Genomic DNA, 223540 nt, shown 5'->3' on the forward strand with positions numbered 1-223540 from the left:
GTGTTGTCGAAGACAACGGGGTCTGGGCGGAATGTGAACCACGAGAAGACGTGCTCGCTTCGCTCGTCGTGTAGGATTCAATTCCGTCCGGCAAACGATTCGCTCGTCACGTCCGTTCCTCGCAGAATCGTATGGGTCCGGGCGGAATTGAACCACCGATCTCCTCCTTGTAAGGGAGGCGTCATACCACTAGACCACGAACCCGCTATCTGACGGCAATCGACCCGCGCGAATAGGCCTTGCGTTCACCGGCGGCGGAACGCTTAGCCTCCCTCGTTCCCACCTCCGGATATGAACCGCCGACAGATTCTCCCCGCGCTCGGTCTCCTCCTCGCGCTGGCCGTCGTCGGCTACGCCGCCGGGCTGTTCACCCCGCTCCTGACGACCGGCGGCTACCAGCCCGTCGCCGGCCCGACCGCCACGCCGGCGGACGACCCGACGGCGACGAGCACCCCGTACGCGGACGGGTACGCGCGCACGTCCGTCACCGTCCGCGACAGCGAGACGAACGAGACGCTCGGGTCGGTCAGGGTCGCAGTCGCGGAGACACGCGATGAAAAGATCACCGGGCTATCAAAAACAGCATCACTCCCCGAAGACCGGGGTATGTTGTTCCCGTACGACGCCCCCGCTGACCGCACCTACGTCATGCGCGGGATGGACTTCGGTATCGACATCATCTACATCGACAGCGACGGGCGAATCACGACAATCCACCACGCGCCCGAACCCCCCGAGGGCGAGGACGGCGAGCAGTACGAGTACCCCGGCTACGGCCAGTACGTCCTCGAAGTGAACTACGAGTGGACGACGCGCCACGACGTGGAGGAAGGCGACAGCGTCGACATCGGTGAGTGGTAACGTCTCTCTGTCAGCTTCCTTACCGAATCTGGTTTTGGCGAACGCTTTTGCGCGCGAGTAGCCACGAACGTACAATGGGAGTTTCTGCTGTCGAAGACGACGACGACCCGTTCGAGGAGCAACGGGAGAAGGCCGAGAATCCGATGCGGCGGCTCTTCTTGCAGTACGGTGCAGAAAAGAAGGTCGCGTTCGTGGTCGGCGTGTTCTCCAGCATCGTCGCCCGGGCGCTCGACCTCCTGCCGCCGATTCTGCTGGGCGTGGCCGTCGACGCCATCTTCGAGGCGCAAGGCGCAGCAGACCAGGAGTACTCGCTGTTTCTCGTCCCCGACGCGTGGATTCCGGCGACCGAACAGGGCCAACTCTACTTCACCGTCGGTATCATCGCGTTTGCGTTCTTCGGCGGCGCGGCGTTCCACTACTCGCGCAACTGGGGGTGGAACGCCTTCTCGCAGCATATCCAACACCAGATTCGGACGGACACCTACGACAAGATGCAGCGGCTCAACATGGACTTCTTCGCCGACAAGCAGACCGGCGAGATGATGTCCATCCTCTCGAACGACGTGAACCGGCTGGAGCGATTCTTGAACGACGGGATGAACTCCGCGTTCCGGCTGGGCGTGATGGTCATCGGTATCGCCATCATCCTGCTCGCGGTCAACTGGCAGCTCGCGATGATTACCCTCGTCATCGTGCCGCTCATCGGCGTGTTCACCTACTACTTCATCAAGACCATCCAGCCGAAGTACGCCGACGTGCGCTCGTCGGTCGGGAAGGTGAACTCCCGGCTGGAGAACAACCTCGGCGGGATTCAGGTCATCAAGACCTCCAACACGGAGACGTTCGAGTCCGACCGCGTCGACGACGTGTCACAGGGCTACTTCGACGCCAACTGGGACGCCATCAGCACGCGAATCAAGTTCTTCCCCGGACTGCGGATGCTCGCGGGCGTCGGCTTCGTGCTCACCTTCTTCATCGGCGGGCTGATGGTGCTCGGCGACGGCGTCGGCCCGTTCACGAGCGACCTCCAGGCCGGTGAGTTCGTCACCTTCATCCTGCTGTCACAGCGGTTCATCTGGCCGATGGCCCAGTTCGGACAGATTATCAACATGTACCAGCGCGCGTACGCCTCCTCTGCGCGCATCTTCGGGCTGATGGACGAGCCGTCGCGTATCGTCGAGGACCCCGACGCGGACGAACTGACCGTCTCCGACGGCGAGGTCGTCTACGACGACGTGCGCTTCGGATACGACGACACCGAGACGATTGTCGAGGACGTGAGCTTCGAGGTCGACGGCGGCGACACGCTCGCGCTCGTCGGTCCCACCGGTGCGGGAAAGTCGACGGTGCTCAAGCTTCTGCTCCGCATGTACGACGTGGACGAAGGCTCGATTACCATCGACGGACAGGACCTGCGTGACGTGACGATTCCGAGCCTGCGCCGGCAGGTGGGCTACGTCAGCCAGGACACGTTCATGTTCTACGGGACGGTCGAGGAGAACATCTCCTACGGCACCTTCGACTCCGACCGAGAGTCCGTCGTCGAGGCGGCGAAGGCAGCGGAGGCCCACGAGTTCATCACGAACCTGCCGGAGGGGTACGACACCGAGGTCGGCGAGCGGGGCGTGAAGCTGTCGGGCGGCCAGCGCCAGCGCATCTCCATCGCCCGCGCGATTCTGAAAGACCCCGAGATTCTCATCCTCGACGAGGCGACCTCCGACGTGGACACGGAGACGGAGATGCTGATTCAGCGGTCGCTCGACCGGCTGACGGCCGACCGGACGACCTTCTCCATCGCCCACCGGCTCTCGACCATCAAGGACGCGGACAAGATCATCGTGCTCGAGGACGGCAAAATCGTCGAGCGCGGAACCCACGACGACCTCATCGCCGAGGACGGGCTGTACGCGCACCTGTGGGGCGTCCAGGCGGGCGAAATCGACGAGCTCCCCGACGAGTTCATCGAGCGCGCCCAACAGCGCGATGCCAACCGCATCGAAGCAGGGGAGTAACCCCAAAAAGCGGGATTTTAAGACACTCTCGCTCACTCTTGGATAGTATGAGCGTCGAGCTACCGTTCGCCCCGGTAGATACTATCATCCGTCGGAACGCGGGAGAGCTTCGCGTGAGCGCCGAGGCGGCAGCGGAACTTGCCGCCCGTATTCAGGACCGCGGCGCGGCGCTGGCGACGACTGCCGCCGAGCACGCCACCGCCGACGGACGCAAGACCCTGATGGTCGAGGACTTCGCGTTCGAGGCGTCGCCGGACCCCGAACTCGAACTCCCCATCGCCCCCGTCGACCGCATCGCCCGACTCGATATCGACGACCGGTATCGCGTCTCGAAGGACGCCCGCATCGCGCTCGCGGCCGAACTGGAGTCGTTCGCCGACACCGTCGCGGCGGCGGCCGCGATACTTACTCGCCACGCCGCACGCCGGACCGTCAAGGAGGCCGACGTGGCCGCGTACTTCGAACTCCAGCCGTACTACGAATGAGATTCGGCTACCGCGAGGTGTGTCTCCGCCACGACACCGGCTCCCGCCACCCCGAGAGCGCGGACCGACTCCGGGCCATCAAGCGCGGCCTCTCGAAGGAGCACGGCGTCGCCTACGAGGAGGGACGCCTCGCCTCGCCAGAAGAGATTCTCGCCGTCCACGAGTCGGCGTACGTCGACGAACTCGAACAGTTCTGTGCCGACGGCGGCGGCACCTGGGACGCGGACACCGTCGCCGTCGAGGCGAGCTGGGAGGCGGCCCGCGCCGCTGCCGGTCTCTCGCTGTGGGCCGGCGACGCCGCCCTCGACGGCGACGGCGGCCGCGAGACGCCCTTCGCGATCGGTCGCCCTCCCGGCCACCACGCCGAGGCCGACGACGCCATGGGGTTTTGCCTGTTCAACAACGTCGCCGTCGCGGCCGCGGGCGCGCTCGACCGCGACGACGTGGACCGCGTCGCCGTCTTCGACTGGGACGTCCACCACGGCAACGGCACCCAACACATCTTCGAGGACGACCCGGAGGTGTTCTACGCCTCGACCCACGAGCGCGGACTGTTCCCCGGAACCGGTGACCTCCGGGAGACCGGAACCGGAGAGGGACAGGGGACGACGATGAATATCCCGTTCCCCGGTGGGTGTGGCGACGCCGAGTATCTCGCCGCGGTCGACGAGGCCATCGCGCCGGCCTTCGAGCAGTACGACCCGGACCTGCTGTTCGTCTCCGCGGGCTTTGACGCCCACCGGAAAGACCCGATTTCCCGCCAGCGCGTCTCGACCGAGGGGTACGGACTACTCACCGACCGGATGGTCGACCTCGCGGACCGGTGTGGCGCGGGACTGGCGTTCGTCCTCGAAGGCGGCTACGGGTTAGAGGCGCTTTCCGAGTCGATTCGGAAGGTGAACAGTGTCTTCGACGGCTACACGCCGGCGGCAAACGAGGAGGAGGTCGCCGCGCGCGGTCGCTCGACAATCGACGACGTGCGGGACGTTCACGACCTCTAGAGCGTCGCGGCGACGGACTCGATGGCGTCGACCCGCTCTCGGTCAAACGTCCACAGCCCGTCCCACTCGTTTTCATTCGTCTGGAGACAGAGGAGAGCGGCCGGGCTGTCGGTGCCGGTGTGGATGACGAACCACGAATCGCGGTAGGCCGGGGTCCGGCCGTCGTGAACGGTCAGGTTCGGCAGCGTCCCGTCCGTCGGCATCCCGTAGACGTGGGTGTCGACGTTGCTGTCTGCGAGCCGTTCGTACACCGCGCGGGTGCCGCGCTCGTCGTTGAGCCGCGAGAGCCGCTGGAAGGACGTTCGGAGGGTGCCGGCGTCGTCATCGAGTGCCGTCTGTTCGATGTATCGCGAGAGCACGATGAGCAGCAGCTTCTCCTTGTTCGAGGCGGGAAAGCCGCGCATCCGGAACTTCGTGTCGGCGAGCGCCGTCAGCACGTCCGGGGCCTGTTGGGTGTCGATACCCGCCATCCCCGTCCGGTAGCTGTCGCTGTTGACGAGCAGGAACGCGTCCATCAGCGCGTCGAGCGAGGAGCGGGCGACGATATCACCCGCCTCCACGACGAGCACCTGCGGTTCGCCGTCGACGGTGGTGTCCGTCTCGATGTCGACCGGCTGCCCCGCGAACGCTCCCTCCAACAGCCGCATCAGCGGTGCCGGCTCGTCCGAGTCGCGAACCAGCACCGTCCGCTCCGGCGGCTCCACGTCCAAGAGGTCGCGGAACTGTTCGACCGGCGTAGCCATACACCACTGTGTTGTCACCGACGGTAATAAGATACTACCCCCAGACGGACGGATAGAAGTACGCCCGAAGCTCCGGGCCGAACTCCGCGGCGAGCGTGGCGATTTCCTCTCCAGCCAGGACGGTGTAGCCGTCGTCCAGCGAACGCTCGATAGCCGGCCCGAGCGCGACGGAAAACAGCGCGTCCTCGGCGAACGCCTCGGGCGTCCGGTAGTCGCGCTCGCGCTCGACGACGTACCGGTCGCCGTCGAGATACGGGCCGGTCTCCGGGCCGTCGGCGTAGGCGTCGTAGAACCCTTCGGCGTGGTCGCGCACCCCGACCGGCGGCCCCTCGTGGCGTTCGATTGCCGGCAGCCGCGCAATCTGACACTCGACGAGCAGCGCCGCCGTCTCGTCGGCGACGCAGGTCGACCGCAGCGGGTCGAACCCCCGGCGGCCGAGTTCCGACTCCAGTCCCGACAGCGACTTCTCCAACTGCGGGTAGAGCTGGTCGTCCACGATGTCGGGGGCGTCGAACCGGACGGCGACGGGGTGGGTACCGCGCTCCTCGACGGCCGCCCCGACCGCGTCGGCTGACATCGGGTCGACGCTGCGCGGCTCGAACAGCGACTCTCGCGGCTCGCCGAGCAGGTCGCGGCTGTAGTGGATGAGCCGGGCGAGATTCTCCGCCGAGAGCGAGGCGGCGACGTTGCGGTCGGGGTCCGTCGGGTCGATGACGACGAGCCCGTCCTCGAAATCGCTGGTCGCGTGGGACTCGGGGTCGAAGCCGACGGGTGGGTCCCAGTCTGCCGCCGCGTGCACGAGCGGGACGAAGCCGCCGTGTTCCAAGACGAGTAGCTCCGCGAGATACCCCGCGAAGCCGCGGGTCCGGAGGTCAGAGCCGTACGCGCCGATTCCCTTCAGGAACGCCTTCGTGACGCGGGCGTCGCCCCGGAGGTCGTCGTCCAATCGGGCCTCCAGATACTCCGTGTGGAACGGCGTCCGGTCGACGGCCGACTGGATGTCGCCGGCGGACTCGACGGCGAAACAGGGGACGCAGTCGACGGCAAAGCCCTCGACCTCCCCCTTGACGTAGGGGTGTTCGGCGAACTCCTCGTGACCGTCGGGGACGACGGCGTGGCCCACCTGCAGGCCGTAGCGTTCGAGGTCGGCCCGCGGGAGGTCCGGCGGAAACCGGACGAAGAGGTCGATGTCGCGGTCGCCAGCGAGCCACGTCCCGCGTGCGGTGGAGCCGACGAGCTGCACGTCGGCGTCGACACCGAGGTCGGCGATGGCGTCGCGGGCACGCTCGCGGAGTCGGTCGGCGACGGCGTGGAGCCGCTCGCGCTCCTCGTCGGTTGGGGTCACGCGGTCGTGGATGCGCTCGACGACCGTCTCGACCGACGCGTCTGTCATATCCCGGCTTCGGCGGCGGCTGTAAAACCCGTGTCGGTGTCCGTTCCGAAGCGAAAGCCCTATCTTGCAAATCGCGCTACGTGGGAGTGAGCCGCCTTAGCTCAGTTGGTAGAGCACCACGCTGTTAACGTGGTTGTCCCAGGTTCGAGCCCTGGAGGTGGCGTTCTCGGTCATTCGGTACGCTGAAGTTCGACGCCTGCCGACGACAGATAAGGGCCCTTAGCTTAGTCTGGTATAGCACTCCGCTCATAACGGAGCGGTCGTTGGTTCAAATCCGACAGGGCCCATGCAGTTTCTCGGGGAGCGAACGCGACGAGTGAACTGGTCGTCTGTCGATTTGAAACGGGGCAGTCGCGCGCAGCGGAGTGAGCACGTCTGCCCGTGGTTCACAATCCGACAGGGCCCATCCGGTTTTCGCGACCGACTCCGACAGGATATGCAGCGTTTCGAAAACCGAACCGGTGAGGGGGTCGTCCGACCGTCAATTCGACGTGCGCCCGCGTACCAGTGTCTCGGCCCGTCTCGTCGGCTTTCAGGGTCGCTGACACACTGCTTTTTATATACGATTCCTGTGTACTCCGCGGTATGCGACCCACCCGTGACGGCGGTGGCAGTTGCCGTAGCCGTCGGCCGTTTGTAGAACCCCCCCGCCAGTGAGGTGGCGTCGCTGGTGATACCAATGAATATCAAGAACCTATTTGACGACGATTCGGCTGTGTCGCCAGTTATAGGCGTCATTCTGATGGTCGCTATTACGGTTATTCTTGCGGCCGTCATCGGAACGTTCGTGCTCGGACTCGGCAGTAACGTCGAGAGCGCGCCAACAACGCAGTTCTCCGTCGACTACGAGGATGCAACGACCAGTAATGGACAAATCACCGTCACGCACGACGGTGGTGACACCATTCCGGCGAGTGCACTAAGTGTGAGCGTCGGGTCCGTTGGGACCGCTGACTTTGATGGTACCAACGGATACGGCTCTGAGAGTTCCATTACGAGTGGCAAATCCTTCGTCGTCTACACCGGCGGTGCACCTGGTAGCCCGAGTGCAAGCAACTACGGCGCTGTCAGTGGCACTCCCTCTTCTGGTGACGATGTCCGCGTCATCTGGGCACCGGAAGACAGTGACACCTCCCAGACGCTGACGACGAGCCAGGTCCCGTAACGCGGCGACCTGCCCCGTCTCTCGATTCTTTTTTATTCGACGCTCCCACGTGTAGTGTCAACATAGTGTACAGCATAAACGCCGCTCAGGCCGTTATTTCTTGATTCCGCTTATCAAAATGTGAACATACTCACCTATATTTATATCTCAGTACTGCATTGTATAATGTAAGCGGCAGCCCCTCTCCGACGGCGGCGTCGCTGGACACAACAATGAACATCAAAAACCTATTCGACGATGACTCGGCCGTTTCGCCGGTCATCGGCGTGATCCTGATGGTTGCCATCACAGTGATTCTGGCAGCCGTCATCGGCACGTTCGTGCTCGGACTCGGTAGCAACGTCCAGAGCGCGCCAACAACGCAATTCAGTTTCGACTACGACACTGGTGCCACTGAAGTAACCGTCACCCATGACGGCGGTGACACGATTGACGCAGATGCGCTCTTCGTCAATGCTGCCGGTACCAATGAAGGATGGAATACTGGCACCGCTACGGATGTTACCGATGTGGCTTCCGGAAACTCCGCGACCTTCACCTACGGCGGTGACGAGGTCCGTGTCATCTGGCAACCGCCAAGCGGTGACACCTCCCAGACGCTTGCGACCAGCCAGACCCCGTAACCCGGCAAACTAACCCGTTTTCCGGCTTTCTTTCACCACCGACCAGCCGTGCCTGTCGGCCACGCAATTTTATTCCTTATCGACCCGGACTTGTGAGATACGTGTCGATGAACGTCGAGACTCCCGACGACGACCGCGAGGCGTCCATGGCCGTGACCGTGCTCGCCGCGGCCGCGGTGAGCGCACTGCTCACGACGCTGCTGTTGACGCTCGCCGTCGCGCCGTTCGTGGTCGGGTAGCCGCGGCGTGTCGCGGGACGGCGCTCGCGCCAGAGACAACCGCTTTATCAGGCTGGACACTGTACAACCGACAATGAGTGACGATAGTGGCGGGCGCAAGCCCCTACGGATGCCCGACGAGAACCAGCAGTTCGCCGTCGTGACGAACATGCTGGGCGGCGGGCGCGTCGAGGTTCGGTGTGCAGACGGAAAAGAACGGATGGGTCGCATCCCCGGTCGGATGCGCTTCCGGACGTGGATTAACGAGGGCGACGTGGTGCTCATCGAGCCGTGGGACTGGCAGGACGGGAAGGGCGACATCGAGTGGCGCTACGACGAGCAGGACGCCCAGCAACTGCGCGAAGAAGGCCACATCGAGTAATCTACCGAGTAAAATCCTCGTCGTCGAACTCTTCGAGGACCCACTCCAGTTCTTCGATGGCGCGCAACAGCGCCACCTCCGTTTCGTCTTCCAGCTGCGAGACGGGCGGGTCGTGACGGTCGTACTCGGCTTCGAGTGCGGCGATTCGCTCGCGAATCGTCTCCTCTGTTCGCATACTCGCTCGTGTACACCGGGAGTATTCAGCGTACCGCTTGCTACCACGTCTCACCCCCGGAACCCAAGCAACTCGAACACGTACACGGGGTATGAGCAACATTCCGCAAAGCGACGAGGAGTGGCGTGACCAACTCACCGAGGAGGAGTATGAGATTCTCCGCGAGCAGGGGACCGACCCGAAGTTCTCCGGCGAGTACATCGGCAAGGACGACGACGGAGCCTACCGGTGTGCCGGCTGTGGCGCGCTGCTGTTCGATTCGGACACGAAGTTCGACGAGGAGGGCTCGGGGTGGCCCTCCTTCTACGACGCCGTCGAGGGCGCAATCGAGTTCCGCGAGGACGACTCGCTCGGGATGACCCGAACCGAGACGGTGTGTGCAGAGTGTGGCGGGCACCTCGGTCATGTCTTCGAGGATGGCCCCGAGCCGACGGGCAAACGCTACTGTATCAACTCCACGGCCATCGACTTCGACGACGAGTAGCTACCACCGCCGGAGCGCGCCCGCGCCGTGCTGGCTCGCCAACACGAGCACGAAGACGGCGACCGCAGAGAAGGCCGCCCCGCCGCCGAGATAAAACACCCAGTCGATGCCGACGTTGGTCTGGAGCCAGCCGCCGACGAACGGCGCGCCGATGGAGCCGGGTCGCCAAACGAACTCCCGAATCCCAAACGACGACGCGACGCCGCCTCCTTCCGTGTTCTCGCCTTCGTCCGCGAACAGCGCCATGCTCGCCGGCTCGCGGAAGGCGTCGGCGACACCCAACAGCGCGTTACACGCGATGAGGGGGAGAAATGCGGGCGAGAGATTGCCGAGCCCCGCGACCGCACTCTCGACACCGACCCACTGCACGGGTGCGGTCGAGGCCAGCCACTCCATCCCCGGAATCCCGGGTGGGAGCGCGAGCGCGGTGCCGACGCCGGGCGTGAACGGTACTCCGAGTGCGATGGCCCCGTAGCCCGCGCCACCGAGTGCGATGAACGCCGACCGACCGAATCTGTCCGAGAGTTGCCCGGTGTACGGCTGAAACAGCATGTTCGCTCCCCGCTCGGCCGTGATGACGACGCCGACGGCGAAGGGTGCATAGGCCAGCCCACCCTGTGCGACCTCGACGCCGGCGTAGATAGGGACCCACGTCCGGACGAGCGTGACGGCGACCGCGTACTGGCCGCGGAACGTCGTCAGCGTCCGGAGTCGTTCGTTCACCGACAGCGACGTGAACGGGAACCCCTCGATACGGACGGGGTCGGGCCGAACGAACAGGACGACGGCGACCATCGAGACCACCAACAGCGCGACGAGCAGCGCGTACACCGTCTGGAAGCCGTACACCTCGTACAACGCTCCGACCGAGAGCGCGCCGACGATACCCGAGGCGAGCCGCGCTGCGTTCGCCTTCCCGATGTGGTTGGCGCGTTCTCCCGTCGGCGCGAGTTCGCCCACGAGTGAGAGTGAGAGCAGCGACGCGCCCGTCGCGGCAAAGCCCTGCATCGCCCGCGCGCCGACGAACTGCCACGACCCGGAGACGAAGGCGAAGGCCGTGTACGCGAGCGCCGCGATACCGATGGCGACGACGAGTGCCGTCCGCTTGTCGCCGGCGTCACCGCCCCACGCGAACGGGACGATGGCGAGCGTTGAGGCGAGCGTATACCCCGACGTGAACAACCCAAGCAACAGCGCGGACGGGTCGTAGAGATTGATGTACGTCGGCAGCAGCGTCGTGAGGGCGGCCAGCCCGAAGCCGCCGGCAAAGCGGACGAGATACAGACTCAGAAACTGGAGCCGGTCGTCGTTCACACCGACGGTTTTCCCGTCCGCCTCAAGCGCGTTCCGATACGGGCCGCGTCCAGACCCCCTGTTTCGCGTCCATCCACGCCACGACGCCGACGTGTGGAAGCGTCAGCGCCGCAATCAAGACGAGATACAGCCCGACGACGCCGGCGGCGGTCGTCGGCGGCTCCGGCACCAGCAGGTAGAACACGCCGAGGAAGGCGAGCGAAACGGCCGTCAGGGGTGCAGCTTGCCACGCGAACCGCCGGAGTGGCGTCCACAGGTCGCCGGTCGCAAACGCCGCGACCGACGGCTCGTCGGCCAGTGCTAGCCGGCCCACGTGTCTGAGCGCGTGCCACAGACAGAAGTAGAGCCCGACGGCAAACAGCGGTGGCACCGTCGTGAAAAACGCCCCGAGCAGCAGCGTCTCGCCGGCGTCGCGCCGCCACCCGTCGCCCGCCCGCCGCCAGTAGCCGACGCCCAAATGAACGGCTACGAGCGCACCGAATCCCACGCCGACCGCGAGCCGGCTCTCGGGTGTGAACACGGGTGCGAGCAGCGATGCGTCGCCGGCGAAGGGAGCGACGAGGAGTTGCGCCACGCGCTCGTACTGGGTCGGGAACGCGACAAGCGGGACCAGCATCGGGAAGCCCCCGCGAACGACCGCGGCCAGCGCGCGTTGTGGCACCGAACACAGGTGATTCGCCCCGGCAAAGGCGACGAGCGCGTGCATATCACCCTGTCCCCAGTGGGCCAGCGTCAGGAGGATGAACGAGACGAACCCGACGGTCGGCGCGAGAAACCACACCACGGTGTAGCCGACCCCGAGGAGGAGATACACGCCACCGACGACGAGGGCACCGCGCAGGGTCGAGACGGACCCCAGCCGTCCGGGAACGAGGTGGTCGATTGCGCCGTGGGGAAGTCCGACGAGCACGACGGAGACGACGAGCGGCACCAGCTGAAGCGACTGGGGGACCTGCGGGTCGAAGACGAACGCGAGCGCGAGCAGGCCACAGCAGGCCCAGCCGGGCCACAAGGTGAGCCGACGGACCGTCTCCTCACCACCGGCAGGCGGAAACAGCGTCATGGTACGGTGTCGATGCCGAGTTGGTCGGTCACCCACAGCCAGAGGACGAGCCCCTGGACGACGAACAGATTCGTGAAGAAGAAAAACAGCGCCTCCTCGATGGGGAGACCGGCGAGGGTCACGCCGGTCGTGTAGGTCGGCGACAGCTTCCAGATGCCGAGCGTAATGGCGACCATGTCGGCCGCACACAGATACACCGTCGGGAGTCCGACGCCGATGACGACCGTCTTGGCGTGCTCGTACAGATACGGCCAGCCGAACGCCCACTGAATCGCGAGCACCGGGCCGGCCCACCCGAGTAGCGCACCCAGATACGTCGTCTGGCCGCCGCCGAGATACAGCCAGATGCCGACGCCACTAATCGTGAAGCCGGCGAGCGCACCGATCAGTCGGTTCGACAGCGACACCGCGAGCGGCCGGTCGGTCGTCTCGACGAACTGGTACAGCCACAGCGCCGTGATGAACGGCTGGACGAGGATGAAGAGCAACTCCTCGACGGGGATGTTGACGAACCGCGCGAGGACGACCCCTTCGCCGTACGACCAGACGCCCTTCCCGATGAGGAGAATCTCCCACGGGATGGTGTAGGTGAGCGCGATGGTCGCGAGGATGACGATACCAGCCCACTGGACCCGAGCGCGAGGGAGTCGGAATTGGCGCACCCACACCGACAAGAGGAGGATGAACAGGAACGGGGCCAGAAAGACGAGGTGAAACCCCAGATACGAGGGAACGGCCATACGGCTGGTCGTCGTGGAAGAAATAAAAAGACGGCTGTCTGCGGTGACTCGTCAGTCGGCGGCCTGTGCGGACGTGGACGCGTCTTCCAGTGCGTCACGGCTGCGCAGCAGGACGAAGCCGAAGCCGACCTTCGCAGTCACGTCGAGGATGGCGAAGGCGATGGTCTCCTGTGTGAGCGTCAGTGCGCCGATGGTGGATTCGGTGCCGAGCACCCAGACGACGGGGTACAGCGACCACAACACCAGAATCATCGTGCGGAGCTTCGAGAACGTCGCCGCGACGGCGCTGGACTTGCGTGCCGCCTGTCCACTCAGCGTGCGGACGAGGAAGAACAGCACAGCAATCATGAAGGCAGTGCTGATTCCCCACCAGAGCATACGGTTCAGCGCGCTGGAGCGCGCGAGTGCACCTGCGAGACCCGTCAGAATCATCGCAACGTCGAGACCGACGAGCGTCGCGATGGTGTTGCGGTCTGCGCCCGCAAGGAGTGCGATGTCGAGCAGGAGCAGCGGCGTGGTGAACAGCCAGTCAGCGTAGCGTGCCCAGTAGATATCGAGCGTCTCACCACCCACCGGCACCTCGATCAGGCCATAGCCCGTTGCCATACTGAAGTACGACACGGACGCGATGGCCGTGATGAAGATCGTGATGATGTAGAACTCCTGTTTTCGTTCGTTCTTCTCCCCCCAGCCCATCGCGATGAACGCGACGGTACCGAGTGCCATGAGGGCCGTTCCGACCCACAGGATTAGCGACTGCGTATCCGTTGGTTGGACCATAATCCACTTCGTACTAATACCGGGTGGCCCATAATAACACGCCAAAAAAGTTATATGGGAATACGAATTCTCTCTGTGGGACACTGCTCTGTGAGTGCCGGGAGACGGTCCCGTCGTCGGGGTGTCGGGGGACGCGTTTAGGTGGTCGTCGCCCCGAGTCGAGGTATGTCACTCTCGCTCGACGCCACCCAGCTCGACCGCTACTCCAGACACATCATCATGGACGAAATCGGGCCCGAGGGACAGTCGACTCTCCTCGACTCGCGGGTGCTGTGTATCGGTGCGGGCGGGCTCGGTTCGCCGGTCATCCAGTACCTCGCCGCCGCGGGCGTCGGCACGCTCGGTATCGCCGACGACGACGTCGTGGAGCGGTCGAACCTCCAGCGGCAGATCATCCACGCCGACGCCGACGTCGGAACCCCGAAGGTGGACTCCGCACGCGGCTACGTCGAGCGACTCAACCCCGACGTGACCGTCGACCCCCACGAGGTGCGCGTCACCAGCGAGAACGTCGAGTCGCTCATCGCCGACTACGACATCGTCGTCGACGGCTCCGACAACTTCGCGACCCGGTATCTCGTCAACGACGCCTGTACGCTCGCCGGGATTCCCTTCACGCACGGCGCGATTCTCCGATTCGAGGGACAGGTGACCACCTTCGAGGGCGGGGACGGTCCCTGCTACCGGTGTCTGTTTCCCGAAGCGCCCGAACCCGGGACCGTTCCGAACTGCGCCGAGGTCGGGGTCCTCGGTGTCCTGCCGGGCGTCGTCGGCTCGATTCAGGCGACGGAGACGCTGAAGCTCGCGCTCGAGTACGGTGACACCCTCGACGGCCGACTGCTCTTTTACGACGCCGGCGACACCAGCTTCGACGAGGTACCCATCCAGCGCCGGCCCGACTGTCCGGTCTGTGGCGACGGTATCGACTCCGTCCACGAGGTGGAGTACACCGACAGCTGTGCGATTTAACGCTCCGAGACGACCTCGTACACGCCGTGGAGGTCGGTCTCTCTCACGGTCACGTCGATGTCGATTCCCTCCTCGCGCGGCTCCTCGCTGATGAGCGTGATGGCCTCGATGGCCTCCCGCCGGAAGAACATCTTCACGCGCTCGAACCACGAGGGCGACCCACCTTTTCGGCAGACGAGCAGGTACTTGCCGGTCGCGCGCTCGGTCAGTTCCGGCTGGAGCTCGTACTCGTCGAACTCGTCGGGCGCAACGACGTGGATGACCTCCGCGCGGACGGGGGCTGGCTCGCTCACGCCCGCTGTAGACCCCCGAGACAGTTAGTCGAGTCGGACCGACTCGAACCGCTCGCCCGTCCAGCGGTACGCGGCGAGCGACGATTCGTCCGGGGAGACGATGAGGTACACGTAGCCGTCCCACGTCGCCAGCCGCTCGTCGGTCGCGCTCGGCACCGGCGGGTCACGCGGGTGTGAGTGGTAGAAGCCGACGACCGTCTCCCCCCGCGTTTCCACTGCGTCGAGAATCTCGGCCTGCTCCACGGGGTCGAGTTCGTACCGTCGCCGGGGGTCGTCGGCGACGTTCTCGGCCCGCTCGACGCGCGTCACCGTCTCCGAATCCGGCCCGGCCAACACGCCAGCCACCTCCTCGGGTCGTCCGTCGCGAGCGTGTGTGAAAAGCGCCCCACGGGCCTCGTCGGTGAGTCGCATCCGCTGTTCAGAGCTGTTCTGCAACGTCGCCGGCTGGTCGGTCGAACTCCTCGGGATAGAGACACCACGCCAGCGCCTCCAGCGATTCCACCAGTCGCGGGCCGGGCCGGTTCATCAGGCTGTGGCCGTCGACGGCGTAGACGCGGTCGTTCTGGACCGCGGTTAACTCGTTCCAGCCGTCGCGCCCGGTCACGTCGCCCAGATTCTCGTGGGTCTGCTCCAAGTCGAAGCCACAGGGTGCGACGACGACGACCTCGGGGTCGTACTCGCGGACGGTGTCCCACTCCAGCGGGCGGGAGGCTGCCTCCTGCTCCTGTAACCCGAACTCGCCGCCGAGTCGCTCCACCATCCCCGGTATCCAGTGGCCGGCGACCATCACGGGGTCGGTCCAGTCGAAGACGGCGACGCGCTTCGGCTCCCGGTCCGGGACGCGTGACTCGATGGCCGCCACGCGCGACCGGAGGCGGTCCACGAGTTCGCGGGCGCGCTCCTCGCGGCCCAGCGCCTCGCCCACCTGCTCGATGTCGCGATACAGGTCCGCGAGCGAGTGTGGGTCCGTCGTCAACAGCTCACAGTCGAGGTCGTACTCCTCGATGGCATCGCGCACGAGCACCTCGTCGACGGCACACACGTCACAGATGCCCTGCGAGACGACGATATCCGGCGCGGCCTCCGCGAGTACGTCGCCGCGAATCTCGTAGACACCGCCGGAGTCGTCGGCCTCCTGTACCTGCGCGTCGATTTCGCCGGCCTCGGCCGTCGGGTCGACCCGCGCCCGGTTGGCGTTCGGCTTGCCCGCGGCTGCCGGCGGGTGGTCACACTCGTGTGAGGTGGCGACCGGCTCCGCTCCCAGCGCGTAGACGATTTCCGTCGCCGAGGGAAGCAGGGTCGCGATGCGTCGGTCGCTGCTGCTCATACTCCCACTACGGACGCCTGCGTGTTCGGTGTTCCGCTTACTGGACCGCGACCGCGTTCCCCGTGATGACCGGCTCGTCGTCCTGATTCACCACTGTCACGGACGCCTCGATTCGCCTCTCGTCGTCTCCTTCGTCGATGGCCTCGATTTCGACGGTCGTGGTGAGGGTGTCGCCGGGCCACACCTGCGCGACGAACCGCGTGTCGAACTCGGCGAGCGCGTGGAGTCCGAACACCTCACGCACCAGCCCGGAGGCGACGCCCGCGGTGAACATCCCCTGTCCGAAGACGGAGTCGTACCCGGCGTCGGTGACGAACGGCTCGTCGTAGTGGATGCGGTTGAAGTCGCCGCTCGCGCCGGCGTACTTCACGAAGTCCGCCCGGTCGACGGGACCGGTCGTCTCGGTGAACGTATCGCCGACGGCGTAGGCGGTGCTCATTCGTCGCCCTCCGAGATGGCCTGGCCCGTCTCGATCGAGGTGCCGGTCGCGGTGAGCACTAGCTCGCCCGACTCGTCGGTGAAGGCGGTTTCGAGCACGGCGAAGGTCATCGTCCCGCCGCCCTCGCCGTCGCGCTGGTACACGTCCGTCAGGGTAGTGTCGCCGGTGAGCGTGTCACCGACGTACAGCGGGCGCTCGTACTCGTAGGCCTGTTCGCCGTGGATGACGCGTGCGGGGTCGAAGCCGAGGTCGAACCCCTCGTCGTCGGGGACGTACCGGGGGAACTCCGCGGTCCGAGTGAACGTCGGCGGCGCGGGAATCGTCTCGTAGCCCGCCTCCTTGGCGGCGGTCTCGTCCAGATAGATGTCGGCGGGGTCGTGGATGGCGCGGGCGAACTCCGCGACCTTCCCGCGCTCGATGGCGAGGTCGGTCGCAGTCCGGTGGGTATCCCCGACCTGCGCTTGCAGTTCCGCGAGCGGTCTCGATGGCATACCCGATAGCTTCCGGCCGGGGAGAAAAAACTACGCCTCAAGCGCGGTCGGACGCCGCGTTCGCGGGCGCGATTCGCTCACCCGTCCCGTGCCGGCAGGGTGGACGCGTCCCCGGCCGCACGCCTGAAGTAGCCGCCACGCCTACGCTCGCACAATGAGCGACGCCGAGACCGGACCCCTGCGTCCGGACCGTCCCGACGCCGAGAAGCCGTTTCGGGTCGACGCCCCCTTCGACCCCGCCGGCGACCAGCCCGACGCCATCCGACAGCTCGTCGACGGCTACGAGTCGGGCGCGACCGAACAGACCTTGCTCGGCGTCACCGGCTCCGGGAAGACGAACACCGTCGCGTGGACCATCGAAGAGCTTCAACAGCCGACGCTCGTCATCGCCCACAACAAGACCCTCGCCGCTCAACTGTACGAGGAGTTTCGCTCCCTGTTTCCGGACAACGCCGTCGAGTACTTCGTCTCCTACTACGACTACTACCAGCCCGAGGCGTACGTCGAGTCGACGAACACCTACATCGACAAGGAGCTCTCCATCAACGACGAAATCGACCGGCTGCGCCACTCCGCCACCCGGTCGCTGCTCACCCGCGACGACGTCATCGTCGTCGCCTCCGTCTCCGCCATCTACGGGCTGGGTGACCCGGGCAACTACACCGAACTGTCGCTGGAACTCGACCGCGGCCAGCGAATCGACCGCGACGAACTGCTGGCGGAGCTCGTCGACCTGAACTACGAGCGCAACGACGTGGACTTCCAGCAGGGCACCTTCCGGGTGCGGGGTGACACGGTCGAAATCTTCCCGATGTACGGCCGCTACGCCGTCCGCGTGGAGTTCTGGGGCGACGAAATCGACCGGCTGACGAAGGTGGACACCGTCGCCGGCGAAGTGAAAAGCGAGGAACCGGCCGTGATGATTCACCCCGCGGAACACTACTCCATCCCCGAGCAGACGCTGGCGGAGGCGACGAGCGAGATTGAGGAGCTGATGGAACAGCGGGTCAACTACTTCGAGCGACAGGGCGACTTGGTCGCGGCCCAGCGCATCGAGGAGCGCACCACCTTCGACCTCGAGATGCTCCGGGAGTCGGGCTACTGTTCGGGCATCGAGAACTACTCGCTGCACATGTCCGACCGCGAGAGCGGCGACCCGCCGTACACGCTCCTCGACTACTTCCCCGACGACTTCCTCACCGTCGTCGACGAGTCCCACCAGACGCTCCCCCAGATCAAGGGCCAGTTCGCGGGCGACAAGTCCCGCAAGGACTCGCTGGTCGAGAACGGGTTCCGGCTCCCGACCGCCTACGACAATCGCCCGCTCACCTTCGAGGAGTTCACCGAGAAGACCGACCGCAGACTCTACGTCTCCGCGACGCCCGGCGACTACGAGCGCGAGCACTCCAGCCAAATCGTCGAACAGATCGTCCGCCCCACCCACCTCGTCGACCCGGAAATCGAGGTGACCGAGGCGCAGGGACAGGTCGAGGACCTCCTCGACCGCATCGACGAGCGCATCGAGCGCGGCGAGCGCGCACTCGTCACGACGCTCACCAAGCGGATGGCCGAGGACCTCACCGAGTATCTGGAGGAGGCCGGCGTCTCGGTGTCGTACATGCACGACGAGACGGACACGCTCGAACGCCACGAAATCATCCGTGACCTCCGGCTCGGCAACATCGACGTGCTCGTCGGCATCAATCTCCTGCGCGAGGGGTTGGACCTCCCCGAGGTGAGTCTGGTCGCCATCCTCGACGCCGACCAGGAGGGATTCCTGCGCTCGACGACGACGCTCGTCCAGACGATGGGGCGGGCGGCCAGAAACGAGAACGGACAGGTCGTGTTGTACGCGGACTCGATGACCGACGCGATGCTCGACGCCATCGAGGAGACAGAGCGCCGCCGTCGGATCCAGGAGCGGTACAACGAGGAGCACGGCTACACGCCGACGACAATCGACAAGGAGGTCGGCGAAACCTCGCTCCCCGGCTCGAAGACGGACACCGGCGGCGCGGCGAACCTCGAGGCCGACACCACGGACGAAGCCGAGGCGTTGATCGAGTCGCTGGAAGCCCGGATGGACGACGCGGCGGCGAACCTGGAGTTCGAACTCGCGGCCGATATCCGCGACCGCATCCAGCGGCTGGAAGCCGAGTTCGAACTCGACGTGACCGACGACGGCGTCCCGACGCCCGACGAGCTGTAGGACAAGCTGACTTGTCTTAGCACAAACGTCACAACCTTTTTGCTCCACTCGCGGTAGGAGTCGGTACGGCCGCCCCGACCCGACCGCCGTTTGGTACACGGTGGATGGGCTCGTGTGGGTCGGGCGGGCCGTCACTCACGCCCGCGAGCCGCCGGCTCGCCGGGCCGTCGATTTCATACCGGTCGCGCCCGTCCGGTTGGGTGTGTCCGCCGACATCCGTCTCGCCGTCGCGACGAACGCCGAGACGCTCGCCCGCATCCGCCAGCCGCTCGCCAACCGCGACATCTACGCCGAACACGTCCGGGTCTCCGAGCGTACCCTCCCGCTCGACGGCTCGCTCGGCGAGTTCGACGCCGGCTTCGTCTTCCCCTCGCGGCTGATGGAGGGTGGCGTCGCCGACGCCATGCTTGACGTGCCGTGGGTGAACGGCCGCGAGGATATCCTCCGGTCGCGCAACAAGGCCGGCGCGCTCGCTCGCCTCTCGGCCGCCGACGTTCCCACTCCGAAGTCGGTGCTCGTCTCGAACCCCGTGGGCGACGGTGACCTCGAAGCCGTCTGGGAGCGGTTCGACGCGCCGGTGGTCGTGAAGCCGAACTCCACGACCCGCGGGACGGGTATCGCGAAGGTCTCCGACCTCGATTCCCTGCTCGGCGTGACGGATTATCTCGAGTTGGTCCACGACTACCGGGCGACGGGCGACCGCTCGTATCTGATTCAGGAGTATCTCCCCGACGCGCGCGACTACCGGGTCATGACCGTCGACGGCGACTACGTCGGCGCGGTCGAGCGGCGGCTCCCCGAGGGGAGTCTCGCCGAGGGTCGGTGGAAACACAACGTCCACCGGGGGGCGGAGGCGACGGGGGTGGACCTCGACGCCGACCTCCGCGAGCTGGCAGAACAGGCGGCCCGGGCGCTCGGTATCGACTGGCTCGGCGTCGACATCCTCGCCACCGAGGAGGGTGCGGTGGTCAACGAGACGAACGCGCGACCCACGGTGGATACGGCGACGAAGTACGAGTCCGACTTCTACGACCGGCTGGCGGCGCTGATTCGGCGACTGTAGCTACTCTAATCCGATGTCGGCCGAGGTGTCGAGACGCTCCAAGGTCACGTCGAGCACGCCGTTGTTGAACGAGGCGCTGGCGGTGTGTTCGTCCACGCGCGCCGGGAGGTCGAGGTGTTCCTCGTACTGGCGGTGGGCGGTGTCGGCCGCGACGGTGAGCGTCTGGCCGTCACACCGGATGTCGATGTCGTCTTTCTCGATGCCGGGAAGGTCACCGACGACCCGAATCGTGTCCCCCTCCTCGTAGACGGAAAAGTGGGCGTCAGCGCCGAAGCCGGCGTCGCTGGACCGTGCGGAGATGTCGACGTTTTCGCCCGTCATCTCCTCCATCATGCGCTCGATTTCGCTGAAGATATCGTCGAACGGGTCGTCGCGGTCGTCTCTTCGCATACACACGGATAGGTGAGTTCGGTGGAAAAGCCTTCTGTCCGTGTCAACGAGTGACAATCAAAAGCCGAGACCCATCGCGTCGTTCGTCCGCTGGATGGACGTTTCGGCGTCCGTCTCGCCGAGGACGGCACGCACCGCGTCGACGTTCTCCGGCACCACGTCAGACTCCTGGTGAATCGCCTGGAACAGATACAGGTCGTCGTCCTCGACGGAGATGGACCGCTCCCAGACCGCGTTCTCCCAGATGTCCCCCCGCGGGCGGTCGCGGTCCATCGCGAACTCCTTGAGTTTGCCCGCGCCGTCGATGTCGTGTTCGGGCGGAATCAGGAAGAGCCGGGATTCGTCGGCTAACAGCTCGCGAACCTCGTCGGCGGTCGGCACCGTTTCGAGTTGGACGTTCACCGAGTGGGTGTGCATCAGCGTCGCGGGCACCTTCATCCCGAGTGTGTCGATGTTCAACTCGGGGAAGATGGTGTTCACGTCCGGACCGTGGTGGGAGGGGAGCGTCACCGGGTCCGGCAGGGTGTCGTTGATGGGACCGCGACCGGTCTGGGCGGGGTCGCCGCCGCGGCGAACGAGCGTGACGCGCGCCTTCTCGACGCCGTACGCCTCCTGCAGCGGTGCGAGCAGCCGCGAGAGTCCGGTCGTGTTACAGGAGACGACGCGGACGTGGTCGGCTCCTTCGACCGCCTCGAAGTTCGACCGGGCGTTGAAGCTCCCGTCCACGAGGTCGGCGTCCTCGCCGCCCTGATACAGCGCGGGCGTGTCGTGTTCCTCGTACAGCGACTTGTTCTCCGCGCCGATGCCCGAGGGTGTCGCGTCGACCACGACATCCGCGTCGGCGACGAGGTCCTCGACCGGCCCGGCCACCTCGATGCCCGCCTCGGCGAACAGCTCCCGCCGCTCGGGGATGGCGGCGTAGAGGTCGTAGCCGTTCGCGACGGCGGTTTCCGCCTCGTGGTTCGGGCGGGTCTTCGCGACGCCGACCAGCTCCATGTCCGGCTGGGCCACGACCGCGTCCGCGACCCGCTTGCCAATCGTTCCGTAGCCGTTGACGCCGACCTGAATCATACGCGCTACTCGCAGTGGTGTGCCGTTAATCGTTTCGAGGCCGCTCCGAAAGTGTTGAACCCCGTGCGTGACAACGAGAACCATGACCGACCGCTCCGCGCCCGCCCGCACCGCCGTCGAGCAGTGTCTCGCCCTCCAGCCCGACGAGACGTGTCTCGTCGTCACCGACGACGAGCGTGAACCCATCGGCCGCGCGCTGTACGAGGCCGCGAGCGAGATTGCGAACGACGCGAGCATCGTCCAGTTCCCGCCCCGCGAGCAACACGCCGAGGAGCCGCCCGAGCCGGTCGCCGCCGCGATGCGCGAGGCCGACACCTTCCTCGCCCCGACGACGAAATCCCTCTCGCACACGCGCGCTCGCTCGGCCGCCTGCGAGGCCGGAGCACGCGGCGCGACCCTCCCCGGCATCACCGACGAGGTGTTCACCGTCGGGCTTGATGCCGACTACGAGGAGATCGCCGCCGAGTGTGCCGCCATGCTCGAACAGGTGGCCGACGCCGAGGAGATCCGCATCACGGCGGACAACGGCACCGACTTCACCGTCGAGCCGGGCGAGCGCGAGTGGCACGACGACACCGGCATCATCCACGAGCCGGGCGACTTCTCGAATCTCCCGGCGGGCGAGGTGTTCATCGCTCCCGAGACGGCCTCGGGCACGTACGTCGTGGACGGCACCATCAGCCCGCACGGCCTGCTCGACGAGGGTCACACCGTCGAGGTGACCGTCGAGGACGGCTACGTCACCAATTTCTCGGACGACGAGGTGGCCGCGGAATTCGAGCGCGCCAGCGAGGACGTCGGGCGCGACGCCTACAACCTCGCGGAACTGGGAATCGGGACGAACGTCGCCGTCACCGACCTCGTCGGCTCCGTCCTCTTAGACGAGAAGGCGGCCGGCACGGTCCACATCGCCGTCGGCGACAACGCCTCCATCGGCGGCGACACCGACGCGCCGATTCACTCCGACGGCGTCATCCGGGACCCGACGGTGTACGTGGACGGCGAGGAGATTTCGCTCCCGCAGCCGGAGTGAGCTACCGCCACTGGTCGAGTCAAACGATTTCGTTACGCAGTGCGTCACGACTGTACTGCTCGCGTACGCGAGTGAGCGCAGTCACCGTAGCCGACGGGCTGTCGCGAACCCATATAAGTATCAGCCGAACGTGAGTCAGTCCCTCTCGCGGCAGTAGCCACAGAAAGCATTTACTCGTGTCGGCGAACGCACAGCTATGTCTCCGTCTCGCCGGCGGTCGTTTCTCGCTACCGTCGCGGCGGTTACCGTTGCAGGCTGTACGGCGAACCGTCCCACGTCCCCGACACTAACTTCACCCTCAACTATCGACGGCGAGTGGCCGATGCCCGCACACGACGCCGGGCTGTCGAACGCGACGACCGAAGCTGGACCGACCGAGTCGGTCGAGGGTCTGTGGTCCACAGCGACCGACGGTGCGGCGAGCCAGCCGATACTGGTGGACGAGACGCTCTACTTCGGAACCACGACCGGAACGCTCACCGCGCTCGACGGTGCCACCGGCGAGGAGCGCTGGACCGCCTCCCCCGGCGACGCCGTCGCCGCGCCGTGGTACGCGAGCGACCAACTGTACGTTCCTCTCGACGGCGAACTCGCGGCGTTCTCACCCGACGGCACCGAGCGGTGGCGCGTCGAAACCCCAACTCGGAGCGGCTTCGTCGCCGCGAGTCGCGGGAGCTACTACGTCGCCGATAGCGACACACCGACCGTCGTCGCCCTCAACACCGACGGCGAAGTTCGGTGGCGAACCGACATCGCCGACCCGTGGCAGCCCCGACTGTTCGCCACGGACGACCGCGTCGGCATCTCTTCTGGCTCCCGCGACTCGCGCTACTGGACGCTCGATGCGACCACCGGCGACCGACTCGGCGAGCCGCCACGCCCTGGCAATGACTTCCCTACAGAACTGTGTCTCCGCGACGGGACGATGTACGCCGTTGAGGCCTTCTTTGGTGGAATCGACGCCACGGCGGCGACCGAGGCAGGCCACAGTTGGAACGCCGGTGTCCCCGGCGGTGCCGACCCGAGCGTTAGTGCGACCGCCGACACGCTCTACTACGCGGTGAACGGTTCCGACGGGCCGGTCGTGATTGCATTCGACGCCGAGACCGGAACGGAGCGCTGGCGGCGTTCGCTTGCCGGCGATATCGACGGACAGGTGGTCGCCGGGACGGCGTGCGTGCTCGTCCCGACGACCGAGACTACGGTGTGTTTGACGCGAGACGGTGGCTCTCGACTGTGGCGGCAGCCGGGGCTCACCGCGCCGCTCACCCTCACCGACGATATCGTCTTCACGACGACGAGCGAAGGTGTGCGGGCGCTTCGCGCACGGTAGGCTAGTCCACGCGCTTTTGTGCGCACACACGAACTACCGGTAATGAGCCAGTCACGCGTCGCGCTCGCCTGTCCGTCGTGTTCGCCGGACGGGCCGACCGCACACGAGATACTGAAGCAGGCCGACCCCGCCACCGTCCGGTGTGGCGAATGTGGCCACGTCCACAAAGAGTCGCTCCCCGAAGACGAGAGCATCGAACGCCGCGTCGTCGTCTCGCAGTCGGGCGACTCCTTCTCCGCGCGCCACAGCGGCGACCCAGACGAGCAGTTCGAGGTCGGCCAGGAGTTCCTGCTCGACGCGCCCGAGGCGCTGATGCAGGTGCGTGTCACCTCCATCGAGACCGACGAGGGCCGCGTCGAGGAAGCGCGCTTCGAAGACGTGGGGACGCTGTGGACTCGCGCGGTCGGCAACGTCACGGTGAACGTGACGGTCAATCCGAAGGACGGCAAGCGCGAGGAGACGCGCTCTATCGAGCTTCAGGTGCCGGGCGACGAGCAGTTCATGATCGACGAGACGGTCGAGTACGGCGACGAGAAGTTCACGGTCACGAGCTTCGTCGTCCGCGACGGCATCGACCGCTACGACCGCGAACAGTACCACTACACCGGCGACGCCGCGCTCGCGAAGGACCTCAAGCGGGTGTACGCCCGCGACGAGAAGACCACGGCGTGGTCCGCCTGGTAGGCCGACAATGGGGGAGTACGCGACCGAACGCGCCCGGCTCCGGGAACGGCTCGCCGCGCGAACGGACGCGAGCGACCGCGTGCTCGACGCCGTCGAGCGCGTCCCGCGCCACGAGTTCGTCTCCGACGCGCGGGCGAGCGAGGCGTACGCAGACCGGCCCCTTCCCATCGGCGACGACCAGACCATCTCCGCGCCGCACATGGTGGCGGTGATGTGTGACCTCCTCGCCCCCGAACCGGGCGACGCCGTCCTCGAAATCGGCACCGGCTGTGGCTATCACGCTGCGGTCATGGCCGAACTCGGAGCCGACGTGTTCTCCGTCGAGTATCACGACTCGCTCGCCGACGAGGCGCGCGCTCGACTCGCCCGACTCGGCTACGACGTGCGCGTCCGGCAGGGCGACGGCCGCGAGGGGTGGTCCGAGCACGCCCCCTACGACGCCGCGTATCTCACCTGTGCCGCGTCCGAGATTCCCGAGGCGGTGCTCGACCAGACCCGACCAGGCGAGACGGTCGTTGCTCCGGTCGGTCGCGGCGTCCAGCGGCTCACCGCGGTGACGGTCGGCGAGGACGGCGGGATTCGCGACCGGACCGACCACGGGGGCGTCCGGTTCGTCCCGCTGCTTTAGCGGGGTCGCGGGAGCGCGCGCTTCGATAGCGGCGGGACGAGCCAGTTCCCGCGGTTCGCGACGAAGATGTACTCCAGGATGCCGTTGTTGACGCGCTGGCGGATGACGGGCGTCGCCTCGGTGAGGTCGGTCCCGTTCATCGCTGCCCGCACGGCGTCGAAGCTGCTCATCTCGCGCTGGAGCGAGGGGAAATGCAGTGAGGCGACGTTCTCGTCGGTCGACTCGAAGTGCCGGCGCAGGAGTTTGACGCTGCCGTCCTCGTCGCGGTTGGCGCGGGCGGCCTTCTGTGCGTGGCCGACGCGGCCCGACTCGCTGGCCTGCTCGCGAATCGTATCGAGCGTCTCGTCCACGCGGGAGTTGTCGCCCAGGTTCTCGCCGATCCCCTCGACCCACCCCTCGTCGGCGTGTTCGGGCGAGAACATCTCCGCGACCCGCTCCGCGAAGTTCTGCTCGCCGTACCAGTCGTCCAGTCGCTGGCGGATGCGCGCGACGTGTTTCGTCGTCCCGTCGGCGAAGGGTCCCGATCGGATGGTGACGCGGTCCTCGGTGGCCTGATTCTGCGCGAAGCCGGCTTTGAATCCCATGAACAGCGGGCTGGCGTCGGGGACCGGCCCGTCGTCTGGCACCCCTTCGAGGTCCGACTGCCGGTCGGCGGGCATCCCGCTGCCGACGAAGCCGGTGCGTCTGTCCGCGTCGCTGGCGAGACTCGCAACGCCCGACAGGGAGGCGTCGAACTCCACGCCGTTTGCGCTCTCGCGGTTGCCCCGCAGCGCCTCCTCGGCCGCGATGACGGCGTCGGCGTGGTCGCTCGCGAGGTGGACGAGCATATCCTGCTCGTCGAAGGTGGGCTGTTCGAACGGCGACAGCGAGTGTGGCGGCGGACAGTCGATGTCTTCGGGTAGCGACTCGTCGTAGCGGTCGAAGTACGCCGGTGAGTAGGCGACCGACCAGACGACGCCCTCGTGGCTCCACTCGAAGGCGCGATTCAGGGAGCCGAAGGCGCGCTCGACCTGTCGTCTGTCGGCGTCGGTCGGCTGGCCGTCGCGCTCCAGCGTGAGATACAGCAGTATCTGGTGGCGCGGCAGCTGCTCGTTGCCGTACTCGTCGTGGCGCACCACGTCGTCCCACGCGAACTGCCGATTCGGCAGGGTAGAGAGGTCGTCGGTCCCGGTCGGACGGTCGACCGACTCCTCCCCTATCGCGTCGAGACAGGCCGAGAGACTCGCCGCGCCGCCGGCCGCGACGGCCGCCTTCAGCACCTGCCGGCGGCTCCGACCGTCGGTCACAGCGACACCTCCATCGGGTCGAACGCGAGGAAGGCGGTCTCGTACCCTTCGTGGCGGGCGGTCTGTGGCGGGACCGTCGGGGTTACCGTCACCGAATCGCCCGGCGAGTCGACGACGGTGCCGTAGTGGTAGCCCAACTCGGAGTCGAGCGTCCGGGTGAGTTCACCGTCGAAGCCGCCCGTCGCCGCCTCGACGGTCATCGCGGGAAGCGTCATCTGATTGTACGGTGTCCGCGGGGAGACATAGAGGTAGGTGTCCGACCCGTCGATACCCGCGGGCGGGGAGTCGAGCGTCCCGACGACGAACTCGGCGTCGCCGCTGGTCGCGGAGCCGCGGACGTTGGGCAGGGAGTCGCGCGCCGGCGCGGTGCCGGTGGGCATCATCTCCATGTCCATCGGGTCGACCGCGGCACGCTCGCCGGCGCGGTCCGGCGTTAGCTCCCGTGAGAGACCGTCGCGGGCTCCCTGCGAGTAGTCGAACTCGATGGTCGCGCTCGCCGGCTCTCCGAACCGGCCCTCGAACGCCCCCGTTCGACGGGTGGACATCCCGCCGACCGAGACGGTCACCTCGTAGGTGCCGTCGCCGTCGAGGCCGGCGTTCGCGCCGTAGTGTGTGCCCATCCGCTGTGAGAGCATCGGGTAGACGACTTCCTCGAAGACGATGTCGCCGTCGCGCCGGATGGTGAGCGACAGCCCCGTGTCGGGGAGCACCTGCATCGTCTCGCTGTCCCAGACGCTCGCCATGATGTGTACGTCGTCGCCGGAGCCGATACCCGTGCGCGTCGTCTCCGTGCCGGTCACGTTCCAGAACCGGTGGGGGTACGAGTACATCAGCCCGAACCGGTAGTCGCCGCTCTCGCCCATCCCGACCATGTCCATCCCCTCGACGTGGGTCGGATAGTAGACCGCGGCGGGGCGGTCATCGATGACGGGTGGATTGCCGGCCGGCTGCGTCGAGATGAGATTCGAACAGCCGGCAAGCGCCGCGGCTCCGAGCGCGCCACCGGCCTGCAGGAGGGTGCGTCGATTCATTGCGCGAGGTAGGCGCTCCCGGCAAAAACCGATTCTGGTCCGACCGTCTAGTCGAGCAGGTCGTCGACGAGCCGGGTGAACCGGTCGACGAGCCGCTCGGGAATCGACGGGTCCGCGCGGTCGAGCAGCGCGGCCGTCCGCTCCGGCTCCGGGACGACGAGCCGCCCGTCCTCGCTCGCGAGCAGGCCGGCCTCGGCCAACCGACCGCGGTGCCACGAGAGCGTCGAGGCCGCGATGCCGACGCGGTCTGCGGTTTCGGTCGCGGTGAGCGGCCCTTCGTCCAAGAGGACGGCGACGATGTCGGCTGCCGTCTCCCGCCGCAGGAGCGCGAGCGCCGCCCGCTCCCACGCGTCGTAGCCGGGCGGGTAGTAGTGGGTGCGGCCGAACTGCTCGTCGCCGACCACGTCCAGCCGGCGGAGGTGATACTGCACCTGTCCGGGCGCGAGGTCGAGGTCGCGAACGAGCGCGTTGACGTGGATGCCGGGGTCGCTGCGGATGCGGGCGGCGATACGGTCGCGCGTGCTCGTCACTCACCGACACCTCCGCGGCGGGCGGTGTAGACGGCCGCGATGACGAGGCCGACCATCACGGCGTCGAGCGCGTGTTCGAGGGTGTGGTGCGTCTGGTCGGGGAAGACGCTGAGCGCGAGCGCGACCCCCACGAGCGCCCGCGCGAACACCGTCGCGAGCGCGAGCGTGACGAGCAGATACGGTATCGACCGGCGCTGGAGCAGCGCGGCCAGCGCCACCGCGACGACCAGCCCCGCGGCTACCGTGCCGACGCCGAGCAGGAGCGAGAGCAGGACCGTCGCCATCCTCACCCCCTCGGTCGCGCGCCGAAAAGAGGGTGTCGCCGGTCATCGGCGACCGACCCCGGCGAGTACGAGCGCGAGTGCCCCCGCCGCGGCCAAGAGTCCGAATCCGGGCTGGCTCCCCGTCGTCGTCCCGGTTGGCCGTGGCGTCTCGGTCGCCGTGACCGTCTCACTCGGCGTCGTGACGAGCGGCGGCGTCGGGGTCGCGCTCTCGCCGGCGTCCGGGGGCGCGGCGATGGTGGTGTTCGTCGCAATCGGGCTCTCGCCAGCGAGCATCGGCGACTCCCCTGCGGCGTCGTCGGCCAACAGCACGTGGGCGTCAGCCCGCGCCGTCGCGTTCACGGCGAGCGTCACCGACTCGTGCGTGCCGGCGTCGAGCGGTGTCGTTCCGAGCGTCCGGCCGGTCGTCGCGTTCTGGACGACCAGATGGCCGGCTTCGGGGAGCGTCGCCCGCCGGACCGTCACCGTCCCGTCGGCGTCCGGGTTCAGTGTCTCGCTCGCCGTGACGACCGCCTGCGGTCCCTTCGCGACCGTCAGCCGCTCCGTGGCCGCCGAGCCGAACGACTCGACGACGGGGTCGTCCTCGGGGTCGAACTCGTCGTCGCCGTCGTCGCGCCGCAGGACGACGTGGACGGGTTGTGTCTCCCACTCCGCCCACACGGCGTCGTCGATGGTGATGCCCACGTCGATTCGGTACCGCTGGCTCCGTATCGAGGTGACGCCGATGACCTCCCCCGGTTCGCCGCCGTCGTCGCGCTGGACGGTGAGATAGCCGTCGTTCGACGCGAAGCTGGACTCGACGACGACCGTTCCGTCGGGCGTCTGCTGTGTGCCCGCGGTGACGTGGTTCAGGTGTGCGGCGACCGGGAGCGGAACGCTCGCGAGCACGAGCACGAGCGCGACGGCGACGACGAGCCGCCGCATTCAGACGGTCACCGTCACCGGCGACATCTGTCTGAACGCCCGCTCGTACCCCTCGTGGCGGGCGGTCTGTGGCGGTACGTCCGTGACGACCCGGAGCTGTTCGCCCGAATCGAGCGCGGGGACGCTCGCGCCGTAGTGGTAGCCCAACTCGGGGTCGAGCGTCCGCGTGAGCTCGACCGTCTCGCCGCCCCGCTCGACGGACAGCGCCATCGCGGGCAACACCATCCCGTGGTAGCGGGTGCGCGCCGAGACGTAGAGGTAGGTGTCGCCGCCGTCGGCGCGGGCGGGAGCCGCCCCGGTCGCGAGTATCGCGTCGTCGCTGTTGGGGGTCCCGAACACGGTGCCCGGAAGCGCGTCGACGGCTGGTGCGGTCGCCTGCGGAACGCCCTCCATCTGCATCGGTCGGAGCGCCCCCGGCTGGCCGGCCTGGTCGATGGACTCGGAGCGAACCTCGTCGCGGTCGGTCTCGGTAAAGGAGAAATCGAGGTCTGCGGTCGCCGGCTCGCGGAACCGGCCCGCGTAGCTGCCGGTGAGTTCGACGCCGTCCGGGACGCCGCCGACCGAGATGCGCGCGGTGTACTCCCCGTCGGTCGGCGTCTCGCCCGAGTCGGCAAGCGAGAAGTTCCCGCCGTAGTGGTACCCCATCGTCTGTGAGAGCATCGGGTAGATGACTTCCTCGGAGACGAGCTCGCCGTCGCGCCGGACGGTGAGCGACAGTCCCGTCTCGGGGACGATACGGCCGGTGTCGCGGTCCCAGACGACCGCCATCGCGTGGATATCACCCGACCGCGGCGTCCGCGACCGGTCGCGGCCGGTCATGTTCCAGAAGACGTGCGGCGAGGTGTACATGAACGCGACCTCGTAGGGGCCGGCCGCTGTGACGCCCTGCATCGACATCGACTCGCGGAACGACTGGACGTAGATGCCGCCCGGAAGCGAGGTGTCCGTTCCGGTCTGTGTCGACGCGGGCGTGGCTGTCGACTCCGTGCTGGTGTTCGAACAGCCGGCGAGAACTGCTGTGCCCGCCGCTACGGTCTGGAGAAGCCGCCGGCGATCCATACCATCAGAAGGTTACCGCCGGCAAAAATGATTCTGGTCCAACGCGATGCCGTGACTACAGCTCGATTTCCTCGTCATAGAGCTGGTCGAAGTCGAGCTCCTCCTCTCGCGTCGAGGCCGCCCGCTCCATGTCCGCTCGACGACGCTGCTCGCGCTTGCTTCGACCTTTCCGTTCACGGCCGCGTTTGGTATCTCCCATTGCAACCGTGTCAACACCTCACACGGTAATAAGTGTGTTGGTGGTTGCCACGGGTGTGCGTACCGTGGGTCGCTGCGGGTCCGTTGCTACTCGCTCTGGAGGCGTGCCCGGTCGTGGTCGGCGTGGAAGTCGAGGTCGGGACCGACGCCGATGAACTGGGTCGGATTGATGTCGGTGTGGGTGGTGTAGTAGTGCTCCTTGATGTGGTCCATGTTCATCGTCTGCTCGATGCCCGGCGTCTGGTAGATGTCGCGCACGTACGGCCAGAGGTTGTCGTACTCGCGGATGAGCCGGACGTTGCACTTGAAGTGGGTGTGGTACACGTTGTCGAACCGGACGAGCGTGGCGAACAGCCGGAGGTCCGCGAGCGTGAGTTGGTCGCCGACGAGGTATCGCTGATCGGCGAGTCGCTCGTCGTAGGCGTCGAGCGCGTCGAACAGGTCCGCGACGGCGTTCTCGTAGGCCTCCTGCGTGCCCGCGAAGCCCGCGCGGTAGACGCCGTTGTTGATTGGGTCGTAGATGTCGTCGACGACCTCGTCGATCTCCTCGCGCAGGTGTTCGGGGTAAAGCTCCGTCCCGTTCCCCTCGAAGGCGGTCGCGAACTGACGCATCACCTCGATGGATTCGTTGTTGACGATGGTCTCCGCCTCGCGGTCCCAGAGGACGGGGACGGTCACGCGACCCGTGTAGTTCGGGTCCGCCGCGACGTAAGTCTCGCCCAGATAGTCGTGGCCGCTGATCGAGTCGGCGGTGCAGTCGTCCTTTTGCGGCGTGAACTGCCAGCCCCGGTCGTCGCGGTACGGGTCGACGATATCCATCGAGATGTCGTCTTCCAGGCCCATCAGCGAGCGGACCATCGCCGCGCCGTGTGCCCACGGGCACGCGCGCGAGATGTACAGGTGATAGCGGCCGGACTCGGCGGGGAACTGCTCGGTGCCGAGTTCGTTCCGGAACGTCGTCTCCGAGCGGTCGAACTCGCCGTCGTCGTTGCTGAACTCGTAGGTGTCCGTCTTCCACTCCCCGTCGACGTACATGTTGACCATACGCCGCATTCGCACGCAGACCGTATATGCGTGTGGCGACACGCGTGTCACCAGCCAACAGCATCGTTACGGCGTCGGAGGGGCCGAGACGGGGTTTCGAAGGCTTCAAATGCGTAGTCGGCGTTCTCTCCGATAATATGAGCGACAAGCCTGCCTCGATGTACCGTGACATCGACAAGCCGTCGTACACGCGACGCGAGTACATCACGGGCATCCCGGGTTCGAAAATCGCCCAGTACAAGATGGGCCGCACCGACAAGGACGAAGACGAGTACGAAGTCCAGATTAGCCTCGTCGTCGAGGAAGACGTCCAGATTCGCCACGGCTCGCTCGAGGCCTCCCGCCTCTCCGCGAACCGTCGGATGCTGAAGATCCTCGGCGAGGAGGGCGATTACAAGATGATTCTGCGCAAGTTCCCACACCAGGTCCTGCGCGAGAACAAGCAGGCGACGGGCGCAGGCGCAGACCGTGTCTCCGACGGGATGCGACAGGCGTTCGGCAAGATCGTCGGCACGGCCGCGCGCATCCAGAAGGGCGACCAGCTGTTCACCGCATGGTGTCACCCGGAGGACGCCGACACGCTGAAAGACGCCTTCCGCCGTGCGTACAACAAGGTCACGCCGCCGTGCCGCATCAAGGTCGAGCGCGGACAGGAACTGCTCGTCTCGTAGAGTCGCGGTTTCTCTCGGTTTTCTCTGCCCGGTGAGTTACGACGCTCCGGTTTTGCTTTCGGTCGCTTCGATTTTCCTGTCACGTCCGGCTTGCAAGCCCCGGCGTGTCGCTTACCGACTCTAACTACGTCGGTGAGCACGGCTTGCAAGCCCCGGGGGTGCGGTGTTGTTTCCCCGAAGCCAAGCGTCGAGAGTGTGGCGGTGCTGTCGAGCGCATCTCAAACAGCACGCCAAGCCAACTGGACCGTCGAACGAGAACCGGGCAACCACACCGACCGAAACGCCACACACGGCTGACACCTATGGCCGGTGAGTTCCAAGCGAGGGTATGCGAACGTTCGTCTCCGTTCCACTCGGCGGGCTCTCCGACGCGGTCGCGGACGCACAGACCCCACTCGACATGTCGGGTGTGGACCCGATCGACCCGACGCAGGCGCACGTCACGCTCAAATTTCTGGGCGAGACCGACGACCCCGACGCCGTCGTCGAGGCAATCGAGCGCGCCGTCGCAGCCAGCGAGGTCCAGCCCTTCGACTGCACCGTCGCCGGCTACGGCGTCTTCCCCTCCCTCGAGTACATCTCGGTCATCTGGGCCGGCATCACCGAGGGAAGCGAACAGCTCACCACGCTCCACGAGCACGTCGAACGGGAGACGACGGCGCTCGGCTTCGACGCCGCGGAGCACAACTTCACGCCGCACGCGACGCTCGCGCGGATGCGCGACGCGCGGAGCAAATCCGTGATTCAGGAAGTGGTCGCCGAACGCGACCCGAACGTCGGGACGGTTCGGGTCGACGGCGTCGAACTCACGCAGTCGATGCCCACCGACGGGGGGCCGGAGTACGAGACCGTCGCCGAGGTTCCGCTGTGATTCGGCGCACCTAAACCTATAGACAATCCGATAGGTACAGGCGTCGCGGGGCCGTACCGCCGGCGTGGTCGCGTGGCAGGCGTTCGGACTGGTGTTCGTCGCCGGGCTCGTGACGGCGGTAGCCACGGGACTCGGCGCGCTCCCCTTCTTCCTCGTCAGGGAGGTGAGCCGTCGGCTCAACGTCGCACTCTGGGGGGTCGCGTCGGGCATCATGCTCACGGCGAGCGCGCTCGGTCTCGTTCCCGAGGGGCTGACCCACGGTGGCTGTGTGGCGGTCGTTGCGGGGCTGCTCGCTGGCGTCGTCCTTGTCGTGCTCGCCCACCGGCTGCTCGACGACCACGAGTTCGACCCCGGCGAGTACGAGGCCGCCGACGTGCGCCAGCTCGCGCTCATTCTCGGGGTGTTGACGGTCCACTCCTTCCCCGAGGGGATCGCCATCGGGGTCTCGTTCGCGGCACTGAATCTCGATGCCGGCGTCGTGCCGCCGCTGGCGGTGGCGATGACCGTCGCCATCTCCGTCCACAACATCCCCGAGGGCGTGGCCATCTCGATACCGCTGCGCGAGATGGAGGTCTCCCCGTGGCGGATGGTCGGCTGGTCGGTGTTTTCGAGTCTGCCACAGCCGCTGGGTGCGGTGCTCGCGTTCGCGTTCGTCAGGGTCGCGGCCCCGTTGCTTCCCGTCGGCTTCGGGTTCGCGGCGGGAGCGATGGCGGCGCTGGTGGTTGTCGAGTTCGTGCCCGAGGCGCTGGAGACGGGGAAGCCGCTCGCGCGGAACGGCTACGATGCCTTCGCGGGCGGAACCGCACTCGGCGCGGCGGGGATGTGGCTGCTGTTGGTGGCCGTGTGACTCCGGCGAGAAAGGACAGCGATAAATGCCCGGGCGTCAAATCCTCGTGCACTATGGGTAAGAAGTCGAAGGCGCAAAAGAAGCGACTCGGGAAGCTGGAGCGACAGAACAGTCGCGTGCCGGCGTGGGTCATCATGAAGACCGACCAGGACACCGTCCGCAACCCGAAGCGACGCAACTGGCGGCGTAACGACACGGACGAATGAGCGCGAGCGATTTCGAGGAGCGTGTCGTCACCGTTCCGCTCCGCGACGCGAAGGCGGAAGCGAAGACGGCTCGCGCCGACAAGGCGATGAGCATCGTTCGCGAGCATCTCGCGAAGAACTTCGCCGTCGACGAGGCGGACGTTCGACTCGACCCGTCCATCAACGAGAAAATCTGGGAGCGCGGTCGTGCAAAGCCCCCGTCGAAGCTCCGCGTTCGCGCGGCGCGATTCGACGAGGACGGCGAGACGGTCGTCGAAGCGGAGACCGCATAACGTGCTCCGGGCGGCCCTCTCTGGCTCGTCAGCCGTCGGCGTCTTCGCGCGCGCCACCGACGACGTTCTGCTGGTCCGCCCCGACACGGCCGAGTCACAACGCGAGCAGCTCGGCGAGGAGCTCGACGTGCCCGTGTGTCCGACAACCGTCGCCGGCTCCGGCACCGTCGGCTCGCTCGCGACCGGCAACGAGAACGGACTCCTCGTTTCCAGCAACGTCACCGAGAACGAACTCGACCGCATCGGCGCGGTCACGGAGCTCCCGGTCCACGAGATGCCGGGGAACATCAACGCCGTCGGCAACGTCGTCTTGTGTAACGACGCCGGCGCGTACGTCCACCCGGACCTGACCCGCGAGGCGGTCAGTGCCGTCAAGACGGCCCTCGACGTGCCCGTCGAGCGTGGCACCGTCGCCGACATCAACACCGTCTCGATGGCGGCAGTCGCGACCAACGACGGCGTGCTCTGTCACCCGAAGACGAGCGACGAGACGCTGGATTTCCTCGCGGACCACCTCGATGTCCCCGCCGACATCGGCACTATCAACTACGGCGGCGCGCTCGTCGGCTCGGGGCTCGTCGCCAACGAAGCCGGCTTCGTCTGCGGCGAGTCGACCACCGGTCCGGAACTCGGTCGCATCGAGTCGGCGCTGGGCTATCTGTAGTCGTCGCAGGTCGGAAGGTACTTCCCGCTCGCGCGGTCTTTTCCGGGTATGAGTGAGTACACAGTGAGCGGTCGATTCGTCGCCCGCGATGGGTGGCAGGCGTTCGAGACAGCAATCGAGGCGGAAAACGAGTCGGTCGCGAAGGAGCGGACCTACGCGAACCTCGGCTCCCAGCACGGGCTCAACCGGACCCAAATCGAGATCGACGGGGTGGACGCATGAGCCTCGGTGGTGGCGGTGGCGGCGGCCAGATGCAGGAGATTCAACAGCAGATCGAGGCGATGAACGCGGAAGTCGAGTCCATCGAGGGCGAAATCCAGGACCTGCGCGACGAGCAGTCCGAGATTGATGAGGCCACCGAGGCCATCGACACGCTCGAGGACGACGACACGGTCCAGGTCCCGCTCGGCGGCGACGCGTACGTTCGCGCCAGCATCGAGGACATGGACGAGATAATCGTCTCGCTCGGCGGCGGCTACGCGGCCGAACACGAGCAGGACGACGCCATCGACACGCTCGAGCGCAAGCGCGACTCCATCGACGACCGCATCGAGGAGCTGCAGGAGGAGGTCTCCGAGGTCGAAGCCCAGATTCAGGACCTCGAACAGCAGGCCCAGCAGATGCAACAACAGCAGATGCAGCAGATGCAACAGCAGATGGGCGGGCTCGGCGGCGAGGAAGGCGGCGACGAGGAGTAAGCGATGTTCGACTCCCTGAAGGAGAAGCTCGGCAACTTCAAAGACGACGTCGAGGAGGAAGCCGACGAGCCGGAGCCGGACGCGGAACCCGAAGACGCCGCCGTGGAGTCCGACGGCGATGCCGCCGACGCGCCGGCAGCCGACGCGTCCGAGGAACCGGACGACGCCGGCGACCCGGACGTGAACCCGAAGGGAGATTCGCTCACCGAGCGGGCGAAGCTGTTCGCCTCCGGACAGGCGAAGATAACCGAAGCGGAGCTCGAAGAGCCGCTCGAACAGCTCGAGTTCGCGCTGCTCGAAGGCGACGTGGAGATGAGCGTCGCCCGCGACATCGTCGAGCAGCTGCGCGAGGAGCTGGTCGGGACGGCCCGCGCACAGGTGAAGACGGGTGAAATCGTCGTCGAGGAAGCTATCGGCAACGCTCTGCTCGATGTCATCGACGTGGGCGGGATGGACTTCGACGAGGAGATTGCCGCCCGCGAGAAGCCGGTCACCATCATCTTCACCGGCGTCAACGGCGTCGGGAAGACGACGACGATTGCAAAGCTCGGGAAGTACCTCGACGACCGCGGCTACGACGTGGTGTTGGCGAACGGCGACACCTACCGCGCCGGGGCGAACGAACAGCTCCAGGAGCACGCCGACAACCTCGGCTTAAAGCTCATCAGCCACGAGCAGGGTGGTGACCCGGCGGCCGTCATCTACGACGCCGTCGAGTACGCCGAGGCCAACGAGGTCGACGTGGTGCTCGGCGACACGGCCGGTCGACTCCACACCGCCGACGACCTGATGGCGCAGTTGGAGAAGATCGACCGCGTCGTCGGGCCGGACATGACTATCTTCGCCGACGAGGCGGTCGCCGGACAGGACGCGACCCACCGCGCCAAGCAGTTCAACGACGCGGCGGAGATCGACGGCGTCGTCCTCACGAAGGCTGACGCCGACTCGCAGGGCGGTGCAGCAATCTCGATTGCCGAAGTCACGGGCAAACCAATCCTCTTTCTCGGCACCGGACAGGGGTACGACGACTTGGAGAAATTCGACCCCGAGGTCATCGTCGAGCGGCTGACGGAGTAGCTGCCGAACCTTTTTAGCCGCGTGTGACGCCCGTTCGGGAGATGCACCGCCGAGTACAGCTTCGAGTGGAACGTTCCGGCAGACGTGGCCCAACTGTTCGTCTCTGCGGGCGTGAGCGTCGTCTGGGAGACGGACGCGACCCACTTCGTTGACGACGTGCGCGTCGAGTTCACCTCGCGGTGACGGCTCCACTAGACGCCCTCGGCGCTCGGCGGGAAAAGACGCGTCGCGCGGCTCAGTTGTCGCCGTACTCGCGGCGGTAGCTCTTGAACTCCGTGCGGTGTGCTTCCTCGTCGGCGAGAATCTCGACCGCGAGGTCCTCGGTGACGGGGTCGTCTGCGGCTTCTGCGGCCTTGATGAGCGACCGATACGTCTGGATGGCGTCGTCTTCTGCCTCGATGACGCCGTCGATGACGGAGACCACGTCGGCGGGGTCCTCCGGCGGCTGGAGGCTATCCTGTCGGGCGACGAACTCACCGCTCGCGGGCGGGCGCGCGTCCAGCTGCTTGAGCCGTTCGCCGATCATCTGTGCGTGTTGAATCTCCTCTTGGGTCGCGTCCTGTCGCAGCCCCTCCTTCACCTCCTGTGCGCGGACACCGTCGAGGATGATGCTGTTCGTGAGATAGTTCATGACCGTCTCCATCTCGTCGCTGTACGCCTTTCGGAGTAGCTGGATTACTTCGTCTGACATAATTTTCGAGCGTCGGCGCGTGCCGACTGACAGTGAAACCTATCGCGTGGCCGGCAGATAACCCTACCGCCGCCCCGCCCCGACGGAAAAGGGTTTACCGTGTCGGTAATCTAGGTCACGCAAATGGTACTTGACGACTTGGGGAGTTCACTCCGCGGCAGCTTAGACCAGCTGCGCGGCAAATCCCGCCTCGACGAGGAGGACGTCGAGGACATCGTGAAGGAGATACAGCGGTCGCTCCTCCAGGCCGACGTCTCCGTCGACCTCGTGATGGATCTCTCGGAGGATATCCGCCAGCGCGCACTCGACGAGGAGCCGCCCGGCGGCACCTCCGCGCGCGACCACGTCCTCCGTATCGTCTACGAGGAGCTGGTCGACCTCGTCGGTGAGTCGACGGACCTCCCGCTCGAAGACCAGACAATCATGCTCGCCGGCCTGCAGGGGTCGGGGAAGACGACCACCGCCGCCAAGATGGCGTGGTGGTTCTCGAAGAAGGGGCTGCGTCCGGGCGTCATCCAGACGGACACGTTCCGTCCCGGCGCGTACGACCAGGCGAAACAGATGGCCGAGCGGGCCGAGGTAGAGTTCTACGGCGAGCCGGACAACGACAATCCCGTCGAGATCGCCGAACACGGGATGGAAGAGCTGTCTGACGTGGACGTGCTCATCGTCGACACCGCGGGTCGCCACGCCCTCGAAGAGACGCTCATCGACGAACTCGAACAGATCGAGTCCGTCGTCGAGCCGGACCGGAATCTGCTCGTGCTCGATGCCGCAATCGGGCAGGGCGCAAAAGAGCAGGCCGACCGCTTCGACGGCGCCGTCGGCATCGACGGCGTCGCCATCACGAAACTCGACGGGACGGCGAAGGGTGGTGGTGCCCTCGCGGCCGTCGACCGCACGGACTCCTCGATTGCGTTCCTCGGAACGGGCGAGGAGGTGCAGGACATCGAGCGGTTCGAGCCGGACGGCTTCATCTCGCGGCTGCTCGGGATGGGTGACCTGAAGCAGCTCACCGAGCGCGTCGAGCGCGCGATGGAGGAGACCGGTCAGGACGAGGACGACTGGGACCCCGAGTCGATGATGGACGGGGAGTTCACCCTCCACGATATGCGCAAGCAGATGGAGGCGATGAACAACATGGGGCCGCTCTCGCAGGTGATGGACATGATTCCGGGCCTCGGCGGCGGGCTGAAGGACCAACTCCCGGACGACGCCATGGACGTGACCCAAGAGCGGATGCGCGACTTCGAGGTCATCATGGACTCGATGACCGACGAGGAACTCCAGAACCCCCGCTCGATTTCGAAATCACAAATCGAGCGCATCGCCCGCGGCTCGGGCAAGGAGGAAGAGCAGATTCAGGAACTGCTCGAACAGCACAAGATGATGGACCGGATGATGGACCAGTTCTCCGGTATGGGCGACGGCGACATGCAGCGGATGATGAAACAGATGGGCGGCGGTGGTGGCGGTGGCGGCGGTCTCGGTGGGATGGGTCCCTTCGGCGACTGAACGCCGAGTGTTTGGGCTGATTTTGTTGGGCCTTGACGGATTTCTTCTCGTGAACAGCCGGAAAGCCCCGGGCGTGTCGCTTGTTTGCTCTAGCTATGTCGGTAAGGTCAGCTTGAAAGCCTCGGGCGTGTCGCGGTCTCCCCGTGACATATCGGTCGCTCACTGCGTTCGCTCCCGATAGTGGTCACGGCACCGACCGAACACGCGCGACACGCCCGTCCCTTTCTGTCCCACTCACCGCGACCGCACCGTCCACACGCCTCCCCAACCGACTCGCTCGCGGTGCTCACTCGTCCACTGTCAGAGCACGCTCTGACAAGCCGTCGCCCTCGCGACGACCTCGCACTGACTCGCGCGCCAGTGCGCGCTCGGACCACGCCACCGCGTTGCTTGATTGAGCACCCGAGGCGGTGGCCTGACGCACCGCTCGCCGTGCGAGCGTGTGCGTCGTGGGGAAAGGTTGGGCGCGCGGTCGCGGTGCTGTTTCCCCGAAGCCAAGCAACGAGAGTGGTCGCGGTGCTGTCGTCGTCGGAGCAATCACAGACCTCTCGAAACCCAAACCAATTAGCGCGGAGCGAGCGAACACGAACCGTGAACACCGTCGCGGTCCGCGACCACCTCCTCGGCGAGCGCCGCGAGTGGGTCCAGACGGCCATCGACTGTGCCGACGCCGTCGCGAGCGGCTGGGATGGCGGGACGGCGACCGACAGCGAGCGCGTCGTGTCGCCGTACCGGGCGACTCTCGACCGGGCGGGCGTGCTCGCCGACGCGCCGGCAGTCTTGCGCGAGTGTGTCGAAGCCGCGGGCGGACGGCTCTCCGTCGACCCCGTCGCGGCCCCGCCGTACGTCGTCGTGACGAGCGAGGGGCTGCTGCTCCGGGCGACCCTCGACGACCGACTGCTCGTCCGGATTCGAGTGTTCGGGCTCGCGGAGGGGGCCTACGAGCGGGTGAACGAGACCCCGGCCGAGGCCGTGACCGTCGACCTCGCTTAAAAGAGGGTCAGCTTCTCGCGGTCGTACAAGTCGAGTTCGCTCACCATCGACGGCGACTGGGTGGCGACGAACCGGACGGCCTCGGCGACCTCCGTCGGCTCGACCGCCTCGCCCGGCTCGAACTGCTCTTCGAACGGTGCGGCGTCGAAGGCGTCGTCGCCGGTTTCGACGGCGAACTCCGTCCGAACGGCGGCGGGGTTGATGACCGTCACCGCCATGTCGCCGCCGACCTGCGCGGAGACGGACTTCGCGAAGCCGCGCGTCCACCACTTCGTCGCCGCGTACACCGGGTTGAACGGCCGTGGATACTGGCCGGCGAAGCTCCCGATGAAAACGAGCGTGCCGTCTGCCTCCCGGAGGTGGGGGAGTGCCGCGCGGGTCGCGAAGAACATCCCGTCGCAGTTGACGCGCATCATCGTGTGGTAGTCCTCGCTCGCCATCGACGCCACGTCGCTGCCCGCCGCGAGGCCGGCGTTGTTGACGAGGATGTCGAGCGAGTCGAACTGCTCGACCGTCGTTTCGATGAGCGTCTCCACCTGCGCTTCGTCGGTTACGTCCGTCGGGACCACGGCGGCAGTCACGTCGTGCCCCGACTCGATGTCGTTCGCGAGCGCGTCGAGTCGGTCCTCACGGCGCGCGGCGAGGACGACGTTCGCGCCCGCATCAGCGAGTTCGCGTGCGGTTTCGGCACCGATTCCCGAACTCGCGCCCGTCACCACTGCCGTCTTCCCGTCTATCGATTGGCCAATCTCCATGGCCGTGGCTCACGGCGGAGCTACCTCGCTCTTTCGGCTACAGCGAGTCGATGTCGGCGAGCAGTTCTGCGGCGTGGTCCTCGGGGTCGACCCCCTCGTACGCGAGGACGACTTCGCCGTCGCGGACGACGTACGTGTTCCGGAACACGCCGTCGACGGTGTTGCCGAAGACGTTCTTCTCGCCGTACGAATCGTACGCGCTCGCGACCGCGCCGTCGGGGTCCGAGAGCAACTCGACCGTCAGCGAGTACTCATCGCGGAAGGCTGCGAGGTCCTCGACAGGGTCGTCGCTGATGCCGAACACGTCGATACCGCGTGATTCGTACTCGCTCCACGCGTCGCGAAACGAGCAGGCCTCGGTCGTACAGCCGGGCGTGTCCGCCCGCGGATAGAAGTAGACGACCGCCGTCCCTTCCTCGGGAAGCGCGACCGACTCGCCCGCGTGGTTGTCGAGTTCGAACGCTGGTGCGTCGTCGCCGGGTTCGAGCATACCGGAGTGTCGAGTGACGGCCCGAAGAACACTCCGGGTTCGGATACACTTTTGCCGGCGACACGACACGGGAGAGATATGAAGCGGTCCACCGCGGTCGCTGTCGCGCTCGCCATCCTGCTCGCGGCGGTGGGGACCGCCGCGCTCGTCACCTACACCGCCGACGATTACCTCGACGGCCGGGAGCTGTCCGTCGAGCTGAACGCCACCGAGACGGGAGAGCTGGTGACGATCGGCCACGAGTCCGGCGATACGCTCGATGAACGCAACACCGGGGCGCTCCGCGTCACCGTCACGAACACGACCGGCGACACCAACACCGTGGTCACCAGCCGCCGTATCGAGCCGACCGACCCGACGTTCCCCTTCGCCGCGAGCAACACGACCAGCATCTACGCGCCCGACGCGGAGTCGGGGATGCGCGTGTCGGTCGTCTGGGTCGCCCCGACCGACAGCGGCGGCGAGCGAACGTTCCTCGACACGACACTTTGAGCTTCCAGCGGTAGCAACACCTTTGCGCCCGGCTTCGGTTGTACGCGTATGCGACACGACGAGCAAACAGTGTTCATCACGGGTGCGGGACAGGGTATCGGCGAAGCCGCGGCGAAACGGTTCGCCAACGAGGGGGCCTTCGTCGTCGTCACGGACGTGAACGACGAGACCGGTGAGGCGACCGCCGCCGACATCAACGACGAGACGCCCGGCGAGGCCACCTTCACGAGCCTCGACGTGACGAACCGCGAGGGGTTCGAGGCCGCCATCGACACGACCGCAGAGGAGTACGGTCTCGACGTGGTCGTCAACAACGCCGGCGTCGGCCACCCGCCCTCGAACGTCGAGGACACGGACCAGTCCACCTTCGACTTCGTCTTCGACGTGAACGTCCGCGGCGTCTGGAACGGCTGTCACGCCGCGCTCCCCCACCTGAAGGAGCAGGGCTCTGGTAACATCGTCAACATCGGCTCGCTCGCCTCCTACTACGGGCTGCCCAAACAGAGCGTCTACTCGCTCACGAAGGGCGCGGTGTTGAACTTCACGCGCGCCGTCGCCGCCGAAGCCGGTCGCTCCGGCGTCCGGTGTAACGCCGTCTGTCCCGCCTTCACGAACACCGAGTTGGGCAACCACTTCTTCGAGACGCGCGACGACCCCGAGAAGGCGAAGAAGATGATGCTCCAGCGCTACCCGCTCGGGCGACTCGGCGAGCCAGAAGAAATCGCCGACGCCATCTCCTTCCTCGCCAGCGACGAAGCCTCCTACATCACCGGCGAGGGCCTGCGCGTCGACGGCGGCTTCTCCACGTCGTAACCAGTCGCACATCCACAGTTTCATACCCTCCACCCCGTCAGCACAGGTATGACTGCGGAGGGAATCGTCGGCGAGTATCTCGACTTGCGCCGCGAGGCCGACGCCGACGTGCTGGCGATGCAGATGGGCGACTTCTACGAGTTCTTCGGCGAGGACGCCGAGTTCGTCGGCGAGGAACTCGACCTGAAGGTGTCTGAACGCTCCTCGGGCGGGGAGTCGTACGCGATGGCCGGCGTCCCGGTCGACGACCTGACGCCGTATCTGACGGCGCTCGTCGAGCGCGGCTACCGGGTCGCCGTCGCCGACCAACACGAAGTCGAGGGCGGCCACGAGCGCCGCATCGACCGCGTCGTCACGCCCGGCACGCTCGTCGACCCGACCGACGACGACGCACAGTATCTCGCGACGGTCGTGCGCGGCGACGACGGGCTCGGTCTCGCCTTCCTCGATATCACGACCGGGCGCTTCCACGTCACCGCCACGGAGGGAGACGACAGCGAGGCGCGCGCGCTGACGGAGCTGTACCGGTTCGCGCCGACGGAGATTCTCCCCGGTCCCGACCTCCGGGGTGACGACGAGTTCCTCGACCAGATTCGGGAGCGACTGGACGCGACGCTCACGCTGCACGCGACCGACGACTTCGCGCCCGGCCGTGCGACCCATCGACTGCGCGAGCAGTTCGGCGACGCCGCCGACGCCGTCGGTCTCGACAGCGAGGCGGCGAGACAGGCGGCCGGCGCGGCCCTCGCGTACGTCGACGACACCGGGACCGGCGTGCTGGCGTCGGTCACGCGACTCCGCACCTACACGCCCGACGACCACGTCACCCTCGACGCGACGACCCAGCGCAACCTCGAACTCACGGAGCCGATGACCGACCGCGGGGTCTCGCTGTTCGACACGCTTGACCACACCGAGACGAGCGCTGGCGGTCGGCTGCTGAAGGAGTGGCTCGGCCGGCCGATTCGCCGGCGCGGCGAACTCGACGCCCGCCAGCAGGCCATCGACGCGCTCGCCTCGGACGCGATGGGCCGCGAGCGTCTCCGCGACGCGCTCGCCGACGCGTACGACCTCGAACGGCTGGCCTCCCGTGCCGTCTCGGGGAGTCTCGACGCCCCGGCCATGCTTCGGGTGCGCGACACCCTCGCGCTCCTGCCGGACCTCGTTGACGCGGTGGAGTCGAGTCCGCGGCTCGCCGATTCGGCCGTCGCCGACGTGCTCGATTCGCTCGACCGGGAGGCGGCCCAACGGCTTCACGACGACCTCGCGGAGGCGATCGCCGACGACCCGCCGTCGACGCTCACGGAAGGCGGGCTGATTCGCCCCGAGTACGACGAGGAACTGGCCGCGCTCGTAGAGCGCCACGAGGAGGCCCTCGACTGGCTTGACTCGCTGGCCGCGCGCGAGCGCGAGGAACACGGACTCTCCCACGTCAGCGTCGACCGCAACAAGACCGACGGCTACTACATCCAGGTGGGGAAATCGAGCGCCGACGGCGTGCCCGACCACTACGAGCCGGTGAAGACGCTGAAGAACTCACAGCGGTTTACGACGCCCGAACTCCGGGAAACTGAACGCGACGTGGTGCAGTTGGAAGAACAGCGGGGCGAACTGGAGTACGAACTGTTCCAGGAACTCCGCGAGCAGGTCGCGGCGGCCGCGCCGCTGTGTCAGACCGTCGGCGAGACGCTGGCCGAACTCGACGTGTACGCCGCGCTCGCGACCCACGCCGTCCGCAACGACTGGACCCGCCCCGAACTCACCGACGAGGACGTACTGGCCGTCGAGGCCGGCCGCCACCCCGTCGTCGAGCAGTCCGTCGAGTTCGTCCCCAATGACCTCCACTTCGACCGCGACCGCCGATTCCTCCTCGTCACCGGGCCGAACATGAGCGGCAAGTCGACGTACATGCGACAGGCCGCCCTCGTCACCCTGCTCGCGCAGATTGGCTCGTTCGTTCCGGCCGACGCCGCGACCGTCGGTCTCGTGGACGGGGTCTTCACTCGCGTCGGCGCGCTCGACGAACTCGCGCAGGGGCGCTCCACGTTCATGGTGGAGATGCAGGAGCTCTCGAACATCCTCCACTCGGCGAGCGACGACTCGCTCGTCATCCTCGATGAAGTGGGGCGGGGGACGGCCACGTACGACGGTATCTCCATCGCGTGGGCCGCGACGGAGTATCTCTCCTCGGCACAGCCGAACTCGCCGTCGCCGAAGGTGCTGTTTGCGACTCACTACCACGAACTCACGCGCTTAGCCGACCACATCGCCGGCGTCGAGAACGTCCACGTCGCGGCCGACGGCGAGGGCGACGACGTGACCTTCCTCCGGACGGTCGAACCGGGCGCGACCGACCGCTCGTACGGCATCCACGTCGCCAGCCTCGCCGGCGTCCCCGGCCCGGTCGTGTCCCGTGCGCGCGAGGTGCTCGACCGCCTCCGCGAGGACAAATCCATCGACGTGCGCGGGCAGGCGGCCGACGGGCGGAGCGAGACCACGCAGGTCACCTTCGACCTCTCGTCCGGTCAGTTCGACGCCGGAGACGAGGACGGCGAGGACGCCCCGGCACTCGATCCCGACGCCGAGGCTGTGCTCGATGCCGTGCGCGAGGTGGACGTGACCGAGACCTCGCCGGTGGAGCTGCTCGGACGGGTCCAGGAGTGGCAGTCCCGCTTGGAGGAGTAGCTTACTCGGCGAGCGCGCGCGTCTCGTCCAGCACTTCACGCGCGTGGCCCGCGGGGTCTGCCATCTCCGTGTCGTACGTCGCGACGACCTCCCCACCAACGAGCACGAATGTCAGCCGTTCCGTGTATCCTTCGCTCGTGTCGAGTCCGAACGCTTCCGCCACCGTCCCGTCCGGGTCGGCGAGCAGTTCGAACTCCAGCCCGTGTTCCTCGGCGAAGTCGGCGTGCGACTCCGTATCGTCCATCGAGACCCCGTAGACGGTGATGCCCGAGTCGCGATACTCCGGCAGGGCGTCCTGGAACTCGTTCGCCTCGATGGTACAGCCGCCGGTGAAATCCTTCGGGTAGAAGTAGACGACCGTCGGCTCCTCGAAGGCCGGCGTCACGTCCTCGCCGTGTTGGTTCTTCGCGCGAATCTCCGGTGCTGTATCCCCGACTGTGAGCATACCCCAAGCCGGGGCCGCCGCCTATATATCGGTTCGGGTGGCCCGCACCTGCTCCCGGTGGTCTGCCAGCGTCTCCTGTATCGCGCCCCACTCGACCGGCGGCTCGCGGTCGGCGAGCGATTCGGCGAGACTCGCCAACACGTCGTCGAACTGCTCGCGGTACGACGGAGCGTCGTCGAGTCGCGCGCGCAACGCGGCGAGTCGGTCGTCGAGCGCGTCCACCTCCCCGTGGAGGGAATCGAGGTCGCCGGGCGGCTCGAAGGCGGCGAGGTCGTCGAGTTCGGCCCGGATGTCGGCTACCAGTAGCTCGAACACGTCGGTCTGGAGGTGTACGTCGGCGAGCGTCGCCGGCTCCGGCGTCTCCTCGGTCGCCGTCTCCAACTCCTCGACGGCGTCGCCGACCAGCTCCACGTCCTCGCCCAACTCCCGGGTGCGACGGTCCGGGTCGGTGAGCCACGACTCGAACTGCTCGATATCGTTCTGGAGGTCGTCCGCCGTCTGGACGATACCCTGTGCGTGCGTGCTCGCGGTCCGGAGGTCGACGCCCAGCTCGAACAGCGAGGGAGAGTCGGCCTGTTCGACGGCCGACGCGAGCGTCGCCTGCACGGCGTCGCGTCGGTCACAGACCGCGTCGAGCCGCTCCTCGAAGGAGACGCGGCGGGTCTCGACGGTCGGGACGGTCGGCGCGTCGACGAGCGTCTCTCGCATCGTCTCGGCGGCTCCCTCCGCGTACTCGACGCGCGATTCGGCCGTCGAAATAATCTTCGCCGTATCCGAGACGGTGGCGTCGATGCCCTCGCGCGTCACTCGGCCGTCCTCGACGAACGGGTCGATGGCCGCGCGCACGTCGTCGAGGTCGTGGTCGCCGCGGTCGGCGACCCGTTCGGTGACGTACTCGACCGGCTCACCGACGAGGTCCGAATCGTCCATACGGTCGCTCGCCACCGACGGGTGGTGTATCTTTCGTCCCGTGATATAGCGGGATATATAGCCGACAAACCCGCTCCCACGAGGGAGGTTGACGAGGGGTCGAATACCGGCAGTATCGTACCGCTGTGTGGTGATTTGGTGGAATATTATAAATCGCTTTAGTCGGACTCGGATACATATCTGGTGATGACAGCCGATACCGGTAACTCGGGCGTATCACGTCGAAAGTTCCTCGTCACGTCTGGCGTCGTCGGTGCCGCCGGACTGGCGGGCTGTTCCAACGCGGCGAACGACGGCTCCGGCGGGTCGGGCGACGACTCCGACAGCTCCGGCGGCTCCGAGGACACTGCGACCGACGCGCCCGAGGAGTCGGGTGGCTCGTCGCCGCAGCCGGTCACCGCCGAGGGGTCCTCGACGGTGTACCCCATCGCCAACTCGGGGTCGTCCTACTGGAATTCGAACCCGCCGAGCGACGACGGCGAGTACTGGGGCGAAAACAGCGAAGGCTCGGTTCCCGGCTGGGACGAACTCGCGAGCAACGGCGCAGACGGGATGCGACTGGCCGACTACTTCGCGAGCCTCTACGGCTTCGAGCCGACAGAGCAGTTCGCGACGCCGCCGTTCTCGACGCGCGTCGGCCTGAGCCACTCCGGCACGGGCTGTGAGGCGGTCGTTGACGGGCTCGTCGACATCGGCAACTCCTCGGGACCGATTACGGCGGAACTCGACTGGAGCGAATCGGAGGCCGACGAGCGCGTCGTCGACCACGTGCTCGGCCGCGACGGCCAGCCGGTCGTCGTCAGCTCCAACATCTACGACGCGGGCGTCACCCAGCTGACGGGCGAGGAGGTGCGCGGCATCTATCAGGGCGACATCACCAACTGGAGTGAGGTCGGCGGGCCGGACCAGCCCATCTACGTCATCGGTCGCGCGGAAGGCTCGGGGACGGACACCTCGTTCCGACTCAACATGCTCGGTAGCGCCGACGCCGAGATGGATGTCGACACCCGATTCGGCCAGAACCAGCAGGTCGCACAGGCCGTCCAGCAGAACGACGGCGCAATCGCGTACATGGCACTCGCCTTCACTGGCCCGGAGGTCCAGCCGATCGGCATCGACTTCGACGGGACGCTGTACGAGCCGGACCGCGACGCGGAAAACACCATCTTCGACAGCGCCTACCCGCTCAACCGCGACCTCCACCAGTACACGACCATCACGGAGGAGACGCCGAGCGGCACCGACCGCCGCGAGGGTGCGTTCATGAACATGTTCCTCACGACGTTCGGGCAGGAGGTCTTCGTCGAGTCGAACAACTACATCCCGCTGCCGACGGCGGACATCGAGTCCGAACTCGCGAAGCTCCCCGACCAGTCCTAACTCGCCACTGTCGTTTTCTTTGATTATGAGCCACGAGAGATACAGATGAGCCGGTTCAGTCGCATCGAACGGTACAGCCACGCCGCCCGCGACACTGCACGGCGGCTCCGTGACGGCGTCGCCGGCGAGTCGTCGGTCGCGGTCGCGCTCGTGACCGTGATGTCGCTGTCGCTTTTGGCCGGGCTGGTCGGCTTCCTGCTGGTCTCGTCGCTGACGGCGATACCCCTCGCGGTCGCCGTCGTCGCGGCGGCCATCGGGTGGCTCCGGTATCAGGAGCTGACGGCGAAGGTGCTCGCCGGGACGATGACCGTCTCCACGCTGTTGATTCTCGTGCTCATCGCGGGGTTCATCCTCAGAGAGTCGATTCCCGTCCTCCAGTACGAGTCGATGACGGTGTTGGGCGTCGAGGTGCCCGGCGTTCGGATGTTCGTCCAGACGCGGTGGGATGCCGTCTCCGACCCCATCCGCTACTCGATGGTACCGCTCATCCACGGGACGCTGCTGGTGACGCTCATCTCGACGGCCGTCGCCGCGCCCCTCGGCGTCGCCGCCGCGCTGTTCTTATCCGAGATCGCACCTCGCCCCGTGCGTGAAGTTGTCAAGCCCGGCGTCGAGATTCTCGCCGGCATCCCCTCCATCGTCTACGGCTTCATCGGGTTCACCATTCTCAACCCGTGGGCCGTCGAACAGTTCGGTCTCAACGGCGGGGGGACCTACCTGTTCGTCGGGATGGTCGTCGGGCTGATGGCGCTCCCGACGGTCGTCTCCGTCGCGGAGGACGCGCTGTCCTCTGTCCCCGAATCCATGAAAAGCGGCTCGCTCGCCATGGGGACGACCGACTGGCAGACGATGGTCTCGATTACGATTCCGGCCGCCTTTTCGGGCGTCTCGGCCGCCGTCCTGCTCGGGGTCGGCCGCGCCATCGGCGAGACGATGGCCGCGACGGTGATGCTGGCGAACACCCCGCGGCTGACCGAGCCGCTGGTCAACGTCTTCTACGGGCAGGCGACGCTCACCTCGCTCATCGCGAGCAGCTACGGGAGCGCGCGCGGCAATCAGCTCTCGGCGCTGTTCGCGGCCGGCGCGATACTGTTCATTACGGTGCTCGCGCTCTCGATCGGCTCCCAGTACATCGAGGCGCGCATGCGCCGCAAGCTCGGGGGTGAGGTCTGATGGCGAGTGCAACCGAGCGCTCGCTCGTCCGCGGTGAGTCAAGCGGCGGCGACCTCACGGCCGCGGGCGCTGTCGGGCTCGCCGGCGTCATGTTCGCGCTCGCGATGGTCGTGTTGTTCCAGCAGCTCTCGCTCACCGACACCGTCGCCGGCGTCCGGCTCATCGGTCTCCTCGGAGCCGGACTCCTCGCGCTCGGACTCGCGGTGGTCGGTCTCGGCGTTGCCGCCCGGTACGGCGTGCTCTCTGCGACGCCGCGTTCGAGTGCCGGACTCCTCTCCGGAGCCGTCTCCGGGCTGTTGTGGGCCGTCGTCGGTGGACTCGCCGGCGCGCGCGTCCTCGGTCTCGGGACGGTCGGCTGGCTGCTCTGTGCGGCCGTGGTCGGTGCCGGCGCCGCCGGGTTCACCGTGCTCACGCGCGAGGACGTCGGGACGACGGTGCCGGCGGGCCTGTTCACGGCACTCGTCGGGCTGGTCGTGCTCGTCACCATCGGTCCCTCGTGGGAGTGGGCGCTCGGCTGGGAGCAACAGCCCGCCTCGCTCACCGCCCCGATTACGGTGCCGGCGGTGACGCTCGCCGGCTCGCTCGTCGGCGGCTGGGCAGCCGCGGTCGCGTACGGCGGCTTCGGTGCCCGCGGCCGCCATCTGGGCGCGTACCTGCTCGTGTATCTCAACGCCGGCACCATCGTCGGCGTCCTGCTCGTGCTCATCGGCTTCACGGTGTTCAAGGGGTTGCCGGGGCTGTTCCGCGGCTTCGAGGTCGGACTCGGCGTCGGTCGCCAGGTCACCGTCGAACACTACCTCTTTCTCCCGTTCGTCGACTTCGCGCCCGGTATCTCGCTGGCGTTCGACCTCCCGGTCAAGTGGCCGTTCGTGATGGCCGGCGTCTCGTTGACGAACGACGTGAACGGCGTCTGGCCGGCCATCGTCGGCACCGTCTGGCTCGTCGTCGGAGCGGTCCTGCTCGCGGTGCCACTCGGCGTCGGGGCGGCGGTGTTCCTCACCGAGTACGCGGAGCGGGGCCGGTTTACCCAGCTGGTCGAGGTGGCGACGAACGGGCTGTGGTCGACCCCGAGCATCGTGTTCGGGCTGTTCGGCGCAGCCTTCCTCGTCCCCCGGTTCGCGAACCAGAAGTCGATACTCGCTGGCACCATCACGCTCGGCTTCATGCTGCTCCCGCTGGTGGTCATCACGACCCGCGAGTCGCTGCTCGCGGTCCCAGACGAGTACCGCGACGCGAGCGCGGCCCTCGGCGTCTCGAAGTGGCAGACCATCCGCAGCGTGGTTCTGCCGGCGGCGATTCCCGGCGTCACGACCGGCGTCATCCTCGGCGTCGGGCGCATCGCCGGCGAGACCGCCCCCATCCTGCTCACGATGACCGGTGCGGTCGCGCTCCCGGCGAATCAGGCGCTGAACGTGCTCGGGAGCTTCCGGTTTACCGCCGCGCCGCCGTTCGTGGCCAACGAGGCGCTGTTGCAGGCGACGACTGCGCTCCCGTACCAGCTGTACGCGCTCATCACGGCGGGCGTCGGGCAGTCGTCGAACATCTCCGACATCGACCAGTTCCGCTGGACGACGGCGTTGGTGCTGCTCATCGTCGTCTTGTCCTTCTACGCCATCGGCATCGCCACACGACACTACTTCCGACAGAAACTGACCCATGAGTAACACAGCTACGACCACCGCCGACACGACCGCGACGACAGCCGGCGAGACAGACGAACAGCTCAAAGCCGAGTGGCGCGAGTACGCCTTCGAGGGCGAGCCGAAACTCGCCGTCGAGGACCTCAACGTCCACTACGGCGACGACCACGCCCTCGACAACGTCTCGCTCGACATCCCCAAAGAGAGCGTCACCGCGCTTATCGGCCCGTCGGGCTGCGGGAAGTCGACGTTCCTCCGGTGTCTCAACCGGATGAACGACCGCGTGTCGAGTGCGCGCATCGACGGCTCCGTCCGGCTCGACGGCGAGGAGATCTACCAGGACGGCGTCGACCTCGTCGAACTCCGGAAACGCGTCGGCATGGTGTTCCAGTCGCCGAACCCGTTCCCGAAATCCATCCGCGAGAACATCGCCTACGGCCCGAAGAAACACGGCGACATCCAGACGGGAGTGCTCGCGCGCCTGCTCGGGCGGGCTGACAGTGACGAACTCGACGCCCTCGTCGAGCAGTGTCTGCGCGACGCGGCGCTGTACGACGAGGTGAAAGACCGCCTCGACGACAACGCGCTCGGGCTTTCGGGCGGCCAACAACAGCGGCTCTGTCTCGCCCGCTGTCTCTCCGTCGGTCCCGAGGTTATCCTGATGGACGAGCCGGCGTCCGCGCTCGACCCCATCGCCACCTCGAAGATCGAGGACCTCATCGCGGACCTCGCCGAGGAGTACACGGTCGTCATCGTCACCCACAACATGCAACAGGCCGCCCGCATCTCCGACCAGACGGCCGTCTTCCTCACCGGCGGCAAGCTCGTCGAGTACGGCGACACCGACCAGGTGTTCGAGAACCCACAGAGCACGCGCGTCGAGGAGTACATCACCGGGAAGTTCGGATAATACCCCGTTGCGTGCGAACTCCGGGGACGATTTCTCCTTGTTCTATATAGACAAACAGCAGTAGACATAGCAGTCGGGTGAGATTGGGTGGGATACGGGCCGCTCATAGGAATCCATTTAGTTACGAGTGGGTCTATTCTCAGTCGATGTCTACTGATTCCGACGCCACGGTTTCACGGCGACGACTGCTCGCGGCTGTCGGCGCTGCCGGCGCTGCCGGCGTCGCCGGCTGTACGCAGAACACCGGCGGTTCGGGCGAAGCGTCCCTCTCCGGCCAGATTAACATGTCCGGCTCCTCGACGGTGTATCCGCTCGCCACGGCAGTCGGCGAGCTGTTCACCGACGAGTACCCCGAGGTGAACTTCAATCCGCAGTCGACCGGGTCGGGCGGCGGCTTCCAGAACTTCTTCTGTACGGGCGAGACGGACTTCAACAACGCCTCGCGCCCGATTCAGCCCGAAGAGGAGCAGCTGTGTGCCGACAACGGCGTCGAGCCGATCGAGCTACAGGTCGCGACGGACGCGCTCACCGTCATCGTCAACCCCGACAACGACTGGGCGTCGGAGCTGACCGTCGAAGAGCTGGACCAGCTCTGGTCGGCCGAGACGCAGCCCCAGCAGTGGAGTGACGTGAACAGCGACTGGCCCGACGAGGATATCGAGCTGTTCGGTCCCTCCGACGCCTCGGGCACCTACGACTACTTCATCGAGGAGGTCATCGGCGAGGAGGGGAGCCACCGACAGGACTACTCCTCGACCGAGCAGGACCGCCAGATTATCAGCGGCGTCGAGGACTCCGAGTACGCCATCGGCTATCTCGGCTTCGCCTACTACACCCAAAACAGCGAGCGCGTCCAGGCCGTCGCCATCGACAACGGCGACGGTGCCGTCGAGCCGTCCATCGACACGGCCCGCTCCGGCGAGTACCAGCCCCTCTCGCGCCCGCTGTTCACCTACCCGGCGCGCGGCTCCCTCTCCGAGGACCAGATCGCCGAGTTCGCCCGGTTCTTCCTCGAACAGACGACCGACGAGCAGCTCGTCGCCGAGGACGTGGGCTACGTCCCGCTGACGGAAGACCAGCAGTCCGCCCAACAGGAGACCCTCGAAGCGGCCATCGAGGACGCGACCAACTAACTCGCGAGCGAAGCGCTTTTTCCAACACCACCGGATACCTATATAGCTAAATGAGTACCGACGACATCACCGACGAATTGACGCGCAACGTCGAGGGGACGACCCAAGAGCGGCTCCCGCGGCTCTTCTTTTTCATCTGTGCGGCCGTCTCCGTCGTCACCACCGTCAGTATCGTCGTGCTGTTGGCGACGGAAGCGGCCCGCTTCTTCTCCGTGACCGCGCCGCTGGTCGGCTTCGCCGGCGAGACCGTCGACGCGGCCGACTTCTTCCTGAGGACGGCGTGGCAACCGCCCGAGCAGTTCGGCGTGCTCGCGCTCGTCTCCGCGACGATACTCATCACCGTCGGCTCGGCGATCGTCGCCATCCCGCTCGGGGTCGGCACGGCAATTTACCTCAGCGAGTACGCCACCCCCGCGGCGCGCTCGCGGCTCAAGCCCGCCCTCGAAATCCTCGCCGGGATTCCGACGGTCGTCTACGGCTTCTTCGCCGTCATCTACATCACGCCCGTCATCCAGGGCGTGTTTCCGCAGACGGGCGCGTTCAACCTCGCCTCGGCGAGCATCGTCGTCGGTATCATGATTATCCCGATGGTCGCCTCGATTAGCGAGGACGCCATGTCCGCCGTCCCCGAGGACCTCAGACAGGCGGGCTACGGGATGGGCGCGACGAAGTTCGACGTGGCGACGGGGGTCGTCGTCCCCGCCGCCCTCTCGGGTATCGTCTCCTCGTTCATCCTCGCGCTCTCGCGTGCCATCGGCGAAACGATGGCCGTCACCGTCGCCGCCGGCTCGCAGGCGCAGTATCTCAACGTCCTGAACCCGGCCTCCTATCTCGAAGGCGCGCTGCCGATGACCGCCGCGATGATTAAGCTCCTGTTGAGCGATATCACCGGCGGGGGACTGGCCTACCGGAGCCTCTACGCTATCGGCATCACGCTGTTCGCCATCACGCTCGCAATGAACGTCATCAGTGATTTCATCGCACAACGCTACCGGGAGGAGTACTGAATGAGCACACACGACTTCGGACAGGTCAGCCGCACGGTCGGCACCGTCTTCCGGTATGCGCTGCTCGCAGCCACGCTCGTCGGCGTCGTCGCGCTCGGCATCCTCCTGTTGTTCGTCGCCGTCGACGCCATCCAGCCGCTCACCGCCGACCCCGGCTGGCATCTCACCTTCTTCCTCTCGTTTGTCCTGCCGACCCTCGCTGTCTCCGGATATCTCTACCTGCGCGCGCCCGACTCGCTTCGTGCCGGCGGCGCAATCGTCGGTCTGCTCGCCGTCACCACGATGTTCGCTGGCGGCGTCGTCCTCATCTTCGTGGATATCGTCTCGCCCATCGCGTGGTTCGGCTTCGTGCTCGCGCTCGCGCTCCCGGCCGGCGTGCTCGCGCTCGTCTCCCGCACCCTCTCGCCGGGGATGGGCACCTCGGTCGGACTCGGCGCACTCCTCTTGTATCTCTCGCTCGCCGGGGTTCCCGGTCCCCTCGGCGGGGTCGTCGGACTCGCACCCGTCGCCCCGAGCGTCATCGCGCTCGTCGGCTCGATTCCCGTGTTGCCCGTCGACTGGATGTTGCTCGCCGTCTCCGTTTCTCTCCCCGTCGGCCTGCTCGCCGGGAGCTACGTTGCGAGCTACACCGACCGTCGCGGCGGCACCGCTGCGCTCGGCCTGACCGTCGCGCTCGGCGTCGCGGCGTCGCTCGCGGCTCCGAGTCTCGGCATCTCCGCCGGTCCGTCGCTGCTGCTCGCGACCGTCATCGGCGTCCCGGCCGGTCTCGCCGTCTGGCGCAGCTGGGAGACGGACCGCCTCGCGCTCGCGGTCCCGGCGGTCGTGGTCGGCGGGGCGTTCGTCGGTGCCGTCGCCGTCGAACTGCTCGGCTTCGCCGGCCCGCAGTCGTGGGTCGACTGGCAGTTCCTCACCAGCGCGCACAGCCGCATCGCCGAGGACGCGGGTCTCTACCCGGCTATCGGCGGCTCCATCCTCCTGATGGGCGCTGTCATCGTCCTCTCGTTCCCGTTCGGCGTCGGCGCGGCGATTTATATGGAAGAGTACGCGCCGGACAACCGCATCACCCGGCTCATCGACGTGAACATCTCGAATCTCGCCGGCGTCCCGTCGGTCGTCTACGGCCTGCTCGGACTCGGCGTGTTCGTTCGCTTCGCCGGTCAGCCGACCGGGACCGTCCTCGTCGGCGGCGCGACGCTCTCGCTGCTCATCCTCCCGATTATTATCATCTCCTCGCGAGAGGCGATTCGGAGCGTCCCCGAGGAGATGCGACAGGCCTCCTACGGGATGGGCGCGACCCGGTGGCAGACGGTGAAGAACGTCGTCTTGCCCCGCGCGTTCCCCGGCATCCTGACGGGGACGATTCTCGCACTCGGGCGCGCAATCGGTGAGACCGCGCCGCTCATCATGATTGGTGCCCCCGACGTGGTCTTCTCGCTCCCCGCCGAACTGTCGGCGAAGGTCAGCGCCATGCCCCTGCAGGTGTACGCGTGGGCGACCCTCTACGGCTCACCGGAGTTCTACCAGAAGGCCGTCCCCGCCGGCGTGGTCGTCCTCGTGAGCGTCCTGCTCGCGATGAACTCACTCGCAATCGTGCTGCGAAACCGCTATCAGAATGAGCAATAACGACACACCAATGGACGACTCGACAGACTACTCGGACTCGCCGGACCCGACCGCAGAGTCCGTCATCGAGACGAACGTCGCCGACGCCGCCGCCAGCACCGACACTGCTCGCGCTCCGGCGGACACCATCGTCGAGGCGCGCAACATCGACGTGTTCTACGACGACGTGCAGGCGCTCGACGACATCTCGATGGAGATCCCCGAACGGCGGGTCACCGCCATGGTCGGTCCCTCCGGCTGCGGGAAATCCACGTTCCTCCGGTGTATCAACCGGATAAACGACCGCATCGACGCCGCCCGCGTCGACGGTGAACTCCTGCTCCGCGGGAAGAACGTCTACGACGACGACGTGGACCCGGTCGCGCTCCGTCGGCGCGTCGGCATGGTGTTCCAGACGCCGAACCCGTTCCCGAAGTCCATCTACGAGAACGTCGCCTACGGGCTGAACATCCAGGACATCGAGGGCGACTACGACGAGATCGTCGAGGAGTCGCTTCGCCGCGCGGCGCTGTGGGACGAAGTGAAAGACCAGCTCCACGAATCGGGACTCGACCTCTCGGGCGGCCAACAGCAGCGACTCTGTATCGCCCGCGCCATCGCGCCCGACCCCGAGGTCATCCTGATGGACGAGCCGGCCTCCGCCCTCGACCCGGTCGCCACCTCGAAGATCGAGGACCTCATCGCGGACCTCGCCGAGGAGTACACGGTCGTCATCGTCACCCACAACATGCAACAGGCCGCCCGGATTTCGGATAAGACGGCCGTCTTCCTGACCGGCGGCGAACTCGTCGAATTTGGCGACACGGAGCAGGTGTTCCAGAACCCGAGCTCCGACCGCGTCGAGGACTACATTACCGGGAAGTTCGGATGACCGACGACCGCGACCCCGAGGCGACGCTGGAGGAGTGGAAGGACTCGATGCAGGCCGACCACGAGGCCGCGATTCGAAATCCCGACCCGAACGACGACCACCGCATCGAGTCGGTCGTCCAGGCCAGCGTCCGCATCGGCTTCGCCTACGAGGAGGGCGACCTCGTGGAGTCGTCCCGCGAACGCGTCGACCCACCCGAGCCCGAACTGTTCTCCTGTATCTGTGGCGTCCGCGGGATGACCCGCGAGGAGGCGACCGCGCACATGGCGGCTATGCAGTAGCCTGCCACGCCCGAGCGCGGTCACAGACGAAGTCAGCGTAGCGCGCCCGTGCTCGCTCCCATCGCTTCGTGTTCTCGCGACACGCCCGTTCCAGTTCGGCGAGCTGGTCGCCGTCGTAGGTCGAGGCGAGACACATCGCCTGAAACACCAGCGACTCGCTCGGCTCGTCGGCGTCCGTCTCCGGCTCCGTGAGCCGCGTGCGAATCCGCGACTCGTCCATTCCAAGGTGAATCGCCGACCCCGGGAGGCTGCGGCCCATCTTCGGCGTCTCGCCCAGTCCGGTAATCATCCGCGCGTGAACTCCAGCAATCGCTCCCGTCACCGGTGTGGCTGCCAGCAACGACCGCGCCGCCGGGAGCAGTTCACGCTCGTCCGCACCGAGCGCCAGCACGACGCGGTCGTACCCCTCGCGCAGTGGATGCACGAAATCCGCCAGGTGCAACACGACACCGTGTGTCGCTGCCGCCTCGGAGGTCGCGCCCGACGGTTCGACCCCGGAGTGCTCGTACGCCTCTCGCACCCGAGTCTCCCATGCTGTCGGCTCCAGCTCGTTCCAGTGGTGTCCGTCGTAGTACGGCGCGAGCAGCTGTGCGGTGTGCATCACGCCCCGGGCCTCCTCCTGCGTGCGAAGCCGCCCAGCCTCGGAGTCGATACCGCAGTCCTGCGCGAACGCACGGAACCGCTCGGCCAGTCGCCGGACATCGGCCAGCGAGTGACCGCCGTGGTACGGTTCGAGGTCGGCGAGCACGAACTGAACATCGACGCCAGCCTGCTGTAACTGCGCGACGGTGAGTAGCTGTCCGAGCGTGCCGAGATGTGGCGGCCCGGTCATTCCGACGCCAGTCGTCACCAGCGTCCCCTCGTCCGTCAGTCCGCCCGCGATGCCGTCTGCGGCGACGAACTTCCGTGCGAGCCACGACGCCGGTCGGTCTCCGGCCCCGAACGCCACTCGCGCACACCCGTCCCCGCCCCGTAGCTGCTCGTAGTGATCGGTCAGTCGAGCCACACGCTCAGCTCTGATCGCTGGCGTATAGTTTGCTGTGAGCTTCGCTATCACACGGCAAGCGTTCCCGCGGGATTGATATCCGCGCGCTGCAGCTATCCCGTATGACCGATATCCGCCGGCTCGACGACGCGACGGTGGACCGCATCGCCGCCGGCGAGGTGGTCGAGCGGCCCGCCTCCGTCGTCAAGGAACTGGTCGAGAACAGCGTCGACGCCGGCGCGGGCCGCATCGACGTGACCGTCGCGGCCGGCGGCACCGACCGCATCGAGGTGCGCGACGACGGCTCCGGCATGTCGCCCGACGACCTCGAACTCGCCGTCACGGAACACGCCACCTCGAAGATTCGCGACATCGACGACCTCGAAGCCGGCGTCGCGAGCCTCGGCTTCCGGGGGGAGGCGCTCCACGCCATCGGCGCCGTCTCGAAGCTCACCGTCCGGTCGCGCGAACCGGGCGCGACGAAGGGCGCAGAACTCCGCGTCGAGGGGGGCGACATCGTCCGACAGGAGCCCGTCGGCTGTCCGGAGGGGACGACCGTCGTGGTCGAAGAGTTGTTCTACAACGTCCCCGCCCGCCGGAAATACCTCAAGAGCGAGGCGACGGAGTTCAGCCACGTCAACAGCGTCGTCTCGGGCTACGCGCTCGCGAACGCCGACATCGCCGTCTCGCTCACCCACGACGACCGCGAGACGTTCGCCACCGAGGGACGGGGTGACCGCCGCTCCGCGATTATGGCCGTCTACGGCCGCGACGTGGCCGCGAACATGGTTCCCGTCGACGGCACCGACGAGCCCGGCCCGCTCGCCGACGTGGGTGGACTCGTCTCGCACCCGGAGACGAACCGCGCGACCCGCGAGTACGTCAACGTCTTCGTCAACGGGCGGTGGGTGACGGCCACCGCGGTCCGGGACGCCGTCGTCGAGGCGTACGACCGCCAGCTCGCCGGCGACCGCTACCCATTCGCCGTCATCGACCTCGACGTGGACCCGGCGACCGTCGACGTGAACGTCCACCCCCGAAAGCTCGAAGTCCGATTTGCCGACGAGGACGGAATGGCCCGGCAGGTGCGCGACGCGGTGGAGTCGGCCCTGCTCGATGCCGGCTTACTCCGAACGAGCGCCCCTCGCGGCCGGTCGAAGGCCGCCCAGACGGAGATTTCGCCGGGCGAGCGCGACGACCGCGACACCTCGGACGTCGACACCACGCCTGCCGGTGACACCGACACGACGGCTCCCGATTCGGGGACGCGACAGCCGAGTCCGAGTGACTCGCCATCGAGCGAGTCGGCGTCCTCGGAGAGGACCGACGACGCCACTCCGGCGTGGCACGCCGAATCGACGGACGGCGCAGACCCCACGACCGAATCGCGCGAGTCGGCCGACCGCCGGTTCCGCGAGCCGGCGACCCAGACGACGGTCGACGGGAGCGACGCCGCCCCCGAGTTCGACCGACTTCCGTCGATGCGCGTGCTCGGACAGTTGCACGACACCTACGTCGTCGCGGAGACCGACGACGGACTCGTGCTCGTGGATCAACACGCTGCCGACGAGCGGGTGAACTTCGAGCGCCTGCGCGAAGGGTTCTCGGGTGAGGTGGTGACACAGACGCTCGCGGAGCCGGTCGAACTCTCCCTGACGGCGAAGGAGGCGGCGCTCGCGGAGCCGGCGGGCGACGTGCTCGCGCAGTTGGGATTCACGACGGCGCTCGCGGACGAGCGGACCCTGCGGGTCTCGACGGTGCCCGCGCTGTTGGCCGACGTCTCGGGTCCAGAGCTCGTCCGGTCGCTCATCGACGACTTCGCCGACGGCGACCCCGAGCGCACCGTCGAGCGAGCCGTCGACGACCTGCTCGGCGACCTCGCCTGTTACCCCTCAATCAAGGGGAACACCTCCCTCACGGAGGGGACGGTGACGGAGTTGCTTACCGCGCTTGACGACTGTGAGAACCCCTACGCTTGCCCGCACGGCCGACCCGTCGTTATCGAGGTGGGTCGCGACGAGATCGAAAACCGGTTCGAGCGGGATTATCCGGGACATAGCTGACGACGCCAGCGAATTACGCTGCCACGTTCGCTTACGGTGGCTCCTTGTCGCCGTCGTCGTCGGTCGTCCGGAGCACGTAGAGCGCGAGCGTCAGTACCAAAAGCAGGATGGAGAACGTACCGGCGAACATCAGATCGTCGGTGCCGATAACCTCGCCGGGCCGGAAGCTGATTATCTTCCGGGAGACGGCGATGAGCGCCGCGATGATGACGATACGGACGACATCCTCCTCGCGGGTGTAGGCGACGACCGTCTGGTAGATTTCGACGATGATGAACAGCAGTAAGGCGGTGTCGATGAAGCCGACGACGACCACCGGGTCGGCGATTCCGGCCGGTGGCCCCGGCTGGATTGAGTCGTAGGCGGCCTCCGCGATGCGGATGAGCAGGTCGCCGACGCCGACGATGAACAACCCCATCAGGATGTACGCGGTGGCGATTTCGGCGAGATGTATCCCCCGTTGTGATGGTTCGATGAGCCGGTCGTAATCCATACCCGTATTCGGACTGCCACACTCATAGTTCCGGGGTAAAAGCCAGTAGCTCCCCGCCCGAGGGGTTCGTATGAGCGATACCGACGACCGGGTCACGGTCGAGACGGGCGTGTTCGCGGCCGCCCGCCAGTTTCTCGCCCTCGAACGCGACGTGCTCGTGCTCTCGCTCGCGATGTTCGCCTTCTCGCTCGGCTATCAGGGGACGAACCAGTACATGGCCGCGTATCTGTACGCGCTGGGTGCCGGTCCGGTCGTCGTCGGGCTGTTCGGCTCGCTCGGCAACCTCATCTCGGCGGTGTACCCGTATCCGGGTGGCGTCGTCAGCGACCGCATCGGCTCGCGGCGCGCGCTCACGCTGTTCGGCCTGCTCTCCGCGGTCGGGTTCGGGCTGTGGGCGGTCGCCGGCGCGATTCCGCCGCTCGTGACCCCCGCCCTCGCGCTCGGTCCCGTCGCCGTGCCCTCGCTGACGATGCCCGTCCTGCTGTTCGTCGGGCTGTTCCTCGTCCAGTGTTGGAAGTCGTTCGGGCTTGGTGCGACGTTCGCCGTGGTCCGACAGGCGAGCGCGCCCGGCGAGCTCGCGGCCGGCTTCGCGGCCCCCGAGACCCTGCGCCGGCTCGCCTTCCTGCTCGGACCCTTACTCGTCGCCGCCGCGTTGTCCGTCTTCGAGTTCGAGCGCGGCTTCCGGGTCGTGCTCGCCGGCGCGGCCGCGTTCGCGCTCGTCGGCACGCTCGTCCAGCATCTCCTGTACGACGCGTCGGCCGACTCGCTGGGCGACTCGTTTGCCGGCGTCGGGACCGTCCTCGCCGACCTTCGCTCGCTTCCCTCGGAACTGCCGCCGCTGCTCGCGGCCGACACGCTCGTCCGCTTCGCCAACGGGATGGTGTACGTCTTCTTTGTCGTCTACGTCGAGGCCGCACTCGCCGGTCCGGTCGCGATACCGGTGGTCGGGTCGCTGTCGCCGGCGGCCTTCTTCGGTGTCCTGCTCGCCGTCGAGATGGCGGTCGCGGTCGTGAGTATGCTCCCCGCCTCCCGGTTGGCCGACCGCGCCGGGCTGAAGTCGGCCGTCGGGCTCGGCTTTCTCGTCTACGCGCTGTTTCCGGCGCTGCTCGTGTTCGCGCCGACGGACGGACTCGCCGTCGCCGGAACCCGGATTCCGCCGGCGGGGTTGTTCGTCCTCCTGTTTGCGTTTTCCGGGCTTCGCTTCGCCGGCCTGCCGGCACACAAAGCACTCATCGCGGGGCCGACCGAGCGCGACGCCGCCGGTCGAACGACGGGGAGCTACTACCTCGTCCGGAACACCCTGACAATCCCGTCGGCGCTCGTCGGCGGTCTCCTGTACGCGCGTTCGCCGACCGTCGCCTTCGGGGCCGCGACGGCCGTCGGACTGGTCGGCGTCCTCATCTTCGCGCGCTACGGCGAGCGATTCAGTTCGCCTGCGTGACCGCCGTCTGTGGCATCTCGACGCCCGTCACCTCGACGCGTGCGCCGCCGTCGTCGCGCTCGTGCACTTCGACCTCCCAGCCGTGAGCCGCAGCGATGGAGGCGACGAGCGGAAGGCCGAGTCCCGGCCCCTCCCGGTGTGTCGAGTAGTCGTACTCGAACACCGACTCGCGGTCGGACTCGGGGATGCCGGGACCGTCGTCGGCGACGTAGAAGCCGCCGGGGCGGGGACCGATTTCGATGCGGTCGCCGCCGTGGTCGCGGACGTTCTCGACGAGGTTCTCAAGCAGGCGTTCGAGCCGAGACGGCGAGGCGACGACCGTCCCGACGGGGTCGTGGGCCAGCGTCTCATCGTCGGCCACGCGCTCGACGACCGACTCCACCAGCGGGTCGAACTCGACCGGCTCCGGCTCGGTGACGATATCCATGTTCCGCCCGAGCGCGAGCAAATCCTGCACGACGAGGCGGGCGCGTTCGAGCGGCTCGTCCGTCTCGGCCAGATACGACACGTCCTCCTCCTCGCGCGCGAGGTCGATGTACCCTTCGAGGATGTTGAGCGGGTTCCGGAGGTCGTGGGCGGCGACGGCGGCGAACTCCTCCAGCCGGCGATTCTGCTCTGCGAACCGCTCGTTGGCCCGCCGCTCTTCGGTCAGGTCCGAGAAGAGAATCACGCGGCTCCCGTCTTCGAGCGGCATCTCGTCGGGCCGGAGCCACCGGACCCCGTCGTCGAGTTCGACGCGGGTCGGCTCGTCGCCGGCCCCGACGAGCGACGGGGGCAGCGCCGTCTCGATTGGGGTCCCGATAGGGTCGTCGTCGAACAACACCCGCGCGGCCGCGTTACAGTCCGATGCGGTCGCCGTCGTCGACGACGACCACGGGGTCGGTGATGGCCTCCACGACCCGGTCGCGCGCGACCGGGACGATATCGACGAGGTGACTCCGGAAGACCCCCACCGCGGTGAGCGCCAAGCCGGCCGTGAAGGAGACGGGCGTGGGGTCGACCGGGAGGGGAATCACGCCGACGAGATGGAGCGCGTTCACGGCCCACGGGATGAGAACCCCCACGACGAGCAACAGCGACTGTCGGTGGTACAGCTCCGACCGCTCGGCGGTGTTGTACAGAATGAGTCCGCTTCCGACCGCCAGCGGCAGGTACGACTCGGCGACAGTTACCCAAAACAGCGCCCCCCGAGAGGCGTTGTACACCGCTATCGGCCCCATCGGCGTCAGTCCGAGGTCGCTGTAGTAGAGTCCGTGAACCGGGTCGGTGACGACGAGCAGATACAGCGCGACGGCCGGCAGCGACAACACCGCGACTCCGCGGTGACTGATGTCGTAGCCGGCGTATCGAAGCGCGAAGACGAGAAACGCAATCGGTGCGGTAACGATACCGACGTACGCGATTGCGGTCGCCACGTACCACAGGTCCGGCGAGGACGCGACTACGCGGAGCGCGTTCCCGATTGCCCACACCGCCAGCGCTCCCGTGCCGACGCCGAACGGGACGGAAATCGACCGCTCGCCGTACCGGAGTGCGTACTGCGTGATGTGTACCGCAACCCCGGCCGAGATGAGATACGCCGCGATGATGGCAGCGAGATACGTCTGGGGGGTGAGCGCGGCCATTGGCATGATTACTCACGGAGATAACAAATAATCGCCGACTACAGCTGGAGATACTGGGCGTGGCGGCTCCCCTCGAACTCCAAGACGTTCTCCTCGGCGACGTAGCCGGCCTCGATGGCCACCTCGACCGTCCGCGTGCCGACGAGATTCGCCACCGTACACCGGGCGAGCGCCGCCGTCACCTCGCTCTCGTCGGCCGGCTCGCCGTCGTAGAAGTCGGGGTCGACGGTGATCGACGCCTCTCCCGTCTCGAAGGTCTCGCCGAGGTCCTCCGCATCACAGACGGACACCAGCACGCCTTCGGGCGTCTCCCGCTCGACGAGTAACATGCTCACCGCACCATCTCCTCCTCACGCTGCTGGCGCACCTCCTCCGCTTCGTCGACCAACTCCTCGGCGCGCTCCTCCTGGCCGGTCTTCTCGTAGGCGCGCGCGAGCTCCTCGAGCAGCTCCGGCGACCGGAAGCCGAGCCGCTGGGCGTTCTCGAAGGCGTTGACCGCCTCCTCGGCCAGCCCGCGTTCCAGCAGGAAGAAGCCGCGGTTGTACCACGCCTGCGGGTTTCGCGAATCCAGTTGGACGGCGTTTTCGGCGTGTTCGAGCGCCTGTTCCGTGCGGCCGTCCTCCCAGAGCGCGTACGCGAGATTCGTCTCCGCGGCCGCCGCGTGTTCCCCCTCGGCGTCGATGTACAGCGCCTCGCGGTAGGAGTCGATGGCCGCCTCCCACTCTTCGAGTTCGGCGTGGGCGGCCCCCTTATTCACCCACGCTTCCTGTCGAACCGAGTCGTCGTCGGTGAACTGGGCCGCGCGGTCGAAGGTGTCGACCGCCTGCTCGTACCGCTGAATCCCCATGTACGAGAGGCCCACGTCGATGAGTTCGTCCGCGTCGACGTCTTCGGCGACCGTCTGGCGACGGTCGAGCGTGTCGGCGATGACGCGTGAGTCGACCGGGTCCACCTGCCCGGGGTCGACGCTGAGTTCGGGCGGGTCGAGGTCGAACCCCTCGTAGGGGTCGTCGAATCCCTCACCTTCCGAGAACTGATGGTCGTCGTGCTCGTCGGTCATTGTCTTCGTTGGGGTGTTGAACGGCAAAAGGGCTACGTCCACCGTCGAGCGTATCGTCCTTCGTGTGGTCACTGTTTCAGCCCGCTTCCCGTGAGGGGGACGACCACGTCGTCGTCGGGGGAGACGACGCCGCGTGCACGGTACAGTTCGAGCGCCGCCGGTGCGACAGCACACGTCGGCTCCGTGTAGAAGCCGGCGGCGTGGAGCGAGTCCAGCGTCTCGCTCACGCGCGATTTCGAGAGGGCAATCGCGTCGCCGTCGGTCGCCTCGATGGCCTCGTGAATCTGCGCCTCGCGGGCGGGGTCGCGAATCTGGATGCCGTCGGCCACGTCGTTTTCTGCGTCGCTCGGGCCGTGAATCTCGTCGGCGACGGGGGCGTAGCCGGCGGCCTGTGCGCCCAGCAGTCTGGGCATCGAATCGGTCCAGCCGGCGCGCTGCAGGGCGCGGAAGCCGCGGTACGCGCCGAGGAAAAGCGTCCCGTGCCCCAGCGGCGTGACGACGGCGTCGGGCACGTCCCAGCCGCGCTGGGCGGCGACCTCGTAGGCGAACGTCGCGGTACCGGCGAAGAAGGCCGGATTCCACGCGTGGCTCGCGTACCACTCTGCCCCCGACTCGACGGCGTCGACACAGGCGTCGGTCACGTCGCCGCGCGTCCCCTCGACGCGAACGACCTCCGCGCCGGCACGCTCGATAGCCCGGAGCTTCGAGGCCTTCACCGACGCCGGAACGTAGATGCTGGCGTCGATACCCGCGCGGGCGGCGTAGGTGGCGATGGCCGCGCCCGCGTTCCCCGAGGAGTCCTCGACGACGCGGTCGACGCCCTGCTCGGCCGCGAGCGAGAGCGTCGTCGTCGCGCCCCGGTCTTTGAACGACCCGGTCGGACACACGTACTCCAGCTTGAACGCACAGTCCCACTCCGTGCTCTCGGTCAGGGGGGTGAACCCTTCGCCGAGCGTGACTGCGGGACCGGTCGGGAGAAACGACTCGAAGGCCCACAGTCCGCGCGTCGGGTCGATATCGGGGCCAGACTTCGGGAGCGGCTGGTCGGCGAAGTCGAGGGGACCGCCGCAGTCACACCGCCACGCCGCGCCGTAGCGGTCGTAGCGGTCGCCACAGACGGAACAGACGAGCATACGAACGGCAGGGCCACCAGCGGTTTGGTGGTGTCGGTACGCTGTCGTCGGCCAGTTAGTACGAGTCGACGCCGGTCCCGACCGAGCAGACGTACTCGCCCTGTGCGACCTGCGGGAGCCGGCGGGCACGCCAGAAGATACCGCTGCTGTCTGCCGTGATCGTCTCCTTGACGCTCCCGAACACGTCGGTGATCTCGAACAGCGTGTCGCCGCGGCTCACGTCGTCGCCGAGTTCGGGGTAGAAATCCACGAGTCCGCCCGCGGGCGAGCCGTACTGGTCGAAGCCGCTGGCGCGGGTCTGTTCCGACTCTTCGACCGTCCCGTCGAGGAAGCCGTAGTCGGTGAGCACGTTCATCGTCCCGCGGACGCCGTAGCGAATCGACTCCTCGTCCCAGCCGACTGCCCCGCCGAGTTCGGGGTCGATGGTCGGGACGCCCTCGTCGGGGAGCGCTCGGGCGAGTTGGCCGCTCGGCCCGCGCTGGTCGAGGATGTGACCACAGTCGAACGTCTTCGCGAGGTCGAGACACTCCCGGTGGAGTCGGTGGCGGCGACCGCACCGCACCCGCACCTCGTTTATCATCTGGCTGGTCGACCCCTGGTGGAGGTCGATGGCGATGTCGGCACCGACGCCCGCCGAGAAGGTGGCGTGTGCGATGCGTTCCGTCGTCGTTCCCGTCTCGTTGCCGGGGTACGCGCGGTTCGTCTTCGTGTCGTCGATCGGATTGCGGTGTTCTGCGACCTGGAAGCCGTACCAGTTCACGATGCCGACGATGAGGATTTCGCCGGCGATGTCGGCGGGGTCGAGCCGGGGGACCAGCCGTCGGACGACTCCGAGGCCGTTGAGTTCGTCGCCGTCCGAGACCGCCTGCACGTACAGCGTCTTGCCGTCGCGCTCACCGTTGATGACACAGACCGGGAGCGCGACCTCGGAGCCGTCGCGAGCCTCACCGACGGTGAGCCGACCCGTGGCCCGCTCACCGGGGGCGGCCGTCGCGGTTCCGAGCGTCGTCATGCTCGAAAATCGGGACCCACGCCCGCATTAACTTACTGATAGCCGACGGATTACCCGGCGACGCTGCCGAGGATGCCGCCGGTGCGGACGAGGAAGTACGCGAAGAAGGCGAGCGCGAGTATCCACTGTCCGGTCGAGACTTCGCTGCGGCGACCGGCCGCCAGCTTCACCAGCGGGTACGAGACGATTCCCGCCGCGATACCGTACGCGATGGAGAAGGTGAACGGCATCACGAGCACGGTCAGTCCGGCCGGAATCGCGTAGGTGATGTCGTCCCACGCGATTTCGGCGACGTTGCGCAACATCAGGACGCCGACGACGACGAGCACGAGGTGGGAGGCGTACGTCGGCACGGCCGCCGCCAGCGGGACGAGCGCCAGCGACGCGAGGAACAACAGCCCGACGACGAGCGCCGTCATCCCGGTGCGGCCGCCCTCCTCGACGCCGGTGGCGGATTCGATGTACGTCGTCACGGTGGAGGTGCCGAGCATCCCGCCGACGGTGGTGCCGACCGCGTCGGCCATCAGCGGCTTGTCCATCTCCGGGAGGTTGCCGTCCTCGTCGAGGAAGCCGGCGTTCTGGGAGACGCCGACGAGGGTGCCGGCGGTGTCGAAGAAGTCCACGAAGAAGAACGTGAAGACGATGAGTGCAAACGAGAGCGGCTGGACCTGCTGGAGTCCCTCGATGAACGCACCGGCAAGCGGCGCGATGTTGTAGCTCGACGCCTCGTAGACGATGGGGACGTTCGGCGCGACGGGAATCGGCGTCTTCAGCGACGCGCCCGCCGCGCTCGCTGCCTCGACGGCCGCGGTGCCGGTGAACCCGGCGGCCTTCGCCGCGTAGCCGGCTACGGAGGTCGCGAGGACGCCGATGATGATGGAGCCGCGAACGCCACGCGCGTACAGCGCGAGCGTTAAGAACAGACCGAGCACCGACAACACGGCCACGGGGTCGGTCGCCAGCACGGGACTGAACGTGAGGAACGTCACCGGGTCACCCGCGACGACGTGCATCTCCTCTAAGCCGAGCAAGGCGAGAAACAGCCCGATACCCGCACCGACGGAGAGCTTGACCGGCTCCGGAAACAGCCGGATGACGGCCTCGCGTGCGCCAATCGCGGTCAGGAGCATGAAGACGACGCCCTCGACGACGACCGCCGCGAGTGCCGTCTCCCACGGGATTCCCAACCCGAGGACGACCGTGTACGCGAAGAAGGCGTTCAGGCCGAGACCGGGCGCTTGCCCGAAGGGCCGGTTCGCGTACAGCGCCATCGTGAGCGTCGCGACCGCCGCCGCGATGAGCGTCACGACCGCGATCATCTGGAAGGTGCGCGTCTCGGAGACGCCCTCGATGGTGATGGCGTCCGAGAGGATGGACGGGTTCACAACGACGATGTAGCTCATCGTCAGGAACGTGGTGAATCCGGCCAACACCTCCGTCCGGAGGTTCGTGTCGTGTTCGTCGAAGCCGAAGTACTCGCTCAACGACTCTGTAAGACCCATGTGCCCACAGATGCACGCAGGAGTGTGTTAAGAATTGCTTTCCAGACAACCGAAGTATGCAGAAACGTGGTGTGAGCTGCGGTAGCGCGTTACAGGGAGTTACAGGTGGGTGAGTGCGCCGACCGGCGCATCGACGCGCGCCTTCGCGCGGTCGATTCCCTCCTCGCCGGCCGCGATGAGCGCGAACACGCCCGACACGTCAGCGCCGGCGCGCTCGGTGATATCGAGCAGGAGTTCCTGGGTCTCGCCCGATCGGATGAGGTCGTCGACGACGAGCACGCTGTCGCCGGCGTCGATGGCACGAGACGGGAGATAGTAGGTGAGTTCGATACCCGAATCGAGCCGCTGGCGCGACTCGATGAACTCCTCGACGGCAGTCTCTTTCGACTTCTTCGCGTAGGCGACGGTCGCCCCGAAGTGGGCGGCCATCGCCGCAGCGAGCGTGATTCCGTCCGTCGCGGCCGTCAGGACCACGTCCGGCGTCTCGAAGTCGAACGTCTCGCCCGCGACGGGGGCGACGAGTTCGAGCAGCGACTGGTCGAAGACGACCCGGGAGTTGTCGATGTAGCCGTCGTCGTCGTGTCGGATGCGCGCTTCGAGTTCGGCTTCGAGCGTGTCCCGGCCGACGCTCCCCACGACGGCTTCGGCGCGCTCGACGCCCGGCAGGACGTGCCCGTTGACGTAGCGATTCAGATCGCCCGCCGGAAGCCCGGTCTCGGCGGCGAGTTCGTCGTACGTTCGGGTCTCTTTCAGTGTCCGCAACACGTCGACCGCCTGCAGCTGCAGGGCGGCCTTCTCTGCACGGTTCATGCAGCTATGCGTCGTTGTGCAACTATGGGGGTTACGGTCTCTATCGAGCGTAAGCTATCCACTTCCGTGTCACAGCTCGTCGTCGGGGTCGTGGTCGCTCCGGACGCGCTCGACCTCCTGTCGGTAGCGTTCGGGGTCGTCCGCGGCCGAGAGGTCGGTCTCGTCCACGTCCTTGGCGGCGGTCACGGTCAGGGCACCGTTGCGAATCGCGGTTATCGGCACCTCCTTGCGGTTGACGCGCTCGCCGTCCGGGGTCGCGTAGACGAGCGTGATGAGATTCCGCGAGCCGTAGTCCCGTTCGACGAGCCAACACTGGACCATGCCCACGCTCGCGCGCCCCGACAGTTCACCCTACCGGTCGCGACACGCTGAAAGCCGCCAGCCCCCTACGACGACTGTGAACACCGACGCCGTGCGCGAGCGGGCGGGCGACCTCCCCGACAAGCCCGGCGTCTACCAGTTCGAGCGCGGCGACGCGGTCCTGTACGTCGGGAAGGCCGTCGACCTGCGCGACCGCGTTCGCTCCTACGGTGACCCGCGGGGCGAGCGCATCCGCCGGATGGTCGACCGCGCCGAGCGCATCGACTTCTCCGTCACGGAGACGGAAACGCAGGCGCTCCTGTTGGAGGCGAATCTCATCAAGCGGTTCCAGCCGAAGTACAACGTCCGGCTGAAAGACGACAAGTCCTACCCGCTCGTCCAACTCACGGACCACGAGTTCCCGCGCATCGAGGTGACGCGCGACCCCGACGACGCCGCGACCGTCTTCGGCCCCTACACGAACAAGGGCCGGGTCGAGACCGTCGTGAAGGCGCTGCGCGAGACGTTCGGCGTCCGCGGCTGTTCCGATTACAAGTTCGACGGCCGCGACCGCCCGTGTCTCGACTACGAGGTCGGTATCTGTACCGCCCCCTGCGTGGGCGAAATCGACGCCGAGTCGTATCTCACCGACGTGGACGCCGTGCGCCGGTTCCTGAACGGCGAAACGGGCGTGCTCGCCGACCCGATGGAGCAGGCGATGCAGACGGCCGCGAGCGACCAGGAGTTCGAGCGCGCGGCGAACCTCCGCGACCGCCTCTCGGTCGTCGAGTCGTTCCACGAGGGCGGCGCGGCGGCGATACAGGGCGACGCGCCGGAAGAACGGGTCGCCGTATTGGGCGTGAGCATCGAGGGAAGCGACGCCACCGTCGCGCGACTCGTCAGCGAGCGGGGCAAACTGGTGGACCGCGAGCGCCACCGGGTCGCCGCCAGCGAGGTGCGCGAGGTCGCGCCCCTGCTGTCGGCGTTTCTCCCGCAGTTCTTCGCCGAGCGAGACTTGCCCGACGCACTCTTGCTTCCCGAGCGCCCCGACGACGAGGACGTGCTCGCGTGGCTGGAACGCGAGGGCACCGACGTGCGCGTGCCGGGCGCGGGCCGTGAGGCGACGCTCGTCGACCTCGCGCTCAAGAACGCGCGCCGACAGACCGGCCGCCGCGACGAGTGTGCCCGACTGGCCGACGCGCTCGGTATCGACGCCGCCGACCGCATCGAGGGGTTCGACGTGAGCCACGCACAGGGGAAGGCGGTCGTCGGCTCGGACGTGTGTTTCCTCGACGGCGACGCCGAGAAGTCCGACTACCGGCGCAAGAAGCTCACCGACGAGAACGACGACTACGCCAACATGCGCCGACTGCTCCGGTGGCGCGCCGAGCGTGCCGTCGAGGGCCGCGACGACCGACCCGACCCGGACCTCTTGCTCATCGACGGGGGCGAGGGACAACTGGACGCCGCGCGCGAGGCCCTCGACGCGGTGGGGTGGGCCGTGCCCGCCATCGCGCTCGCGAAGGACGAGGAACTCGTTATCACGCCCGACCGCACTTACGACTGGGCATCGGACGCCGACCACCTGCGGCTCCTCCAACGCGTGCGCGACGAGGCCCACCGGTTCGCCGTCGCCTACCACCAGCAGGTCCGCGACGAGGTGTCGACCACGCTCGATGACCTGCCGGGCGTCGGCCCGCAACTCCGGAAGCGACTGCTCCGTCGGTTCGGGAGCGTCGAAGGGGTCCGCGCCGCGAGCGAGTCGGAACTCGGGGACGTGGAGGGTGTCGGTCCGTCGACTGCGGCGACGATTTCGGCGCGGCTGTGATGCTGGGTCGTTCTGCCGCGTAGCCTTCTACCGACGCCGTGGGCTTCGACACTGCTCTCTCAGCGTCGACACCACCCCTACGACTCCGGATGCACGGGGCCGTCAAATCCGCCCCGAATCAGCGGTCGCGCGACGTGGCGTCTCGCGTGTGGCGGAACCTCGTACCAGCCGACCGCGACATCGCGCTCCATCTCTCGCTCCACCTTCCCGGGGGCCGTCGTTCCACAGTTTCCCCGACACCGGTACCCCTGCCCGCGGCCGGCGGACTCCATCCGGCGACCACAGTCGGGGCACTCGGGCGTCACGCGCTCCGTCTCCCGGAGCGAACGCACCGCGACCTTCTCCAGTTTCACGGTCCCGTCCGTCACCTCGCCACAGACGGTCACGTCGTCACCGACCCGGAGCGCACGCACGCGGTCGCGGAAGCGGCCCGTCGGGGCGAACGCGGCGGCGTCGAGCCGCGCCTCGCCGTCGGCGAGTTCGAGGAAGACGTGGCCACCCTCTCGGGTGTCGGGTGCAGTCGAAACGGTGGCGTCGAGCCGGTAGCTCCGGCCGTCGCGCGCGTCGCCGAGGGCGGCCGGCGCGAGATGCGCGTCGGTCCCCTGGTTCGTCTCGAAGGTGCACCGGCGCTCGATGGTCTCGGAGTCGATTGCACGGGCACACTCGCGGGTCGCGTCGGGGTCGTCGCCGCGAATCGCGTGGAGCACCGGCCCCGGAGTGTGCGGGACTGCGACGAGGTCGCCCGTGGTCCGGTCGACGGTGTCCCACACCGTCGGGTAGTGGGCGTCGGCCGCCGCGAACAGCGACTCGGCGTCGACGCGGCGGTCGGTGCCCCAGCGGTCCCGCTCGCGGTAGCTGATGGTCTCGTAGCTGGTGTCGACTCGCGACCGCTTCCACGCCCGTTCGGCACCGACGGCCGCGAGCGCGCCGACGAGGCCCTGTTCGGTCTCCCAGCCGGCCGTCCGGTAGCCGTGGCGGGCACAGATGTCGCGGGCCGTCTCGGGCGAGAGCAGTTCACGCATCGCACGGTCGGTCCAGTCCGCGATGTCGGCGGATACGTCCCCGGGCGATTCAGGCGCGACGACGACGCCGGGGTTCGTCCGGTCGTCGTCGGTTTCGGCGTCGGACTCGACGAGGTCGCGGGCGGCATCGAATGCCGTCTCGGGGTCGGCGTCGGTGACGACGGCGAGGGCGGCGTTGCCGCGGGTCTTGTACGGGACGGCCGGATTCAGCCGGACGAGGAGACACCGGCCCCCCACCTGCTCGCGGAGGCGGGCGGCCGCGTAGGTCGTACACATCCCGCGCTCGCGGGAGTCGGTGTCGTCGATACCCACGACGGTCATACCAGCCTTCGTTCGCCGGCGAGTAAGGCGGTTTCGCTGTCAAATCGCCACAACCCTCTTGTGTGCGGAACGGACTATACCCTCTGTATGTCACGGCAAGCACTGGTCGGAAACATCTCCGCGATGCTGTCGGACGCTGGCTTCGCCGTCAGCGACCGCATCGCCGTCCGACCCAAGAGCTTCGACCTCGCGGCCCGCCGCGGCGAGGACGTGCTCCTGGTGAAGGTGCTCGCCAACGTCGACGCCTTCGACGCCGCGACGGGGATGGAGATGCGCCGGCTCGGCCACTATCTCAACGCCACGCCGCTCGTCCTCGCGCTCCGCACCCGCGACGAGGACCTCAAGCCGGGCGTCGTCTACTTCCGCCACGGCGTCCCCGCCATCTCGCCCGACACCGCGGTCGACATGTTCGTCGAGGGAGTGCCGCCGCTCATCTACGCGGCCCCCGGCGGGCTGTACGTCGACATCGACGGCGACGTGCTCCACGACGCCCGCGAGGAGCGCGACTGGTCGCTCGGCCGGCTCGCCTCCGAACTCGGCGTCTCCCGACGCACCGTCTCGAAGTACGAGGACGGGATGAACGCCAGCGTCGAGGTCGCCGCCCAGCTGGAGGAGGTGTTCGACGAGCCGCTCTCCTCGCCCGTCGACGTGCTCGACGGTGCGGACGAACTCGCGGAGGAAGACACCAGCGAACCGCCCGAACACGACCCCGACGACGAGGCCATCGTCACCGTGCTCACCCGGGTCGGCTACGACGTGCACCCGACCGAGCGCGCCCCGTTCAAGACCGTCTCCGAGGACGAGGACCCGACGGAGTCGCTCCTGACCGGTCACTCCTCGTTCACCCGGACGGCCAAGAAGCGCGCCGAAATCATGTCGTCGCTCGGTGCCATCACCCGGATGCAGTCCGTCTACGTCGTCGACGACCGCGCCGGCGGCCGGGAGTGTGTCGACGACACCGCGCTCATCGAGCGCTCGGAGCTCGAAGACGTGGAAGACGCCGACGACCTCCGCGACCTGATTCAGGGTCGGGTCGACCGGGAACCCGAATCAGCCTAGCAGTTCCTCGCGACGTCGCCACAGTTCGACCACACCCCACGCCAGCGCCAGCAGTAGCCCGACGACGCCCGCGAGGAACGTCCACCCGCTCGCCCACACCGGCTTCACCCACGGGACGACGTGGTCCCACGTCGAGGACGGGCCGTCGAGACCCACCGATTCGAGGAACGCGCTCGGGCCGCTTTCGCCCGGAATCGGCGGGTCGTTCGCGCTCCCGGAGACGGCGTAGCTTCCGGTGGCGTTCAGGTCAGCGATGGTCGGCGAGCGGGCCGAGCCGCCGGTCCAGTCGCCGTCTTCGGTCGCACCTACACGCTCGGCGTCGTACGGCCCCCACGTGACGTAGTACTCCCAGACGATTTCTCCGGACGGCGTCACCTCGATGACGCGGTGGTTCAGCGAGTCGGTGACGAGCGTGTTCCCGTTCGGGAGCCGGTCGGCGTCGCGCGGCCAGTTCAGCTTCCCGTCCGTCCCGAGCGTCCACGTCCGGTTCCAGCCGTCGTCCTCGCGCTCGTACTCGACGATGCGGTCGTTCTCGGAGTCGGCCACGAGCAGCGTCGGCGTCCCGTCCGCGCTCGTCAGGTAGTCGGGGTTGTGCTGCTCGTGGAGGGTGTCGTAGTCGCCGTCGCTGCCCAGTCGCATGTCGATTTCGTCCGTCGACCGGTTCACGACGATGGCCTGGTCGAAGTTGCGCGGCGAGAGCAGGAACCGGTCGCCGCCGATGTAGTCCACGTCGTTGACGTGGGTCCAGTCCGCGTCGTAGCCGCCGTCGGTCGATTCGGGGTAGTGGTCGCGGAACCGCCACTCCCAGGTGCGCTCGTCGGTCGTCCGGTTGTAGATGAACACCTTGTCGTCGGGGACGCCGTCGGTCGTCGCGCGCATGTTCGCGACGACGAGGTCGCCGTTCGGGAGCAGGTCGGCGTCGTGGGTGTCCTCGATGTCGAACCGCTCGGTCCAGACGCGCTCGCGCGTATCGGGGTCCAACTCGAAGATGACGGTGTCGCCGTCCCGGGCGGTGGTCGCCAGGAGGTTTCCGTTCGCGAGCGGGTCCACGTCGTAAAACCACGTCTCGCCGAACGTCTGCTCGCCGTACTGCCAGTCCACCTCGTCGCCGTCGACGGAGACGAGCCGCGCCTGCGTCTTCTCGCTGCCACCGCGGAAGTGGAAGCCCTGGACGCCGACGACGGTCTGGCCGCGGTCGGCGGTAATCGTTCCGGGCTTCGCGTTCGTCGGCTCGTGGGTGGCGAACGCGACGACGCCGGGCGCGAGCAGGCAGACGACGAGCGCGGCGACGACGAGACGGACGGTTCGCCGCTCCATCTACCGCGAGAGCTGGTGGCGTTTCGTCCGTGCCTGCTCTGCGGCCTCCGGGTGACCGTCCACGTCGGCGAGCGACTCCACCGCCTCCAGCGTCCGCACCGAGTCATCGAGGAACGAGAGGATGTCGCCGGAGTAGGCGTACAGCATGTAGTCGTCGCCCATCACGTCGACGATGGCGTCGGGACCCAGCCCCTGCTCGCGGAGTTCGAGCAGATACCGGATGAACTTCTCTTCGGGGTGGCCACAGTGGGGATTCGACTGACAGTCGCAGTCGAGGAAGTCGGTCGCGAAATCGAGGACGCGCTCCTGCGTCGTCTCGTTGAGCTGGGCGAGATTCTCCCCCTGAAACAGCAGATCGAGCGTGGCCCCCGAAAACGCGCTCTTCGGAATGGACGTTTCCAGCTGCGAGGCAATCTGGCGGTGGTTTTTCAGATAGATTTTGTCCGTGATGGCCACAGTTGGCCGACCTCGGTGAGCCAGCGGCGAAAGCGTTCCGCTCTTCGAGACATCGCCGCGAGGCCGGCGTTTATATCGGTCAGGGCTAACGACCACGTAATGGCAATCCACGACACTGTTCCGGCCGACGGAACAGACGCGTACGACTACACCGGCGGCGAGGTGGAACGACCCGACCTCGTCGACGACCTCACCCCCCTCGTCGACGGCGACGTACGGTTCGACGACTACTCGCGACAGCTGTACGCCACCGACGCCAGCGCGTACGAGCGGCTCCCCATCGGCGTCGTGCTCCCGCGCTCGACCGACGACGTGGCCGCCGTCGTGGCGTACTGCTTCGACAACGAGATTCCGGTGTTGCCGCGCGGCGGCGGCACCTCCCTCGCCGGGCAGACCGTGAACGAGGCCGTCGTCCTCGACTTCTCGCGGTACATGGACGACGCGACAGTCGACCCCGAAACGGAGACCGCGACCGCCCAGGCCGGCATCACGCTCGGGAAACTTAACGAGGCCGCCGCGGACCACGGGCTCACCTTCGGCCCCGACCCGGCGTGGGGTGACAAGAGCGCGCTCGGGGGCGCTATCGGCAACAACTCCACCGGCGCACACTCGCTCGTCTACGGGAAGACCGACTACTACATCGAGGAAGCCGAGGCCGTGCTCGCTGACGGCACCGTCACGACGTTCGGGGAGGTGGACATCGAGACGCTGCGCGAGGCGGGCGACCCGACGAGCGACGACATCCGCGAGCGCGTCTACGCGTCCGTGCTGAGGATACTGGAGGAGGAACGCGCCGAAATCGACCGCCGCTACCCGCGGCTGAAGCGGAACGTCTCCGGCTACAACCTCGATGCGCTCATCGAGGACGCACAAGGCACGCGACCGCTCGCGGACGGCACCGGCACCGGCCCCGACAGCGAGGCCGGCACGGTGAACCTCGCCCGCCTGCTCGCCGGCAGCGAGGGAACCCTCGCAGTCGTCACCGAGGCGACCGTCGCGCTCGAACCCGAACCCGAGACCAAGGCCGTCGCCCTGCTCACCTACGATTCGCTCATCGACGCGATGGAGGATGTCGCGCCCATCCTCGACCACGGCCCGTGTGCCGTTGAGGTGATGGACGACGTGCTGCTCGACTTGGCCCGCGAGGCTCCCGAGTTCGAGGAGGTCGTCGGACTGCTCCCCGACGACACCCACTCCGTCCTGCTCGTGGAGTTTTACGCCGAGGACGACGACCACGGCCGCCAGCAGGTGGCCGACCTCGTGGCCGACCGTGTCGGCGACGTAGCGACCGAGGTGACGGCGAGTCCCGACCGCGTGCGGACGGACGAGCGCGCGTACGCCAGCCACGCGATGGAGGCCCACGACGCCGAGACGCGCGCCACCTTCTGGAAGATGCGCAAAGCCGGGATGCCCATCCTGCTTTCGCGCACCAGCGACGCGAAACACATCTCCTTCATCGAGGACTGTGCGATTCCGGTCGAGAACCTCCCCGCGTACGTCGAGGCGTTTCAGGACGTGCTCGACGACCACGGCACCCACGCCTCCTTCTACGCCCACGCCGGGCCGGGCGTGCTCCACGTCCGCCCGCTCGTCGACACCAAGACCGTCGAGGGAGTCGAACAGTTGGAGGGAATCGCCGACGACGTGACCGACCTCGTGGTCGAGTACGGCGGGAGCGTCTCCGGCGAGCACGGCGACGGTCGTGCCCGCACCCAGTGGAACCGGAAGCTGTACGGCGAGCGGCTGTGGGGCGTCTTCCGGGAGTTGAAGACCGCCTTCGACCCGACGTGGCTTCTGAACCCGGGGAATATCTGCGGCGTCATGCCCGACGAAGAGCCCGACGACACCGCGGTCGCGGCCCACGACATGACCGAGGACCTCCGATTCTCGCCGAGCTACGAGTTCGAGACAGGCTTCGACCCCGCTCTGGAGTGGGCCAACGAGAACGGTTTCCAGGGGATGGTGGAGTTGTGTCACGGCTGTGGCGGCTGTCGCGGGCCGCAGTCCACGACCGGCGGCGTGATGTGTCCGACCTACCGAGCCGCCGAGGAGGAGATTCAGTCGACGCGCGGGCGGGCGAACCTGCTCCGGTCGGCCATGAACGGCTCGCTCGACGAGGACGAACTGCTCGGCTCGGAGTTCGGAGCCGAGGTGATGGACCTCTGTGTCGGCTGCAAGGGCTGTGAGGTGGACTGCCCCTCCGGCGTCGACATGGCGAAGATGAAAGCCGAGGTGGAACACGCGAGCCACGAGCGCGACGGCCCGAGCCTCCGCGACCGCATCTTCGCGAACATCGACTCGCTGTCCCGTCTCGGGAGCATGTTCGCGCCCCTGTCGAATCTCGGGACGAAGATTCCGGGCGTGCGCACGCTAATGGAGTCGCAACTCGGCATCGAGCGCGAGCGCGACCTTCCCACCTTCGAGCGGGAGTCGTTCGCGACGTGGCTCGCGGACCGCGGTTCGACGGTCTCCGAACGTGAGGCCGACCGCACGGCAATCATCTTTCCGGACACGTACACGAACTACAACCATCCGGAGGTCGGGAAGGCCGCCGTGCGCGTGCTCGAAGCCGCCAACGTCCGCGTCGAACTCGCCGACGCGCGCGACTCCGGCCGCCCGGCCTACTCGAAGGGATTCATCGACACCGCCCGCGAGGAGATGGTCGAGAACGCCCGGACCATCGTCCCCGACGCCGACGACAAGGATGTCGTCCTCGTCGAGCCATCCGACGCCGTGATGTTCCAGTCCGATGCTCTCGACCTCGTGCCCTCGGACCACGAGGCCCGCGACTACGTCGAGTCCCTCGCCGACAACAGCTACGGGCTGTGTGAGTATCTCGACGCGTTCCGCCTCGACGAGAACGCCGACTGGGCCGGGGCGGACGCGTTTGCGTACCACGGCCACTGCCACCAGAAGGCGAAGAAGAAAGACCACCACGCGGTCGGCGTGCTCCGGCGGGCGGGCTACGACGTTTCGCCCATCGACTCGACCTGCTGTGGGATGGCCGGCTCGTTCGGCTACGAGACGGAACACTACTCGATGAGCCGGGAAATCGGCGAGCAGTTGGCCGAGCAGGTCGCCACGGAGGAGTGTGACCGCGTCGTCGCGCCGGGGGCTTCCTGTCGCTCGCAACTGGAGTCGTTCGACGAGGAGCCGGTCCATCCGGCCGTCGCGCTCGACGACGCCCTCCCCGAGTGAGACGTTTCGTAAGGTATTCAAACGCCGCCACGAATCTGTAACTGCGTGTCCGGGCTGGGGTAGTGGTATCCTATCACCTTGTGGTGGTGATGACGTGGGTTCAATTCCCGCGCCTGGACTGACATTTTTTATTCGTCTGTTAGCGTCTTCTTGCAGGCCTCTGAATCCAATTTTCAGACCCAATATACAGCACCTTACACTTACTGCATAGGATTATATTCCATGCAGAACGAACTGAATTATGGCGGATTGTCCCACCTGTGGCGCGAGTCGTGATTCGTGGCAGAAGCTCCGATTACACCACATCGACGCACACGACTGCTCCCTTCCGAACCGGGAGTGTGACCGATGTGGGGAACGGTTCTTCTGTGAACACCAGCGCAAGTACTGTTCCGAGGAGTGTCGGTACGCCGAGCCAACCCGGGACCTCTCGGGCGAGAACAACCCGAACTACTCCGACGCCAAGGAGCAGACGACCTGCGAGCGATGCGGTGCGAGCTTCGAGTATTACCCGTCGGCGAAGCAAGGTCGATTCTGCGGTGACTGCGTCGCGACGAACGAGTGGCAGGAGCCGCCGGAGCTGACCGGCGAGTCGAATCCGAACTACACCGGTGGAACGGCGACCATCGCCTGCGACGAGTGTGGCGAGCCGTTCGAGCGGTATCCGGCGCAGGTGAACGAGACGGTGAATCTCTGTGGGGAGGCGTGTCGCGCCGACTGGCTCTCGACGGCGTTCACGGGCGAGGGCCACCCGAACTGGCGGGGTGGCCCGACGGGGCCGTACGGACCGGGATGGCGCGAGGTTCGCAAGCTGGCGCTCGAACGGGACGACTACGCTTGCGTGCTGTGTGGAACCGACGCCGAGAAACTGGGACAGAACCCCGACGTCCATCATATCATCCCGGTGCGAGCGTTTCTCGACGAGGCGCGGCTCACGGTCGCAGATGCACACACGCTCGACAACCTCTGCTCGCTGTGTGTCGACTGTCACCGGCTGGTCGAACACGGCGGCGTCGAGACCGGCATCCTCAGGGCGGCAATCTAGTTCGTGCGACCGAGCGCCGGGCGCGGACTGTCGGTGGACCGCGAGACGGCACCGCCCTGCTTGATGATATCGAGGGCGGTCATCAGGTCTGTCCGCGAGAGGAGGCCGACGAGTTCGTCGTCTTCCATGACGAGTAAGCGACCGACCCCGGCCGCCTGCATCTGTTCGAGCGCGTCCATCGCGCCGGTCTGGGGATCGACCGACTCGATGTCGCGGCTCATCACCTCCTCGACCTGGTAGGCGTCGCGTTCGACCTCCTTGACGGACTGGGCATCGCTGAGCGTGACGACGCCGACGGGTCGGCCGTTCTCGACGACGGGGTAGCCGGTGTGGCGTTCGGTGAACATCCGGCCGAGCAGGTCGGCGACGGAGGTGTCCGGCGTGACGGTCTTGAGGTCGTCGTCGGGCGTCATGATATCGCGGACGGTCACGCCGTCGAAGGCCGCGGCCATGACGGTGCGTTGCGCCTCGGAGGAGGCACCGATGTAGATGAAGAAGGCGATGGCCACGAGGAACAGACCGCCGCCGCCGAAGAGCCCGAACAGGCCGAGCCCGATGGCGAACAGTTTGCCAACCTCGGCGGCGATTTGCGTCGCCTGCGCGTATGGCCGATTGCGCGCGAGCAGTGCACGGAGGACCCGGCCACCGTCCATCGGGAAGCCGGGGAGCATGTTGAAGATGGCCAGCGCGACGTTGACGACGGCGAGATACGCGAGCAGGAAGCGGACGGCCGCGATGGCGGTACCGCCGGGCTGGACGGCGGTAAAGGCGACGTAGGAGACGACGCCGAGCAGGACGCTGACGATGGGGCCGGCGACAGCGATGTTGAACTCCTGTTTCCAGTCTTCGGGCATCTCGCTCAGCTGGGCGACGCCGCCGAACAGCCACAGCTTGATGGAGGAGATGGGAAAGCCGTAGCGCATCGCCACGAGCGAGTGACCGAGTTCGTGGATGATGACGCCGACGAACAGTCCGACCGCGGCGAGCAGGCCGACGACGAGCGCGACGGTCGAGTCGCCGGTGAGTGCGGACACCTCGACGAGATTCGCCGGCGCGAGCACCTCGTTGATGAGCGAGGCGTACTCGCCGAGCGTGGTCCCGATGAGATACGCGAACAGCGGGAGGATGAGCAGAAACGTCAAATCGAGCTCGATGGGGATACCGAACAGTCGCCCGATTCGGAAACTTCGCATACGGGACCTAGTGCCCCCGGTCACTTAACTATCGCCGCGGCCGCCGACACCGTTTCCTCCCTCGACTGTGTCCCTCGGGTATGACAGACGGACACGTTGTTCGCGGCGCGGATGTCGAGTACGAATCGGTCGACGCCGCCGAGGGGTTATCGAAGGGGGTCCTGCTCGGGCCGGACGTGACGCCGACGCTCTCGCTCCGGCGGTTCGAACTCGCCCCCGGCGCGACGGTGCCGGAACACACCAACGAAATCGAACACGAGCAGTACGTGCTCGACGGCGAGTACGTCGTCGGGATTGATACCGAGGAGTACACCGTCTCCGCGGGCGATTCGGTCCACATCCCCGCGGACGCGGTCCACTGGTACCGCAACGAGGGCGACGAACCGGGCGCGTTCATCTGTGCGGTGCCGAACGGCGACGACACCATCGAACTGCTGTAGAGTCGGAGACGTTTTGCCGTCCGGTGACCCAGTTCCGGTGTGTCTCAGCAGGTCGCCGGCGTCGATACGCTCTTTTGTCACGAACGCCGCGACGGCGACTTCACCGTCGCCGTCGAGCGGGACGGCGAGCGGATGCTCCACGGTCGGCTCGAACTGAAGCAGACGAGCGCCGGCCCGCGGCCCGCCCGCCTGCGCGTTCAATCCGGCAGCGACGAGGAGCCGCGCCCGCCCGACCAGTTCGTCGAAATCGCGCGCCGCGCGAAACGCATCCGCATCTCCCAACAGACGACCCGCGAGGGCCGCGACCGCCTGCGCGAGATGTTCGGCGGCTACCAGCTCGACGAGAAGGTGAAAGCCGTCCGGACCTGTCGCTACTGCGCGAACGACGGCCGCTACTCGCCGCTGACCGAAGACAGCGCTATCCGCGCGGACGACGAGCACATCTGTCTCGACTGCGCGATGCGGGAACTCGACCGGGAGGCGAGCTTCCGGGGGCTTCGGTCGGGCGCCCGCGACCGGCTCGAGGACCTGCTGCTCGACGTACAGGACTTAGAACAGATCACCGACCTCCTCTCGGGGAATCTCGACCCCGACGTGACGCGGTTCGACACCGTGTCCGCGACGACCGACGAGGTCGAACTCGTCTCGACGGATTCGCTGTCGCTCCACCCGGGCATCCAGTCGAAGCTCGAATCGCGGTTCGATACCCTGTTGCCGGTCCAGAGTCTCGCCGTCGACCACGGCGCGACCGACGGGGAAGACCAGCTCATCGTCTCCGCGACGGCGACGGGGAAGACCCTCATCGGCGAGATGGCCGGTCTCGACCGCGTGCTCAACGGACAGGGGAAGATGCTGTTTCTCGTCCCGCTCGTCGCGCTGGCGAACCAGAAACACGAGGATTTCCAAGACGAGTACGGCGACATCGCGAACGTCTCCATCCGGGTCGGCTCCTCGCGCATCGCCGACGACGGCAACCGGTTCGACCCCAACGCCGACATCATCGTCGGCACCTACGAGGGCATCGACCACGCGCTCCGCACCGGGAAGGACCTCGGCGACATCGGGACGGTCGTCATCGACGAGGTACACACGCTCGGAGAGGAGGGCCGCGGCCACCGGCTCGACGGGCTCATCTCCCGGCTCAAGTACTACACCGAGTCGCGCAATCAGGGGACCCAGTGGGTGTATCTGTCGGCGACGGTCGGCAATCCCGAGGAGCTCGCCGGCCAGCTGGAGGCGAATCTCGTCGAGTTCGAGGAGCGACCGATTCCCATCGAGCGCCACGTCACCTTCGCGGACGGCAAGGAGAAACCCCGCATCGAGAACAAGCTCGTTCGCCGCGCCTTCGACCAGAAGTCCTCGAAGGGGTATCGCGGCCAGACGATCATCTTCACGAACTCCCGGCGGCGGTGTCACGAGGTGGCTCGAAAGCTGGAGTACGACGCCGCGCCGTACCACGCGGGGCTCGACTACGGCCGCCGGAAGACGGTCGAGCGGAAGTTCGGCAACCAGGACCTCGCGGCGGTCGTGACGACCGCCGCCCTCGCGGCCGGCGTCGACTTCCCGGCCTCGCAGGTCATCTTCGACTCGCTGGCGATGGGTATCGAGTGGCTCTCCGTCCAGGAGTTCGAGCAGATGCTCGGCCGGGCCGGTCGCCCGGATTACCACGACGAGGGGACCGTCTACCTGCTCGTGGAGCCGGACGGCTCGTATCACGGCTCACAGGAGATGACCGAAGACGAGGTGGCGTTCAAGCTCCTGAAAGGGGAAATGGAGTCCGTCCGGACGACGTACGACGAGTCCTCGGCGGTCGAGGAGACGCTGGCGAATCTCGTCGTCGCGGGCAATGACGCAAAACGGCTCAACGACCGGATGGTCGGAGAGATTCCGACGAAACACGCCATCGGGAAGCTGTTGGAGTTCGGGTTCATCGAGGGATTGGAGCCGAGCCGCCTCGGCTACGCGGTGTGTCGCCACTTCCTCGCGCCGGGCGAGGCGTTCGTGATGCTCGACGGCATCCGGAAGGGGAATCATCCGTACGACATCGTCGCCGATCTTGAACTCGACGACGAGGAGTGACGACCGGCACAACACTCTTTGTGGTTTCAGTCTCCCGTAGCGTATGAACGCGCAGTCGACTCGATTGCCCTGTTGTCGCCGGTCACGATGAGTGGCCGCGCGACGACCGAGGGTGGGGGACGCGAACTCGGCCGGTCGATACTCACAATCGCCTGCGTCGTCGCCGTCGTCCTCGCCGCGGGCCTCGCGCCGCTGCTGCTCGGGAGCGGGCTGTCCGGGTCGGTGTTCGGACGCGCTCTCCCGATACCGACGCCCGGCGGCGCACCGACAGGTGGGGCTGGTGCGAACGCGGCCCAGTCGGCCGCCAGCGCAGCAGGGGGACTTGGCGCGCTGAATCCGACCGAGACCACCGGAATCGGCGGCTCACTCGCCGGCGAGAACAGTTCGAACCCGTACCAAGAGCTGGGGACGGAGACGCACTTCACCGTCGACAGCGACGCGAGCACCTACTGGCGAACCGGGGCCTACGACGAGTACGCCGGCGACTCGTGGAGCCAGACCGCGCCGCCGACGGCGTACGACCCGCCGATACAGCCGCCGGCGCTGCCGGGCGAGGAGATTCAGTACCGGGTCCGACTCCGCCAGTCGGCACAGGCGGTGCCGACGGGCTGGCAGCCGCAGTCGGTCGAGTTCTCGGCACGGAACCCACAACTGCAGTCGCAGTCGCTCGCGCTCCGGGCGAGTCGGTCACTCCAGCCGGGAACCGTCTACGCGGGCCGGTCAATCGTTCCCGAGCGCGACCCGTCCGTCCTCTTGGCCACCAGTCGCGCGTACCCCGACGACATCGCGGAGCGGTACACCCAACTGCCGGAATCGACACGGAGCGACCTCGAACCCTTCGTGAACCGGCTGACGCCGGACACCGAGAACCCCTACGAGACGGCCGTCGCCATCGAGCAGTGGCTCGAAGCAAACAAGGAGTACTCGCTGAACACGACCGCCCCCTCCGGCGACATCGCCTCGCAGTTCATCTCCGAGATGGAGCGAGGCTACTGCGAGTACTTCGCGACCGCGATGACGGCCGCGTTGCGTGCCGACGATATTCCGGCGCGGTACGTCGTCGGCTACACGAGCGGCGAGAAGACCGGCGAGACGAGCTACACCGTCCGCGGGATGAACGCCCACGCGTGGGTCGAGGTGTACTTCGAGGGGGTCGGCTGGGTGAAGTTCGATCCGACGCCGGGCGACGAGCGACTCGCCGCCGAGGCCGGCGAGGTGTCGGGCGAGTACACCGTCGAGGAGTCAGGCAGCCCGGGCGAGGAGATTACGCGCAACGCAGAGGAGGAGACAGCGACCGAGACGCCGATTCCAGTCACGACGACGGTGACGGAGTCGCCTGACGGGAGTACGACGAGAACGCCTACCGAGACGAGCACGGAGCCCACTGCAACAGCGACACCAACACCGACGCCGACCTCCACGCCGACGCCCACATCGACCCCGACGCCGACACCCACTGACGGTCCCGAGTACAACGTGAGCCTGAATCGCAGCGCCGTCCCCGGCGCGACGGTCGAGGTCACGGTCGTGCGAGTCGCGCCCGAGGGCCAACAGTGGATCGACGACACGTCGAGCGTGCCGGTTCCGGACACGACCGTCCTGTTCAACGGTGAGACGGTCGGGACGACCAACGCCGACGGGGTCGTCGTCGCGACCATCCCGTACACGCGGGAACTGACCATTACCATCCAGCCGCCCGACAGACTCACCGCCGACCGGATTCCGCCCCCCGACGACCGCCAGTACGCCGTCGAACCGCCGACGCAGCCGGACGGCGAGACGACGACCATCCCGACGGAAGGCGACCTGAACATCACCCTCGCGGGGCGGATACGTACGAACGCGACGGTGACGCTCGTCGCGACCATCGGCTCCGTCCCCGTCCGGAATGCGACCGTCGCGCGCGACGGGGAGCAGGTGACCACGACCGACGACCGGGGCCGAACCAGTCTCCGACTCCCGACGACCCCCGGAAACGTCACCTACACGGTCTCGCGGGGTGAGTTCTCCGGCAACGCGACCCTCGACCTCGCGCCGTTGCGCGTCGACGTGTCGCCGTCGCTCCCGCTCGCGCTCCCGTTCTCGACGGCGACGGCCAACGTCACGCTCGGCGGGTCCGGGGTCGGCGGCGTCCCGGTGACGGTCGGCGAGACGACCATCACGACCGGGCCGGACGGCTTCGCGACCGCACGGCTCCCGCTCGCCGCGAGCGCGACCGTCACCGCCCGGCAGTTCGGGCAGTCGGTTTCGACGACCGTCGCGGGTCTCTACCGGAATCTCGCTATCGCGCTCGTCCCGCTCGCGCTACTCATCGGCGGACTCGTCGTCGCTCGCCGACGTATCGACACCTCCGCGCGTGCCGTGCTCGCGGGAGGCTACCGGCTCGTGACGCTCTTCGTCCACGGTGTCGTCGGGGTCGCCGTCGCCGCCGTGACGCGCGTGTACACGTCGGTCCAGACGATTATAACCGAACTCCGGGCGCTCATCGACCGACAGGACCCGCCGCAGGTCGTGCTCCGGCGACTGCTCGCCCGTCTCCGGTCGTGGGTGAGCCAACAGGAGACGCGGCTCCGGCAGGTCGCGGCGCGCGAGACGCCCGTCGGTGCAGGCGGGGGGATGCAGGCGACCGTCACCGACTCCCGCCGGACCCTCCGGGAGAACTGGGACCGGTTCGTCGCACACACCTCGGTCCGGACGCCCAGCACCCGGACGCCGGGTGAGATTGCCGAGCACGCGATTCACACCGACGGTCTCCCGCCAGACGCCGTCCGCACCCTCCGTGACGCCTTCCGGGGGGTCGAGTACGGGCGACTCGACCCCGATGCCGAGCGCGCGTCGGTGACCGAGGCGCTCGACGCCGTCGAGACGCACCTCGCCGACGATGAATCCGCCGAGAACGGAGGTGGCGCGTAGTGGCACTCTCACGGCTCCAGCAGCTGTTCGGCGGGCTGTTCGTGCTGCTCACCGTCGCCGTCGGCGTGGCGACGCTCGCACCGAACGCGGTGCTTCAGTTCCCGCCGGCGAGACAGGCAATCGACGCGGCAGCCAACGTCGACCCGAAGCTGTTGGGTGTCGGGGTGAGCATCGGACTCGGACTCGTGCTCGCCGCGATACTGCTGTTCACGTCCCCGCCGACTGACGCCGACCCGACGTTCGACCAGTATCGCGAGGCCCCGCCGGAGGTCGCGACCGTCGAGCGACACGACCGCGTGGGTGCGGGCTTCGACACGACGCTCGACAGACTCGACGACGACCCGGCCAAACTGCGGGCTCGGCTCCGCCCCATCGCGGTCGACCACGTCCGGGCCGCGAGCGACGGCGACCCCGAACAGGCCGTTGCAGCGGGAACGTGGACCGACAACCGTCCCGCGGCCGTCTTCCTCGGGAGCGAGGTGTCGCCGACGCTGTTCGAGCGACTCCGCCGGTGGCTCGACTCCGAAAGCGAGTACCGCCGCCGGGTCGAGGCGACCGTCAGTGCCATCGACGCGCTCGGGGAGGGTGAGCCGTGACCCGCGCGCTCGCACTCGGCGGTACCCTGTTTCTGCTCGCGGTCGGACTCCTGCTTGCCGCGCCGACTGCGCTGCTCGCTGCCGTGGTTCCGCTCGCGTATCTGCTCGCGACCGAACTCAGCGCCGTCCCGCGCACCGACCTCCGGGTGAGCCGCGCCGTCGAACCGAGCAACCCCGCGCCCGGCGAGCGCGCCACGGTCACCGTCTCCGTCACGAACGAGGGGGACTCGCCGGTCGCGGACCTCCGCTTCGTCGACCCGGTGCCGGAGCCGCTGACCGTCGTCGACGGCTCCCCCCGCGGCGCGGTCACGCTCCGGCCGGAGTCGACCGCCACAATCAGCTACGAGTTCATCGCCAAGCGCGGCCGCTACGAGTACGACCCCGTCGACGTGCGAGTCCGGAGTTCGCTGGGCGACGACGAGGAGACGCTGCAGGTGACCGCCGCCGGCGCGACCGAACTCGTCTGTCGGGGCGTGACGGCTCCCCCGGAGTCGGACGTGACTCAACTTCGCGTCGGGACACTCGGTACCGACGACTCCGGCAACGGGCTGGAGTTCCGCTCCGTCCGGGAGTACCAACACGGCGACCCCGTCAACCGCATCGACTGGCGACAGTACGCCAAGACCGGCGAGTTGGCGACAGTCGAGTACCGCGAGGAGCGCTCGCTGCGCGTCCTCCTGCTACTCGACTGTCGGCCGCCGACGCGACAGGTGCCGGAACCGGGTTATCCGACCGGAACCGAGACGGTCGCGTACGCCGGCCGACTGCTGTACGACGCCCTGACTGATGCCGGTCACACGGTCGGGGCGGCCGCGCTCGGTCTCCCCGAGTCGGTGCTCACGGCCGAATCGCGCGACGGGATTTCGTGGGCGGACGAGACGACGCCCCGCGACCCGACTGCCGTCTTCGAGCAGGCGGAGGAGGCGAGCGACCACGCGGGGAGCGCGCGCCGACTGACCGACACCCACCAGAAACGGCTGCTCGCCCGCATCGAGCCGAACACGCACGTCATCCTCTGTTCGCCCCTCGCCGACGAGTGGCCGGTCGAGTTCGCGAGCCGGCTCAACGCCCACGGCCACCAGACCACCGTCATCACGCCCGAGCACGCGAGCCGGGCGACGACGGGTGGGACGGTCGCGGCACTGGAACGCGAGACGCGGATCCAGACGCTCCGGCGGGCGGGCATCGAGACGGTGAACTGGAGCCGCGACCAGCCGCTCCGGGCGAGTCTCGACCAGTCGCTCCAGCAGGTGGTCGGCCGATGAGCGCCGACGGACTCCCCGACCGGGTGTGGGAGCCGCCGCGGCTCGCTCGCGCGCTCGTCGCCGTCGTCACGCTCGCGGCCGTCGTCTTCCTGCTGGGTCGGCTCGGCGTCCGGCAGGTCGTCCCGACCGCCATCGTCGGTGCCGGCTGCGGGGCCGCCGGACTGTGGCTGCTCGCGCGCGACCGCTACCGGCCGGCGGCCGTCGCGCTCGGGACGCTCCTGTTCGTCCCCGTCGGAGTGGCGGTCGGCGCGACCGTCCTCCAGACCGCCCTCGCCGAGACGGGCAATCTGTTGGCGACGCGAACGCTCGAACAGCTCACGCTCGCCGTGGTTCGGCTCGCGCTCGCGCTGTTGGTCGTCGCGGCCTGCACCGTCGCGCTGTTCGGGAGCTTCGCGACCGGCCGAACGCTCGAACCCGAAAACGTCTCTCGCGGCTTCTGGACCGTCGCCAAGCTCACGATCCCGCCGACCGCGTACGTCCTCGTCGTCGGGGGATTGGCCGTACTCTCCTCGCCGGCCGTGCCGCCGACGATAGACCTCGTCCGGCTGCTCACGACCGGGGTCGACGCCCTCGCGACGATACTGCTCTCGCCACCCAGTCCGTCCGCCGCCGCCACCGGCGTGGAGGGGCTTGCGGCCGAGGTGGCCGTCGCCACGTTCGCCGTGCTCGCGCTCGGCGGACTGTTCGGCGTCCGCAGCCTCCTCGCACGGCTTCCCGTCGCGGAGCTACTCGCGAGCGTCGGCGAGGCGGACGACGACCGGGCGCGCGAGGTCGTCGGGACTCTCGTCTCCACGCTCTCCACCGTCGGCTTGCTCGCGCTCATCCCGGTCGCGCTGGTCGTCGTCGCCGATATCGTCGTCTCGCCGGCCGTGTTCGTCTCGACGCTCGGGCCGACGCCGGCACGACTCCTCTTCGATGTCGTCTCGACAAGCCTGCTCCGGTGGCTCGCCGTCGGCGCGATGGTTGGGGCGGTCGCGACCGCACTCCTGCTCGCACAGCTTCGCCGGCTCGTCCGGCAGTCCACGGCAGAGACGGTCATCCCGCTGCTCCCGTGGCTCGCCGGCGTCGGGGCGCTCGCGGCGACTCTCGTCGTCGCGCCCGGGCTCGTCTCGTCGCTCATCGCCCGCATCGCGGGTCGGCTCGGTCAGTTCAGCGGACAGTTCGAGCAAATCGCCGCGGGCGTCGTCGAGTTCTACGGCCCGGGAACGCTGCTCGTGACGCTGTTCGTCGCGACGCTGTTCGTCACCCTCTCGCTGTTCGCCGGGCTGTCGCTGTTGCTCCGGCTCGGACTCCTCACTCGGGCACAGCCGGGGTCGGCACTCGCCGGCGCAGGGCTGTTCGTCGCCGCCGGGCTTGCGGCCGGACGGTCCCTCTCGCTTGGCGTCGTCGCGGTCGTGGTGGCCGCCGCCCTGCTCGCCAGCGACCTCGGGCGCGACGGCCAGACGCTCGGCACGGAACTCGGCCGGTACGCCGACACGACGGGCGTCCAGACGGTCCGGGCGGGGTTTCTGACGGTGACGGGCGTCGTCGCGCTCGCCGCGGCGCTTGCCGTCCAGCGGTTCGCGCTCGACGGGTTCGTGACGAATCTGCCGGCGGCGCTGCCGCTGGTCGGAGCTGTCGGCTGCTGTGTCGCGTTGGTGCTCGTCCTCTGGCGGTAATCAGGTCGGCGGCACCTCGACGCGGTCGAGGACGCGCGCCACGATGTCGCTCGGCTCAACGCCCTCGACGCTCGCCTCGGTCGTCAACACGAGCCGGTGGGCGAAGGTGGGCTGTGCGATTCGCTTGATGTCGTCCGGGACGACGTACTCGCGACCGTCGAGCAGTGCCATCGCGCGGGCCGCCTCGAAGGCGCGCTGGATGCCGCGGGGCGAGACACCCACCCGGACGTGTTTCTCCTCCCGGGTCGCCCGCGCGAGCGAGACGATGTAATCGCGGAGGACGCCCTCCATCTCGATTGACTCGACGGCCGTCTTCAGCCCAGCGACCGCCTGCTCGTCGAGAACGGTCGATGCGCTCGGGGTCGAGGCGGTGCGCTCTGCCCGCATGTCGAGGATGGTTCGCTCGCCGTCGGCGTCGGGGTAGCCGACCGAGGTCTTGAACATGAAGCGGTCGCGCTGTGCCTCCGGCAGCCGGAAAGTTCCCTCCTGCTCGACGGGATTCTGCGTCGCGATGACGAAGAAGGGGTCCGGCAGGTCGTACGTCTCCCGGTCGACCGTCACCTGTCCTTCGCCCATCGCCTCCAGCAGCGCGGCCTGCGTCTTCGGCGGTGCGCGGTTGATCTCGTCGGCGAGGACGACGTTCGCGAAGACGGGTCCCTGCTGGAAGGTGAACCCCGCGGTCGACTCGTCGTACACCGTGGAGCCGGTGATATCAGAGGGAAGCAGGTCGGGGGTGAACTGGATACGGCGGAACGAGAGCCCGAGCGCCTCCGCGAAGCTCCGGGCGGTGAGCGTCTTCCCGGTGCCGGGAACGTCCTCCAGCAGCACGTGGCCGCCGGCGACCACGCCGGCCATGATGGTTTCGAGGAACGCCTCGTCGGCGATGACGGCGGAGCCGACCTCCGTCAACACGTCACGGCTGCGCTGTGTGGCGGCGGCGATTTCCATGCGCCTACACCAGTCGGGGAGCGAGAAAACTGTACCGCCGGGCTCGCCGTAGACGGGCGACTTTTCCGGCCCCGCCGTGAGTATCCGGCGTGGCACTTCCACCGATAACGCCGGAGATGGGGTTCGTCTTCGCGCTCATCCTCTTTGCGCTGGTCGCGTTCGCGACCGAGCCGGTCCCCATCGACATCACGGCGCTGTCGGTACTCGTCGCGCTCCTGCTCGCGGAACCGGTGTCGCTCGCGCTCGTCGACGCCGGCCTGCTTGACGCGCAGTTGCGCGTCATCGACACCGCGGAGGGGCTGTCCGGCTTCGCGTCCTCCGCGACGATTACCGTCCTCGCGATGTTCATCCTCTCTGCGGGCGTCCAGAAGACCGGCGTCGTCCAACTGCTCGGGGCGAAGCTGGCCGACCTGACCGGCGGCTCCGAGTCCAAGCAGCTGAGTGCGATTATCGGCACCGTGACGCCGCTGTCGGGGCTCATCAACAACACCGCCGCCGTCGCCATCCTCCTCCCGATGGTGACCGACCTCGCCCACGAGGGTGGAAACTCTCCGTCGAAGCTGCTGCTTCCGCTGTCGTACGCCTCGATGTTCGGCGGAACCCTCACGCTCATCGGCACCTCGACGAACGTGCTCGCGTCCGAGCTTGCGGTCCCGTATCTGGGCGAGCCGTTCTCGATGTTCGAGTTCACGGCGCTGGGTGTCATCGTCGCCATCGCCGGCACCATCTATCTCATGACGCTCGGCCGGTGGCTCACGCCGGCGCGGATTCCGCCCGAGGACGACCTGACCGCGGAGTTCGAGCTTCGCGACTACCTGACCGAGGCAATCGTCCGGGAGGACTCCCCGCTCGTCGGCGAGCAGATCGGCGAGACGCTGCGGGAGACGGAGTTCGACGTCGACGTGATTCAGCTGATTCGCGGCGACGAGGTGTTCTTAGAGCCGTTCGGCGCGAAGACGATTCAGGCCGGCGACGTGTTCGCGCTCCGAACCGACCGTGACACGCTCGTGGAACTGCTCGACGCCGAGGGGTTGGACCTCGCGGACGTGACCGTCGACGAGGCGGAACTCGAGCTGGCGGAGTCGACACAGAACCTCATCGAGGTCGTCGTCGCCCCCGGCTCGTTTCTCGTCGGCGAGTCGCTCACCTCGGCGAACTTCCGGACGCGGTACAACGCGACCGTCCTCGCCGTGCGACGTGGGGGTGACCTCGTCCGCCGGCGACTCGACAACGTCCGGTTCCGGGTCGGCGACACGCTGCTCGTGCAGGCGACCGGCGACTCAGTCGACCGGCTCGCGAACAACCCCGACTTCATCGTCGCCGGCGAGGTGGAGCGACCGGATTTCCGCGAGTCGAAGATTCCGGTCGCCGTCGCGCTCGTGCTCGGCGTCGTCGCGGTCGCGGCGCTCACGCCGATTCCCATCGTCGTCGCCGCGCTCGCGGGCGCGCTCGGGATGGTGCTCACCGGCTGTCTCGACCCGGGCGAGGTGTACGACGCCGTCCAGTGGGACGTGATTATCCTGCTTGCCGGAGTCATCCCGCTTGGCATCACAATGCAGAACACCGGCGGGGCGGCGTTCATCGCCGAAGGGGTCGTGCTGGCGTCTGCCGGTCTCCCGCCGCTCGCGGTGCTCGGGCTGTTGTATCTCGTCACCGCCACTCTGACGAATATCATCTCGAACAACGCCGCGGTCGTGTTGATGATTCCCGTGGCCGCGACGGTCGCGACGGAGGTCGGCGGCGACGTGTTCGCGTTCATCCTCGCGGTGACGTTCGCGGCCTCGACGGCGTTCATGACGCCCGTCGGCTACCAGACGAACCTGTTCGTCTACGGTCCTGGCGGCTACCGATTCACCGACTATCTGCGCGTCGGCACGCCGCTGCAACTGCTGTTCGCCGTCGTGACGACGCTCGGAATCGCCGGGCTGTACGGCGTCACCTGAACCGGTGAAACGAAACCCTTTCGTCGGTACTCGCGAAGAGACGGGTACAGGGATCGTGGGTTAGCTTGGTATACTCACAGCCTTGGGTGCTGTAGACCCCGGTTCAAATCCGGGCGATCCCACTGAATTTCTCGTGGCGACTGCGACGTGCGCTACTGTTCCTGTTTCGTGATTCGTTCGTAGTGGACCTGCTCGCCGTCGACGACGGCGAGACCGAGGGTCGGCGTCCCCCATCGGAGGTGGTGTTCGGGGACGAGCGGGACGGGAACCGGCTGGTAGCCGCGCTCGCGCATCGCGCCGATGCTGGCGAAGCGCCCGACCTCCTCGTCGCCCTGTAACACGCGAAAGGAGCCGTCGCGGCGGGTGTAGCGGTACGGGAACACGGAGGCGGGACCGGGGTTCGTGAGCGACGCGACGGAGTCGAGGGTGACCGTGGACTGTCGGTTCACGTCGAGCACGAGCGAGGGGTCGTCGTCGCCGGGGGCCTCACGCCACGTGAGCACGCGGTCGGCGCGGGCGCGGGCAGACTCGCCGTAGCGGGCGGTCGGCTGAGTGGCACGGACCGCGGCGTAGCTGCCGTCGGCCAGCTGGATGCGGTCGGGGACCGGGTAGAACTGCCGGAAGCCGTCGCGTTCGTCGGCGACGAACCGGGGAGTCGAGAGGATGTCGCCGACGGTCGTCGCCTCGTCGGCCGAGGTGACGTACAGGGTGGCGCGGTCGCTGCGGGCGGCGTCGGCCGCGCGCTCCACGAGCGTGGTCGGGTCGGAGCCGACCCGCTCGACGGCAACCGGTTCCGCGGCGAAATCAAGCGGCCCGCTCCCGCCGGTCGCGAGTGCGGTCGGCTCGCCGGCGTCATCCGGCCGCTCGACCGTGTGGCCGCAAGCGCGCAGTTCCGTCAACACCTGTTCTAGCACGTCTCGAACCGAGGAAGAGGAGAGCAAAAAGCTACCGCGACGTAAATCTACACAATCTTTATAATCATATGGGTATGGTACATATACACATGAGCCACGGACGCACGCGGCCGGAACAGCCACGGGAGTCGAACCGGGAGGAACGACCGCAACAGGGCGGGCTGCGCGGGCTTGCCGGACGGGTCAAACGGCACATCGTGGAGTGGCCCGATCGGTGCGTGGAGACGCAGATTTCGGCGCTCGACCAGCAGTAGCTACTCGGAGAGCCGGACCGTCAACACCGGAGCTTCGGATTTCCGGACGATGTCCTCCGTCACGCTGCCGATGAGATAGTGGTCCAAGCCGGTACGACCGTGGGTTCCCATCACCACGAGGTCGACGCCGTGGTCACCGACGTACTCCAGAATCGTCGCCTCCGGAACACCCTCTTTCTCGACGCGCTCGATGTCGATGTCGTCGGGGAGTGCGTCGACGGCTGCGTCGATAGCCGCCTCGGCGCTTTCATGTTGTGATTCAACCCACGCGTCTGCGGCGAGTCCGCTGCTCGGACTCTCGAAGCGGTTGCGCGTGTCCGCGACCGCCAGCACGTGGACCGTCGCGCCGTAGGTCACGGCGAGTTCGCCCGCGTGGTCGAGGGCGGCCGTCGCGGCGTCGCTCCCGTCGACGGGCAGCAGGATGGTCTCGTACATATCACTCACCACCTCGGCGGGCCATCAGATGAAACTCCCGGCGGCCATGCCGAACAGCGCGAGCGAGATGACGGCGAACAGCCAGCCGACGCCCGTCTTGATGGTGTCCACTTCGAGTGCGTTCGAGACGTACGGCGCGATTTGCCCGCCGATGACCGTCGCCGGCACCGTGAACACGACCATGTTCCACGGGGTCGCGGCGAGGTCGATGGAGTGACCGCCGGGGACGAGACCGCCGCCGAAGACGTGGACCACCGACGCGAGCACGGCCGTCAGCGCGACGACGATGTGGTTCGTGCCGATGGCGACTCGGACGGGCACCTTCGTCGAGAGCATCGAGACGATGCCGAGTTCGCCGATACCGAAGCCGGCCAGCCCTTGGAAGGTGCCGCCGACCGCGTAGTTGGCGAACCGACGGAGGTAGCCGCCGCGCGTGTACTGGTAATCGTCGCCCGTCTTGTCGACGCGGGTGACGTTCCCCTCGGTGTCGGTCTCGACGCCCGCCGGCCCGAGTTTGCCGGCGTCGTTGGGAAGATTGCTGTCGGCGTCACCGCCGTCTGCGGCGACCGCGTCTTCTTCCTCGTTTTCCGCCTCGCTCCCGTGGCCGAGGTCCGCAGTGAAGAGGAGATACGAGGCCGCGATGAGCGCGATACCGAGCAACAGATGGAAAATCGGCTCGGGGATGATGAACGACAGCAGTGCGCCCCCGACGACGAACGGAACTCCGCCGCCGACGAGCGCGAGCGCGAGCTTTCGGTCGACGAGCCCGTACTGGACGAACGCGACGGCCGACGACGAGAGGCCGAACGACTCACTGATGAGACCGACCTTCACGAGCGTCTCCGGCGTCAGCGAGACGGCTCCCCACGCCGACGGGCTGAGACTCCCCGACGCGAGTATCGGATACACGAAGATGAGAAACGGGACGAACAGCGCCGACCCGGAGATGCCGACCGTGTTGACGACGGTCGCCCCGAGCAGGAAGAAGGGGAACAGCCACCAGTACTCGAGCCAGTAGCCCGCGCCCGACCCAGTGGTCGGCGCGAGCGTGTACACGCCGAGGATGAACAACACCGGTGCGGTCAACACGAAGACGTGTTGATACTTCAGGAACGACTTCTGGACGCTGGCGGCGTCCGGACTCATCGACGCCCCCGGTCGTTGGTAGTACTGCCGGCCGCCAACAGCGGCCCGCGGTCGCTACTTTCTCTACTCTGGGTCTCGAAAGACGGTGGCCCCACGTATACCCCGCCCGTATCCGTGTTTAGAAAAAAATCTTCCCGTTGTGTCTATCTTCGTGGCAGCTTCACACCCGCGGTCCCCGTGACGGTTCGTGGATTTATGTTGCTCTGGCACGGTACCAATACACATGGCACACAAGTACCCGCTGTCCGTCGAGTCCGACGACACCGACGAGCAGCCGGTCGAGCGGGGAGTGCTCGCGCGACTCCGCGCTCGCGTCGGCCGCTGAGACTCGTCGACGCACGCCGGGAGGAACGTTCATACGCGAAGGCGAACAAGGGTCGCTAACTGATGGCCCGCGCAGAGAACGCCGAGATAATCGACCGGTTCGACGAGTTCTACCGGAGCTACTACCGGAACGAAATCGGTGAACTGGCACAGAAGTATCCCAACGAGCAGAAGTCGCTGTACGTCGACTGGAACGACCTCTATCGCTTCGACCCCGACATCGCCGACGACTTCATCGCCCAGCCCCAGCAGATGCGCGAGTACGCCGAGGAGGCGCTGCGGCTGTATGACCTCCCCGTCGACGTGAAACTCGGCTCTGCACACGTCCGGGTCCAGAACCTCTCCGACAAGACCGGGATTCGCGAGATACGCGCCGACCACGTCGGCAACCTCGTCTCCGTGCAGGGTATCGTCCGGAAGGCGACCGACGTGCGCCCGAAGATGCAACAGGCCGCCTTCGAGTGCCAGCGCTGCGGGACGATGACCCGCATTCCCCAATCGGACGGCGACTTCCAGGAACCCCACGAGTGTCAGGGGTGTGAACGACAGGGGCCGTTCCAGATCAACTTCGACCAGTCGGAGTTCATCGACTCTCAGAAGATTCGCGTCCAGGAGTCTCCCGAGGGACTGCGCGGCGGCGAGACCCCCCAGGCTATCGACGTGAACATCGAAGACGACATCACCGGGCGCGTCACCGCCGGCGACCACGTCACCATCTCCGGGATTCTCCGCCTCGAACAGCAGGGGAACCAACAGGAGAAATCCGCCATCTTCGACTTCTACATGGAGGGGATGTCCGTCGCCATCGAGGACGAGCAGTTCGAGGAGATGGATATCTCCGAGGAGGACAAAAAGGAGATTATCGAGCTCTCGAACGACCCCGACATCTACGAGCAGATGGTCGGCTCGATGGCTCCCTCCATCTTCGGCTACCCCGACGAGAAGCTGGCTATCATCCTCCAGCTGTTTTCCGGCGTGAAGAAGTCGCTCCCCGACGGCTCCCGGATCCGTGGGGATTTACACATGCTTCTAATAGGGGATCCTGGTACGGGGAAGTGTGTTTCCGGTGACACTCGTGTCACACTCGGCGACGGCTCGGAGGTCAAGATACGCGAGCTGGTCGAGTCGAATCTCGACGACCCGAAGCCCGTCGACGACGGCGTGTACGATACTGTTGACTTCGCCGTCCCGTCGATGGCGGACGACGGCACGATTCAGCCTCGCCGCGCGAGCAAGGTCTGGAAACGGGAGGCTCCCGACCACCTGTACCGAGTCGAGACACGCACCGGTAGAGAACTCACCATCACGCCCTCACATCCGCTGTTCGTCAGTCGAGACGGCGGGACGAATGCGGTCGTTGCCGACGATATCGACGCGGGCGAGTTCATCGCTGTGCCGCGGTCACTCTCCACGACGGGCGACGACACGCTTGACGTATCCGTCCGTCGCTCTGCGGCGAACAACGCCGTCCGGCTTGACGTTCCCGATGAACTCACACCGTGGCTTGCACGCCTGCTCGGCTTCATCATCGCCGAAGGATACGTCCAACGTCACGACGGCGGCAGCGGAACGACCTACGTCACGAACAACGACCGAGAGATTCTCGACGATGTGACGGCAGGGTTCGAGCGGCTCGGACTGAATCCGACGGAGCGAACGAGCCACGAGGGGAACCAGGCGAACGAAATCGTCTGTTCGTCGAGTGAGTTCGTCAGCTTCCTCGATTCACTGGAGCCGGCGATGCTTGAGGACTCGGGCCACCAGCGGGTCCCCGACTGTCTGTATCGTGCGACGAATCCGACGAAGCGTGGATTCATCCGTGCGGTCGTCGACGCCGAAGGGACCGTCTCACCGAAACAGCGGTCGGTCGTCGTCTCATCGACGAGTCGCGACCTGCTTGACGGGCTCCGCACGCTGCTGCTCGCGTTCGGCATCGAGTCACAGCTTCGCGAGAAGGCCGGCGGAAGCTTCCGCCTCCGTATTTCGGGAGAGGACTTTGAGCGATACTGTGAGGATGTCGGCTTCGTCACCGAGCGCAAGGCGACTGCAGCCGCCGAGGTCGCCGGCAGTGACTCGAACACGAATCGTGACGTGATTCCAAACGTCGGGGACACGCTCCGAACCCTTCGTGAGGGACTCGGGCTGACACAGACAGAGTGTGGGCTTCCGCGAAGTACCTACCAACACTACGAACGCGGCGACCGCAACCCGAGCCGCGAGAGTCTCCGAACTGTCGTTGAGACGTTCACCGAAGCCGCAGACGCGCGAGCGGTCGCCGCCGACGGTGGGCTGGATGTCGAGCGAACGCTCGCGTCGCTTCGCGCGCTCGTCGCCGGCGACATCTCGTGGGACCGGATCAGTCGCATCGAGTCGGTGGAACCGGACGACGAGTGGGTGTACGACCTCGAAATCGAGGGAACACACAACTACCTGACGAACGGCGTCGTCTCACACAACTCTCAGCTACTTCAGTACGTAAAGAAACTAGCGCCCAGAAGTGTCTACACTTCTGGGAAAGGTTCCAGCTCTGCCGGGTTGACGGCGGCGGCCGTGCGCGACGACTTCGGTGAGGGCCAGCAGTGGACGCTCGAGGCCGGCGCGCTCGTGCTCGCCGACCAAGGGATTGCGGCGGTTGACGAATTGGACAAAATGCGGCCCGAAGACCGTTCAGCCATGCACGAAGCGCTCGAACAGCAGTCGTACCACCCGGATACCGAGGTGCTGTTCGCCGACGGTCGTCGTGTCGAAATCGGCGAGTTCGTCGATTCGGAGATGGCGGCACGCTCGGATGAGGTAGTCGATGGCGTCGACTGCGAAATTCTCCCCGTCGACGATACGCGAATCCACTCGGTCGATTTCGAGACGAACGAGGTTCGAAAGGAGCCAATCGACCGCGTGAGCCGCCACGAGGCTCCCGACGAGTTCGTGCGGGTGACGTTCTCGAACGGTCGTGACGTGCTCGTGACGCCGGAGCATCCGATGTTCGCCGACGTTGACGGCGACGTTGGTACCGTTGAGGCGCGCAATATCGAAGAAGGGGCCTTCGTTCCGGCCCCGCGCAAGCTTCCGAACTCGGCTGCTGGCGTCGAACTCGACGAGGAACCGCACCGTGGTACGGAACGCGATGTCTCACTTCCCGACGAGCTGAGCTGTGATCTCGCAGAGATCCTCGGTTTCCTCACCGCAGAGGGACACTCCTACGCCGGCTCTGCCCACGAAATCGGCTTCTCGAATCAGGACGAGCGGCTGTTGGCCCGCATGGACGACCTGATGACCCGCGAGTTCGGCTTCCAGAGCACCGACACGACGAACGACGCGGGAACGGTGACGAAGCGGTGGGTCTCCACGAAGCTGTACCGGTGGTTCGAACAGAACTTCCCCGAGTTCATGCACACTGCCCGGGAGAAGCGGATTCCGGCCCGCGTGCTCGGTGCCTCCGAAGAGCACATCCGTCGGTTCCTCGTCGGCGCGTTCGCCGGTGACGGCGGCGTCGAGAGCGAAGCGATGTCGTTCTCGACGGCCTCCGACGGACTGGCCGAGGATTACGCCGACGCGCTGGCGAAGGTCGGTGTCGCCTCCAGAATCCACCACGACACCGCCGAAGACGCATGGAAAGTGTACGTGATGGGTGACTCGACGGAGCGATTCGTTGATGCGGTCGTAGAGCCGGCAGACGACCGGTACGACGACGCCCGCACGTTCGCCAACCGAAGCGAGGCGACGAGCCGCCACCACGACGTGCTCCCGACGAGTGCTGTCCGCGAACTTCGCGAACTCAGAACGCTCGTGGGACTCGGCAAGACCGGGCAGTTCCGCCCGCACATCGACGAGGGATTCGGCATTCAAATCGAGACCGTCGACACGCAGCTATCGACGGTTCGCGACCGAATCAAAACTGTCCGTGCGGCTGTTGCTGACGCAGACGACCTCGCTTCCGTCCGTGCTGCCGTCGACTGGTCCGGACGCCAACTTGGAGAGCGAATCGACGAGACGACGAGCCGGATTCACTACGCCGAAGACGGCGGCTACGACGTTGAGGTTCGCGAGCAACTGACCGAACGCGCCAGAACTGCCGTGCTGGCGGCGATGGACGAGGCCGAACGCCGCGTTGACGCGCTCGATGCGCGGACGGACATTCGCTACTACCGCGTTACCGACGTTGAGACCGTCCCCAACGAGGGGGAGTACGCGACCGACTGGGTGTACGACGTGACTGTCGAGCCGACAAACACGTTCGTGAGTCAGGGTGTCGCGCTCCACAACTCGATTTCCATCTCGAAGGCCGGCATCAACGCGACGCTGAAGTCGCGATGTTCGCTGCTCGGCGCAGCGAACCCGAAGTACGGTCGATTCGACGAGTACGAACCGATCCCCGAGCAGATCGACCTCGAACCCGCCCTCGTCTCGCGATTCGATCTCATCTTCACGGTGACGGACAAGCCGAACCCGGAGAAGGACCGCGACCTCGCGGACCACATCATCAACACGAACTACGCCGGCGAGCTGTTCACCCACCGCGAGAGCGTGCCGACGTCGAACATCTCCGAGGAGGAAGTCGAGAGCGTCACCGAGGACGTGGAGCCGGAGATCGACGCCGAACTCCTCCGGAAGTATATCGCCTACGCGAAGCGGACCTGTTTCCCGACGATGACGGAGGAGGCGAAAGCCGAGATCCGGGACTTCTACGTCGACCTGCGCTCGAAGGGAGCCAGCGAGGACGCGCCCGTGCCGGTGACCGCCCGGAAGCTGGAGGCGCTCGTCCGGCTGGCCGAGGCGTCCGCCCGCGTCCGGCTGTCGGACACCGTCGAGAAGCGCGACGCCGAGAAGGTGGTCGGTATCGTGCGCGACTCGCTGGAGGCCATCGGCGTCGACCCCGAGACCGGCGAGTTCGACGTGGACATGGTCGAGGCCGGCTCCTCGAAGAGCCAGCGCGACCGCATCAAGAACATCAAGGGCATCATCAACGAACTCGAAGAGGAGTACGAGGACGGCGCGCCAATCGAGGAGGTGTACGAGAAGGCCGACGCCGTCGGGATGGACCGCGACAAGGCGGAACACGAAATCGAGAAGCTCCGGCGACAGGGTGACATCTACGAGCCGACGACCGACCACCTGCGAACGGTCTGATGGACCGCATCTCAACGCTGCGCAACATCGAGGACGCGCTCGCGGCGTTCGAAGACGGGGAGTGTGACCTCGCGGAACTCGAACGCCGCGTCCGGGGAGCCGTACGCACCTACGCGACCGAACTGGAGGGTGACCAGCGAGCCTACCGCGCAACGGGCGAGGAACCGGCCGACGGGCGGGTGGTGCTCGCGCCCTCCGAGGGGGCGGCCCGCGAGCGACTCGCCGACCTGCTTTCCGGCGACCCCGACTTCGAGATGAACGAGGTCTGAGTCACTCGCCGAGCCGGCGGGTCGTCGCGTCGAGAATGCCCTGTGCGAGTGGCTTCCCGGTTCTGGCGTACCAGTAGGCCTCTGCCGTCCCGGCTCTGTCGGCCAGTGGGACGAACCGGACGGTCGTTCCGTCGGCCGCGACGCGCAGCCACACCATCCCCTGTGGAAACGAGCAGGTCGCCGGGGCGAGCAGTTCGGTCACGCCGTCGCGGTCCTCGACTGCGGGGACGTGCTGGTGACCGGTGAGAGCCAGCGGAACTCCAGCCTCCGCGAGCAGGGCACGAACGCGTGTCGCGTCGGTCGCGGCGAAGTTCGACCACGGCTCGCCGCCCGGATGTTCGGGTAACGGACCGAGGTTGTGGTGTGCGACGACGAGCGTCGGCGTTTCCGGTTCGTCGGCGAGCAGGTCGGCGAGCCGGCTCCGCTGTGCCGGACCGACGGCTCCACCCCACGTGTCGCGAGTCGACACGTCTCCCGGTGCTGCGGTGTTGAGACAGACGACGCGAAGCCCACCGACCCGAAGCACTAGGGGGTAGGCGGCGGCGTCCGGCCTGGTCGCGTCGCCGCGGTAACGTCGGGCGAAGTCGGTGACGGGCGGCGTCTCGTGGCCGTCGAAGGACTTCGCCACGTCGTGGTTGCCCGGTATCGCGGTCCACGGCACCGACAGGTCGGCGAGGAGCTCGTCCACGCGGTCGAACTCCGCGGGGTGGCCGTCGTTCGTCAGGTCGCCGGCGAAGACGACGGCGTCGGCCTCATTTGCCGTCTCGATAGCCGTCCGGAGCCGCGGCTCGCTCCGGTGGCGGAGCTTCCACGTTCCGCGTCCCTCGACCGCGAGATGCGGGTCCGCGATGACGGCGAGCGTCACCGGCTCGGCGAGCCGCGGGCGGGCGAGGTCGGCGACGACTGGGCCTCGGTCGGTCACGAGTCGAGCACGTGGACCCGTGATTCATCGAGCGCGAGCGACACCGTGGCTCCGGGTTCCGGAATCTCGTCCAAGCGAAGCTCGACCGACTGTCCGTCGGCCAGCGTCGCGCGTCCGCGGACCGAACCGCCGAGGTACGCGCGGTCGGTGACCGTCGCCTCGAAGTCGTCGCCGTAGACGAACGCTCCCGGCCGGACCGCGGCGGTCGCGGTCGCCGCCGTCGCGGTCGGTGCCGGTATCCGTATCGGGCCGGCGTCGATGTGACCGTCTCGGACCGGCCCCGACAGCAGCGTGGAGGAGCCGATGAAGTCGGCGACGAACTCGTTCGCCGGCTCCTCGTACAGCTCCGTCGGCGTCGCGACCTGTTCTAGCTTCCCGTCCGAGAGCACGGCGATGCGGTCGCACATCTCCATCGCCTCGGCCTGGTCGTGGGTGACGTACAGCGCGGTCACGTCGAGGTCGTCGAGCAGGGCGGAGATTTCGCGTCTGAGCCGGCGTTTCAGCTTCGCGTCCAGCCCGGTCATCGGCTCGTCGAGTAGCAGTATCTCCGGCTCGATGGCGAGCGCGCGGGCGAGTCCGACCCGCTGTTGTTGGCCCCCGGAGAGCGTCGTCGGGTCGCGGTCGCCCAACTCGCCGATACCGAGCATATCGAGCAGGTCGTCGGCGCGCTCGCGCCGCTCCGTCTTCCCGACGCCGGCCATTCTGGGCCCGAAGGCGACGTTCTGGCGGACGGTCATGTTGTCGAACAGGGCGTACGACTGGAAGACGAGCCCGACGTTGCGCTGTTCGGGCGGGACGTGGGTCACGTCGCGGCCGCCGAAGGCGACGGTCCCCTCCGTCGGCGTCTCGAACCCCGCGACCGTTCGAAGGGTGGTGGTCTTCCCACAGCCCGAGGGGCCGACGACGCCGAGGGTCTCCCCCTCCGCGATGTCGAGCGACAGCCCGTTGACGGCGGTGGTCTGGTCGTACTGTTTCCGGACGGAATCGAGTGTGACGTGTGTCATTCGTGTGTCTGTGTGGTGAAGCCGTCGCGGCCGACGACCTGGAGCAGCAGCGTGATGGCCACGACGATACAGAAGAACATCGAGACGGCCGCTGCCGCCCGTGTGAAGGTGCTGTTCGAGATGTGCCGCTGTAAGAACAACGCGAGCGGCTGGGTGCCACGCGACCAGACGATGTACGAGAAGTTGAACTCCGCGGCCGCGAGCGTCCAGCAGATGATGGAGCCGGAGACGATGCCGGCCCGCGCGTTCGGAATAGTGACGAGCAGGAGACTCGCCGGCCACGACGCCCCCAGCGACCGCGCCGACTCCTCCAGTTGCCGGAGGTCCATCGTCTCGAACTCGCTGCGGACGGCCATCACCATGAACGGCGCTTTGAGCAGCGAGTAGCCGATGACGAGACTCACGCTCGTCTGTGAGAGCGTCGGATACGCCCGCAGGAACGCGACGCCGAGAATCAGGCCGGGAACGAGCGGGAGCACCGACAGCGCGTCCACCCATTCCTTGCCTCGGAAGTCGTAGCGCGCGATGGCGTACGCGATTGGGACGCCGACGACGAGATTGATGGCCACGCCGCCGAGCGCGAGCCCGACGCTGAAGATGAGCTCCGAGGGCACCGTGAGCGTGAACGCGCCGAGCGAGACGAGCGTCTCCCACCCCATGCTGCGCTGTGAGCCGATGGAGTCGGTCAAGCCGAGCACGACCCGCCAGTTCTCGAAGCTGATGGGCCCCGAGGGGAACACGCCGGTCCACTCGCTGGCGACGGAGCCGACGAGCGTGAGCACGACCGGGCCGATGAGAAACGCGACCGCCGCGACGAGCACGGCGGTGACGACCGGTCGACCGAAGCGCCGCGACGGGGAGACGCTCACAGCCCCACCTCCGCGCTCGTGTACCGAAGTCCGAGGACGGTAAACAGGAACGTGAAGGCGAAGAAGACGACCGCGAGCGCACCGGCGACGGGGAACGAGCCGCCGGAGAGCTCACGGTCGATCTGGAGCGTCCACACCACCAGCGCCTGGATGACGATGAGCGTCCCGAAGATTGCGAGTGCGGTCCGGAAGGTGAGGATGAACGCACCGGCGATGCCGGCCCGTATCTGGGGAAGCGTCACGTGCCGGAACGTCTCGAACGGGGTCGCGCCGAGCGACTGGGCGGCCTCCTCGGCGGCGGTGTCGAGTTCGGCGTAGCTCCCCCGGAGGATGAGCGTCGCGCGGGGAATCATCGAGTAGAGAAACGCAAAAAAGAGGCCGGGAACGCTCGTCGCGACGGCGAGGTCGATTGCGCTCCGGCCGGACATCGCGGCCACGATGTTCGTGACGACGCCGTTGTTGCCGAACAGGACGAGTATCATGAACGCCGCGACGATGCCCGGGAGGCTGATGGGAAAGGAGACGAGCGTCACCCACAGCCCCGAGGCGGGAAGCTCGTACTTCCGGAGTGCGTGGGCGATGGGAACCGCAATCGCGACCGAGGTGACGGTCGTCGCGGTCGCGAACCACAGGGAGTTGAACGCGACGCCGCGGTAGTAGGGGTCCGTCGCGAGGGTGCGGTAGGCGTCGAGCGTGAAGCCGACCGACTCGTACGGCTGCGTCGAGACGCTCATCCGAATCGCCTCCGTCAGCGGGTAGATGCCGGCGACGAGAAGCAAGAGTGCAAACGGGAGACAGAGCACCGCGATGCGTCGTCGCTCGCGTTGGGCCTCCGTCTGTGCGGTCAGTCCCGACAGCCCGACCGGGAGGCTCGTGTACTGTTCGTCGTCCGAGGTCGCCATCAGATGTTCGCGCCCCGGGTGATATCCTCGATGATGCGGTCCTGCTCGTCGACGAGCCGGCCGTAGTCGACCTGGAACTCGGTTCGCTCGTACTCGGCGGGGTCGATGAACTCGTCGGGTAACTCCAGCTCGTCGGAGCGAATCGGCCGGACGTAGGCGTCGAGGAACTGCTGTTGGCCCTCCAAGGAGAGGACGTAATCCATGAACAGCTTTCCGGCCTCGGGGTTCGGCGCGTCTTCGAGTAGGGCGTAGCCGTACGGCATGTTGAGCGCGCCCTGATTGCCGTTTTCGCCCGCAAGTAGCGCGACGTCGACGTTCTCCTCGGCGATTTCGTCGTTGTTGTATTTCAGGTCCAGCCCGGAGTAGTCGTACCGCAGGAAGGTGGCGTACTCGCCGCTGGAGAACTGCGCGAGGAAGTTGTCGGTGAACTCCGCGCCGCCCTCCTGAATCTGGTTGTAGTAGTCGATGACGGGCTGTACGTCGTCCATGCTCCCGCCGCGGGCGTTGTTAATCGACAGCGCCGTCGCGAGGCCGACCGCCGCCTGTGGCGTCTGGAGCGCGAGGTCCTGCATGATTTCGGGCTGGAGGAGGTCCTCCCACGTGGTCGGCGCGTCGAGACCCCGCTCCTCGTAGATGTCCGAGCGGTAGGTGACGGCGGTCGTCACGCGACGGGTCGCGGTGACGTGGCCGTCGTCGGTCTTGAGCGAGTCCGGAACCTGTTCCCAGCCGGCCGGCTTGTACGCCTGGGTGAACCCCTCGTTGCGGGCGCGCACCCCGTAGGTGTAGCCGCCGTTGTAGCCGGAGTGGTTCATGTTCGCCGCGTTCGCGCGCATGTGTTGGAGCGCTTCGCCCGACGAGCGGTCGTTGTCGTTGACCGCGACCCCGTAGTTGTTCTCGAAGCTCTCCATGATACTGGGCCAGTTCATCCACCCCGACTGGACGCAGTAGAAGTAGAGCATGTCCGGGAACGCAGTCGCCGTCACCTCCGTCTCGTAGTCGCCGTGACCGACAGTGTACGCCTGCTCTGCGTTACTGCTGTCGCTGGCGTTCTCGCCGCTGTCTCCACCGTTGCCGTCCCCAGTGTTTCCCGAGCAGCCGGACAGTCCGGCCGCGAGCGCCGCGCCTGTGCCCTGTAGCAAGCGTCGCCGTGTCTGTCGTGGCATCAGGTGAACGGGCCGAAGAGAGACGCAAAAGCGTGTATAATTGTTCAGTGAAGTGGTCTGTTCACCTCAATAACTAATGGATGACAACGTTACGCACAGTAGCGTAAAATCCGCATACAAAACAACTAAATATTATCTCCCGAAGCGGAGGTATGTTGCTCGTCGTCGCGTACTCGCGGGCGGCCAGGCGGACGCTCAGAAATCTCCGGCGTGAACACGAAGAGACCGTCGTCAGGGAGTTCGGCCGCGCCACGCTGTTCGAGCCGACCGGCCACGGCGCGCTGCTCGCGTGTCGACTCCGCGAGCGGTATCCCGACGCCGTCCGCGTCGAGCGCACCCGACCGTTCAACGAGTTCGCCGTCCCCGAGATTCACGAGGCGGCCGTCGCCTACGAGACTCAGGCCTCGAAGTACACCCCCTACGCGCGGTTCGCGACCGGAACCGACCACCCCGGTCCCGACGCGCTGCGCGACCGCACGCTCGACGCCGAGCCGTGAGGCTCCGACTCACCGACTCCGACCGGGTCGGACGCGCCGTCGACTGTCGCGGGGCCGACGTCGACCCAACGCGCGTTCTCGCGGCGGTGCGTGACCCGACCGACGACGGGGTTCGGTGTCGGCGCGCCACGCCACTCCACGAGACCCTCGGAGCCGTCGGATTCGGCTCGTCTCCCTCGCGCAGACAGACGCTGGCCGCGGTCGCGCGCTCGCGCGGGATTCGCGTTCCCGAACAGGAGGCGCTCGCCGCGGCGCGGGACCGACTCGCCGCCCACACGACCGAGTCGACGACCCTCGCCCCCGAGCGCGAGCGGGTGGCGAGCGCGAGCCACGAGGACCGCGGTGCGCTCCGCGAGGAGGTCGCGCGACTCCGGGGTGTCGTGGACGCCAGCCGCGACGGCGACGGGCCGTCAGCGGAGACGCTGGCCGAGTATCGCGAGACGGCGGCACGGCTCTCGGAGGTCGGAACGACTGCGACGGCGGCGCGCGAGAAGCTCACTCGCGAGCGCGAGCGTCGCTCGGAGCGATACGACGCCCACCAGCGCCGGCTCGAACTCGAAGACGCGGTGGCGAACCGGGAACGCGACGTGCGACAGGCGCTCGCGGATCAGGTCACACCCCGGGTCGCTCGCGCCCGCGACGCCCTGGCCGAAACGACGCTACTCGATCCAGAGGATGACCGCACGCGGCGACTCGCCGCGGTTCGCGTCGCCCGCCTGTCGGCTCCCGTCGTGGTCGCCGGCGGCTCACTCGACGCGAGCGAACTCGCCCGAGTGACGCGCGCGAGCGTCGTCCGCTGCCGAGATTTATAACCGATAGCGCACCACTCGCGCCGTGTTGACGCTCACGACGACCGCGACCCGCGAGCACGGCCGGACGTTCGTCACCTGCCGGCTCACCAACGCCGGCGAGGAGCCGCGACTCGCCGCGCTGTCGAGTCCACACGACGCGGTAACACCGTCTGAACACCCCGAGGGAACGCTTCGGGTGCGCGTCCCCGCGGGCGCGACCGTTGGCACGGGATTCACGACTGCCGCACCGCCGGACGCCGAGCCGCTAGCAACCCTCGACAGCGACGAGCCACTCCCCGACTCACCCGACCCGGCGCGGCTGCTCGACGCGCTCGGGGCGTCGCGGCCACCGCGTCGAGCGCTCGTCGGGCCGGCGTCGCCCTCGGATTCGGTCGCGCCCGAGTGGCTGTCGTGATTCTGGCCGTCGCCGGCGGGGCCGGCGGGGTCGGCACCTCGACGGTCGCGTTCGCGCTCGCCGACGAACTCGGTGCGGTCTGTGTCGACGGCGACCTCGCGATGGCCGACTTACCCGAGTCGCGGGGGCCGGACCTCCACGACGTGTTGGCCGACCGCGCCGACCCGGTCGAGGCCGTCGACGAGTCCGGACCGGTCGCGCTCCTCGCCTGTGGCCGAACGCTCGCGGGCGCGGCGGCGTGTGACCCCGACCGTCTCGCCGACACCCTGCGCGCGGTCGAACGCGAGTACGGCGTCGTCGTCGTGGACTGTCCAGCCGGACTCGGGCGGGTGGTCGGTGAGCTGCTCGCCGCCGCCGACTCGGTGGTGCTCACGACGCGCCCGACCGAGGGGGCACTCGCACACGCCGACCGCGTTCGGACGCTGGCGCGTGGTCTCGACACCGGACTGGTCGCCGTCGCGGTCTGTCGGGCGAGCGATACCGACGAGGCACGCGAGCGGTTCGGCGCACCGTCGGTAGCAGTCCCCGAAAGCGAGACCGTCCGACGGGCGACCCACCTCGGGCGTCCGGTGACGACGCACGCGCCCGACTCCCGCGCGGCGAAGGGGATGACCGAGCTCGCGTCCGTCGTGCGTCAAACCCACACAGCGGTCGGTCGCGGAAACTGAGGGTATCGTGCGCTACGACGCCCGAGTCGCTGCGTCACCCGCGTCGATACCGAGTCCGGTCGCGGCCATCGCGAACAGCACCACCGGTGAGAGAAACGCGAAGACGTAGTAGGGGGCGTACGCCGGCACCGCGAGGACACCCACGTTCGTCGTTCCGAGACCGAAGACGGTCATCATGTAGACGCCGCCGGCGTGCCACGGGATGAGCGGGCCGGTCGGGGTGCCGACGGCCTCGACTGCCCGCGAGAGTTCGGCGCTGTCGAGTCCGTACTCCTCGTAGAGGTCGCCGAGCGTCATCCCCGGCACGACGATGCTCATGTACTGTTGGGCCGTGAGGACGTTCGTCGCGAACGCGGCGATTCCGGTGCCGGCGACGAGACTCGACGGGCTCCAGACGATGCTCGCGAGCCGGCGCGCCAGCTCCCGCAGTATCCCCGTCGCTTCCAGTGCACCGCCGAGTGAGAGCGCCGCGACGACGACGCTGATTGTCCACGCCGACCCGGAGAGCCCGCCGCTCGCGAGCAGGTCGTCCACGAGCGTGAGACCGGTTTCGGGGTCGGTCCCCGAGAGGAACACCTCCCACGCGGCGGTGAAGCCGACTCCCTGCACGAGGACGGCGGTTCCGACGCCCGCGAACACGCCGGCGACGAGCGTCGGGAGCGCGGGGTAGCCCCGCAGCGCCAGCCCGAAGGTGACGACCAGCGGGAGGAAGACGAGCGGCGACAGCGCGTACTCGCCGGCGAGAGCGGCCTGTATCTCCCCGACCCGACCGGCCGGAATCGCACCCGTGCGCCGGAGACCGAGCCATGCGTACACGAGGACAGAGAGTCCGAATGCGACCGCCGTCCCCCACCGCATCGCGCGGATGTGATCGTAGAGGTCCGTGTCGGTGACGGCCGCGGCGAGGTTCGTCGTGTCCGACAGTGGCGACTGCTTGTCGCCGGCGTAGGCTCCCGACAACACGGCTCCGGCGGTCATCGGCGCGGGAATCCCGAGCCCGGAGCCGATACCGATAAACGCCACCCCGAGGGTGCCGGCCGTCGTCCACGACGAGCCGATGGCGAAGGCGACGACCGCCGCGAGCACCGCCGTCGCGGGGAGGAACACGTCCGGCGTCAGCGTGTCGAGCCCGTAGTACATCAGGCCGGGAATCGTCCCGCTCGCGATCCACGTCGCGATGAGCGCGTAGATGACGAACAGGATGAGGACGGCGTTGAGTCCGGCCGCGAGCGCGCCGCCGATTCCGTCCGAGAGATCCGTCCACGTCAGCCCCATCCAGTAGCGGGCGACGAGGCCGGTCAGCGTGAGACTCCACAACAGTGGGGCGTGGGGGGCGAGTCCGAGCAGGCCGGACCCGATCGCGAGAAACACCACGACACCGAGCACGGGCACGAGCGCCTGTGCCAGCGTCGGCCGCGCGTCGGTCGTCCCTGCGAGATGTTCTGAGGACATATGCTACCCGTAGAAATTACTGTTGTGAATTTAAACAACGCGAATTATTACTAACGGTCGTTCCTGAGGGTCGGGGGCGCTACTCCTCGCAGAGGTCCGTGTGCGTCCGACGGAGCGTGACCGGCGTGACGCCGGCGACTTCGGCGATTTTGGTCTGCGTGAGCGCAATCCCCTGCTCCTGTGTCGCCGTGTAGAGACAGCCGGCGGCGACGCCAGCCGGATTGCGACCGACCGAAATCTGCTCCTCGTGGGCGCGCTCGGCTAGCTCGCGGGCGCGGCGTTCGACGCACGACTCGACGCCGAGTTCGGAGCCGAAGCGCGCGAGATACTCGCGGGGATGTACCGGCCCGACCGGCAGCCCGAGGTCGCGGTTCAGGGCGTCGTACGCGACCTGTAGCTCGTCCGAGTCGGCCTTCGCCGCGTCGGCGACCTCATCGAGCGTGCGCGACAGCCCGTTCACGCGGCAGGTCGCGTACACCGCGGCGGCAGCGAACCCTTCTAGCGAGCGCCCCTGAAACAGGTCCTCGGACTGTGCGGATTCGAACAGCGAACACGCCTGCTCGCGCAGCGCCTCGCCGAGCGAGAGCCCGCTCACCAGCCGGCGAATCTCGGTGAAGCCGTACACCTGATTCCGCTCGCGTTTCGTCGCGATTTGTGCGCGCTTGTGCTGGCGGCGCATCCTGGCGACCCGGCGGCGCTTGCGCCCCTTCAGCCGCGTTGAGTGGCCGATTTCGGTGGAGAGTCCCTTGTCGTGGCGCGAGCGAGTGAGGGGTGCGCCGGTGCGTTTCGGATTGGTGTCGTCGTCGGCAAACGAGCGCCACTCCGGCCCGCGGTCGAGACTGTCCTCGCTCACGACCAGCCCACACTCCGAGCAGACCTGTTCGGTGCCGTCTGTAGTTACCGTCCCTGTACACTCCGGACACGTCGTCGCCGTCGTGCTCATACTCGAATATGGGGCGGGAAGGGGGTTAAAAACGAAGCCGAATCGGGTGAAAATACGACGAATGCGCGACGACTACCCACCGGTCACCGGTGGGTAGCTCGTCGGATTGTATACATTTCGAGAACCGTTCAAAGCCGATCATCGGCCGATAACGGATCTCTACCGACCGATACGCAGCTCGTACTTATGCTTACACCCGCCTATCGGAGGGTATGGCACTCACACCAGCGTTCATCGGTGCGTTCGGCGGCCCGGAGATGTTGATCGTCCTCGCAATCGCAGTGCTGCTCTTCGGCGCAGACAAACTCCCCAAGCTCGCCCGGTCGTCCGGGCAGGCGATGGGCGAGTTCAAAAAAGGCCGCGACCAGCTCGAATCCGAAATTCGCGAGAGCGCGGAGTCGGCGGCAACCGCCGAACCCGAGGTCTCGAAGTCCGACTAACTCATTCGCGTCTGTTCTCGATTTGTGTCCAGTACTCAGTCCTGTGGCGTGAACGCTTCAATCTGTTCAGTGTCTTCGTACGAGAGGCCGATCGCCTCCGCGGGCGGCGGACACGGCCCGGTGGTGACCTTCGTCGTTCCGATGAGGAGCCGACGGTCGCGAACGGTGTTGTACAGCCCCAGCAACGCGAGGAGCATTGCCGTCCCGATGGCGTAGGCAAAGCCCGGAAGCATCCCGAACGGCGGAACTCCTACCGCAGCTACGACCGACAGGGCCAACAGCACGGCCCCGACGCCGAGATACACCTCGCTCCACGGCAGGTCGTTCGACGGGACGACATCCAGATAGATGTCGAACTCGTCGGTAGTGCGGGTCAGCGAGATGGTTCCGCGATTCCGGTCGTACTCCACGACGCCTAACTTCGCCATCTTCGGCAGATGGGTCTGGTGAAGCGCCGTGTACACGCGCTTGCGCTGTTTCGGCACCACCGCCTCGCGCTCGATGCCGTTTTCCCACGCCGCAATCTGTTCTGACAGCGCGCGCGTCGTCGTCTCCCCGCCAGTATGCGTCAGATAATGTAAGGCGTACCGTCGTCGGCGACTGCTCAGTGTTTCGAACACAGCGTCCGTTGTCAGTTCGTCGCGCTGCACGTCCTCTGAAATTTGTGCACCTACTTGTGTCATGTCACCGCCCCCACGTCCCGTCAAGAACAACATAATATTCACCGCATGGATAATTAGACTGTCGACTGTCTCAAACATAACATGACACTCGCTGAACAATTCGGTACGGGACACATACCTAATCACCTCGGTAGCGAAGCAGTGGTATGCAGTACCGACAGCAGGGACAGAAGCGCCGACCGGAACTGACGCGGACGCGACGGCTGCTTGCGGCGGTCAGACAGCCGGAGTACACCGGCGCGAATCGCTGTCTCCCGTGTATGGCCGTCAATCTCGTCCTCGCAGGGGTACTAACGGGAGCGCTTTCCGTTGTCTCCGTCCCGGCCGCCGTCGCTGCCGCCGGCGTCTCGCTGGCGAGTATCTGGCTACGTGGCTATCTCGTCCCCGGAACGCCGACGCTGACGAAGCGCTATCTCCCCGACCGCGTGTTGGCGTGGTTCGATAAGGCCGACCAGCCGGCCGGATTCGGGGTCGCTGGAACCGACGCGGCGCTTGACGGTGACGTAGCGTCGTTCGACCCGACCGGATTCCTCCTGCGCGGCGACGTGTTACTCGACGACGAGACGGACGTACGGCTCGCGCCGACCTTCGAGGCTGAACTCGCCGAGCGCGCGCTCGCTATCGACGACCTCGACACCGCCGCGGCGCGGATGCTCGACACCTCGCCCGCGCAGATACGCACGACACAGGTGGGTGACGCGTGGCGCGTCCTCGTTGATGAGTACCGCGTCGGCAACTGGGAGTCGCGCGCGGCGTTCGTGGCCGATCTCGCCGCGCACGAGGTGCTCTCCGAGCGCGGCCTGTGGGACGAGATTCCAACCGAGGCCGGCGGCACCGTCCTCGCGTCGATTCGGGCGTGTTTGGAGACCTGCCCGGTGTGTGCCGGCTCTATCACCTTCGGAACGACGGTCGTCGCCTCCTGCTGTCGTGAACACGAGGTCATCGCTGCGACGTGTGGCGACTGTGACGCCCGGCTGTTCGAGATACGCGCCGCACAGGTTCCAGAGTAACGGTGTTCAGGCGTCGGTACGCTCCTGTTGGGCAATCTTCGGGAGCGTCAACCGGAACACCGCCCCCTCGGGGTCGTTGTCGGTGACCTGAATCTCGCCGCCGTACCGGTCGACGAGCATGTTGACGAGGTACAGCCCGATGCCGGTGCCGCTGCTTCCCAACCCCTTCTCGCCCTTGCCGAAAATCGTCTCCTTGTGTGCGTCGGCGACGCCGGGCCCGTTGTCCGCGATGCTGACGACGACCTCCTCCGGCCGTTCTTCGACCGCGACGTGCACCTCCGGCACTGGCTTGTCGTTGTGCTGGATGGCGTTTTTCAACAGATTCCGGAACACCGACGCCAGCATCTCGTCGGCCAGCACGGTCACCTCGTCGATCTGTCCGTCCACAAGGATGGCCGCGTCGGGGTACGAGGCCCGGACGTTGTCGATTTCCGCCGTCAACAGCGGCCGGAGTCCAACCCGCTTTCGCTCCTCGCTTTCGGCAAACAGCACGTTCGAGATGTCCGACGCGCTCTTGGTGAGTTCGACGGCGTGTTGTGCCCGCTCGCGGATGATCTCGACGTGTGAGTCGTGTTCCTCGGGGATGTGCTCTGCGATCATCTCGGTGTAGGCGGTCACCAACTGGAGGTCATTTCGGATGTCGTGGCTGAGGACGCCGTTCAACACGTCGAGGGTGTCGCGCTGGCGCTTGAGTCGCTCCTCGTAGGCTTTCCGCTCGGAGATGTCGCGGGCGTACACCGAGAGTCCGTGCTCGTCGGCGAAGACGCGTATCTCGACCCAGTAGTCGAACGGCTCGGGGAGATAATGCTCGAACTCTGCTGGCTCACCCGAATCCATCACCTCACGGAGCTTGGTTTCGAGGTCGTCGGAAATCTCGTCGCCGAACACCACCCAGAGATTCTCTCCGATGACTTCCTCCGGGTCAGTACCCGTGCGTTTCGCCATCCGGTCGCTCCAGAACGTTACCTTCCAGTCGGTGTCGACGGTGTACACCGCGTCGGTGGTTCGTCTGAGAAAGCGGTAGCGGTCCGAGATATCGGCGGCGGCGAACATCGCACCGTCGACCTCGCCGTCGTCGTCGTACAGCGGCTCGGCGGCCCCCCGATACCGACGCTGCCCCTCCGGCTTAATCGAGGTGAACTCCCGCTCGACGCGTGCTTCCGTGTCGATGGCATCCTCCTTGATACGCATCGCCGGCTCGGCGATTTCAGCCGAGAACAGTTCGGCGTCGGTCTTTCCGAGCGGCTCTGCGGTGGGTGGCTCGATTGCCGAGTCGTGGACCCACTTGTGGCGGAGTTCAGCATCGACGTGTGCGCCGTTCATCCGGCCCGTTTCGAGCGCCAACTCGAGAAACCGACGGAGCTGTTCGTCGTCGTCCGGGAGTTCCGACTCGCTCATTCGCGGAGTGTTCTCGCTCCCCTCACTTATCCGTTTAGCAGAAAGCAGCCGACCATTGCCCCTCTTCACGCGCCGAACCGCGACTTCTCACCGTCGCAGAGCGCGCGTGAGCCACCATCGCACGCGCCCGCCGGTGAGTTGATACGCCGTTGAGACGGCGAACAGCCCGAGAAATACCGTCGCCGGAATCAGTGGGTCGACGGCCCCGAGCAGGGGCACGTCGGCCAGCGTGGTCGTCGTGGCGAACAGCCCGACGAGTCCGAGCGCCCGATAATACTCCCCCCACGTGATGCCGGCCCGCGTCACGACATCCATGTACGGAGTGAGTCGGCGCGACGCCGGGAGCGCGGTGACGGTTTTCCGGTCGCCGTCGTACGCGACGAGTCCAAGCGCGTCCATCTTCGGCAGATGGGTCTGGTGGAGCGCGTTGTAGACGCTCTCGCGCAGCGCGCGCGGGGCGGGGTCGAGTCCCGACTCCGCGGTCGCGAGTCTCTCCGAGAGCGCCCGGAGGGTGTATGTCGTCTCCGCGTCCCACAACGCCGCGAGCGTCTCGCGACGGCGGGGATTGCTCAACACACCGTAGATTTCTGGCTCGGTCAGCGTCGACTGTGGGAACACAAGCGTCGAACGCGTCGTTCGAGATTAGACATGCGCAGGCTACCGGGCGGTATGGTTTCCCATCCGTTGTGCTCAAACGGGCAATTTGGGCGGTAGGCACACCCCTCGGCGGCGGTAGGGCGACACTATTTTGCCGCGGATTTGTGGTACCCATACCCTGTAAACACGGGTTAGAGAGCCTGAAACGCTGAATCTGCGATTATCTAATACCTCCCTTGTCCTGGGGGGTGGTATACCCGAAGCCGACCGAACAGCCGCCCCGATGGGGAGGTGGTCCAATCGGGACATACAACCATGACATCCGACGACAACCAACCACAGCTGTACCGACTCTCGCGCCGCAACGTCCTCGCTGGTCTCGGGACCATCGGGCTCGCGTCCGCAGGCGCAGGTCTCGGCACCTCCGCGTTCTTCTCCGATGAGGAGAGCTTCGAGGACAACACCCTGACGGCAGGGTCACTCGACCTCCGCGTCCAGTACGAGGCTAGCTACGACAGTGACGGCGCAGTCCAGAACCTCGCCGACAGCGCGATGGGCACGCAGGACGGCACCCCTGCTTCTACGTTCTATAATCTCGACGACGTGAAGCCGGGCGACTCCGGCCATGTCGAGTTCTGCTTCGACATCGTGGACAACCCCGCGTACGTGTGGGCGTGTGCAGACTACTCCGAAGCCGAGAACGGCATGAGCGAACCCGAGATGGATGTCGACCAGACGCCCGACGAGGGTGAGCTGGCCGACAGCATCGAGGCCGAGCTCGTCTACTGTGATGAGGACGGCGAACCAATCCAGAACGGCGAAATCGTCTCCGGCTCGCTCGCCGAGGTTCTGGACGCGATCCGCTTCGGTGCCGCACTCGACGGTGACGGTGTCCCCAACGTGCCCGGCGAACAGTCGCCCCACGACACCCCGATGACGCCTCAGGGAGAGGCAACCTACGTGACCGGCGCGTGCATCTGTCTCTTCTGGGAGATCCCCTACGAGACCGTCGGCAACGAAATCCAGACCGACTCGCTGAGCATGAACTTCGAGTTCCACGCGCTGCAGTCGCGACACAACGACGGCACGACGAACCCATGTCTCGACGGCACGACCACCGTCCAGTACGACAACGACTGGAAGGGCCAGACGCTCGGTAACCCGACCGACGGTAGCGTCACCACCGACGTGGCCTTCGGTCCCGACAACGTCGGCATCCGATTCACGTTCGAGGATGACGGCGATGGTGTTGATTTCCTCGACACCGCCGACTACTCCAGCACGAACCTCCCGGTCGTAATCGACGGGGACGCCGACGGTACCCACGACTTCCAGCTCATCTGGCAGCCGAACGCCGGCTTCCCGGACGCACCGTTCGGCTACCAAGAGAACAACGGTGGTAGCTACTCCGCGACGACGGCTCTCCCGGCCGGCTTCTCGGCTGCGAAGAACGGGAACGAAATCGTGTTCACTGTCCCGCGTACTGAGATTTCCTCGACGTTCCGGCTCCTCGCGTACGGTTCGACCGGTGGCGAGGGACCAATCGCAGAGGTCAACACCGACCCCGCGCTCGGGCCTGACTTCTACAACAGCAGCAACGCCGTGTCGTTCAGCGAATAAGCGACGACCAGCGTTCGGTATCCCATACAGGACGGCGGGGGTTCGACTCCCTCGGTGGGATTCCCCTATGGGGAGTAATCATGACAAACGATCAGGAACCACAACTGTACCGCCTCTCGCGCCGGAACGTTCTGGCGGGCCTCGGGACCATCGGCCTCGCCTCGGCTGGCGCAGGCCTCGGCACCTCGGCATTCTTCTCCGACGAGGAGGAGTTCGTCGACAACACCCTCGTTGCTGGCGAGCTCGACCTGCTCGTCGACTGGCAACAGACCTACGACTTCGGCGACGGCCACCAGTTCGTCAACGCTCACCCGGACCACGACGGCGACGGCGAGCAATCCGTCGATATCGACGGCGCTGTCAGCAAGTACAGCGACTTCCCGGACACGGAAGACCCAGACAGCAACGGTGCGAACCTCCCCGTCCTCGACTGTGACAACATTCCGCCCCTCACCGAGGCCGACTTCGGTACGGACCCCGTGACGGGCGAAGACATGGAGACGCTGGTCCAGTTCACGGACGTGAAGCCCGGTGACTCCGGCGAAGTCACCTTCTCGCTCCATCTCTGTGACAACCCCGGCTACGTCTGGATGCAGGCGAACAACATTTCTGAGACTGGTGGCGCTGGCACCGAGCCGGAGCTCATCGTCGACCCGGACAACCTCGGTGACCTCGGCGACGCGATTCAGGCGACCCTCTGGTACGACGAGGACTGTGACAACGTCTACGACGCGGCACGGCCGGTCGATATCATGCTGACGCTGGACTTCTCCGGCTCCATGCTGTACAATCAGTACGGCGGCGTCATCAGCAACGACGACATCCAGATTGACGGATTCACCTACGACGAGACGACGAAGATCGACCTCGTCGAACTCGGCACCCGGCAGTTCGTCAACTACCTGCAGGCGCAAAACGCCGACGTGCAGGTCGGTGTCGCCTACTTCGACGGCGAAGGCAGCGACGACACCGAACCCCGGACTGGCGTGCTCCAGCCGCTGACGAACGATCTCTCGGTTGTCGATGGCGCACTCTCGGACCTTCGACAGAAGCTCGCCAACCTCGTAACCGGTTCCGGCCCGAACTCGACGCCATCCGACGGCGACGGCAACCCGGACCCGTTCTCGAACGCGAGCGGTATCGCGACGGGCACCTACATCGGCGAGGGTGTCGACGACGCGCAGGCGGAACTCGCAAGCAACGGTCGCACCAGCGCCGAAAAGCGGAACATCGTCCTCTCTGACGGTGAGTCGTTCAACGGCACCGGCTCGACGCAGTTCTCCTCACCCACGGCAGCGGCCGACAACGCACGACTCGGCAGCTCCAGTGGCGGCGTTGACCCGGAGACCAGCCTCTACACCATCTCGGTCGGCAGCGCGAACGATGCGGTGCTCCAGTCGATGGCCGGCGCGGCCGGTGACGTGACCGGCGACGACGCCACGTTCTTCAGCGACGTTGACGACCCGCTGAACATCCCGACTGTGTTCGGGAACCTCGCGGCCCAGACCGTCGAGGAGAAGGTCATCATGGAGGATTCGCTGACGAACGTGCTGGCGGAACTCGCAGACGGCAACGGTATCCCGCTCGACGGGAACCGCGCGACCATCTACGACGAACTCGCGGACCCGGCCGACGACGCCGACCGCGATGCCTTCCGCGGCGATGGCGTGATGCACTGTGTCGCGCTCGAGTGGGAGCTCCCCTTCGAGGTCGGGAACGAAGTGCAGGGCGACACGCTCGGCTTCGATATCGGCTTCTACACCGAACAGGAGCGGCACAACGACGGCTCTGGCCCGGCGAATACGCCGGCCTGATACCAGCTGATTTTGCTGGTAACGGGACGTGGTAGTCACGGCCTACCGGCACATCACCGACGCATACCTATACCGTCGGCTGGCATCAGAACAGACGAATCATGCGGGACCGACCCGAGCTACCGACCCGGCGTGTTCCGGGCACACCACGTCAGCCACCGATTCGGTGGAGGATAACCATACGATGAAATTCACACGTCGGCAACTGTTGGCAGGACTCGGCGGCGGGTCCCTCGCACTCGGAGGCGTTACCTTCGGGCAGCGACCGCCACAATTCACGGAGTACACCTACGCCGCACCGAGCGACGATACCGACGACGGGCGAATGCGCGTCGCGTGGTACGAGACGTACAACGGCGCGACGGTGGAGACGCAGGCGGTCACGACCGACGGCGAGGAAGCCCTCGACCCGGTCGACGGTCCCGGCTACGTCACCGACGCGACGTTCGTGACGGACGTGTCCGGCCCGGTCATCAGTATCGGGAACGTCATGCCCGGTGACACCGGCACGCTCGTCGTCGGCATCGAGGTCGTCGACGAGGCGAACGCCGCCCCGCTCGACGTGTATCTCCGCGCGGCCGTCACCGGTGACGCGGAAAACGGTATCAACGAACCGGAGCTGGTCGCCGGCGACACGACGACCGACGACGGGGAACTCGACGAGTCCGTGACGGTCGAGGTGTGGCGTGATGGCTCGCCGTTCGGCGGCTGTGACGGCGCCCGACAGTTCGGCGCGGTGCTCGAACCCGCGCTCATCGAGGAGACGACGGCAGCGGCCGGCTTCACCGGCGATGTCGCGGGCGACGGCGTACTCGCGTTCGACTGTCTCTCCGTCGGTGAACTCCGGTGTGTCGCCCTCCGGTGGGCGCTCCCGGCGACGACCGGCAACGAGATACAGGGTGACAGCGCGGCGTTCGACGTTGCGTTCGGCGGCGTCGCCTGTGGGAGTGACAGCCCCTTCGCTGTCACGGGAGGTGCACAATGAGTGGTGACGTGAGTCGCCGACGCGTGCTCGCCGCCCTCGCGGCCGCGGGCGCTGGCGGTGCCCTCACCGGCAACACCACCGCGGCCGCCCTCACCGACCGTGAGGGAACGGGCGGTGTGCTCACGGCTGGTGCGCTCGATATCGACATCGCCTACGAGATACTCACCGGCCCCGAGGCCGGAACGACCGGCACCACGAACGGGGTGCGACTTCCGCTCCCGCTCGGCACGCTCACCGACACGGTGTCCTCGGGCGCGACACGCATCACCGTCGGCGTGCCCGACCAGCCCGACGCCGTCGCCAACCCGGCGGCGGTGTGGCTGGCGACCGACTGTCCGCCGGAGGCGACGACGCTCGCAGAGGCGCTGTCCGTCACCGTCTCGTACGCCGAGACGGGCGAGGTGGTGGCGTCCGGCTCGCTTCGCGAGGTCGCAGACGACCTCCGTGGCGGGGTTCGACTCGACGGCGAGCCGACGAGCGCCGGCGACGACTGTGTCGCGGACGCGCTCGACTTGCTGTTCGAGTACGAGCTCACCGACTACGTCGGCACCGAGTCGACGGACCTCGTCGTGGAGTTCGCCGCCAGACAGTGCCGGTACGACGACGGGACGAACCCCTTCGCGGGCCGGTCGGCCGAACCGTGTGCGACCACGCCGGAGCCGTGTGTCTGCTGTCGCTACCTCGGGAAACTGAATCTCGAGGACGACGGGCGCGCAGGCATCGGCGAGAGCTTCATCGCACCCGGTGGCCCGTACTACTTCGACGAGGGCGACAGCCGCTACGGCATCGTGGTGACGGACACCACGACCAAAGACAACGGAACGGAGACGACCGGCGTCGCGTTCCGACTGGTCGAGCGCAACGGCGCGCCCACAGAGCGACTCTGCCGCGTCGAGGTGAAGGGCGGACGGAACACGCTGAGATACGAAGGAACTGGCTCGGATACGACAGCCCTCGACGGGGCCGACGGTGACGGTATCATCGTCGCACCCGACGGGAAGGCAATCAGCAACATCCAGGTCTACGTCTGTGACGACGCGTCGGCGTGTGCCGACGACGTATCGAGCAGCGACACGAACGACACGAGCGGTGATGACGACCACGACGGCGACAACAACAACAACGGCCGCGGACCCGGGCGTGGCGGTGGCCGCGGTCGCGACAAGAAGAACGATGACACCAAAGACAAACGTGGGGGATGGAAGTGAGCGATAGCCCGATGCGGCGGGGAATCGCCGTTGCGGTGACGCTCGCGTTGGTCGTCGCCGTCGTCCCGTTCGTGCTGTTCGCCGTCCCGGGGCTCGTGGGCGCGGAACACGCCTTCGTCGTGCTCTCGGGGAGCATGGAGCCGGCGCTCTCGCCGGGGGATATCGTCTTCGTCGACGCCGACGCGGCCATCGCGACGGGTGACGTCATCACCTACGCCGGCGGCGACGTACCAATCACGCACCGCGTCATCGACACGGTCGACGGTGGCTACCTGACCCAGGGTGATGCCAACGAGGATCCCGATTCGGGCGTCGTCGCTGCCGACACCGTGCTCGGTGAGGTAGCGTTCTCGATTCCGGTCGTCGGGCGTGTCGTCCTCTGGGCGAACACCTCGCTCGGCTACCTCGCGCTCGTGGTGGTCCCGCTGTTCCTGCTCGTCGCGAACGAGCTGTTCGAGTGGGCGCGCCGCGGTGACGACGAGGAGTCCGACGCAGACGCACCGATTCCGGCGATTCGTCCAATCGACGACTCCCCGTCGACACAGCCGACCCAAACTCCAGAGCCCTCCGACTCCGGAATGGTCGCGGTCGCGCTCGTGGACCTGAAGCTGACGGTGCTCGCGTTAGGGATACTGCTGGCGTACGCGGCGTGGAACATCCGCGCCGAGTTCGGTCTCACCGGCGCGCCGGACCCGATTTCGGTCGGGGCCGCGACCGCTGGACTGGTCGGCATCCTGTTCACCGGCTGGGTGACGTTCACCGCGTGGCGGACCGCGCGGGTGTCGATGCCGACGCCGGTCGCACAGACCGACGGCGGCGTGGAGGTGGACGATGAGTAGACTGGTCGTCCTCGCCGTCGCCGCGTTCGTCGTCTTCGCGGCGGCGACCGGCGGGCAGGGCGTCATCGCCGTCCTCGGCGACGAGGAGTCGACGAGCGTTCGGTTCAGCGCCGACGTCGACGCGCCGTCGCCGTCGGTCGCGCCGACGAGTCTCGGAACCGGAGACTCGGCTGGCGCGCGCGTGGCCGACAACGCCACGAACACGACCGACCTCGGACCGACGAACACGACGGAGACGAACACGACCGACGTGGACACACCCGACGTGAACGCCACGAACACGTCCGACGCGTCCGATCCGGTCGCACCCACTCCGGAGAAAAACGCGAGCACGAACGAGTCGGCGACGGACCCCCCGACGCCGACACCACAGACTCCCGCGACGAACGGCACGGATGCGACGAGTGATACGCCGACACCGGTCCCCGCTGACAACGAGACGGCTGTCGAATCTGAGTCGACGCCGACGCCAACGCCGGAGGCGGAGTCGACCCCGACGCCAGAGACGGAATCGGCTCCAACTCCGACGCCGGAGCCAGAATCAACGCCAACCGTGACGCCGGCATCGACGCCGGAGCCAGCATCGCCGACCCAGACTCCCACCCCGGAACCGACCGCGACCCCGACACCAGAGTCGATCGCGACCCCGACGCCTGACGGCGAGTCAGCGACCGTGGTGAACGACCGACTGCTCGATGTTTCGGCCCAGATACTGCTCGGCCTGTTCTAACAGCGCGGGGTTCGGATACGCCTCCGGCTGTGACTGTTGTATCTTCGCGACCGCGTGCTCGAAGGACGGATACACGCCCTCTGCGGTGAGCATCGCCGCCATGACGGTCACGCTCCGGGAGAGCCCGGCCGAACAGTGGATGAGCAGCGACCCCTCCTCGCGGTAGCGCTCGCGTGCGAGTTCGACGGCCGCCTCGAACTGCTCGTACGAGATCGTCAGATCATCCCGTAGCGGCTGGTGGTCGGTCGTGAGCGGCTGTGCGTTCTCGCTGACCGTCAGCACGTGGTCGAACTCGTGGTCGTGGCCCTCCTTCGCGGAGTAGACGTTGCCCAGAAACAGTTTCGGCTCGACTTCCACGAGCGCCAGCCCCGCCTGTTCGTCCATACGCGTACGAGGGGGCTCACGGTGAAAGGCTCGGCGGCAGCCGTCCTCGACTCCGTATACCCACCGCCACGCGATAGCTTTCTTCCAAAACTAATACGCAACAATTTAGTACTGCTGCTCGATTGGGTGGATATGAGTCTCGACGACATCGCCGCTGGTCTGGCGGTGACGACCACCCAGTCCGAGCGCGGGGTCGCCGTCGCCGACCGGACGGAGACGCCGCTGGTCGAGCGGCTAGAACCGGTCGCCGACGACCTGCCGTGTACGCCCGCCGCGGCCGCGACGCTCGTAGAGTCGTACGCCGACGGCGCGAGCATCGGCGACGCCGCTCGCGCCGCCAACGTCGCCGCGGTGACGGCGGCGAAGACGCTCCACCTGTTCGGCGAGGACACCTCGCCGCTCGGTCCGACCGGGCGAGACATCGTCCGCGACTGGCTCGACGCGAGGATTTCGCGGACCGACGCGAAGACGCTCACCAAGACCGACGACGACGCGTTCGCGCTCGCCGTGTACGTCGAGACGCACGACCCGCTGCCGGTCGCGGAGACTGCCCTCGACAGTCTGCTCGCCGTCGAGCAGGCCGACCCGCTCTCGGACGCGCGCTCGGGGCTGACCGACCTCGGATAGCTACCAGAGCAGCCCTTCGTTCGTCGGCTGATCGACGGCGATGTCGAAGCTGTTCTCGACGACCGCAGCGACCCCGGCAGTGAACGGCCCACCCTCCGTATCAGCGACGGGCGTCTCGCCGGCGGGGGTCGCGTCGGTCGGCACGGTCACGTCGGCCACGCTCGCCCCGTCGGTTCGGGTCGCGACGACGGTGTCCGCGTCTGCACCGATGTCGCTCACGCGGTCGCGCATCCGCGGCACCGTCTCGGTCCGGTCGCCCGGCGCGACGAGCGTTACGGCGTCGGCCGCGGCGACGGCGGCTACCGCCTCGTTCGACGCGATCGGCGGCACGTCCACGAGGACGTACTCGGCGCGCTCGCGCGCCTCGTCGACCAGCCGTTCGAACGCTTGTGCCGCGTCGGCTGTCTTCGCCCGGGCCATCCGCTCGAACGGTGCGCGGGCCGGCACGCAGACGACGGTGCCGTCGCCGGCCGTCTCCAGTTCGTACGCCGCCTCGCCGAGCGGTCGCTCCTCGGTCACCAGCGTCGTCACGTCCGTCGAGAGCCGTCCCGACAGATGCGTCGCCAACCCCTGTGTCGCGAACGCGGCGTCGAGCACGACGACGCCCACGTCTTCCGTCGAGAGCAGCGCCGCGCTCTCGATACAGAGCCGGGTAACACCCGCTCCGCCTGCCGTCCCGACGAACGCAGCCACGTCTCCCATGCGTTCGTTTCCCGACTCGACAACTGAATACATTTGTGTCTCGTCGTGCGACCGTCGCCGCAACTCGACCGCGTTACGCGTTCGACTCGATTTCGGCCGCGATGGTGTCGAGGTCCTCGTCGCTCAGCTCCGGCGGGCTGCCGGCGACAGCGTGCACCGGCCGGCCGCCGTCGCCATCGAACCGCGGGATGATGTGGCCGTGGACGTGTGGAATCTCCTGGCCGGCGGCGGGGCCGTTGTTGAACGCGACGTTCGAGCCGTCCGCGCCGACCGTCTCTTCGACCACCGGGACGAGTCGGTGGAGCGTCTCGTACACCGCGGTCGCGGTCTCGTCGTCGAGGTCCTGTAGCTGTCCCGCGTGCGTCTTCGGGATGACGAGGGTGTGACCCTCGGCAAGCGGGTTCGCGTCGAGGAACGCGAGCGTCTGGTCGGTCTCGTAGACGGTGCGTGCGGGGATGTCGCCGTCGATGATCTGACAGAAGATGCAGTCGTCGCTCATATCGGCGGATGTCGCGGCTCGCTACTAAGCCTGCCGCCGACTGCAAGCGGTAGCTTCTTTCGGTGTCTGTGTGTGGCCCACCCATGCCCCGTCGCCGCCGACTCCTGATGTGGTCGTTGCTCGCGGGAGCGTTCCTGCTCGTCAACTTCCACCGGACGGCAACAGGCGTGTTGGCGTCGAGTCTCGCCGTCGCCTTCGACACCACCGGCACCGAACTCGGCGTGCTCCACTCGTCGTTCTTCTACATCTACGCCGCGCTTCAACTACCGGCGGGGCTGCTCGTGGACCGCTACGGCTCCCGGCGGGCGGCGACGGCGAGTCTCGTCGTGATGACCGTCGGCGTCGGCTGGTTCGCGACCGCCGGCTCGTTTCCGGCCGCGTTTCTCGCCCGCGGACTCATCGGCCTCGGCGGAAGCACCATCTACATCGCGACGCTCGCCTTTCTCGCCTCGTGGTTCCGCCCCGACGCGTACGCGACGATGACCGGGCTGACGATTGCGGCCTCCGGTATCGGCGGCGTGCTCGCGACGACGCCCCTCGCCTACGCCATCGGCGCGGTCGGGTGGCGGTCGTCGATTCTCGCCGCGGGCGTCGTCGGTGGACTGCTCGCGGGCGCGGTGTGGGCGGTCGTGCGCGACAGCCCGCCCTCAGAGGCGGCCGACCGCGACCCGCCGGAAGCCCGGGAGGTGCTCGCGAACACCCGGACGGTGCTCGGTGAGGTGGAGACGTGGCTGATGGGCGCACTGTTGTTCCTCGCCATCGGGATGAACTTCACCGTCCTCGGGCTGTGGGGCGTCCCGTTCGTCGCCGACGTGTACGAGGTGTCCGTCCAGACCGCCTCGCTGTTCGTCCTCGTCGGAAACGTCGGGACGATACTCGGCTCGCCCGTGTTCGGGGTGCTTTCCGACCGCCTCGGCTCCCGCACGCCGCTGATGATTCTCGGGGGCGCGGCCGGCGTCGTGGTGTATCTCACCCTCGCGACGGTGCCGCCGCTCCCGGTCGTCGGCGTCGCGCTCTTTCTCGCGTTGTTCGCCAACGGCTCCGTGACGCTCGCGTTCACCGTCGCGAAGGAGCAACACGCGCCCGGCGTCAGCGGGACGGCGACGGGTGTCATCAACAGTCTCGGCTACTTCGGTGCGGCCGTCTTTCCGGCCGTGATGGGCGCAATCCTCGATGCCTACTGGACGGGTGAGACGGTCGGCGGCGCGCCCACCTACACCGTCGCCGGCTACCGGGTCGCGTTCCTCGTCGGCGCGGGCGCGGCGCTGCTCGCGATGCTCGTCGCCGTCGCCCTCCACTACCGGGTCAGCCGCGACGGCCGGGCCGCCTGACCGCCCGCCGCGAACGCTTTATCGGTCGCGCACTCACCAACTCACATGTCCGGCTCTCTCGTCGCGGTCCGTACGAACGAGCGCGTCGTCGCGACTGTTGCCGTCCTGCTGTTGACCGTCGGCGCAATCGCGCTGGGGAACCTCGTCTTGCTCGCCGCGGGCGTCGTCGCTGGTCTCACGGGGGTCGAACTCACCTCGCTCCGCTCCGTGCTCCTGTCGCTCGTTGCACTCCAGGGCGTCGGCTTCATCGGCGGCGGGGTGGCGTATCTCTACTGGCGGGGCGCGCCGGCCGTCCCGATTGCGCTCCCGTCGCTGAATCAGTGGGGACTCGTCCTCGTCGGCTGGGTCGCGATGCTCGCGGCGAACATCGTCACCGGCATCGCCACACAGCTGGCGAACATCCCGATGCCACAGAGCAGTATCACCGACCTCGCGCTCGGCAATCCGACGGTCATCATCGTCCTCTTCGTCGCCTCCTTCCTCATCATCGGCCCGGGTGAGGACTTCTTCTTCCGCGGTGTCGTGCAGGGGCGACTCCGCGAGGCGTTCGGTCCGAGGGCCGCGATTGCGCTCGCGACCGTCACCTTCGGTCTCATCCACGTCACGAACTTCGTCGGCTCCCCGCCCATCAGCATCGCGGCCACGGTCGGCCGACTCATCCTCGTCTCCTTCGTGCTCGGAGGGCTCTACGAGTACACCGACAACCTCGCCGTCCCGGTCGCGATTCACTCCGTGTACAACGCGACGCTGTTCGGACTCCTGTACATCGCCACTATCTACGGGGTCGAACCGGCGTTCGTCCTGCTGTAAATCACAGCAGGTCGCGGAGTTCCGCGACGTACGACGCCCGCGTGTAGCCGAGTCGCGACAGCCACACCGCCTGATAGCTCGGGTGGAGCAACGGAATCACGGTTCCGTACGGCGTCGCCCGCGGTTCTAACACCGCATCGAGGAAGCCGTCGAGCGATTCGTCGGCGAGCGCGAACACCGACAGCGTCGCGTGTTTGCCCGTCGGCAAAATCACGTCGGGGTCGATATCGCGGAGTTCACGCGCCAGCCACGACCGGCAGTGCTCGCGCTCGTCGTCCGTCGGGTCGCGGTTCCCCTCGGGGTGACACTTGACCGCGTTCGTGTAGTAGGCCGGGTCCGCCCCCGCATCGGCGACGAGCGCACGCACCGCCCGCCCGGACGCGCGTGAGGTGTACGCCTTCCCCGTCAGATTCCCGCCCTGCCAGCGGTCGGCCTCGGGGTCGCCCGCGGCCGGCGCTTCACCCACGACCACGACCTCGGCGTCGGTCGGGCCGACGCCCCAGACGATGCGCTCGCGAGAGTCACACAGCGCCGGACACCGCCGGCAGTCGTCGGCCAGTCGGTTCGCCGGGCCGTCGGGGTACGACACCTCGCTCGGGTTCACGCCCGGTATTTCGGGTGGAGGGCGAAAACCGTTCTCGGTTCCCGGCCTTTCGTGTCCGCCCCCGAGTTACCGGTATCGCTCCCAGTCGCTGTTCACCAGCGTGCCCAGCGCGGCGACGGCGATGAGGAAGCCGACGAGCCGCATCAGGTCGGGAAGCCCGCCCTGATGGAGGGCGACGCCCTGTTGAATCGCGGACAACTGGAAGACGACGATACCGAGCGCGAGCACGCCGGCGACGAGCCAGCGGCGAATCGACGCGAGCAGTTCGGCTTCGGAGGGCATACACGGGATTCGGGTGTGGCGAGCGAAAAGTAGCTACCGGCTCACTCTACGAGCGGAAGCGCGATGCCGAACAGAAACGGCGAGATGGCGAAGATGAGGATGCCGAGAATCTCCATATCCACGAGCAGGGTGTGTTCCCACGCGGGGAGGGTGATACCGGCGGCGTGGGTGAGCAGTTCGATCCCCGCGCCGAGGGCAAAGAGGGTGAATCCGAGCGCAGTGGCGCGTTTCGTTACCGTCGCGTAGTCTGTCGTGCCGGTGTGGCTCATACGGTGGCTGTTCGACGCGCCGTTGTATGCTTTTTCGTCGCTCTCAAAAAGACTATAGCCGCGTACCGACCAGCGATAGTATGACGCTTCAAGAGACGCTCGCGGAGGCGGCCCCGCTCGCGTTCGACGCGGCGCTCACGCTCGTGCTCACGCTCGTCGGACTGTCGGCGGAGCTGTCGGGACTCAACAGCCTCGGAGAGAGCACGGCGCTCGCGCTGTGGTTCGGGGTCATGGGTGCGGTCGCGCTGTACGGCGGGCTGGTCCTCGTCGGTCGCGACCGACTGTTGCCGCGAGTGCGCGCGCTCTGACTGGGGCACCTGCGAGACCGATTCGTCTTTGTGGTCGCACCCGCCAGAGGTGGTATGGAACGATTCGCCCCGGTCTCCGAGCAGTACGACCCGGACGAGGTCGAGGAGTCGACCTTCGAGTACTGGGCGGAGACGGACGCCTACGAGCGAACCCGGAAACATCGCCGCGACGGTGAGGACTTCTTCTTCGTGGACGGGCCGCCGTACACCTCCGGTGCCGCCCACATGGGAACGACGTGGAACAAGACGCTGAAAGACGCCTACATCCGCTACAAGCGCATGCAGGGGTACAACGTCACCGACCGCCCCGGCTACGACATGCACGGGCTTCCCATCGAGACGAAGGTGGAGAGCAAGCTCGGCTTCGAGAACAAGAAGGACATCGAGGAGTACGGGATGGAGGCGTTCATCGACGCCTGCCAAGAGTTCGCCGACGAACAGCTGGAGGGACTCCAGGAGGATTTCAAGTCTTTCGGCGTGTGGATGGACTGGGACTCGCCGTACAAGACCGCCTCGACGGAGTACATGGAGGCGGTCTGGTGGGGGTTCCAGCAGGCTCACGAGCGCGGGCTGGTCGAGCGCGGGAAACGCTCCATCACGCAGTGTCCCCGGTGTGAGACGGCCATCGCGAAAAACGAGGTCGAGTACCACCAGGTCGAAGACCCCTCCATCTACGTGAAGTTCCCCCTCGCGGAGCGTGAGGGGTCGCTCGTCGCGTGGACCACGACCCCGTGGACCGTGCCGGCGAACACCTTCATCGCCGTCGACGAGGACGTGACCTACGCCGCCGTCGAGGCGACGAAGGACGGCGACACCGAGACGCTCTACGTCGCCGAGGGCGTCGTCGAGGACGTTCTGAAGAAGGGTCGCTATCAGGAGTACGACGTGGTGGAGACGCTGTCGGGCGCGGAGATGCTCGGCTGGACGTACGACCACCCGCTCGCCGACGAGGTGGCGGAGTACCCCGACTTCGAGGGGAGCGGCGAGGTGTACCACGCCGACTACGTCGAAGTCGACCGGACGGGCCTCGTCCACTCCGCACCCGGCCACGGGCAGGAGGACTTCGAGCGCGGCGACGAACTCGGCTTGGACGTGTACTGTCCGGTCGGCTCCGACGGCGTGTACGACGAGCGTGCCGGCGACTACGCCGGCCAGTTCGTCCGCGACGCCAACGACGACATCATCGCCGACCTCGATTCCAACGGCTATCTGCTCGCGAGCGAGACGTACACCCACGACTACGGCCAGTGTTGGCGGTGTGACACGGACATCATCTTCCTCGCGACCGACCAGTGGTTCATCACCGTCACCGACGTGAAAGACGAACTGCTCGAGAATATCGACGACAGCGACTGGTATCCGCACGAGGCGCGGGAAGACCGGTTCAAGAACTTCGTCGAGGAGTCGCCCGACTGGAACGTCTCCCGCCAGCGCTACTGGGGGACGCCCATCCCCATCTGGCTGCCCGCAGAGTGGAACGGCGACATGGACGAGGCCATCATCGTCGGCACGCGCGAGGAACTCGCACAGCGGGCCGACCAGGAGGTCGACCCCGGTGACATCGACCTCCACCGGCCGACCGTGGACGACATCACCATCACCGAGGAGGGGACGACCTACGAGCGCGTCCCCGACGTGTTCGACGTGTGGATCGACTCGTCGGTCGCCTCGTGGGGCACGCTCGACTACCCGGGCAACAGCGAGGCGTTCGACCGGCTGTGGCCCGCCGACCTCATCATGGAGGCCCATGACCAGACGCGCGGGTGGTTCTGGTCGCAGTTGGGGATGGGCACCGCCGCCCTCGGCGAGGTGCCGTACTCGGACGTGTTGATGCACGGCTACGCGAACATGCCCGACGGCCGCGGCATGTCGAAGTCGAAGAACATCACCGTCGAGCCGGGCGAGGTCATCGAGGAGTACGGCGCGGACCCGATGCGGCTGTTCCTGCTCTCGCGGAACCCGCAGGGCGAGGATATGCGCTTCTCGTGGGACGAGACCGAGAACATGCAGCGGGACCTGAACATCCTCTGGAACGTGTTCCGGTTCCCGCTCCCGTACATGCGAATGGACGAGTTCGACCCCGAGGCGGTCGACCTCGCGGACTGCGAACTCGAAGCCGTCGACGAGTGGCTGCTCTCGCGGCTCCAGACGACGGTCGAGGAGATGACCGCCGCCTGGGACAGCTACCGACAGGACGAGGCGCTGGACGTGCTGTTGGAGTTCCTCGTGGAGGACGTGTCGCGCTTCTACATCCAGGTCGTCCGCGAGCGCATGTGGGCGGAGGCCGACTCCGAATCGAAGACGGCGGCGTACGCCACTTTCCACCACGTGCTCACGAAGACCGTGACCCTGTTTGCGCCGTTTGCCCCGCTCGTCGCCGAGCAGATTTACGGCACGCTCACCGGCGAATCGGGCCACCCGACCGTCCATATGGAGGATTGGCCCGAGTTCGACGACGAGTGGTACGCGCCACAGCTGGAGGCCGACATCGAGACCGTACGCGCGGTGGAGGAGGCCGGCGCGAACGCCCGCCAGCAGGCCGGCCGCAAGCTCAGATGGCCCGTCACGCGGGTCGTCGTCGCGGCCGACGCCGACGGCGTCGCCGACAGCGTGGACCGCCAGCGCGCCCTCCTGCGTGAACGACTCAACGCCCGCGAAATCGAACTCATCGAGGCGACCGAGGACTGGGGCGAACTCGCCTACGGGGCCCGCGCAGACATGTCGGTGCTCGGGCCGGCCTTCGGCGGCGACGCCGGCGAGGTGATGGACGCGCTCAACAGCGTCACCGTCGCCCGGAAGGACCTCGACGCGCTCGAAGCCGCCGTCGCCGAGGAGCTCGGCCGCGAGGTCGACCTCGACGCAGAGATGGTGGAGTTCGTCACCGAGACGCCCGAGGGCATCGAGGGGACGGAGTTCCGCGTCGCCGGCGAGTCGGGCGGCGTCGTCTACGTCGACACGGAGCTCACCGACGACATCGAGGCCGAGGGGTACGCCCGCGAAATCATCCGCCGGGTGCAGGAGGCCCGCAAGGACCTCGACCTCGATATCGACGCGGAGATTCACCTCGACATCGACGTGGCGGACGGCCGCATCGCCGACCTCGCGAGCGAGTACGACGACCTCGTGGCCGAGGAGACGCGCGCCACCCTCACCGACGTGGACGAAGGGTTCCACGAGACGTACGACATCGAGGGCGTCGAGGTGACCCTCGGCGTCGCACGCGCGAACTGACCCGTACATCCAAGCGCCCGGCGTGCGTTCGTGACGTATGTCACGAGGCCCGCTGCTCGCGGTCATTTTTGTTCTCGTTCTCGCCGTTGCTCCCGCGAGCGCCGCAGCTGTCGACCTGTCGCCGGCACAGACGCAGGACGACACGATAACGCGGACGTTCACCGTCTTGCTGACGCCCGACGCGCCCGGCGAGGTCGACGTGGAGATGGCCTTCGACCTCCCGCCGGACGTGTCGCAGGTGACGACCCGCCTTCCCGATGGAACGACCGTTCGAGAGACGACCGGCTTCGAGCGGACGGCCGACGGCTACCGCTCCACGACCGATTCGCCGTCGCTCCGCTACACGCTCCCGGTCAACCGGACGAGCGCGCGCGGCTACGAGTACGCCGACACCGGGGAGTGGGCAATCGTACCGACGCCGCGTGTTGGCTTTGAGTATTCAACACGGAGCGAGGTATCCGTCGAGACCAACTACGACACCGACGGTCCGGGTGTCGCCGGTGAGACGATGCTGTATCTCGGTGAGCACACGACCTACGAGCGCACGACCGGCGGGACGCAGTTCCGCCTCGTCGTTCCCGCGTCCGGCGAGCTGCTCGCGAATCCGGAGGCGGTACTCGATACGCTCGCGGCCGGGACCGACGGTCTCGAACTCGGTGACGCCGCCGGCTCCCACGTCGCCATCGCCGCGCCGACGAGCGTGCAGTGGGGACCGTCGGGGCTCGCCCGCGGTTCCGCGGATTTCTGGGTGCGGGCGGGACTCCCCGTCAACGCGGCGAACAACGTCTGGCTCCACGAGTACGTCCACACCCGCCAGCCGACGGATACGACAGCGGCGATGCGCTGGTCAATCGAGGGTAGTGCGGACTACTACGCCACGCTGGAGACGCTCAGACAGGACCGCATCGAGTTTGCCGAGTTTCAGCAGTTCCTCGGCCGCGCGGCGAGATACGACGAAGCCACCCTCGCGGAGCCGAACACGTGGGCCGAGCCGTTCGTCCCGTACGTGAAGGGTCGACTCGTCGCCGGCGAACTCGACCGTCAGATTCGCGTCGCCTCCGACGGCTCCGCCACGCTCGCGACGGCCCTGAACGACATCGACGGGCAGGTGTCGCTGTCGGAGTTCTATTCGGCCGTCGAATCAGCCGGCAACGCGACCGTCCGCGCGAACGCCGAACGACTCATCGAGACGGCGTCGACGCCACGCCCGTGGTCCGCGCCAGAACACCGGGCGGCGTTCCAGCAGGACGTGGTGACGCCCACTGCGACGGCCACGCCGACCGCGGCAGTCACGGCGACTGCGACCCGGACGGCGACGCCGATGGCTACCGAGACTGTGACCCAGACACGGACGACGACCCCCGCGACGGAGCCACGGACCACTGAATCACCCGGCCAACCCGGATTCGGTGGCGCGGTGGCTGTCGGTGCGGTCGTCGCTGCCGGACTCCTCGCTCGCCGTCAGAAGTAGTCGGCCAGCGCCGGGGCGACCGAGACGGCGCTCGCGGGGCGCTCGATGGTGTCGGTGCCCCAGACGCCGGCGACGCCAGCGTCGGCCAGTTTCGAGCGCGCGTTCGCGGCGAACATCGGATGGAGGCAGGTGACGTACACCTCGCCCACGTCGCGCTCGTGGAGTTGGCCGATGGCGGCCGACATCGTGGAGCCGGTCGCGACGATATCGTCGACGAGCACGACCGTCCGGCCCGCCGGTTCCGTACCCGACGGCTCGACGGTCACGTCGCCGGTGTCGTACGAACGGGTCTTCTCGAAGTAGTCCGTGCTCCCGTCGCCGTACGCCTCACACACGGTTTCTGCCAGCCCGATTGCGCCCTCGTCGGGGGCGAGAAACAGCGGGTCATCGAGATCGGGGAGCGGTTCGGCCAACTGCGGTGCGGCATCGACCACGTCGAACGGTACGTCGAAGAACTCGCCAATCGCCGGCTCGTGCGGATTCACCGCGACGACGCGGTCCGTGCTCGCCGAGAGGGCGCGAGCGACCGCGCGCGCCGACACCGGCTCGCCGTCGCGGAACGACTTGTCCTGTCGCGCGTACCCCATGTACGGGAGGACGGTCACCACCTCGTCGAAGCTCTCCCGGGCGAGGTCCTGCAGTTGAAGCAGTTCGAGGTGTGCCTCGGCGGAGGTCGTCGCGGCGACGATGATGGCGCGGTCGCCGCCCGCGTCGGGCACTCGGAGCTTGAACTCACCGTCGGCGAAGTGTTCCGTCTCGACGACGGCGAGCGGTTCGTCCAGTTGGTCGGCGAGCGCGGCGGCGAGCGACTGTGAGGCCGACCCCGGCAGTATCATGTCCGACCGTGCCGCCCGCTCGCTAACAAGTGTTGTTCTTCGCCCCGCTTCTCGTTGGCTCGATGAGCTTCACGCGGTGACCGCCGACTGCCGATGACAACACCTCGGAAGCCCCTGCGCCGCTACGGTCGGTGCGACGGCTGCGCTCCTCGCTTCGCTGCGGTGCTTGCTCGTTCGCGCCGTCCCGTAGCGACGCAGCCCCTTCCATTCCCTCCCACCCTGGACTCTCCGGGTAGCCGTCGGTCGGCTACTCGGGTCGTGCAGTCGGGACTGCAAGCCGGCGTGCACCCGGAAGCCCGAGAACGCGCGAGCGCCACCCGTCGCCGGCGTCGGCGAGGAAGGTGCCGTCGACCGTGATGGCGTAGATGCCGTCGGCGGTGAGTGCGGCGTCGGCCACCTCGCCGGGCGCGTCGAGGTCGCGCCACTCGCCGTCGCGTTCGAGCACGTTCCCCGAATCGGTGACGGCGAGCAGTCGGCGCTCGCCGGTCACGACTGCGCGGAAGCCCCCGTCGCGAATCAGTTCCCAGTCTGGCCCGCGAAACAGCCCGTCGGCGGTCGCGGCGTACTTGCTGGACATGTCCCGCACCGCATCCAGGCCACGAGAGCGGCCGTCGAAGCCGACGACGCCCGACTCGGTAGCGACGACGCCGTCGCCGATTGCTGTCGGGTGCTCGACCTCGGCGAGTGTCGTCCATCCCCCGTCGTCGTAGCGGGCGAGCCGACCGTCGCCGGCAGCGACGATACCGCCCGAGAAGCCGACGACGGTCGCGCCCGGGAAGCCGAGGGCCTGATTCCCGTCGTCGGTGAGCTGTCGAATCTCGTCGGTCGCGGCGACGACGCGGCCGTCGTCCGTTGCTACGTCGGTCGCCGACTCGCGCACCGCCAGCCCGAACTCCCCCACGAGGTCGCCCGAGACCGAAACCCGGGCGAGGCCGGCATCGGTGGCGACGAAGGCGGGGCGGGCGGAGCCGCCGGCGTAGACGCGTTTCTCCTCCAGCGAGATGTCCTCGTCTGCGCTCATACCCGGCCTGTCACCGCTGCGGACAAAGCCGTGTCTCTTCGGACCGATACCGACTTTGGCGCGCCCGCGAAAGCAGTCGGCATGAAGGTCTTCGGGTCGAGCGGGGTCCGCGGCGTCGTCGGAGAAACCATCACGCCGGCGTTCGTCGGCCGCGTCGCCAAGGCCGCCGGCTCCACGCTCGGTGCCGAGACGGTCGCCGTTGCGCGTGACACCCGTCGCACGGGGGAGATGCTGGCCGACGCCGCCGCCGGTGGGTTGGCCGCCGTCGGCAGCGACGTGCACCGACTCGGCGTCGCGCCGACGCCCGCCGCGCAGGCGTACGCCGAACGCGAGGGCGTTCCCGTCGTGATGATAACCGCGAGTCACAACCCGCCCGCGTACAACGGCGTCAAGCTCGTCGGCCGCGACGGCATCGAACTGTCGCGCGACGCGCTCGAACGCATCGAGGACCGCCTGCTCGCCGACCGCTACGAGACGAAGGCGTGGGACGAGACGGGCGAGAGCGAGCGGGTCGAGAACACCCGCCGCGCGTACGTCGACCAACTGCTCGCCGCCGTCGACCGCGAACGAATCGCCGACGCCGACCTGACGGTCGCACTCGACCCCGGCCACGGTGCCGGCGCGCTCACCTCGCCCGAGTTCTTCCGCGAACTCGGCTGCCGGGTCGTCACCGTCAACGCCCAGCCGGACGGCCACTTCCCCGGCCGCGACCCCGAACCCGTCGCCGAGAACCTCGCCGACCTCGGCGCGCTCGTCCGGGCGACCGACGCCGACGTGGGGATCGCCCACGACGGTGACGCCGACCGCGCCATCTTCTATGATGAACACGGCGACTACATCGAGGGTGACGCTACGCTCGCCGCGCTCGCCGAGGCGCGACTCGATGCGGGCGACACCGCCGTCTCTGCGGTCAACGTCTCCCAGCGGCTCGTCGACGTGACGAATCGCGTCGGTGCCGACCTCGAACTCACGCCGATCGGCTCGACGTACATCATCACCCGCATCCGCGAACTCCAGAACGAGGGCGAGACCGTCCCCGTCGCCGGCGAGGGGAACGGGGGGATTCTGTTCCCGAACTACCGGCTCGCGCGCGACGGGGCCTACACCGCCGCCAGCTTCCTCGAACTGCTCGCCGACCAGCCCGCAAGCGCGGCGGTCGCCGACTACGGGGGCTACGTCAACGTCCGGCGCAACGTCGAGTACGACTCCGACGCCGAGCGCGAGGCACTACTCGCGGCCGTCGAGGAGTACGCCGCCGAGGCCGACGCCGAGCCGACCACGACCGACGGCTACCGACTCGACTACGGCGACGCGTGGGTGCTCGCGCGCCCCTCGGGAACGGAGCCGGTCGTCAGAATCTACGCCGAGGCGCGCGACCGCGACCGCGCCGAGTCGCTCGTCGAGGGGGTTCACGACCGTCTGCTCGCCGCGCTCGAGTAGTCTAACGGACTCAGGGTTCGGGCGTCGAATCGAGCGCTTCCTCGAGCGCCGCGCGCTCTGCCCGACACGCCTCCAACTGCGGTTCGACCTCGCCGGCTCGGAGGCGGTCGCGCTCGTCGTCGGTCAGCGTTTCGAGGGCCTCGGCCGCCTCGCGGAGCCGTTCGTAGTCGGTCTCGCTCGGGAGCGACCGCACCGCCCGCAGCGCGGCCAGCGTCTCCTCGTCGGCAAACCGGTTGCAGACGGCGATGTACTCCTTACACTCGTACTCCAGTTCGCCGGCTTCCGGCGGCGGGTACGCGACCGTCAGCGGGGAGGCGTCCAGATTCGCGAGATACGTCTGGTTCGTCGCCACGAACCGGTTCAAGTCGCCCGGATTGTCGACGTAGTGGCCCAGCTTCTCCGCGGAGTAGTCGGCGTACTCGAGCAGCTGCTTCACCGACTCCTCGCCGACCGGGTCGTCGGCGATGTACTCGCGCATCCGTGTCGGCGGGTCGCGAAACCCCACGAGCGGGTAGCTGTCGGCGCTCTCGATGACGCCGAACAGCTCGCGGGCCGACGCCTCCCGCTTGAGCCGCTCGAAGTCGGCGAGTACGCCTTCGTTGTACCGTTCGATGGGGTCGCGCAACTGCTCGACGGGCGCACCGAGGTCGGCGTCGCCGAGTTCGAGCAGTCGCTCGTCGGCCTCGATTTCCTCGTCCAGCGTGTCGAGACGGTCGCGGGCCGCACGGCGCGTCTCTCGTAGGAGTTCCTCGGCGGCCTCCCACTCCACGAGCAGGTCGGCGTACTCGCGGGCGGGGTCGAGCGCCTCGCGGGCGTTCTCGAAGTCGCTCGCCGAGAGCCGGTTCACGTGGACGGCGTCGTCGGCCGCCTCGAACGCCTCGTAGGCCGGCATCGACTCGTCTAACTCCTCGGTCGCCGAGGCGACGGCCTCCTGAAACTGGATGTACTCCTGGAAGCCGGTGCCGGTCGCGGACTCCTCGTTGTCCGCGAGCAGCCGGCGAAAGCGCCGGTATGCGCCGGTCGTCTGCCGGACGGCCGACTCCCCGCCCGCCTCTTCGACTGCCTCGCGCACGCGCTCGTACTCGTCCGCGGCCCGGCGGAGCGCGGCGCGCGTGTGTTCGGGGTCGGGGGCGTCACTCATCCGTCGCCGTACACCTCCTCGGGGTCGAAGACGCGCTCGCCGACCTCCTCCCCGTCGAGGGTTCGGTGGAAACAGGACTCGAAGCCGGTGTGACAGGCTCCGCCCTCCTGTTCGACCACGTACAGCAGAGTGTCGGCGTCGCAGTCGACGCGAATCTCCTCGACGGATTGGGTGTGGCCCGAACTCCCGCCTTTGTGCCAGAGTTCCTCGCGCGAGCGGGAGTAGTAGTGTGCCTCGCCCGTCTCGCGGGTGCGTTCGAGCGCCTCCTCGTTCACGTACGCGAGCATGAGGACGGTGCCGTCCGCGGCGGATTGGGCGACGGCGGGGACCAGTCCGTCCTCGTCGAACTCGACCGTCACGGATTCGCTCATACCGCGAGTGGGTCACCCCGCCGAATAGGTCTTTTCACCCGTGGCAACGTCTGACGAACGTTTATACGCGTGGAACAGGGAGTACCGATAAGCATGGGCAACAAGAACAAGACCATCTCCTTCCGGGTCAACGAGGACGCGTTCGAGACCCTGCGCGAGATTGCCGAACAGCGCGACATCTCGCTGTCGGCGGTGTTTCGCGACTACGTCGAGACGCTCGTTGCCCACGACGGACAGGTAGAGGTCGTTCCCGAACACGAAATCGGCGACACGGACGCCGACGAGGAGTCGTTCCCGCCGAAGGTCGAGGTGCCGAAGAGCTTCATCCGCGAACACGAGCGGCTGGAACTGGAAGCCGAGCACCTGCGTGAACAGCTCGACGAGTACAAGCGCTACGTGACGAAGCTCTCCCAGCAGCTGGAAGACGAGTCCGACGAGGAGGTCATCCAACTGGAGGACCTCGACGGCGAACAGGAAGACGAACCCTCCTTCCGGCTCGGCTAACTCCTCGCGTTCGATGGGTTGATATACGCCACCCAACTACCGGTAGGTCCGGAGTTGCGTACGCCCGACAGCGGCGCGAACCCCCTTCCTTCGAATGCAGATATCGCCGACGGCGACGGTATCGTATCTCCACCGGAAGATTCGTCTGCCGGGCGTCAGACGCGGCGCTGTCCGGCGATTTTCCGTTAGCGCGCCTCGATAGTGACACGACCGCTCGTCGCACTCCGGAGTCGGTCGCGGAGACCGGCGGCGTCGGCCACCGGCACCGACACCACGAACTGCACGTCCTCGCCGTAGTCGGCCTCGTACTCCACGTCCGCCGAGTCGAGGACGCCGCGAACCGTCCCGGAGTCGTCGTACGCGACGGTGGCGGCGAACCGCTCGTGTGGCTCGCGCTCCGTGGTGCCCGCCGCGTCGACCGCATCCTTGACGGCCTGTCCGTAGGCGCTGACCAGTCCGCCGACGCCGAGGTTCGTCCCGCCGTAGTATCGGGTCACGACGACGGCGACGTTCTCCAGTTCCTGCCCCTGTAAGACGTTCAGCGCCGGTTTACCCGCGCTGCCGGATGGCTCCCCGTCGTCGCTGCTGTACTCGCGAAACGGGTCCGCCCGGACGCGGTAGGCGGGGACGTTGTGGGTCGCGTCGCCGTACTCGCTCCGGACCTCCTCGATGAACGCTTCCGCGGCCTCGGCCGACTCGACCGGCCGGACGTGGCCGATGAACTCCGAGCCGCGCACCTCGAAGGAGGCCCGTGCCGCGCTCGCGACGGTCCGGTAGCTGTCCCGGTCGTCGCCCTCGCTCATTCGAGTTCGAGCTTCCGGACGAACTCCAGCGTCTGGATGTCGGTCACCAGTTCCCCGGGGAGGGGTTCGTCGGTGACGACGTAGAGCTTCGGCTCGTCGGTGAACTCGGGGTCCTCGGAGATGGTCTGTCGAATCGAGATATCGTGTTCGGCGATGGCGGTCGTGACGGCCGCGACGATGCCCGGCACCTCGGCGGTGTTCGGGTGGATGGTCAACACGGTCAAGCCGAGCACCGGCGCGAGGTCCATCAGCGAGGGAATCGCGGAGATGTTCCGGAAGACGCGTTCGAGTTCCGGGTCATCGAGGATGGCGTCGGTCGTCGCGTCGACCACCCGGCGGTCCACGCCCACCTCCCGCGCCAGCCCGGTGTTGGGGATTTCGATGCCCCCCGAGACCACCCGCCCGTCGGCGTTGACGGAGAAGCCGCGTTCGAGCAGCAGTCGCACGACTGCCCGCTGGCCGGGCGAGTCGGCGAACTTCGCCATGATTTCGTCGAACATACGTGGGCGTTGTGGCCTCGGGGTTTGGCTGTTCCGCTCGTCTGTCCGTTGGTGGCTTTTTGACTTCTCTAGACGCTCTGGTGTTTACCCTCGGAAAGCTCCGGGCGTGTCGTCTGGTGATTGGTCTGTTGGGACCAACTCGAAAGCCCCGGGCGTGTCGCGGTCTCCCCGTGACATATCGGTCACTCGCTTCGCTCGTTCCCGATAGTGGTCACGGAGCCGACCAAACACGCGCGACACGCCCGCCCCTTTCAGTCCACCCACACCGCCCACGAGCCTCCCCAACCGACTCACTCACTGCGTTCGTTCGTCCCTCGCGACGACGGGCGCGCACGAGGCGCGCCGGCTCACGCCACCGCATCGCTTGATTGGGCAACCGTGGCGGTGGCCTACCGCACCGCGCCTCTGGCGCGTGTGCGGTGTGGGGAAAGGTTGGTGCGGTCGCGGTGCTGGTCCCTAAGCCAAGCAACGAGAGTGGTCACGGTGCTGTCGAAGTCAGTGTAAACAACGCGGTCTCCGAGCCAAGCAACGAGAGCGGTGTCGGTGTTGAATCTGAATCTACCGGTGGTGCTGTAGAGACAATCGTAGCGACAACACCCAGAACTGCCATCAAAACCAGCACACCAACAACAACCACACCCTCACAGCAACGAATTAATACGAGGGCCAAACCCACAACGACCATGCGCGAGGTAGCCGGCTGTGACTTCTGTGGCGAACCGCCCACCGGAACGTTCGACGTGCTCCCGGCAAAGTACGACCCCGACGGCGACGGGAAACGCATGGTCCTGTGTTCTCACTGCCGGGACGCGCTCGCGTCCATCCTCGACCCGCTGCTCGACGCGAAGACCGCTACCGACGTGGAGCCGGGCCGCGAGGACGTTGCCACGCGCACTACCGAACCGTCCGATACTGCCCTCGACGGCGATCCGGAGCCGACGGTCCCGGACGCCGAAGAACGTACGCAACCGGAGTCGGATGCAGTCGACGCCGACACGGACACGGACGAAGCAGACGGCGATGAACTGGACAGCCAGGAGTCGGACGCGGCCGACGAGCAGGACCGAACGACCGTGCCGTCGGGCTACCGGAAGGTGGTCCGATTCTTGGATGGGCGCGAACTCCCGATTGCGCGCGCCGACGCCGTGGAGATGGCCGCCGGAGCCTACGACCTCGCCGAGTCGCAGGTCGAAGAGATTCTGGAGGAAGCGGACGCGCGCGGGCGACTCCGGGTCGCCGGCGACGAACTCCGCCGGCCCTAGAGCGTCCCCTTCGTCGAAGGAGTGTCCGTCCGGCGCTCGTCGTAGCGGGTGGCGTCGTCCAGCGCGCGGGCGACGGCTTTGAACAGCGCCTCGATTTCGTGGTGGGCGTTTCGCCCCTCGATTCCGGCGTGGAGGGTGACGTTCGCGTGCATCGCGAACGACTCGAAGAAGTGGCGGGCCATGTCGCTCGTGAACTCGCCGACCTGCTCCTGTGAGAAGTCGCCGTCCCACTCGAAGTAGGGGCGACCGGAGATGTCGAGCACGACGGAGCCGACGGCCTCGTCGAGCGGAACGCGACGGTCGGCGTACCGCACGATGCCGCGCTTGTCGCCGACGGCGTCGGCGAACGCCTCGCCGAGCGTGATGGCCACGTCCTCGACGGTGTGGTGGTCATCGATGTCGAGGTCGCCGTCACACCGGACGGTCACGTCGAACAGGCCGTGGGTGGCGACGGCCCGAAGCATGTGGTCGAAGAAGCCGATACCGGTGTCGATGGTGGCGTCGCCGTCGCCGTCGATGGCGACCGTCACCTCGATGTCCGTCTCGCCGGTGGTGCGGGTGACCGCCGCCGTTCGCTCGCTCATACGCGACGTTCCGCGGGCGACGGCATGACGGTTGTGGTGGTCGGCGGCGTCAGGGCGCGATAACCGTCCTGCCGACTAAGTGGCTGGAGACGTGGTGTCGTGGTATGCTTCAGGCAGTCGTCCCACGGGTCATGCGGCTGGCGGCGCGTACCACTCCGCAACTGCTGGCCTCATCCCCGGTGACGGCCGCCGCGGCCAGCGGACTCGTCTACGGCCTGCTCCGCGGGCGTCAGACCGACATCGCCGCTTCGAGCGTGAACTTTCCCTCATAGAGCGCGGTGCCGACGACGACCGCCGCCGCACCCACCTCGCGGAGCGTCCGGATGTCATCGAGCGTCGCGACGCCGCCGGAGGCGATGACCGGAATCTCGACCGCCTCGGTGACGGCCTCGATTGGCCCCCGGCGCACGCCCGTCAGTTGCCCTTCTACGTCCACGTCGGTGAAGAGGATGCCCGCCGCGCCCAACTCCTCGTAGCGTCCGGCCGCCTCTGCGGGGTCGAGTCCCGTCCCCTCGGTCCAGCCGTCGACGACGACCTCGCCGTCCTTGGCGTCCAGGCTCACGATGACGCTGTCGGCGTACATCTCCGAGATGCGCGTGACGATGTCGGGGTCTTCGACGGCGGCGGTACCGAGAATGACGCGGTCGACGCCCAGCGAGAGTAAGTCGCCCGCGTCCGAGGCGGTGCGAATCCCGCCGCCGACCTGCACCGGCACGTCGACGGCCTCGACGATGGCCTCGACCGCGTCGGCGTTGACACGCTCGCCCTCGAAGGCCCCGTCGAGGTCGACCAGATGGAGGATTTCCGCGCCGGCGTCGACCCAGCGTTCGGCCGCCTCGACCGGATCACCGTACTGGGTACCGGTGTCGCGCTCGCCACCGACCAGCTGGACCACCTCGCCGTCCTGCATATCGACGGCGGGGATGACGGAGAAGGAATCGTACATATCCGGCGGTTGCTCGCTCGGGGGGTAAATCCGCCGGTTCCGACGAACCCCGGAGATTAAACCCCGACTTCGCGATATGTTATATATGATATCGCCACTGCTTATTCTTGGCTTGGTCGTCGCGGCGTTCGTCGGCTTCAACATCGGTGGGTCGTCGACGGGCGTCGCGTTCGGACCAGCAGTCGGCAGCGACATTATCAGCAAAGGCGGTGCGGCCGCGCTGATGACCGTCTTCGCCTTCGCCGGCGGCTGGTTTTCCGGCCGCAACGTCATCCAGACGATGGGCGGTGAAATCGTCCCGGCGAGCTACTTCACGCTGATTGCGAGCGTCACTATCCTGCTGTTCGTCGGCCTGGCGCTGCTCATCTCGAATCTGTTCGGCGTGCCCGCCTCGACCTCGATGACTGCCGTCGGCGCGATCGCCGGGATGGGACTGGCAGAACGCGCGCTCCAGTGGGCGGTGATGGGCCAGATTATGGTGTGGTGGCTCGTCGCCCCGCTGCTCGGCTTCTGGGTCTGTACGATGATTGGTCGCTACTTCTACCCGTATCTGGACTCGTGGTTCGCACTGGAGGAGGCCACCGGGCTGAAGCGGATGGTCACCCGGTTTCTCGTCGTCGCCATCGGCTGTTACATGGCCTACTCGGCGGGGGCGTCGAACGTCGCGAACGCGGTCGCACCCCTCGTCGCCGGCGGCACCGGTCAACTGACGGCGAGTCAGGGTGTCTTCCTCGCCGGTGGTGCCATCGCCGTCGGCGCGTTCACCATCGCTCGACGCACGCTCGACACAGTCGGGACGGGGCTGACCGACCTGCCGCTGCTCGCTGCGCTCATCGTCGAGGCGGTGTCGGCGACGCTCATCACGTTCCTCTCCGAGCTGGGGATTCCCGCCTCGCTCGCCGTCTCCGCGACGATGTGTATCATCGGGCTCGGCTGGGGGCGTGCCACCCGGACGAGCCGGCTCGTCGACGTGGCGACGACGGCGATGGGCGGCAACACCTCCGAGACGGTCCAGCCCGGCGTCGACTCGCTCAACACCGACGACGATGAGATTCGGCCAATCGGCGAGGAGGAAACCGAGGAGCTGTCGGCGAACGACCTCTTTGACCCCGCGGCGACGGGCCGGGTCATCACGCTCTGGCTGGCGACGCCGACGCTGGCCGCAGTCGGCTCTTTCGTCGTGTTCGCGGTCGTCTTCCCGGTCGTGTTGGGGTGAGGGTCATCGAAAAGGCGACCTTTAACAATAGCCGGATACAACATAGCTGTTGATGCCAACTGTAGAATACCTCAACTACGAAGTGCTCGACGACCACGGCTGGTCGATGGACGACGACAACCTCTTCGAGGAGGCGGCTAGCGCCGGTCTCGACGACGAGGACCACGGCGAGCTTGAGGTGAACGAGGGCGAGTACATCCTTGAGGCGGCCGAGGCACAGGGCTACGACTGGCCCTTCTCGTGTCGCGCCGGTGCGTGTGCAAACTGCGCGTCGATTGCCGTCGAGGGCGACATCGACATGGACATGCAGCAGATCCTCTCGGACGAGGAGGTCGAAGAGAAGGACGTCCGACTCACCTGCATCGGTTCGCCCGCGACCGACGAGGTCAAAATCGTCTACAACGCGAAGCACCTCGATTACCTCCAGAACCGCGTCATCTGACTCGCACGGTCGACGCTTCGTTCTGCTCGTTTCTTTCTTTCACCCCCCAGCACCCGCAGTGTCGTCTGGCCGCGAAGACGTGACGCGATAGGGACTGTTTTACCCACCCCATGGGGATGGACACGGGATGAGGCTGTACCGCGTCGTCTCGCTCATCTTCGGCTGGCAGCTCGCGGCGAGCATCTGTTATTACGCCGTCTTCGCCGCGACGCCCTTCTTCCGCGACGAGTTCGGACTCTCCGGTGCGGCAATCGGGTTCGTCGTGACGGCACTGACACTCGGGTACGCCGTGTTTCTGTTACCGCTCGGGGTGGTCACCGACCGCTACGGCGAGCGGCGGACTCTCACGCTCGGGCTGTGCGGGCTTGCGGTCGGCACCGTCCTCGTCGCCGTCTCGTGGTCGTACCTCTCGCTTTTACTCGCCGTCTTCCTGCTCGGCTCCGTCTACGGGACGGCGATGCCGGGGACGAACAAGGCCATCTTCGACAACACGCCCGTCGACCGCCAGAACCTCGCCGTCGGCATCAAACAGGTGGGCGTGACGGCCGGCAGCGGGGCGAGCGCGCTCATCGTCACCGGACTCACGGGCAGCGTCGTGTGGTACGTCGCCGGCAGCCGACTCACGTGGGAGGTGAGCTTCCTGCTCGTGGGTGCACTCGGAGCCGTCGTCGCGGCGGCGTTCTGGCTCCTCTACCGGCCCGCGAGCACGAGCGACGAGGCGAGCATTCCGGAGTTCCGGACGCTGCTCTCGAACCGCCCCTATCGCGCACTCACGGCCGCCGGTGTCTGTATCGGGACGGGCGTGTTCACGACGACCGGCTACACCGTCCTGTACATCGACGAGTCGGTCGGCGCGACCGTCGCCTACGGCGGCGTGGTGCTCGCCGGCCTCCAACTGTCGGGGAGTGTCGGCAGAGTGGTGACCGGCTGGCTGAGCGACACCGTGCCGGGTGAGCCACGCCGCGCAATCGGGGCGATTCTGCTGGTGCAGTGTCTCGCCAGCGGGCTGTTGTTCGCCCTCGTCGCCGTGACCGAGGGCGTGCTCCTGTCGACCGGCGCGCTGCTCGCGCTCGGCTTCTTCGCGCTCGGCTCGACCGGCGTCTACTACTCCTGTATGGCGACGCTCGTTCCCGTCGAACAGATGGGCGGGGCGACCGGCGGGGGACAGCTGGCGCTCACCACCGGGGCGCTCGTCGCGCCGCCGGCGTTCGGCTATCTCGCCGACACCGTCGGCTACCGGAGCAGTTGGCTGTTGCTCGCTGGCATCTCACTCCTTGGCGTGGTGTTCGTCGGCCGCGTCATCCAGCTGTCGCCGCCGAAGCGAGAACAGCCACTGGATTAATCTTAATGACCGGTGGCGGTGAACCGGCGAGCGTGTACCACGTGCTACTCGCTATCGACGGTGACGAGGACCGACTCGAACGACAGCTCGACACGCTCGATTCACTCCCCGGCCGCGAGGAGATTCGTGCGACCGTGCTGTACGTCCACGAAGAGGTAGACGTGCCGGGTGGGCCGGCGACCGTCATCGAGGCTATCAACCGCGAACTGGACGAACTGCAGGGCGTTCCGGACGTGGTGTACGACGCCGTCGACGCGCTCGACGAGATGGGTATCGAAACCGAGACGGCGGCGCAGGTCGGCAAGCCGGCAGAGCGCATCCTCGATGCCGCAGACGAACTCGACGTGGACGTCATCCTCATCGCCGGACGGAATCGCAGCCCGGCCGGGAAGGCCATCTTCGGGAGCGTCACACAGGGTGTCATCATCGACAGCGACCGACCGGTGCTCGTGGCTTCCTGATTTTCACGTTTCTAATCGTTCATTAACATTCGTTCGATATATTGGCCCTTTTTCGTGTGAACGACAGTGTTAAACATTCCCTTGCCAAGAACTACACACATGTCTGAAGACGGGATTAGCCGACGCGACATGGTGAAAGGCGCAGCAACTACGATGGGAGTCATCACGATGGCGGGCTGTAGCAGTGGTGGCGGTGGCGACGGCGAGAACTATCAGGTGACGATTGCGGGTACGTCCTCGGGCAGTTCGACCCAGCAGGCCGGGCAGGCACTCGCGCGTGCGGCAAGCCAGCACAGCGACTCGCTGAACATCTCCGTGCAGGTCACGGACGGCTGGACGGCGAACCTCTACGAGTACGACAGCGACAACATCTCCGCGATGGGCGTCGACAACAACTCCCTCTCGAAGGCGATGAACGACGAGGGCCCGTTCGCGGAGGAGCCGGTCGACTCGCTCCCGATGCAGGGGTTCGTCTTCACGAACCTGGAAATCTACTGGGTCGCGACCGAAGACTCCGGCATCGAGTCGACGGCCGACCTCGCCGAGGGTGGCTACACCATCTACCCGATTCAGCCGGGCTTCGGGACGCGACTCCTCACCGAGGAGGTCATCCGCGAGGCGGGGCTGTGGGAGCCGAACGAGATTCTCAACGTCGGCACGAGCGACATCGCCGGCGCAGTCGAGGAGGGCCGCGTCGACGCCCTCGCCATCTACGGCGCGAACGGCGTCGCGCTCTCCAGTTGGGTCCAGGAGGTCGACGTTCGCTCCGGCGGCGGACTCAACGTCATCGAGGTCGACGACAACTTCGAGCAGGCAATCGACAACGTCGGGGGCGCAATCAAGAAGTCCGGGCTGGAGCCGTACGGCTGGGAGCAGGACGTGACGAGCATCACCGACACCACGACCGCGTGGGTGCTCGCCGGTCAGTGGGCCTTCGGTCCGGACGTGCCCGCGGGCGCGACCCAGGAAATCGCCCGCATCTCCAGTGAACACTGGGAGTCCATCCAGGAGTCCGACCCGACGGCGCTCGACCACTCCGACCCCGAGTCGATGACGACGGCCGTCATCCCCGAACTGGAGATTCACCCCGGCGTCGCAGACTTCTTCGAGCAGGAGGGCGTCTGGAACGACGAGTGGACCCGCGGCGAGACCAACGAGTAACGCCCGGGCGTCGAAGCACTAAACAATCTCAACTTACATGAACGAACATGCACATTACGAATAGGTCGACGTGTAGCGGCCACGTACCGGCGGGTGGACGATGAGCGGACCGGAAGAGCAGGTAGCCGACGCGGATATCGGCTTCGAGCGCGAGCAGCCGGGCGACGCGGAGCTCGTCTCGCTGCGGAACGTGCTCATCATCTGCTCCGTCGTCTTCTGGCTCGGCATCATGTGGTACGCGTACGCCCTGCCGATGTCGCGCGCGCTGCTTGCCGTGTTGTTCCTCGGCGCGATCTTGGAGATGTACATTCTGACGGAGCTGATGGCGATGGGTGGTGGCGGTCGCGGCCACCTCGTCCCGGAGTTGAAACAGGCGTTCGGGCCGGGGAATCGGCTCCACGCGACCCTGTTGACGCTTTCCGCCGTCGACATCCTCATCACCACCGTCTACATCGGCTGGAACTTCCAGGCGCTGTACGTTGAGCGAGCCGGCCGCGCGCTCCCACACGAGTACGTGATGGCGGCGGTGTTCTCGCTCGTGATGATTTATCTGACGTGGCGCTCGTTCGGCCGGACGTTCCTCGCGGTGGTCCTCATCGGCTTCGCGTACGGTCGCTTCGGTGCGTTCGCGCCCGGTCCCCTGCAACACGGCGGGCTCGGCGTCGACCGCATCCTCCGGACCGTCGTCATCAGCGTCGACGGGTTCTACGGCTTCCTGACGCAGCTCGTCGCCGCGTGGATTGCGCTGTTCCTGCTGTACGCCGGTCTGTTGAAGGCGTACGGCGCGTTCGATCTCATCATGCGGCTGGCGTTCCGGTCGGCGAAGTACATCGACTCGGGTATCGCCCAGACCGCCGTCCTGTCGTCTGCGGTCATCGGCTCCGTCAACGGAAGCCAGACCGCAAACGCCGGGATGACCGGCTCGTTCACGATTCCGCTGATGAAACGCTACGGGGTGAAACCCGAGACGGCGGGCGGTATCGAGGCGGTCGCGTCGACGGCCGGACAGGTGCTCCCGCCGGTGATGGGTGCCGGTGCGTTCATCATGGCGTCGCTCATCCCCGGTATCACCTACGTCGACGTCATCGTCGCCGGGCTGATTCCGGCGGCCATCCTCTCGTTGACGATTTTCGTCGCGGTGCATTACGTCGCCGCGCCGCAGCTGGACAACACCAGCGCCGAATCGCTGCTCGGTGACAAGCTCCCCCGCAGCGAGTTCGCCTCCGAGAGTCTGAAGTACGGCATCCCGCTCGCGGTGCTCATCTACAAGCTGGGCATCCAACAGGTGACCGTCGGGACCGCGGCGCTGTGGACGACGGCCGCCATGCTGTTGACCGGGATTCTGTTTCCAATCGTTCACGCCGCCGCCGGCACGAACGAGGAGTCCCCCGTCGGAGCGCTCAAGCGAACCCTCTGGGAGACCCTCGACGGCTGTCGTGAGGGTGTCGTCGTGCTCGCGCCGGTCGCGATTATCCTCGCGGCCATCAACGGCGTGGTCGACATCCTCACCGCGACGGGTGTGCCGACGGCGATCTCGCTCACGCTGCTCGACCTCTCGGGTGGCGTGTTGATCGTCGCGGCCATCCTCTCGATGATCATCTGTATCGTCCTCGGACTGGGAATGCCGACGACGGCCTCCTACACCATCGTCGCGCTGCTGGTCGCGCCGACGCTCATCAGTCAGTTCTTCCTGCCGGAGCTGGCGAGTCACTTCTTCGTCTTCTACGCCGCGATTCTCGCCGGCCTGACGCCACCGATTGCGACCTGTGTCGCCGTGGCGTGTGGTATCGCGGGCGCGGACTTCTGGCGCAGCTGTGTGGAGGCGATCAAAATCTCCGCGCCGCTGTTCGTGTTGCCGTTCGTCTTCGTCTACCACCCGGATATCGTCTCGGCTGAACTCAACATGGCGACGGCACAGATCGGCATCCTCGCGATGCTCGGTGCGGTGGCCATCATCCACGGCATCAACTTCCCGTTCCGCTTCGATTCGCGGGTACAGGTACTCGGTGCTCGCGTCGTCTTCTTCGTCGGCGGAGTCATCACGATGGTCTACCCGACGTTCCTGATTCAGGCCGGCGCAGTCGGCGTCCTCGCGATTCTGTACGGGTCACAGGTCGCGACCGGGCAGGCGAGTCTCCGCCCGGCGGAAGTCGAAGGCTAACCCGGCTTCTTCTCCTCTCTGCGTCGCACGCCGTCGAGCCGCGGCTGTCCCACAGCTACGGTGACGAGTAGAGCTATGTTCAGCTGTCGTGTACGGTGGGCCGTATGCTACCTTGGTTCGTGACTTCGCGACCCGGTAACCGTTCGCCGCGACGGCTCGGGGGGCTGTGATGACTGGACTCAAAGACGTCACGCTCCGTGAGGGCGCACAGATGCCGGGGCTGGACATCGGCGACGAGCAGGGCCGCGCCGTCATCGAGGCGCTCGCGTCGCTCGGACTCGGTCGAGTCGAGCTTTCATTCCCCAGGGCGACGCCGCGCGAGTCGTGGTATCGAGCCGCCGAGCGCCACGGGCTGGAGACCGCGGCGCTCGCGCGGTCGATTCCGGCCGACGTCGAGGCCGCCCTCGCGGTCGAGCCGGACGAAATCGAGATCATCATCACGACCTCCGAGCTCCAACTGGAGCACGCGCTCGGGAAATCACGGCAGGCGGCCGAGACGATGATGCGCGACGCCGTCGAACTGGCTGTCGACGGTGGCGTCCGGGCCGGAGTCACGCTGATGGATGCGGTTCGCGCCGACGGAGACGTGCTCGATAGCTACGCCGAGACCGCCGTCGAGGCGGGGGCGAGCCACGTCACCGTCGCAGACACGACCGGGGCGGGCGACCCGAGCAGCGTCGCCGAGACGGTTCGGGGCGTGGTCGAGACCGTCGGCAGCGAGGCGGGCGTGACAATTCACCCCCACGATGACATGGACGTCGGGGCGGCGAACGCCAAGGCGGGCGTCGAGGCCGGCGCGGACAGCGTCGACGCCACCGTCGGCGGTCTCGGTGAGCGGGCGGGAAACGCCCCACTGGAGGCCGTCGCGGTTCTGCTGGCGGAACACGGCGAGCCGTTCGACATCGACCACGCGAAGCTGACGCCCGTCTGTCGCCGGGTCCACGAGCTACTCGACGTGCCACTCGACCCCACCACGCCCGTCATCGGGGAGGCGGTCCACCGCCACGAGAGCGGTCTCCACACCGCGGCGATGCTCAGTGACCCGGCCGCCTACGAGGGGTTCGACCCGACGCGCTACGGGGCCGACCGACACCTCCTCTTCGGCCGCGGAACCGGGAGCGGTGCCGTTCGGACGCTGCTCACCGATGCCGGTATCGAGCCGACCGAGGACAGAGTCACTCGCGCGCTCACCGTGATTCACGAGACCGCTACGGACCGCGGGGAACCGCTCTCCGAGCAGGAAGCCCGCGACATCGTCCGCGAGCGCGTCGAGTGACGGCCCACGGGGTCGCGGCTACTCGCCGTCCGTCCAGTCGAAGACCGTTTCGAGGTCGTGGGGGACGTGGCCGCCGGCGGCGGTCGCGCGGTCGAGATACTCGTCGAGCGCCGACCGGAAGGACGGGGCTGCACACTCCCGGAGTTCACGCGCTCGCTCGCGAGGCGATAACCCACGCAGGTCCGCCACGCCGTGTTCGGTCACCACGACGTCGAGGTCGTGTTCCGTGTGGTCGACGTGGGGGACCATCGGGACGATACGCGACACCTCCCCGCCGGCCGCGGTCGAGGGGAGCGCGATAATCGACAGCGGGGCGTTTCTGGTGAAGTCGCCGCTCCCGCCGATGCCGCTGATGAGCCGCGATCCGTTCACGTTCGTCGAGTTGACGTGGCCGTAGAGGTCGACGCCGACGGCGCTGTTGATGGCGACGACGCCGAACCGGTCGATGAGCGACGCCCGATTCGACACGTCGCCGGGTCTGAGGAGCACGTCCTCGGCGTACCGGTCTGCCGACTCGAACAGCCGGGTCTGTCCCTCGGCCGACAGGGCGAGTGAGGTCGCGCTCGCGGCCTCGAGTTTCCCGTCGTCGAGCAGGTCGAGCAGGCCGTCCTGAATCACCTCGCCGTAGTAGATGAGGTCGCGGTCCCCGAGGTCGGCGTCGCCGATGGCACGCATGAGGGCGTTGCCGAGACTGCCGACGCCGAACTGGAGGCGGACGGACTCCTCGTACAGCGGCGAGCGGTCGACTTCCCGCTCCATGAACGAGCCGAGGTTGGCGGCGATTTCGAGGTCCGTCTCCGTCGGGTCGCGGAACTCATAGGGCACGTCCCGGCGGTCCGTCTCCACGACCGCGGACAGCTTCGCGGGGTCGAACTGGATTCTCGCGTCGCCGATGCGCTCGCCGGGGTGTGAGAGCGGAATCGGCTCGCGGTTCGGGGGGATTTCGGGTCGGTACACGTCGTGGAACTGTTCGAGCGCCCGCGGCTGTGCGGTGTTCACCTCGACGATGAGTTCGTCGGCGCTCTCGATGAACGCGGGCGTCAGCCCGAGCGAGGTGGACGGGACGAGCCAGTCTTCTCCGACGCTGACCGCCTCGACGACTGCGATATCGGGGTCGACCATCCCGCCGAACTGCACGTCGTCGCCGAGCGTCGAGATGTGGCGGTCGGCGAAGGCGACCTCGCCGGCGTTGATGGCCTCGCGAATGGCGTCGCGTGCCTGGAACGGGTAGCGGCGGGCCATCGCGTCGGCCTCGACGAGCGCCACGTCGATTTCCTCGCCGACGCTCCCGCCGCTGACGACCGCAAGCGAGAGGTCGCGCTCAGACTCGGCCAGCGTCTCCGGCACCAGCTTCGGGTAGCCGACGCTGCCGAAGCCGCTGACGAGCATCGTCGCGTCGTCGCCGACGTGTTCGCTCGCCGCCTCGGGGGAGGCGACCGGGAGGTCCCCCTCGGTTCGGGCCTCGAAGCTCACTCTTCGAGGTCCTCCGGCTGGGTGCCGATGCCCTCGGGCCAGCCGGTGGGCTGGGCGGCGCTCGGATCGGCGTGTTCGCGTTTCAGCACCATCGGTGTCCGCTCTAGGGAGAGCACGAGGTCGTCGTGTTGGTTGTACGCGCGGAGCTCGGTCGTCACCATGCCGACGTGGTCGCGGCTCTCGGATTCGCGCTTGTGGAGCACCTCGCTTTCGGCAAACAGCGTGTCGCCGTGGAAGACGGGCGCGTGGTGGCGGATGTCGTCGTAGCCGAGATTCGCCGTCGCGTTCGCCGACACGTCGATGACGCTCATCCCGACCGCGAGCGCGATGACGAAGGTGCCGTCGACGAGCCGCTCGCCGAACTCCGTCTCGGCGGCGTACGCCTCGTTGAAGTGCATCGGGTTCAGGTTCATCGAGAGGTTCGTGAACCAGACGTTGTCCGTCTCGGTGACGGTGCGACCGTACGGGTGTTTGTAGATGTCGCCGACCGCGAAGTCTTCGTAGTAGCGACCCTGCCAACCGGCTTCGAGTGTTCTCTCTGTCATTAGTATGAGCGTGGTAAGTCGAGTTCGTTCTCCGCGACGAAGTTCAGTACGAGTTCCTGCGTGATGGGGACGAGTCGGGTGAGCCGCGCCTCGCGGAGATACCGCTCCACGTCGTACTCGCGGGCAATCCCGAAGCCGCCGTGCGTCTGGACGGCGGCGTCCGCGGCGTCGAAGGCCGCGTCGGCAGCGAGATACTTCGCGACGTTTGCCCGTGCCCCGATTGCGGTCGCGTCACCGTCGCGCGCCACCGCGTCCGCGGCGCTGTACACCGTCTGTTTCGCTGCCGTCACACGCGCGTACGCCTCCGCGAGCGGGTGTTGTATCGCCTGATTCGCGCCGATCTTCCGGCCGAACACCTCGCGCTCGCTCGCGTACTCCGCGCCGGCCTCCAAGGCGAGTTCGCCCAGGCCGACACACTCGGCGGCGATGACGAGTCGCTCCTCGTTGAGCCCGTCGAGCATCTGATAGAAGCCGTTGCCCTCCTCGCCGATGAGCGCCGACTCGTCGACCCGGAGGTCATCGAGCCACAACTCGTAGGAGTGGACGGCGCGGCCGGCGGTCTTTTCGATTTGCTCGAGCGTGAGCGAGTCGGACTCGTAGGCGGCTTCGAGGTCGACGAGGAACATCGACAACCCCTTGGTCCGCTTGTCGACCGCCTCGCGGCGGGTCGTGCGCGCCATGAGGACGAGGTAGTCGCTGCGGTCGACGCGGGAAATCCAGATCTTCTGGCCGTTGATGACGTACTCGCCGTCCTCCTTCTCGGCCGTGGTGGTGATGCGCGTGGAGTCCGAGCCGGCGTTCGGCTCCGTCAGCCCGAACGCCTGTATCGAGGTGTCGCCCTCCGCGACCGCCGGCAGGAGCTCCGATTTCATCTCCTCGGTGCCGTACTTGACCAGCGGGACGGCGTTGTAGATTGCGCCGTGGACGGCCTGGGCGGCGCTGAATCCACCCCCGCCTGCGGCAATCTCCTCCATCATCACGACGGCTTCGGCCGTCGACATGCCGGCTCCGCCGTACTCCTCGGGGATGAGCGCGCCGAACCAGCCGTGGTCGGCGAGGCTGTCGGCGAACGCCTCCGGGTAGGTAGCGTTCTCGTCGTGCTCCCGCCAGTAGGCGGCGTCGAAGTCCGAGCAGATGTCCCGGATGGAGTCGCGGACGAGCCGCTGTTGCTCGCTCAACTGCACTGTGTCGCGCTGTATCATTCCGTGGGCAGTTCTCGCGTCAGTGACCGCTTAAACCATGCGGGTTCACACCACACTGCCGATATCATCGACGGCGGTGAGGTCGGTGAACATGTCGTACAGGCGGTCGGCCTCGGGCGGTTCGACCGCCCGCCGCGCGCAGTCGTCGAACTTCCGTTTTCGTCGGGCCGGCGAGAGCGGATTCGTGTGGACGCCCGGCGGATTCTCCTGTCGCCGCTCGACCGTGCCGTCGTCGGTCGTGACCCGGACCGTCGCCTCGTGGCTGTCGTACGGGAGCGACTCGTCCACGCTGAACGCGACGCGCTCGCGTAAGCCGGCGACCGTCTCGTCGGCCAGCGCGTCGGCTTCGAAGGCAGCGAGGTCGACCCGGTCGCGGGCCGCCGCACAGGCGACGGCGTGTTCCATCGAGAACTTCGCCTCCAGTCCCGTCTCCGGGTCGGGGTACGTGAGCGCGTCGCCGGCCCCGCCCGCCGCGGTCACTTCGATGTGGTCGATAGCTTCGGGGTCGATGTCGTCGGTGAGCGCCTGCGTCGCGGCGATGGCGGTGTGGGTGAAATAACAGCAGGGGTACGCTTTCGCGTGGATGCCCTCCGTGTCGAGTGCCCACTCGTCGCCGAAGCTGAACGCGCTTGCCGGCTCCGGCCCGTAGAGGTCCCAGAAGCCCTGGTCGCCCGACATCGCGGTCGCGGAGGTGGTCAGTCCCTCCGCAGCGAGCAGGGCGGCCGTCATCCCCGAGCGGGCACACAGCCCCGCGTGCAGCGGTTTCGTCATCGAGCCGAAGTTGCGTTTGGTGCCGGCCGGCATCGAGGCGGCGGCGTTGAGCGCGCGCTCGGCCGTCGCGGCGTCGAAATCGAGCAGCGAGGCCGCGGCCGCCGCCGCGCCGAAGGTGCCGAACGTGGCCGTGGCGTGCCAGCCGGCCTCGTAGTGGCTCGGGCTGATGGGACCGGCGACGGCACACTCGACCTCGAAGCCGACGGCGAAGGCCGTCACCAGCTCCCTCCCGGAGTGGTCGTCCGCGAGGGCGAACAGCGGCGGGACGAGGGTGACGCTCGGGTGGCCGTCGAGCGCCCACGAGAGGTCGTCGTAGTCGAGGGCGTGGGCGGCGGTGCCGACGCGGAGTGCCGCGCGCTCGGGGTCTTCGGTCCCGAGACCGAGCAGGGTTGCGGCGTCAGCGTCCTCGCCGATATCGTCGTGCTCGGCGGCGACAGCCCCCGCCCCTTCGACTGCGCCGGCGAGGGTCACGCCGACCGTATCGACGACCGCCCGCGTCACCGTCTCCGGCGCGTCGGCGGGGAGGTCCTCGTATGTCGTCTCGGCGACGAACTGCGCGAGCGCGTGCTCTGGTGTCGACATACACAGAGGGCACACGACGGGAGCAAAAAGGTCGCGCGCCCGAGCCGCGTTCGGAGAACGGACGGCTTACTACCCCCACTGCGCTAGCCACGGCGATGTCTGTCGCCCGAAGCGTCCGCCAGTCGCCCGCGGTCCTCGTCATCTTCGCGAGCACGCTCATCGCCGTGATGGGCGTCTCGCTCATCAGCCCCGCGCTTCCCGCCGTGCAGGACGCGCTCGGTATCACTGAATCGCAGGCGAGTCTCCTCCTGTCGGCGTTCACGCTCCCGGGCGTCGTGCTCACGATTCCACTCGGCATGCTCGCCGACCGCATCGGCCGCAAGCCGATTCTCGTCCCCTCGCTCGTCCTGTTTGGACTCTGTGGCAGCGGTATCGTCTTCGTCGAATCTGCTATCCCCATCTCCATTGGCCCCGTCGTCCTCGCCGAGGCGTTCCCGGTCATCCTCGGGCTTCGGGCGGTCCAAGGGGCCGCGAGCAGCGCCATCGCGATGGTCACGGTGACGCTCATCGGCGACAGCTTCGACGGCGACACGCGCCGGAAGCTCATCGGGACCAACGCCGCCATCCTCGCGTTCGGCGCAGCGGCGTACCCGCTGCTCGGCGGTGCACTCGCCACCATCGCGTGGACCGTCCCGTTCCTCTGTTTCGGTCTCGGTCTCGTCGTCGCAGTCCCCGGGCTGTTCGTGCTCTCGGAGCCGGACCGGAAAGCCGTCGAAGACGGCCAAGGGCTTCGCGCCTTCCTCACCGGTCCGACCTCGCTGCGGCCGTACGCCGTGCTCTATGCTGCGATTCTCGGCATCTTCGTCATCCTCTACGGCGCACAGCTGACGGCGGTGCCGTTCCTGCTCGACGACACCTACGGGCTGTCGTCGGCCGAAATCGGTCTCCTGCTCGGAGTTCCCGCGGTCGCGATGGGGACGACCGCCACCCAGACCGACCGCATCCTCGCTCGGCTCACCAGCTTCCAGTCCATCGCGCTCGGGTTTGTCGTGTACGGCGTCGGCATGGGCATCGTCGCGACCACGCAGTCGGTCGTCGTCTCCGGGTTCGGGCTTCTCCTGTTCGGCTTCGGACAGGGCTTTGCCGAACCGATTACCGACACCGCGCTCAACGAACTCGCGCCCGACGAGTTCCGCGGAAGCATCATGAGCGTCCGGACCAGCGTGCTCCGACTCGGGACGACCATCGGCCCGCCGCTGTGTACCGTCGCCGCGCTCCGGGTCGGCTACCGCCAGACCCTCCTCGTCGGCGGCGTCCTCGCGGGCGCGTTCGGTCTCTGCTGGCTCGCCGCGAGCTACCGGTGACGCTCTCCGTGCGTTCCCGTCGGCCGCCCGCAACACTCATTACTGACTGAACGTTCAGTACACATATGTTCGATTCGAGACGGCTCCCCCCGACGACGGCCGTGGAGGTGACACGCGCGTGAGCGGCGACCCGGACAGCCGCGAGCAGATTATGCAGGCGGCCTTCGAGGCGCTCGCGACCCACGGCTACGCCGACCTGACGGTCGCGCGCATCGCCGACGAGTTCACGAAGAGCAAGTCGCTGCTCTACTACCACTACGACGGAAAAGACGACATCCTGCGGTCGCTGCTCGACTACGCGACCGACCAGTTTCTCGCCACGCTCGACGCTGAGTCGACCGACGACCCGGCCGCGAATCTGCGCGAGTTCGTCGACCAACTGCTCCCCGAGTCGCCGAGCGAGGACGCACTCACCGGCCGTCGGGTCATCCTCGAACTCCGGGGCGAGGCGGTCGGCAACCCCGACTTCCGGGCGACGTTCACCGCGATGGACGACCGACTCCGCGACCGCGTCACCGCGGAAATCGAAGCCGGCGTCGAGCGGGGCCGGTTCGCGGTCGCGGACCCCGAGACGGCGGCGACCGACCTGACGATGCTGTTGAACGGTGCGCTGTTGGAGAGTGCGACGACCGACCACGACATCACCGAGCAGGCGCGTGCGACCCTCCACGCCCGCATCGACGCGCTCGCGGAGGGAGTGGATGAGTAGCTGCGACGTGAACGTCATCGAGGAGATATCCTGAAGCCCCCCACCGTGCTCGCCGGGCCAATCGTCCTCTCACAGCTGTTGCAGGTGGGTACAACCTCACAGACACGTCCTGGGTCGGCCAACTCGGCCAGGAGGCGGCGTCGGCGCTGCCGTACTCGTCGCCGCTGGTTTTCCTGATGGTGTCCGTCGCCGGCGACTGAACGACCGTTCAGATACTTCGGAACCGTTATACGCGCGGTGTTAGTAGAATAGTACAGACATGAGTAGCGCCGAGAGCGGACCGCTCACGAGGGGTCTCGCGTGAGCGTCGTAGACCGTATCGTCGACGGAATCTTAGACCACAGCCGGGCGGTCATCGCGGTGATGATTCTGCTGACGGTGGTCGTCGGCGCTGGCGCGCCGATGGTCGAACAGACCTCCTCGCTCGACCAGTTCCAGACCGACTCCGAGGCGGGCGAGAAGCTGGAGTATCTGGAGGAGAACTTCCAGACCGGCGACGAGAACACCACCTCCGCACAGATAATCATCCGCGACGACAACGTCTTGGACCGCGAGTCGCTGCTCGGGAGCATCGCGTACCAGCAGACGCTCCGGGCAAACGAGACGGTCAACGCGACGCTCACCGACTCGACGCCGACGGTCGGCATCTCGAACATCGTCGCCATCACGGCAATCAGCCAGGAGGAAGGCGAAGACGTCCAGCGACTCGCGACCGAGTTCCAACAGCTGAACCAGACGGTCACCGAGGAGCGCGCCGCGATCGAAGCGCGCAACGAGACGCTGACCGAGACGACCGGGCTGCTCCGTGAACGGCTCACGTTCCTGCGCGAGAACCCGGACGCCGACCCGGCGGCGGCCTTCGAGGAGGTCCGCGCGAACACGCCGGTCGAGTTCACGGAGGAGGACGGCCAGACGTTCGAGCAGGCCGCCCAACAGCTTCGACAGGCAGAGACGCAGGAAGAAGCCGAGCAGGCGTACACGCTCGGCACCCAGGGCGTCTTGAGCGACCAGTACGAGCAGCTCACCGAGCGCAGCGAGGACCTCGAAGCGACCGCCACAGAACTGGAGTCGGTCGGCGACCAGCTTCAGACCGAACGCGAGCAGTTCCAGAACGCGCAAAACGCCACGCTGACCGAGCAGTACGAGCAGCTGGAGTCGATGAACGGCAGCGACATCGAGTCGACCGTCGCGACCGTGCTCGGTGACGGCGGCGACGGCGGCGCGAACACGCGCGCGCTCGGCTTCATGCCGACCGACTTCGACACCGGTTCGACGAGCGCGGAGGCGACGATGCTGCTCGTTCGCCAGTCGAGCGACGCGCCCGCCGGCAACAACGCCGCGGCGTCCGACCCCGTCATCGACGCCCAACTCGCGATGCAGAGTCTCGGTGAGTCGGCCGACGGCGGCGAGTATCTCATCTTCGGGGCGGGTATCATCAGCGACGAAATCAACAGCTCGATGACGGATAGTCTCCTCATCGTCGGGCCGCTCGCGCTCATCTTCGTGATTATCGCGCTCGTGGTCGCCTACCGCGACGTGCTCGACATCCTGCTCGGCCTGCTCGGCATCGGCGGGGTGTTGGCGTGGACGTTCGGCTTCATGGGCTGGGCCGATATCTCGTTCAATCAGTTGATGATCGCGGTGCCGGTGTTGCTCATCGGGCTGAGCATCGACTACGCCATCCACATCTTCATGCGCCACCGCGAGGAGCGCGGCGAGGACGACACCCCGCGCGGCTCGATGCGCGTCGCGCTCGCGGGCGTCGGTATCGCGCTCGTCTACGTGACCGCGACGACCGTCATCGGCTTCCTGTCGAACCTGACGAGCCCGATTCCGCCGATTCGCGACTTCGGTGTCGTGAGCGCGTTCGGTATCACCGCGGCGCTCGCCATCTTCGGCATCCTGATGCCGGCGGTGAAGGCCGAACTCGACGAGGCGCTCGAAGCCCGCGGTATCGACCGCCGGAAACGCGCCTTCGGGACCGGCGGCGGTCGGTTCTCGGCTGCCCTCTCCGTCGGCGCGACCGCCGCACGCCGCGCGCCGTATCTCGTGCTCGTGCTCGTGTTACTCGTCAGCGCGGGCGGGGCCTACGGGGCGACGCAGGTGGACACCTCCTTCTCACAGGAGGACTTCCTCGCCGAGGAGCCGGCCGACTGGATGAAAGACCTGCCGGAGCCGTTCGCGCCCGGTGAGTACACCGCGAAGTCGAACCTGGAGTACGTCAACGAGAACTTCATCCGCGAGGACTCACAGGCGCAGATTCTCGTCGAGGGTGGCGTGACAGCAGACACCGTCCTCGAACGGGTCGACACCGCGGAAGAAGCCGCGGCCGACAAGGAGGTGACACAGACCCTCTCGAACGGCGACCCCGACGCCACGACGCCGCTGTCCGTGATGCGTGACGTGGCCGCCAGCGACGAGGCGTTCGCCGAGACCTTCGAGAGTGCTGACACCGACGGCGACGGCGTCCCCGACCGCAACGTCGAGGGCGTCTACGACGCGCTGTACGAGGCCGCTCCCGACGAGGCGAACAGCGTCATCTACCAGACCGACGACGGCGAGTACGAGGCGCTGCGGCTCGTCATCTCGGTGCAGGGTGGCGCGAGCGGCGACGCCATCCAGACCCAGATCGGCGAGGTCGCGACCGAACTGGACGGCAACGGACTGGAGTCGACCGCCACGGGCAGCGCCATCCTGAACAAAATCGTCCAGGACGAACTGCTCGATACGGTCATCAACAGTCTCATCATCACGCTGGCGGCGACGTTCGTCTTCCTGATGGCCGCCTACCGGCTCACGGAAGGGAGCGCGACGCTCGGCGCGGTGACGCTGTTGCCCGTCGCCCTCACCGTGACGTGGATTCTGGGGACGATGTATCTGCTCGACATCTCCTTCAACGTCCTGACGGGGATGATTACGAGCCTCACGGTGGGGCTTGGGGTCGCCTACAGCATCCACCTCTCCGAGCGGTACAATCAGGAGTTGGCTCGGACCGGTGACGTGTGGGACTCGATGGAACGGGCCGTCACGGGGACCGGCGGCGCGCTGCTTGGCTCTGCTGCGACGACCATCGGCGGCTTCGGCGTGCTCGTCTTCGCCATCCTGCCGCCGCTCCAGCAGTTCGGGCTCATCACCGGGATGACCATCCTCTATGCGTTCCTCGCGAGCGTGTTGGTGCTCCCGAGTCTGCTTGCCATCTGGACCCGGTTCGTCGGTCCGGCCGATATCGACGACGACTCGGCGGGTGACGCGGCGACGACGGCAGCCGCCGAGCAGACCGCGACCGGCGACCGAACCGGGACGCGGGATGTCGAACGCACCGTCGCCGCCCCCGGCGACAGCGTCCCGGTCACGGTCTCCGTGACCGGACTCGGTGGTCGCAGCGTCGTCCACGAGCGAAGCGACGCCCCGGTCACCTTCCACGACGCCACGCCCGTCCCGGTCGACACGGCGACGGCCGACGGCTCGCTGTACGTCGCCTTCGAGACCGACGCCGCGACCGTCGAGTACACGGTCGAGATACCGGCCGACGCGACCGACGGCGCGAGCTTCGACATCGAGGGTGAGGTACTCGCCGGCGACGAGACGACGACAGTCGAGGGCGAGACGACTATCCAGGTGATTCCGGACCTGTTCGAGCGTATCACCGTCGCGGGCGAGGTCTCGGACGCCGACCTCCGGCGGGCCGCAGACCAGTACGAGGCCGGCGACCTCTCGGAGACGCAGATGGATCGCATCTACCGCGCGTGGGTCCGGGGCGAACTCGCCGAGGAACAGTAAGATGAACGCCGACGGCGCGGTCGAGGCGCTCACCGACCTCGGCCTGTCGACGTACGCCGCCCGGACGTTCATCGGGCTACAACAGCTGGGCGTGGCGTCGGCGAGCGACATCGCCGCCGTCACGGACGTGCCGCGCTCGCAGGTGTACGGCGCGACGGACGAACTCGAAGCGCTTGGACTCGTGGACGTACAGGCCGGGTCGCCACAGCGCTACCGGTCGGTCGACCTCGACCGCGCCCACGAGATTCTCCGGTCGCGGCTCGAAACGACGACCGACCGCGCCTTCTCGTATCTGGAGTCGATTCAGGACGAACAGGAGCCGTCGGACGGACAGGAGGCAATCTGGACGACCGAAGGAGCCGACAGCATCGCCGCCCGCGTCGCCGCGCTCGCAGACGACGCCGGCGGACGCATCTTCTTCGCGACGAGCCAGCCGCGGCTCATCGACGGGAACGTGCTCGACGCGCTTGTCGCCGCCGACGCCCGTGGCGTCGACGTCATCGTCGCGAGCGCCGACGACGAGGTGCGGACGCTCGTCGCCGAGGCCGGGATTCCGGTCGAGGCGGTCGGCCGCGACGACGAACTCGAAATCAGTATCGGGCGCGTCTTCGTCGCCGACGGCTCGACGGTGCTGTTGAGCGTGTTGCCGACCGCCGAAATCCCGCACGTCGAGCGGGAGGCTGCCTTCTGGAGCGTCGATACCGGCTTCGCGATGATTCTCGCCGGGCTGGTGCGCGAGCAGTTCGCCGACGCCTGACGCTCCGTCCTACCCGTCCAGCGGCTGGAAGCCGAACGCCCCGTCCGCGCCGAGTCGACCCCCGGCGACAGCAAGCAGGGTGTGGGTCACCAGACAGGCGACGAACGCAATCGTCCCCAGCTTCCCGCCGAAGCCCGCGAGCACGGGGACGGCGGCGGCAAACAGTACTCCCGTCACCACGCCCGCGAGCGCGACGCTCGCCACGCTCGGGAGCCGGCCGGAGTGGCTCATCCCGGTAAACGAGCCGCAGAAGGCTGCCGCGGCGAGTAGCGTCGTTCCGGGGACGACCAGCGAGACGCCACCCGCGAGGATGCCGACGACGCTCGACCCGAAGACGGGGCCGAGTCCACGCAGGCGCGCGAGCAGATACGCCGCCACCGCGCCGGCGGTCGCCGTCGCGAGACTCCCGAGGACGACGGCGGTGCCCGGTGTCGTCACCGCGTCCGGACCGGAGCCGCTGGCGAGGACGGCCACGCCACAGCCGACGAACGCGGTCGTCCCGAGCTTTCCACCGAACCCGTTGAACGCGCGCTGGGCCGCGATGAAGACGACGCCGGCGACGACACTCGCGGCCAGCAGCGCCCCCCACGAGAGCACGCTCGCGGTCGCCATCCCGACGAACGTGCCACAGTAGGCCGGTGCCTCGTACTGCTGGACGAACAGATGCGCGAGCAGGCCGACGACCCCGGAGCCGACGACAACCCCGACGCCGGTCTGTGCCACGAGCCGGGTCGCCGGCCCGGCGACGAGTATCGAGGCGAGAAAGCCGGCGTCGGTTCGCGTCAGGACGAGCGGCGGCTCACCGACGACGTGGGTCGCGAGTTCACGACCGAAGGCGTACGGGACGGCCAGTCCGGCGACAGCGCCGACCGCAAGTCCGACGCCCCCGTGGCCGACGAGGTGCCGGCCGGCGGCCGCGCCGCTGGCGAGGACCAGCCCCGTCGCTGCGACCGCGAGCATCGCAGTCCCAGTCGCCTGCGTCGTCGGACGCACGCCGGTCGTTTACCGTCGGCGAGCATGACCGTTGTGACTCCGGACCCACAGCGCCTTATACCGTCCCGGAGACAGTAGGGGCGTGACGCTCGCGACCGCCGCCGAGACGCTGCTGTCCAGCCCGCCGACGGACCTGCTTCGCCTCTCCGTCGTCCCCGTCTTCTTGTGGGCTGCCTACCGGGATATTCAGACCCGCCGCGTCCGGGACGAACTCTGGGCACCGCTCCTCCTGCTCGGCGTCGTCGCGCTCGCCGTCGACGGACTCGCCGCCGTCGCCGTCGGCGGGCCGCGACTCCAACTGTTCGGGATTCATCTCGCGGTCTCGCTCGGCATCGTCGCCCCCCTCGGCTACGTGTTCTGGCAACTCGGCGGCTTCGGCGGGGCCGACGCGAAGGCGATTATCGTGCTCGCGCTCGTCTTTCCGGAGTTTCCGGTGTATCTACTCGCGAACGGGAGTTTCCCGCTCACGGAGACGCCCCTCGGCGTCTTCTCGATGACCGTCCTCTCGAACGCGGTGCTCGTGGGACTGGTCTCGCCGCTGCTGCTCGCGGCGCGGAATCTACTTTCCGGTCGTATCTCCCTTGCCATGTTCGTCGGCCGACCTGCACGCGTCCCCGAGGTAGCCAACGAATACGGAAGCCTGCTCGAAACGCCGGAAGGACTGACGCGGCGTGGGCTCGACCTCGACGCCCTCCGGATGTATCTGCGGTGGCGACGGCTGACGCTCGCGGACATCAGACGCGACCCCGATTGCTACCGGAATCCGGCCTCGCTCACCGACGAGACCGGGGAACCGACGGACGGGGCACTCGCCGCCGGGCCGGACGTGACCGACGGCTCGCTCCCCGGGTCGGACGCCCCCGCCCCTGTCGTGCGACCAACCGACCCCGACGACCCGTGGGGCGCGGCGGCGTTCCTCGCGGCTATCGACTCCAGCGCCTACGGCACGACGCCAGAACAGCTGCGTGCCGGCCTCGACGTGCTCGCCGAACGCGACACCGTGTGGCTCACGCCCGGCCTCCCGTTCATCGTCCCGATAGCTGTCGGGCTGGTGGTCGGACTCGTCTACGGCGACCTGCTGTACGCGTTGCTCGCGTTCGTCGGACTGGCACCGTAAAAACGGAGTTGCGCCGTTAGGCCTCGACTTCCGCCGGCTCGTCGCGTTCGTCGTCCTCGGCTTCCAGCGACTGGAGCGCTTCGACTGCAGCCTGTTTGTACTCCCCGAGCGGGAGGTCGTACTGCTCGTCGGCCATGCTGCCGTACTCGTTGCCCTCGGCGTCGAACCGCTCGATGCGGTCGAGCGTCCGGTCTGCCGTCTCGACGACCCAGCGGTCGCGCGTCTCGGCGTCCACGACGTTGATGGACTCGGGCCGGACGGAGACGTTCACGTCACCGTCGTCCGTCTCGAACGTCCGCGGCTTGCCGACGACGGCGACGTACGCCGGCGGCTCGATGTCGCGTAAGGCGCTCGCCGCCTCGGGCTGGTACTGCCCGGCGTAGGTGAAGAAGGTCCCCGTCGGGTCGACGATGCGGCCGCGCCAGTACTCCGAGTCCTCGCCGATGTCCTCGGTTTCGGTGAGGGTGCCGACGATGAACACGCGGTTGGCGCGCTCGCCCGTCGGGAGGAGCGCGTACACCGGTGCGCGCTCGTCGTCTGATTCCTTGAACGTGTAACTGGCGTCGTTGTACTCGTGTGCGAACGCGCGGCGCGCGACCTCGCGGGTTGGTATCGAAGACATCTACATCGACCTCGCGCGGATGAGTGTTGCCTCGGCATCCGCGCCACCGAGCTGTTCCATCTCGTTCGCCAGCACGTACCGGCCGAAGGTCGGGCCGGTCACGCGGTAGTAGCGCCCGACGATTTCCGCGGCCATCTCGTCGGCCACGACCGTCGTGTCGAGCGCGTCCATCGCCATCTGCTTGGCCTCCTCGAGACCGGTGCCGGTGAGCCGCTCGGTCGCCTCCTTGTCGAAGATGACCTCGTGCACCTCGTCACCGTCGTCGAGGACGCCCTTGATGCGAAGGTCGAACTCGCCGTCGACCTCGCCGTGTTCACTACAGCGGCCGTTCTGGAGCACGCGCGTACAGCCCTCTTCCGGACACCGCTTGATGAGCCCGCTGCCGGACTGCATATCCACGAGCGCACCCTCGACGCTCACGTCGTCGTCGCCGACCTCGATTTCCTCGTCGAGTTCCGTGATCGAGGTCGTGCGATTCAGCTTCACCGAGTAGTTGCCGTTGTACTCGTCGGTGACGACGTTGCCGAGCGCGTACGACGCACCCTCGGTCAGCTCGGGCAGCTCGCTCGTCTCGAAGGCGACGAACTTGATGGTGCCCGACTCGTCGCCGAGCAGTCCCACCTGCGAGATGCTCTCGGAGCGTGGTTCCCACAGGTCCGCGACCGTCACCCGCAGGTCGACCCACTGTTCGTCCTCGGCGATGTCGGCGACCTCGACCGTCTCGTTGCCGCCGCCACCGAGGTCGTCTCGATCCATCCCCGTCTCGTCTAGATAGTTCGAGACGACGGAGCGGCGCGCCTCGTCGGCCGGGATGCGGTACTCGTTGACGAGGGTGTCGAGTCGCTCCTCGATTTCCTCGACGCTCACGTCGAGTTGGTCTGAAAACTGCTCGTGTATCTCCTTGGCGTGTTGTGTAACACTCATGGCTTGCTCTGTCTCCGCGTGTTTTCAGTGGGAGACGTACGACGGTTGGTGCCCGATGGTATTTAAATTGTGCCTACCGGGGTGAAAGTGAAACTACTCCACGATCTGCTCGCTGCCGGGCCACTCGTCGGCCAACAGCCCGTAGCGAACGTCGTCGACGACTCCACCCTCGAACCGGTAGTGGTCGCGCGCGACTCCCTCCTGCGTGAAGCCGAGTCGGTCGAGGAGTCGCCGGGAGTTGTCGTTCGGGCCGAGATGCTGGGCGCGTACCCGCCGCAGTCCGTGCTCGCCGAAGGCGTAATCGAGGAGGAGTGCACACGCCTCTATCGCGTACCCCTCGCCGTGGTGGTCGGGGTGGAGCCACGCGCCGAGGTTCGCCCAGCCGTGTTCGTCACTGATTGGACCGAGCGAGACGTTGCCGACGCGCGTCCCCCCGTCACAGACGACGAGGCTCACGCCCTCGGTGCGGTGTTTCTCGAACGTCTCGCGCTCGTACTCGGTCTTCGAGACGGGGCCGTCGAAGCTGTTGATGTAGCGGCGTACCTCGGGGTGGTTCGTCGCCTCGTGGAAGAACTCGAGGTCGTCGTCCTCGACGGTCCGGAGGTCGATGCGGTCGGTGGAGAGATACACTGGGCCTGCCATTGGTCGTCTGCCGGCGGACGAGACAAAAGCGTTCGTCGGGCGTGTGGCCCGTTCACGCGCCGACGGATTCTACTGGCCAGCGTCCGATGTGTGGGTATGAGCAACAGACGCCGACTCGCGCGGCTGCTCCGGTCGAAGCTCCGTGCTGCGGGCACGGAGTACGAACGCGCGAAAGGCGAGTACGCCGCCGGGAAGGCGAACCTCCCGACCGACGAGCAGGGGAACGCCCGACTCGTCTGTCGCCGCCACGCAGAGAAACGCGCCGTCCCACTCGACGGCGACGTGCCGCGGTGTTTCGACGCCGACCACCCCGATTGCGAGGGGTGTCTCGCGGATATCCGCGAGGGCTGCGTCGAGACGTGGTGAGCTACGAGCCCCAGAAGTCCTCGCGGCTGCCCAGCCGCTCGCGCTGTGCCCGTCCGCCCGTCTCCTCCTCGTCGTCCTCGTCGCTCGCGTCGGCGTCCTCGCCGTCGTCGCCCTCCTCCTCCTCCTCGTCTTCTTCCAGTTCCAGCCGTTCGAGTTCCTCGCCGCGCGCGAAGTTGTCGAGCACCTTCGTAATCTTGACCCGCGAGCGCGCCTCCGGCAGAATGCCGTCGACCATGACGATGAAGCCGTCTTCGGTGCGGCCGACGCCCGCTCCGGATTCGTGGATGTCGTCGACCGTGATGACGACCTCCTCGCCCGGCTCGACGGGCTGTTGTTTCAGTTCGTTAATCGGCTGACTGTAGTGGTTGCACCACTCGGCCCCGCCGCGGTCACCGTAGTGCGTACACCCCATCCCTTCGATTCGCTCCTGAAACTGGGGACACTGGTCAGCGAGTGGGCATCCGGACATACCACGTGCCTACGCAGGGTGCGAGTAAACGTTTGTGGGTCACCGCCGGGACGCAACGCTTTCGCACGCCACCCTCCAACGCACGCTATGTCACGCCGTGGTGAGCCGGTTCCAGAGGCCGCGCCGTTGGTCGGTCTCGTTCTCGCGTTTGGTATCGCCGGCTTCGGGGCGCTCTTTGGAACTGCCGAGACGCGGCTCGTCGCGGTCGCCGCCGCGCTGGTCGTCCTCTACGGCTTCACCGCCGTCGGCATCGTGCGCTCGGGCGACCCGGCCGACGCCATCCCGCCGACCCCCGCGCTCGTCGCCGGTGGCGTCCTCGCCGTCGTGCTCGCCGGCTACGGGCTCGCCACCTCGTCACCGTCGCTCGCGCTCGCCGTCGCGGCCGTCGCGGCCGTTCCGACCGCCCTCTATCACGCCCGCTACGGCGAGCCGATGAACCCACTCGACCCCGAACTCACGCTTCTGGCGGTCGGTGGACTCGCCGCGCTCGTCGCCGGGCTCGGATTACTCACCGGGCAGGGACCAATCGGATTGGCGACGGCTGTCGCGCTCGTGCTCGCCGGCTTGGACTACCGTCGCCAGCGCGGCGGCCCGCTCTCGGATACGGCCCGGACGCGGGTCGTCGCCGGGCTGTTCGGCGGGACGCTCCTCGGGATTCTCGGCGGGATTGCCGCGGGCGAGCCGACGCTCGGACTCGTCGCCGGCAGCGTCTGTCTCCTCCTCGGTGCGTTCTTCGCAGTTGGACGGTAAAACGAGAAAAGACTCCTACGCGACCGGGGTTCGCTCGACAACCGTGCCATCGCACCTTTTTGCTGTTCGGGTGCGCTCCGCGCACCACTCCCCGGTAAAATCTGCACCAAAACAGCAGCCGAGCCTCCCGTCGGTCGGCTCGGTAAAACGTTCCTCCGTTCGGCGTACGCTCGTTACGCGACCGGCGTTCGCTCGACGACCGTCCCGTCGTAGGTCGGATACTGCTCGACGATTTCGCCCTCCTCCACGTCGCCCTCCTCGACCATCTCCTCGAGCAGCCACCACGCGAGTTCGACGTGGTCGGACTTGACGGTGTAGAACTCCTCGGGGACGCCGAGGTCGGCCAGTCGCTCCTCGGTCTCCCACGTCTTGCCGTAGACGAGCGTGCCGTCGTCGGTCACCTCGTCGAACTCGCGCCGGAGATTGCGGGCCATCCGCTTCAGCCGCGAGCGGTGTTGTGCGGCGTCTTTGAACACGCTCGTACAGAAGTACACCTTCTCGTGGTCGCCCATCGTTTCGAGGATGTCGTGGCTCCCCTCGACCGCGCTCATGTGGCCGTCCTTCAGCTCGAAGCCCTCCTCCTGCATCCGGCGGTAGTTCCCGTCGGACATCTCGAACTCGTTGATGTTACAGAAGTCGGCCGCCCCCTCGTCGAGGAACTCGAGGAACTCCTCTTCCGCGCGGATGCCCGGAATCTCGAAGGCGGGAGTCAGGCCCTCCTCGCGGGCGATGTAGAGAATCTCCTCCCACTCGGTGCCGTGGAGGTCGCCCCACTGCTCGTACGGCGGGTGGAAGCGAATCTCGTCGAGTCCGGCCTCCGAGAGGCGGCGCATGTTCTCGCGGCCACCCGTGATACCCGTGTAGAGGTGGGTGTGGTGGTCCTCGCCGAACTCGTCTTTCAGCAGGCGGAGATACCGGCAGGTCTTCTCCATCACCTCCTGGGGTTCACCGCCCGTGATGGAGGTGCCGAGCGCGTCCATCAGATTCGCCTCGGCGATGATGTCCTCGTCGGATTCGACGGGGCGTTCGTTCGCGTACGTCTGGGTGACGTTCTTCCGGTTCTCGCCGAGCGGGCAGTAAAAGCAGTCGCGCTGGTCGCAGTAGCCGTACACGAACAGCACCATCTTGCCGCCTTTCGCACACTGCTCACAGCCCTTCGAAATCATCTGTTGTCCCGTCTTACCCACGCAAACGCAAAAGTCGTGCGTTCACGAGCTCCCCCGAAGAGGGGTACCGTGGGTGCCACCCCGAAGAGAGTTAACGCGGGAGGCTGTACCCACCGACAATGCTGCTGGTGTTGTGTGTGGACCTCGACGACGACCTCGGTCGCAAGACCGGCTTCGAGACGCCGGTCACCGGACGCGACGCCGTCGAGGAGAGCGCCGTCGCGCTCGCCACCGCCGACCCAGAAGACTCCGACGTGAACGTCATCTTCGAGGGGGTCCACCTCTACGACGAACTCGCCGCCGAGGGCGAATCCGTCGAGGTGGCCGTCGTCACCGGCGAGGCCGCCGGCGACGTGGCCGCCAACCGCAAGGTCGGCAACGAAATCGACCGCATCCTCGCCTCGCTCCAGACCGGCGAGGACGTGCGGGCGGTCGTCGTCACCGACGGCGCACAGGACGAATCTGTCATCCCCGTGATTCGATCGCGGGTCCCCATCGACTCCGTGCGCCGGGTCGTCGTCCGCCAGGCACAGGACCTCGAGTCGATGTACTACACGTTCAAGCAGGTGCTCGACGACCCCGAGACGCGAGGGACGATTCTCGTCCCGCTGGGCATCCTGCTGCTCGTGTATCCGGCGGCCGTCATCGCGAACGTGCTCGATTTGCCGGGGTCGGCGCTGGGACTCGGCTCCGCGCTGTTGGGGCTGTACGTGCTCTTTCGGGGCCTCGGTCTGGAGGAGTCGGTCGACGCCGTCGCCGAGCGACTCCGCACTGCCCTCTACACCGGCCGGGTGACGCTCGTGACGAGCGTCGTCGCGCTCGCGCTCGTCGCCGTCGCCGCCGTCCGCGGTGACGCGTCGCTCGCGCTCCACTCGGCGGACGGTCCGGGTGCACCTTTAGAGACGGTCGCCGCGGTCGCGTACGGCGCGGTCGCGTGGATTGCGGCCGCCGGACTCGTGGCCGCGTTCGGCCGGATCACCGACGAGTACCTGGCCGACAGCTTCCACTGGCGGTATCTGAACGCTCCCTTCTACGTCATCGCGATTGCGGTCATCGTCCGGGCGCTGTCGGCGTATCTGCTCGGCTTAGAGTTCGCGACGCTCCCGTATCTGGCCGCCGCGCTCACGGGCGGCACGCTGCTTGCGGTGTCGAGCACGCTCGCCTTCGCGGTCGCGGAGTCGCGACTCTCGCCCAAACAGCCGTCGACCGACTGACCCCGTCGATTTAGTTGTTCGGTGACGAACACGAGATATGGACCCGAACACGCGCGTCGACAGCGGACTCGCGCCGCTGCTGGGTGGTCGGGCGCTCACCTTCCCCAAGGGGAGCGTCGTCGCGCTCGTCGGCCCGCCGGAGTCGCCCACCGACTCCGTCCTCGCGCAGGCGGCCGCCGCGCGCTCGACCACCTACTACACGACGAAACGCGCTCCCAAGTGGACGGCAGAGACCATCGCGGCCTCGACCGAGTACCCGCTCGACGTGCGTGTCGAGGGGATCTGTCACGCGCCGCGGGTCAGTCCCGTGCGGCTCTGCCGCGAGTACGGCGACCCGCCGCAGTACGACGAACTCGACACGACGCCACCGGAGGCCAGCGAGGCCGAAGACGACAGATTCGAGACGCTCTCCGCCCGGCTGCTCGCCCACGACGGCGACGACACCGGGACCCTCGTCGTCGACGACTTCACCGACTACACCGACGGGACGCGCCGGTGTCTCTCGCTGTTGGACACGATTCGCTCGGTGACGGAGTCGCTCACGTGGCTCCACGTCGTCCACCCGACGCAGGACCACCCTCACGCCGAGGCCGTCATCACGGCCGCCGACGCCGTCTGCTGGGTCGAGCGCAACCGCAACGACGAGGCCAAACTCGCCGTTCCGCGACGCCGCGGCGCGGCCCCGGTCACCGACGCCGTCTCCCTCTCGTTTTAGCGCTCGCGCACGACGACGAACTCCGCGAGGTCGCGCAGATAGCCGAGCGCCTGTGATTCGTCCGCGCCGGTGGCATCGAGCGCGTCCAGCGCCGCGTCCGCACGGTCGCGCGCCAGTTCGTTTGCCGTCTCCGGGTCCACGTCGGTCACCTGCACGAGCGACGGTCGCTCCATCTCCTCGTCCTGGCCGGTCGGCTTCCCCAGCTCCTCGGGATCGGCCGTCGCGTCGAGCACGTCGTCGCGAATCTGGAAGGCGACGCCGACGCGCTCGGCGTAGTCGCCGAAGGCCGTGACCGTCTCTGGCTCCGCGTCCGCCGCAATCGCGCCCACCTCCGCGGCCGCACGGAACAGCGCCCCCGTCTTCCGGCGCGCGAGGTTCATGTACTCCGCCTGTGTCGTCGGCTGTGCCACGAGCTCCGTCGCCTCTCCCTCGCCGAGTTCGACCATCGCCTCCGAGACGACGCGCATCGCCCGTTCGTCCTCGGAAAAGAGACTGAACGCCTCCCCGAGTAGCCCGTCCGAGGCGATGATGGCGGAGCCGTGACCGTACTCGGCGTGTGCCGCCGTGACGCCGCGCCGGACGGGAGACTCGTCGATGATGTCGTCGACGACGAGCGAGGCGTTGTGGACGAGTTCGATACCGACGCCGAAATCGACCGCCTCGTTGCCGTCGCCGCCCGCAGCCTCACACACCAGCATCGCGAGCGTCGGGCGGACACGCTTTCCGCCCGACAGGGAGACGTGTTCGACCTGTTCGCGCAGCGCCGCCGGCTCGACCGTGTCGAGCACCGCTTCGAGTCGGTTCTCGACGCGCTCGCGACGCTGCTCCAGATACTCCATTGCGTCTCGATAGGAGCGTCCCGTGCAAGTAGGTGACGGAACCGCCCGATAGCGACGGTAGCTTTTCGGCCGAGCCGTGTCACCTGTGTGCATGGACATCGCCGTCATCTCCGACAGCCACATCCCGACCCGCGAGCCCGAGATTCCCGCCCCGTTCCGCGAGCGCATCGCCGCCGCCGACCACACGATTCACGCCGGCGACTTCGAGACTCGCGACGTGCTCGATGACCTTCGTGACCTCGCCGCCGACCTCACGGCCGTCTACGGCAACATCGACCCCAACGACATCGGGCTGCCTGCCGTCGCCGATCTCCGCGCCGAGGGCGTCCACCTCGTCGTCAGCCACGGCACGCTGAATCCGGTCGAAGCGGCAGTCCACCAGACCGACGCCACCACTATCGGGAGTGGTCCGGAGGCGTACCGTGCGGCTATCGCCGACACCGCTCGCGTTCGTGCCCGCGCGTGGACGAGCGCGGATACCGTCGTCGGCATCGGCGGCCACATCCACGAGGTCGTCGACGAGGAGTTCGAGGGGATTCGCGTGCTCAATCCCGGGTCCGTGACTGGTGCCGACCCTGCCGAGGGGCCGACGATGTTGACGCTCACGCTCGACGCCGGCGACGTGGACGTGACTCTCCACGAACTCTGAACTCGCTGTTTCTGTTTGTTTTACGCCAGACGCAACTCACGCCAGCGACGCGACTCACGACCGCAAAAAACAGGAAAGAGAGAGAATCGAGCTTACGGCGCTTCGCCGCCGAACTCCTCGATGAGTTCGGGAACCACGTCGAAGAGGTCGTCGACGATTGCGTAGTCGGCGATGTCCATGATGGGCGCGTTCGGGTCCGTGTTGATGGCGACGATGGTGTCGGAGCCCTTCATGCCGGCGACGTGCTGGACGGCACCGGAGATGCCGATGGCGATGTACACGTCGGGCGTGACGACCTTGCCGGACTGGCCGACCTGTCGGTTCTTCGGGAGCCAGCCGTTGTCGACGATGGGTCGCGACGAGGAGAGGGTCGCGCCGAGCGCGTCGGCGAGTTCCTCCACGAGCGGGAGATTGTCCTCCTCCTCGATCCCGCGGCCGACGGACACGAGGATGTCCGCGTCGGCGATGTCGACGTCGCCGGAGCCGACCTCCTCGAAGCCGGTGACCGTCGAGCGGACGGCCGACTCGTCGAGGTCGAAGTCGAAGGCCGCGACCTCTGCGTCGCCCGTGCCCTCCGCTTTCGCCCACTCTGCCGGGCGGATGGTGAGCGCGAACTGGTCGGCCTCGATATCGACGGTCGTCTCGACCTTCCCGCCGTACTGCTCGCGGGTGATCTCGGGCGTGCCCGAGGCGTCGAAGTCGACGGCGTCTGTGACGAGCGGCACGTCGAGCTGGCCGGCGACGGCCGGCGCGAAGTCCAGCCCGTTCACGGTGTTGGCCATGAGCACGGCGTCCGGCTCGTGGGCCTCGGCCATCGCGGTGACGGCCTGCGTGTAGATGTCGTGGTTGAACTCCTCGCCCTCCGCGACGGTGTGGATGGCGTCGACGCCCTCACGGTTCAGCTGGTCGGCGTAGCCGTCCACGTCGCCGCCGATGACGGCAAGATGGAGTTCGCCGCCGAGGTCATCAGCGAGCTGGCGGCCGGCGGTAATCAGTTCGAACGAGGGGTCGCGAAGCTCGCCGCGGCGGTGCTCGGTGACGGCGAGGACGGTCATGCTCGGACACCTCCGGTGGAGAGCATGACGTCGTCAGACACGGCGTGTCTGACTGGAGTCATCCCTCGACCACCCCCGAGTCACGCAGGAAGCTGGCAAGCTCCCCGGCGGTCTCGTCGGCAGAGCCCTCCCAGATGACGGCGTCGCTCTCGCTTTCCGGCTCGTACATCGAGGTGAGATCGACCGACGTTTCGAGCACGGACTCCTCCAGTCCGAGGTCGTCGAGCGTCTGCACGTCGAGCGGCTTGCGCTGTGCCTGTCGAATCCCGCGCAGCGAGGCGTACCGCGGCTCGTTGATACCCGTCTGGATGGTGAGCACGGCCGGTCCCTCCACGTCGGTCAGCTCCTCGACGCCGCCTTCGAGTTCACGCCGCACCGAGGAGTCGTTCGCCTCCACGTCGTGTTCGAGGTCGTTGACGACCGCGGCCCACTCGTAGCCGACGCGTTCGGCGAGTGCGACGCCGGTCGCGCCGAAGGCGTCGTCGCCCGACTGGACGCCCGTCAGGACGAGGTCGGGGTCCTCCTCCTCGACGACGGCCTCCAGTAGCTGGGCCTTGGTGCCGGGGTCGAGGAACTCCGCGCCGGCGATGGCGTCGTCCCACACGCGCAGCGCGCGGTCTGCACCCTTCGCCAGTGCCATGCGGATGGTTTCGTCGGCGCGTTCCGGGCCGACGGTGACGGTGACGACTTCCACGTCGTCGTTCGCCTCCGACAGCTGGACGGCCTCCTCGATCGCGTAGTCGTCCCACTCGTTGAGGTCGTATTCGAGATAGCTCTCGTCGACGTCGAGTCCGTCGATGGTGAACTCGTCGTCCACTTCGGCCACCTCCTTTACAGTGACAAGTACCTTCATCGTTCTCGGTTACAATTGACGCCGGTTCGGGGTTAAGCGTTTCCGAACCGTACTTACTTGTCGTCGATGTCGCCGACGCCCTCACCCGGCAGCGAGATGAGATTCTCCCGACCGATGCGGAGCTTCTCGATTTCGTCCGCCTCGTCCATCGCCGACAGCAGCTGTGACACCTTCGCGTTCGACCAGCCCGTCTCCTCGACGATCGTTCCCTGTTTCATCCGGCCGTCGTTCGCCTCCAACAGCCGGAGGACGCGCTCCTCGTCGGAGAGCAGCTCCGGGTCCGGCTCGCCGTCCTCGCCCACGGGCGCTGTCTTACCGGACGCTGGCTCGTCGGTGTCGTCGGCCGTGGCGGCACCACCGGCGACGGCTCCCCCGGCCCCGCCGTCGGTCCCGCTTGCGGGCGTCCCGTCTCCACTCACGTTCGGCTGTCGCTGCCACCAGAGATACCCCCCGGCGAGGATGACCACGATGAGGACACCGATGCCGCCGAGCACCGCAGCCGAAGGCCCGTTCGGTCCCGGCGTCGACGTGTCGCCCGTGTACGTGATTTGGCCGAGATACCCGGGGGTGAAGCTCTGTCGTCCCTCCCAGCGCAACACGCCGTTGTTGACCGGGACGGGAGCCGTCTCGACGCTGTACCCCTCGGGCGGGCGAATCACGAGCGCCTGGTCGCTCGCGAGCCCGGGCAGCCACGTTCCGTCGGTCGTGTTGAACGCGTCGCCGAGCCGGTAGGTCTCGCCGGTCGTCTCTGCGAAGTTAGCCCACTCGAATCGCAGGGAGAGCCGGCCGATGCGCTGGCCGTCCACGGTCGTCGTGTTCGCCTCGTACTCGACGGCGCGAATCGACATCTCCCGACCGGGCGCGCCGCGTGCTGCCGCCTCTCTGAACGTCTCCGCGTCGTACGCGAGGTCCGCCTCGCCGGCCTCGAACCGCGCCGCGAGCCGCTCGAACGCCTCCGTCTCGTTTTCCGTCGCCAACTGGAACTGCGTCGACACCGTCCAGTCGGCGTCGCCGCTGGGCGTCAACTGCACGTCGAAGGTCGTCGCCGCCGGCCGTAGCTCCTGTTGTGTGGTGTGGCCCGTCGCTACGCCGCCGCCCGCTCCCGCGGAGAGAGCGAGCGCGACGAGAAGCAACCACAGGAGGGGGCGGCACTCGGACCGCATGTCTTCGGATGTGCCGGCCGCCAGCAAAACGCTTTCCATCCCACTGACACTGTCGTCCCGTGGGAGCGACGGGATTTTTATTACGGCCAGCCACAGTAGCTGTATGGCTGGCCCCCGCCGTGTTCCGTCCGGTCGCGGTCTCCTCACCGCCCTCCTCGCGGTTTCACTCGTCGTCTCCTCGGGTCTCGCGCTCCCCGTCTTCGGAGCACCGACCCCAACCGAGTCGGCCGAACCGACAGAGGTGACCGCCGACGCTACGCAGCCGGTCGTCCCGCAGGCGAACACCTCCGGCTATCTCGCGCTCGGCCCCGAACGCATCGAGACGAGCCGGATTGTGACCGTCGGGCTCGACCCGGCGGGTGCAAACGCCGTCACGACCGCCCGCCTTCGCGGCGAGTTCGAATCCGAACGGCTCAGAGAGCGGTTCGCCAACGCCGAAACCGACGAGACCCGCCGGCGCGTCATCGAAAACACCAGCGCTCGCATTGAGGCGGAAATCGCCGCACTCGAAGCTCGCCAGCAGACCGCACTCGACGCCTACAACAGCGGCGAGATTCCCGCCTCGGCGTTCGTCCGCGAACTCGTCGCGGTCGACACGACGGCGAGTGAACTCGGCGAAACCATCGACCAGCTGTACACCTACGACAGCGCGGTCGGCACCCCGGTCCCGGAACGCGACATCGCCCGGATGAAAGCACGGCTCATCCCGCTGCAGGGACCGGTCCGTGACCGACTCGCCGCGCACATGGCAGACGGGACGCCCCGACGCGTCCACCTCACGACGGCCGCCGACGGACTGGTGCTCTCGACGATAATCGAAGGGGAGTTCTCGACCCGATACCTCCGTGAGTCGCTCGTCGGCTCCGCCTTCGATAATCAGTTCACCGACAAGCCAATCAGCATCACCGACGACTTCGTCCCCCGACTGGAGGAGCTGTACCCGTGGGTGTTCGGCTCCGACCGCCGGTCGAACACCGCCCTGACGAACGAGCCGTACTACGTGCAGGCCGGCATCTACGGGATGGCCGTCAACCACCCGCACGGCGGCTCCGGTGCCAACGACCTCGTCGTCTACTACGACGCCGACACCGATGCCATCTTCCGTGAAATCCAGCGCAAGGACGTGAGTACGGTCCCGACTGAGTCGGTCACCGCGACCAACGACGCGTACCGGCTCGTCGTCGAGACGACCCACGCCGACGGTCCCCTCGGCATCCGCGTCGAGAACACGACGACCGGCGAGACCGTCGAGTCCGGCGTCTATCTCGACGGCGAGGCACTCGGTGTCACTGACGGCGCGACCCACTGGACGGTCACGCCGCGCGGCCCGTTCACGGTCACCGCCATGACGCCGACCGGAAACGTCACCGCGACGGTCGGGCCGGACACCTAAATACGGAGCCGCGCCAGACGGCGCATGTCACGGACACGTGCCGTCGCGCCCGCCCTCGGTGCTATCTGTCTACTCGCCGTTACCCTCCTCACGAGCGTCGGCGTCGGCGCGACCGCGATGGCGTTCTCGCCCGCGGAGCCGGCTCCACAGGCGACGGTCGAACTCGCCGCTACCGGTGAGGGCACCGTCACACTCACGCACGCGGGTGGCGACCACCTCCGGACGGACGACCTCTCCGTCCACATCGCCGTCGACGGGGAGTCGGTGCGACACCAGCCTACGATTCCGTTCGTCGGGAGCCGCGGCTACGTCGGTTCGCCATCGGGAGTGTTCAACGCCGCGGGTGACGGGAACTGGACCGCGGGCGAGCGGGCTAGTCTCCGACTCGCGGCGAGTAACGCGCCCGACCTGTCCGCCGGGGCCACCGTGACCGTGGTCCTCCGAACGGAGCGCGGCGTGGTGGCGCGGCTGTCGACGACTGCAGTATAAACAGCGGGCTACGGTGACGGGACCGGCGATTCGGTTTCGGCGTCAGGTTCCGCCTCCGGGACGGTCGCGACGGTCGTGATGGCACGGGGGGTTCCGGGTTTGCGCTGCTGGATGTGGTGGTCGAACTCCTCGTAGCCGGCTTCGGTGAACATGCGGTCGCCCTCCTCCTCGTCGTAAAACAGCATGATGGCGTCAGCGAGCTTCTGGAAGACGACCGAATCCGGGTAGTCCGGCCCGACCACGAGGACGGTGCCGCCGGGCTTGGTGACGCGACGGAACTCTTCGAGCGCGGCGACGGGGTTGGGCCAGTACTCGATGGAGCCGGACGACCACAGCTTATCGAAGGTGTCGTCGGCGAAGGGGAGCCGCTCGGCGTCGCCGCGGTAAAAGCGCACGTCGCCGTCGCGGCCGAACTTGGCGAACGCCTTCGACAGTTGGCCGTCCGACTGGTCGAGTCCGTGCACGTCGTCGGTGTACTGGAGGATACCCTCGGTCGCGAAGCCGGTGCCACAGCCCACGTCGAGCACGCGGTCGCCGGCGTCGATGTCGAACCACTCTAACGCCTGGTCGCGCATCTGCTCGTTCCAGATGAACGGGTTGACGGTGTCGTACAGGTTCGAGAAGTACCGGTAGAACACCCGGGCACGCGCTTTGTTCTCCAGGAATCCCATTATCCGTGTATCGGCCCCGACGACCAAATGTGTGCGGATTCCCCCGGTCGTGTCGGCGCGCGTTCCGCAACTCCCATATACACTGTGGTACAATCCCCGCACGATACGAATATGGCGAGGCCAGATGTTCTCGAAGAGGTCAAGACGGCCGAGCAGGAGGCCGAGGAAATCATCGCGCAAGCCGAACAGAAGCGCGAGGAACTAATCACCGACGCGCGCCGCGAAGCAGAAGAGATTCGCGAGGACGCCGAAACCGAGGCGACGGAGCTGAAAGAGGAGCGACTCGCCGAGGCCCGCGAGGAAATCGAGGCCGAGGCCGACGAGATTCGCGAGAAGGGCGAAGCACAACGCGAGAAGCTCACGAACCGGGCGGCCACCCGCGAGGAGGAGGTGGTCGAGGACATCCTCGGACGATTCACGGAGGCGGTCGATGCTCAGACCTGAGCAGATGAGTCGGGTCTCGGTGACGGGGTCCAAACGCGTCATGGACGAGGTCATCGAGACCATCCACGAGCTTCGGCTGTTCGACATGACCGACTACGACGGCGAGTGGGAAGGGTTCCAGCCCGGCGACCCCGTCGAGGGTGCAGAAGACGCCTCCGAGAAGCTGGTCACCGTCCGCTCGCTCGAATCGCTGCTCGACATCGACGGCGACGACTTCGAGGGCGACCCGCTCCGTCTCGACGACGCCGACCTCGCCGACCGGCTCGCCGCCATCCGCACCGAGGTCAACGCGCTCGACGACCGACAGGACGAACTCGAAAGCGACCTCCGCGAGGTCGAGGAGTCGCTCAACGGCGTCGAGCCGTTCGTCGACCTCGGCATCGACCTCGACCTGCTGCAGGGGTACGACAACCTCACCGTCATCGTCGGACAGGGCGACCGCGACGAGGTCCGGCGCACGCTCGTTGAGACCGACGGCGTCGACCAGTACCAGCTCTTCGGCGACGGCGAGACGCTGGCCGCCTTCGTCGCGCCCGCCGACGCGGCCGTCTCGGACGCGCTCGTCAGCGCGGACTTCACGCAACTGGAGATTCCCGACACCGACGCCGACCCCGAGGGGTACGTCGCGGACCTCCGCGACCAGAAGGAGAGCATCGAGGCCGAACTCGAAGACATCGAAGCGGAGCTCGCCGACCTCGCCGACGAACACGCCGAGTTCCTGCTGGCCGCAGAAGAGCGGCTCACCATCGACGTGCAAAAACGCGAAGCCCCCCTCTCGTTTGCGACGACGCGCAACGCCTTCGTCGCCGAGGGGTGGCTCCCCTCCGAGCAGTATCTCGACCTCGCCGAGCGGCTCAAGGACCGCGTGGGCGACCACGTGGACGTCGAGGAACTCGAACAGGCCGAGTACGAGGACGGCCACGCCGCGGACCACGGCACCGAGGAGGTCGCCGCGGACGGCGGCCACGCGGAACAGCCGATGAGCGACGGAACGCCGCCGGTCGTCCAGGACAATCCCGGCCCGGTCAAGCCGTTCGAGTCGCTCGTCGCCGTCCTGAACAAGCCGAAGTACTCCGAACTCGACCCGACGATCGTCTTCTTCCTCACCTTCCCGGTGTTCTTCGGGTTCATGATCGGCGACCTCGGCTACGGGCTCATCTACATGGGCATCGGCTATCTGATGATGCGCTCGCTGGATTCGGACATCATGCGCGCACTCGGTGCGGTCGGGCTGCTCTCTGGTTTCTTCACCGCTGTCTTCGGTGTGTTGTACGGGGAGTTCTTCGGACTTCACCAGCTCGGATACGCGATCTACCCGAGCGGCAGCGCACCGATGCACAAGGGCCTCCAGCCGTACTACCAGGAGTACGCGCTCGCGTGGATGATGCTCAGCGTCGTCGTCGGCGTGCTCCATCTCGTCGCCGGCCGCGTGCTCGACTTCGTGAACAACCTCAAACACGGCGTCGGCGAGGCGTTCATGGAGAGCGGCTCGTGGATTCTCTTCACCGTCAGCCTCTGGGCGTGGATTCTCTCGCACACGGCACTCAGCGCCAAGCCGGACTTCCTGTTTACCTCCTTCGCACAGGCGGGCCAGACGAATCCCGTCACGGGCGCGACTATCGAATCGAGCGAGGTCGTCTACTCGCTCGGCTTCAACGGCTTCCCGGCCATCGACGTGTTTTCGGTCGCCGGATTCGCCATCGACGCCGTGCTGCTCGTCGTCGTGGCGTCGCTCGCGCTCGTCATCAAGGCGGAAGGCGGTATCGGGCTCGTCGAGTCCGTCACGCAGGGCTTCGGTCACGTCATCTCGTACGCCCGAATCGCCGCCGTGTTGCTGGCGAAGGCCGGGATGGCCCTCGCCGTGAATCTGCTCGTCTTCGGCGCGTATCTGGAGGGCGGTGAGTTCCACCTCATCTTCTTCTCCGACCACGCGCCCGCCGCGGAGAACGTCGTCTTCTCCGGGCTGGTGAACGTCGATGGCGGACTCGCGATGGTGCTCGGCTTGCTCGCCGGCATCCTGGTGCTCGTGTTAGGCCACATGCTCGTGCTCGTGCTCGGCGTGACCTCTGCCGGGCTGCAGGCCGTGCGTCTGGAGTACGTGGAGTTCTTCGGGAAGTTCTACGAGGGTGGCGGCCGCGACTACACCCCGTTCGGACAGGAGCGACGGTACACGGCCGACGAGTAACCCCCGCGTCTTCTCTTTCGACTGACTTAATCACGGCGCTTCGTATTCCGGCGCGTGAGGTGCTCCACGACGCGTTTGGGAAGGTTTATTTGATGGCCGCAACGACTTTGGCCTGTTCGGAAACACAATGTTCGAGATTGCCACCACGCTGTTCAGCAGTATTGCACCTCTACTACAGAGCGGTTCCGACGCGGCTTCTTCCTCCCCGGCGCTCACGGCATCCGGTGCCGCAGCGCTGTCCGTCGGGCTTGCGGCGCTGGCAGCGGGGTACGCAGAGCGAGGTATCGGGTCGGCGGCCGTCGGCGCGATGGCCGAGGATGACAGCCTGTTCGGCCGTGGCCTGATTCTGACGGTCCTGCCGGAGACGCTCGTCATCTTCGCACTCGTCGTCGTCTTCGTCGTCTAAACAGCGCAGCCAACTTTTCCAATCAATGAGCCTTGATACGGTCGTAGAGGACATTCGAGATGATGCCCGCGCGCGTGCGGAGGAGATACGCGCAGAGGGTGAACGCCGCGCCGACGAGATCGTCTCGGAGGCGGAGGCGGACGCCGAGGAAATCATCGAGACAGCAGAACAGGACGCACAACAGGAGATCGAACGCGAGCGCGAACAGCGCCTCTCGTCGGCCAAACTGGAAGCGAAACAGGCCCGGCTGGAGGCCCGCCGCGAAGCCCTCCAGGACGTTCGCGAGCAGGCCGGGCAAGCGGTCGCCGCCATCGACGGCGACGAGCGCGAGGAACTGACGCGCACGCTGCTCGATGCCGCCGCGACCGAGTTCGAGGACGCCTCGACGGTCGAGGTGTACGGTCGCGGCGAGGATGCCGACCTGCTCGAGTCGATTCTCGAGGAGTACGACGGCTTCGAGCTGGCCGGCGAGACGGAGTGTCTTGGCGGCGTCGTCGTGGAGGCCGAGGAGTCGCGCGTCCGCGTGAACAACACCTTCGACTCCGTGCTCGAGGACGTGTGGGAGGATAATCTGAAAACGATCTCCGAGGAGCTGTTCGAGGAACGATGAAGCTCGGACAGGAGGACGGGACGGCGAACTACGAGTACGTGACCGCACGTGTTCGTTCGCGCCGCTCGGCCCTCTTCGACGAGAGCGACTACCGGAAGCTCGTCCGGATGGGGCCAAGCGAGATCGCGCGCTTCATGGAGGAGTCGGAGTACGAACGCGAGATGAACGCGCTCGGCACCCGCTTTTCCGGCGTCGACCTGATCGAGTACGCCCTCAACGAGAACCTCGTCAAGCACTTCGACGACGTGCTCAACTGGGCGGACGGGAAGCTGTACGATTACATCGCCCGATATCTCCGCAAGTTCGACGCGTGGAACGTGAAGACGGTGCTCCGTGGGATCTACTCCGGATCGACCCCGACGGAAATCGACGACGACCTCATCGAGGCCGGCGAACTCTCCGATGAGCTGCTCGGCCGACTGGTCGAGGCCAACTCCGTCGAGAACGTCATCGAACTGCTGTCCGGCACGCTGTTCGGCGACGCGCTCGAAGACGCCTACGAGCTGTACGAGTCGGAAGGCATCCTCGTGCCGCTGGAGAACGCAGTCGACCGCGCCTACTACGCGAATCTCCAGTCGAATCTCCCGCGCAACCCGAACCGCGCGGAGGAGCTGTACATCGAGTTCGTCCAGGCGGAAGTCGACTTCCGGAATCTCCGGAACGCCCTGCGTATCGCGCGGTCGGGTGCGGATATCGACCCCGCCGAGTTCTACATTGAGGGCGGTCGGCTGTTCGACGACGACGAACTCCGCCAGCTGGCGAACAACCCCGATGAATTAGTCGCTCGCGTCCGTGACTCGACGTACGGTGACGAGTTGGACGAGGCGCTCACCGAACTCGACGGCGCACAGAACCTCATCGCGTTCGAGCACGCGCTCGACGCGGCGCTGCTCGAGTACTCACACACGCTGTCGAACCGCTATCCGCTGTCGGTGTGTCCGGTGCTCGCGTACGTGCTCGCGAAGGAACGTGAGGTCGACAACATCCGCGCCATCGCACGCGGTCGCGAAGCCGGGCTCAGTCCCGAAGAGATCGAAACGGAGCTGGTCATCGTATGAGCCAAGAGATCGGAGTTATCGGCAGCCCGGAGTTCACGACCGGGTTCCGACTGGCGGGGGTGCGCCGCTTTGCGAGCGTCCCCGCCGACGAGAAGGACGAACAACTCGACAGCGCAGTCGAGGAGATGCTCGAAGACGACGGTATCGGTATCGTCGTCATGCACGACGACGATATGGAGTATCTCTCACGAACCGTGCGACAGGACGTCGAAACGAGCGTCGAACCCGTGCTCGTCACGCTCGGCGGTGGGGCCGCCTCCGGCGGTCTCCGCGAGCAGATCAAACGAGCAATCGGTATCGACCTGATGGACGAGGAGGAAGACTAACATGAGCCAAGCACAGGAAACCGACACCACGCAAAACGGTGTCATCGAGAGCGTGAGCGGTCCGGTCGTGACCGCCACGGACCTCGCCGCCAAGATGAACGATGTCGTCTACGTGGGCGACGAGGGTCTGATGGGCGAGGTCATCGAAATCGAAGGGAACATCACCACCATCCAGGTGTACGAGGAGACCTCGGACGTCGCGCCCGGCGAGCCGGTCGAGAACACCGGCGAGCCGCTCTCCGTCGACCTGGGACCGGGAATGCTGGACTCCATCTACGACGGCGTCCAGCGCCCGCTCGACGTGCTCGAAGAGCAGATGGGCGCGTTCCTCGACCGCGGCGTCGACGCGCCGGGCATCGACCTGGAGAAGGAGTGGGAGTTCGAGCCGACCGTCTCGAAGGGCGACTCCGTCGCCCCCGGTGACGAGGTCGGCGTCGTCGAGGAGACGGTTCAGATCGACCACAAGGTGCTCGTTCCGCCACAGTACGACGGCGGCGTCGTCGCCGAGGCACACGAGGGCGAGTTCACGGTCGACGAGCCGGTCGTCGTGCTGGAAAACGGCGAGGAAATCGCGATGCGACAGGAGTGGCCTGTCCGCGAGCCCCGCCCGACCCAGGAGAAGGAGACGCCGAAGACGCCGCTCATCTCTGGCCAGCGCATCCTCGACGGGATGTTCCCGCTGGCGAAGGGCGGGACGGCGGCGATTCCGGGACCGTTCGGCTCCGGGAAGACCGTCACCCAACACCAACTCGCCAAGTGGGCCGACGCGGACATCGTCGTCTACGTCGGCTGTGGCGAGCGCGGCAACGAGATGACGGAGGTCATCGAGGACTTCCCGGAGCTGGAAGACCCGGTTACGGGGAACCCGCTCATGTCCCGGACGTGTCTCATCGCGAACACGTCGAACATGCCGGTCGCCGCACGCGAGTCCTGCGTGTACACGGGTATCACCATCGCGGAGTACTACCGCGACATGGGGTACGACGTGGCGCTGATGGCCGACTCCACTTCGCGGTGGGCAGAGGCCATGCGCGAGATCTCCTCTCGACTGGAGGAGATGCCGGGCGAGGAGGGGTACCCCGCGTACCTCGCCGCCCGACTCTCGGAGTTCTACGAGCGCGCCGGGAAGTTCACGAACATCAACGACACGGAAGGCTCGATTTCGGTCATCGGGGCGGTGTCGCCGCCGGGCGGTGACTTCTCCGAGCCGGTGACGCAGAACACCCTCCGTATCGTGAAGACGTTCTGGGCGCTGGACGCGGACTTGGCCGAACGCCGGCACTTCCCGTCCATCAACTGGAACGAGTCCTACTCGCTGTATCAAGACCAGCTCGACCCGTGGTTCCGCGACAACGTCGCGGACGACTGGCCGGAACAGCGCCAGTGGGCCGTCGACACGCTCGACGAGGAGAGCGAGCTCGAAGAGATCGTCCAGCTCGTCGGCAAGGACGCGCTGCCGGACGACCAACAGCTCACGCTCGAGGTCGCCCGTTACCTGCGTGAGGCGTATCTCCAGCAGAACGCCTTCCACGACGTGGCGACGTTCTCCGAACCGGAGAAGACCTACCGGATGCTCGGTGCCATCAAGACGTTCAACGACGCGGCGTTCGAGGCGCTCGAAGCCGGTGTCCCGGTCGACGAGATCACCGACATCGACGCCGCGCCCCGGCTGAACCGGATGGACACCACCGAAGAGTACGAGGAGTTCATCGACGAACTGGAAGCCGACATCGAATCACAGCTACAGGAGAAGTACTGAACCATGCAAAAAGAGTACAAGACAATCACGGAGATCAGTGGGCCGCTCGTGTTCGCGGAAGTGGACGAGCCGGTCGGCTACGATGAGATGGTCGAAATCGAGACGCCGAACGGCGAGACCCGCCGTGGACAGGTGCTCGAATCGACGAGCAAGTTCGTCGCGATTCAGGTGTTCGAGGGAACCTCGGGCATCGACAAGGAGTCCTCGGTGCGGTTCCTCGGCGAGACGCTCCAGATGCCGCTGACGGAGGACCTGCTCGGACGCGTCCTCTCGGGGTCGGGTGAGCCGATCGACGGCGGTCCCGAAATCGAGCCGGACGAGGAGCGGCCAATCGTCGGTGCGGCAATCAACCCGACGGCCCGCGAGTACCCGGAGGAGTTCATCCAGACGGGCGTGAGTTCCATCGACGGGATGAACACGCTCGTGCGCGGCCAGAAGCTCCCTATCTTCTCGGGGTCGGGGCTGCCGCACAACGACCTGGCACTCCAGATTGCACGACAGGCGACCGTCCCGGAAGAGGGCGAAGACGAGTCGGAGTTCGCAGTCATCTTCGGCGCGATGGGTATCACCCAAGAGGAGGCGAACGAGTTCATGGACGACTTCGAGCGCACCGGCGCACTCGAACGCTCCATCGTCTTCATGAACCTCGCGGACGACCCCGCAGTCGAGCGGACGGTCACCCCGCGGATGGCACTCACGACGGCGGAGTATCTCGCCTTCGAGGAGGATTACCACGTCCTCGTCATCCTGACGGACATGACCAACTACTGCGAGGCGCTGCGCGAAATCGGTGCCGCACGCGAGGAGGTGCCGGGTCGCCGTGGCTACCCCGGCTACATGTACACCGACCTCGCACAGCTGTACGAGCGAGCCGGCCGCATCGAGGGGCGTGACGGCTCCGTCACGCAGATTCCGATTCTCACGATGCCGGGTGACGACGAGACCCACCCGATTCCGGACCTGACGGGCTACATCACGGAGGGACAGGTCATGATGGACCGCGACCTCCACAGCCAGGGGTACGAGCCGCCGGTGAACGTGCTCCCGAGCCTGTCGCGGCTGATGGACGACGGTATCGGCGAGGGGCTGACCCGCGGCGACCACGCCGACGTGAAAGACCAGATGTTCGCGGCGTACGCGGAGGGTGAAGACCTGCGCGACCTCGTGAACATCGTCGGTCGCGAGGCGCTCTCGGAGCGTGACAACCGCTATCTCGACTTCGCGGACCGCTTCGAGACGGAGTTCATCGACCAGGGCTTCGAGACGAACCGCGACATCGACGAGACGCTCGACCTCGCGTGGAAGCTCCTCTCGATGTTCCCGAAGACGGAACTCAACCGTATCGACGAGGAGGCCATCGAGCAGCACTACCACGAGGACGCCGCGACCGACGACGAAGCCGAAGAAGTCACGGCCGACTAACCGCGCGTCTCTTTCTCCTTGTCGTCGCGAGCCGCTGGCTCGGGTGAACGCGCCGGTTCGCGCGCTCGTTGGCCAGCGAAGGAAACGACTAACTCCCTCGCGTCGGAATGAGTTGGTAATGGCGACAGACGTCAAACCCACTCGGAAGAATCTGATGGCGATCGAAGATCGCATCGAACTCTCCGAGCAGGGCCACGACACGCTCGAGAAGAAGCGTGACGGACTCATCATGGAGTTCATGGACATCCTCGACCAGGCGAAGGACGTCCGTGAGAACGTCGACGACCAGTACGAACGCGCCCAGCGCGCCATCAACATGGCGCGCGCGATGGAGGGTGACGTGGCCGTCCGCGGTGCCGCCTCGGCGCTCACCGAACACCCCGAAATCACGACGGAGTCGATGAACATCATGGGCGTCGTCGTCCCGCAGATCGAGTCCTCGAAGGTGAAGAAGAGCCTCGACGAGCGCGGCTACGGCGTGCTCGGCACCTCCGCGCGCATCGACGAGGCCGCCGACGCCTACGAGGAGCTCATCGAGACCATCATCCTCGCCGCGGAGGTCGAGACCGCGATGAAGGAGATGCTCGAAGAGATCGAGAAGACCAAACGCCGCGTCAACGCGCTGGAGTTTACGCTGCTGCCGGACCTGTACGAGGCACAGGAGTACATCGAGCAGAAGCTCGAAGAACAGGAGCGCGAGGAGATCTTCCGCATGAAGAAGATCAAAGCCAAGAAGGAAGAACAAGAACGCGAGGAGGCGGAAGCCGAAGCCGAGGAGGCAGACGCCGAGGAGGCCGCGCTCGCCGACGACTGACGCGACCAGATTTCTCTTATGTTCGGGCGGTGAGCGGTCCGTATGGTCGCTACCACCGCCCTCGTCGTCGCTGGCTTACTCGTCGTGAGCGCCTTCTTCTCCGCGAGTGAGACCTCTATCTTCTCGCTCGAGTCACACCGCGTCGCCGCGATGGGCAGCGACGGCACCGGGTCGGGCGGGACCCTCGCCCGACTGCGGGACGACCCACATCGACTGCTCATCACGGTGCTCGTCGGCAACAACGTCGTCAACGTCGCCATCGCGTCGGTGACGACCGCGGCCTTCGTCGGCCAGTTCGGCCCGGAACGCGGACCGCTGGTCGCGACCGCCGTCGTGAGCGTGCTCGTCCTCCTGCTCGGTGAGATTATCCCGAAGAGCTACGCGGTCGGGAACGCGGAGTCGATTGCACGCGCGGTCGCCCGCCCGATTCGGCTGCTTCAGATCCTGCTCTCGCCCGTCGTGACGGTGTTCGACACCATCAACGAGGGCGTACGACGGCTCATCGGCGGGGCACGCGACATCGAGCGACCGTACGTCACGCGCGAGGAGCTGTCGGCGCTCGTCGAACTGGCGGGCGAGACGGGCGTGCTCGATGCCGACGAGCGCGACCTCATCGGTCGGCTCTTCAGATTTAACGACGTGACGCTCCGTGAGGTGATGGTGCCACACGGCGACCTCGCCGTCGTGGACGCGGACGCGACCGTCGCGGACGCGCTCGACCGTGCGGCGATCGAACGGACGAGCCGACTCCCCGTCAACGACGGCGAGCGGTTCGTCGGCCACGTCGACGTGCGCGACCTCATCGACGGTGCCCCCGACACCAGTGTCCGCGAGTTCCTGTTGCCCGTCGCCTACGCCTACGAGGGCCGCGAGGCCGACGACCTGCTTCGCGAACTCCAGGAGCGACGCATCGAACTCGCGGTCATCACCGACGACGCCGAGCGCGTGCAGGGGCTCGTGACCATCGAGGACCTGCTGGAGGAACTCGTCGGCGAGGTGTTCGACGCCGGCGAGCCGCGGCCGGTCTCGCGCATCGGCCCGGGCCGCGCGAGCGTCCGCGGTGATACGGCGGTCGCGACCGTCAACGACGCGCTCGATCTTGGACTTCCCGACTACGGCGACGGCTCCGTCGCCGACCTGCTCGCGCGTGAACTCGGCGAGTCGCTCGATGCGGGCGATTCTGTCGCCATCGGGGACGCCCGGCTGACGGTGCGGTCGCTGTCGGACGACGGTCGGGTACAGCGGGCGCTGGTCGAGCGCAGCGAAACAAAGTGAAAATCGGTCGGCGTGCGGTGCGAGATGGGAGTGTGGGTTGGGCCTACTTCACATCGCGCCGCCCATGCCACCCATGCCGCCCATGCCGCCGCCCATACCGCCCATGCCGCCTGCGCCGGGACCGCCAGCGGGTCCGTCGTCGTCGTCCTCACCGGTCTTGCCCCCGACGAGGTCACCGGCCGCGATGACGTCGTCGATGCGCAGAATCATGACGGCCGCCTCGGTGGCGGACTCGACTGCCTGGGTCTTGACTCGGAGCGGCTCGACGACGCCGTCTTCCTCCATGTCGACCACGTCGCCGGTGTAGGCGTCCAGCCCGGCGGTCGTGGAGCCGTCGGCGTGTTGTGCACGCAGGTCCACGAGCGAGTCGATGGGGTCGAGTCCGGCGTTCTCCGCGAGCGTGCGCGGAATCACGTCGATCGCGTCGGCGAAGGCCTCGACGGCGAGCTGCTCGCGGCCCCCGACGGAGTCGGCGTACTCACGCAGACCGAGCGCGAGCTCGGTCTCGGGTGCGCCACCGCCCGGCAGCACCTTCCCCTCTTCGAGGGTCGTGCGGACGACGCCCAGCGAGTCGTCGATTGCGCGCTCGACCTCGTCGACGACGTGCTCGGTCCCTCCGCGGAGCACGAGCGTGACGGACTTGGCCTCCTCGACGTCCTCGACGAAGACCTTCGTGTCGCCGCCGATTTCCTTCTCCGCGACGGAGCCGGCGAAGCCGAGGTCGTCCTCGGTGATGTCGTCGAGGTTCGAGACGATACGCGCGCCCGTCGACCGCGAGAGCGCCTTGATGTCGGACTTCTTGGCGCGGCGCACGGCGAGGATACCCTCCTCGGCGAGGTAGTGCTGGGCCATGTCGTCGATGCCCTTCTGACAGAAGACCACGTCGGCACCGACGGCCTTCAGCTGGTCGACCATCTCGCGAAGCTGCTGTTCCTCCTGGTCGAGGAACTGCTGGAGCTGGTCCGGGTCCGTGACGTTCACCTCGGCGTCGATTTCGGTCTCCTTGACCTCGATTGGCGTGTCGAGCAGGGCGATGTTCGCGTCCTCGACGAAGTACGGCATGTTCTCGTGGACGCGCTCCTTGCCGACGATGACGCCCTCGACGAGGTTGGACTCGCCGACGGAGCCGCCGACGACCGTCTGGACGTTGATGTTGTCCGTGTCGATACCGTCGTCGTCTGCGACCGCGCGCAGCGCGTCAACGACGAGCGCCGCGAGCGTGTCCTTCGCGTTCTCCGCGCCCTTGCCGGTCATCGCGGTGCCGGCGATCTGTTCGAGCACTTCGGTGTCGTCGGCGTCGACGTCGATAGCGATATCCTCGAGAATCTCCTTCGCCTTCGAGGCTGCCTCTCGATACCCCTGTGCGAGAATCGTGGCGTGGATGTCCTGGTCGAGAAGGTCCTCCGCCTTCGCGAGCAGTTCGCCCGCGATGACGACGGAGGTCGTCGTTCCGTCGCCGACCTCGTCTTCCTGTGTTTCGGCGACCTCGACGATCATGTTGGCCGCGGGATGTTCGATGTCCATCTCCTGGAGGATGGTGACGCCGTCGTTCGTGACGACGACGTTGCCCGTGTCGTCCACGAGCATCTTGTCCATCCCCTTCGGACCGAGCGTCGTCCGAACGGACTCGGCGACGGCCTGCCCCGCGGTGATGTTCATCGACTGTGCATCCTTTCCAGACGTGCGCTGGCTGTCGTCGGAAAGTACGATAAGCGGCTGATTACCCATCTGCTGAGCCATAGACAGTCGAATGAATGTTCGCGATTCTATATAAATGCTTCGAACGTGGCTACCCAAAACCGCACGACGGCGCGCTACTCGTTCACACGACCCACCCGCCGATTACGTTTCCGGCTCCTCGAACTCCACGCCGTCGTTGTCCGGGTCGGAGTCGACGGTGAACTCGATGTCCGCGTCCGCCGGCGTCGCGGGACCGCCGTCGTTGAACTCGTGGTACCCCATCCCCTCCTGTTGCATCTCGTTGTGCTGGCGCTCGAGATACGAGTACACCGCGCCGTGTGGTGCGCCGTCGATGATCATATCGACCGCCGAGCGAACCACGTCGACCTCCTTCGGACTGCCGATGATGCCGAGCGTCTTGCCGTAGATGACGACCGACGCGCCCGACAGCTCCTCCATCAGCTCGCGGGTGCGGCCGTTCTCGCCGATGAGCCGGCCCTTCTTGCGTTCGAGGTCGTTCTGGTTGCGGGTGACCGCGTCGATGTCCACGAGGTCGAACATCCGCATCTCGTTGTCGAGGAGGGTGAGCGCGTCGTCGGGGTGGAAGCCGCGGCCGATGGCGCGCACGATGTCCGGCCCGTTGAGCGCGGCAATCGGGTCGCCGACCGCCTCGATTTCGACGCTGCCGGTCTCGGAGTCGATGTTGAGTCGGACCTCCGCCTTCTCTTCGATTTCGCGCATCGTCTCCCCACCGGCACCGATGAGCACACCGATGCGGTCTTCGGGAATACGAACGTGTTGCATACCCGACGTTGCCGACCGAGAATGATAAGCGTTCGTTCCGACGCGTTCGACCGTCACTCCACCGGTCGCTCGAACAGGTCCTCTGGCTGTGACTCCCCGCCGACCTCGGTCGTCACCGTCTCGGTCCGCTCGAAGCCGTGGCCTTCCAGGAAGCTCCGCGCCTGCTGATTGCCGGACAACACGCCGGCCCGCAGTCGGTCGACCGACTGAGCACGCGCCGCATCGAGAACCTCCCCGAGCAGTGCCGTTCCGACGCCCGCCCGCTGGTGGTCGGGGTGGACGTAGAGGGTGAACAGCTCCACCTCGTCGGCGAACGTCTGTTGGGCGGAGCCGAAGCCGACGAGTTCCCCGTCGCGTTCGGCGACGAGAAACAGCAGGTCCTCGCGCTCGCTTACCACCTCGCGCAGGAACCCGGGGTCGTACAGGCGGTCGACGGCCGTCTCGATCTGGTCGCGCGAAAGCGTGCCGGGGTAGGTGTCCCACCACGCTGCGTCCGCGACCTCGCGAATCGCGTCCACGTCCTCCGGCGTTGCCGGGCGAATCTCGGGCATACCGGCTATTCGCACCCCGACGGGTACTCCTTGCGGTCCGACCGCTCGATGCTGTGGACGGAGCCGTCGGCCTCGACCGTCCCCTGTATCGACGCCCCGCCGGCGCGGTAGGTGACGCCGACGCTCCCGTCGTCGATGTCGTAGTCGATGTTTCCGGCCGCGAGGAGCCGCCACGACGAGGTGGTCGTCGGGTCGACGCCGTTGTCGTACAGGAACCCCTGCACGGCGGGGTGGAAGACGAACGGCGTCGCCGCCGCGGTGCGCGACTGGCTCCCACACCGGTCACACCCCCACACCAATTGTGGGCTGTCGCCGTCGTCCACGAACTCGCTGTCGAGCCGGCCGGCGCAGTTGTCACAGAAGCCGGCGGTCAACTGCTCGAACAGCGTCCGGAGCCAGCGGTCGAGCGCGCCCGGGAGTTCGTCGGTCGCGTACTGGGCGAGTGTCCCCGGCGGGAAGGTGAAGGCGATCTGCCACGCCTCGCAGTGGGGGCAGGCGAGTCGGGCCACGTCGTCGGCGTAGCTGGCCGTAATCGGTGCGGTCTCACACTCCGGGCAGGGGTCGTCGACATCCGTCTCCGATAGGGTCGCGTCGGCGGTGTAGGTACCGGCGACGAGTGCGCCGACGACGCGCCGGCCGGCGAGCGTGAGTTCGTAGCCGGCGTCCGTCTCCCGGACGAAGGTGCCCACCAGCTTCCGGAGGTGGTAGTTGAAGCGGCCGGAGTCCCGTTCCTCCACCGTGTCGCGCAGCGTCGAGAACACCATCGGCGGGTCGCCGTCGGCGAGCGCGCGCAGAATATCCACCCGGAGCCGGTTGCCGAGCAGGCCGAACACCTCCTCGGGCGGCTCGTGTTCGATGGCGGGGTCGCTCATACCTCCCCTTCGCATCTGCGCACAAAAACCTCGGCTATGGCTCGGGTTCGGGGTCCGTCACGTACGACAGCAGCTCCTCGCCGGTCGCGTCGTGACCCTGGCGGGTGAAGAAGGCGGCAATGTTCTCACAGTCGCGCTCGAGGAACTCCCGGCTGTTCGGGTGGTGGACGGTGACGGCTTGCCCCAGATCGAGCACGTATATCTCGTCGTCGTGGACGACGATGTTGTACTCCGAGAGGTCACCGTGGATGAGTCCCGCCCGGTAGAGCCGGCGCATGTACTCGCGGACGACCTCGAACGCCGTCTCGGGGTTCTCGACCGACACTTCGTTGAGCCGCTTTGCTCGCTCGCCGTCCCGGCCCAGAAACTCCATCACGAGGACGTTCCGCTGGACGGCAATCGGGTTCGGGACGCGCACGCCCGCCGCCTGTGCGCGCCGGAGATTCGCGAACTCCTTGCGCGTCCACGCGACGACGACCTTCTTCTTGTCGGAGCCGATGCCCTCGAATCGCGGGTCGCCGTCGAGATACTCCCGCATCGCGCGGAAGTCGGAGGCGTTGATGCGGTAGATTTTGACCGCCACGTCGTCGTCGTCGCTGGCGGCGAGATACACGTTCGCCTCCTTTCCCGTCGAGAGCGGGCCGCCGAAGGCCCGGATGTGGCCGTCCTGCACGAGCTTGTACAGCGCACCGAGGGTCGCGTCGTCGAAGACGGAGGCTTCGACCTTGAACTGGTCTGCGTCCTTGATGCGCTTCCGGAACTCCTGGAACTCGCGGTCCTGGACGCGGGCGATGCGGTCGCTCTCGTCGTCGGACACGTCGAGTTCCTCCCACTCGTCGCCGGGCGTGTCGACGTCGTCCGCGTCGATGAGGTCGTAGTCGCTCACAGCGAGACGTGGCCCTCCTCCCGCAGTCGCTCGGCCGCGCGATTGTCGTAGCGCCACGTCACGTCGGCCTTCTCGTCCTGCCAGTCCCACGGCTCCACGAGCACGATGTCGTCGTCGCGAATCCAGACGCGCTTTTGCATCCGGCCGGGGATGCGCGCGGTCCGCTGTTTCCCGTCTGCACACTGCACCGCGACGCGGTTCGCCCCCTGCATCTGTTCGACGCGGGCGAACACTTCGTCGTCGCCGGGGAGGCGCAACTCCTCGTTGTCCATACCCGAACGTGGACACCGAGACGTAAAACGGTTCGAACTGCCAACCGGAACGTGCGCATTTATCATGATGGGGCCTCCCGGTCCGTGTATGCGCGCAGTTGTCTTCGACGAACCCGGCGAAGAGATGGCCATCGAGGAAGTGCCGACGCCCGAGTGTCCCCCGGACGGCGTCGTGGTCGAGACGGAAGCCTGCGGGGTCTGTCGCTCCGACTGGCACGCCTGGCAGGGCGACTGGTCGTGGGTCGGCGTCGAATCGAAACCGGGGCTCATCTTCGGTCACGAACCGGTCGGCATCGTCCAGGAGGTCGGCCCGAACGTCGAGTCCATCGAGGTGGGCGACCGCGTGACGAACCCGTTCAACCTCGCGGACGGCTCCTGTCCGATGTGCCAGCAGGGCCACCAGAACGTCTGTGAGCAGTCCGTCCCGATGGGCTTCGTCGACTTCTCGAAGGGTGCCTTCGCCGAGGAGTACGCCGTCCACGCGGCCGACACCAACGTCGTCACCCTCCCCGACGACGTGGACCCGGTTGCGGTCGCCGGTCTCGGCTGCCGTTTCGCCACCGCCTTCCACGGGATTACCCAACGTGCCGACCTCGGTGCGGGCGACTGGGTCGCCGTCCACGGCTGTGGCGGTGTCGGTCTCTCTGCTGTCCACGTCGCCGACGCGCTCGGCGCGAACGTCGTCGCCGTCGACCTGAAACAGGACGCCCTCGACAAGGCCGCGGAGCTCGGCGCGAGCCACACGGTCAAAGTGGACGAGGTCGATGACGTTCCCCGCGCGGTGAAGGGGTTCACGCCGCGCAACCGCGGTGCCGACGTGAGCGTCGACGCCCTCGGTATCGCCCAGACCTGTCGCAACTCCGTCCGCAGTCTCTCCACGCTGGGCCAGCATCTCCAGATCGGACTCACCACCAGCGAGGAAGAGGGTGAGGTGTCGCTCCCCGTCGACGAAATCGTCTTCGACGAACGCGAGTTCCTCGGCTCCTACGGGATGCCCGCCCACGAGTACGAGGATATCTTCCGGATGATGGATGCCGGCACCATCGACCCCGGTGCTATCGTCTCCGAGACGGTCTCGCTCGAAGAGGTGCCAGAGACCATCGCCTCGATGGGCGACTACGACACGGTCGGCATCCCCGTCTGTAACGAGTTCTAACTACATTTATCCCGGCCGCCGCCGAGCGTCGGCGTATGGACACCGACGCAGTTCGCGAGTGGCTCGGGTCGCGCGGCGAGTACGGCGTGTTCGCGCTCCTTCTCGGTCTCGTCGTCGTCGCAACGCGCGACAAACGCATCGCCGCCGGCGTCGCGACCGTCGTGGTCGGACTCGGGCTCGTCGCCGGCGGGTTGGTCGACACCGCTCTCGAAAAGATGGGGATGAAGGGCGCGCTCTAGCTCTGTTCGGTCTGTCGGTCGGCCCGGTGTTCGCTGATGAGCTCCTCCACCATCGACTCGGTCTGTTCCTGCTGGCGCTCGGCTTCCGCCTCGCGCCACCCTTCGAGCACCGTCTCCACCTCCGACTCGTCGGCGACGGCGAGTTCATCGATTTCCCGAACCGTCACGTCCTCGGCCGGGCCGTACGGGACGGATTCGGCGTGTAACACTTCCTTCGCCTGCTCCGAGAGCGTCCCGTTTTTCAGGACGACGCGCGGGTCGATATCGGCAAGCAGTTCGGCCGACGACCGCCCCGCACCCGAGGCGTCACGCAGGAGAATCACGTCGTCCTCGGCGAGCCCGAAGGAGTCGTCCGCGGCCTCGATGTCGCCGACGGTGAACTGCTCGATTGGCTTGACGGGGACGAGGTCGGTCTCCTCGCCGGCGACGCTGGCGAAGTTGGAGTGGTCCAGCTTCCAGAGCCGCTTCAGCTGTTCGAGCTTCTTTTCGACCTGTTCGGTCTGTTCGCGTTCGGTTTCCAGTTTCTCCTCCAGACGCTCGTTCTCGCGGCGGAGCCGCGTCACCTCGCGGCGTTCGCGCGCCTCCCGGCGCTCCTCGCGTCGGGCGGCCGATAGCTCCTCCTCGTACTCCTGCAGCTCGGCGTCCTTCTGTTCGACCGTCTCCTTCAGGCTCTCGACGTGAGACTCCAGTCGGTCGATGCGGTCGCGCAGGTCGTGAATCTCTTGCTCCTCGGCGGTGAGTTCGCGAGCGCGGTGTTCGGTGCCCTCCTCGTCGTCCTCCTCGTCGATGACCATCCGGTCGATGACGGCCTCGACCGACGCCTCCTCGCTGAGGACGGTCGCGGTCACCTCACCGCGGTCGAACTGGGGGGGAATCTTGCGCGCGATGCGCTCGAACTGGTCCGCGTGCGCGTCGAAGGCGAACAGCGCCGCCGCCAGCGCGTCCCGCTCGTGGTCGTTGTCCCACGACGCCTCCCGGGTCCGGTGTTTCTTCTCGTCGACGGGGAGGTCACGCTCGGGTTCCCACCCCGCCGCGTCGAACGAGCGGCGGAACTTCTCGACCGTCTCGGGCATCGGCTCCACGTCCGCGGCGACGAGCAGCGGGCGACCGCGCTCGATGAGCCACTCGGTGATGTCGGCGCGGTCGGCCGTCCGCGTCGAGTACACGTCCAGCGGATTCCCGTCCAGGTCGACGAGCGCGACGGCCGTCGTGGTGCCGGGGTCGATACCGACGATGACGTGGTCGCGCCGCTTGACGAGCGGCTCGAACTCGATGCCGTCGCGGCGCTCTCGCTCGATTTCCACGCGCACGTCGCCGCTCCGTGACGACGAGACGGGAATGTCGCTCGGCTTTGCTTCGACGGTGAAGACGGCCTGTGAGTAGCCGCCGTACTTCTCTGTCACGTCCTGCTCGAAGTCGAGATTCGCGTCCGTCAGTTGGGCCTCGACCTCGCGGCTCCGCTTGCGGACGTTGCCGTGGATGCGTCTGGTGTAGCGGTCCTGACTCCAGCCGCCCTTCCCGGTCGAGCGGCCGCGTGCGACCTTCACCTCGGTGCGGTCGGCGAAGGCGGTCACCTCCTGGCCGACGTTCGCGGCCGCGAGCCGCGCGGCCGCCTCGGCCTCCTTGATGGGCTGTTTCCCGTAGGGGACGCCGTGGCGCTTTGCCACCCGCGAGAGGGGTTCCGGCTGTTGGGCACCGGTCACCTGCACCAGCGTCGTCGCCTCGGGGATGTCGCGCAAAAATCGGACGAGCGCGTCGGTGTCTTCGGCGAGTTCGTACACGTTGTCCGTCGCGACGATGTCCGGCTGCTCGCGGTCGATGAGCCGGCGGAGCTTCCGGTACGACACCACGTCCCGGTCGACGTTCTCGCCGTCGAAGGCCACGACCGCGTAGGATGGTGCATCACCGCGGATGTCGCCACTCTGGATATCCACCCCGAAGATGACGCTGTCGAGCGCGGTGGTGCGTGTGCTCATGGAGACGGTTGGTCTGTCGCCCGAATAAATCTCTTGGCGGGCCACGCGAGCGACTTTTGCCGGCGCGCACCCGAGCGGGAGTGTGGACTTACACGTCCGGTACGAGGGCGACGACGACCCCGAGAAGTGTACGGCCCGGAAGCTCGCCCGCTTCGATATGACGACGCTCCACGACTCCCCCCGGAGCGTGCCCCCGGGCGTCGTGCTCGACCCCCACGCTGAGCGAGCGCTCTCGCCCGCCGACGAGACGGACGTGCTCGTCGCGCTCGACTGCTCGTGGGAGACCGCCGACGCCGAGGCGTTCCAACTCGACGGGCCACACCGTGCGCTCCCGTTTCTCGTCGCCGGCAACCCCGTCAGCCACGGCCGTCCGTTCCGGCTCAACACCGCCGAGGCCTTTGCCGCCGGCTGTTACATCCTCGGCGAGCAGGAACAGGCCGAGCAAATCATGAGCAAGTTCCGGTGGGGCCACACCTTCCTCGAACTGAACCAGGAACCCCTCCGTCGGTACGCGAACTGTGCAGACTCCAGCGAGGTCGTCGCCGTCCAACAGGAGTATCTCGACCTCGCGGACGACTAGCGGCCGAACCCTTCCGGCGGGTCCAACGGACTGGTCGGGAGCGACCCGCTCGCCTCGGGGTCGTTGTACCTCCCCGGAGCCACGTCGTTCGGCCCGTCGGGGTAGGCGACCGACGCCAGCGTCTGGATGTGGTCGCGACCGACGCCGAGTTCGAACTGCCCGCCGCCGTACAGCGTCAGGTCGAGTCTATCGGCCAAATCGAGGGTGTCGAACAGCGATTCGACCGTCCCGAACCGGGAGGGTTTGATGTTCAACACGGACGGCTCGAAGGGGAGCGCCTGCACCGACGGGACGCCCGTAATCGGATAATCCCACGCGACGCGCTCCGTCTCCCGCTCTACGATGTCCATCGTCTCGCCGGTGACAGCGGGGTCTTCGACGATCGCGTCGGGGAACGTCTCGAAGACGCGCTCGTAGAAGTCGGCGGACGGCTCCGTATCGACCTCGGTTCCCTCGTACAACCCCTTCAGGTCGAGCACGCGCACGCGGTCGAGGTCGGCCAACCGCTCCAGTAGCGCGTCGTCCCACTCGAGGGTCGGGTCGAGTTTGAACTCGGCGTCGGGATTCGAATCCAGTAGCGACTCGATGCGGTCGAAGCTGTCGAGCCGCGTCGAGACGACGAATCTGACCGGCTCCGCTTGGGTATCGAGCGCCTCGGCGAGCGTCATCTCGGCCTGCGACAGCCCCAAGTCGAGGGCCGCAGACTCGAAGGCCCACTGTCGGAACGCTGGCGCGTGGTGTTGGGACGGGTCGTCGGGCCAGAGGTCGGCGTCGTCGATGGCGTCCGAGAGCCCGTCGAACTCCCACTCGCCGGTGAGGTTCGGCCGGGGGTAGTTGGCGTGATCCTCGGCCTCGTAACACACGTCCTCGCCGCGGCCGATACAGCCGTCACCGGAGAGTTCGACCGTGGTCGTGACGCGGGTGAAGCCGCTCGACACGTCGCGTTCGCGACGCGAGAGCGTGAGCGAGTCAACAGTGACGGGCAGCGAGTCGACCATCGCGTAGCGGCGCATATCCGGATGGGAGACTCGGAAAGGTTTAACCGCGCGGTTCCGATACATCTGGCATGGCCAGTTTCGAGGAAGCGGAAGCACGCACGCTGGAGAAGATGATCTGCATGCGGTGTAACGCGCGCAACGCACAGCGCGCCGACCGCTGTCGAAAGTGTGGCTACAAGAAGCTCCGTCCGAAGGCGAAGGAACGCCGCGCCGCGTAATCCGCGTTCTTCTCCGCGCTTTTCCGGCCGACAGCGACGCCACCGAACCCCTTTTGCGCCGCCCCCGAGAACCGCAGGGCGTGAACGCCGTCGAGGAGTGGCAGGCCGAACTTGACACAGCGGGGGAGCTCACCCCCGAGATAGTCGATGCCATCCTCTCGACGCACGGCGAGCGCGGCGCGAAGGCGATCGAGGCCGTCGCCGAGGCGCGCGTCAAGGAGTACAACGACTTCACCGTCGTCGTGGGCCACTCCGAGGAGCACGTCGTCGAGGACGGCGGCTGTCAGTGTCGCGACGCCCAGTACAACCTCGACCCCGACGACCCGACCGAACGCTGCTGGCACGCGCTCGCGGTCGCCATCGCCCAGCGCGTGGACGAGGTCGACCGCCACGACATGTGGTACTCCGACGTGCGCGAGTTTCTGTAGCGTGAACGGTGGACTTTCGCCGCCCACGCGCGTAGCACGGGTATGGAAATCCCACAGACGGTGCGAGACGCCCTCGCCGACGTTCCTGTCGACGGAGCGACGGCACTGGAGGCCGGAGCCGGCGTCGGCAATGGGACGGCCGGCCTCGTCGACGCCGGCGCGGCGCCGGTGTACGCCGTCACCGACCATCCCGACCACGCTGCCGGAGTCCGCGAGCGCGTCCCCGAGGCCGAGGTAGTGGAGTCCGACCTCCAGTCGATTCCGCTCGACGACGACAGCGTCGACGTGATTCTCGCTCACGGGCTGTTCAACGTCCTGACCAACGAGGAGGCGGCTGCTATCGCGGCCGAGTTCACCCGCGTGGCCGCGCCCGGGGCGTGGCTGCTCGTGGACGACTACGACCCGATGCCGGAACACGCGCCGATTCGCCGGCTGTTCGGCGTCGAGAACGCCATCGCCGAACTCGTGGACGGTCGCCCCGCGTACGTCTTCCACCCCGAGGCCGGTCTCCGGCAGCTGTTTGCCGGCCACGGCTGGGACCACGAGCGCACGAAGTCGCTGTTGGAGCCGGTGCCGTGGCCCGAGGAACTGTTCGAGGCACACCTCGACGCCGCACGGCGGAGCGCCGAACCGCTCGACGACGCACTCGCGGAGCCGCTGCTCGCGGAGGCTGAATCGCTACTGGAGGACGCGCCGTCACCGACGAGCCGGATGTACAGCCTGGGGCTGCGTCACTCGACGCAGTAGTCGACGAAGTTGCGGAGAATCCGGAGCCCCGTCTCGCCGGACTTCTCGGGGTGGAACTGCGTGCCGAAGACGTTGCCCGCCTCGTTCGCGACGATAGCCGGGAAGTCGATGCCGTAGTCGGTCTCGGCGACCACTGCCCGTTCGTCGTCGGGGTCGGCGTAGTAGGAGTGGACGAAGTAGGCGTACTCGCCGTCGATACCCGCCGTGACGGGGTGGTCGCGCTCGACGGACAGCTCGTTCCACCCCATGTGTGGAATCTTCTGCCCCTCGGCGAAGCGGCGATTTCGCCCCGGAATCAGGTCCAGACCCTCCACGTCGCCCTGGCCCTCCTTGTCGGCCTCCTCACTCGACGTGAGCAGCATCTGCATGCCGAGACAGATGCCGAAGAGCGGTCGACCCTCCTCGGCGTACGCGACGAGACCGTCGCGAATCGAGGCGGCGTTTTCCATCCCCTCGGCGAATGCACCGACGCCCGGAAGGACGACGCCGTCGGCGGCGTGGAACCGCTCGGGGTCGTCGCTGATGGTGACGCTCGCGCCCGCGCGCTCGAGTCCGCGGGTGGCAGAGCGGAGATTCCCCAGTCCGTAGTCGACGAGGACGATGTCGGCCGTCGTTTGGACGCTCATACCCTCCGTTGGCGGCGGGGGGAGAAGTCGGTTTTCCTCCACCTGTCGGCCGTGAGCATACACGATTGTGCGCATCTATATCGAACTAATAGCAACATTTAACATAGCGGTGTCCAACCGTTAGTTGAATTCCGATGACGAATCGGCGCACCTTCCTCAAATCCGCGGGCATCGCTGGCACAGTTGGACTTACCGGCCTCAGTGGCTGTATCGGATCGTTCGGCTCCGACCCGTTCAACGACGGGACGATCCAGTTCCTCATGTCGCCGACCGAACCACAAGAGCAGATGCGTGCACAGTACACGCCGGTCCGAAATCAGCTCAGCGAGTCGATCGACATGGCCGACGAGGTCACCATCGACTACGCGGCCGACTACTCCGCGACGCTGAACGCGCTGGACTCCCAGACGGCCGACGTTGCAGAGACCGGCCCGTTCGCGGCCGCGCTCGGCGTCAACAACGACCAGGCGGAAATCGTCCTCCAGCGGCGGGCCTACGGCGGCTGGACCTACCGCTCCATCATCATCACGCGCGACGGCACGGACATCTCCTCGCTGGAGGACCTCGAAGGCCGCGACGTGGCCTTCGCCGACCCGCTGTCGGCGTCCGGGTCGCTGTACCCGCTGTTCATGCTGCAGGAGGCCGGCATCTCCGTACCGGACTCGCCGGGCAGCCCGTCGGGCGCTGACTTCAACCCGACGTGGTCGAGCCACGCGAGCGCGCTCGAAGCGCTCCAGACCGAGCAGGCCGACGCGGCCGGTGTCGGCTACTTCATCGCCTCCGGCGACAACGAGGACGACCTCGCAGACGGGCTCCAGCTCGTCGATGAACGGACGGGTATCCCGCGTGCGCCCATCGTCGTGAGCCCACAGCTCACCGACGAGGAGCAGACCGCGATTACCGAGGCGTTCACGAGCGCACCGAACACGATGTACTACGGCGAAGACGGCGAGGAGGGGACGGAAGACGACATCTGGTTCGACGGCGTCCGTCCGGCGACGGTCGACGACTACCAGCAGGTCATCGACCTCGCCGACTCGCTCGGCTACGGCCAGGACGTCTTCGAGTCCTGAGCCGCGAAACGCGCGGCAAAAAAGCACAGCATTTTGACTACTGAGGTTACCACGTTACGATAGAGACAAGAATGGCGACAGTTACAGCATCGGGGCTCACCAAGGTTTACGGCGAGGACACGGTCGCGCTGGACGACGTGTCCTTCGAACTCGAAGACGGTGAGTTCGTCGTCCTACTGGGCCCCTCCGGTGCGGGAAAGTCGACGTTGCTTCGAATTTTGAACGGACTGACGCAGCCGACGGAGGGGACGCTCGAAATCGGCGGCGAGGAGGTGACCGGCACGCGCTCGGACGTGGCGATGGTGTTCCAGATGCATTATCTGGTCGAGTCGATGAGCGCCTACCGCAACTCGCTGACGGGCGCGCTCAACCGGACGGAGACGGTCGACAGCGTCATCTCGAACTACGAGGAAGCCGACAAGGACCTCGCGCTGGAGGCGCTCGACACGGTCGGACTGCTCGATGAGGCCGACCAGCGCGCCGGCTCCATGTCCGGCGGCCAACAGCAGCGCGTCGGCATCGCCCGTGCGCTCACGCAGAACCCCGAACTCCTGCTCGCCGACGAGCCGGTCGCGAGTCTCGACCCCAAGGCCGCACAGGAGGTCATGCGGTATCTGAAGCTGGCCGCAGACGACCGCGATTTGACCTCGGTCGTCTCGCTCCACCAGGTCAACATCGCCCGCGAGTTCGGCGAGCGGTTCCTCGGACTCCGCGACGGCGAGGTGGTCTTCGACGGCGGCAAAGAGGACCTGACGATGGACGTGGTCGACCGCATCTACTACGGCGACGGTGACGAGGAGAGCGAGACCGGCGTCGAACACCTGGCTGAAACGTAATCATGGCAACAAGCGACATTCAAAACGTCAAGGAGCGAATCGAGAGTCAACAGCTGGTCCGGCGCATTCTGGGCTTTTTCGGTCTCTTCGTCATCCTCGGATTGACCACGCTGGGGATGGTGTACGTCGAGTTCACGCTGGCGCAGTTCATCCAGCAGTTCCCTATCTGGCTCGACAGCGTCTCCCGGTTCCTCCAGCCCGACTTTATCGACCTGACGCTCGCCACCCGCCAGGAGGGAATCGGCGGGCTCGGCGCAATCTGGTACACGCTTACCAATCCGTGGACGATTGTCGAGGCTGCCGGCCAGACCCAACTCAGCGGGAGTCTGCTCGTCCCGGCCGCCATCACGACAATCATCGTCGGCTTCACCGGAACCGTCCTCGGCTTCCCGCTCGCGCTCCTGTTTGGCGTGCTCGGCTCCGAGCGCGTGACGCCGTTCCCGTTCAACTTCATCTTCCGTGGCACGATGTCCGCGATTCGCTCGGTGCCGGCGCTGGTGTGGGTGTTCATCTACATCGCCCTGTTCGGCATCTCTGAGAAGTCGGCCATCATCGCTATCGCGACCGACACCATCGGGAACCTCGGTCGCCTCTTCACCGACGAACTCGAGGAAATCGACGACGGCCCAATCGAGGCCATCTCCTCGACGGGTGCCGGCCGGGCACAGACGGTCATCTTCGGTATGCTCTCGCAGGTGTCCACCTCTTTCATCGCGTGGACGCTGTACGTGCTCGAAATCAACACCCGCATCGCCATCTCGCTCGGCGTCGTCGGTGCCGGCGGGCTGGGACAGTACATCAAGCTGAAACTCCAGTTCGGCAGCGACCAGGCGTACGCCGCGGCCGCCGCCGGACTCATCATGGTGATGCTCATCGTCGTCAGCGTCGAACTCATCTCCTCGCGCATCCGCGCCCGGTTGCGCCCCGGCGAGGACACCGGTAAGGGCCTCGTCGAGACCGTCCGCGGGCTGTTCGACGGGAACAAGTGGCTCGGCCGCACCGACACGAACTAGCTCAGTAGTCGCCGAGTCGGGACTGTCCCGACTCGCTGTCGCCGACGCCCGCGAGCTCGGCCGCGCGGGCAATCGCCGTCTCGAACGTCTCTTCCTGACTTCGATCGTACAGCGTCGCCGCCGGATGCACGGAGACGAGCAGCCGGTAGGCAGACTCGCCGACCCGCACGTCGAACAGGTCGCCGGCTTCGTCCGTCACGCCGACCGACCGCCCGAGCAGGTGCTCGGAGGGGACCTTTCCGAGCGTGACGACGAGTTCGGGGTCGAGCCGCTCGATTTCCGTCTCCAGATACTTGCGGCAGTTGTCGAGTTCGCCCGTCGTCGGGTCCCGGTTGTCCGGCGGGCGACAGCGCACGCAGTTGGTGATGCGCACGTCGCCGCGAGCGAGCCCCGCATCGCGGAGCGCGTCGTCGAGCACCGTCCCCGAGCGGCCGACGAACGGCTCGCCCTGTTCGTCCTCGTTCGCGCCCGGTCCCTCGCCGACGAACAGCAGGTCCGCGTCCGCCGGGCCGACGCCGTTGACGATGCGCGAGCGCGACGCACACAGCTCCGGACAGCGTTCACACGCCGTCACGTCCAGTCCGTCCATACCGACTGCACGCGACCCGCAGTTAAGAATCCGCCCGAAATCGCCGCCCGGCGCGGGCCGCGAGCCGTGCGACTCGGAGGGGTTCGGGCCGACCCCCCTCGGGCGTGAACCCCCGGACAATCGGTTCGGGGTCGTCGGTCCCGACGGCTCGCACCCACACCCGCTCGCCGTTGACCGCGACCTGCTCTCGCGGCGGCTGTCGCTCGTAGATACCACGGCGCGCGGCGAGTGCGTCGCCGTCGAACTCGCGGGCGAGTGCGGCGTCGAGTCCCGCGCTCGCCTCGAAGGAGACAGAGACGACGGGGCGGTCGGCCTGCTCGTGAACCCGGTGGAGGTCGAAGAGATTGAACCACGCGGGCGCGATGCCCGCAAGCAGTACGTACTGTGCGTCTGGTCGGTCGAGCCGCGAGAGAAGGGAGCAGGCGGCGTCGGTCGCGTCGAGCCCGCCGACGGTACAGCGGCCGTACTCCAGTCCGTCGACGCTTCGGTCGGCGCGGACGACCGCCGCGGCGAGGGTCGACTCGCCGTCGCCGGCCGACTCGGCGATACCGACCGCCCGGGTGGCCTGCTTCACTCAGTCGTCGTCCTGCATCTCCTGGAACTGGTCGAGCAGTTCGTCACTGGAGTCCAGATCGAAGGAGACCTCGCCGTCGTGGTCGTGTTCCGCGGCGTTGATGCCGTCTTCGTCCTCGAAGTCGGTGTCGTACTCCTGATTCTCCTGTTCGGACTCATCATAGCTCCCAAATCCCATATGTATACGTAAGTTACTAATCTGGACGGAAAAGCTCACGGGTCGTCCACAGGCTCAAGCGTCCCCCTCACGTACCCCGACTATGGACCCGATTCCGGTCACCGCAGACGCAGAGGTGTTCACCTGCAACGCGTATCTCGTCCCCGGCGAGACGACCACGCTCGTCGACGCCGGCGCGATGGAGGGGGTCGTCGAGGTCATCGAGTCGCACGTCGAATCGGTCGACGCCGTCGTTCTCACCCACCAGCACGGCGACCACGTCGCCCAACTCGACGCCGTCGTCGACCGATTCGACCCCGACGTGTACGCCTACGCCGACCACGACCACCGGACCCACGCCATCGACGACGGCGACACCGTCCCAATCGGCGACGAGGCGTTCGACGTGGTGTACACACCGGGCCACGCCGACGACCACGTCTCCTTGGTCTCCGACGCGACGCTCTTCTCGGGCGACGTCGTCGTCTACAACGACGGAGCCTTCGACGACGGGAGCTTCGGGCGCACGGACATGGCCGGTCAGTCGCGCGAGCGACTCATCGAATCCCTGCAGGACCTCCTTCCGCACCTCGACGGCGTCGAAGCGATGTACGCGGGCCACGGCGACCCGTTCACGGGTGACGTGACCGAGGTCGTCGAGCGGGCGCTCGAACGCGCACAGCGCCGCGAGCCGAAGTACCCCGAATGAAACTCCTTTTCGCCCGCGAGCGGCGACTCGGCGTATGAACGTATCGGAAGGCGGCGTCACCATCGAGGTGTCCGAGACGCGCGACGGCGCGAGCGAGGGGACCGGCGAGGGCGTCTTCTTCAACCCCACACAGGAGCTGAACCGCGACCTCACCGTCGCCGTCCTCGACACGTGGGCCGAGGAGCAACGCGACGGTCCCGGCACGTATCTCGACGCGATGTGCGCCTCCGGGGTCCGCGGCGTCCGCGCGGCGAACGCCGGCTGGGACGTGACCTGTACCGACATCGACAGCGACGCGACGGAGCTTGCGGCCCGGAACCTCGACCGCAACGACCTCGCGGGCGAGACCGAGCGCACGAACGTCAACGCCCACCTCTACGAGCACCACTACGACGTGGTCGACCTCGACCCGTTCGGGACGGTCGTGCCCTTCCTCGATGCGGCGTTCAACGGCGCGAGCGAACTGCTGTGTATCACGGCGACCGACACCGCCCCGCTGTGTGGTGCCCACTTCGAGAGCGGCGTCCGCAAGTACGGCGTCGTCCCGCGCAACACGGAGTTCCACCCCGAGATGGGAACCCGGACCCTGCTGTCGGCGTCTGTTCGGACCGCGGCCCGGTACGACGTGGCCGCGACTCCCGTCTTCACTCACGCGACCAGCCACTACGTCCGGACGTATCTCGCACTCGATTCGGGCGCGAGCGAGGCGAACGACCGCATCGACCAGCTCGGCTACGTCGACTGGTGTAACCACTGCTACTGGCGCGACCACGAGCACGGACTCATCGCCGACCCTGTTGAGGAGTGTCCACACTGCGGCCACGCCACGCAAACCGCGGGCCCGCTGTGGCTCGGCCCGACCCACGACCAGTCGTTCGCCGCCGCCGTCCGCGAGAACGTCACCGAGACGATGGGCGAGGCGACGAAGGCCCGGCGGCTCTGTGACCGCCTCGAAGTCGAGCGCCACGACCCCACCCACTACGACCAACACGAACTGTACGGCAACTGGGGCGAGTCGGCTATCGGGATGGACGACTTTCTCGACGCGCTCCGGGACGCCGGCCACCCGGCCTCCCGCAGCCACTACGGCGGAACGACGTTCAAGACGCCGGCGTCGGTCGGCGAGATTCGCGACGCCGTCTTATAACTGACTGCGCGTCGACCACCGGATATGCGCCGTCTCGCTCGCGACGTGTACGCCGTCGGTCGCCGGGCCGACGTGTCGACGCTCGCGGGAGCACTCGCGTACTTCGCGTTCGTCGCGCTCGTCCCGCTTGGCGTGTTGTTCGTCGTCGCGATAGCCACGCTGGTCGGCGAGCCGACCGGCTCGCGGGTGCTCGCGCTCCTCGCTGAGACGCTCGAACCCGGAGTCGGCTCGCTCATCGAGTCGAACGTGCGCGACGCCCGCGGTCGGTTCGAGGCGACGCTGCTCGGCACGGCGACGCTCGCGTTCGGTGGGGTCCGGCTGTTCCAGACGCTGGAGCGGGGCTTCGCCAGCATCTACGGCGAGCGCCGCGGGCGGTCGCGGTCGGCGGCCCTCCGAGACGTGGCCGTGGTCGCGCTCGCCGACGGCCTCGCGCTCGCCGTCCTCGGTGTGGCCGGGAGCCACCTCGTCCACGGCGTCTCTGACGGCTGGGTTGCACCCGTCGGCACCGTCTTCCTGTTCGCCGGACTCGTCTGTGCCGTCCTCCCGACGTTCGCCGTCTTCCCGTCCGCGTCAGTGGGTGCGCGCGAAGCCCTCCCGGGCGCGGCGCTGTCGGCGGGGAGTTGGACCCTCGCGACGGTCGCCGTCAGGTGGTACGCCACCACCGGCGGACCGTGGCAGTACGGCGCGCTCGGAGTCGTCGTGCTCTCGCTCGGCTGGCTCTACGTCGGCGGGCTGGTCGTACTCGTCGGTGCAGCGCTCAACGCCGTGCTCGGCGGCCACGTCGACCCCGACGAGGCGTGGCATCCCGGCGATTATTAGTACGGAGTCGCCCACCACAGGGTATGAACCGCCGTCAGTCCGGCCTGCTCGACACCGTGGGGACGGTCGTCACCGTGGTCCGGAGCGACCAAATCACCTTCATCGCCGCGAGTCTCGCCTACTACGCGTTCATCTCGCTGCTCCCGCTGCTGTTGCTCACCGTCGTCGCCGTCAGCGTGGTCGGCGGGCCGGAGCTGGCCGCGACGCTCGGCACCGCGGCCGCGAACTCTTTCGGCCAACAGGCCGGTGCGCTCGTCGAGAGCGCGCTCGTCAACGCCGCGGGCAGAAGCGGTGCCACCGTCGTCGGGACCGCGCTTCTCGTCTGGTCTGCCCTGAAGCTGTTTCGCGGGCTGAAGGTCGCGTTCACCACCATCTACGGCACCGTCGACGAGCAGTCGATTCTCGACCAGCTCCGCGACGGCTTCGTCGCGCTCGTCGGCGTCGGGCTCGGCATCGCGGCGACGGTGGTCGTCGGCTTCGCCGTCGCCCGCGTCGACCGCTCCATCGTCGGTATCGACATGGCGGACGTGGCCGGGACGGGACTGCTCGTGCTCGGGCTCCTGCTCGTCTTCTTACCCCTCTACTACGTGCTTCCCGACCGCGGCGTGGTGACGGTCCGCGAGGCAGTCCCGGGGGCGCTCGTCGCCGCCGTCGGCTGGACCGGGCTACAGGTCGGCTTCCGCATCTATGCGGAACAGGCCGCGACCTACCAGGCGTACGGCGTCCTCGGCGGCGTGCTCCTGCTCGTCACCTTCCTGTACATCGGCGGCATCATCCTGCTCGTCGGCGTCGTCGTGAACGCCGTCCTCGCCGGGCGCATCGACGACCAGAGCGACCTCATCGACACCGACGCCCACGAGACAGGAGGGAGGGGCTTATCTGCCACGGGTACGACCACTCTCGATGTGAGCGAGGACGCCGACGACCGCGACGGACACGACGACCGCGACGAGGAGATTCGCGAACTCCGTGAACGACTCGCCGAGTTCGAAGACGAGGTCGAAGAGCGCACGGTCAAACGCGACGACCTGGAGCGTGACCTCAAGCGGTACGTCCGCCGGAAAGTTCGCTCCGGGAAAGCCCGCGGCTGGGGACCGTATCTCGTCTTGCTGTACGGGACGGTCATGACGCTCGGCGCGTTCACTCAGCTTTCGGGCGGGTGGGCCGTCCTCGCGATGCTCGTCATCTGGCTGTCGACGCTCGGGCTGTACGCGCTGATGCTCATCGTCGGCGGGGGACTCTCCGCGGCACAGCTCCCGTTCAAGCTGCGTGACTCCGTCGCCGACCGGCGGAGATGAGCCACGGGCTCGGTGTCGTCGCCGCGCTGCGTGACGCCCCCGACATCGTCGTCGTCGGCTTCGCACTCCTCACCCAACTGGGTGACTTCTGGTGGTATCTGTCCGTCCTGACGCTGGCGTACGCCTTCGCCGGCATCCATCCGCGACTGCGCGGCGAGCGCGTGCGCGAACGCGTCGCCTTCGTCATCGCCGTCGCGCTCGGTGCCCTCGCCGTCACCTATCTGCTGAAGCTGACGGTCGCACATCCGCGCCCGCCGGGTGCCGAGACCGCCCGTGACCTCGCGTGGCTGCCCGCCTCGCTCGACCCCGTCTGGACGTTCCTCGCGACCAGCGAGAGCTACACGCTCCCCTCCGGACACGCCACCGGGAGCGCGGCGATATACGGCGCTATCGCGCTCGTGAGCCGATGGGGCAGTCGTCGGCTCCGGTACGGCAGCGCCCTCGTGCTGGTCGCGCTCATCGCCCTTTCACGGGTCGTCATCGGCGTCCACTATCTCGGCGACGTGCTCGTCGGTCTCGCGGTCGGTGGCGGCTATCTCGCCGTCGTCTGGCTCGCCACCCGGGGTCGGAAGGTCAAGCGCGCCTTCTCGCTCGCCCTCGCCGTCGCGCTCGTCGGCATGTTCGCGACGCTGACGCCCGAGACGGCTGCTATCGCCGGAGCCACGCTCAGCGGGCGTATCACCTGGACCATCGTCGGTGGACGGCTCCCGGCGTTCTCGACGGGCACCGAGGGGGCGGTGACGGCGGTCGTCGCGCTCGTCGGGGCGGCGCTTGCGGGCGGAGCCGCGTTCGCGGGCGACGCCAGCGTCGTCGTGCTGTTCGTCGCTGCTGCCGGCGGTATCACGCTGATTCTCACGTCACCGCTGGCGACACAGCGGCTGCTCGGGTAGCCGTCGGCTGTCGCTTTCTCGCGGAAAAAACGGAGAGGAAAGTCCGCGTTAGAACGTTTCGAGGTAGCGGTCGATCTCCCAGTCGGAGACATCGACGCGGTAGTCGTCGTACTCGGCCGTCTTGGCCTCGAGGAACTTCTCGGCGACGTGGTCGCCGAGCGCGTCCATCACGAGCTCGTCCTCTTCGAGCGCGTCGAGCGCCTCGCCGAGGTTCGACGGCAGCGTGGTGATGCCGTACTCCTCGCGTTTTGCCTCGTCGAACTCGTAGATGTTCTCGCGGACCGGGTCCGGGCAGTCGAGTTCGCGCTCGATGCCGTCGAGACCGGCGTGGATGAGCGCCGCGAAGGCGAGATACGGGTTACACGACGGGTCCGGGAAGCGCGCCTCGATACGGGAGGCGGCCGGCACGCGGGCGGCCGGCTTGCGGATGAGCGCGGAGCGGTTGCGGTCGGACCACGCGACGTACACCGGAGCCTCGTAGCCGGGGACGAGTCGCTTGTAGCTGTTGACGGTCGGGTTCGTCACGGCCGCGAGCGCCTCGGCGTGGTCGAGGATGCCGGCGGTGAACTGCTTTGCCGTCTCGCTCAGGTCGAACTCGTCGTCGCCGTCGTGGAAGGCGTTCTCCCCGTCCTCGGTGAACAGCGAGATGTGGGTGTGCATGCCCGAACCGTTGATGCGCGGAATCGGCTTCGGCATGAACGTGGCGTGGAGGTCGTGTTGTGCGGCAATCGCACGAACGACCGTCCGGAAGGTCCCGACGTTGTCGGCCGTCGTCAGGGCGTCGTCGTACTCGAAGTTGATTTCGTGTTGACCCTGTGCGACCTCGTGGTGGGAGGCCTCGATGTCGAAGCCCATCTCTTCGAGTCCGAAGATGATGTCACGGCGCACGTCCGAGGCGAGGTCCTTCGGCGCGAGGTCGAAGTAGCCGCCGGCGTCGTTCGTCTTCGTCGTCGCGCGCCCGTCCTCGTCCTCCTCGAAGAGGAAGAACTCCGGTTCTGGGGCGGCGTTGACCTCGAATCCCATCTCCGAGGCGCGGTCGAGTGCGTCTTTCAGAACGTAGCGCGGGTCTCCCTCGAACGGCTCGCCCGTCGACGTGTTGATGACGTCACAGATGAGACGCGCGGAGTGGCCGTCGCGCCACGGCAGGATGGCGAACGTGCTCGCGTCGGGCTTGAGCCGCATGTCCGACTCCTGAATACGGACGAACCCTTCGATGGAAGAGCCGTCGAAGTAGATGCCCTCGGTGAACGCCTTCTCCGCCTGGTCGGCGGGGACCGCGACGTTCTTGACCGTCCCGAGGATGTCCGTGAACTGGAGCCGCAGGAAGTCCACGTTCTTCTCGTCGATTTCGTCCAGTACGCGCTGTGCTTCCGCCGAAAGGCCGCCGTCCGGTGCAGTGTCCTCCGTCATGTTCGAGACAGGTGTACTGAACGTCCCCGGTATTAAAGCAGTATCTATCTTCGCAAAACATACCAAGCTCGCTCAGGAACTGGATATTCGTAAACTTATAATGGTGGGGAGGCGTTACCAGGTGTAATGACGTACGAAAACCTCGACCGACGGTTGGTGAACGCACTTCTCGAAGACGGCCGCGCCTCGCTTCGCTCGCTCGCCGAGGAACTCGACGTGAGCGTCACCACCGTCTCCAATCACATCTCCGAGCTCGAAGAGTCGGGCATCATCTCCGGGTACACGCCCGTCGTCGGCTACGACGAACTCGGCTACGACGTCACGGCGATTATCCAGCTCAAGTGTGAAGGCTCCGCGCTCCCCGACATCACCGAACGGCTCCGCGAACACAGCCAGATGATTTCGGTGTACGAGGTGACGGGCGACCACGACGTTATCGCCATCGGAAAGTTCACGGACACCGACCACATGAACTCTCAAATCAAGGAGCTGCTCATCGACCCAGACATCAAGGAGTCGAACACGAGCGTCGTTCTCAACTCCGTGCTCGAAAACGAACAGTTCGCCCTCGACATCAAAGAGTAAGCTCTCATGCCGTTGTCCGTCCTTCGAACTCCGGACAGCTACGGGTATACAAGCTACAGCAACTGCTCAAGTTGGTGGCGACGACGGCTCACGTCGAAGTGGAGCCGAACGTTCCCCTGACTCGACAGCCGGTCGAGCACGAGCAGCGGGTCGACCCCCTCGCTCTCGACAGCTTCGAGCAGCCCTTCGATGTCGTTGCGGTTGAGCGCGAGCGAATCCATCATCCCGAGTGCGAGTGCCATTGCTGCGCCGGCGTCGCCCTCCGGAAACTCGTCGGAGACGTGCGAGAAGTCCGGCTCGTCGCCGAACTCCGCCGGCTGGCTGGCGAGACACCGCGTGCAGGTCGCGACGTACTCGCTGTCCACGTACTCGCGGAGATTCAGCGGGACCTCGTACATCGTCGTCGGGCCGCCACAGTGGTTGCAGTCCATACCGCGGCCACGGCGGCGAGCAAAAAGGGTGTGACTATTCGGCCGGCTCAGACGTAGGTGAACCACTCGTCGTGGTCGTCCGTCTCGCGCTCGACGAGGTCGAAGAAGGCGGTCTGAAGCTCCTCGGTGACCGGGCCGCGGGTCCCCGAGCCGATGGTGACGTTGTCCACCTGCTTGATGGGGGTCACCTCGGCGGCGGAACCAGTAAAGAACAGCTCGTCGGCGGTGTGGAGCTCGCCACGCGAGATGGAGACGTTGTCGTGGACCTCGTAGCCGCGCTCCTCGGCCAGCGTGATGACGGTGTTGCGCGTGATACCGTCGAGGATGGACTCCGAGAGCCCCGGCGTGAAGATTTCGCCGTCGCGGACGAGGAAGATGTTCTCGCCCGGTCCCTCAGCGACGTTCCCCTCTTTGTTGAGGACGATGGCCTCGACGAAGCCGTTGCGCCGGGCCTCCTCGCCGGCCAGCATGCTGTTGACGTACAGCCCGGTCGTCTTGGCGTTGGTCGGAATCTGACTGGAGGCGTGCTTTCGCCACGAGGAGACCATCACGTCGATCCCGTTTTCGAGGGCTTCCTCGCCGAGATACGCGCCCCACTCCCACGCGGCGATGGCCACGTCGGTCGGGCAGTCCTTCGGCGAGACGCCGAGGCTGTCGTAGCCGTAGAAGGCAATCGGGCGGATGTACGCCGACTCGAGCTCGTTGCGGTCGAGCAGTTCCAGGGTCGCCTCGGTGAGTTCCTCGCGGTCGTACTCGATGTCCATGTCGTACGGCTTGGTGCTCTCGTACAGGCGGTCGAGGTGCTCCTCCCAGCGGAACAGCGCCGTCCCCTCCTGCGTATCGTACGCGCGGACGCCCTCGAAGACGCCCGACCCGTAGTGAAGCCCGTGTGAGAGGACGTGCGTCGTCGCGTCACGCCAATCGACGAACTCGCCGTTCTGCCAGATGACACCGTCGTCTTCCATCGCTTCGAACGCGGACATACGGATTCGTCGGTCGCTCGTACCTTAAATGTCGCAGAAACTGCCTACGCCAGCCGCGCGATGAGGTCGGCTCCCTCGACGTACGCGAAGCCGTTGCGGTCGGCGTACGCCCGGGCGTCGGCCGGCGAGAGCGCCTCGCCCGTCTCGTCGTCCAACATCTCACAGACGACGGCCGCGGGCGGCTGGTCGGCCGCGATGGCGAGCGCCACCGCGAGTTCGGTGTGGCCCTGGCGGTCGCCCAGCAGTTCCGGTGCGGCCCGGAGCAGGTGGACGTGACCGGGGGCGCGGAAGTCGGCCGCGAACTCCAGCGTGTCGGGTGCACGAGCCGACTCCCCGAGCCGCGAGATGGTGAGCGCGCGGTCGGCGTCGGTGATGCCCGTGAAGCTGTCGCGGTGGTTCACCGTCAGCGAGAACGACGAGCGCTCGTCGTACGCGAGTTCGTGGTCGGCCGCCGCAGGGTGGTCGAGCTGCTCTTGCATGAACGGGAGCGACCACGCCTCCGCAACCGCATCCGAGAGTGCGACGCAGATGAGCCCGCCCGCGTCGTTGCGGAGCCGCGCGACCGCGTCGGCGTCAACGGCGTGTGCCGGGTAGATGAGGTCAGTCTCTCCCTCGCGGTCGGCCGCGTCGTGGACTAAGATTGGCTCGCCGCGGCGGTAGGCCGCGATGGCAGCATCGACGGCCGCGTTACTCTGCTGTGACACGGACCGTCACCTCCTGGTCGTCCGTGAGGCCGAGTTCGTCCCGGAGCTTGACCGGGGCGATGATCTCCAGCTTGTCGGCGTCGTGGTGGGTGCGCTCGGGCGCGATGACGTGGGCCGTCTCGAAGCTTTCCTCGTCGGTCTCGACGGTCGCCGGCCAGCAGAACGCCGGCCCGTAGGTGCGGTCGTCACCTTCCCAGCCGTCGATACGCACCGGCTCGAAGCTGTCCATCCGGCTGCGTGCGGCGACGGACTCGTCGTCGAGTTCGACGTTGAGCGTGCCGAGGAACGGCTCGTAGCCCAGTTTCTCCTCGAACTGCTCCATGTAGCCCGGAAGAGAGATGTAGTGGCGACCCTCGCCCATCCCGCTGGTGACGTGGCCGTCGAAGGCGACCGAGAGGTCGCGCTCGAAGATGTGGCGGTACTGCTCGTACTCGCTGCGGAGCACGCGCTCGCCGTCGTCGGTGAGGGTGACGCGCTGGCCGTCACCGAGCATCTCGCGCTCGATGAGGCCGGCGGATTCGAGCCGCTGGAGCCGGCGGGAGGCGGTCTGGTTCGAGGCGTCGAGCCGTTCGGCGACGGCCGCACACGTCACCGTGGTCGGGCCGTCGATACTGCCCGCGAGCGCGAGTTCCTTGAGCGTCGTGAGTTCGTCCGGACCGACGGACGCGACCTGCTCTTGCATACCCGAAGGTGGGGCCTTCGCGTAGTTAACCATATCGTTACTGGCACGCATCGCAGAAGTGGAACGCTACGCCCAGAAGTCGCTGCCGCCCTTCAGCTTCGGCACCCACGTGTCCTCGTCGCGCGAGAGCAGGGTGACGCGGGAGTCGGGCACCTCGCGGAAGGTGTCGTGCTCGGGGAGGAACTCCCCGACGCGTTCGGTGAAGGCTTTCACCTCCTCGTGGCTCGGCATGTTCTCGTGGCCGAGCCGGCTCCGCGAGTGGCCGACGTACATGTACGCCTTCATCTCCAAGAAGTCGATGTCGGCTCGCTCGCACATCACAGCGTACCACTCCGGCGTGTGCATGTTGAAGCCGTCGACCAGGGTGGTCCGGATGACCGTCCGGGTGTCGTCCTTCTCTGCCAGCACGTCGAGCGTGTCGAGCAGTCGCTCCCAGGCGTCCTCTTCCATCGCGGCGACCGTCTCGTCGAAGGTGTGGCGGTCGGCGGCGTCGACGGAGACGTACAGCTGGGTCGGGTCACACGCGTCGAGCACCTCGGGCCGCGTGCCGTTGGAGACGAGGAAGGTCGTGATGTCGCGGTCGTGGAACGCCTCGATGAGCTCCGGCAGATACGGGTACAGCGTCGGCTCGCCGTCCAGCGAGATGGCGACGTGGCGCGGCTCCATCGCCTCGTCGAAGACGCGTCTCGGCACCTCGTCGTTGCCGCCGAAGCCGGACAGCAGTTTGCGCTGCAGCTCGATGGACGCGTCCACGACCGCCTCGGGGTCGTCCCACTCGACCTCGTCGAGTTCGTACGCGTGACCGGCGTGGTCGCGCCAGCAGAAGACGCACCGCTCGTTGCACTTCACCACGGGGGTCATCTGGATGCAGCGGTGCGATTGGATGCCGTAGAAGGTGTTCTTGTAACAGCGCCCCTCGCCGCGGAGCGCGTTGGCCGTCCACCCGCAGGTCTGTGCGGCGGTGTGGTTTTTGCTGTGGTACTCCGGGTCGTCCACCTGTTTCGGCCCGGTGTCGCTCATACCCGACGCTCGCGGGCCGCGGGCCTAAAGCCGTCGCTGTCCGGCCGAAAAAACGAGAATTAGGGGGTTAACTCTGGGTGACTTCCGGCGGCAGTCGGAAGACGGCCAGCCCGGAGGAGCCGACGGCGACGTCGGGGTAGACGTTCTCGCTGTCGGGAGCCGGTCGGCCGTAACGGGCTTCGAGCAGGTTGCTCTCTACCGGAGAGTCGAGCTGCGTCCACTGTGTCTCCGGCGTCTTCTCGAAGATGCGCCCGGAGTTGCCGACGACGAGCTTCTTGTCGCCCTCGCGGGTGACGCAGTTGAGCCGCTTCGTCCCGAGCTGGAGCGGCGTCCAGTTGTTACAGGAACACTCCAGCCGATACAGCTTCCCGCCGCCCGCGGAGACGTACGCGCGGTCGACGTCCTGGGTCTCGTAGCTGATCACGTCGGTCGTGGCGACCTGTGAGTCCGGGATGCCGATGTCGTCCCACGAGTCCGTCGCGTAGCTGTCGCCGGTGTTCTCCAGCGCGTTCGAGGAGGTGTCGACGACGTGGCCGTACCCCGGGCGGGATTCGCGCATGTCGATCGCCGCGGCGTTCGACCCCGACGCCGGCTTGACGAGGTTGACGCCGTCCTCCTCGAGGTCCGTAAGTAGGCACTTCTGCTGTTGGTCGAACGGCATCCGCATCACCTCACCCGAGCCGTTGGACGCGTAGATGACCTCCTCGTCCACGTCGCCGACGACGGAGATTCCCTCCCACGTCGAGGTCTTGCCCGACGGCGCGGAGTAGTTGTACTTCGTCTTCGTCTCCACGTCGAAGGCACCGAAGGCACCGGAGCCGCCGACGAAGTAGACGCGCTTGCCGTCGTCGGTTGTGCTGGCGGCCCGCAGCGGCGCACCACGCGTCTGTGGCCCGTTGCTGAACGCCAGTTCCCACTCGTGGGCGGTGACGTCGTAATCCTCCGGCGTCCCCTTCCCGTTCGTCGCGTAGGTGAGGAGATTCCCGGTCGCGCCGACCGCCACCGGACCGCGCGTGGTCATGGTGACGCTCCGGAGCGTCTTGCTCGTCGGGACCTGGTCGTCCGCGTACGTCTGCCAGCCCGCCGCCTGCTGGGAGGTCGTGGCGTTTACCGTGCCGAGTGCAGCTGCACCGCCGGCAACTGCGGTTGCTGCACCGGCTGTCTTCAGTACCGACCGTCGCGTGAACAGTGACTCAGTATCTGACATTGTCTGCACCCTCTATCCGTTGCGACACAGGATTAGCATATAAAACTATAACACCAATACTTGGAAATAAAGAAATTTCTAACGGACGAGAGCAAACAGACTGCCGAATCGTGGGGGATTATCGTTCGAGTATCGTTCCGGAGTTTCCGACGAGGATGTCCGTTTCGCCGACGGTTGCATCGAGGAGCGTGTTCCCGGTCGGGGTGTCGGTGACCGAGAAGCCGTCCGCGTCGCGGTCGAACGCGCGGCCGCTCTCGCCGGCCCCGAGCACGCGCGTGCCGTCGCGTGCGAGTCCGCGAATCGCCTTGCTCCCCGCCTGCAGCGGGGTCCACAGCGAGCAGTCGCAGTCGCGTCGCCACAGCCGTCCGGTGGCCGCGCCGACGAAGACCCGGTCGGGACCGCTGGCGACATCGTACGTCGACGCGGCCGAGTCCGCGATACCGACCCGCGTCCACGTCTCGCCGGCGTCCGTCGTCTGGTACACCCCGCTGTTCGAGGAGACGGCTCGGCCGCGTTCGGGACCGTGGAAGTCGACTGCCCGAATCGTGTACGAGCCGCCCGTGTCGCTCGTACTCCACGACATGCCACCCTCCTCCGTGTCCGCGCGCGCGCCGACGTACACCTCGCCCGACGACTTCGTGAGATACACCCGCTCGCCGCCGGCGGGACCAGTGACCGCGACGTCGGTGAACGTCGGGGAGACGTTCGGCGGCTTGTGCGAGGTGACGGAGCCGTCAGCACGGTCGTACGCACCGACGGCTCCGGACGACCCCGCGACCCACAGGAGTCGCTCGTCGTCGGTGGCGTCGACGCCGTAGAGCGTTTTCTGCCCGCCGGTCGGTCCGGTCGTGTCGTAGACGGACCACGAGCCGCCGCTGCGTTCGACGACGCGCCTGCTCGACCCGACCGCGTACGCGTTTGCACCCGCACGCGTGACGGCGTTGAGTGTCTTCCCGGTTCCAGAGTCGACGCGCTCCCAGTCGCCCGCGAGGACGTCACTCGCTCCCAGCGTGGCCACGCCAACCGCTGTCGTGCCTACGCTCGCGAGCACCGTTCGACGCGACGCCGGCGTATCCATCAGTCGCTCCAACACAAGAATCTATATAAAAAGGACGGGGTGAGTTTCCGGCCGTTGAGACGATACGTCTCGAGGAATTCGGTCTGTTAGGCGTAGTGGCCGGCTATTCCGACTGTCGCTGCTGAAAGGACAGATTGCTATTTCGGCGCGTGAGGGTGTTATTCGACAGCCTACGTACCTTAGCTTTCCGTGTCGCTCACCTTCGTTCGCTCTCGCGTCGTGCAAGATTGACTCACGCCGTTCGCCAATCATCTCCGCAAGCCCCTTTATCACCCACAGGAAACGAGAGCCATGTTCATCGCCTTCCGCGAGGAGGTTGCTGCCGTCCTCGCCGACGCACTCGACGACCGCGGCTATCCGAGCGACGACCTCGGACTCGAGGAGCCGCCCGAGGAGTTCGACGCCGTCCTCGCCTCCTCGGTCGCCTTCCGACTCGCCAGCGAAGCCGGCGCGCCACCGCCGGAGGTCGCCGGCGAACTCGCCGACGCGGTCGACCTCTCGGAGACCACCTACGTCGACTCGGTCGCGACCCAGGGGCCGTACGTCAACTTCACGCCGGGCGAGGCGTACTTCGCCGACGCGCTCGCCGTCCGCGAGGAGAGCGGCCGCCTCGACTCGACGGGCGACTCCGTCGTCGTCGAACACACCAGCGCGAACCCGACCGGCCCGGTCCACGTCGGCCGGGCGCGCAACCCCATCGTCGGGGACGCCGTCGCGAATCTGCTCGAATACGCCGGCAACGACGTGGACCGCCACTACTACGTCAACGACGCCGGCCGCCAGATGGCTGTCTTCACGTGGGCGTACGAGACGTTCGACGAGTCGGAGCTTCCCGAGCCGGAGCGCGACCGCATCGAGTACGACATGGTGCGCTACTACCGCAAGGGCAACGAGTTCCTCGACTCCGCCGACGAAGCCGCCGTCGAGGCCGCCGAGGCCGAAATCGAGTCGATTCTCCAGGGGTTAGAGGCGGGCGACGACGACACCTACGAGCGCGTTGGCGAGGTGGTCGATGCGGTGCTCGGCGGGATGAAGGAGTGTCTCGCGCGCCTGCCGGCGACGTTCGACGAGTTCGTCAAGGAGACCCGGTTCATGAAGAACGGCGACACCGACGACGTGGTCGCCCGCCTGAAGGAGCTGGACGAGGCCGTCTACGAGGAGGACGCGTGGCAACTCGACTTGGACGGCTTCGAGAAGAACCTCGTCTTTCTGCGGTCTGACGGCACCTCGCTGTACACGACCCGCGATTTGGCCCACCACGAGTGGAAGTTCGACAACTACGATCGCGCGGTCACGGTGTTGGGCGAAGACCACAAGCTCCAGGCCGGCCAGCTGAAGGAGACGCTCGGGCTGCTCGGCAACGACACCGACCAACTGGAGTCGGTCATCTACTCGTACGTGAACCTCCCGGAGGGGAAGATGTCGACGCGTGCGGGCACGGGCATCGACCTCGACGACCTGCTCGATGAGGCAATCGTTCGCGCCCGCGACGAGGTGGAATCCCGACTCGACACGCGCGACCGCGACGACGACCTCGACGAGACGGACATCGAGCGCATCGCCCGCCAGGTCGGTATCGGCGCGGTTCGGTACGACATCGTGAGCAAGCAGCCGACGAAGGCCATCACCTTCGAGTGGGAGCGCGCCCTCGACTTCGAGGCCCAGTCCGCGCCGTACGTCCAGTACGTCCACGCGCGGTGTTGTGGCATCCTCGATGACGCCGGCGAGGTGCCCGACGGCGACGTGGCGGCGCTCACCGAACCGGAAGCCCGCGAGCTGCTGCGTGAAATCGCGCGGTTCGAAGGCGTCATCGACGGGGCCGCGGCGGACCTCCAGCCCCACCGGATTGCGACCTACACGCGCGACCTCGCGGAGGCGTTCAACGCCTTCTACCGCGAGTGTCCAGTACTGTCGGCCGAGGAGGACGTGCGCGACGCCCGCGTCGCGCTCGTGGCCGCGGCTCGCCACACGATGGCGAATGCACTCGACGTTATCGGCGTTGAAGCGCCGGTGTCGATGTAATCAGAGGGGGAGAACGAAGCCGCCGGAGTTGATGAGCGTCCCGCCGGCGAACTGGACGGCGGCCGCGCCGAGACCGAGCGCGAGCAGCAGGAAGATCACAATCCACGACAGCGGGATGCTCGTATCGACGTTGTCTGGGTCGGGCATACCTCCCGTGGGGGGACGCGAGGCTTAAATCCTCACGACTCGGCGCAAGCGGTCAACAGGTACTTACGACGCATTACCGTAGCGCGTGTAATGAGCCAGCAGGAACAGGAGAAGTCGGACAAACAGAAGTACGACTTCCGAAAGGTCATCGAGGAGCTACAGGAGTACGAAGGCTCCGGCACGCAGTTGGTGAGCATCTACATCCCCGAAGACCGGCTCATCTCCGACGTGGCCGCACACATCACCCAGGAACACTCCGAAGCGTCCAACATCAAGTCCAAACAGACCCGAACTGCCGTACAGGACGCCCTCACGTCGCTGAAGGACCGCCTCAAGTACTACGACGTGCGCCCGCCCGAAAACGGGATGGTCATGTTCTCCGGGGCGATCAACAGCGGCGGCGGCCAGACGGACATGATTACCCGCGTCCTCGAATCGCCGCCGGACCCGGTCGAGTCGTTCCGCTACCACTGCGACTCGGCGTTCCTCACCGAGCCGCTCGAACACATGCTCGCGGACAAGGGGCTGTTCGGACTCATCGTCTTGGACCGACGCGAGGCGAACGTCGGCTGGCTGAAAGGGAAACGCGTCGAGCCGGTGAAGTCGGCGTCGTCGCTCGTCCCCGGCAAGCAGCGGAAGGGTGGCCAGTCCGCCCAGCGATTCGCCCGCCTCCGACTGGAAGCCATCGACAACTTCTATCAGGAGGTCGCGGAGATGGCAAACGACCTGTTCGTCGCCAAGCGCCACGAAATCGACGGCATCATCGTCGGCGGTCCCTCGCCGACGAAAGACGAGTTCCTCGACGGCGACTACCTCCACCACGAGCTCCAGGACAGCGTCCTCGGGAAGTTCGACGTGTCATACACCGACGAGTCCGGACTGTACGACCTCGTCGACGCCGCAGAGGACGTGCTGGCCGAGACGGAGGTGATGAAGGACAAAGAGCAGATGAACGAGTTCTTCAAGGAGCTACACGACGGGGAGAAGGCCACCTACGGCTTCGAGCAGACCCGTCGCAACCTCATCATGGGCTCGGTCGACCGCCTGCTCATCTCCGAGGACCTCCGCGACGACGTGGTCACCTACGAGTGTTCCAACGGCCACGAGGAGCGGGAAGTCATCGACCGCCGGAAGAACACCCCCGACCACGAGTGTAGCGAGTGTGGCGAGACCGTCAAGGGCGACGACGAAAATCGCGAGGACGTCATCGAACACCTCATCGACATCGCCGAACAGCGCGGCACGGAGACGAAGTTCATCTCGACGGACTTCGAGAAGGGCGAGCAACTGCTGACGGCGTTCGGTGGGATTGCCGGTATCTTACGCTACTCGACTGGCGTCTAAGCCGGCGCGCTTCGACACCCGTTTACCGCCCCCGCCACTCGTGTCGGTATGACACTTGCCGTCACCTTCCTCGGGACGAGTGGGGCCGTTCCGACGGGCCAGCGGAACACGAGTTCGGTGTTTCTTCGCCGCGAGGGAGACTGCTTCCTGTTCGACTGTGGCGAGGGGACACAGCGACAGATGATGCGCTTCGGCACCGGCTTCGGCATCGACCACATCTTCCTCAGCCACACGCACGGCGACCACGTGCTCGGACTGCCGGGCCTGCTCCAGACGTGGGACTTCAACGAGCGCGACCGAGCCATCGCCATCCACACGCCGAACGGCACCCGACAGTTGGTCCGAAACCTCACGAGCGCGACCGGCGCGCGCCCCTCCTACCCCGTCCGCATCCACGAGGTCGGTCCCGGCGACACCGTCCTCGACGCCGAGGAATACGAGGTGCGCGCCTTCGAGACGGACCACCGCGCGAAGTCCGTCGGCTACGCGCTCATCGAGGACGACCGCAAGGGGCGGTTCGACCGCGAGCGCGCCGAGGAACTGGGCGTCCCCGTCGGCCCGAAGTTCTCGACGCTCCACGCCGGCGACCCCGTCGAACTCGACGACGGTACGGTCGTCCACCCGGACGAAGTGGTCGGCGAGCCGCGCCCCGGCCGGACGGTCGCGTACACCGGCGACACCCGACCAATCGGCGCGACCGTCGAGGCGGCCGCCGACGCCGACCTGCTCATCCACGACGCGACCTTCCTCGACGACCGGCGCGAGCGCGCCGGCGAGACGGGCCACTCGACGGCCGTCCAGGCCGCCGAAATCGCGAACCGCGCGAACGCGAAGCGGCTCGCCCTGACACACGTCTCCTCGCGGTACGCCGGCCACGAGTACGACATCGAGGACGAAGGGAAGGCCTACTTCGACGGCGAGGCGTTCCTCCCCGACGACGGCGACGACATCGAGATTCCGTACCCCGACGAGTAACCACCCCGACCGCGCCACGCCTTTCTTTCCGCCCGGCGTTGCCCGGGTATGGACCGCCACGACGCAGTCGAGCGCTACTACCACACCATCGACGCCGACGAGTATGAGCAACTGCGCGCGCTGCTCGCCGACGATTTCGTCCACGACCGCGGGGATATGCGACTCGACGGAGCCGACGCCTTCGTCGCGTTCATGCGCGGCGAGCGTCCCGACCCCGAGACGAGCCACGAACTCACCGCCATCTACGAGAGCGACGCCGGCATCGCTGCTGAAGGGACGCTCAGACGCGCGTCCGGCGAGGCGATGTTCTCCTTCGTGGACACCTTCCGCTTCGAAAACGAGAAGCTGTACGCGCTGACGACCTACACGCACCCGGCGTGAGCTACTCCTTTTCGCCCGCGCCGACCGCCGACTCGCCCACCGGCTCCGACCCCTCGATGGTGTCGGTCCCCATGTACGGCTGGAGCACCTCGGGCACCGCGACGGTGCCGTCGGCGTTCTGGTAATACTCTAAGATTGCGACGACGACTCGCGGGACGGCGACCCCCGACCCGTTCAGCGTGTGGAGATACTCCGCCGACTCGTGGCGCTCCGGCCGGTACTGGATGCCCGCCCGCCGCGCCTGGAAGTCGTGGAAGTTCGACACCGACGACACTTCGAGCCACCGCCCGCCTTCCTCGGGACCGTCCTCGTCGTCGTTGCCCGGTGCCCACACCTCGATGTCGTACTTCTTCGCCTGCGTGAACCCCATGTCGCCGGTACACATCTCTAACACGCGGTACGGGAGTTCCAGCGCATCGAGCACCGAACACGCCTCCGCGACGAGTCCCTCGAACCGGGCCGCGCTCTCTTCCGGGCGGACGAAGTTGACGAGTTCGACCTTGTTGAACTGGTGTGACCGGACCATCCCGCGGGTCTCGGTGCCGTGTTCGCCGGCCTCGCGCCGGAAGTTCGGCGAGTACGCCTGCTTTTTCAGCGGGAGGTCGTCGTCCAGCAGAATCTCGCCGCGGTACATGTTCGTGACGGGCACCTCCGCGGTCGGGAGCAGCCAGAGGTCGTCGTCGTCGTACGGTTCGTCGTTGTCGCCGCTCAGCCGGTAGGCGTCCTCCACGAACTTCGGGAACTGGCCGGTCCCCTGCATCGAGGCCGAGTTGACCGGAATCGGCGGGAACACGTCCTCGTACGACTGCTCGCGGTGCGTTTCGAGGAAGAACTGGATGAGTGCGTGCTCCAGCATCGCGCCCTCGCCTTTCGTGAAGTAGAAGCCGCCGCCCGACACCTTCGCGCCGCGCTCGAAGTCGAGGATATCCAACTCCTCGCCGATGTCGTAGTGTGGGACGACCTCATCGGGAAGGGTACGCAGGTCCTCGAACCCTTCACGCCGGAGTTCGACGTTATCCGATTCGTCGTCGCCGACGGGGGCCTCCTCGACAGGGATGTTCGGGAGCGTGAGCAGCGCGTGTTCCAACTCCGCTTCGAGTTCGTCGGCGCGCTCCTCGACGGCCTCGATTTCGGCTTTCAGCTCGCCTGACCGGTCGATTGCATCCTGTGCTTCCTCCTCTTTGCCCTCCTGTTTGAGCTGGCCGATACGCGATGAGATATCGTTGCGCTCCTTCCGGAGGTCATCCCCCTTCGATTTGAGTTCGCGCCACTCCTCGTCGATTTCGAGCACGTGGTCGAGGTCCACGTCGACGCCTTTCGTGTCGAGGGCCCGCCGCACCTCGTCGGGATTCTCGCGGACAAACTGCCGTGATAACATACTCGGAGTTCACGACTCGCCGGCAAAGGAATGTCGGTGGCGTGTGACACCGCCACTTTACTATCACGGCGACGGAGACGGACTATGATCACTGTCGACGTACACGAGGTCACACAGGAGTCGGTTTCGGACATCTACTACTTCGACACCGGGATGTACGACACCCCCGAGTACGGAGCCGTCTACATCATCGACGCGCCCGACCCCACCATCGTCGATACGGGGATGGGACCGGACGTAGAGAAGACGCTCGCCGCCCTCACCGAGGTGGGTATCGACCACGACGACGTGGCGAACATCATCCCTACGCACGTCCATCTCGACCACGCAGGCGGGGCCGGCTATCTCGCCGACGCCTGTGAGAACGCGACCGTCCACTGTCCGGCCGTCGGCGCGCGCCACCTCGCCAATCCCGAGCGGCTCTGGGAGGGGACCCGCCGCGCCGTCGGCGACCAGTTCAAGCATTACCGCGAGCCGAAGCCGATTCCAGAGTCGCGCATCGAGGAACTCCACGACGGGGATGAAATCGATATCGGCGACAGAACGCTCCACGTCCACGACGCACCGGGTCACGCCCCAC

232 protein-coding genes and 5 tRNA genes (1 of these 237 running past the window's edge) are annotated in these 223540 nt (G+C 67.0%); 129 read left to right on the forward strand and 108 right to left on the reverse strand.

From position 1 onward, the window contains the following. Positions 1-132: 132 nt before the first annotated feature. Positions 133-204: transfer RNA gene (locus DM818_RS06925), tRNA-Val, on the reverse strand. An 87-nt stretch (positions 205-291) separates the two neighbouring features. On the opposite strand from DM818_RS06925, the gene DM818_RS06930 reads away from it, so the two are divergent. The 4 genes from DM818_RS06930 to DM818_RS06945 all read left to right on the forward strand — a co-directional run bounded on the left by DM818_RS06930 (position 292) and on the right by DM818_RS06945 (position 4359). Continuing rightward, the gene (locus DM818_RS06930; protein WP_153952475.1) at positions 292-861 is read left to right on the forward strand and encodes a DUF192 domain-containing protein; all 570 of its coding nucleotides are present in this window, start codon (positions 292-294) and stop codon (positions 859-861) included. A 74-nt stretch (positions 862-935) separates the two neighbouring features. Further along, entirely contained in the window at positions 936-2873 is a 1938-nt protein-coding gene (locus tag DM818_RS06935) for an ABC transporter ATP-binding protein (protein WP_153952476.1), read from the forward strand. A gap of 47 nt (positions 2874-2920) precedes the next feature. Next, positions 2921-3358, forward strand: a complete 438-nt coding sequence (locus DM818_RS06940; RefSeq protein ID WP_075937451.1) for a histone family protein — start codon at positions 2921-2923, stop codon at positions 3356-3358. Further along, positions 3355-4359, forward strand: a complete 1005-nt coding sequence (locus DM818_RS06945) for a histone deacetylase family protein (RefSeq protein WP_075937450.1) — start codon at positions 3355-3357, stop codon at positions 4357-4359. Before DM818_RS06940 ends, DM818_RS06945 begins: the two co-directional genes overlap by 4 nt. Here the strand turns inward: DM818_RS06945 and DM818_RS06950 are convergent. Beyond that, positions 4356-5102, reverse strand: a complete 747-nt coding sequence (locus DM818_RS06950) for a DICT sensory domain-containing protein (RefSeq protein WP_153952477.1) — start codon at positions 5100-5102, stop codon at positions 4356-4358. The two genes, DM818_RS06945 and DM818_RS06950, sit on opposite strands and share 4 nt — an antisense overlap. A 34-nt stretch (positions 5103-5136) precedes the next feature. Continuing rightward, positions 5137-6495 carry a CCA tRNA nucleotidyltransferase gene (cca, locus tag DM818_RS06955; protein WP_153952478.1) on the reverse strand — a complete coding sequence of 453 codons (1359 nt, stop codon included), beginning with the start codon at positions 6493-6495 and terminating at the stop codon, positions 5137-5139. 90 nt (positions 6496-6585) lie between these two features. Here cca and DM818_RS06960 point away from each other — a divergent pair. The 6 genes from DM818_RS06960 to eif1A (DM818_RS06980) all read left to right on the forward strand — a co-directional run bounded on the left by DM818_RS06960 (position 6586) and on the right by eif1A (DM818_RS06980) (position 8883). Next, positions 6586-6658, forward strand: a tRNA-Asn gene (locus DM818_RS06960). Between the two features lie 50 nt (positions 6659-6708). Next, positions 6709-6782, forward strand: a tRNA-Ile gene (locus tag DM818_RS06965). A gap of 392 nt (positions 6783-7174) precedes the next feature. Beyond that, positions 7175-7660, forward strand: coding sequence for a type IV pilin (locus DM818_RS06970; protein WP_075938429.1), 486 nt, complete (start codon positions 7175-7177; stop codon positions 7658-7660). Between the two features lie 212 nt (positions 7661-7872). After that, positions 7873-8283, forward strand: coding sequence for a type IV pilin (locus DM818_RS06975; RefSeq protein WP_075937447.1), 411 nt, complete (start codon positions 7873-7875; stop codon positions 8281-8283). Positions 8284-8390: 107 nt separating this feature from the next. Then, complete coding sequence (locus tag DM818_RS15295; protein ID WP_268891814.1) at positions 8391-8522, forward strand: hypothetical protein; 132 nt, start codon at positions 8391-8393, stop codon at positions 8520-8522. A 73-nt stretch (positions 8523-8595) separates the two neighbouring features. After that, entirely contained in the window at positions 8596-8883 is a 288-nt protein-coding gene (gene eif1A, locus DM818_RS06980) for a translation initiation factor eIF-1A (RefSeq protein WP_075937446.1), read from the forward strand. Between the two features lies 1 nt (position 8884). Here eif1A (DM818_RS06980) and DM818_RS14935 read toward each other — a convergent pair whose 3' ends face one another. Beyond that, positions 8885-9058: a hypothetical protein gene (locus tag DM818_RS14935; protein WP_172967115.1), complete on the reverse strand. Its 174-nt coding sequence runs from the start codon at positions 9056-9058 to the stop codon at positions 8885-8887. A gap of 91 nt (positions 9059-9149) precedes the next feature. Between DM818_RS14935 and msrB the strand changes: the two genes are divergently transcribed. Further along, complete coding sequence (msrB, locus tag DM818_RS06985) at positions 9150-9542, forward strand: peptide-methionine (R)-S-oxide reductase MsrB (protein WP_075937445.1); 393 nt, start codon at positions 9150-9152, stop codon at positions 9540-9542. Here the strand turns inward: msrB and DM818_RS06990 are convergent, their stop codons facing one another. The 4 genes from DM818_RS06990 to DM818_RS07005 are packed head-to-tail and all read right to left on the reverse strand — an operon-like array spanning position 9543 to position 13439. Beyond that, positions 9543-10856, reverse strand: coding sequence for an MFS transporter (locus DM818_RS06990; protein WP_123124555.1), 1314 nt, complete (start codon positions 10854-10856; stop codon positions 9543-9545). Positions 10857-10878: 22 nt separating this feature from the next. Beyond that, positions 10879-11919 carry a Brp/Blh family beta-carotene 15,15'-dioxygenase gene (locus DM818_RS06995; protein WP_153952479.1) on the reverse strand — a complete coding sequence of 347 codons (1041 nt, stop codon included), beginning with the start codon at positions 11917-11919 and terminating at the stop codon, positions 10879-10881. Further along, entirely contained in the window at positions 11916-12659 is a 744-nt protein-coding gene (locus DM818_RS07000; RefSeq protein WP_075937442.1) for a lycopene cyclase domain-containing protein, read from the reverse strand. The genes DM818_RS06995 and DM818_RS07000 overlap by 4 nt, the downstream gene beginning before the upstream one ends. Positions 12660-12710: 51 nt before the next feature. Next, positions 12711-13439 (reverse strand): bacteriorhodopsin, encoded by a 729-nt coding sequence (locus tag DM818_RS07005; protein WP_075937441.1) that lies wholly within the window; start codon positions 13437-13439, stop codon positions 12711-12713. Positions 13440-13604: 165 nt separating this feature from the next. Between DM818_RS07005 and ubaA the strand changes: the two genes are divergently transcribed. Beyond that, positions 13605-14408 carry an SAMP-activating enzyme E1 gene (ubaA, locus tag DM818_RS07010; RefSeq protein ID WP_075937440.1) on the forward strand — a complete coding sequence of 268 codons (804 nt, stop codon included), beginning with the start codon at positions 13605-13607 and terminating at the stop codon, positions 14406-14408. On the opposite strand, the gene DM818_RS07015 is transcribed toward ubaA, so the two are convergent. From DM818_RS07015 to DM818_RS15080, 5 genes are read right to left on the reverse strand one after another with little or no spacing between them, the layout of a single operon-like run. Then, complete coding sequence (locus DM818_RS07015) at positions 14405-14701, reverse strand: DUF7526 family protein (protein WP_075937439.1); 297 nt, start codon at positions 14699-14701, stop codon at positions 14405-14407. The two genes, ubaA and DM818_RS07015, sit on opposite strands and share 4 nt — an antisense overlap. Before the next feature lie 24 nt (positions 14702-14725). Beyond that, complete coding sequence (locus DM818_RS07020; RefSeq protein WP_233571979.1) at positions 14726-15136, reverse strand: desampylase; 411 nt, start codon at positions 15134-15136, stop codon at positions 14726-14728. Next, positions 15120-16028 carry a cobalamin-binding protein gene (locus DM818_RS07025; RefSeq protein ID WP_075937437.1) on the reverse strand — a complete coding sequence of 303 codons (909 nt, stop codon included), beginning with the start codon at positions 16026-16028 and terminating at the stop codon, positions 15120-15122. The genes DM818_RS07020 and DM818_RS07025 overlap by 17 nt, the downstream gene beginning before the upstream one ends. A 37-nt stretch (positions 16029-16065) precedes the next feature. After that, positions 16066-16467: a MaoC family dehydratase gene (locus DM818_RS15075; RefSeq protein ID WP_197738611.1), complete on the reverse strand. Its 402-nt coding sequence runs from the start codon at positions 16465-16467 to the stop codon at positions 16066-16068. Further along, complete coding sequence (locus DM818_RS15080) at positions 16464-16958, reverse strand: FAS1-like dehydratase domain-containing protein (RefSeq protein WP_197738612.1); 495 nt, start codon at positions 16956-16958, stop codon at positions 16464-16466. Before DM818_RS15080 ends, DM818_RS15075 begins: the two co-directional genes overlap by 4 nt. Before the next feature lie 154 nt (positions 16959-17112). On the opposite strand from DM818_RS15080, the gene uvrB reads away from it, so the two are divergent. Together uvrB and DM818_RS07040 are read left to right on the forward strand one after the other, a co-directional pair. After that, positions 17113-19167, forward strand: a complete 2055-nt coding sequence (gene uvrB, locus DM818_RS07035; RefSeq protein WP_123124552.1) for an excinuclease ABC subunit UvrB — start codon at positions 17113-17115, stop codon at positions 19165-19167. Between the two features lie 214 nt (positions 19168-19381). Further along, complete coding sequence (locus DM818_RS07040; protein WP_123124628.1) at positions 19382-20230, forward strand: ATP-grasp domain-containing protein; 849 nt, start codon at positions 19382-19384, stop codon at positions 20228-20230. Here the strand turns inward: DM818_RS07040 and DM818_RS07045 are convergent, their stop codons facing one another. Then, positions 20231-20620 carry an Hsp20/alpha crystallin family protein gene (locus DM818_RS07045; protein WP_075937435.1) on the reverse strand — a complete coding sequence of 130 codons (390 nt, stop codon included), beginning with the start codon at positions 20618-20620 and terminating at the stop codon, positions 20231-20233. Between the two features lie 57 nt (positions 20621-20677). Further along, positions 20678-21691, reverse strand: coding sequence for a type II glyceraldehyde-3-phosphate dehydrogenase (locus DM818_RS07050; RefSeq protein WP_153952480.1), 1014 nt, complete (start codon positions 21689-21691; stop codon positions 20678-20680). Between the two features lie 82 nt (positions 21692-21773). On the opposite strand from DM818_RS07050, the gene DM818_RS07055 reads away from it, so the two are divergent. From DM818_RS07055 to DM818_RS07070, 4 genes are all read left to right on the forward strand, one after another. Further along, positions 21774-22724, forward strand: a complete 951-nt coding sequence (locus DM818_RS07055; RefSeq protein WP_153952481.1) for an aminopeptidase — start codon at positions 21774-21776, stop codon at positions 22722-22724. A gap of 196 nt (positions 22725-22920) precedes the next feature. Further along, positions 22921-24057 (forward strand): outer membrane protein assembly factor BamB family protein, encoded by a 1137-nt coding sequence (locus DM818_RS07060; protein ID WP_079988905.1) that lies wholly within the window; start codon positions 22921-22923, stop codon positions 24055-24057. Between the two features lie 42 nt (positions 24058-24099). Continuing rightward, complete coding sequence (locus DM818_RS07065) at positions 24100-24741, forward strand: HVO_0476 family zinc finger protein (RefSeq protein WP_075937431.1); 642 nt, start codon at positions 24100-24102, stop codon at positions 24739-24741. Between the two features lie 7 nt (positions 24742-24748). Next, positions 24749-25369: a protein-L-isoaspartate(D-aspartate) O-methyltransferase gene (locus tag DM818_RS07070; RefSeq protein WP_153952482.1), complete on the forward strand. Its 621-nt coding sequence runs from the start codon at positions 24749-24751 to the stop codon at positions 25367-25369. Here the strand turns inward: DM818_RS07070 and DM818_RS07075 are convergent. The 8 genes from DM818_RS07075 to DM818_RS07105 form a co-directional block, all read right to left on the reverse strand. Continuing rightward, positions 25366-26655 carry a DUF7405 family protein gene (locus tag DM818_RS07075; RefSeq protein WP_153952483.1) on the reverse strand — a complete coding sequence of 430 codons (1290 nt, stop codon included), beginning with the start codon at positions 26653-26655 and terminating at the stop codon, positions 25366-25368. The two genes, DM818_RS07070 and DM818_RS07075, sit on opposite strands and share 4 nt — an antisense overlap. Further along, positions 26652-27686: a DUF7350 domain-containing protein gene (locus DM818_RS07080; RefSeq protein WP_153952484.1), complete on the reverse strand. Its 1035-nt coding sequence runs from the start codon at positions 27684-27686 to the stop codon at positions 26652-26654. The genes DM818_RS07075 and DM818_RS07080 overlap by 4 nt, the downstream gene beginning before the upstream one ends. Before the next feature lie 47 nt (positions 27687-27733). Continuing rightward, complete coding sequence (locus DM818_RS07085; RefSeq protein WP_075937427.1) at positions 27734-28216, reverse strand: winged helix-turn-helix transcriptional regulator; 483 nt, start codon at positions 28214-28216, stop codon at positions 27734-27736. Beyond that, complete coding sequence (locus tag DM818_RS07090) at positions 28213-28500, reverse strand: DUF7471 family protein (protein ID WP_153952485.1); 288 nt, start codon at positions 28498-28500, stop codon at positions 28213-28215. Before DM818_RS07090 ends, DM818_RS07085 begins: the two co-directional genes overlap by 4 nt. 42 nt (positions 28501-28542) lie before the next feature. Continuing rightward, positions 28543-29421 carry a DUF7282 domain-containing protein gene (locus DM818_RS07095; RefSeq protein WP_153952486.1) on the reverse strand — a complete coding sequence of 293 codons (879 nt, stop codon included), beginning with the start codon at positions 29419-29421 and terminating at the stop codon, positions 28543-28545. After that, positions 29422-30480 (reverse strand): DUF7350 domain-containing protein, encoded by a 1059-nt coding sequence (locus tag DM818_RS07100; RefSeq protein WP_153952487.1) that lies wholly within the window; start codon positions 30478-30480, stop codon positions 29422-29424. A gap of 55 nt (positions 30481-30535) precedes the next feature. Then, the gene (locus tag DM818_RS14940) at positions 30536-30679 is read right to left on the reverse strand and encodes a hypothetical protein (protein WP_172977297.1); all 144 of its coding nucleotides are present in this window, start codon (positions 30677-30679) and stop codon (positions 30536-30538) included. Positions 30680-30765: 86 nt separating this feature from the next. After that, positions 30766-31722, reverse strand: coding sequence for a glutathione S-transferase family protein (locus DM818_RS07105; RefSeq protein WP_075937423.1), 957 nt, complete (start codon positions 31720-31722; stop codon positions 30766-30768). Between the two features lie 137 nt (positions 31723-31859). Between DM818_RS07105 and DM818_RS07110 the strand changes: the two genes are divergently transcribed. From DM818_RS07110 to ftsY, 9 genes are all read left to right on the forward strand, one after another. Beyond that, positions 31860-32393 (forward strand): 50S ribosomal protein L16, encoded by a 534-nt coding sequence (locus DM818_RS07110; protein WP_075937422.1) that lies wholly within the window; start codon positions 31860-31862, stop codon positions 32391-32393. A 328-nt stretch (positions 32394-32721) separates the two neighbouring features. Next, the gene (gene thpR / locus DM818_RS07115) at positions 32722-33264 is read left to right on the forward strand and encodes an RNA 2',3'-cyclic phosphodiesterase (RefSeq protein WP_153952488.1); all 543 of its coding nucleotides are present in this window, start codon (positions 32722-32724) and stop codon (positions 33262-33264) included. A gap of 64 nt (positions 33265-33328) precedes the next feature. Beyond that, the gene (locus DM818_RS07120) at positions 33329-34111 is read left to right on the forward strand and encodes a ZIP family metal transporter (protein ID WP_153952489.1); all 783 of its coding nucleotides are present in this window, start codon (positions 33329-33331) and stop codon (positions 34109-34111) included. Between the two features lie 53 nt (positions 34112-34164). After that, positions 34165-34317: a 50S ribosomal protein L39e gene (locus DM818_RS07125; protein WP_075937419.1), complete on the forward strand. Its 153-nt coding sequence runs from the start codon at positions 34165-34167 to the stop codon at positions 34315-34317. Then, positions 34314-34589 carry a 50S ribosomal protein L31e gene (locus DM818_RS07130; protein WP_075937418.1) on the forward strand — a complete coding sequence of 92 codons (276 nt, stop codon included), beginning with the start codon at positions 34314-34316 and terminating at the stop codon, positions 34587-34589. Before DM818_RS07125 ends, DM818_RS07130 begins: the two co-directional genes overlap by 4 nt. 1 nt (position 34590) lies before the next feature. After that, positions 34591-35253: a translation initiation factor IF-6 gene (locus tag DM818_RS07135; protein ID WP_153952490.1), complete on the forward strand. Its 663-nt coding sequence runs from the start codon at positions 34591-34593 to the stop codon at positions 35251-35253. Positions 35254-35301: 48 nt separating this feature from the next. Further along, a complete protein-coding gene (gene rpl18a, locus DM818_RS07140; RefSeq protein ID WP_075937416.1) occupies positions 35302-35475 on the forward strand; it encodes a 50S ribosomal protein L18Ae in 174 nt (57 codons plus the stop codon). Continuing rightward, positions 35472-35951, forward strand: coding sequence for a prefoldin subunit alpha (pfdA, locus tag DM818_RS07145; protein WP_075937415.1), 480 nt, complete (start codon positions 35472-35474; stop codon positions 35949-35951). Before rpl18a ends, pfdA begins: the two co-directional genes overlap by 4 nt. Positions 35952-35954: 3 nt before the next feature. After that, entirely contained in the window at positions 35955-37028 is a 1074-nt protein-coding gene (ftsY, locus tag DM818_RS07150; protein ID WP_123124545.1) for a signal recognition particle-docking protein FtsY, read from the forward strand. Between the two features lie 235 nt (positions 37029-37263). Here ftsY and DM818_RS07155 read toward each other — a convergent pair whose 3' ends face one another. Next, positions 37264-37719 carry a ferritin-like domain-containing protein gene (locus DM818_RS07155; RefSeq protein ID WP_394329542.1) on the reverse strand — a complete coding sequence of 152 codons (456 nt, stop codon included), beginning with the start codon at positions 37717-37719 and terminating at the stop codon, positions 37264-37266. Positions 37720-37842: 123 nt separating this feature from the next. Here DM818_RS07155 and DM818_RS07160 point away from each other — a divergent pair, with 123 nt between their 5' ends. Together DM818_RS07160 and DM818_RS07165 are read left to right on the forward strand one after the other, a co-directional pair. Further along, positions 37843-39234 carry a signal recognition particle protein Srp54 gene (locus DM818_RS07160; RefSeq protein ID WP_075937412.1) on the forward strand — a complete coding sequence of 464 codons (1392 nt, stop codon included), beginning with the start codon at positions 37843-37845 and terminating at the stop codon, positions 39232-39234. A gap of 591 nt (positions 39235-39825) precedes the next feature. After that, on the forward strand, positions 39826-40227 hold the full coding sequence (locus DM818_RS07165) for a hypothetical protein (RefSeq protein WP_153952491.1): 402 nt from the start codon (positions 39826-39828) through the stop codon (positions 40225-40227). Here DM818_RS07165 and DM818_RS07170 read toward each other — a convergent pair. Then, entirely contained in the window at positions 40224-40982 is a 759-nt protein-coding gene (locus DM818_RS07170; RefSeq protein ID WP_153952492.1) for an SDR family oxidoreductase, read from the reverse strand. The genes DM818_RS07165 and DM818_RS07170 overlap by 4 nt on opposite strands. A gap of 37 nt (positions 40983-41019) precedes the next feature. Next, positions 41020-41472: a peroxiredoxin gene (locus DM818_RS07175; RefSeq protein WP_153952493.1), complete on the reverse strand. Its 453-nt coding sequence runs from the start codon at positions 41470-41472 to the stop codon at positions 41020-41022. A 78-nt stretch (positions 41473-41550) separates the two neighbouring features. Here DM818_RS07175 and DM818_RS07180 point away from each other — a divergent pair, with 78 nt between their 5' ends. Genes DM818_RS07180 through mutS form a run of 3 tightly spaced genes read left to right on the forward strand, consistent with a single transcriptional unit; the run spans position 41551 to position 45462 of the window. Beyond that, the gene (locus DM818_RS07180) at positions 41551-41964 is read left to right on the forward strand and encodes a hypothetical protein (RefSeq protein ID WP_153952494.1); all 414 of its coding nucleotides are present in this window, start codon (positions 41551-41553) and stop codon (positions 41962-41964) included. A 48-nt stretch (positions 41965-42012) separates the two neighbouring features. Next, positions 42013-42777, forward strand: coding sequence for an SDR family NAD(P)-dependent oxidoreductase (locus tag DM818_RS07185; protein ID WP_075937407.1), 765 nt, complete (start codon positions 42013-42015; stop codon positions 42775-42777). Between the two features lie 48 nt (positions 42778-42825). Further along, positions 42826-45462 (forward strand): DNA mismatch repair protein MutS, encoded by a 2637-nt coding sequence (gene mutS, locus DM818_RS07190; RefSeq protein WP_153952495.1) that lies wholly within the window; start codon positions 42826-42828, stop codon positions 45460-45462. 1 nt (position 45463) lies between these two features. On the opposite strand, the gene DM818_RS07195 is transcribed toward mutS, so the two are convergent. Then, on the reverse strand, positions 45464-45907 hold the full coding sequence (locus DM818_RS07195) for a peroxiredoxin (protein ID WP_153952496.1): 444 nt from the start codon (positions 45905-45907) through the stop codon (positions 45464-45466). A 21-nt stretch (positions 45908-45928) separates the two neighbouring features. After that, a complete protein-coding gene (locus DM818_RS07200; protein ID WP_153952497.1) occupies positions 45929-46837 on the reverse strand; it encodes a hypothetical protein in 909 nt (302 codons plus the stop codon). A 186-nt stretch (positions 46838-47023) separates the two neighbouring features. Between DM818_RS07200 and DM818_RS07205 the strand changes: the two genes are divergently transcribed. From DM818_RS07205 to DM818_RS07245, 9 genes are all read left to right on the forward strand, one after another. Further along, the gene (locus DM818_RS07205) at positions 47024-48217 is read left to right on the forward strand and encodes a substrate-binding domain-containing protein (RefSeq protein ID WP_153952498.1); all 1194 of its coding nucleotides are present in this window, start codon (positions 47024-47026) and stop codon (positions 48215-48217) included. A 45-nt stretch (positions 48218-48262) separates the two neighbouring features. After that, positions 48263-49390, forward strand: coding sequence for a phosphate ABC transporter permease subunit PstC (gene pstC, locus DM818_RS07210; RefSeq protein ID WP_153952499.1), 1128 nt, complete (start codon positions 48263-48265; stop codon positions 49388-49390). Beyond that, positions 49390-51054: a phosphate ABC transporter permease PstA gene (pstA, locus tag DM818_RS07215; protein WP_075937401.1), complete on the forward strand. Its 1665-nt coding sequence runs from the start codon at positions 49390-49392 to the stop codon at positions 51052-51054. The genes pstC (DM818_RS07210) and pstA (DM818_RS07215) overlap by 1 nt, the downstream gene beginning before the upstream one ends. Then, positions 51047-51940 (forward strand): phosphate ABC transporter ATP-binding protein PstB, encoded by an 894-nt coding sequence (gene pstB / locus DM818_RS07220; RefSeq protein WP_075937400.1) that lies wholly within the window; start codon positions 51047-51049, stop codon positions 51938-51940. The genes pstA (DM818_RS07215) and pstB (DM818_RS07220) overlap by 8 nt, the downstream gene beginning before the upstream one ends. A gap of 146 nt (positions 51941-52086) precedes the next feature. After that, positions 52087-53073, forward strand: a complete 987-nt coding sequence (locus DM818_RS07225; RefSeq protein WP_075937399.1) for a PstS family phosphate ABC transporter substrate-binding protein — start codon at positions 52087-52089, stop codon at positions 53071-53073. Positions 53074-53123: 50 nt separating this feature from the next. Beyond that, positions 53124-54080, forward strand: coding sequence for a phosphate ABC transporter permease subunit PstC (gene pstC / locus DM818_RS07230; protein WP_075937398.1), 957 nt, complete (start codon positions 53124-53126; stop codon positions 54078-54080). Continuing rightward, complete coding sequence (pstA, locus tag DM818_RS07235) at positions 54081-55703, forward strand: phosphate ABC transporter permease PstA (protein WP_075937397.1); 1623 nt, start codon at positions 54081-54083, stop codon at positions 55701-55703. A gap of 10 nt (positions 55704-55713) precedes the next feature. Continuing rightward, positions 55714-56574: a phosphate ABC transporter ATP-binding protein PstB gene (gene pstB / locus DM818_RS07240; RefSeq protein ID WP_394338846.1), complete on the forward strand. Its 861-nt coding sequence runs from the start codon at positions 55714-55716 to the stop codon at positions 56572-56574. Continuing rightward, positions 56571-56855, forward strand: coding sequence for a hypothetical protein (locus DM818_RS07245; RefSeq protein ID WP_075937395.1), 285 nt, complete (start codon positions 56571-56573; stop codon positions 56853-56855). The genes pstB (DM818_RS07240) and DM818_RS07245 overlap by 4 nt, the downstream gene beginning before the upstream one ends. Here the strand turns inward: DM818_RS07245 and DM818_RS07250 are convergent. Further along, positions 56845-57861, reverse strand: coding sequence for a hypothetical protein (locus DM818_RS07250; RefSeq protein ID WP_123124540.1), 1017 nt, complete (start codon positions 57859-57861; stop codon positions 56845-56847). The genes DM818_RS07245 and DM818_RS07250 overlap by 11 nt on opposite strands. Before the next feature lie 101 nt (positions 57862-57962). Between DM818_RS07250 and mutL the strand changes: the two genes are divergently transcribed. Further along, positions 57963-59903 carry a DNA mismatch repair endonuclease MutL gene (mutL, locus tag DM818_RS07255; protein WP_153952500.1) on the forward strand — a complete coding sequence of 647 codons (1941 nt, stop codon included), beginning with the start codon at positions 57963-57965 and terminating at the stop codon, positions 59901-59903. Positions 59904-59934: 31 nt separating this feature from the next. Here mutL and DM818_RS07260 read toward each other — a convergent pair whose 3' ends face one another. Continuing rightward, positions 59935-60396: a phosphate-starvation-inducible PsiE family protein gene (locus DM818_RS07260; RefSeq protein ID WP_153952501.1), complete on the reverse strand. Its 462-nt coding sequence runs from the start codon at positions 60394-60396 to the stop codon at positions 59935-59937. Positions 60397-60466: 70 nt separating this feature from the next. Between DM818_RS07260 and DM818_RS07265 the strand changes: the two genes are divergently transcribed. Beyond that, on the forward strand, positions 60467-61837 hold the full coding sequence (locus tag DM818_RS07265) for an MFS transporter (protein WP_153952502.1): 1371 nt from the start codon (positions 60467-60469) through the stop codon (positions 61835-61837). Here DM818_RS07265 and DM818_RS07270 read toward each other — a convergent pair. The 9 genes from DM818_RS07270 to DM818_RS07310 all read right to left on the reverse strand — a co-directional run bounded on the left by DM818_RS07270 (position 61821) and on the right by DM818_RS07310 (position 69300). Beyond that, the gene (locus tag DM818_RS07270) at positions 61821-62657 is read right to left on the reverse strand and encodes a sensor histidine kinase (protein ID WP_148040786.1); all 837 of its coding nucleotides are present in this window, start codon (positions 62655-62657) and stop codon (positions 61821-61823) included. The genes DM818_RS07265 and DM818_RS07270 overlap by 17 nt on opposite strands. A 16-nt stretch (positions 62658-62673) precedes the next feature. Next, on the reverse strand, positions 62674-63462 hold the full coding sequence (locus DM818_RS07275; RefSeq protein ID WP_158601458.1) for a histidine kinase N-terminal 7TM domain-containing protein: 789 nt from the start codon (positions 63460-63462) through the stop codon (positions 62674-62676). 38 nt (positions 63463-63500) lie between these two features. After that, entirely contained in the window at positions 63501-63791 is a 291-nt protein-coding gene (locus DM818_RS07280) for a DUF424 domain-containing protein (RefSeq protein WP_075937389.1), read from the reverse strand. Positions 63792-63793: 2 nt separating this feature from the next. After that, on the reverse strand, positions 63794-64522 hold the full coding sequence (locus DM818_RS07285; protein WP_075937388.1) for a tetratricopeptide repeat protein: 729 nt from the start codon (positions 64520-64522) through the stop codon (positions 63794-63796). A gap of 68 nt (positions 64523-64590) precedes the next feature. Beyond that, positions 64591-65655, reverse strand: a complete 1065-nt coding sequence (locus tag DM818_RS07290) for a pyridoxal-phosphate dependent enzyme (protein ID WP_075937387.1) — start codon at positions 65653-65655, stop codon at positions 64591-64593. A gap of 55 nt (positions 65656-65710) precedes the next feature. Further along, positions 65711-66667: a succinylglutamate desuccinylase/aspartoacylase family protein gene (locus tag DM818_RS07295; protein WP_075937386.1), complete on the reverse strand. Its 957-nt coding sequence runs from the start codon at positions 66665-66667 to the stop codon at positions 65711-65713. Between the two features lie 50 nt (positions 66668-66717). Next, entirely contained in the window at positions 66718-68169 is a 1452-nt protein-coding gene (locus DM818_RS07300) for an NCS2 family permease (RefSeq protein WP_075937385.1), read from the reverse strand. 99 nt (positions 68170-68268) lie between these two features. Continuing rightward, complete coding sequence (locus DM818_RS07305) at positions 68269-68979, reverse strand: phosphoribosyltransferase family protein (protein ID WP_075937384.1); 711 nt, start codon at positions 68977-68979, stop codon at positions 68269-68271. 69 nt (positions 68980-69048) lie between these two features. Beyond that, complete coding sequence (locus DM818_RS07310) at positions 69049-69300, reverse strand: hypothetical protein (RefSeq protein ID WP_075937383.1); 252 nt, start codon at positions 69298-69300, stop codon at positions 69049-69051. A gap of 76 nt (positions 69301-69376) precedes the next feature. Here DM818_RS07310 and DM818_RS07315 point away from each other — a divergent pair, with 76 nt between their 5' ends. Beyond that, the gene (locus DM818_RS07315) at positions 69377-71107 is read left to right on the forward strand and encodes an excinuclease ABC subunit C (RefSeq protein WP_153952503.1); all 1731 of its coding nucleotides are present in this window, start codon (positions 69377-69379) and stop codon (positions 71105-71107) included. Between the two features lie 77 nt (positions 71108-71184). Here DM818_RS07315 and DM818_RS07320 read toward each other — a convergent pair whose 3' ends face one another. Further along, positions 71185-72450, reverse strand: a complete 1266-nt coding sequence (locus DM818_RS07320) for a tRNA(Ile)(2)-agmatinylcytidine synthase (protein ID WP_153952504.1) — start codon at positions 72448-72450, stop codon at positions 71185-71187. A gap of 87 nt (positions 72451-72537) precedes the next feature. Between DM818_RS07320 and DM818_RS07325 the strand changes: the two genes are divergently transcribed. After that, positions 72538-73509 carry a transcriptional regulator gene (locus DM818_RS07325; protein ID WP_075937380.1) on the forward strand — a complete coding sequence of 324 codons (972 nt, stop codon included), beginning with the start codon at positions 72538-72540 and terminating at the stop codon, positions 73507-73509. Here DM818_RS07325 and DM818_RS07330 read toward each other — a convergent pair. Both DM818_RS07330 and DM818_RS07335 read right to left on the reverse strand, forming a co-directional pair. After that, the gene (locus DM818_RS07330) at positions 73501-74826 is read right to left on the reverse strand and encodes an aryl-sulfate sulfotransferase (RefSeq protein WP_153952505.1); all 1326 of its coding nucleotides are present in this window, start codon (positions 74824-74826) and stop codon (positions 73501-73503) included. The genes DM818_RS07325 and DM818_RS07330 overlap by 9 nt on opposite strands. Next, on the reverse strand, positions 74827-75282 hold the full coding sequence (locus DM818_RS07335; protein WP_123124531.1) for a DUF5814 domain-containing protein: 456 nt from the start codon (positions 75280-75282) through the stop codon (positions 74827-74829). A gap of 99 nt (positions 75283-75381) precedes the next feature. Here DM818_RS07335 and DM818_RS07340 point away from each other — a divergent pair, with 99 nt between their 5' ends. The 3 genes from DM818_RS07340 (at position 75382) to DM818_RS07350 (ending at position 79525) form a co-directional block, all read left to right on the forward strand. Beyond that, entirely contained in the window at positions 75382-78480 is a 3099-nt protein-coding gene (locus DM818_RS07340; protein WP_153952506.1) for an FAD-binding and (Fe-S)-binding domain-containing protein, read from the forward strand. Positions 78481-78528: 48 nt separating this feature from the next. Next, positions 78529-78599: transfer RNA gene (locus DM818_RS07345), tRNA-His, on the forward strand. A 122-nt stretch (positions 78600-78721) separates the two neighbouring features. Then, complete coding sequence (locus tag DM818_RS07350) at positions 78722-79525, forward strand: HNH endonuclease (RefSeq protein WP_123124530.1); 804 nt, start codon at positions 78722-78724, stop codon at positions 79523-79525. Here DM818_RS07350 and DM818_RS07355 read toward each other — a convergent pair. Continuing rightward, positions 79522-80718: a CBS domain-containing protein gene (locus DM818_RS07355; RefSeq protein WP_153952507.1), complete on the reverse strand. Its 1197-nt coding sequence runs from the start codon at positions 80716-80718 to the stop codon at positions 79522-79524. The genes DM818_RS07350 and DM818_RS07355 overlap by 4 nt on opposite strands. Positions 80719-80798: 80 nt before the next feature. Between DM818_RS07355 and DM818_RS07360 the strand changes: the two genes are divergently transcribed. The 6 genes from DM818_RS07360 (at position 80799) to DM818_RS07385 (ending at position 89669) form a co-directional block, all read left to right on the forward strand. Beyond that, positions 80799-81158: a cupin domain-containing protein gene (locus tag DM818_RS07360; RefSeq protein WP_153952508.1), complete on the forward strand. Its 360-nt coding sequence runs from the start codon at positions 80799-80801 to the stop codon at positions 81156-81158. Between the two features lie 39 nt (positions 81159-81197). Next, on the forward strand, positions 81198-83237 hold the full coding sequence (locus DM818_RS07365) for a DEAD/DEAH box helicase (RefSeq protein WP_153952509.1): 2040 nt from the start codon (positions 81198-81200) through the stop codon (positions 83235-83237). An 87-nt stretch (positions 83238-83324) separates the two neighbouring features. Next, positions 83325-86150 carry a transglutaminase TgpA family protein gene (locus DM818_RS07370; RefSeq protein WP_153952510.1) on the forward strand — a complete coding sequence of 942 codons (2826 nt, stop codon included), beginning with the start codon at positions 83325-83327 and terminating at the stop codon, positions 86148-86150. Next, on the forward strand, positions 86150-86746 hold the full coding sequence (locus DM818_RS07375) for a DUF7269 family protein (protein ID WP_153952511.1): 597 nt from the start codon (positions 86150-86152) through the stop codon (positions 86744-86746). Before DM818_RS07370 ends, DM818_RS07375 begins: the two co-directional genes overlap by 1 nt. Beyond that, entirely contained in the window at positions 86743-88011 is a 1269-nt protein-coding gene (locus DM818_RS07380; RefSeq protein ID WP_153952512.1) for a DUF58 domain-containing protein, read from the forward strand. Before DM818_RS07375 ends, DM818_RS07380 begins: the two co-directional genes overlap by 4 nt. Beyond that, the gene (locus DM818_RS07385; protein WP_123124522.1) at positions 88008-89669 is read left to right on the forward strand and encodes a hypothetical protein; all 1662 of its coding nucleotides are present in this window, start codon (positions 88008-88010) and stop codon (positions 89667-89669) included. Before DM818_RS07380 ends, DM818_RS07385 begins: the two co-directional genes overlap by 4 nt. On the opposite strand, the gene DM818_RS07390 is transcribed toward DM818_RS07385, so the two are convergent. Beyond that, positions 89670-90617 (reverse strand): AAA family ATPase, encoded by a 948-nt coding sequence (locus DM818_RS07390; RefSeq protein ID WP_075937368.1) that lies wholly within the window; start codon positions 90615-90617, stop codon positions 89670-89672. 116 nt (positions 90618-90733) lie between these two features. Between DM818_RS07390 and DM818_RS07395 the strand changes: the two genes are divergently transcribed. Then, entirely contained in the window at positions 90734-92560 is a 1827-nt protein-coding gene (locus tag DM818_RS07395) for an SLC13 family permease (RefSeq protein ID WP_153952696.1), read from the forward strand. A 49-nt stretch (positions 92561-92609) separates the two neighbouring features. After that, a tRNA-Pro gene (locus tag DM818_RS07400) sits at positions 92610-92682 on the forward strand. Positions 92683-92712: 30 nt separating this feature from the next. Here DM818_RS07400 and DM818_RS07405 read toward each other — a convergent pair. Further along, complete coding sequence (locus tag DM818_RS07405) at positions 92713-93474, reverse strand: hypothetical protein (RefSeq protein ID WP_153952513.1); 762 nt, start codon at positions 93472-93474, stop codon at positions 92713-92715. Positions 93475-93563: 89 nt separating this feature from the next. On the opposite strand from DM818_RS07405, the gene DM818_RS07410 reads away from it, so the two are divergent. Next, positions 93564-93728, forward strand: coding sequence for a hypothetical protein (locus DM818_RS07410; protein WP_153952514.1), 165 nt, complete (start codon positions 93564-93566; stop codon positions 93726-93728). On the opposite strand, the gene DM818_RS07415 is transcribed toward DM818_RS07410, so the two are convergent. Together DM818_RS07415 and DM818_RS07420 are read right to left on the reverse strand one after the other, a co-directional pair. Further along, complete coding sequence (locus DM818_RS07415) at positions 93729-94163, reverse strand: universal stress protein (RefSeq protein ID WP_075937365.1); 435 nt, start codon at positions 94161-94163, stop codon at positions 93729-93731. 24 nt (positions 94164-94187) lie between these two features. Further along, positions 94188-95309, reverse strand: coding sequence for a sulfite exporter TauE/SafE family protein (locus tag DM818_RS07420; RefSeq protein ID WP_075937364.1), 1122 nt, complete (start codon positions 95307-95309; stop codon positions 94188-94190). 387 nt (positions 95310-95696) lie between these two features. Here DM818_RS07420 and DM818_RS07425 point away from each other — a divergent pair, with 387 nt between their 5' ends. Both DM818_RS07425 and DM818_RS07430 read left to right on the forward strand, forming a co-directional pair. Continuing rightward, entirely contained in the window at positions 95697-100760 is a 5064-nt protein-coding gene (locus DM818_RS07425; RefSeq protein WP_075937363.1) for an LAGLIDADG family homing endonuclease, read from the forward strand. Continuing rightward, positions 100760-101029, forward strand: a complete 270-nt coding sequence (locus tag DM818_RS07430) for a DUF7854 family protein (protein WP_075937362.1) — start codon at positions 100760-100762, stop codon at positions 101027-101029. The genes DM818_RS07425 and DM818_RS07430 overlap by 1 nt, the downstream gene beginning before the upstream one ends. A 1-nt stretch (position 101030) precedes the next feature. On the opposite strand, the gene DM818_RS07435 is transcribed toward DM818_RS07430, so the two are convergent. From DM818_RS07435 to DM818_RS07455, 5 genes are read right to left on the reverse strand one after another with little or no spacing between them, the layout of a single operon-like run. Beyond that, positions 101031-101951 carry a metallophosphoesterase family protein gene (locus DM818_RS07435; RefSeq protein ID WP_075937361.1) on the reverse strand — a complete coding sequence of 307 codons (921 nt, stop codon included), beginning with the start codon at positions 101949-101951 and terminating at the stop codon, positions 101031-101033. Beyond that, positions 101948-102955, reverse strand: a complete 1008-nt coding sequence (locus DM818_RS07440; protein WP_123124518.1) for an ABC transporter ATP-binding protein — start codon at positions 102953-102955, stop codon at positions 101948-101950. Before DM818_RS07440 ends, DM818_RS07435 begins: the two co-directional genes overlap by 4 nt. Next, complete coding sequence (locus DM818_RS07445; RefSeq protein WP_075937359.1) at positions 102952-103824, reverse strand: ABC transporter permease; 873 nt, start codon at positions 103822-103824, stop codon at positions 102952-102954. Before DM818_RS07445 ends, DM818_RS07440 begins: the two co-directional genes overlap by 4 nt. Continuing rightward, positions 103821-104726 (reverse strand): ABC transporter permease, encoded by a 906-nt coding sequence (locus tag DM818_RS07450; RefSeq protein ID WP_075937358.1) that lies wholly within the window; start codon positions 104724-104726, stop codon positions 103821-103823. Before DM818_RS07450 ends, DM818_RS07445 begins: the two co-directional genes overlap by 4 nt. After that, positions 104726-105889: an extracellular solute-binding protein gene (locus tag DM818_RS07455; protein WP_153952515.1), complete on the reverse strand. Its 1164-nt coding sequence runs from the start codon at positions 105887-105889 to the stop codon at positions 104726-104728. Before DM818_RS07455 ends, DM818_RS07450 begins: the two co-directional genes overlap by 1 nt. Positions 105890-106041: 152 nt before the next feature. Between DM818_RS07455 and DM818_RS07460 the strand changes: the two genes are divergently transcribed. Genes DM818_RS07460 through DM818_RS07475 form a run of 4 tightly spaced genes read left to right on the forward strand, consistent with a single transcriptional unit; the run spans position 106042 to position 108260 of the window. Beyond that, positions 106042-106386 carry a DUF7855 family protein gene (locus DM818_RS07460; protein ID WP_075937356.1) on the forward strand — a complete coding sequence of 115 codons (345 nt, stop codon included), beginning with the start codon at positions 106042-106044 and terminating at the stop codon, positions 106384-106386. Then, a complete protein-coding gene (locus tag DM818_RS07465; RefSeq protein WP_123124516.1) occupies positions 106383-107198 on the forward strand; it encodes a DUF7856 family protein in 816 nt (271 codons plus the stop codon). Before DM818_RS07460 ends, DM818_RS07465 begins: the two co-directional genes overlap by 4 nt. Before the next feature lie 22 nt (positions 107199-107220). Next, entirely contained in the window at positions 107221-107592 is a 372-nt protein-coding gene (locus tag DM818_RS07470; RefSeq protein WP_075937354.1) for a hypothetical protein, read from the forward strand. Continuing rightward, a complete protein-coding gene (locus tag DM818_RS07475; protein WP_075937353.1) occupies positions 107589-108260 on the forward strand; it encodes a chromosome partitioning protein ParA in 672 nt (223 codons plus the stop codon). The genes DM818_RS07470 and DM818_RS07475 overlap by 4 nt, the downstream gene beginning before the upstream one ends. A gap of 12 nt (positions 108261-108272) precedes the next feature. On the opposite strand, the gene arcD is transcribed toward DM818_RS07475, so the two are convergent. Both arcD and DM818_RS07485 read right to left on the reverse strand, forming a co-directional pair. Further along, positions 108273-109712, reverse strand: coding sequence for an arginine/ornithine antiporter ArcD (gene arcD / locus DM818_RS07480; RefSeq protein WP_075937352.1), 1440 nt, complete (start codon positions 109710-109712; stop codon positions 108273-108275). Positions 109713-109791: 79 nt separating this feature from the next. Next, positions 109792-110655, reverse strand: a complete 864-nt coding sequence (locus tag DM818_RS07485) for a transcription initiation factor IIB (protein WP_075937351.1) — start codon at positions 110653-110655, stop codon at positions 109792-109794. A 212-nt stretch (positions 110656-110867) separates the two neighbouring features. Between DM818_RS07485 and DM818_RS07490 the strand changes: the two genes are divergently transcribed. Next, a complete protein-coding gene (locus DM818_RS07490) occupies positions 110868-111095 on the forward strand; it encodes a Sec-independent protein translocase subunit TatA/TatB (RefSeq protein ID WP_075937350.1) in 228 nt (75 codons plus the stop codon). 35 nt (positions 111096-111130) lie between these two features. Here the strand turns inward: DM818_RS07490 and DM818_RS07495 are convergent, their stop codons facing one another. Further along, positions 111131-111778: a DUF7344 domain-containing protein gene (locus tag DM818_RS07495; RefSeq protein ID WP_075937349.1), complete on the reverse strand. Its 648-nt coding sequence runs from the start codon at positions 111776-111778 to the stop codon at positions 111131-111133. Between the two features lie 146 nt (positions 111779-111924). Between DM818_RS07495 and DM818_RS07500 the strand changes: the two genes are divergently transcribed. After that, positions 111925-112788: a hypothetical protein gene (locus DM818_RS07500; RefSeq protein WP_075937348.1), complete on the forward strand. Its 864-nt coding sequence runs from the start codon at positions 111925-111927 to the stop codon at positions 112786-112788. Between the two features lie 6 nt (positions 112789-112794). On the opposite strand, the gene DM818_RS07505 is transcribed toward DM818_RS07500, so the two are convergent. Beyond that, on the reverse strand, positions 112795-114186 hold the full coding sequence (locus tag DM818_RS07505) for a sensor histidine kinase (RefSeq protein ID WP_153952516.1): 1392 nt from the start codon (positions 114184-114186) through the stop codon (positions 112795-112797). Between the two features lie 87 nt (positions 114187-114273). Further along, positions 114274-114804: a DUF7344 domain-containing protein gene (locus tag DM818_RS07510; protein ID WP_123124513.1), complete on the reverse strand. Its 531-nt coding sequence runs from the start codon at positions 114802-114804 to the stop codon at positions 114274-114276. A 294-nt stretch (positions 114805-115098) separates the two neighbouring features. Between DM818_RS07510 and DM818_RS07515 the strand changes: the two genes are divergently transcribed. The 6 genes from DM818_RS07515 to DM818_RS15085 all read left to right on the forward strand — a co-directional run bounded on the left by DM818_RS07515 (position 115099) and on the right by DM818_RS15085 (position 121979). After that, positions 115099-116403 carry a SipW-dependent-type signal peptide-containing protein gene (locus DM818_RS07515; RefSeq protein ID WP_123124512.1) on the forward strand — a complete coding sequence of 435 codons (1305 nt, stop codon included), beginning with the start codon at positions 115099-115101 and terminating at the stop codon, positions 116401-116403. 80 nt (positions 116404-116483) lie between these two features. Continuing rightward, positions 116484-118217: a vWA domain-containing protein gene (locus DM818_RS07520; protein ID WP_075937345.1), complete on the forward strand. Its 1734-nt coding sequence runs from the start codon at positions 116484-116486 to the stop codon at positions 118215-118217. Positions 118218-118401: 184 nt separating this feature from the next. Next, positions 118402-119202: a hypothetical protein gene (locus DM818_RS07525; protein ID WP_123124511.1), complete on the forward strand. Its 801-nt coding sequence runs from the start codon at positions 118402-118404 to the stop codon at positions 119200-119202. Further along, on the forward strand, positions 119199-120410 hold the full coding sequence (locus DM818_RS07530) for a hypothetical protein (protein WP_123124510.1): 1212 nt from the start codon (positions 119199-119201) through the stop codon (positions 120408-120410). The genes DM818_RS07525 and DM818_RS07530 overlap by 4 nt, the downstream gene beginning before the upstream one ends. Then, positions 120407-121249: a signal peptidase I gene (locus tag DM818_RS07535; protein ID WP_158601456.1), complete on the forward strand. Its 843-nt coding sequence runs from the start codon at positions 120407-120409 to the stop codon at positions 121247-121249. The genes DM818_RS07530 and DM818_RS07535 overlap by 4 nt, the downstream gene beginning before the upstream one ends. Continuing rightward, positions 121242-121979, forward strand: coding sequence for a hypothetical protein (locus DM818_RS15085; protein ID WP_075937341.1), 738 nt, complete (start codon positions 121242-121244; stop codon positions 121977-121979). The genes DM818_RS07535 and DM818_RS15085 overlap by 8 nt, the downstream gene beginning before the upstream one ends. Here DM818_RS15085 and DM818_RS07545 read toward each other — a convergent pair. Next, the gene (locus tag DM818_RS07545; RefSeq protein ID WP_123124509.1) at positions 121914-122363 is read right to left on the reverse strand and encodes a protein-tyrosine phosphatase family protein; all 450 of its coding nucleotides are present in this window, start codon (positions 122361-122363) and stop codon (positions 121914-121916) included. The genes DM818_RS15085 and DM818_RS07545 overlap by 66 nt on opposite strands. A gap of 132 nt (positions 122364-122495) precedes the next feature. On the opposite strand from DM818_RS07545, the gene DM818_RS07550 reads away from it, so the two are divergent. After that, positions 122496-122990, forward strand: coding sequence for a DUF7858 family protein (locus DM818_RS07550; protein ID WP_075937339.1), 495 nt, complete (start codon positions 122496-122498; stop codon positions 122988-122990). On the opposite strand, the gene DM818_RS07555 is transcribed toward DM818_RS07550, so the two are convergent. Continuing rightward, positions 122991-123692: a hypothetical protein gene (locus DM818_RS07555; protein WP_075937338.1), complete on the reverse strand. Its 702-nt coding sequence runs from the start codon at positions 123690-123692 to the stop codon at positions 122991-122993. A gap of 73 nt (positions 123693-123765) precedes the next feature. Then, positions 123766-124191, reverse strand: a complete 426-nt coding sequence (locus tag DM818_RS07560; protein ID WP_075937337.1) for an HIT family protein — start codon at positions 124189-124191, stop codon at positions 123766-123768. Between the two features lie 83 nt (positions 124192-124274). Between DM818_RS07560 and DM818_RS07565 the strand changes: the two genes are divergently transcribed. Then, positions 124275-125522 (forward strand): MFS transporter, encoded by a 1248-nt coding sequence (locus tag DM818_RS07565; RefSeq protein ID WP_075937336.1) that lies wholly within the window; start codon positions 124275-124277, stop codon positions 125520-125522. A gap of 45 nt (positions 125523-125567) precedes the next feature. Beyond that, positions 125568-126332, forward strand: a complete 765-nt coding sequence (locus DM818_RS07570) for a CPBP family intramembrane glutamic endopeptidase (protein ID WP_075937335.1) — start codon at positions 125568-125570, stop codon at positions 126330-126332. Position 126333: 1 nt separating this feature from the next. On the opposite strand, the gene DM818_RS07575 is transcribed toward DM818_RS07570, so the two are convergent. The 3 genes from DM818_RS07575 to DM818_RS07585 all read right to left on the reverse strand — a co-directional run bounded on the left by DM818_RS07575 (position 126334) and on the right by DM818_RS07585 (position 127487). Then, on the reverse strand, positions 126334-126936 hold the full coding sequence (locus DM818_RS07575; protein WP_079988901.1) for a uracil-DNA glycosylase: 603 nt from the start codon (positions 126934-126936) through the stop codon (positions 126334-126336). Between the two features lie 66 nt (positions 126937-127002). Further along, positions 127003-127218, reverse strand: a complete 216-nt coding sequence (locus DM818_RS07580; protein WP_075937334.1) for a hypothetical protein — start codon at positions 127216-127218, stop codon at positions 127003-127005. Positions 127219-127259: 41 nt separating this feature from the next. Beyond that, a complete protein-coding gene (locus DM818_RS07585) occupies positions 127260-127487 on the reverse strand; it encodes a DUF7860 family protein (RefSeq protein ID WP_075937333.1) in 228 nt (75 codons plus the stop codon). An 80-nt stretch (positions 127488-127567) separates the two neighbouring features. Here DM818_RS07585 and DM818_RS07590 point away from each other — a divergent pair, with 80 nt between their 5' ends. From DM818_RS07590 to DM818_RS07600, 3 genes are read left to right on the forward strand one after another with little or no spacing between them, the layout of a single operon-like run. After that, on the forward strand, positions 127568-127795 hold the full coding sequence (locus DM818_RS07590) for a hypothetical protein (RefSeq protein WP_075937332.1): 228 nt from the start codon (positions 127568-127570) through the stop codon (positions 127793-127795). Between the two features lie 54 nt (positions 127796-127849). Further along, entirely contained in the window at positions 127850-131026 is a 3177-nt protein-coding gene (gene ileS, locus DM818_RS07595; protein WP_075937331.1) for an isoleucine--tRNA ligase, read from the forward strand. A gap of 37 nt (positions 131027-131063) precedes the next feature. Beyond that, on the forward strand, positions 131064-132497 hold the full coding sequence (locus DM818_RS07600; RefSeq protein ID WP_075937330.1) for a PGF-CTERM sorting domain-containing protein: 1434 nt from the start codon (positions 131064-131066) through the stop codon (positions 132495-132497). Here the strand turns inward: DM818_RS07600 and prs are convergent. Both prs and DM818_RS07610 read right to left on the reverse strand, forming a co-directional pair. Then, positions 132488-133333, reverse strand: a complete 846-nt coding sequence (gene prs / locus DM818_RS07605; RefSeq protein ID WP_075937329.1) for a ribose-phosphate diphosphokinase — start codon at positions 133331-133333, stop codon at positions 132488-132490. The genes DM818_RS07600 and prs overlap by 10 nt on opposite strands. A 247-nt stretch (positions 133334-133580) precedes the next feature. Then, the gene (locus DM818_RS07610; RefSeq protein WP_075937328.1) at positions 133581-134354 is read right to left on the reverse strand and encodes an HVO_0234 family beta-propeller protein; all 774 of its coding nucleotides are present in this window, start codon (positions 134352-134354) and stop codon (positions 133581-133583) included. Positions 134355-134435: 81 nt separating this feature from the next. Here DM818_RS07610 and glmM point away from each other — a divergent pair, with 81 nt between their 5' ends. Next, positions 134436-135794: a phosphoglucosamine mutase gene (glmM, locus tag DM818_RS07615; protein WP_075937327.1), complete on the forward strand. Its 1359-nt coding sequence runs from the start codon at positions 134436-134438 to the stop codon at positions 135792-135794. A gap of 10 nt (positions 135795-135804) precedes the next feature. Here glmM and DM818_RS07620 read toward each other — a convergent pair whose 3' ends face one another. Further along, the gene (locus DM818_RS07620) at positions 135805-136935 is read right to left on the reverse strand and encodes a DUF7118 family protein (RefSeq protein WP_075937326.1); all 1131 of its coding nucleotides are present in this window, start codon (positions 136933-136935) and stop codon (positions 135805-135807) included. Then, entirely contained in the window at positions 136932-137306 is a 375-nt protein-coding gene (gene hisI / locus DM818_RS07625; RefSeq protein WP_123124506.1) for a phosphoribosyl-AMP cyclohydrolase, read from the reverse strand. Before hisI ends, DM818_RS07620 begins: the two co-directional genes overlap by 4 nt. Positions 137307-137399: 93 nt before the next feature. Between hisI and DM818_RS07630 the strand changes: the two genes are divergently transcribed. Further along, positions 137400-137810 (forward strand): ribbon-helix-helix protein, CopG family, encoded by a 411-nt coding sequence (locus DM818_RS07630; protein WP_075937324.1) that lies wholly within the window; start codon positions 137400-137402, stop codon positions 137808-137810. Between the two features lie 185 nt (positions 137811-137995). Here the strand turns inward: DM818_RS07630 and DM818_RS07635 are convergent, their stop codons facing one another. After that, positions 137996-138613: an IMPACT family protein gene (locus DM818_RS07635; protein WP_075937323.1), complete on the reverse strand. Its 618-nt coding sequence runs from the start codon at positions 138611-138613 to the stop codon at positions 137996-137998. Further along, positions 138610-139113, reverse strand: a complete 504-nt coding sequence (locus tag DM818_RS07640; protein WP_075937322.1) for an amino acid-binding protein — start codon at positions 139111-139113, stop codon at positions 138610-138612. Before DM818_RS07640 ends, DM818_RS07635 begins: the two co-directional genes overlap by 4 nt. A gap of 683 nt (positions 139114-139796) precedes the next feature. On the opposite strand from DM818_RS07640, the gene DM818_RS07645 reads away from it, so the two are divergent. Next, positions 139797-140375 carry a hypothetical protein gene (locus tag DM818_RS07645; protein ID WP_123124505.1) on the forward strand — a complete coding sequence of 193 codons (579 nt, stop codon included), beginning with the start codon at positions 139797-139799 and terminating at the stop codon, positions 140373-140375. On the opposite strand, the gene hisB is transcribed toward DM818_RS07645, so the two are convergent. Both hisB and hisA read right to left on the reverse strand, forming a co-directional pair. Then, positions 140372-140959 (reverse strand): imidazoleglycerol-phosphate dehydratase HisB, encoded by a 588-nt coding sequence (gene hisB / locus DM818_RS07650; protein WP_075937320.1) that lies wholly within the window; start codon positions 140957-140959, stop codon positions 140372-140374. The two genes, DM818_RS07645 and hisB, sit on opposite strands and share 4 nt — an antisense overlap. A gap of 229 nt (positions 140960-141188) precedes the next feature. Continuing rightward, positions 141189-141905, reverse strand: a complete 717-nt coding sequence (gene hisA, locus DM818_RS07655; RefSeq protein ID WP_075937319.1) for a 1-(5-phosphoribosyl)-5-[(5-phosphoribosylamino)methylideneamino]imidazole-4-carboxamide isomerase — start codon at positions 141903-141905, stop codon at positions 141189-141191. 85 nt (positions 141906-141990) lie between these two features. On the opposite strand from hisA, the gene DM818_RS07660 reads away from it, so the two are divergent. The 7 genes from DM818_RS07660 to DM818_RS07690 all read left to right on the forward strand — a co-directional run bounded on the left by DM818_RS07660 (position 141991) and on the right by DM818_RS07690 (position 149964). Beyond that, positions 141991-143121, forward strand: a complete 1131-nt coding sequence (locus DM818_RS07660; RefSeq protein WP_123124504.1) for an inorganic phosphate transporter — start codon at positions 141991-141993, stop codon at positions 143119-143121. A gap of 52 nt (positions 143122-143173) precedes the next feature. Continuing rightward, on the forward strand, positions 143174-143563 hold the full coding sequence (gene fer / locus DM818_RS07665) for a ferredoxin Fer (protein WP_075937317.1): 390 nt from the start codon (positions 143174-143176) through the stop codon (positions 143561-143563). 127 nt (positions 143564-143690) lie between these two features. Continuing rightward, positions 143691-144905, forward strand: a complete 1215-nt coding sequence (locus DM818_RS07670) for an MFS transporter (protein ID WP_075937316.1) — start codon at positions 143691-143693, stop codon at positions 144903-144905. A gap of 41 nt (positions 144906-144946) precedes the next feature. Beyond that, a complete protein-coding gene (locus DM818_RS07675; protein WP_172977298.1) occupies positions 144947-145366 on the forward strand; it encodes a universal stress protein in 420 nt (139 codons plus the stop codon). Positions 145367-145498: 132 nt separating this feature from the next. Next, entirely contained in the window at positions 145499-146527 is a 1029-nt protein-coding gene (locus DM818_RS07680) for a TAXI family TRAP transporter solute-binding subunit (RefSeq protein WP_075938425.1), read from the forward strand. Between the two features lie 100 nt (positions 146528-146627). After that, positions 146628-148688, forward strand: a complete 2061-nt coding sequence (locus DM818_RS07685; RefSeq protein ID WP_123124502.1) for a TRAP transporter permease — start codon at positions 146628-146630, stop codon at positions 148686-148688. Between the two features lie 169 nt (positions 148689-148857). Then, positions 148858-149964: a LeuA family protein gene (locus tag DM818_RS07690; RefSeq protein ID WP_123124501.1), complete on the forward strand. Its 1107-nt coding sequence runs from the start codon at positions 148858-148860 to the stop codon at positions 149962-149964. Between the two features lie 18 nt (positions 149965-149982). On the opposite strand, the gene DM818_RS07695 is transcribed toward DM818_RS07690, so the two are convergent. The 4 genes from DM818_RS07695 to DM818_RS07710 are packed head-to-tail and all read right to left on the reverse strand — an operon-like array spanning position 149983 to position 154537. Next, positions 149983-151437 (reverse strand): acetyl-CoA hydrolase/transferase C-terminal domain-containing protein, encoded by a 1455-nt coding sequence (locus tag DM818_RS07695; RefSeq protein ID WP_075937314.1) that lies wholly within the window; start codon positions 151435-151437, stop codon positions 149983-149985. Beyond that, positions 151434-151982 carry a MaoC family dehydratase gene (locus tag DM818_RS07700; RefSeq protein WP_143823801.1) on the reverse strand — a complete coding sequence of 183 codons (549 nt, stop codon included), beginning with the start codon at positions 151980-151982 and terminating at the stop codon, positions 151434-151436. Before DM818_RS07700 ends, DM818_RS07695 begins: the two co-directional genes overlap by 4 nt. Beyond that, positions 151982-153184 carry an acyl-CoA dehydrogenase family protein gene (locus DM818_RS07705; RefSeq protein ID WP_075937312.1) on the reverse strand — a complete coding sequence of 401 codons (1203 nt, stop codon included), beginning with the start codon at positions 153182-153184 and terminating at the stop codon, positions 151982-151984. Before DM818_RS07705 ends, DM818_RS07700 begins: the two co-directional genes overlap by 1 nt. Positions 153185-153229: 45 nt before the next feature. Continuing rightward, on the reverse strand, positions 153230-154537 hold the full coding sequence (locus DM818_RS07710; protein ID WP_153952517.1) for an MmgE/PrpD family protein: 1308 nt from the start codon (positions 154535-154537) through the stop codon (positions 153230-153232). A gap of 95 nt (positions 154538-154632) precedes the next feature. On the opposite strand from DM818_RS07710, the gene DM818_RS07715 reads away from it, so the two are divergent. The 4 genes from DM818_RS07715 to DM818_RS07730 all read left to right on the forward strand — a co-directional run bounded on the left by DM818_RS07715 (position 154633) and on the right by DM818_RS07730 (position 161087). Next, entirely contained in the window at positions 154633-155841 is a 1209-nt protein-coding gene (locus tag DM818_RS07715) for an MFS transporter (protein WP_075937310.1), read from the forward strand. A 118-nt stretch (positions 155842-155959) separates the two neighbouring features. Continuing rightward, positions 155960-156550 (forward strand): TetR/AcrR family transcriptional regulator, encoded by a 591-nt coding sequence (locus tag DM818_RS07720; RefSeq protein ID WP_153952518.1) that lies wholly within the window; start codon positions 155960-155962, stop codon positions 156548-156550. A 300-nt stretch (positions 156551-156850) separates the two neighbouring features. Continuing rightward, on the forward strand, positions 156851-160330 hold the full coding sequence (locus DM818_RS07725) for an efflux RND transporter permease subunit (protein WP_075937309.1): 3480 nt from the start codon (positions 156851-156853) through the stop codon (positions 160328-160330). 1 nt (position 160331) lies between these two features. Continuing rightward, positions 160332-161087, forward strand: coding sequence for a TrmB family transcriptional regulator (locus tag DM818_RS07730; RefSeq protein WP_075937308.1), 756 nt, complete (start codon positions 160332-160334; stop codon positions 161085-161087). 9 nt (positions 161088-161096) lie between these two features. On the opposite strand, the gene DM818_RS07735 is transcribed toward DM818_RS07730, so the two are convergent. Continuing rightward, a complete protein-coding gene (locus tag DM818_RS07735; protein WP_079988897.1) occupies positions 161097-162080 on the reverse strand; it encodes a hypothetical protein in 984 nt (327 codons plus the stop codon). A 109-nt stretch (positions 162081-162189) separates the two neighbouring features. Here DM818_RS07735 and DM818_RS07740 point away from each other — a divergent pair, with 109 nt between their 5' ends. Continuing rightward, the gene (locus tag DM818_RS07740; protein ID WP_075938421.1) at positions 162190-163197 is read left to right on the forward strand and encodes an A24 family peptidase; all 1008 of its coding nucleotides are present in this window, start codon (positions 162190-162192) and stop codon (positions 163195-163197) included. A gap of 16 nt (positions 163198-163213) precedes the next feature. On the opposite strand, the gene DM818_RS07745 is transcribed toward DM818_RS07740, so the two are convergent. The 3 genes from DM818_RS07745 to DM818_RS07755 all read right to left on the reverse strand — a co-directional run bounded on the left by DM818_RS07745 (position 163214) and on the right by DM818_RS07755 (position 165385). Then, positions 163214-163819, reverse strand: a complete 606-nt coding sequence (locus tag DM818_RS07745; RefSeq protein WP_075937307.1) for an RPA family protein — start codon at positions 163817-163819, stop codon at positions 163214-163216. Continuing rightward, complete coding sequence (locus DM818_RS07750) at positions 163820-164743, reverse strand: replication factor A (RefSeq protein ID WP_075937306.1); 924 nt, start codon at positions 164741-164743, stop codon at positions 163820-163822. 93 nt (positions 164744-164836) lie between these two features. Next, positions 164837-165385, reverse strand: a complete 549-nt coding sequence (locus DM818_RS07755) for a GNAT family N-acetyltransferase (protein WP_075937305.1) — start codon at positions 165383-165385, stop codon at positions 164837-164839. Between the two features lie 96 nt (positions 165386-165481). Between DM818_RS07755 and DM818_RS07760 the strand changes: the two genes are divergently transcribed. Next, positions 165482-165751: a DUF7091 family protein gene (locus DM818_RS07760; protein ID WP_075937304.1), complete on the forward strand. Its 270-nt coding sequence runs from the start codon at positions 165482-165484 to the stop codon at positions 165749-165751. 1 nt (position 165752) lies between these two features. Here DM818_RS07760 and DM818_RS07765 read toward each other — a convergent pair whose 3' ends face one another. Further along, complete coding sequence (locus DM818_RS07765) at positions 165753-166220, reverse strand: TRAM domain-containing protein (protein ID WP_075937303.1); 468 nt, start codon at positions 166218-166220, stop codon at positions 165753-165755. 87 nt (positions 166221-166307) lie between these two features. On the opposite strand from DM818_RS07765, the gene DM818_RS07770 reads away from it, so the two are divergent. After that, positions 166308-166970, forward strand: coding sequence for a hypothetical protein (locus DM818_RS07770; RefSeq protein ID WP_075937302.1), 663 nt, complete (start codon positions 166308-166310; stop codon positions 166968-166970). Between the two features lie 173 nt (positions 166971-167143). On the opposite strand, the gene DM818_RS07775 is transcribed toward DM818_RS07770, so the two are convergent. Continuing rightward, positions 167144-168136: a radical SAM protein gene (locus tag DM818_RS07775; protein ID WP_075937301.1), complete on the reverse strand. Its 993-nt coding sequence runs from the start codon at positions 168134-168136 to the stop codon at positions 167144-167146. 119 nt (positions 168137-168255) lie between these two features. Between DM818_RS07775 and DM818_RS07780 the strand changes: the two genes are divergently transcribed. After that, positions 168256-169350 (forward strand): DUF373 family protein, encoded by a 1095-nt coding sequence (locus DM818_RS07780; protein WP_075937300.1) that lies wholly within the window; start codon positions 168256-168258, stop codon positions 169348-169350. Positions 169351-169387: 37 nt separating this feature from the next. Next, positions 169388-170065, forward strand: coding sequence for a hypothetical protein (locus DM818_RS07785; protein WP_075937299.1), 678 nt, complete (start codon positions 169388-169390; stop codon positions 170063-170065). On the opposite strand, the gene DM818_RS07790 is transcribed toward DM818_RS07785, so the two are convergent. Continuing rightward, entirely contained in the window at positions 170062-170904 is an 843-nt protein-coding gene (locus tag DM818_RS07790; protein ID WP_075937298.1) for a polyprenyl synthetase family protein, read from the reverse strand. The genes DM818_RS07785 and DM818_RS07790 overlap by 4 nt on opposite strands. A 91-nt stretch (positions 170905-170995) precedes the next feature. Between DM818_RS07790 and DM818_RS07795 the strand changes: the two genes are divergently transcribed. Beyond that, entirely contained in the window at positions 170996-171553 is a 558-nt protein-coding gene (locus DM818_RS07795) for a metallophosphoesterase family protein (protein ID WP_075937297.1), read from the forward strand. Positions 171554-171645: 92 nt separating this feature from the next. Here the strand turns inward: DM818_RS07795 and DM818_RS07800 are convergent, their stop codons facing one another. From DM818_RS07800 to DM818_RS07810, 3 genes are read right to left on the reverse strand one after another with little or no spacing between them, the layout of a single operon-like run. Continuing rightward, positions 171646-172608, reverse strand: coding sequence for an electron transfer flavoprotein subunit alpha/FixB family protein (locus tag DM818_RS07800; protein ID WP_075937296.1), 963 nt, complete (start codon positions 172606-172608; stop codon positions 171646-171648). A 58-nt stretch (positions 172609-172666) separates the two neighbouring features. Then, positions 172667-173461, reverse strand: coding sequence for an electron transfer flavoprotein subunit beta/FixA family protein (locus tag DM818_RS07805; RefSeq protein ID WP_075937295.1), 795 nt, complete (start codon positions 173459-173461; stop codon positions 172667-172669). 53 nt (positions 173462-173514) lie between these two features. Then, positions 173515-174624 (reverse strand): helix-turn-helix transcriptional regulator, encoded by a 1110-nt coding sequence (locus DM818_RS07810; protein ID WP_075937294.1) that lies wholly within the window; start codon positions 174622-174624, stop codon positions 173515-173517. 103 nt (positions 174625-174727) lie between these two features. On the opposite strand from DM818_RS07810, the gene DM818_RS07815 reads away from it, so the two are divergent. Both DM818_RS07815 and DM818_RS07820 read left to right on the forward strand, forming a co-directional pair. Next, positions 174728-176017, forward strand: a complete 1290-nt coding sequence (locus DM818_RS07815) for a DUF7096 domain-containing protein (RefSeq protein WP_075937293.1) — start codon at positions 174728-174730, stop codon at positions 176015-176017. Positions 176018-176041: 24 nt separating this feature from the next. After that, entirely contained in the window at positions 176042-176506 is a 465-nt protein-coding gene (locus DM818_RS07820) for a type IV pilin N-terminal domain-containing protein (RefSeq protein WP_075937292.1), read from the forward strand. A gap of 8 nt (positions 176507-176514) precedes the next feature. Here the strand turns inward: DM818_RS07820 and DM818_RS07825 are convergent, their stop codons facing one another. Next, positions 176515-177177, reverse strand: coding sequence for a methyltransferase domain-containing protein (locus DM818_RS07825; RefSeq protein WP_075937291.1), 663 nt, complete (start codon positions 177175-177177; stop codon positions 176515-176517). A gap of 111 nt (positions 177178-177288) precedes the next feature. On the opposite strand from DM818_RS07825, the gene ahaH reads away from it, so the two are divergent. The 10 genes from ahaH to DM818_RS07875 all read left to right on the forward strand — a co-directional run bounded on the left by ahaH (position 177289) and on the right by DM818_RS07875 (position 187476). Beyond that, positions 177289-177621: an ATP synthase archaeal subunit H gene (gene ahaH, locus DM818_RS07830; RefSeq protein WP_075937290.1), complete on the forward strand. Its 333-nt coding sequence runs from the start codon at positions 177289-177291 to the stop codon at positions 177619-177621. Continuing rightward, entirely contained in the window at positions 177608-179806 is a 2199-nt protein-coding gene (locus DM818_RS07835; protein ID WP_123124496.1) for a V-type ATP synthase subunit I, read from the forward strand. The genes ahaH and DM818_RS07835 overlap by 14 nt, the downstream gene beginning before the upstream one ends. A 127-nt stretch (positions 179807-179933) precedes the next feature. Further along, complete coding sequence (locus DM818_RS07840) at positions 179934-180212, forward strand: F0F1 ATP synthase subunit C (protein ID WP_075937288.1); 279 nt, start codon at positions 179934-179936, stop codon at positions 180210-180212. Between the two features lie 25 nt (positions 180213-180237). Next, positions 180238-180822 carry a V-type ATP synthase subunit E gene (locus tag DM818_RS07845; protein ID WP_075937287.1) on the forward strand — a complete coding sequence of 195 codons (585 nt, stop codon included), beginning with the start codon at positions 180238-180240 and terminating at the stop codon, positions 180820-180822. Beyond that, entirely contained in the window at positions 180819-181880 is a 1062-nt protein-coding gene (locus tag DM818_RS07850; RefSeq protein ID WP_075937286.1) for a V-type ATP synthase subunit C, read from the forward strand. Before DM818_RS07845 ends, DM818_RS07850 begins: the two co-directional genes overlap by 4 nt. Beyond that, on the forward strand, positions 181877-182206 hold the full coding sequence (locus DM818_RS07855; protein ID WP_075937285.1) for a V-type ATP synthase subunit F: 330 nt from the start codon (positions 181877-181879) through the stop codon (positions 182204-182206). The genes DM818_RS07850 and DM818_RS07855 overlap by 4 nt, the downstream gene beginning before the upstream one ends. Position 182207: 1 nt before the next feature. Further along, positions 182208-183965 carry an ATP synthase subunit A gene (locus DM818_RS07860; protein WP_075937284.1) on the forward strand — a complete coding sequence of 586 codons (1758 nt, stop codon included), beginning with the start codon at positions 182208-182210 and terminating at the stop codon, positions 183963-183965. 3 nt (positions 183966-183968) lie between these two features. After that, the gene (locus DM818_RS07865) at positions 183969-185387 is read left to right on the forward strand and encodes an ATP synthase subunit B (protein ID WP_123124495.1); all 1419 of its coding nucleotides are present in this window, start codon (positions 183969-183971) and stop codon (positions 185385-185387) included. Positions 185388-185505: 118 nt separating this feature from the next. Beyond that, a complete protein-coding gene (locus tag DM818_RS07870; RefSeq protein ID WP_123124494.1) occupies positions 185506-186201 on the forward strand; it encodes a V-type ATP synthase subunit D in 696 nt (231 codons plus the stop codon). Positions 186202-186243: 42 nt separating this feature from the next. Continuing rightward, positions 186244-187476 (forward strand): hemolysin family protein, encoded by a 1233-nt coding sequence (locus DM818_RS07875; RefSeq protein WP_075937281.1) that lies wholly within the window; start codon positions 186244-186246, stop codon positions 187474-187476. Between the two features lie 48 nt (positions 187477-187524). On the opposite strand, the gene thsA is transcribed toward DM818_RS07875, so the two are convergent. The 6 genes from thsA to eif1A (DM818_RS07905) form a co-directional block, all read right to left on the reverse strand. Next, on the reverse strand, positions 187525-189204 hold the full coding sequence (gene thsA, locus DM818_RS07880) for a thermosome subunit alpha (RefSeq protein ID WP_153952697.1): 1680 nt from the start codon (positions 189202-189204) through the stop codon (positions 187525-187527). Positions 189205-189318: 114 nt separating this feature from the next. Continuing rightward, positions 189319-189960 carry a KH domain-containing protein gene (locus DM818_RS07885; RefSeq protein WP_079988896.1) on the reverse strand — a complete coding sequence of 214 codons (642 nt, stop codon included), beginning with the start codon at positions 189958-189960 and terminating at the stop codon, positions 189319-189321. Between the two features lie 53 nt (positions 189961-190013). After that, positions 190014-190511 (reverse strand): GNAT family N-acetyltransferase, encoded by a 498-nt coding sequence (locus tag DM818_RS07890; protein ID WP_123124492.1) that lies wholly within the window; start codon positions 190509-190511, stop codon positions 190014-190016. A 5-nt stretch (positions 190512-190516) separates the two neighbouring features. Next, positions 190517-191383, reverse strand: a complete 867-nt coding sequence (locus DM818_RS07895) for a winged helix-turn-helix domain-containing protein (protein WP_123124491.1) — start codon at positions 191381-191383, stop codon at positions 190517-190519. A gap of 34 nt (positions 191384-191417) precedes the next feature. Further along, positions 191418-192269, reverse strand: coding sequence for a serine/threonine-protein kinase Rio1 (gene rio1, locus DM818_RS07900; RefSeq protein WP_075937277.1), 852 nt, complete (start codon positions 192267-192269; stop codon positions 191418-191420). Beyond that, positions 192266-192541: a translation initiation factor eIF-1A gene (gene eif1A / locus DM818_RS07905; protein WP_075937276.1), complete on the reverse strand. Its 276-nt coding sequence runs from the start codon at positions 192539-192541 to the stop codon at positions 192266-192268. The genes rio1 and eif1A (DM818_RS07905) overlap by 4 nt, the downstream gene beginning before the upstream one ends. An 88-nt stretch (positions 192542-192629) precedes the next feature. Between eif1A (DM818_RS07905) and DM818_RS07910 the strand changes: the two genes are divergently transcribed. Further along, a complete protein-coding gene (locus DM818_RS07910; RefSeq protein WP_075937275.1) occupies positions 192630-193697 on the forward strand; it encodes a zinc-dependent alcohol dehydrogenase family protein in 1068 nt (355 codons plus the stop codon). A gap of 35 nt (positions 193698-193732) precedes the next feature. Then, complete coding sequence (locus tag DM818_RS07915) at positions 193733-193936, forward strand: DUF7470 family protein (RefSeq protein ID WP_075937274.1); 204 nt, start codon at positions 193733-193735, stop codon at positions 193934-193936. Here DM818_RS07915 and DM818_RS07920 read toward each other — a convergent pair. Beyond that, positions 193933-195912 (reverse strand): DUF460 domain-containing protein, encoded by a 1980-nt coding sequence (locus tag DM818_RS07920; RefSeq protein WP_075937273.1) that lies wholly within the window; start codon positions 195910-195912, stop codon positions 193933-193935. The two genes, DM818_RS07915 and DM818_RS07920, sit on opposite strands and share 4 nt — an antisense overlap. A gap of 82 nt (positions 195913-195994) precedes the next feature. Here DM818_RS07920 and DM818_RS07925 point away from each other — a divergent pair, with 82 nt between their 5' ends. Next, entirely contained in the window at positions 195995-196492 is a 498-nt protein-coding gene (locus DM818_RS07925) for a DUF367 family protein (protein WP_123124490.1), read from the forward strand. On the opposite strand, the gene DM818_RS07930 is transcribed toward DM818_RS07925, so the two are convergent. Further along, positions 196489-197505 carry a hypothetical protein gene (locus tag DM818_RS07930; protein ID WP_123124489.1) on the reverse strand — a complete coding sequence of 339 codons (1017 nt, stop codon included), beginning with the start codon at positions 197503-197505 and terminating at the stop codon, positions 196489-196491. The two genes, DM818_RS07925 and DM818_RS07930, sit on opposite strands and share 4 nt — an antisense overlap. A 53-nt stretch (positions 197506-197558) precedes the next feature. Here DM818_RS07930 and DM818_RS07935 point away from each other — a divergent pair, with 53 nt between their 5' ends. The 3 genes from DM818_RS07935 to DM818_RS07945 all read left to right on the forward strand — a co-directional run bounded on the left by DM818_RS07935 (position 197559) and on the right by DM818_RS07945 (position 198883). Beyond that, positions 197559-197708, forward strand: coding sequence for a 50S ribosomal protein L40e (locus tag DM818_RS07935; protein WP_075937270.1), 150 nt, complete (start codon positions 197559-197561; stop codon positions 197706-197708). An 80-nt stretch (positions 197709-197788) separates the two neighbouring features. Then, positions 197789-198136 (forward strand): hypothetical protein, encoded by a 348-nt coding sequence (locus tag DM818_RS07940; protein WP_197738614.1) that lies wholly within the window; start codon positions 197789-197791, stop codon positions 198134-198136. A gap of 42 nt (positions 198137-198178) precedes the next feature. Further along, positions 198179-198883, forward strand: a complete 705-nt coding sequence (locus tag DM818_RS07945) for a class I SAM-dependent methyltransferase (protein WP_123124488.1) — start codon at positions 198179-198181, stop codon at positions 198881-198883. On the opposite strand, the gene hisH is transcribed toward DM818_RS07945, so the two are convergent. Beyond that, positions 198868-199509, reverse strand: a complete 642-nt coding sequence (gene hisH, locus DM818_RS07950) for an imidazole glycerol phosphate synthase subunit HisH (RefSeq protein ID WP_075937267.1) — start codon at positions 199507-199509, stop codon at positions 198868-198870. The genes DM818_RS07945 and hisH overlap by 16 nt on opposite strands. A 134-nt stretch (positions 199510-199643) precedes the next feature. Between hisH and DM818_RS07955 the strand changes: the two genes are divergently transcribed. From DM818_RS07955 to DM818_RS07965, 3 genes are all read left to right on the forward strand, one after another. Further along, complete coding sequence (locus DM818_RS07955; RefSeq protein WP_075937266.1) at positions 199644-200582, forward strand: phosphate/phosphite/phosphonate ABC transporter substrate-binding protein; 939 nt, start codon at positions 199644-199646, stop codon at positions 200580-200582. 71 nt (positions 200583-200653) lie between these two features. Then, a complete protein-coding gene (locus tag DM818_RS07960; RefSeq protein WP_075937265.1) occupies positions 200654-201418 on the forward strand; it encodes a phosphonate ABC transporter ATP-binding protein in 765 nt (254 codons plus the stop codon). Between the two features lie 2 nt (positions 201419-201420). After that, positions 201421-202431, forward strand: a complete 1011-nt coding sequence (locus tag DM818_RS07965; RefSeq protein WP_075937264.1) for a PhnE/PtxC family ABC transporter permease — start codon at positions 201421-201423, stop codon at positions 202429-202431. A gap of 1 nt (position 202432) precedes the next feature. On the opposite strand, the gene DM818_RS07970 is transcribed toward DM818_RS07965, so the two are convergent. From DM818_RS07970 to DM818_RS07980, 3 genes are read right to left on the reverse strand one after another with little or no spacing between them, the layout of a single operon-like run. Then, positions 202433-203020, reverse strand: a complete 588-nt coding sequence (locus DM818_RS07970) for a uracil-DNA glycosylase (RefSeq protein ID WP_075937263.1) — start codon at positions 203018-203020, stop codon at positions 202433-202435. Between the two features lie 22 nt (positions 203021-203042). Beyond that, a complete protein-coding gene (locus DM818_RS07975) occupies positions 203043-203594 on the reverse strand; it encodes an endonuclease dU (RefSeq protein ID WP_075937262.1) in 552 nt (183 codons plus the stop codon). After that, positions 203595-203771, reverse strand: coding sequence for a DUF5786 family protein (locus DM818_RS07980; RefSeq protein WP_075937261.1), 177 nt, complete (start codon positions 203769-203771; stop codon positions 203595-203597). A gap of 82 nt (positions 203772-203853) precedes the next feature. Here DM818_RS07980 and DM818_RS07985 point away from each other — a divergent pair, with 82 nt between their 5' ends. From DM818_RS07985 to DM818_RS08005, 5 genes are read left to right on the forward strand one after another with little or no spacing between them, the layout of a single operon-like run. Further along, positions 203854-204459: an MBL fold metallo-hydrolase gene (locus DM818_RS07985; RefSeq protein WP_075937260.1), complete on the forward strand. Its 606-nt coding sequence runs from the start codon at positions 203854-203856 to the stop codon at positions 204457-204459. Positions 204460-204493: 34 nt separating this feature from the next. After that, the gene (locus DM818_RS07990) at positions 204494-205606 is read left to right on the forward strand and encodes a tRNA (guanine(26)-N(2))-dimethyltransferase (RefSeq protein ID WP_075937259.1); all 1113 of its coding nucleotides are present in this window, start codon (positions 204494-204496) and stop codon (positions 205604-205606) included. 24 nt (positions 205607-205630) lie between these two features. Continuing rightward, positions 205631-206425, forward strand: a complete 795-nt coding sequence (locus DM818_RS07995; protein WP_075937258.1) for a YihY/virulence factor BrkB family protein — start codon at positions 205631-205633, stop codon at positions 206423-206425. Between the two features lie 23 nt (positions 206426-206448). Further along, the gene (locus tag DM818_RS08000) at positions 206449-207723 is read left to right on the forward strand and encodes a YihY/virulence factor BrkB family protein (RefSeq protein WP_075937257.1); all 1275 of its coding nucleotides are present in this window, start codon (positions 206449-206451) and stop codon (positions 207721-207723) included. Next, a complete protein-coding gene (locus tag DM818_RS08005) occupies positions 207720-208613 on the forward strand; it encodes a phosphatase PAP2 family protein (protein ID WP_075937256.1) in 894 nt (297 codons plus the stop codon). The genes DM818_RS08000 and DM818_RS08005 overlap by 4 nt, the downstream gene beginning before the upstream one ends. 48 nt (positions 208614-208661) lie before the next feature. Here the strand turns inward: DM818_RS08005 and glnA are convergent, their stop codons facing one another. Further along, a complete protein-coding gene (gene glnA, locus DM818_RS08010) occupies positions 208662-210023 on the reverse strand; it encodes a type I glutamate--ammonia ligase (RefSeq protein WP_075937255.1) in 1362 nt (453 codons plus the stop codon). 126 nt (positions 210024-210149) lie between these two features. Here glnA and lrp point away from each other — a divergent pair, with 126 nt between their 5' ends. Further along, on the forward strand, positions 210150-210608 hold the full coding sequence (gene lrp, locus DM818_RS08015; RefSeq protein WP_075937254.1) for an HTH-type transcriptional regulator Lrp: 459 nt from the start codon (positions 210150-210152) through the stop codon (positions 210606-210608). Positions 210609-210661: 53 nt separating this feature from the next. On the opposite strand, the gene DM818_RS08020 is transcribed toward lrp, so the two are convergent. The 7 genes from DM818_RS08020 to DM818_RS08050 all read right to left on the reverse strand — a co-directional run bounded on the left by DM818_RS08020 (position 210662) and on the right by DM818_RS08050 (position 216653). Further along, complete coding sequence (locus DM818_RS08020; RefSeq protein ID WP_075937253.1) at positions 210662-211039, reverse strand: DUF6276 family protein; 378 nt, start codon at positions 211037-211039, stop codon at positions 210662-210664. A gap of 47 nt (positions 211040-211086) precedes the next feature. Beyond that, complete coding sequence (locus DM818_RS08025) at positions 211087-212022, reverse strand: branched-chain amino acid transaminase (protein ID WP_075937252.1); 936 nt, start codon at positions 212020-212022, stop codon at positions 211087-211089. A gap of 44 nt (positions 212023-212066) precedes the next feature. Further along, the gene (gene ribB / locus DM818_RS08030; protein ID WP_153952519.1) at positions 212067-212726 is read right to left on the reverse strand and encodes a 3,4-dihydroxy-2-butanone-4-phosphate synthase; all 660 of its coding nucleotides are present in this window, start codon (positions 212724-212726) and stop codon (positions 212067-212069) included. After that, on the reverse strand, positions 212710-213408 hold the full coding sequence (locus tag DM818_RS08035; protein WP_153952520.1) for a DUF120 domain-containing protein: 699 nt from the start codon (positions 213406-213408) through the stop codon (positions 212710-212712). The genes ribB and DM818_RS08035 overlap by 17 nt, the downstream gene beginning before the upstream one ends. A gap of 66 nt (positions 213409-213474) precedes the next feature. Continuing rightward, the gene (gene twy1, locus DM818_RS08040; RefSeq protein ID WP_153952521.1) at positions 213475-214428 is read right to left on the reverse strand and encodes a 4-demethylwyosine synthase TYW1; all 954 of its coding nucleotides are present in this window, start codon (positions 214426-214428) and stop codon (positions 213475-213477) included. 67 nt (positions 214429-214495) lie between these two features. After that, positions 214496-215635 (reverse strand): hypothetical protein, encoded by a 1140-nt coding sequence (locus tag DM818_RS08045; protein ID WP_153952522.1) that lies wholly within the window; start codon positions 215633-215635, stop codon positions 214496-214498. A 118-nt stretch (positions 215636-215753) separates the two neighbouring features. Next, on the reverse strand, positions 215754-216653 hold the full coding sequence (locus tag DM818_RS08050) for a WD40/YVTN/BNR-like repeat-containing protein (protein WP_172977299.1): 900 nt from the start codon (positions 216651-216653) through the stop codon (positions 215754-215756). Between the two features lie 351 nt (positions 216654-217004). Here DM818_RS08050 and argS point away from each other — a divergent pair, with 351 nt between their 5' ends. Next, the gene (argS, locus tag DM818_RS08055) at positions 217005-218735 is read left to right on the forward strand and encodes an arginine--tRNA ligase (protein ID WP_153952524.1); all 1731 of its coding nucleotides are present in this window, start codon (positions 217005-217007) and stop codon (positions 218733-218735) included. Here the strand turns inward: argS and DM818_RS14950 are convergent, their stop codons facing one another. Beyond that, complete coding sequence (locus DM818_RS14950; protein ID WP_172977300.1) at positions 218736-218882, reverse strand: hypothetical protein; 147 nt, start codon at positions 218880-218882, stop codon at positions 218736-218738. A 90-nt stretch (positions 218883-218972) separates the two neighbouring features. Here DM818_RS14950 and prf1 point away from each other — a divergent pair, with 90 nt between their 5' ends. The 3 genes from prf1 to DM818_RS08070 are packed head-to-tail and all read left to right on the forward strand — an operon-like array spanning position 218973 to position 221582. After that, a complete protein-coding gene (gene prf1 / locus DM818_RS08060; protein WP_075937245.1) occupies positions 218973-220226 on the forward strand; it encodes a peptide chain release factor aRF-1 in 1254 nt (417 codons plus the stop codon). Between the two features lie 48 nt (positions 220227-220274). Next, positions 220275-221201 carry a ribonuclease Z gene (gene rnz, locus DM818_RS08065; RefSeq protein WP_075937244.1) on the forward strand — a complete coding sequence of 309 codons (927 nt, stop codon included), beginning with the start codon at positions 220275-220277 and terminating at the stop codon, positions 221199-221201. Between the two features lie 48 nt (positions 221202-221249). Next, positions 221250-221582, forward strand: a complete 333-nt coding sequence (locus tag DM818_RS08070; protein ID WP_075937243.1) for a nuclear transport factor 2 family protein — start codon at positions 221250-221252, stop codon at positions 221580-221582. A 1-nt stretch (position 221583) separates the two neighbouring features. Here the strand turns inward: DM818_RS08070 and serS are convergent, their stop codons facing one another. Further along, a complete protein-coding gene (gene serS / locus DM818_RS08075) occupies positions 221584-222960 on the reverse strand; it encodes a serine--tRNA ligase (protein WP_075937242.1) in 1377 nt (458 codons plus the stop codon). Between the two features lie 84 nt (positions 222961-223044). On the opposite strand from serS, the gene DM818_RS08080 reads away from it, so the two are divergent. Next, on the forward strand, positions 223045-223540 hold the 5' portion of the coding sequence (locus DM818_RS08080; RefSeq protein ID WP_075937241.1) for an MBL fold metallo-hydrolase. It continues 416 nt past the right edge of the window; the window shows 496 of its 912 coding nt (coding positions 1-496); its start codon is at positions 223045-223047; the stop codon falls past the right edge of the window.

This window comes from Halosegnis longus (assembly GCF_009663395.1).
Lineage (GTDB): Archaea > Halobacteriota > Halobacteria > Halobacteriales > Haloarculaceae > Halosegnis > Halosegnis longus.

Coding starts and splice junctions, on each gene's coding strand:
- DM818_RS07300 (WP_075937385.1), bottom strand. CDS start 68,169: ATGGGTCTTACAGAGTCGTTGAGCGAGTACTTCGGCTTCGACGAACAC.
- DM818_RS07460 (WP_075937356.1), top strand. CDS start 106,042: ATGTTGCTCGTCGTCGCGTACTCGCGGGCGGCCAGGCGGACGCTCAGA.
- eif1A (WP_075937276.1), bottom strand. CDS start 192,541: ATGGACAACGAGGAGTTGCGCCTCCCCGGCGACGACGAAGTGTTCGCC.
- DM818_RS14950 (WP_172977300.1), bottom strand. CDS start 218,882: ATGCCCGACCCAGACAACGTCGATACGAGCATCCCGCTGTCGTGGATT.
- DM818_RS07750 (WP_075937306.1), bottom strand. CDS start 164,743: ATGAGTGTTACACAACACGCCAAGGAGATACACGAGCAGTTTTCAGAC.
- DM818_RS08020 (WP_075937253.1), bottom strand. CDS start 211,039: ATGGACTGCAACCACTGTGGCGGCCCGACGACGATGTACGAGGTCCCG.
- DM818_RS07485 (WP_075937351.1), bottom strand. CDS start 110,655: ATGAGCACGACGGCGACGACGTGTCCGGAGTGTACAGGGACGGTAACT.
- DM818_RS07455 (WP_153952515.1), bottom strand. CDS start 105,889: ATGCCACGACAGACACGGCGACGCTTGCTACAGGGCACAGGCGCGGCG.
- DM818_RS07785 (WP_075937299.1), top strand. CDS start 169,388: ATGGACCCGAACACGCGCGTCGACAGCGGACTCGCGCCGCTGCTGGGT.
- DM818_RS07325 (WP_075937380.1), top strand. CDS start 72,538: ATGTCACGGCAAGCACTGGTCGGAAACATCTCCGCGATGCTGTCGGAC.
- DM818_RS07780 (WP_075937300.1), top strand. CDS start 168,256: ATGCTGCTGGTGTTGTGTGTGGACCTCGACGACGACCTCGGTCGCAAG.
- DM818_RS07500 (WP_075937348.1), top strand. CDS start 111,925: ATGCAGTACCGACAGCAGGGACAGAAGCGCCGACCGGAACTGACGCGG.
- DM818_RS07425 (WP_075937363.1), top strand. CDS start 95,697: ATGGCCCGCGCAGAGAACGCCGAGATAATCGACCGGTTCGACGAGTTC.
- DM818_RS07635 (WP_075937323.1), bottom strand. CDS start 138,613: ATGAGCGAGGGCGACGACCGGGACAGCTACCGGACCGTCGCGAGCGCG.
- DM818_RS07070 (WP_153952482.1), top strand. CDS start 24,749: ATGGGGGAGTACGCGACCGAACGCGCCCGGCTCCGGGAACGGCTCGCC.
- hisB (WP_075937320.1), bottom strand. CDS start 140,959: ATGAGCGAGCGAACGGCGGCGGTCACCCGCACCACCGGCGAGACGGAC.
- DM818_RS07170 (WP_153952492.1), bottom strand. CDS start 40,982: ATGGAGATTGGCCAATCGATAGACGGGAAGACGGCAGTGGTGACGGGC.
- pstA (WP_075937401.1), top strand. CDS start 49,390: ATGGCGAGTGCAACCGAGCGCTCGCTCGTCCGCGGTGAGTCAAGCGGC.
- DM818_RS07980 (WP_075937261.1), bottom strand. CDS start 203,771: ATGGGATTTGGGAGCTATGATGAGTCCGAACAGGAGAATCAGGAGTAC.
- DM818_RS07845 (WP_075937287.1), top strand. CDS start 180,238: ATGAGCCTTGATACGGTCGTAGAGGACATTCGAGATGATGCCCGCGCG.
- DM818_RS15080 (WP_197738612.1), bottom strand. CDS start 16,958: ATGCCATCGAGACCGCTCGCGGAACTGCAAGCGCAGGTCGGGGATACC.
- DM818_RS07545 (WP_123124509.1), bottom strand. CDS start 122,363: ATGGACGAACAGGCGGGGCTGGCGCTCGTGGAAGTCGAGCCGAAACTG.
- DM818_RS15075 (WP_197738611.1), bottom strand. CDS start 16,467: ATGAGCACCGCCTACGCCGTCGGCGATACGTTCACCGAGACGACCGGT.
- prf1 (WP_075937245.1), top strand. CDS start 218,973: ATGAGCCAGCAGGAACAGGAGAAGTCGGACAAACAGAAGTACGACTTC.
- DM818_RS07280 (WP_075937389.1), bottom strand. CDS start 63,791: ATGTTACTCGTCGAGCGGGAGACGCCCGAAGGCGTGCTGGTGTCCGTC.
- DM818_RS07390 (WP_075937368.1), bottom strand. CDS start 90,617: ATGGAAATCGCCGCCGCCACACAGCGCAGCCGTGACGTGTTGACGGAG.
- DM818_RS07580 (WP_075937334.1), bottom strand. CDS start 127,218: ATGCCCTCCGAAGCCGAACTGCTCGCGTCGATTCGCCGCTGGCTCGTC.
- DM818_RS07700 (WP_143823801.1), bottom strand. CDS start 151,982: ATGACAGAGAGAACACTCGAAGCCGGTTGGCAGGGTCGCTACTACGAA.
- arcD (WP_075937352.1), bottom strand. CDS start 109,712: ATGTCCTCAGAACATCTCGCAGGGACGACCGACGCGCGGCCGACGCTG.
- DM818_RS07590 (WP_075937332.1), top strand. CDS start 127,568: ATGACGCTTCAAGAGACGCTCGCGGAGGCGGCCCCGCTCGCGTTCGAC.
- DM818_RS07200 (WP_153952497.1), bottom strand. CDS start 46,837: ATGGACGATTCGGACCTCGTCGGTGAGCCGGTCGAGTACGTCACCGAA.
- DM818_RS07890 (WP_123124492.1), bottom strand. CDS start 190,511: ATGCCCGAGATTCGCCCGGCAACGCCGGAGGACGTGGACGCGATTCGC.
- ubaA (WP_075937440.1), top strand. CDS start 13,605: ATGTCACTCTCGCTCGACGCCACCCAGCTCGACCGCTACTCCAGACAC.
- DM818_RS07185 (WP_075937407.1), top strand. CDS start 42,013: ATGCGACACGACGAGCAAACAGTGTTCATCACGGGTGCGGGACAGGGT.
- DM818_RS07440 (WP_123124518.1), bottom strand. CDS start 102,955: ATGACACACGTCACACTCGATTCCGTCCGGAAACAGTACGACCAGACC.
- DM818_RS07090 (WP_153952485.1), bottom strand. CDS start 28,500: ATGGCGACGGTCCTGCTCTCGCTCCTGCTCGGCGTCGGCACGGTAGCC.
- DM818_RS08070 (WP_075937243.1), top strand. CDS start 221,250: ATGGACCGCCACGACGCAGTCGAGCGCTACTACCACACCATCGACGCC.
- DM818_RS07360 (WP_153952508.1), top strand. CDS start 80,799: ATGACAGACGGACACGTTGTTCGCGGCGCGGATGTCGAGTACGAATCG.
- DM818_RS08025 (WP_075937252.1), bottom strand. CDS start 212,022: ATGTCCGCGTTCGAAGCGATGGAAGACGACGGTGTCATCTGGCAGAAC.
- DM818_RS07895 (WP_123124491.1), bottom strand. CDS start 191,383: ATGAGCGACCCCGCCATCGAACACGAGCCGCCCGAGGAGGTGTTCGGC.
- DM818_RS07245 (WP_075937395.1), top strand. CDS start 56,571: ATGACCGACGACCGCGACCCCGAGGCGACGCTGGAGGAGTGGAAGGAC.
- DM818_RS07970 (WP_075937263.1), bottom strand. CDS start 203,020: ATGGACGGACTGGACGTGACGGCGTGTGAACGCTGTCCGGAGCTGTGT.
- DM818_RS07080 (WP_153952484.1), bottom strand. CDS start 27,686: ATGAATCGACGCACCCTCCTGCAGGCCGGTGGCGCGCTCGGAGCCGCG.
- DM818_RS07810 (WP_075937294.1), bottom strand. CDS start 174,624: ATGCGGTCCGAGTGCCGCCCCCTCCTGTGGTTGCTTCTCGTCGCGCTC.
- DM818_RS14940 (WP_172977297.1), bottom strand. CDS start 30,679: ATGGGAGATACCAAACGCGGCCGTGAACGGAAAGGTCGAAGCAAGCGC.
- DM818_RS07730 (WP_075937308.1), top strand. CDS start 160,332: ATGAACGCCGACGGCGCGGTCGAGGCGCTCACCGACCTCGGCCTGTCG.
- msrB (WP_075937445.1), top strand. CDS start 9,150: ATGAGCAACATTCCGCAAAGCGACGAGGAGTGGCGTGACCAACTCACC.
- DM818_RS07180 (WP_153952494.1), top strand. CDS start 41,551: ATGAAGCGGTCCACCGCGGTCGCTGTCGCGCTCGCCATCCTGCTCGCG.
- hisI (WP_123124506.1), bottom strand. CDS start 137,306: ATGAGCGAATCCGTGACGGTCGAGTTCGACGAGGACGGACTGGTCCCC.
- DM818_RS07610 (WP_075937328.1), bottom strand. CDS start 134,354: ATGAGCGCAGACGAGGACATCTCGCTGGAGGAGAAACGCGTCTACGCC.
- DM818_RS07600 (WP_075937330.1), top strand. CDS start 131,064: ATGTCACGAGGCCCGCTGCTCGCGGTCATTTTTGTTCTCGTTCTCGCC.
- DM818_RS07340 (WP_153952506.1), top strand. CDS start 75,382: ATGGCAATCCACGACACTGTTCCGGCCGACGGAACAGACGCGTACGAC.
- DM818_RS07260 (WP_153952501.1), bottom strand. CDS start 60,396: ATGGATTACGACCGGCTCATCGAACCATCACAACGGGGGATACATCTC.
- DM818_RS07310 (WP_075937383.1), bottom strand. CDS start 69,300: ATGGTCCAGTGTTGGCTCGTCGAACGGGACTACGGCTCGCGGAATCTC.
- DM818_RS07025 (WP_075937437.1), bottom strand. CDS start 16,028: ATGAGCAGCAGCGACCGACGCATCGCGACCCTGCTTCCCTCGGCGACG.
- DM818_RS06935 (WP_153952476.1), top strand. CDS start 936: ATGGGAGTTTCTGCTGTCGAAGACGACGACGACCCGTTCGAGGAGCAA.
- hisH (WP_075937267.1), bottom strand. CDS start 199,509: ATGAGCGTCCAAACGACGGCCGACATCGTCCTCGTCGACTACGGACTG.
- DM818_RS07565 (WP_075937336.1), top strand. CDS start 124,275: ATGCCCCGTCGCCGCCGACTCCTGATGTGGTCGTTGCTCGCGGGAGCG.
- DM818_RS08045 (WP_153952522.1), bottom strand. CDS start 215,635: ATGTCAGATACTGAGTCACTGTTCACGCGACGGTCGGTACTGAAGACA.
- rnz (WP_075937244.1), top strand. CDS start 220,275: ATGACACTTGCCGTCACCTTCCTCGGGACGAGTGGGGCCGTTCCGACG.
- argS (WP_153952524.1), top strand. CDS start 217,005: ATGTTCATCGCCTTCCGCGAGGAGGTTGCTGCCGTCCTCGCCGACGCA.
- ileS (WP_075937331.1), top strand. CDS start 127,850: ATGGAACGATTCGCCCCGGTCTCCGAGCAGTACGACCCGGACGAGGTC.
- DM818_RS07960 (WP_075937265.1), top strand. CDS start 200,654: ATGGCGACAGTTACAGCATCGGGGCTCACCAAGGTTTACGGCGAGGAC.
- pstA (WP_075937397.1), top strand. CDS start 54,081: ATGAGCACACACGACTTCGGACAGGTCAGCCGCACGGTCGGCACCGTC.
- DM818_RS07520 (WP_075937345.1), top strand. CDS start 116,484: ATGACAAACGATCAGGAACCACAACTGTACCGCCTCTCGCGCCGGAAC.
- DM818_RS07985 (WP_075937260.1), top strand. CDS start 203,854: ATGGACCCGATTCCGGTCACCGCAGACGCAGAGGTGTTCACCTGCAAC.
- DM818_RS07275 (WP_158601458.1), bottom strand. CDS start 63,462: ATGGCCGCGCTCACCCCCCAGACGTATCTCGCTGCCATCATCGCGGCG.
- prs (WP_075937329.1), bottom strand. CDS start 133,333: ATGATACTGCCGGGGTCGGCCTCACAGTCGCTCGCCGCCGCGCTCGCC.
- DM818_RS07870 (WP_123124494.1), top strand. CDS start 185,506: ATGGCGACAGACGTCAAACCCACTCGGAAGAATCTGATGGCGATCGAA.
- DM818_RS07305 (WP_075937384.1), bottom strand. CDS start 68,979: ATGAACCGTGCAGAGAAGGCCGCCCTGCAGCTGCAGGCGGTCGACGTG.
- cca (WP_153952478.1), bottom strand. CDS start 6,495: ATGACAGACGCGTCGGTCGAGACGGTCGTCGAGCGCATCCACGACCGC.
- DM818_RS07790 (WP_075937298.1), bottom strand. CDS start 170,904: ATGGAGTATCTGGAGCAGCGTCGCGAGCGCGTCGAGAACCGACTCGAA.
- DM818_RS07685 (WP_123124502.1), top strand. CDS start 146,628: ATGAGCGGACCGGAAGAGCAGGTAGCCGACGCGGATATCGGCTTCGAG.
- DM818_RS07930 (WP_123124489.1), bottom strand. CDS start 197,505: ATGCGCCGCTACGCGATGGTCGACTCGCTGCCCGTCACTGTTGACTCG.
- DM818_RS07630 (WP_075937324.1), top strand. CDS start 137,400: ATGGGCAACAAGAACAAGACCATCTCCTTCCGGGTCAACGAGGACGCG.
- DM818_RS07760 (WP_075937304.1), top strand. CDS start 165,482: ATGAGCAACAGACGCCGACTCGCGCGGCTGCTCCGGTCGAAGCTCCGT.
- DM818_RS07130 (WP_075937418.1), top strand. CDS start 34,314: ATGAGCGCGAGCGATTTCGAGGAGCGTGTCGTCACCGTTCCGCTCCGC.
- DM818_RS07320 (WP_153952504.1), bottom strand. CDS start 72,450: ATGACCGTCGTGGGTATCGACGACACCGACTCCCGCGAGCGCGGGATG.
- DM818_RS07350 (WP_123124530.1), top strand. CDS start 78,722: ATGGCGGATTGTCCCACCTGTGGCGCGAGTCGTGATTCGTGGCAGAAG.
- DM818_RS07835 (WP_123124496.1), top strand. CDS start 177,608: ATGCTCAGACCTGAGCAGATGAGTCGGGTCTCGGTGACGGGGTCCAAA.
- ftsY (WP_123124545.1), top strand. CDS start 35,955: ATGTTCGACTCCCTGAAGGAGAAGCTCGGCAACTTCAAAGACGACGTC.
- DM818_RS07825 (WP_075937291.1), bottom strand. CDS start 177,177: ATGGGATTCCTGGAGAACAAAGCGCGTGCCCGGGTGTTCTACCGGTAC.
- DM818_RS06995 (WP_153952479.1), bottom strand. CDS start 11,919: ATGACGCTGTTTCCGCCTGCCGGTGGTGAGGAGACGGTCCGTCGGCTC.
- DM818_RS06950 (WP_153952477.1), bottom strand. CDS start 5,102: ATGGCTACGCCGGTCGAACAGTTCCGCGACCTCTTGGACGTGGAGCCG.
- glnA (WP_075937255.1), bottom strand. CDS start 210,023: ATGACGGAGGACACTGCACCGGACGGCGGCCTTTCGGCGGAAGCACAG.
- DM818_RS07800 (WP_075937296.1), bottom strand. CDS start 172,608: ATGACCGTCCTCGCCGTCACCGAGCACCGCCGCGGCGAGCTTCGCGAC.
- DM818_RS07065 (WP_075937431.1), top strand. CDS start 24,100: ATGAGCCAGTCACGCGTCGCGCTCGCCTGTCCGTCGTGTTCGCCGGAC.
- DM818_RS07420 (WP_075937364.1), bottom strand. CDS start 95,309: ATGAGTCCGGACGCCGCCAGCGTCCAGAAGTCGTTCCTGAAGTATCAA.
- DM818_RS07795 (WP_075937297.1), top strand. CDS start 170,996: ATGGACATCGCCGTCATCTCCGACAGCCACATCCCGACCCGCGAGCCC.
- DM818_RS07645 (WP_123124505.1), top strand. CDS start 139,797: ATGCGCGAGGTAGCCGGCTGTGACTTCTGTGGCGAACCGCCCACCGGA.
- DM818_RS07450 (WP_075937358.1), bottom strand. CDS start 104,726: ATGGCGACCTCGGACGACGAACAGTACACGAGCCTCCCGGTCGGGCTG.
- DM818_RS07530 (WP_123124510.1), top strand. CDS start 119,199: ATGAGTGGTGACGTGAGTCGCCGACGCGTGCTCGCCGCCCTCGCGGCC.
- DM818_RS07885 (WP_079988896.1), bottom strand. CDS start 189,960: ATGCAACACGTTCGTATTCCCGAAGACCGCATCGGTGTGCTCATCGGT.
- DM818_RS07620 (WP_075937326.1), bottom strand. CDS start 136,935: ATGAGTGACGCCCCCGACCCCGAACACACGCGCGCCGCGCTCCGCCGG.
- DM818_RS07395 (WP_153952696.1), top strand. CDS start 90,734: ATGGGGTTCGTCTTCGCGCTCATCCTCTTTGCGCTGGTCGCGTTCGCG.
- DM818_RS14935 (WP_172967115.1), bottom strand. CDS start 9,058: ATGCGAACAGAGGAGACGATTCGCGAGCGAATCGCCGCACTCGAAGCC.
- DM818_RS07705 (WP_075937312.1), bottom strand. CDS start 153,184: ATGATACAGCGCGACACAGTGCAGTTGAGCGAGCAACAGCGGCTCGTC.
- DM818_RS07990 (WP_075937259.1), top strand. CDS start 204,494: ATGAACGTATCGGAAGGCGGCGTCACCATCGAGGTGTCCGAGACGCGC.
- DM818_RS07670 (WP_075937316.1), top strand. CDS start 143,691: ATGAGGCTGTACCGCGTCGTCTCGCTCATCTTCGGCTGGCAGCTCGCG.
- lrp (WP_075937254.1), top strand. CDS start 210,150: ATGACGTACGAAAACCTCGACCGACGGTTGGTGAACGCACTTCTCGAA.
- DM818_RS15085 (WP_075937341.1), top strand. CDS start 121,242: ATGAGTAGACTGGTCGTCCTCGCCGTCGCCGCGTTCGTCGTCTTCGCG.
- DM818_RS07715 (WP_075937310.1), top strand. CDS start 154,633: ATGTCTGTCGCCCGAAGCGTCCGCCAGTCGCCCGCGGTCCTCGTCATC.
- DM818_RS07050 (WP_153952480.1), bottom strand. CDS start 21,691: ATGATTCAGGTCGGCGTCAACGGCTACGGAACGATTGGCAAGCGGGTC.
- DM818_RS07355 (WP_153952507.1), bottom strand. CDS start 80,718: ATGCGAAGTTTCCGAATCGGGCGACTGTTCGGTATCCCCATCGAGCTC.
- DM818_RS07805 (WP_075937295.1), bottom strand. CDS start 173,461: ATGAAGGTACTTGTCACTGTAAAGGAGGTGGCCGAAGTGGACGACGAG.
- pfdA (WP_075937415.1), top strand. CDS start 35,472: ATGAGCCTCGGTGGTGGCGGTGGCGGCGGCCAGATGCAGGAGATTCAA.
- DM818_RS07295 (WP_075937386.1), bottom strand. CDS start 66,667: ATGACGACGCTCGGAACCGCGACGGCCGCCCCCGGTGAGCGGGCCACG.
- uvrB (WP_123124552.1), top strand. CDS start 17,113: ATGAGCGACGCCGAGACCGGACCCCTGCGTCCGGACCGTCCCGACGCC.
- DM818_RS07330 (WP_153952505.1), bottom strand. CDS start 74,826: ATGGAGCGGCGAACCGTCCGTCTCGTCGTCGCCGCGCTCGTCGTCTGC.
- DM818_RS07840 (WP_075937288.1), top strand. CDS start 179,934: ATGTTCGAGATTGCCACCACGCTGTTCAGCAGTATTGCACCTCTACTA.
- DM818_RS07515 (WP_123124512.1), top strand. CDS start 115,099: ATGACATCCGACGACAACCAACCACAGCTGTACCGACTCTCGCGCCGC.
- fer (WP_075937317.1), top strand. CDS start 143,174: ATGCCAACTGTAGAATACCTCAACTACGAAGTGCTCGACGACCACGGC.
- DM818_RS07205 (WP_153952498.1), top strand. CDS start 47,024: ATGACAGCCGATACCGGTAACTCGGGCGTATCACGTCGAAAGTTCCTC.
- pstC (WP_075937398.1), top strand. CDS start 53,124: ATGAGTACCGACGACATCACCGACGAATTGACGCGCAACGTCGAGGGG.
- DM818_RS08000 (WP_075937257.1), top strand. CDS start 206,449: ATGAACCGCCGTCAGTCCGGCCTGCTCGACACCGTGGGGACGGTCGTC.
- DM818_RS07000 (WP_075937442.1), bottom strand. CDS start 12,659: ATGGCCGTTCCCTCGTATCTGGGGTTTCACCTCGTCTTTCTGGCCCCG.
- DM818_RS07765 (WP_075937303.1), bottom strand. CDS start 166,220: ATGTCCGGATGCCCACTCGCTGACCAGTGTCCCCAGTTTCAGGAGCGA.
- DM818_RS07125 (WP_075937419.1), top strand. CDS start 34,165: ATGGGTAAGAAGTCGAAGGCGCAAAAGAAGCGACTCGGGAAGCTGGAG.
- DM818_RS07385 (WP_123124522.1), top strand. CDS start 88,008: ATGAGCGCCGACGGACTCCCCGACCGGGTGTGGGAGCCGCCGCGGCTC.
- DM818_RS07910 (WP_075937275.1), top strand. CDS start 192,630: ATGCGCGCAGTTGTCTTCGACGAACCCGGCGAAGAGATGGCCATCGAG.
- DM818_RS07865 (WP_123124495.1), top strand. CDS start 183,969: ATGCAAAAAGAGTACAAGACAATCACGGAGATCAGTGGGCCGCTCGTG.
- DM818_RS07290 (WP_075937387.1), bottom strand. CDS start 65,655: ATGCTCGTCTGTTCCGTCTGTGGCGACCGCTACGACCGCTACGGCGCG.
- DM818_RS06945 (WP_075937450.1), top strand. CDS start 3,355: ATGAGATTCGGCTACCGCGAGGTGTGTCTCCGCCACGACACCGGCTCC.
- DM818_RS07955 (WP_075937266.1), top strand. CDS start 199,644: ATGACGAATCGGCGCACCTTCCTCAAATCCGCGGGCATCGCTGGCACA.
- eif1A (WP_075937446.1), top strand. CDS start 8,596: ATGAGTGACGATAGTGGCGGGCGCAAGCCCCTACGGATGCCCGACGAG.
- DM818_RS07525 (WP_123124511.1), top strand. CDS start 118,402: ATGAAATTCACACGTCGGCAACTGTTGGCAGGACTCGGCGGCGGGTCC.
- DM818_RS07855 (WP_075937285.1), top strand. CDS start 181,877: ATGAGCCAAGAGATCGGAGTTATCGGCAGCCCGGAGTTCACGACCGGG.
- thsA (WP_153952697.1), bottom strand. CDS start 189,204: ATGGGTAATCAGCCGCTTATCGTACTTTCCGACGACAGCCAGCGCACG.
- rpl18a (WP_075937416.1), top strand. CDS start 35,302: ATGAGTGAGTACACAGTGAGCGGTCGATTCGTCGCCCGCGATGGGTGG.
- DM818_RS06970 (WP_075938429.1), top strand. CDS start 7,175: ATGAATATCAAGAACCTATTTGACGACGATTCGGCTGTGTCGCCAGTT.
- DM818_RS07710 (WP_153952517.1), bottom strand. CDS start 154,537: ATGTCGACACCAGAGCACGCGCTCGCGCAGTTCGTCGCCGAGACGACA.
- DM818_RS07265 (WP_153952502.1), top strand. CDS start 60,467: ATGAGCGATACCGACGACCGGGTCACGGTCGAGACGGGCGTGTTCGCG.
- DM818_RS06975 (WP_075937447.1), top strand. CDS start 7,873: ATGAACATCAAAAACCTATTCGACGATGACTCGGCCGTTTCGCCGGTC.
- DM818_RS15295 (WP_268891814.1), top strand. CDS start 8,391: ATGAACGTCGAGACTCCCGACGACGACCGCGAGGCGTCCATGGCCGTG.
- DM818_RS07820 (WP_075937292.1), top strand. CDS start 176,042: ATGTCACGGACACGTGCCGTCGCGCCCGCCCTCGGTGCTATCTGTCTA.
- DM818_RS07815 (WP_075937293.1), top strand. CDS start 174,728: ATGGCTGGCCCCCGCCGTGTTCCGTCCGGTCGCGGTCTCCTCACCGCC.
- twy1 (WP_153952521.1), bottom strand. CDS start 214,428: ATGAGCGACACCGGGCCGAAACAGGTGGACGACCCGGAGTACCACAGC.
- pstC (WP_153952499.1), top strand. CDS start 48,263: ATGAGCCGGTTCAGTCGCATCGAACGGTACAGCCACGCCGCCCGCGAC.
- DM818_RS07965 (WP_075937264.1), top strand. CDS start 201,421: ATGGCAACAAGCGACATTCAAAACGTCAAGGAGCGAATCGAGAGTCAA.
- DM818_RS07745 (WP_075937307.1), bottom strand. CDS start 163,819: ATGTCTTCGATACCAACCCGCGAGGTCGCGCGCCGCGCGTTCGCACAC.
- hisA (WP_075937319.1), bottom strand. CDS start 141,905: ATGTACGATTCCTTCTCCGTCATCCCCGCCGTCGATATGCAGGACGGC.
- DM818_RS07055 (WP_153952481.1), top strand. CDS start 21,774: ATGACCGACCGCTCCGCGCCCGCCCGCACCGCCGTCGAGCAGTGTCTC.
- DM818_RS07690 (WP_123124501.1), top strand. CDS start 148,858: ATGACTGGACTCAAAGACGTCACGCTCCGTGAGGGCGCACAGATGCCG.
- DM818_RS07225 (WP_075937399.1), top strand. CDS start 52,087: ATGTCTACTGATTCCGACGCCACGGTTTCACGGCGACGACTGCTCGCG.
- DM818_RS07430 (WP_075937362.1), top strand. CDS start 100,760: ATGGACCGCATCTCAACGCTGCGCAACATCGAGGACGCGCTCGCGGCG.
- pstB (WP_394338846.1), top strand. CDS start 55,714: ATGGACGACTCGACAGACTACTCGGACTCGCCGGACCCGACCGCAGAG.
- DM818_RS07660 (WP_123124504.1), top strand. CDS start 141,991: ATGATATCGCCACTGCTTATTCTTGGCTTGGTCGTCGCGGCGTTCGTC.
- DM818_RS07995 (WP_075937258.1), top strand. CDS start 205,631: ATGCGCCGTCTCGCTCGCGACGTGTACGCCGTCGGTCGCCGGGCCGAC.
- DM818_RS07415 (WP_075937365.1), bottom strand. CDS start 94,163: ATGTACGAGACCATCCTGCTGCCCGTCGACGGGAGCGACGCCGCGACG.
- DM818_RS07550 (WP_075937339.1), top strand. CDS start 122,496: ATGAGTCTCGACGACATCGCCGCTGGTCTGGCGGTGACGACCACCCAG.
- DM818_RS07370 (WP_153952510.1), top strand. CDS start 83,325: ATGAGTGGCCGCGCGACGACCGAGGGTGGGGGACGCGAACTCGGCCGG.
- glmM (WP_075937327.1), top strand. CDS start 134,436: ATGAAGGTCTTCGGGTCGAGCGGGGTCCGCGGCGTCGTCGGAGAAACC.
- thpR (WP_153952488.1), top strand. CDS start 32,722: ATGCGAACGTTCGTCTCCGTTCCACTCGGCGGGCTCTCCGACGCGGTC.
- DM818_RS07060 (WP_079988905.1), top strand. CDS start 22,921: ATGTCTCCGTCTCGCCGGCGGTCGTTTCTCGCTACCGTCGCGGCGGTT.
- DM818_RS07570 (WP_075937335.1), top strand. CDS start 125,568: ATGTCCGGCTCTCTCGTCGCGGTCCGTACGAACGAGCGCGTCGTCGCG.
- DM818_RS07560 (WP_075937337.1), bottom strand. CDS start 124,191: ATGAGCGACGACTGCATCTTCTGTCAGATCATCGACGGCGACATCCCC.
- DM818_RS07585 (WP_075937333.1), bottom strand. CDS start 127,487: ATGAGCCACACCGGCACGACAGACTACGCGACGGTAACGAAACGCGCC.
- DM818_RS07105 (WP_075937423.1), bottom strand. CDS start 31,722: ATGGTCAACATGTACGTCGACGGGGAGTGGAAGACGGACACCTACGAG.
- DM818_RS07160 (WP_075937412.1), top strand. CDS start 37,843: ATGGTACTTGACGACTTGGGGAGTTCACTCCGCGGCAGCTTAGACCAG.
- DM818_RS08005 (WP_075937256.1), top strand. CDS start 207,720: ATGAGCCACGGGCTCGGTGTCGTCGCCGCGCTGCGTGACGCCCCCGAC.
- mutL (WP_153952500.1), top strand. CDS start 57,963: ATGACCGATATCCGCCGGCTCGACGACGCGACGGTGGACCGCATCGCC.
- DM818_RS07755 (WP_075937305.1), bottom strand. CDS start 165,385: ATGGCAGGCCCAGTGTATCTCTCCACCGACCGCATCGACCTCCGGACC.
- DM818_RS07175 (WP_153952493.1), bottom strand. CDS start 41,472: ATGCTCGAACCCGGCGACGACGCACCAGCGTTCGAACTCGACAACCAC.
- DM818_RS06940 (WP_075937451.1), top strand. CDS start 2,921: ATGAGCGTCGAGCTACCGTTCGCCCCGGTAGATACTATCATCCGTCGG.
- DM818_RS07095 (WP_153952486.1), bottom strand. CDS start 29,421: ATGCGGCGGCTCGTCGTCGCCGTCGCGCTCGTGCTCGTGCTCGCGAGC.
- ahaH (WP_075937290.1), top strand. CDS start 177,289: ATGGCGAGGCCAGATGTTCTCGAAGAGGTCAAGACGGCCGAGCAGGAG.
- DM818_RS07005 (WP_075937441.1), bottom strand. CDS start 13,439: ATGGTCCAACCAACGGATACGCAGTCGCTAATCCTGTGGGTCGGAACG.
- DM818_RS07110 (WP_075937422.1), top strand. CDS start 31,860: ATGAGCGACAAGCCTGCCTCGATGTACCGTGACATCGACAAGCCGTCG.
- DM818_RS07410 (WP_153952514.1), top strand. CDS start 93,564: ATGAGCCACGGACGCACGCGGCCGGAACAGCCACGGGAGTCGAACCGG.
- DM818_RS07915 (WP_075937274.1), top strand. CDS start 193,733: ATGGACACCGACGCAGTTCGCGAGTGGCTCGGGTCGCGCGGCGAGTAC.
- DM818_RS07875 (WP_075937281.1), top strand. CDS start 186,244: ATGGTCGCTACCACCGCCCTCGTCGTCGCTGGCTTACTCGTCGTGAGC.
- serS (WP_075937242.1), bottom strand. CDS start 222,960: ATGTTATCACGGCAGTTTGTCCGCGAGAATCCCGACGAGGTGCGGCGG.
- DM818_RS07775 (WP_075937301.1), bottom strand. CDS start 168,136: ATGATTTCGAAGGGCTGTGAGCAGTGTGCGAAAGGCGGCAAGATGGTG.
- DM818_RS07505 (WP_153952516.1), bottom strand. CDS start 114,186: ATGAGCGAGTCGGAACTCCCGGACGACGACGAACAGCTCCGTCGGTTT.
- mutS (WP_153952495.1), top strand. CDS start 42,826: ATGACTGCGGAGGGAATCGTCGGCGAGTATCTCGACTTGCGCCGCGAG.
- DM818_RS07920 (WP_075937273.1), bottom strand. CDS start 195,912: ATGAGCACACGCACCACCGCGCTCGACAGCGTCATCTTCGGGGTGGAT.
- DM818_RS06930 (WP_153952475.1), top strand. CDS start 292: ATGAACCGCCGACAGATTCTCCCCGCGCTCGGTCTCCTCCTCGCGCTG.
- DM818_RS07490 (WP_075937350.1), top strand. CDS start 110,868: ATGGCACTCACACCAGCGTTCATCGGTGCGTTCGGCGGCCCGGAGATG.
- DM818_RS07850 (WP_075937286.1), top strand. CDS start 180,819: ATGAAGCTCGGACAGGAGGACGGGACGGCGAACTACGAGTACGTGACC.
- DM818_RS07555 (WP_075937338.1), bottom strand. CDS start 123,692: ATGGGAGACGTGGCTGCGTTCGTCGGGACGGCAGGCGGAGCGGGTGTT.
- DM818_RS07285 (WP_075937388.1), bottom strand. CDS start 64,522: ATGACCGACGAGCACGACGACCATCAGTTCTCGGAAGGTGAGGGATTC.
- DM818_RS07860 (WP_075937284.1), top strand. CDS start 182,208: ATGAGCCAAGCACAGGAAACCGACACCACGCAAAACGGTGTCATCGAG.
- DM818_RS07045 (WP_075937435.1), bottom strand. CDS start 20,620: ATGCGAAGAGACGACCGCGACGACCCGTTCGACGATATCTTCAGCGAA.
- DM818_RS07770 (WP_075937302.1), top strand. CDS start 166,308: ATGTCACGCCGTGGTGAGCCGGTTCCAGAGGCCGCGCCGTTGGTCGGT.
- pstB (WP_075937400.1), top strand. CDS start 51,047: ATGAGTAACACAGCTACGACCACCGCCGACACGACCGCGACGACAGCC.
- DM818_RS07195 (WP_153952496.1), bottom strand. CDS start 45,907: ATGCTCACAGTCGGGGATACAGCACCGGAGATTCGCGCGAAGAACCAA.
- DM818_RS07100 (WP_153952487.1), bottom strand. CDS start 30,480: ATGGATCGCCGGCGGCTTCTCCAGACCGTAGCGGCGGGCACAGCAGTT.
- DM818_RS08035 (WP_153952520.1), bottom strand. CDS start 213,408: ATGCAAGAGCAGGTCGCGTCCGTCGGTCCGGACGAACTCACGACGCTC.
- DM818_RS07935 (WP_075937270.1), top strand. CDS start 197,559: ATGGCCAGTTTCGAGGAAGCGGAAGCACGCACGCTGGAGAAGATGATC.
- DM818_RS07155 (WP_394329542.1), bottom strand. CDS start 37,719: ATGTCAGACGAAGTAATCCAGCTACTCCGAAAGGCGTACAGCGACGAG.
- DM818_RS07945 (WP_123124488.1), top strand. CDS start 198,179: ATGGAAATCCCACAGACGGTGCGAGACGCCCTCGCCGACGTTCCTGTC.
- DM818_RS07640 (WP_075937322.1), bottom strand. CDS start 139,113: ATGTTCGACGAAATCATGGCGAAGTTCGCCGACTCGCCCGGCCAGCGG.
- DM818_RS07495 (WP_075937349.1), bottom strand. CDS start 111,778: ATGACACAAGTAGGTGCACAAATTTCAGAGGACGTGCAGCGCGACGAA.